This is a genomic window from Mesorhizobium sp. BHscii (assembly GCF_053848065.1).
Genome location: NZ_JBSPKW010000004.1, coordinates 113,492 through 341,329 on the forward strand (window position 1 = coordinate 113,492; position 227,838 = coordinate 341,329).

The following is a 227,838-nucleotide window of genomic DNA, read 5'->3' on the forward strand; positions in this document are numbered from 1 at the left end:
CACGTTTCGTGCCGCTCTACCATGAGGCAGCAAGCATCGAGGATACGTGGGAGGCCGACAGCAGGATATTGCGGTCGCTGCCTTGGCCGCTCGATGTGGTCGTGCTTGGCATGGGAACCGATGGCCATACCGCATCGTTCTTTCCGGACGCCGACAATCTGGAAAAACTGCTCGACCCGTCCTCGGAAAGGGTCGTGTTCCCGGTCCACGCGGCAAGCGCCGGCGAACCGCGCCTGACGCTGTCGCTGGGGCGGATCGTCAGGGCCGGCTTCGTCGCACTGCACATCGAAGGCGAAGACAAGCGCAACGCATTCGAGAGCGCGATTGAATCGGAAACGCGAAAACCCATTCGTGCCGTGCTCGACGCAGTCCAGAGGCCCGTAGAGGTTTTCTGGGCACCCTGATTTCAACTTGCCGAGGTCCCCGGCAGACAGCCGGACGGTGTTTGCGGGACCTCGCCTGAAAGGACCGACGCCATGACCGCGAGACGCGACATCGAAACCATCACCGAGCGCATCCGCCAACGCTCCAGACCGGGGCGCGAAGCCTATCTCGGCCGTATCGCCGAGGCATCGAGCCGCACCGCCAACCGGGCCGTGCTGTCCTGCGGCAACCTCGCCCATGGCTTTGCCGTCTGCAGCCCTTCGGAAAAGGTGGCGCTTGGCGGCGACCGGGTGCCGAACCTCGGCATCATCACCTCCTATAACGACATGCTGTCGGCGCATCAGCCTTTCGAGACGTTTCCGGCGCTGATCAAGGACGCGGCGCGTGAGGCCGGCGGCATTGCCCAGGTCGCCGGCGGCGTGCCGGCGATGTGCGACGGCGTCACGCAGGGCCAGCCGGGCATGGAGCTGTCGCTGTTCTCGCGAGACGTGATCGCCATGGCCGCGGCGATCGGCCTGTCGCACAACATGTTCGACGCGGCCGTCTATCTCGGCGTCTGCGACAAGATCGTGCCGGGGCTGGTGATCGCGGCGCTGACCTTCGGCCATCTGCCGGCGGTGTTCATCCCGGCCGGGCCGATGACGACGGGCCTGCCCAACGACGAGAAGGCCAAGGTCCGCCAGCTCTATGCCGAAGGCAAGGCGGGAAGGGCCGAACTGCTTGAGGCCGAGTCCAAATCCTATCACGGGCCGGGAACCTGCACCTTCTACGGCACGGCGAACTCCAACCAGATGCTGATGGAGATCATGGGCCTGCACACGCCCGGCACCTCCTTCGTCAACCCCGGTACGCCGTTGCGCGACGCGCTGACCCGGGAGGCGACGAAGCGGGCGCTGGCGATCACCGCGCTCGGCAACGCCTACACGCCGGTGGGCCGGATGATCGATGAACGCTCGATCGTCAACGGCATCGTCGGCCTGCACGCCACTGGCGGATCGACCAATCACACCATACACCTGATCGCCATGGCAGCTGCGGCCGGCATCGCCATTACCTGGCAGGATATCTCGGATCTTTCGGAAGCCGTGCCGCTGCTGGCGCGGGTGTATCCGAACGGCCTTGCCGACGTGAACCATTTCCATGCGGCCGGCGGCCTCGGCTTCGTGATCCGCGAACTGCTCGACGAGGGGATACTGCACGAGGACGTCCAGACGGTCTGGGGCGAAGGGCTGCGGCCCTATGCGGTCGAGGCCAAGCTCGGCGCCGACGGCGGCGTGGTGCGCGAGGCCTCGCCGCGCGAAAGCGGCGACGCGAAGGTGCTGGCGCCGTTCAAGAAGGCGTTTCAGCCGACCGGCGGATTGAAAATGCTTTCAGGCAATCTCGGCCATGCCGTCATCAAGACATCGGCGGTGAAACCGGAGCGGCGCATCATCGAGGCGCCGGCCAAGGTGTTCGACAGCCAGCAAGGGCTCAATGAAGCGTTCAAGGCCGGCTCGCTGACCGGCGATTTCATTGCCGTCATCCGCTTCCAGGGGCCGAAAGCCAACGGCATGCCGGAGCTGCACAAGCTGACCACCGTGCTCGGCGTCCTGCAGGATCGTGGCCAGCATGTGGCGCTGGTCACCGATGGGCGCATGTCGGGCGCGTCCGGCAAGGTGCCCGCGGCGATCCACGTGACGCCGGAAGCGGTCGAGGACGGGCCGATCGCCAGAATCCATGACGGCGACATCATCAGGCTCGACGCCGACGCCGGGACGCTGGAAGTGCTGGTGCCGGCCGGCGATTTCGCGCTGCGACGGGCGGCGGACGGCGATCTTATCGCCAATGAATTCGGCTTCGGCCGCGAGCTTTTCGCTGGGTTCCGGCAAATGGTCGGCCGCGCCGATCATGGCGCCAGCGCCTTCGGGAACGACGTGGCAGAATTCGCGCTGCAGTGAAAAAGGGCGACTCGTGGCCGTCTGACACCGGCTGTCGATTGCCACGCAATTTTGGCCTTTTGACCACTATGTTACCTTTGAGTCATTATTGCCTATCTCGTGACCGGTCATTCGTAGCCGATGCAGCGCGATCCAGCGCTTCTGCGTCTTCCAGAAACGGCAAAGTCCGACCCCAAGCGGAAGCTCGTCCGCCCGGCCGAATTCACGCCATGACCCACCGCGAATGGCCGCTTAGCGCCGCATGTCGGCCATTGAGTCCAGCTTTGGCGCTGCCCGAGAGCAGACATTGCCGGGTGACCATGCTGGAAGTCGTAGTCGCGCCAGAACCCGACGTCCGGCCGACGCCCGCCGAATAGCTTAATCCCAAGGATTTTATGCTCTTCGTTCGCAGCAATCCTCCGGCGACCTGAAGACACCATTCCATCGTTAAGGCAAGGACTCGCATGAGCGATGAGCTGTCATTCTTGGCCAACCGCTTGCATCTAAACAGCGGCTGCAGATTCCGAGCGCCCAGCCGCTTCCGTATCGCGGTGATCTCCTCCCCAACGATCAGCGATTTCAGCGCATGCATCATGCAGCCCTAGGTGCAGGTTCATGGTCTCGGACCGATTAGTCTTGCCAGCGGCTGCAATTGGGATCAATTTCGTGGACTGGAGATAAACATCTCCTCGCATAGCCAACTGTCTGAAGGGGAGCTGCGGCCGCAGGATCACAGGGGCAGGGAGGAAGGGATGCGAGCGTCTCGGAGCCGAGAGGGTGTATCGTTGGCCCGCATCAATGCTATGTGCAGGTTATTCCTGCTCATAGTCGCGGCGCTTGTTGTCGGTTTGCCCCAACCCGCACAGCCGACCGAGCCGGATGGCGATACGTTGAGATTGTTGCTGTGGCAAGCGCCAAGCACACTGAACCCACACCAGGCGCCGGGCATCAAGGATCAAACGGCAAGCCGTATCGTCTACGAGCCGCTGGCCAGCTTTGACGCAGAGGGCCGGCTGGTGCCCTTTCTCGCAGCCGAGATTCCATCGCTTGAGAACGGCCAGGTCGCGCCCGATGGCAGATCGGTCACATGGAAGCTTAGGCCGGGCATCAAGTGGTCCGACGGCGTGCCGTTCACCGCAAAGGATGTCCTTTTCACCTACCAATACATAGTGAACGAGGACGTGGGCTCGTCGAGCGCGGGCTCGTACAAATCAGTCGCGAAGGTGGAGGCGCTGGACAACTTGACCATCAAGGTCACGTTCAAGGACGTCAATCCCGCCTGGTCGCTGCCCTTCGTCGGCGTGCAGGGAATGGTTATTCCGGAACACGTATTCGGCCAGTACAACAACAAAGATGCCGCCAGCGCTCCGGCAAACCTCGCCCCGGTGGGCACCGGTCCTTACCGCCTCAAGGAGTTCCGGACGGAGGACGTCCTTCTCATCGGCGAGGACGTCGTCAACACGGTCAAGATCATCTTCGAGCCAAATCCCGAGTATCGTGATCGTGACAGCCTGGCGTTCAAGCAGGCCACGCTTCAGGGCGGTGGCGACGCCAGAACCGCTGCAAACGCAGTGAGCGAAGGCATCGTCGACTACGCGTGGAACCTTCAGGTCGGCGAGGCTGACCTTCGAAGGCTTGAAACCAAGGGCGTTGGTAGGGTCGATTTGTATTGGGGATCTTATGTCGAACGCATCATGCTCAATTTCACCGATCCCAGACGGGAAACCGCCGACGGCGAACGCGCGAGCGCGGAGTTCCCGCATCCAATCCTGACCGACAGGCGCGTCCGGCAGGCGCTGGCGGCCGCCGTTGACCGCCGGAAAGCTGCCGAACTGCACGGCAGGAGTGGCCGCGCCACCGCCAATCTCCTTGTCGCACCGGCCGCCTTCGCCTCGCCGAACACGAAATGGGAGTTCAATCTCGATAAGGCGCGCGCTCTGCTGGACGAAGCCGGATGGCGCGACACCGATAGCGACGGCGTCCGCGACAAGGACGGCGTCCCGCTGGCGCTGGTGTTTCAGACCAGCATCAACCCGGTGCGGGAGGCGACCCAGGACTTCATAAAGGCGGACTTCGGCTCGATCGGAGTCCGGGTGGAAAACAAGCTGATCGATTCCAGCATCTTCCTGGGGTCGTCGCCCGACAATACGAACACCAGACGGCACTTCTATGCGGACCTCGAGGAGTTCGCTTACGGCAACAAGGGCCCCGATCCCGGCAGCTACATGATCGGCTGGACCTGCGCAGAAGCAGCACAGAAGAAAAACAATTGGTCGGGAACGAATTGGGCCCGCTATTGCAATCCCGAGTATGATGCGCTGTTCCAAGCGTCAGCGACTGAAGTCGATCCGGAGAAACGGAGCGCGCTGTTCATGGCGATGAACGATCTCCTGATCGCCGATGCCGCGGTCATTCCGCTCCTCGAATGGGCTTATACTTCGGGCCTGCGCAATGACATAGCCGGCTACGATCCAACCCCTTGGGACGCTGAAACCTGGGACATAGCGAAGTGGCATCGCAAGAAGTGATCGGAGGCGGCCGGGACGCAGAAGGCATCCGAGCGGACGGGAAGTCGGGGCAAATTCGGCAGTTGTACACCGCTCCCTTGGGGAAACTGACCGCTTGGGTCGCGGCCGCGCTGCGCAAGCTCAACATTGGCGGCAAGCTTACGGTCGGCTTTGGCATCCTGGTCGCTTTAATGCTGCTTGTCGTCGGGTTGAACTACCTGGGAAGCATAGCGGCCGTTCGCAACATCAACAGAACCACCGATCTCAGCGCGCCAAGCGCGGTTGCATCGGCTCGGGCCCAAGCGAATCTGCTCCGCATGCTGGGCGAGGTGCGAGGTTATCTGGCACTTGGCGACGAATCCTATCGGGATGGCTATCGGCTGGCCAACGAGGCCTTCCTTGCCGACATGCGCGAGCTCGAGGGTCTCCTGCGCGCAAAGGGCGAGTCGCCAGCCGGGCGCAGCAATGCCGAGCTCGGCATGCAAGAAATCGGTCAACTGCTGGCTGAATGGCAACCACTGTCCGAGCAGCTATTCGAACTGCGTAACGATCAGCTGCGCAGGGAACCCGCGCTCAAGATCCTTGTGAGCGACGCCAACCCGCTCATAGCGACGGTGGTGGCGTCGGCCAAAGCCATGATGCTGGCCCAGCGGAACCGTGATCCGACGGCTGCGAATACGGCGCTCCTGGCCGACCTGGCCTCGTTCCAGAGCTCCTTCTACGCGATGGTCGCTGGGCTGCGCGGCTATGTCACCACTGGACGGGAGAGCTTCAAATATGAGTATCAAGCCAACCTTAACATCAACGAAGGGGCCTGGTCCAACATCGCGAAAGAGGGCACCACGCTTGCGGCTAACCAGACTGCATTGATCGATAGAATGGCCAAGAGCCGGACTGCATTCCTCGAGCTGCCCGCGCGGATGTTTGAGGCGGTGGAGGGCGAACACGCACGCGAGGACCTTTATCTGTTCCGCACGAAGGCAGTGCCGATCGCAGAGCGCATGCTCGCGCTCCTCGACGCTGTCGCCACTCAAGAGCAGCAGCGGCTTCAAGTCGATCTCGCGGGTGGCCGGGACCAGCTCGAACGTGCGCAACAAATAATCCTGACCGTCGGGGCAGCAGCCGTTTTGTCGGGCTTGCTGCTTGGCCTGATATTCCGGGACAGTATCGCCGGACCGATCCAGCGACTGACCGGTGTCGCCGATCGCGTGCGCAGAGGCGACCTCGCGGCCCGCGCGAAGGTCGAGTCAGGAGATGAAATCGGCAAGCTCGCTGCCAGCTTCAACAGCATGACCGTGCAACTGGCTTCGAACATTGGAGACCTCGAGAACCGCCGCAGAGAGCAGGAGAACCTCGCCAGACGCTTTCGCCGCCAGAGCGAATATCTGGGCGCCTTGCACGACACGTCGCTCGGGTTGATTGCGAGGCTCGATCTTGCCGAGCTTCTGTCGGATCTCACGAGTCGAGCAGCGCAGTTGCTGGGTACCGAGCACGGCTACGTCTACCTAGTTGACGAGGCCGGTGAATCTCTCGAGCGCAAGGTCGGAGTCGGGGTCTACGCCACGCATATCGGCCAGAGGCTGGCGATAAACGAAGGGGTAGCCGGCACGGTGTGGAATACTGGCGAGCCCCTCGTGATCACCGACTATCAGAACTGGCCGGGACGGGCCGCTGCCGCAGCGCAAATGGACATCACTATTCGGGCGATCATGGGGGTGCCGCTCAAGTCCGGCGACACGGTCGTTGGCGTGCTCGGCATTGCTTACGACGACGCCTCGGCGCTCGACTTCGGCGAGGAAGAGGTCGAGTTGTTGAAGCGCTTTGGACAGCTCGCCTCGATCGCGCTGGAAAACGCTCAACTTCACACTGCAACGGCGGCTGCCAGGCGCGAGGCAGAGGAAGCGAGCAATCGCGTCGGCGAACAGAACCGCATGCTCGAATCGCTTTCCAGCAAGCTGTCCAAGTATCTCTCGCCGCAGGTTTATTCATCGATCTTCTCGGGCAAACGGAACGTCGAGATTTCTTCATCGAGAAAGAAACTCACCGTGTTCTTTTCCGACATTGCCGACTTTACCGCGACGACGGACAAACTCGAGTCCGAGGAATTGACCGAACTGCTCAATCAGTACCTGACCGAGATGGCGAAGATTGCCTTGGAGCACGGCGCAACCATCGACAAGTATGTTGGGGATGCCATCCTCGCCTTCTTCGGCGACCCCGAGACGAAAGGCACCAGAGAAGATGCGCTCGCCTGCGTCAGGATGGCGATCGCGATGCAGAGGCGCATGAAAGAACTGCAGAGAGAGTGGGTGGACGCAGGCTATAAACTGCCCTTCCATCTGCGTATCGGAATCAACACCGGCTACTGCACCGTCGGCAATTTCGGCAGTGAGGACCGGATGGACTACACCATCATCGGCGGCGAGGTGAATCTCGCCTCGCGCCTTCAGGCACATGCCGATCTTGGCGGCGTTCTGCTGGCGCATGAGACTTGGGCGCTTGTCAAGGACGACATCGAGTCAGAGGAGTTGACGCCGCTGACCATCAAAGGCTTTTCGGAACCTGTTCGGTCATATCGTGTGCTTGGAATTCGGGGCGATCAACCGACTCCCGTGCCGGTGCTCCGCCACATCCAGGAAGGATTGCGGGTCGAGATCGACGTACCCTTCCTGAAAGACGCTGGCCGAGCCGAAGCCATCAAGGTGCTCGAAGAATTTATTGCACAACTACGGAACCTGAACGCTCGACACGAATGCTGAGTGCCTTGGTCGCTCGCGATATCTTTGCATACCGTTCCAGCGGTTTCGCGTCGTTCAACCGGAGTGCTTGTAGGTCGGCTCAGGGTCATGACTTGCCGCACGCCGGCTCAGAACGAACGGCAGATCTTTCGCATCCAACACCGGGAAGCCGATACTGTCTGGCTCGATAATCGGCCATTCGAACGTTGCCAGTGCCCTAACGCCCCTTTCGGTCGGGCTCATTTTTGGGAACCTCTCTCCGCAATGGGTAGTTTCGGTCGAGCAGGATCGCTCATGACGACGGCCCCCTCACGTCCGATAGCGATAACCTGCACGCGGGGCGGCCATGTCCCCGCACACTCGGCCCGCTCCTTGGCCCGCTTCAGGGCTGCCGGGCAGAGGGTGCTGGCCGGCGATCTATGCCAAGGTCCTGGGCGGAAGATCACCGCCGCCATGCCCTATGGCGATGCGCCCCCCCGGCATGCCGATCACTGATGAGAAGTACAAGACTTGGCTGAAGCACTGCTGGCTCGACGTCGGGGACCAGGCACTGATGGGTGCCGACATGGACACCGGATGGGCACCCAACATCGACAAACCCAAGAACGGCTTCGACTTCACCCTGCACACCGAGGACAAGTCCGAAGCCCAACGCTGGTTCGATCAACTGTCTTAAGGCGGCAAGGCTGTCATGCCATTCGGCGAGACTTTCTGGTCGCCCGGCTTCGGGTCCCTGATCGACAGGTTCGGCGTCCCGTGGATGGTCAACGTCATTCCATCGGTTGACTGGAGGCCGTCGCAGGGCTGATCCCATGCCCAACAAACACCAGTAGAAGAAAGAAACCGGATGTCGGCGCCTTGGCGCCGACGCGTTTGGGCGTTAACGAGGTCGTCAACGGAACGGCTGCTTGTCGGCAACTTCGTTCCGACAGCGGACGGGCAGGTTCGGCCCACGCCGGTCGTTCGACAGACATAACGGGGATGGCCGTTCCTGGCGCTACCTGCTCGTTCCGATCCACGAGACGAATGGCAACATTCGACTAGTTCGCGTCGACGCTGCCTGCGAGGGTAGAAAAGCGAATGCCAGTCCGATCTGTACGACCACAGCGCCGGCCGCATTCCAAGGCCAAGCTCGGCAATTGCGGGGCGTTTGCTTATCTAACGATCGGTCGATCGCGTCGATACCTTGCGCCTTCAAGGCCGTCGCGAGCAATCGACATCGGCATCGAATTGCGTCGCTACTGTACCGTCAGTTCGGCCCGCTCGCCGGCCTTGACCGTCACCGTGCCTTCCTTCGAACTGTTGTCCGACCTCTTCGAGACGACCGCATAGTCGCCGGCCGGCAGCGCCGCCTGATACTTCTCGTCGTAGGCGTAGCCGAGCGATTTGCGGTTGCCGTTAATGTCCTTCTTCGCCTCGAAAATCTCGATCTTCGAGGCCCCTGGCGCGGTGATCGCCAGCACGCCGGCATTGATGGCGATCTTCAGATCCTGATGCTCACCGGCCTTGACGCTGAACGGCTGCTCGACGACGGCAAGGTCGACCGTCGCCGTCAGCACATAGTCGTCGGGCGGCAGATCGAACTTGCTGTCGGGACCATAGGCATGAGCCACCTCTTGCCTCGTCCCGTCGATCTTCTTTCTTGCCTTGAACACCTTGAAGCCGATGCCCGAAGCGTCGGCCTTGTCGCCGCCAGCAATGTAGTAGGCGTTGGCAACGACATGGCCGACACCGACGATGATATCCTTGTCGACGATGCTGCCGGCAGTGAGCGGGATGGTTTCGGTGATTTCGCCCTGCCCGATCCTGACCGTCACTTTCTGGTCGCCGGCCGGCAACACGACCTTCGTGTCGCCATAATAGGTCGCGGGCGTATCGACGCCCGGATAGGCGATCACGACAGCCGCACCATCGGCCACATCAGCCCCCTCACTTGGCCGTGGATGAATGATGAGCGTGCCGGCATTCAGCGTGACAAGGGGCTTGTAGACCTGGCCCGCCTCGACCGTGATCTTCTGTTCGGTCCTGGCCTCGCCATAGCGTGCGACGACTAGGTAGCCGCCCGGCTCCAGATTGCCTTTGTAGGCTCCGTATTCGGTGGTGACGTAATCGCCGCGGGTGCCGTCGGAGCTCGCCTTGTAGATCTCCCAGGAATTGCCGTCGGTGACGGGATCGCCGCCCTCGGCGAGCACCACGGCCGGCATGAAGTTGAACTCCGGCTTTTCCGGCTCGGGGGCCGGCTGCGGCGCAGGCGCTGGTTCGAGCGCCGCGGCGGCGATGGTTTCGACCAGCGCGTCCTGTAGGGCTTGCTCGTCGGACGCCTGGATGTATTTGCCGCCGGTGTTGTCGGCGAGGCAAGCGACCTGCTTGCCCTCGTCCGCGGTCAGGCCGAAGCCGACGACGTTTACGGTGAAATCGACACCGGCAGCCCTCAGTTCCTTGCCGAGCGCGCAAGGGTCACCTTTGCAGGTCTCGAGCCCATCGGTGATCAGGATGACGGTGGCCTTATCCTCGGTGTATTTCAGCGCCTCGGCCGCCTGCTTGACCGCTGATGTCAGCGGCGTCTTGCCGATGAATTTCAGACTATCGGCGGCAGCGGAAACAGCAGGTGCCGAGCCGGCCTGCGGCGGCACGATGAGCTCGATGTCCTCGCAACTGCCCTTCTCGCGATGGCCATAGGCCATGAAGCCGATTTCCCTGTCGGCCGGGACCGATTGCAGCACGGTTCGCAGCGTTTCGCGGGCGATTTCGAGCTTGGGCTTGCCGTCGATCTGCGCCCACATCGAGCCGGAGGCATCGAGAACGATGACGACACGGTCGGCGGCAAGGCCGGGCGTCGTCATCCACAAAAGGAGAGCCGCCGCAGCGACGCTCCGCGCAAGTCCCGCCATGAAATCTCCCCCAGTGGCTGCCAGTTCGTCGCAGCCAGTCAGTCTCTGCCAGTCCGGGGGAAGCTATTTGACGCCGCGTCGGGACACAAGCCCGGACGCCGGGCATGGGAGGGTTGGCCACAAGCCTTGAGCCAATCCCTCAATACGTCGTGCGACGCTCTTCGGAAGGCGGCCGGCCGAACTGCAGCCGATAGCTCTGGGCAAAATAGGAATGCGAGGTGAAGCCGGTGGCGATCGCCACGTCGAGGATCGGCATGTTGGTCTGGCGCAGCAATTCGCGCGCCCGCTCGAGTCTGAGCCGCATGTAATAGCGGCCGGGCGTCACCGTGAGGTGTCGCAGGAACAGGCGCTCGACCTGACGCACCGACAGGCCGGCCGATTTGGCGAGCTGCACCGCCGACAGCGGCTCGTCGAGATGGTCGGCCATCAGCTCGACGATGCGCCGCAGCTTTTCCGATTTGCCGGTCAGGTCGCGCTCAGGGCCGACGCGCTGGCGGTCTCCGGCGGAGCGGATGCGCTCGTGCTGGAACTGGTTGGCGACGCCGTTGGCGAGGCTCGAGCCGAAATCGCCGCGCACGATCTCCAGCATTAGGTCGATGGAGGTGGTACCGCCGGCGCAGGTGTAGCGCTTGCGGTCGATCTCAAAGACATTGCCGGTGCAGTTGATGTCGGGAAACCGCTCGACGAAGCCGGCGCGGTTTTCCCAGTGGATGGTGCAGCGATAGCCTTCGAGCTGGCCTGCCTCGGCGAGCAGATAGGAGCCGACCGACAGTGCGCCGAGCGCGTTGCCGCGGCGGCCCCAGCTGCGCAGCGCCGCCAGCACCTTGCTCTTGCCGGGAAATTCCGTCGTCAGCCCGACCGAGACGAAAAGGATATCGACCGGCGGCAGATCGGCGACAGCGTAGTCGATCTTGAGCGGCAGGCCGTTGGAAGCCATGACGGCATCGCCGTCGGCCGACACCGTCGTCCAGCCATAGAAGTCGTGGCCGAGCAGCCGGTTCGCCGACCGGAACGTGTCGATTGCGGCGGCCAACGAGAACATGGAAAACTTGTCGACCAGCAGGAACCCGAACTGCCGGCCGCCTGGAACAAGATCGTTCGCGACCGGCCGCTCTAGAGCGGGATGCATTTGGGTCGAGTGGGGCATCCCGCTCTATCTCTTTATTTCAGCCGCATTTATGCAACGCCAAGTGATCCCACCTGGCTGCAAAATGCTCGGGGAACAGTGTGGTTCGGCAAAGCTGCGGCTTTCCAGGTTCAGAAAGACGGCCGTTTCAATCCGGCCGCGAGATAGGCAGAAGCTAGCGTGTTGGCCATCAGCATGGCAATGGTCATCGGTCCGACGCCGCCAGGCACCGGCGTGATGGCGCCGGCCGTCGTCGCCGCTTCCGCATAGGCGACGTCCCCGACGAGGCGGGTCTTGCCTTCGCCCTTTTCGGGCGCCGCGATGCGGTTGATGCCGACGTCGATGACGGTGGCGCCTGGTTTGACCCAGTCACCCCTGACCATTTCAGGTCTGCCGACAGCGGCAACGAGAATGTCGGCGGTGCGCGCCAGTGCAGCCAAGTCCTTGGTGCGGCTGTGCGCAATGGTCACGGTGCAGTTGGCGGCAAGCAGAAGATTGGCCATCGGTTTGCCGACAATATTGGAGCGGCCGACGACCACCGCATTGAGCCCGGAAAGATCCTTGCCGCGTACACGCTCGATCAGCAGCATCGAGCCGGCCGGCGTACAAGGCACGAACGCCGTCTCCAGTTCGCCGGTGCCGAGCTTGCCGACATTGATGAAGTGGAAGCCGTCGACGTCCTTTTGCGGGGCTATTGTCTGGATGACCTTGCCCGCATCGATGTGGCCAGGCAGCGGAAGCTGCACCAGGATGCCGTTGATGGCCGGATCGGCGTTGAGTTCGCCGATGATATCAAGCAGTTCCTGTTCGGAGATCTCGGCCGGAAGCGTGTGCTGGACTGAATGAAAGCCGCATTCCTTGGCGGTGCGGGATTTGGAGGCGACGTAGACCTGGCTCGCCGGATCCTCGCCGACGATGACTACGGCGAGACCGGGCTTCAGCGCGCCCTTTCCCAACAGTTCGGCCGTCAAGGCCTTGACGCGCCGCACCACGTCTTCGGCGACGTTCTTTCCGTCAATCAACTCGGCCATGAACACCCTCAACATCGTTCTACTTCGGGCGGCATTTTCACGAAAATCCGACCCGGCAATCCCGTCAAAGCGCCGTCTTATGCCGCTAACTCGAAACCGATGGCTTTTATTCTATCCGGCGCTCAGAAATAGCGCCGCGATCGGCTTTCGGTGAGTTCGCGAACCGCTTCGCGGAATTCGCGCAGGCTGGCTCGGATTTCTTCGATGGAGGCTTGCTGTTCGGCGGCTTTCGAAGCCTGATTTGCGTCGTCCGACGAGGCTCGGGGATAGGCGGACTGCTGCTGCGGATAAGGCCCGGCATGGGGCGTCATGGCCGGCGGATAGGGATAGCCGGCCGGCGGCGGCTGCATCTGCCAGGGATAGCCCATCGGCGGTTGCGCATACGCCTGCATAGGTGGGGCCGGGTACATCGCTTGCTGCTTGACCGGATCCCGCTTTGCGCCTCCGGCGACTGCGGATGCGCCATTGGCCGGTGAGTCACTGGAAAGCGAGGCTTCGCTGCGCGCCTTGCGCGGCACGATCCTGCTCACCGCCGACAGCAGCGCATTAATCGGACCTGAATGCCTGGTGGCCTCGACTGGCGGAACGGGCGGCGGCGACGCCTGGTATGCCTTGTCTTCAAAACGGCGCTCGTCCGTCCGGCGGCGCGGCCGCGAATTGGCGGTATCGCGCAGGCTCGCATAGGCGCCGCGCATGGCGCCAAGGCCGACACCAGAGGCGAGGCCCGCCAGCAGGCCGGCAAGCACCGTCACGGCGCGCGACGGTCCGTTCGGCTCGAGCGGGGCGAAGGCCCTGGAGATCACGTTGATGTTGGCGGTGTTGATGTCCTTCTGCTCGCCGGTTTCCTTGGCGCGCAGAAGGTACTGTTCATAGACGGAGCGTTTGGCGGCGGCCTCGCGCTCCAGTTCGCGCAACGTGACCAGATCGCTGTTGACGTCGCCGCTGCGGACCTTCAACTGCGCCAGCCGGGAGGCCAGATCCTGTTCGAGCTGCACGGCGCGCCTGAGGTCGACCTGCAGCGACGAGGCGATGCGGCGCAGTTCCCCGGCGATGCGCTCGCGCGAACCGGCAAGCTGGGCATTGAGCGCCTGGAGCTCGGGATGGCGCGGCCCGAACCGGATCGCGGCGCGGTCGGCCTCCTGCTTGAGCGCCGCATATTGCGAGCGCAATTCGCTCATGGTGTTGGAGTTGATCTCCTCCGGCAAGGTGCCGCTCAGAACTGAATTCACGTCGATCGAGCGCGCCGACGCCGCGCGGGCGTTGAGTTCCAGCGTGCGCGCGCGGGCGATGGCAAGCTGCTGGTTGAGCTTGAGCATCTCGTCGTCGCTGATCAGATGGCCTTGCGCGTCGACGAGGTCGTGCGCGGCCCTGAAGTCCTCGACCTTGCGCTCGGCCGCTTCCACGCCCTTGCGCAGTTCGTCGAGCCTGCCCGTCAGTTCATTGGTCGCGCGGCCAGCGGTGTCCGACTGGATCTGACCGAAGGTCTGCAGGAAGACCTCCGTCATCGTATTGGCGATGAGCGCCGACTTCTCGCCATTTTGCGTGGTGGCGCTGACGGAGATGACGAAGGTCTTGCCGCCGCGCTCGACCGAAAGGCTCTCCGCCAGATTGGCGACGGCCAGCGCGCGGCGGCGGCTCTCATCGGCACCCGGCCCGTCATTGCGCGACAGGATCGATCGGATGAGCGTCATCACGCCCAGGCCCTCGGAACCTTGCCCGTTGAACTCCGGATCGCTGACGAGGTTGAGCTTGTCCACGACCTTGTTGAGAACGGTACCGGAGGTGAGCACGCGAACCTGGTTTTCGACGATGGCCAGCGTGGCGTCGGACGCTACCACCGATTGGGTGAGGTCGCGGTCGGTGAGTTTCAGGTCGCGCGGGTCGACGATCAGCTCTGCGGTGGCTTCGTATTTCTTCGGCGTCGACAGCGCGATCGCGACGCCAAGCGTGGCACCCAGTATCGTCATGGCGACGATCAGCAGCTTCGACCTGGCGATGCCGCGGACGACCTGCATCGGATCGATCAACGGCTTCCATCCGTCGTCATCCTCGCGGGAAGATCGCTGCTCGTCAGCGGCGTATCGAGCTTCGAACGTCGCATATCGTTGATCGGACGCGGCATACCGAGGCTCGAACGCGGCGTATCGAGGATCGAACGCGGCATATCGAGGATCGAACGCGGCATATCGAGGATCGGCATCGGAACGGCGGTCCTCGGAAATACCGGGAGAAACCGGCTCCTCCCGCGGCCTGGCTTCCGCACGGTCCGCTTCAACGGCCTCGTCCGCCTCTGGCGATATCCGGGCGGCCGAAGCGGATGCATCCTCGGCTTGAAACTGGCTTGTTTCATCGTTTGCCGAGAATTCCGGAGTTACCGGGCGTTCCGGGATCGCCGAGGGCTCCGGGGTTGCCGAGAATTCCGGATGCGCTCGCCCCTCGCGGCGCAGGCGCGCGAGACGATGGCGCGTCGCGGCATCTTCGCGCCATGACGGGTCTGCCCGATCCCCGATCGAAACCAGCGATGGTTCTTCTTCGCCGCGCATCGCCCGGCCGAGCGCCAGCAAGGACCGCTCGCGCCTCCAATCTTCACGGTTTTGCCTGTCGACCATTATCGTGGAGCTTGCCCTTGGCGGCTTGGACGCGCGCGGTCAGCCATTCGTTAAGCCACGCTAAACAAGCATAGGAAACAAAAGGTTAATTTCCCTGCCTTGAAGACGAGGTTTCCCTCTTCGGTTGTGTCTTTCCTGAACGGAACGAAAGCGTTCCGAACCGCGCGTTAAACTTTCCAGCCTATGCTGTCTCCGACACATGACTCAGGCTGGTGACATCCCGCAAAGGCGGCCCCTCGCCCGGATCGGCGCTTTCGTGGCCGAGCGACGGGGGCTGGTTCGCGACTATCTTTCGGCGATCAGCGGCGCGGGCGGGCGGCTGGTGTTTTCGCTGGCCTATTTCATCGCGCTGGCCAACACGCTGTCCATCGCCGAGTTCGGCATGTTCGCCACCGCTTCGGCGGCCGGCGTGATGCTGTCACGCATCCTGGCCTTCGGTTTCATCTCGGCGCTTTACCGAACTGCTACCATCCGCCCCAATCTGATCGGCACCTTCACGGCCGGCTTCCTGTTGCTTGGCGTGATATCGCTGCCGTTGCTGGCTGCCGCCTCTTACGGCGTCTACCTGGTCTTCTTTGCCAGCACCGTGCCGCTATCGGTCTTTGCGGCGGTCGTGTTTGCCGAGGCGCTGTTGTGGCGGCCGGTCGAGGTCGCGCTGATCGTCAACAACGGGCTCGGCAAGTTCGGCCGCGCCGCCCTGCTGACGATCCTGGCGACGGCCTTGCGGGCGCTCGGCGCCGTGCTGTTCATGTTCGCGCCGCAGCCGACCATAGGTGTCTGGTCCTGGTATTATATCGGCGCCAACGCCGCCTCGCTGCTGCTCGCCTTCGCATTTTTCTATCCGCGCCAGAGGCTGCGGCTGCGGCTGGCGCTCTATATCAGGCGGCTCGCCGATTCCATCTACGTCGCCGGCGCAGAGGTGCTGTTCTACCTGCAGATGGAATTCGACAAGCTCCTGGTGCTGGCGATCGGCGGGCCGCACCTCGCCGGCATCTACGCCATCATCATGCGGCTGGTCGACCTGACCGCGATCCCGATCCGCACCTTTTCGATGATGCTGGTACAGCGCATGATGCGGGCGCCGGAACTCCTGTCGCGCCTGACGGTCAAGAGCGGCATCGAAGGCGGCGTGTTCCTGGTCTCGACGCTGGCGCTGGCGGCGCTTGCCATCATGCTGCATTTCTTCCCCAACGCGCTGGGCAAGAATGTCGCGGAGGCCGCCCCTCTGGTGGCGCTGGCGATCTGTGTGCCTGGGTTGCGCAATCTGGTCGAATACCAGGCCGAGCTCCTGTTCGCGCGCGGCCAGACACTGGTGCGGGCGATCAACCTGGCCCTGCTTGCCGGGCTGAAGGCGGTCCTGCTGACCTATGTGCTGACCACGATCCTGGACACGCCGGATCTGGTGCTGTCGCTCAATGTCGTCTTCCTGCTGCTCTATCTCGCCTCGACGCCGCTCACCTATTCGGCGATGCGCAATCCGGCCAAGCCGGTCTAGGATCAAACTCAATCAGCTGGCTGCCGCAAATGCCGAGATGGGATGGAAAGCTGCAATCCGGGGTCGGCGGCCAGAAGGTTCGCAATGCTGGAAGCGGACGAAGCGGTCGTTCGGGCGCGGGTTGTGGAATGACCGCAACGGGGGCCGACAGCGGACTAGCAGCTTCGGATCTCGGATCTTCAATAGCGGACCTTCAGGCCCCCCGCGGCAGCGACGTGATCTGACCCTAGTCGGACGTTCCCGTTGAACGAGCCCACTGCAACGATCTCGTATCCCATTCCGGACATTCCGCTGCTCTTGCGGTTCAACAACAGCTTTTTCGCCGACAACGTGGCGCCACGCGGCAAATCGGATTCGGTCGTCGTGAGCGGTCGGGCGCTTCGGAGCGGGCAGGGGGCAGTTCCGCCTTCCGTAGCGGGCGTTGGAGGGGTCGCTCCGATGTTGGCTCCGGGTCGCGGATCAGAGGCCCTGGTGGTCAGGGATAAAGGGTCCGCGGCCCGTCGCTGCGCAACGCGAAGTCGTGACCCTGAAGTGGTCATTCGGCGGACTGCGGATTAGCCCGGAAGCCCCGGCTATGTTAGAGTTCCGGCGATCGCATCGCCAGAGTTGAGCGCATTTGGCGCGGCACTCTTGGCCATGACGCCACCCATGCTGCTATGGAACGCAAGCTTGCAGCCATTGTCGCCGCCGACGTCGTAGCATACTCGGCCCTGATGGAGGCGGACGAGGGAGGGACCTTCGAACGGCTCAGGGCCCGCCGCAAGGAGTTGTTCGAGCCCGAGATCAACAAGCATCACGGGCGCATCTTCAAGCTGATGGGCGACGGTTTACTGGCGGAATTCGGCAGTGCAGTCGATGCTGTCGAGTGTGCGGTGACCCTTCAACGCGGCATGGTGGAGCGCAACGCAAGCGTCCCCGACAGCGAGCGCTTCGAGGTCCGCGTCGGGATCAATCTGGGAGAAGTGATCGTCGAAGGGGACGATCGCTACGGCGAGGGTGTCAATGTCGCGGCGCGCCTGCAGCAGCTCGCTGATCCCGGCGGCATCTGCGTTTCAGAGAAGGTGTCCAAGGAGGTCGAGAAGAAGCTGGCATTTGAGTTCGAACCCATGGGCGGGCAGCGGGTGAAGAATATAGCCGAGCCGATATACTGCTATCGCGTGAACTTGCAGTCGGCGAGAGCCACTTCGGCCGGTCGACCGATATCGCTGGAACTGCCCGACAGGGCGGCCGTCGCCGTCTTACCGTTCGCCAACATGAGCAGCGATCCGGAGCAGGAGTACTTCGCCGAGGGATTGGCTGAAGACCTGATCACCGACCTGTCAAAGGTGCCCGGCCTTCTGGTGATCGCGCGCAACTCCTCGTTTGTCTACAAGGGAAGGTCGGTCGACGTCCGATCGATCGCGAAGGATCTTGGCGTCCGCTATGTTGTCGAAGGCAGTGTGCGGAAGGCGGCGGCGCGTGTCAGAATCAACGCGCAGCTTATCGACGCGCGCGAGAATGCGCATGTCTGGGCCGACCGCTTCGACGGCGAACTGGCTGATGTCTTCGCCTTGCAGGACGAGGTTGTTGGTAAGATTGTTAGTGCGCTTTCCAGCTCGTTGCCCTCGGCGCGCTCGATGCCCCGGCAGAGGACGTCGAATCTCGAAGCGTACGAGCTTCTGGTGCGCGGACGGACCTTGGTGACCGAGTCGCCAGAGGCGAACAAAACCGCGCGTCCGCTCCTCGAAAGAGCGATCCAGCTCGATCCGGGCTTTGCGGAGGCGCATGCTTGGCTCGCGATGTCACACGTCTTTGGTTGGATGTACTGGGGAGAGACTGAGGAGCACCGTTCACTTGGTCGAGCGGAGGCTGAGCGGGCTGTGTCGCTTGATCCAGGGAACGCCGCGGCGCACTCGATCCTGGGTTATATTTTACATTTCGATTTTAAGGCGGATGAGGCAGCGGCGGAATTTGCGACAGCGCTGAGGATCGACCCCAATCACGCCGACGCTTGGATGTTTCTCGCTGAATCGAAGGCGCATCTCGGTAACGCGGTCGAGGCGATCGAGTGCATTCAAAATGCCTTCCGGCTGGATCCCTACCCGCCCGGACGATACTATTGGGTAGGCGGATACGTGGAATATGCGGCGCACCGATACGAGGAAGCGGTCGACACCCTTCGGCATGAAACGACCTACCGGACAGGGTCGCGGCGGATTTTGGCGGCCGCCCTTGCACAGCTTGGCCGGATCGACGAGGCCAAGGAGGAAGCACGACAATTCCTCGCCGCCAACCCGCATTTTTCTATACGGCAATGGGCGAGCACACAGCCGTTCCGCGGCGACGCAGATCGCCAGCATTTCGTGGATGGCTATCTAATGGCGGGTCTACCGGAATGACCCTCCGGTGTGCGCGAATGACCGTCCCTGGCGCACGAAGCAGCCGTTCGTTCGTGTGCGAGCGAGCGACGGCTTCTGGCGCCAGAAGCGGACCTCCAAAAGCGGCCAGGAATTTCACCCGATCCTTTGAGGCACACGAACTGAGTTCCGCCGTGTGTTTAATTCGCGGGCGGCAGTCGGCCGCTGTTCCATCCCGTCAGCATTTTTTTGGAACGGCTGGGCCAACCTTGTGTTTTCGTCCTCAATGTGGACAGCTATGCCGCGGTACTATTTCTTTTGCGAGCACGAGGCAGGCGTTATTCCCGATTTGGAGGGAATGGATCTTAAGGATGGTGGCTGCAGGGGAAATCATGCGGTCGAATTCCCTTTGCAGGCCGCGAAGCGCTCGTCGGAACCATTTTGCTCGTGAAGGACAACGCAGGAGCAACGCTGTTCAGAATGCCTTTGATCGATCACGGCGAATAGTTCTCCGTGAGACTGATCCGCTTGTGGCGTTCGTCGGGCAAATCAAGGGACCGCACAGAACCGGTCCGACCATACGCCGCGGCATGTCGGTGCAGGAGCGGTGTAGCGGCGGGGCTTTCCGCCACGCGAGCAGTGGCATGGCAGCAAAGGCTCGACCCGATTCCTGCTTACCGGTCTTGGGTGCGCCAAGCGAACACCGGGTCGCCTCCCGCCGAGCACGCGCGCTAGAGGCTTCGCTACACCCAATACGGTCGGACGCCGTAGTAGTCGTAAACGCGGCGGCCACTCTCGGCATTCCAGTCGAAATCCTGGTCGCGAGCATAGCGCGGAGCGCCTTCAACTTGCTCCTTCGTGATGTCAATGCGGAAGCCTGCAAGGCTCTCGTCATAGTCGAGCTTCTGCCACGGCAGCGGATAGTAGTCGTCGCCAATTCCAAGAAAACCACCAAAGCTGAGAACGGCATAGGATACCCTGCCGCCCCTCTTCTCGAGGATCAGCCTTTCGACCTGCCCGATGTGATTTCCCTGGATGTCATAGACGTTGGTGCCGACGACCATGTCGCTGGCGATAAGATCGTGGGTCTCACGAATGTCGGGGTCCTGGTTTGTCATGATTTGCTCCTTCCCGTCGGTATGGAGCAAAAACGGGTCCGTGCCCTCGAAGTTCCAAGGATTGTGCGGACCAGCCGTCAGCAATCTTCTGGCTTGAGCGAGCGAACCATCCGGGTGACGACCGGATCGTAGGCAACTTTTTGCTCCATGCTGTAGTCCATCAGGAACATGGCGGCGCGATCGCCGCAGCCGTTATGCCTCTGACATATCGGATCTGGTCGTCTTTGATCCCCGAGTAACTTGCCCATTCACGCGTCAGCCGTCGATAGATGAATTTCCAGCCTTCTTTTTCGTCCTGACTGATCTGTTTCTTGACCTGAGGCAGGAAGTCGCTTTCGGCGACGTCGGTGCCCCAGACGGCGAGGAGGGCTCCGTCGGGGGATTGGAAAGCCGCGCCATCGCCGTCCTTTGGACGATGCAACAGTTCGAACTCGGGCGGCACGTCGAAAACAAACCCAAACCTTTCGATGCCGAACTGCTGCCATTCCTGCGCCCCCGCCTGAGCGAAGGAGAGCATTAGCGCCGAGAAAACCAGCAGGGTTCGGCCCATGGCCCCGTTCTCTTGTTTACCTTACACTAATGTAAACTGCGACAATGTAGGGATGTTCCGTTTTCAAGAATCGCCTCTTCAGTAGCCGCACAGGAGACGATCCTCACTGTCGCCGGAGGTTGGTAGAGTTGCACGTCGCGACCGGAAGAGGTCGCGAAATCGATGCCGCCAGGTGAAGTTCTAAACGGCAGTTTCAGACAGATCGGTTGTGCAGAATCGGCCGTTGACGTCCCAACCGGCAGAGTTGTTTAGCGCTCTAAGTCGGACCTTAATGCATATCCAAGGCTTGGTGCGGGAAACCGGCATCGCCGCCAAACAAGGTCGCGAGTTCCGTGAACTTGGCAAGCGGCAAATGACCGACAAGCCTGAAGTCACTGATGCGGGTGAGAACAGGCTGTGTAGGTGCTGCGGTCGGTGACCGTCAACGATCCGAATGTAAGGGTCTAGGCAGCAGGGCCGCGATACGGTTGCGGCCCTGACGTCTGATCAACCCTTGAGACGATCCTTGATCTTGTCCTCGGTCTTCCCAAGGCCCTTCTTGGTGCTTTCGTCAAGCTTGCCGGCAGTTCCGCCGGCACTCATTTTCTTGTCACCAGCCGGTTTGCCAGGCTTTGCCTTAACTTCGCCGCTTTTCGCAGAGCGCTTCACTTCATCCTTGTTCATGGTTTCTCTCCCATAGCTGGGAAACCAACATGCGCTCTCACTGAAAGTTCCAGTAGCCAAGGAAAATAAGCATGGCCACGCGTGAACGAAGGAAAATGGGTGCGTCGATGAACGCGTTCGACGGAATGCCAAGATGGCCGGATAGTCGAAGATGCGATCAATTGGGAGCAACTCCGCCATGCCGCCAAGCTCAGGCCCCGGTCCAGGTGGGCAAGATGGACGCGGTGATGTCCAACCCGGTTTCCGCAGCGTGGGATCGACCCGCGTAATCGGCATTTGAATTCCACAGCCGGCTCAGCGATCAGACGCCTTCCCATCGGCTCGCTGCGCAATCGGCTGCATCTTTGCCCCGCAGGCATCCCTCACGCCTGACGGCGTAGTCGAGCGGTTGGATCGGGCATCATGCCGGAATGGCTAACGCTGACCAACGAAACGGCTCGCCCGATCGCCAAATACTGTGAAGGACATGCAGGCAGGCCGCGAAGATTGACCGAATTTGATTTGCCAGGGAATCGGGCCCCTCCTACGCCCGGCACGTCAGGCGAAGTCGGCCACCCCCATCGTTACAACAGCCACAGCCATCACGACGGTGGTCAGCCATCCAAGCCATTTGAGCACCCCGGTGACGACGAACTGCCCGAGCACATCCCGGCGTGTGGCGAAATACATCATGATCCCCATGACCGGAACGGCGACGATGCCGTTGATCACCGCCGTCCAGACAAGCGCCTTTATCGGATTTATCGGCGTGAAGTTGAGCACCGCCCCGATCAGGGTCGCGAGCATGATTGTTCCGTTGAAGGCTTTTGCTTTCATGGGCTTTCGCGTCAGCCCAGTGGGCCAGCGTAGCGCTTCGCCGATCGCGTAAGTTGCCGAGCCGGCCAGAACAGGCACTGCAAGGAGGCCCGTGCCGACGATGCCCAGGGCGAAGAGCGTCGAAGCAAGGGGGCCGGCAAGAGGGCGCAGCGCTTCCGCCGCCTGTGCCGAGGTTTCTATCTCGGTGATGCCGCCCGGGTGCAGCGTGGACGCCGCGGTCAGAATAATCGCAAGCCGACGATGTTCGAGGCTGCCATCCCGGCCATCGTGCCGAAGCTTATACGTTCAAGAGCAGCCGGACCTTGGGCGGGCTAATAATCGGGATGTTAGCATCATGAACCTTTATCCTGTGTTCTCCTATCCGGATGACAACCAGTGTCCGCAAAAGGGGGTCGACTCCGGCCGGTGGCTGAAGGTCAGCTAACGAGGCGCGCTGCGAATGACCGGTAGTGGCGCGACCACGACCTCCAGCGTGGTCCCCGGCAAGGTCTGCTTTCAGGCGGTGGCAAAGCTGTTCTCTACGGCCGAGATTAGGCGCAAAGTTGACCTTCCGCCCCTCATTTCATACCGCCAGGAGTTCGTGGTGGAAGGTTTGCGACAGCCTCGCGATCAAAGACCTTGATTGGGAGGTTCTATCGCCGGACAGTCCGAATTCACGGCATTTCTTGTTCTATTTTCGAGACGACGCCATCGAAGTTATGGCCCGAGATTGGTCGCTCACTCGAAAAATGCCGGATCTAGGATAAGGGTGGGAAGTCCGTTGGGAAGGTGCTGAGGCGGCTTTGCGCCATTTCCTGATCCGTGGGACGCTGCCCTCGCTGATCGGGAATCACTTTACCAAATCATCCACACAGGCTGGGCCCATAGCTCACTCCCTCTTGCGTCTTTCGAAGGCCGGAAGGGAAGATGGCGCAAATGATTGGAGCCCTTTAAAAAGCCTTTATACTGACTGCCCTGCTTCCTTTAGCAGAAGCGCTATCTCCTCAGCCCAGTGAGGACTGCGGCGTCTCAGCGGCGCCATGGCGTCACCTGACGGAGTATCCATGTCGCGCATCTGCTCGACGCATGATCGGGCTTCCGGCAAGCGCCCGAGCGAAACATAGCAGCAGGCAAGCGTTTCGCGGATGGGCCGCCAGGAAGGGCGAACCTTCCGGGCCTTGATTCCCGCCGCAAGCGCCTCATTTGCTCGGCCATTGAACAGGTAAGCGAGTGCCAGCAGATTAAGCCAGACGAAGTTCTGCGGATCGTAGGGGTTTAACATCAAGCCGCGTTCGAGCGGTGCTATCGCCTCGAATGCGCTCCCACGGAAGAGCTGCCCCATCCCCAGGACAAGGTGGCCAAGGGCGAAGCTCGGGCTGGTCTCGACCGCCCTCTCTGCGGCGAGAACGGCCTGTTCGGGCGCGTTGGCGTACGCGCTGCAGATGGCCAACGCATAATGCGAATAGGGATTCTTCTCATCGAGCCGGACCGCCACCAAGGCGGCGTCCAGACCTTCCCTGATGTCCTCCGACGGTCTGTCGCTCCAACCATAGGCGACGATGCCGGCGCTCACACGGCCGAGCCAGAGATGGGCCTCCGCAAGGTCGGGGTCGAGCCTGCACGCCTCGCGGAACAGCTCCCGCGCTCTTAGATGCGTTTTCTGGCCGACGTGGTGGAAATGCCAGGTACCTTGCCGCACCACGTCCCAGGCAGTCACATTACCGGAGTGGCGGGCACCGGCCGGAAGCGACTCCGTTTTGAGCAGTTCGGGCTCGATCGCGCCGGTGATCCGTTCGGCAATGGCATCCTGAACGGCAAATGCCTCCGCCAGCTCCATCTCGTATCGTTCGGCCCAGATCTGGCTGGCGGAGGCCGCATCGACCAGTTGCACCGACACCCGGACGTGCGAGCCGGATCGGCGCACGCTTCCTTCGAGCACGTAACGGACGCCGAGCTCGCCGGCGACCTGTTTGGAGCCGAGGCACTTGTCCCTGTAGACGAAACTGGAATTGCGCCCGATCACCCGAAACCACCGGAACCGCGTCAGCGCGGTGATGATGTCCTCGGTGATGCCGTCGGCAAGGTACGCCTGTTCCTTGTCGTCGCTTACATTGGCAAATGGCAGGACCGCAATGGACGGTCTTTCGGGAAAGGCGGCCGGCTGCTGGAGTGCGGAAGGGTTGCTGCCGGCCGCGGCGTCCAGCACGCGCACGTGGCCGGCAAAACGATACCCAGTGCGGGAGACTGTGACGATCCACTCGCTGCCGTCCGGTTGTGGCCCGAGGAGCTTGCGCAGTGCTGCGATCTGCACCGACAGGTTGCTCTCCTCGACAATGGTATCGGGCCAGGCCGCCTCGATGAGCGCCGCCTTGCTCAAGACTTGCCCTGCTGCCTGCACCAAGGCGTGAAGCAGCAAGAAGCCCTTGTGACCGATCGCGACAGGCTTTCCCTCGCGCATGAGCGTGCCGTACTGCATGTCAAGCAAGAACGGGCCGAACGCGAAGCGGCGCGATGTTACGCCGCCTTCACCGGATTCGGAAGAATTCGGAACTTTTCGCCTCCCCTTTAAGGACTTTGGCCGGTCGTCTCGTCATCCTCTTGGCCATGTTGATCGAGACTAGCACAATGGAGGCCCCCATGACGATGTCGATACAGCGGACGGCAGCAGGTACGACCGCGGCCGCCGGCACCAAAGCTATGGTCGTCAAGGGTGGTGCGGCCTATCGGGCCGCGCAGGGATCGGACTATCTGCCGGGAATAAGCTCGGAGACGGTTGGAGCAATGGCTTTGTGGTTGGGTATTGTCACGCTCCCGCCCGGGCAGCGCACCAAGGCCCATGTCCATGAGCGCCATGAGTCGGCCTTCTACATGTTGAGCGGAGACGAGTTGGAGATGCGGAGCGGGGACGAACTCCAGTATCGGGATGTCGTGCATGCCGGCGATTACCTCTACATCCCAGCCAACGTGCTGCACGTCGCTGTCAATCGAGGCAGGAGGCCGGCTGTCTTCATCGGCGCGCGCAACGAGCCGACCGCACAGGAAAGTGTTGTGCTGTACCCCGAGATGGATGATCGCGTGCCGTAGCCGCGGTCAGAACGCCGAACGCCTGGGAAAGCCTGCCATGACAATCCGATGCCTCCGCCGTCGGTAAGGCGGAACTGCCCGAATGGGCAGGCGCGGAGAAAAAGGATTGAAAGAGATGAGCAACTTGGATGTGGCGGAGGCCTCCGTTCCGGAGCGCACCCAGCACCAAAGCTGGCGCGGCCTGCAGGCGTCGTTTCCTGTCATGCTCGGCTTCATCCCATTCGCGCTGGTCCTCGGTTCGCAAGCAGCTCAAAAAAAGATTCACTGCGCTCGAAGTGCCTCTTATGACGGGCCTCAACTTCGGCGGCGGTTCGGAGTTCGCCGCGGTCGAATTGTGGACGTCACCACCCCATGTGCTGTTGATCGTTGCGATCACCTTCCTGGTGAACAGCCGCCATCTTCTCATGGGGGCGGCGCTAGCTCCTTTGATCCGGCATCTGCCCAAGCGCAAGGCATTCATGTCATGGAAAGCGCGCCAGGCTGCGTTCTGATAACGGTCATTGCCCCCGATTTCGTGACAGGTCATCCCGCGGATATAATCGCGCTTGCGGTCACCATGGTCGCAGCCACAAGGATGTCCATCCTTCCCACCGTCATCATCGCAATTCTATCGGCGGGCAGTCTGCGGAGCTTACTCGGTTAGAGGGCTTTATAAGCGAGCTTCGCTTCGGGCTTTTCTGAGCCGCCGCCCTTGACCCATTAGAGAACACTATCGGTCAAACCCGGTCGTTCAGAGCGATCGGGTTTGACCCTAGGGCTAATCGAGCCCGATCAGGCGACGGATGCGGCCGATATCGGTGCCGATGAAGGACTGCATGCCGATGGCCACCTGTTCCGGCGCCATGGCGGCGACGAAGCGGCGGAACTGGTCATCCGACAGCGCTTCGCCCGTCCAGTGGACGCGGCAGAACTCCTCCGAGCCGTGAAAATGGCCGGCACCGTCGAGCACGTCGTCGACATAGCGGCCGTAGATCATGCATTCGGAGAATTTGCGCGCCGCGCCGACGACTTCGACCCAGCGGCGCGCGTGGACCTTCTCGATTCGCGAGCACATCGCCGTCACGGTTTCGCGGCGCCAGGCAATCAGCGTCGAAATGTAATCGTGGGTGGAAACCTCTGATGGTTCGATGCCGAGCGCCGAGCCGGCATTGCGCGACCAGATGCGATGTTCCTCATGGCCTTCACCGGACAGCACGCCGTCGCGGCGGAACAGCCGCACCTTGCCATCGCGCCAGAAGGCGCTGCAGTCGAAAGGCTTGAGGAAGGCCACGTCGGAATCGCAGAAGACAAGCACGTCTTCGCCGGCGTGCGCTGACATCGCGATGCGGCGAAGCTGCTGCACATGCCAGCCGCGCAGCGGCATGGTCTTCAGGCTGAGCCAGATGCGCCGGCGAAACAGGCTGAGCGGATCGTCGAAGGCATGCAGCCAGCGCGGCAACAGGTCCCGCTCGTCGACGATAGTGCGGCGGCTGTTCTCCAGCTGGAGAAACAGCGCGACATCGCGATGCTCGACAAGAATATAGTGGTGCGCCACGCCGGAAACGTAGCGGTCGAGGGTATCGCACAGCAGGCGGCAACGCTCCAAATCCGGCGCATAGCTTGCCGTCACGATCGCCGCCGCCGGCGTCTGGCGAAGGACATCGGTCTCAGGGCTCGGCACGAACCGGCTGTTCAACGGCTTGCTCCGGGGCCTGCTCCAGGGCGAGTTCTGGCAAGCGCGGGGTGGCCCAAAAATTTCTGGCCGATGACGCGCCACAGAAACACCGGATTGCCGACCACATAGCGGCGCCAGAGACGGCCCGGTTCGATCCACAACCGAAACAGCCATTCGAGCCTGAGCCGGCGCATCCACAGCGGCGCCCGCGGCACCGTGCCGCTCATGAAGTCGAGCAGCGCGCCGACGGCGATCGGCAACGTGCAGTGGCGCGCGTCGATATGGCGCGCGATCCACAATTCCTGGCGCGGCACGCCCATGGCGACAAGCAGCACGTCCGGTCTCAATCTGGCGATGCGATCGACGATCGCCGGCTCCTCGGCAGAAGAGAAATAACCGTCATGGATGACCACGAATCGGTGCTGCAACGCGAGCGCCGCCAGCTTCTTCGACGCCGCTTCGGCGTTGACCTGCGTCGCGCCGAGCAGCCCCACGGTCAGCGGCCTGCTGGACGCCTGCAGAAAGGCAGGGATGAAATCGGTGCCGTTGAGATTGTCCGGAAACGACGCCCCGTAAAGCAGTTTCGCCGCCAGATCGACGCCGACACCGTCCGGCAGGATAAGAAAATCGTCGAGCGCCTCGGCAACGACCGGGTCCGTATAGGCGACATTGGCGTTGTGAGCGTTGAGAAAGGTGACCTTGGTGAAGCGCCGCTCAGCAATCAACCGTGTCAGCAGGACGACCGCGTCGTCCCAGCGGATGGCAAGGACCGAGATGCCCAGGATCGATTTCAAAGTGTCGACCCCGAAAGCGGCGCGGGCGGTGTGCATATTCATGCAAACACCTCCTGGCTGACGGGCCCGAGCTTTTCCAGGCCGAGCCTGATTGCGGCATCGAGCGCCTTCACCTGCCGGCGGTGGAAAGCGCTGCCGTCGACGTCCCTGACATCGACCACTGCTGATTCCAGGGCGCCGGCGAAGGCGACCGGATCATCGGTCACCACGCAATTGACCGGGCGGTGGTCGATGCCGCGCAACGAATGGCTGGTGGCGACGGAAGGCAGGCCGAGTTCGAAGGTTTCGACGGTCTTGAGCTGCACGCCGCTGCCGGAGGTGCTGATCAGCGGGATGACGGCGGCACCCCGCACGAAAGCCTGCGCGTCCGGCACGCGCCCGACGAACTCGACGCCGGGATGCGCGGACGTGAGGCCCGATGGCACGCCGCCGGCAATCCTGACCCGGAAATCGGGCCTGAGATGCGGCACCACTTTTTTCAGGAACCAGTCGAGGCCGATGCGGTTCGGCTGCCAGGTCCAGGTACCGATCAGCGCCGCGTCGCAATCGATACGGCGCGGTTCGTTTTGCACGGGCGCTTCGGCGCAAGTCACCAGCGGCAGCGCCGCCGAACGGTCATCGGAGGCGACGCCGAGTGCTGAGCGATCTTCCTCGGCCAGCGTGAAGACGAAGCGTGCCCGGCTGCAGAACCGTTCTTCCATGGCCTTGAGCAGCCTGGCCTCACGGCGAAACAACAAGCGCTGCAAAAGGCCGCCCGCGGCAGCGGCGTTCTCCTGCGCCGAACGATGCTCGACATTGTGGGCGACGAAGATCGACGGCCGGTCGGCGAACAGCCTTTCGAAGGCGCCGGCGAACTGCACGGAATTCAAGACATAGCCGTCGAAAGGGCCGGCGCGTTCGACGGCGGCGCGGACCTCGCTGTCGGTGACCACGCGCAGCTTGACCGACGCGAAAGTGAGGCCGGAGAGCATCGCCTTTGCAACCCAAGCGAGCTTTTGCAGCGATGACGCGCTTTCGGTGCGCACATCGATGGCACCGAGCACGATGGTGTTTTGCGGATCGCTCGCAGGCTTGCCCGGCCAGGTGAAGCCGATCACTGTGACGCGCACACCGGCCCGCCGCAACGCGGCGATGATCGCGGCATTGGCGATCTCATAACCCGAGGCAAGAGCCCCGTCGGGCACGATCGATGTGGCGAACAGCAGATGCATCTCACCTATCCAGTGCTGACCCAGCTAGCAAAGCGCGGTGAAGCGTTGATTAAGTGAAGGTATTTGGTGGCCCGGCGTTGCGGATTTGCAGGCTCGCCCGCGAAAGGTGATTAACGAAACGTTATCGTCGCGATGCTATCGAGAACCAAACTCACCATCCCGGGCTGAACACATGATCCCATTGCCATCGGACGATTCGGTATCGATCGCAGGGCGCTCTCCGGGACTTGTCACGACGGCCGTCGAGGCGGTCGTGACGCTGCCGACCTTCAAACGGCCCGAGCAGCTGCTGGCGACGCTGGCGTCGCTCAAGGCCCAGGACACCGGCAGACGGTTCGCAATCATCGTCATTGAGAACGAGGCCGAGGCGCGCGCCGGCGCCAAAGCGGCGCTGCCGCTGTTCGAGCGCGGCGAGATATCAGGCATGGTCATCATTGCAAATGAGCGCGGCAATTGCAGCGCCTATAATGCCGGCTGGCAGATGGCGATCCTGCATTTTCCAAATTTCAGGCACTTGCTGGTCATCGACGATGACGAGATCGCCGATCCGCAATGGCTCGAGCGCATGTGCAAGGCGGCCGAGACGCTCCGTGCCGACATCGTCGGCGGCCCGCAAAGGCCTGTGTTTGCCGACGCGGCCCATGCCAGATGGGCCGAGCATCCCGTCTTTGCGCCACCCTACCGGGAGACCGGGCGTGTGCCCGCGCTCTATTCCTCCGGCAACCTGCTGGTTGGGCGTTACGTGCTCACCGCCATGGGGCCGCCCTTCCTCGACCTGAAATTCAACTTCATGGGCGGCGGCGATTCCGATTTCCTCAGCCGGGCCGCACAGAGAGGCTTTGTGCTTGGCTGGTGCGCCGAGGCGCAAGTGCGCGAAAGCGTCCCGGCCCGGCGCGTCGAAGCCGACTGGATCCGTGCCCGCAGCCTGCGCAACGGTGTCATCTCGACACTGGTCGAGAAGAAGAAACGGGCCGGCACGCCGTTCGCCGGCACCAAGGTTTTCTTGAAGAGCCTGGCGCTGCTTGCCGCCTCGCCATTTCGCGGCGCGGCCAGGCTGGCGCGGACGGGGTCATTGGCGACGGCCTTATACCCCATCCATGTAGCTGTCGGCCGCCTGCTTGCCGAATTCGGATACGCCAATGAGCAATACCGGCAGCCTGAGAAGAACTGAGCGCGCGCCGCTCAGCGCGGCGTTCACACGCGACGGCGTCGCGACCGCGATCGCGGCGCTGCTGTTCACCGTCATCCTGGTGTCGTTCCGTCCCTTCCAGCCGGCCGGTGCCGAAATGACCGGCGGCGGCGGCGACATCGTCAACCAGCTCGGCTTCGGCTCGCTCGGTGCGATCTCGATCTTCTCGCTGCTGGCTTTCGCCGACCCGCGCGTGATGCGCTCGCTGCTCAGCCCGTCCTGGCTGCTGATGCTGGGCTTCTTCGTGCTGTCGGTGGTGATGGCAACCGACCCGCCGTCGGCCATGCGCGCCGCTTCCTTCACGCTGATCGGCATCTTGACGATGGCGACAATCCTGGCGCTTCCGCGCGACGCCGAGGCTTTCTCGAAAGTCATCATCTTCACCATCGTCGTCGTCATCGGCCTGTCCTATATCGGGCTCATCGTCTTTCCGCTCGAGGCGCTGCACACCACCGATTCGCTGGAGCCGGAACATGCCGGCCTGTGGCGCGGCGTGTTCACCCACAAGAACATCGCCGGTCCTGTCATGGCCTGCTTCAGCTTCGCCGGGCTGTACCTCTACCGGCGCGGACAGCGGCTCTGGGGCGCGTCAATCTTTTGCGCGGCGATGATCTTCATGCTGCACACCGGTTCCAAGACGACGGCCGGATTGGTGCCGTTTTCGATCCTGATCGTCGTGCTGCCGAGCCTGATCGGCATGCGGCTCGGGACGCCGATCCTGTTCGCGCTGGCCATCATCGCCGCGGCGATCGGCACGCTGGGCATCGTCTTCCTGCCGCCCGTGAAGCATCTGGCGGCACTCTATTTCCCCGACCTGACCTACACCGGACGCACGACGCTGTGGGAGTTCGCCGGCGAGATGCTGGCGAAGCGGCCGTGGACCGGCTACGGCTTCGAGAGCTTCTGGGGCACGCCGCTGCTCTTGAACCAGGACCAGCCCTTCGACCGGGCCTGGGACATCAGAACCATCGTGCACGGCCATAACGGCTATCTCGACATCGCCGTGCTGATGGGCATCCCGGCGCTCTGCGTGGCCGTCTACACATTCTTGATCGCGCCGCTGCGCGATTACTTGCGCATCCCCTTGCGCAAGGAAAACATCTATCTCGGCGACTTCTTCATGATGGTGGTGCTGTTCGCCGCGCTGAACGCCTTCCTCGAAAGCTTCTTCTTCCATCGCGCCGACCCGGTCTGGCTGTTCTTCGTGTTCGGCATGTTCGGCCTCAGGCAGGTGTCGCTGCGGCCGATGGCGGTTCGTGGTCCGTGCTGATCCTCCGTCCCAACAGGGCTTCCCCGCCCCGCCACGAACGTCTATGGGAGGCCATCTTTTTGTTTGAGCATCGGATTTTCCAAAAACCGGTACCCACTTTTGCGTCCGATGCTCTAGCGGAGGTTTCTATGACGATCAGGCTTGTTCTCGCCGGTTGCGGCAATATGGGCTACGCCATGCTCTCGGGCTGGCTGAAATCGGGCAAGCTCCCCCCGGCGGCGGTCTTCGTGGTCGAGCCGAATGCCGATCTGCGCAAGCGTGCCGAAGCGCTCGGCTGCAGTGCTGCCGCGGAGGCCGGCGGTATTCCGGCGGACGCGGTGCCGGCCCTCGTGGTCATTGCGGTGAAGCCGCAAGTGATCCGGGACGTGACCGCCGCGTACAAGCGCTTCAATGATGGCCGCACGACCTTCCTCAGCATCGCCGCCGGAACGCCGCTCGCCACGTTCGAGGCCATTTTGGGCAATCGCGCGCCGATCGTGCGCTGCATGCCCAACACCCCGGCGGCCATTGGCAAGGGCATGATGGTGGTGTTTTCCAACCGACTGGTTTCCAACGACACTAAGCGTTTCGTTGCCGATCTGCTTTCGGCGAGCGGCGAAGTGACTGAGATCGACGACGAAGGCCTGATGGACGCGGTGACGGCGGTGTCAGGGTCTGGCCCCGCCTATATCTTCCATTTCATCGAAGCGCTGACTGTGGCTGCCGAGAAGGCTGGCCTGCCAACAAAGACCGCCAGGCTGCTCGCCATGCAGACGGTCTATGGCGCCGCCTCGCTCGCCTCCGAAAGCGGCGAGCCGCCGGGCGTGCTGCGTCAGCAGGTGACCAGCCCCAACGGCACCACGGCCGCCGCACTTGCCGTGCTGATGGGCGGGGACCGGCTGATCCATCTGCTCACCGAAGCGGTGGAAGCAGCGCGGCTGCGGTCGATCGAGTTGGGGAAGTAATGGCGGACTGCGGATTACGCGAGATCGGTATGCGAAAAGTCGTTCCCTGGTCGCTCGGTTAGAACCGCGACGACGCAGAGAGTCGGCTAAATCAGGGATGTCCCCACAACTCGTCGATATCATCCTTGTTCACAGGCCGGCCGTCCTTGCCCTCTCCGGCTATGAGATCGTGGGCAATGGCTGCGAGTCGTTCGGCCAGAGGAATGCGGCCACTTTCCCGCTTCAATTCGGATTCAGGCACCTCGATCACTTCCAAAATCTCCGTACAGCATCTCGTCCTGCAGCCGGCGCAAGGCGAAAAGCCTGGTCGTCGGGTCGGGTGCGGCATTGTCTGATGTCAGCAGCTCGCCCTTCCTGACCGGTCTCAGCACCTTGCCGCTTTCGAGCAGGCCGACCGGCACGGCGCGGTTGGCGCGGGCCTCTTCGACAGTCATGGTCCAGGAGCGGTAGCAGGTCTCGCCGATCGCATCGAAAATCTCGCCGGCGGCGAGATCGCGCTTGGCCACGGCGCAGACCTCGGCGACGGGCCTCGGCAGCGGCACCATGTCCGGCTTGCCATAGAGCGCGATGCGCGCGGCGGTCAACGGCACTTCCAGCGAGGTCAGATGATACGGCCGGAAGAAGCTGTAATAGGGGCCGTGGCCGATATGCAGGTCGTCCATGCGCTCGATGATGCGCGGATGCGTCGCCTCGACGATGACGAAGACGCCGGGCGCCACGCCCTTGCCGATGGTGTAGTCGACGACGCCCTTCCGCGACAGGATGCCGCCATCGGCGCGCGGGATGAGCACCTTGGCCAATTCATCGCGATTGGCCTTGGGGCCGTGCATGCCGGCAATGTCGGGCACCAGCCCGGTGGCGTTGGCGATGGCACACATCTCGACCATGGTCTTCGAGCCGTCGACGAACTCGACCAGCATGCGCGGGTTCATGTTGCGGCGCAGCGCTTCCGCGCGATAGTCGTCGGGGACGGCGTCGTGGTTGAGCGGGTTGTTCTTGCCCTTGCCGGCCGAGACGATGGTGTAGCCGAGCGCGGAGGCGAACTCGATCAGCTCCATGCAGCTCGACGGCTCGTCGCCGGCGCCGACCGAATAGACAACGCCGAGCCGGTCGGCCTGCTGTTTCAGATAACAGCCGATGGTGACGTCGGCTTCGACATTCATCATCACCAGATGCTTGCCGTGCTCCATCGCCATCAGGTCGAAATCGGCGGCGACGCCGGGCTTGCCGGTGGCGTCGATAACGACGTCAATGAGCGGATTGGTGACCAGCATCTCGTTCGAGGTGATGGCTATTTTTCCGCTCTCGATCGCCTCGCTGACCTTCGACGGCGTATCGGCCTCCCCTGCCATCGCCTCGTCGCCATAGGCGATGCGGACGGCATCACGCGCCGTGTGGGGGCGGCGGGTCGAGACGGCGCACACCGAAATGCCCGGCATCAGCATGCCTTGCGTCACCAGGTCGGTGCCCATCTCGCCGGAGCCGATGACGCCGATGCGCACCGGACGGCCTTCCGCGGCGCGCTTGGCGAGATCGCTGGCAAGCCCGGTTAGGGCGACATTGGTCATGCGCAAGTCCACTGCTTTTGATTTGAAGGGGGAATAGCAGGGAATGGTGACCTTTTGCCAACGAAACCGGCCGCCGTCGGCAATTTCTTGTGGCTGGCTTTCGCACTGCGAGCGGATAATCTTCCGCCCAGATAGTGTCTAGCGATGAAGAGACCATCCTGTCGGGGCGGCGCGTGCCGATGGGATTTTCAGGGGAGGTTGAAGTGACAAACGAGTTCACGCCGAAATTCGATCTGGCTGACAAGGTGGTGCTGGTCACCGGCGCGTCGCGCGGCATCGGGCGCGCTTGCGCGCTCGCCTGCGCCGGCTCCGGCGCCGACATGATCGTTGGCGTGCGCAGCGGTGCCGACGGCGCGGATATCACTGCCGAGATCGAGCGCATCGGCCGGCGCGCGCTGGCGGTACAGATGGACCTCACCGATCTGACGACGGTGCGAAAAGCTGTCGCCGACGCCCACGCCGCCTTCGGTCGCATCGACGTGCTGGTCAACAATGTCGGGCTTGGGCCGGAAAACCTCGCGGAGAACGTGACCGAAGCGGATTTTGACCTCACCGTGAACGTCAACCTCAAGGGGACCTTCTTCACCACCCAGGCGGTCGGACGGCTGATGATCGCGGCAAAATCCGGGCGCATCATCAACATCAGCTCGCAAGCCGGCACGGTGACGCTGAAGGGCGAAGCGATCTACTGCATGTCCAAGGCGGCGATAAACCACCTCACCCGTTGCCTCGCGGCCGAATGGGCGAAGCACAAGATCACCGTCAACAGCGTCGCGCCGACCTTCATCTGGACCGACGGAACACGGCCCTCGCTCGCCGATCCGGACTTTCATGCCCATGTGCTCGGGCACATCCCGCTCGCCCGCATCGGCGACCCGATCGATGTCGCGGGAACCGTGGTGTTCCTCGCCTCGCCGGCAGCGTCGATGATCACCGGCGCGAATATACTGGTGGATGGCGGCTGGTCGGTGGCGTGAGAGAATGGGTCGTCTCCGCACTGGCCCCGACTAGCTCGCCACAGTCATGCCGTCAGAGCGCCGGCAAGCGGCCAGGCATTACGGAACGGCAACTTGACAATGGCCCAGTCTTTCAAATTGAGTGAAATCACGATCAATAGAGAGTCGGCACAAAACAGATGGGCGAGACAGATATGGCGTGGAGCGAAAGAAAGACCGGTTACGGCAAAGGCCACTATTTCAACCAAATGGGCCTTGCCCTGCTGGTGCTCGTCTTTCTCATCGCCCTGCCGCTCGCTTTCTTTCCCGAAGACATACGGAAGTTTTACCTGAGCGAAGGCGGTCCAATTGAAGTCTTCTCGGTCGCAGGCTACCTGATCGTCGTGGCAACGCTTGTCCGGGAAATGTCCTATCGAGACCTGCTCAAGCGGTGGTACCTTGTCGCCATCCTGATCGCGATATGCCTGCGCGAGCTGGACTTTCATGCGCATTTCACCACCCACAACATCACCAAGACCACCCTCTATATCTCGCCTGACGTTCCGCTGTTGGAAAAGCTAATCGGCGCGACGGTCGTTATTGCCCTCGGCATTGCCTTCTATTTGCTCCTGAAGAACGGCTTCCGTAGCTTTGTGCACGGGCTTCGCCACGGCGAGGCGACTGCCGTGGCCATTGCCGCAGCTGTCGGCTGCGCCGTCCTTTCCAAGGTCATCGACGGGGCGCCATCAAATCTCACATTTCTCGGCATCCACCTCACCCGGATCTATACCTCCACAGTGTTCGAGGAAATCCTCGAATTGGGGATTCCGATCTTCCTAGCCATCGCGGCGTTCTCGGCCTTCCCGACGCAGGTTGGTCTCACAAAGAGGGCCTCGGGACAGATCACGCCAAACAACCCAAGATCCGTCACCTAAACGCCGGATCCAAACGGACCAGAACTTCTCGAATGTGATGCTCTGGTCCGCCGCGGTGTTGCCTCTATTTTGCTTGGGAAGCAGGTGAGGCAAAACATGTGGAATGTGGCGAAAGACGGCTGGACACTTCTTAAGGAGAGCATCCTCGGCTTCATCAATGACAATGCCTTGAGCCACGGGGCAGCGATGGCGTTTTATGCCACGACCTCGCTTGCACCGATCCTGCTCATCGTTGTCGCCATCGCTGGCATGGCCTTCGGAAACGATGCGGCACAGCTGGCGCTTTCGGCCCAGATGGCGGGCCTGATGGGTCCGCAGAGCGCCGAGCTTCTGCAAGCGACAATCGAGAACGCGTCGCACAAGGAGGCGGGAACTCTTGCCAGCATTTTGGGGCTCGTCACACTTTTGGTGACCGCATCCGGCGTGTTCGGCGAAATGCAGGTTGCCCTGAACGAGATCTGGAAAGTCAAACCGGGTGGCACATCGATTTCACGGCTCGTGCGGGCACGCGCTGCCAGCCTGGGTCTCGTCGCGGCGCTTGGCTTTCTGCTGCTGGTGTCCCTGGTCGTAAGCGCTGCAATTGCGGCGCTTGGAGATATCATCAACGCATATCTGCCCTTTGGCACCCTCATCCTGAGCGCAATCAACTGGATCGTTTCGTTTGCCCTGATCGCTCTGTTGTTTGCGGCAATCTACAAGGTCCTGCCCGACCGCGCGCTGCAATGGCGCGACGTTGGCGTCGGCGCGGTAGCAACGGCGTTTCTCTTCACGATCGGCAAGTCGCTGATCGGTTGGTATATCGGAACCAGCGCCGTCGCATCGTCATACGGGGCAGCCGGTGCGCTGCTCGTCGTGCTGCTGTGGGTCTTTTATTCGTCGGAGATCTTTCTGTTGGGCGCCGAATTTACACGTGCCTACTCGGTTCGATACGGCAGCCGATCCGATCTGGAGGCGACTATTGAAGCGAGTAAATCGCGAACAGATGCCGGCGACGCCGGCCAGGATCGAAAAGTCTGAGAACGAAGTCATCGGCGGGATTGTTTTCGGCAGTCTCCTTACCACGGTTTTAAGCCATTTCTGGCATTAACACCGGCGCTGAGACGTCCGGCGCGGCGCCCCGAGGCGAGCGTGGTCTTGGGGACATCCGGGGAGACATCCGGTCGAAGCGACGTGCGAAGTTCCTTCGCCGCAGCCACCAGCTTGGCGCGGTTGCTTCCATATCTCTTGATCAACTGATGGACTTGCGCGGGGGTGATGCCGTTTTGCCGGGCAAAATACCTTACTACGTAATCCTCGCTGCCGGAGATCCGATCCCGGTGGCGGGGATAGAGCTTCGCCGCGTCGGCTGTCATGCTTACTCTCCTTTGGTCACGTTTGCGCGCAATGTATGATTGGCCAACGCAAAACGGGCGAATTCGTTGCCGCATGCGACACCAGCGCGCTTCGCTTTTTCACCGCAGGCCCGAACGCCCGGCCAAAGCAACCCGACCGGCGCGCCTTTAAGCCATATGCAGATTTTTCGAGACTCAGCCCTCTGGCACGCGCATGATATGGGCAGGGAGGAAAAGCCATGCGCGAATTGCCAAAGAGCATTGACGCAGACGTTGTAATCGAAATCAGCAGGTTGCTCGACGACCGTGCGAAGTCGGCACCAGTGCCAGTCCACAAGCTTGCCTCGATGATCTCGAACAGTGTTGAGACCGATCTGCCGACAGCTTCCATCGAAGAGTTGATCGTGGAAATGGCCATGACCCGCCAACTTCCGATGCTGTTCGATCTACCGGGGGCGGATGCAGACAACGTCATATCGATCGCCTTGGCGCGCGCCAGCTGATCCGGCTGAGGGACCTTTCCGTCGAGTGTGATTTCAAGACGCGGATCGTTCTTATCCTGCTCCAATTCGCGCCACTGGCTCCGGCCGGCGGCTTTTTGCTGCGTCGCCAAGGATAATCGTCATGGGCAATAATCGTCACGGACGATCCGCTGTTTGGGAACATGTGGTGTCCAGTTGCATTTCCTCTAGACAACAAAGGAGGAATTCATGAACTGGGATCAAATCAAGGGAAAATGGATGCAGTTCAAAGGCCAGGCCAAGGAGCAATGGGGTGACCTTACCGACGATGACCTTGATCGCATCGAGGGCAATCGTGACCAACTCGCAGGACGCATTCAGGAGCGGTATGGGATCGCCAAGGAAGAGGCAGAGCGCCAGATAGACGACTGGTCCAGAAATCTCACCTGAGCGTCCAGCATCGAGGCTGCACCGTCGATCGGCGCAGCTTCGACAGTCCTAGAGCGGGTTGGGTTCGAATTGAACTGGGCATTTCGCTCTATCTATTTGTTTAGCCGCATCTCTGCGACGCCATTGATTCCACTTGGCTGCAAATGCTCCAAGCCCGCCGCTCCGAAATGAGCGGCGGGCGACTAAATGCGACGGTGGCGGGTTGCTCTGCACCAGCCGTCGCTCCAGGATCTTCGGAACGAGAGCTAGCGCGCCGATTGTCTCTTGGCCTGTGCGGCGACGGCCGTGAGGAAAGCCGTTGCGGCAGTGTCGCACGCCGCTCGGGACGGGCTATAGGCGAAAAGGATCAGTTCGGCAGCCCTTATCGTAAGGCCATGCTTTTTAGCGAAAGCAGCTATTTCGTAAGGCTTGTCGTGGTCTATGGCCGGACCGTAGTCTTCGTTCATTGCTTCCTCCCGTTTGCGACGTTCCTCGCCTTGGCCCCTCCGGGGCGCAAGGATTAACTTACGGGGCGTTGAGAGAGTCTACCAATTGGAGATTGCAAAAAGCCTACGGTGGACGACCGCCTGATACGGCGCGTCGAGGCGAAAGACTCCATTTTGTCCGCTGCACCTCGAAAAAGATATATGATTGGGCTGATATCGCAGGTGGTCGACGCAAGCCAATGCCGATCTTTTCAGTCAAGCACACGACCGTCTATCGCTACACGCAACCGGTGACGTTTGGCGAGCATCGGCTGATGTTCAGGCCGCGCGATAGTTTCGATCAGCGACTTCTGGATCATGCCCTGTTAGTGGACCCCGAGCCGAAAGAGGTTGGCTGGATTCATGACGTTTTTGGAAACTGCGTTGCGGTAATCGACTTCCAGGGTTCCGGCGACGAACTGCGTTTCGTGACAGACATTCGGCTCGATCACACGCCGCAGCATGCGCCTGATTTCCGTATCGATGAAGCAGCACTCAGCTATCCGTTTTCCTATGATCCCGACGAGGCAACCGACCTCACCCAAACCATCGAGCGCCATCATCTCGATGACGGCGACGAGATCGGCAAATGGGCACGACAGTTTGTGAGCGCCAGAGGCCACACCGAGACGGGCAAATTGCTGATGACACTTTGCTACGCCATCCACGAGAGCTTTGTGTATTCCCGTCGAACTGAATCAGGGACGCAACCGCCTCTCATGACCTTGCACCTGCGTCGAGGCACATGCCGAGACTTTGCGCTGTTCATGATGGAAGCGGTTCGTTCGCTCGGTTTTGCTGCCCGTTTTGTGACTGGTTATGTCTATGTGCCGGCCCGCGACAGCGCTTCTGTCCTCGGCGGCGGTTCGACGCATGCCTGGTGCCAGGTCTATCTGCCTGGCGCGGGTTGGGTCGAGTTCGACCCCACCAATGGCATTGTCGGCAACCGGGACCTTATCAGGGTGGCTGTGGCCAGGCATCCTGGGCAAGCCATCCCTCTTTCCGGAAGCTACTGCGGCAGCGCGTCGAACTTTCTCGGCATGACGGTGGAGGTCAAGGTGGTGAAGGAAGCTGGCATCAAATAACCAGCATCAATAAAAATTAGCATCCTCTAAATGTGTTCGGAACTGTTCGCGGCAATCCGGAGTTTGCTTTAATCAGCGCATTGGAGCTTCGATGCGTATCCGCGCAGGTTTCAACCTCGCCTACGAATGTCCGCAGCCGACACCGATGCTGCTCGTCCTTGATATCCATCCTTCACGTCGCGTCGATCTTTTGACGGAACAGATCATCGGCTTCGATCGCCCGGTCGTCGCCCGCGGCTACATCGACGTTTTCGGCAATTTGTGCACGAGAATAGAGGCGCCCGCGGGGCTTACGACGATATCAACGAACTTCGAAATTCATGACACCGGCAAGCCAGAAATTGTGGCCGCGGGCGCCGTCCAGCACGATATCAAAGAGCTGCCCGACAACGTGCTCAGGTTTCTTCTCGGCAGCCGCTACTGCGATACCGATCGGCTTGGCGACTTCGCTTGGAGCAGTTTTGGCAATACCGCACCCGGGTGGGCGCGCGTCCAGGCGATCTGCGATTTCGTTCACGAACACATCACCTTCAACTACCAGGCTGCGGACACGCTGCGGACCGCCTATGGCGCGCTAACCGACCGGGCCGGCGTGTGTCGCGACTTTGCGCATCTGGCAATCACGCTGTGCCGTTGCATGAATATTCCGGCGCGATATTGCACCGGCTATCTCGGCGACATCGGCATACCGCCGATGCCGTACCCCATGGATTTCAACGCATGGTTCCAAGCCTATCTCAGCGGCCATTGGTTCACCTTCGATGCACGGCACAACCAGCCTCGCATAGGCAGAATCCTGATGGCGACGGGATGCGATGCCAATGACGTCGCTATCTCAACGAGCTTCGGTCTTTCCCGGCTCACCCGCTTCGAAGTCATCACAGAAGAAATCCACGCCGAGCCTGAGAAGGCGTCAGCCCGCCGCACCTTTCGGCATGACGGGCTTCAGCGTGAGGGGTCAAGTCAGTCGTAGACCTTTACAATCTTGCGGGTACCTGGATCGACCAGGACGGTTCGGCCATCGACGACTACGTAGCGGTACTGAACGTCCGGCACCTCGTAAAGCTCGACTGTTTCGGGCAGAGCTGTGCCGATGTTGAGCTCCACGCCGGGAAGGCTGAGTGATGCCACTGGCTTCTTTTTCACGTATTCGCGGATCACAGTGTCCTGCTCGGGTTGAATGATGACGTCCTGAGCGGCGGCGGCGCTGACGCCAACGAACAGAAGGATGCCTGCCGCAGCCGATGTAAGTTGCTTACCCATAATAGCCTCCAAGCAACCTTCAGCTGCGGTGCTTGATTGCTGCCGCGACGGGTTGCATAGTTATCTGAACGATGCGGCGCAATTCTTGTTCCATTTTGTAGGGTGCGAACCCGCTGCCACGGCATATCAACGCTGACGTTCGCGGCCGCCTGCGAACGCGCTCCCGCTCAGGGCTTAGGTTCTTCCGGAGGAGGCGCGTTTGGGACTGGACAATCAGGATGTGGCCATTTTTCACACGGAGAGGGCTTGTCGCCAGCGTCGCCATAACGTTCCACGAGTTTTGCGAATCCGTAGGCGAAGGCGGAAAGCAGCGCCAGGATAACCACTATGCGAGCGGCCATACGGGATTATAGCAGGATCCCGCTTAGGATTGACCCCAGTATCAGCTTGCGCTCGACAAGTTTGCGGCGAGGTTCGCAAGATCTGAACGCATCTCGTGACCTTCCTTGCCACACCTGGGCGACGTGAATGCGTCGGTACGCTGGCATGGATTTGCGCGGGCTCGCCGGCACCGGCCGGTGGAAGGAGGAAAAGTCAGTAGCTCGCTACGCGCATGTCATCGTTTCGGAAGGCTGATTGCTCCCGACACGTAAACGCAAAGTGACCAGGCGAAGCGCACTATTGAAAATCTTCGGGATAAACTGGTGCTGCGAGAGAGGATTGAACTCTCGACCTCTCCCTTACCAAGGGAGTGCTCTACCACTGAGCTACCGCAGCCGCTGATGGCGGGGCTTCTGCCATATCGAACCGGCAAGCGCAAGGCCAAGCGCAAGCCATCTGTGAAAGCCCGCTCCGACGGCTTTTCCGGACATGGCAGCGCCACAATGTTGGGTATCCCTTCATAACAGGCTCGCCGGGACGGAACCATGAACGACAAGACAATCCCACCTGACAAGGGCGGTCCGTCGAAAAAGGACAGCCAACCGAAAAAGGCCGATCGCAAAAGCCGGCTCGCCGAGCAACTGCGCGCCAATCTGCAGAAGCGCAAGGCGCAGTCGCGCTCGCGGCGCACCGGCGACGCCGACAAGCGGCGCACCGGCGACGCCGACAAGCGGCGCACCGGCGAGGCGGACCCGCGGCCGGAAGGGCTCGGCACCTTAAGGAAAACGCAAACGGATTGACCTATATCAACAGGCCGGGTCCAGGGTGCGGGAATCCTGTTTCTTGAACCAAGCCGGCCAATGGTCTAGACCGGCCACAACAGACTCAACCGATTGAAAACCGGCCTTTCGGCCGAGGGGACGCTCTTCCATGGATCGCATCAGAATTGTCGGCGGCAACAAGCTTGCCGGAAGCATCCCGATCTCGGGCGCGAAGAACGCCGCGCTGCCGCTGATGATCGCCTCGCTTTTGACCGACGACACGCTGACCCTGGAAAACGTGCCGCATCTGGCCGATGTCGAGCAGCTTATCCGCATCCTCGGCAATCATGGCGTCGACTATTCGGTCAATGGCCGCCGCGAAAAACAGCAGGAGGGCTATTCGCGCACCATCAATCTCTCTGCCCGCAACATCGTCGACACCACCGCACCTTACGAGCTGGTGTCGAAGATGCGCGCCTCCTTCTGGGTGATCGGCCCGCTGCTTGCCCGCATGGGCGAGGCCAAGGTGTCGCTGCCCGGCGGCTGCGCCATCGGCACGCGCCCGGTCGATCTGTTCCTGGAAGGCCTTCAGGTGCTCGGCGCCGATATCGACGTCGATACCGGTTATGTCATCGCCAAGACCAGGAACGGCCGTCTTGTCGGCAACCGCTACGTCTTCCCGAAAGTGTCGGTCGGCGCCACCCATGTGCTTGTCATGGCGGCGTCGCTGGCCAATGGGGAGACGGTGCTCGAAAACGCCGCCCGCGAGCCCGAGATCGTCAACCTCGCCGAATGCCTCAACGCCATGGGCGCCAAGATTTATGGCGCCGGCACCGAGACCATCACCATCGACGGCGTCGAAGCGCTGTCGGGCGCGCGCGTCCGGGTGATACCCGACCGCATCGAGACCGGCACCTATGCGATGGCCGTCGCCATGACCGGCGGCGACGTCATGCTCGAAGGCGCGCGGGCTGACCTGTTGCAGACGGCGCTCGACGTGATTTCCCAGACCGGCGCCGAGATCACGCAGACCAATTCCGGCATCCGCGTCAGGCGCAACGGCGCCGGCATTGCGCCGGTCGACGTGACGACAGCGCCCTTCCCGGCGTTCCCGACCGACCTGCAGGCGCAGTTCATGGGCCTGATGACGATGGCCAAGGGTAAGTCGCGCATCACTGAGACGATCTTCGAAAACCGCTTCATGCACGTGCAGGAGCTTGCCCGGCTCGGCGCCCACATAACACTGTCCGGCCAGACGGCGATCGTCGACGGCGTTTCGAAGCTCAAGGGCGCGCCGGTCATGGCGACCGATCTTCGCGCTTCGGTGTCGCTGGTCATCGCCGGCCTGGCGGCCGAAGGCGAGACCACGGTCAACCGGGTCTACCATCTCGACCGCGGCTTCGAGCGGCTGGAAGAAAAGCTGTCCGGCTGCGGCGCGGTGATCGAGCGGATTTCGGGGTAGGCAATCGGCGGGATTCCACGGCTTCAATATATGATCTTGGCGCGGTTGCACGGATCGCCAAGACCGGCTCGATTCCTGCCTGGAGCACGATGTTTTCCAAAAACCGGTTTCCACTTTTTGGGTTCATGCTCTAACAGAGGGCTGAAAATCAACCTTCAGGTGTGAAATCCGCATGGCTCTCAAGCTTGTCGCGCTCGACGATCAGGATCTGAGCATCGTTTCGGCCCATGTCCAGGACGCCGTGCTGAAGGTCGGCGACCTCGAATACATGCCGGCGGCCAAGCGCTTCGTGATGACGATGAACCGCTTCGTCTGGGAGGCGAAAACGGGCCTGTTCCGCCAGCACAATGAGCGGCGGCAAAGCGTGCTGCATTTCGACCGTGTGCTGGGCGCCAAAACCAGCGGCATTGCCCGCGACAAGCCGGACGAGGTGCTGTCGCTGCTGGCGATCAGCTTCGTCGCCCTCGACAAGCCGGCCGGCATTGTCGAGCTGATCTTTTCAGGCGGCGGCGCGATCATGCTCGATGTCGAGTGCATCGAGGCGCGGCTCGCTGACATCGGCGGCGCCTGGGAAGCGACGTCGCGCCCCTTCCACAGAGCCTGAGTACACAAGATGGCCATCACCCTTCGTCTGTCCGATGCCGATTTCGAGCAGCGTTTTGCCGCGTTCCTTTTGACCAAGCGGGAGGTCTCGGCGGACGTCGACGCCGTGGTGCGCGCGATCATCGCGCGGGTGCGCGCCGAGGGCGACGCGGCGCTCATCGAGTATACGCAGAAATTCGAACAGGCCGATCTGAAAGGCCTCGGCATGGCCGTGTCGCAAGAGGACATCGCCAAGGCCTATGATGCGGCCGACCCGCAGACGATCGAGGCGCTTAAATTCGCCCGTGACCGGATCCGTTCCCATCACGAGCGGCAGCGGCCGAAGGACGACCGCTACACGGACGCTGCCGGCGTCGAGCTCGGCTCGCGCTGGACGGCGATCGAGGCGGTCGGGCTCTATGTGCCGGGCGGCACGGCGAGCTATCCAAGCTCGGTGCTGATGAGCGCCGTGCCGGCCAAGGTCGCGGGCGTCGAGCGTATCGTCATGGCGGTGCCGGCGCCCTACGGCATCATCAATCCGCTGGTGCTGGTGGCGGCGGATCTGACCGGCATATCCGAAATCTACCGCGTCGGCGGCGCGCAGGCGGTCGCGGCGCTGGCCTATGGTACCGAGACGATAAAGCCGGTCGCCAAGATCGTCGGCCCCGGCAATGCCTATGTCGCCGCGGCCAAGCGCCAGGTGTTCGGCACGGTCGGCATCGACATGATCGCCGGGCCTTCGGAAGTGCTTGTCGTGGCAGACGGCAGCAACGATCCGGACTGGATCGCCGCCGACCTGCTTGCCCAGGCCGAGCATGACGTGTCGGCGCAGTCGATCCTGATCACCGACGATCCCGTCTTCGGCGCGGCGGTCGGACAGGCGGTCGAACGCCAGTTGCAGAGCCTGCCGCGCGCGGAGACGGCGGCGGCGAGCTGGCGCGACTTCGGCGCCGTCATCCTTGTTCCCCAAATCGAGGCAGCACTGCCGCTGGTCGACCGCATCGCGGCCGAACATGTCGAGCTTGCCATCGACGAGCCGGAAGCCTTCCTGGCGCGGATGCGCAATGCCGGTGCCGTCTTTCTCGGCCGTCACACGCCGGAAGCCATCGGCGACTATGTCGGCGGCTCCAACCACGTGCTGCCGACGGCGCGCTCGGCGCGCTTCTCGTCCGGTCTTTCGGTGCTCGATTTCATCAAGCGCACCTCGATCCTGAAGCTCGGGCCGGAGCAGTTGCGGGCGCTGGCGCCGGCGGCCATCGCGCTGGCCAAGGCGGAAGGCCTCGACGCGCATGGACGCTCCGTCGCCATCCGGCTGAACATGTAGACTGACATGTCGGACTACGATCGAACCTATGCCAAGCTGATCGATGTCGAACTCGATGAATCGATCGGCCGTTCGACGCCCGATGTCGAGCATGAGCGGGCGGTGGCGATCTTCGACCTGATCGAGGAAAACAGCTTCCAGCCGGTCAATGACGACGGCGCCGGGCCTTATCGGCTAAAACTGTCGCTGGCCGAATCCCGCCTGGTCTTCGCAGTGACGCGCGAGGACGGCGCTGCCGTGGTCACCCACATCCTGTCGCTGACGCCGCTCAGGCGCATCGTCAAGGACTATTACATGATCTGCGAAAGCTATTACGACGCCATCCGCACCTCGACCCCCAGCCAGATCGAGGCGATCGACATGGGCCGGCGCGGGCTGCACAATGAGGGCTCACAGACCTTGATGGACCGACTGGCCGGCAAGATCGAAATCGATTTCGACACGGCGCGCCGGCTGTTCACGCTGGTTTGCGTGCTGCACTGGCGAGGCTGAACTGCCAGCCCCTCTGCCCCGCTCGATCCTGCCCCGCTCGATCCTGTTTGTCTGCGGCATGAACGCGGTGCGCTCGCCGATGGCCGAACTGCTGGCGCGCCAGGTGCTTCCGGCCACCACCTTCGTGGCGTCGGCCGGGGTGCGCGGCGGCGAACGCGACCCGTTCGTCGACGCCGTGCTGGCCGAGGACGGGCTTTCGCTGGGTGAACGGCACCCGAGGACATTGGACGATCTCGAGGACGACTATTTTGATCTGATCGTTACACTGTCGCCGGAAGCGCATCACACCGCGCTCGAGCTTACCCGCTCGCTTGCCGTCGATGTCGAATATTGGCCGATGCCGGACCCGACTGGCGTCAGCGGCACGCGTGAGCAGATCATGGCCGCCTATCGCGAGGTGCGCGAACGGCTAAGGGCGCGAATCGGCCACCGTTTCCTAGAGCCGGAAGCAAAAAACGGCGCTGATTAAGCGTGTTCACAAGCGCACGATTATCATATAGGTTCCGCGCAAATTCCGGCCGGGGCGCTGGGAATCCCATCCAAGCAAAGGTATCGAATGCCGAAGGAAGAAGTCCTCGAGTTTCCGGGTGTCGTCACGGAATTGTTGCCCAACGCGATGTTCAGGGTGAAGCTCGAAAACGAACATGAAATCATCGCCCACACGGCCGGCCGCATGCGCAAGAACCGCATCCGCGTGCTCACCGGCGACAAGGTCCTGGTCGAGATGACACCCTACGACCTGACCAAGGGCCGCATCACCTACCGTTTCAAGTAAAATCGTCAGAGTTCGGCCGGGATCGCGATGAGCATTTTGCAGAAGCTCGTGCTTGCCTCGGGTTCGCCGCGCCGGATCGAACTGTTGCAGCAGGCCGGCATTGAGCCGGACCGCGTGCTGCCGGCCGGTGTCGACGAGACGCCGCTGCGCGCCGAGCATCCGCGTTCGCTGGCCAAGCGCCTGTCGAAGGAAAAGGCCGAGAAGGTACTGGCCTCGCTGCAGGCGGAAGAGGACTATGTGCCCAGCTTCGTGCTGGCCGCCGACACGGTGGTCGCAGTCGGCCGGCGCATCCTGCCCAAGGCCGAAACGTTCGACGACGTCGCCAATTGCCTCGGCCTGCTGTCCGGCCGTTCGCACCGGGTCTATTCCGGCATCTGCCTGATCACGCCGGGCGGCAAGCTGCGCCAGCGGCTGGTCGAGACCAGGGTGCGTTTCAAGCGGCTGCCGCGCGCCGAGATCGACGCCTATGTCGCCTCGGGAGAATGGCGCGGCAAGGCCGGCGGCTATGCCGTCCAGGGGCTGGCCGGCGCTTTCGTGGTCAAGCTTGTCGGCTCCTACACCAACGTCGTCGGCCTGCCGCTCTATGAGACGGTGGCGCTGCTGACCGGCGAGGGTTTCAAGGTGCATGCCAAATGGCAGTCAGCTCGGCCATGAGTTCGGGGCGGTCATGAGCTCGGACGACAAGGTCACGCCGCTGCGCCCCAAGCGGCCCTGCCCCGAATGCGGCAAGCCGTCGGCGCGTGAGACCTACCCGTTCTGCTCGGTGCGCTGCAAAGAGATCGACCTCAACCGCTGGCTCAAGGGCGCCTACGTCATTCCGGCCCGCGACGACGAGGACGAACCGGACAACGACCCTGCCAAATGAGGCTGTTCAGAGCAGCCTGCGGGCCTCGACCGCGTCCCATGAATCCGCCTATCGGGCAACTGCTCGTTTCCCGCTTGAAATCAACGCTTAAGCGCTGGACAGGCCGGATTCCCGTGCTATAACCCACGCGCTTTCAAGGGGCGCCTGCGGCGCTTTCGAGAAATCCGGCGTGCAGAACAGCCCGCGTGCCGGAACAGGCCCAGATAGCTCAGTTGGTAGAGCAGCGGACTGAAAATCCGCGTGTCGGTGGTTCGAATCCGCCTCTGGGCACCATTTTCCATGGCAATTGCTGAACGGTCCGACAGACGTTTCGTTGGACTTTGCCGGAAGATGCACGAGGGCGCAGATAAAATTCGACTTGGTCCAGGACACGGAAGGATAGTCGTGCCTTTTTGGAAATCGCACAAGAAATATAGCGCAGGAACGTGGGACGATCGGCTCGATGGATTATTTTCATGCGGGGTAAACTACTCCGGTAAGACGATCCTTGATGTTGGCTGCAATATGGGCATCGTCGCTTATGAAATCGCCAAACGCAGACCGGCCTACATCCACGGCATTGACGTTCTGAAGCCACACACCCGCGTGGCGCGTTCTATCTTTCTAGGATCGAACGTAGAAAGTCGATTTGACACCATGAGTCTTGGGAGTCGAAAGCTTCAATCTGTTCTAAATGACCGTTACGATATCGTTCTTCTTCTCGCTGTGTACCAGCATGTCCGCAGGGGGTTGGGTCAGGAGGAGGCCGATCGCATCTTCATCGACATCATTAACCGCACCCAGACGATTGTGGCGCGAGTTCCCGACGAAGACGACATCCGTCTTCAGTCTCTAATCGAGGCTGCCGGGTTCACCTTATCTGATCGCCACAAGTCGCCACGCGGCAGTACGGTTCTGGCTTATCATCGCCACTAGACCGGGCGGACGGCGATTACCTGCGCGACTCACGCACCAGACGCATTTCCCGCGCCTATCGACAAAATCACGTGACCTGAGCACATCATTGCGGCTTCGCCCCGCGAAACGTCTTTGCTCGCGTTGGGCGGATGACGGATTTGATTTGCTTGGTGATCCTCTATCCTTAGGGCAAACTGCCTGCTGGGGCTCTAGGAGGCGAAATGAGAGCACGCGCAGCAACGGTTGGAGATCTGGAAGCTCTTTTCCGTGATCTGTCCAAGCGGATATCGGACGAATACGCCGCGGCCGGCAAGGACAGCAAGATCGCCTACGACAATCTGATGATGAACTTGAAAGAAGGCCGTGCTCACGCGCTTGTCCAGGGCGAAAAGACCGTGGCGATCATCGCGTGGCACGAGCATAGCGACGCTGCTGATACGCTGTTCGCCGCACAGGAGGATTTCTTCAGTGCCGCGACCGTTCGCTTCTGCAAGCGGCACATCCGCCATATCCAGGCGCTCGCCGGCAACCTTCCCATTCATTCGCGCAGCTGGCTCCAGAGACCGGACGTCGCAAAATGGTTTCGGATAATCGGCTATGTCGAGCGAGGCCAGGAGAATGGCGCCAACTTGTTCGAACTGCCGCCGGCTCCGGCCGCATAAGAAATCCGGGCGTGTTGCAAAACGCTGCCTTTGAGTTCCGGCGGTGCCGCGCTCACGGTGTGCCAAAAAGGCCCGCCGCTCCATTTGCGAAGCGGCGAGGCCCCATATTTGGGGACAACTTCCGGGCTGTTGCCCAGCATTGGCTACCGTGCAATTCAGGTGCCAGACGACTGACCCATAATGGGTCACCGCACCGGAAGCGCGAACCATCCTTCCGCGATCACACCACTGCCAATACCGCGCAATTCCTGTTATATTTCCTTGCGGCGGACCTGATTTCCGCCTGGCCGGCGCCCATCAGGCAACCTACCCCAACGCCCCCCCAAAGTGGCGCCGGCCAACTTCGCCGCTGACCAATCTTCGCCACCGACAACGTCGAGCACGCCGCTGCGAGGCGAGGCCTGCGCGCGATCGTCAGGCCCGATAGTCAGGGGCAGCGGTTCGAAGCCCCCTCCAGAGCGGCGGACTTTCAAGTCGGAACGCCCGGCTGCGATTCCAATCCGACAGATCGCCTGGAATGACAGGACGATCCGACATAAATCCAAAAAACCGGTAGCAAGCTGCGGCCAGAAAGTGTTGAAGACGGTGCCGATCGCATTGAACGCGGCGCGATCCAGTTGCGCTCGGCAAGGCTTGATGATTTGTTGCCGCTTCAAGGAGAATGAATGATGCGCGAGCCTGTCGGTCAAGACGAATATGGGTCGGCCAGCCCCTTCGACCCGGACGACCTGACGACGTTGAACGTGATGGGTCCGGGTGTGGCCAGCAACGATTTCGAGAAATACGCGGTCGCCGTGATCATCGTGTTCGGCGCCCTCATCATTGGCGGCTTGATGGCCGCAACCCTGGCCTTGGGCCATCGCAACGGCTTCCTGTACGCGCTTGGCGGCGCCACTGCGGCGTGGATATCCGGAAATGCGCTTCTGCTCGATCGGCCGCGTATCTATGCCTTGTTCGTCGGCATCGCGGCGGTGATGCTGATTGCGTCCACCATAACGCTGGTCATCTGACCAAACAAAATTAATATCCGATCGCCTTGCCGGATGCGGCGCGGCTATCGATAGCGCCATTGTAGCGGGCGCCGCCGCCCTTTTCGAAGAAGACGGCGCGCTTGAGCTTGTGGGCCGCTTCTCCCTTTGTTGAGACCAGCCTGGCACTGCCGGCGCAAAGACGGGCCCGAATACCTGCCAACATCAGGGCTTAGCAGCAATCAGAACATAACCCCGCGTACGGTTGGCATTGTCCGAGTCTTGCGTGTTCATCGCGTTAAACAGGTCGGCTGTCGTCACCCAGACGGGGGGATATTTGTACCGAGCAACGTCCAGGATGAGGAAACGGTCGGTCTCGGCATCATAGGCGGCCAAGGGTGAGATGTGGCCACCTTTTTCCTGGCCCATGGCTTTGCGCAAGTAATTGACGATGACAAACTGCCTTTTGGTCGCGAGATAGCCTCGGGCTTCCTTGCGGAAGGTGTCCAGGCTGCTGTCAGCAGCATGTCGCACTTCGACCTGCACGGGCTGCAACGCAAGAAGGCCACCCAATTCATCTAAGGTCATGCCCTGCTTTTTGATTGTCTCAACCGGAATGACCTGCTCGCTGCGGGCATCCAGAAGATTGTCCTGAGTGAAGGTGTTGTAGGGGTCATACTCGGGCACTGGTGGGGCTGGAACGCCAATGGCATTCAGAACCATGACACTGCTGGCCACCCCACAAAAAGCTTGGTTCTTCTGGGTAACGAAATTTATGGCCAGCGGAAAATAGGCTTCCCGGGCATCGGCCTCGATCAGGAGCGTTTCACCGGCATCGGAAGCCGCCCCGATGAGATTTGCCGGCAGTGGCAACGTCTCGGCTCTGGCCTCAATCGAGGCCAATAACGTGGCAAACAATGCGAGTCGAATGACATGCTTCATGAACATCGTCGCGCTCCTAGGCTGATCACCCTTCGGCCTGACAAACTTGCTCCAACGTTTCGCAACTGTCCAGAGGAGCTTCGGCGCAATGAGAGCCATCTGTGACCCCTGATGTGACCTGACCAGGTGGTTTGCGGCGTTCTCCGACAAAGGAAGCTGGCACGGTTTACAGGCGGATCCTTCATTACCAGGAACGGCCTCCTGGTCCTCATTCCGGCGGCACTTTTCCTCGCCTCGAAGGCTGGAGCCGGAGAACTGGACACCGCCTTTTACACGTAAAGGGGCCCGAGCGACCGTCCTTGAAGCGTATGGTCGTGAAGCCCTTCCCTAAACGCTGACATCAAACAATCCCGCCGCCGCCGCTCGCAACCGCCGGCCGTTCCGCCGCGACCTTCGCCCGGTAACCGGCCGCCCGGTAAGCGGCGACCGGATCGATGGCGCCGCCCGTGTTCAGCCGCGCCATGGCGAGGATCGGCTCGACATCGGTGCGATAGGCGGCTTTCAGCGTTTGCGTCGCCATCAGCGCGTCATTGGCGTCCTGATGGGCTTCCAGTGCCTTGCGATCGACCAGCAGCGCCTGCACATAGGCGCGCTGCACCTCGACCGCGGACAGCATCAGGCTTTCGATCGGATCGGTGACGTTGTGGCTCTGGTCGAGCATGTGAGCCGGATCAAAACCTTGGGCACCGGAAAGCTCGGCATCGACCAGCTCGTTGAAGACGAGGAACAGCCGGTAAGGATCGATCGAGCCGGCGTCGAGATCGTCGTCGCCATATTTCGAATCGTTGAAATGGAAGCCGCCGAGTTTCTTGAACTGGATCAGCCGCGAGACGATCATCTCGATGTTGACGTTGGGCGCGTGGTGGCCGAGGTCGACCAGGCAGAACGCCTTGTCGCCGAGTTCGGTGGCGATGATGTAGTTGGTGCCCCAATCCTGCACGACCGTCGAATAGAAGGCCGGCTCGTACATCTTGTGCTCGGTGAACAGCTTCCAGTCGTCCGGCAGTCCGGCGTAGATCTCCTTCATCGCGTCGAGATAGCGTTCGAACGCCTTGGCGAAATTGACCTGGCCGGGAAAGTTCGAGCCGTCGCCGATCCATACGGTCAGTGCCTTCGATCCCAGCGTCTTGCCGATCTCGATGCATTCGACATTGTGCTCGACCGCCTGCCGGCGCGTTGCGGCATCGGCATGCGAGAGCGAGCCGAACTTGTAGGAAAGCGCCTGGCCCTTAGCGTCAGAGAACGTGTTCGAATTCATGGCGTCGAAGCCGAGGCCGAAGCGGGAGGCGGCCTGCTTCAGCCGGTTCGGGTCGGCCTTGTCCCATGGAATGTGCAGCGAGACGGTCGGCGTCGCCTGCGTCAACTGCCGGATGACGGCGCAGTCCTCGATCTTGTCGAAAATGTCGCGCGGCTCGCCGGCGCCGGGAAAGCGGGCAAAGCGGGTGCCGCCGGTGCCGACGCCCCAGGACGGGATCGCCACGGCGAATTTTTCGACCTTGTCGCTGATAGCGTCGATGGCGATGCCGCGACGGTCAAGACGCTCACCGAGCGAGTCGTAATCGCGCTTGAGGTCGGCCTCGCGCGCGGCGTTGTCTTTTTCGACGATGTCGGCGGAGATGATTTGTTCCATCGCCCGTCTCCGCTCAGCGCGTGAACGACTGGGCATTGCCCGCGTCGACATTGACGATATTGCCGGTCGACTTGGCCGACATGTCGGACGCGAAGAAATAGATCGCCTCGGCGATGTCTTCGGGGAACACCGAACGCTTCAGCATCGAGCGCGAGCGGTAGTGCTCCTCGAGGTCGTCGGTCGACATCTTGTAGGCGGCGGCGCGCTGTTCCTTCCACTCGCCGGTCCAGATCTTGGAGCCGCGCAGCACGGCGTCGGGATTAACGACATTGACCCTGATCTGCGCTTCCGCGCCCTCCAGCGCCAGGCAGCGCGCCAGATGGATCTCGGCGGCCTTGGCCGTGCAATAGGCGGCGGCGTTGGGCGATGCTGCTAGCCCGTTCTTGGAGGCGACGAAGACGACGTTGCCGCCGATCTTTTGCGCGCGGAAAAGACGGAATGCTTCCCGCGAAACCAGGAAATAGCCTGTCGACAAGATGTCCATGTTCTTGTTCCACAGCGCCAGCGTCGTCTCCTCGATCGGCGCCGAGGTTGCCAGGCCGGCATTCGACACCAGTATATCGATGCCGCCGAACTCGACCGCGGTCTCGGCGAAGCCGGAGATCACCTGGTCCTCTGACGTGACATTGATGACCAGCGGCCGCACGAAATCTTTGCCATAGGCTTTCGCCAGCTCGTCATTGGCGCTGGCAAGGGCGGTCTCGTCGATGTCGGCCAGCACGACGCAGGCGCCTTCGCGCAGCAGCCGGTTGGCCGTCGCCCGGCCGATGCCGCCGGCGCCGCCGGTGACCAGCGCGATCTGGCCGGCTAGAGCCTTCGGCTTCGGCAGGCGCTGCAGCTTTGCCTCTTCGAGCAGCCAGTACTCGATGTCGAAGGCTTCCTGCTCGGGCAGCCCGACATAGGTCGACACCGTCGAGGCGCCGCGCATGACATTGATGGCGTTGACGTAGAATTCGCCCGATATGCGCGCCGTCGCCTTGTCGCCGGCGAAGGTGAACATGCCGACGCCGGGCATCAGATAGACCACGGCGTTCGGATCACGCACCGGTGGCGAATCCACGTGCTTGCAGCGGTCGTAATAAGCCTGATAGCCAACACGATACTCCGCCACATCGTCGGCGAGACGGGCGATGACGGCATCGACGTCGGGATTCTTGGGATCGAATTCGATGACCAGCGGCCGGATCTTGGTGCGCAGGAAATGGTCCGGGCAGGATGTGCCGAGCGCTGCCAGTGGGCGCAAATCCTTCGAATTGACGAATTCGAGCACGGCTGGCGAATCGTCGAAATGGCCAAGCTTGTGGCTTTTCTCCGAAATCAGGCCGCGGATCCTCGGCATCAGCTTTGCCGCCGCGGCGCGACGCGCTGGCGCGTCGAGCGATTTGACGACTTCGCCACCGAAGATCGGCTTGCCTTCAGACTTGCGCTCGAACCAGTCGATCGCCTGGTTGATCACCGAGATCGTCGTCTCGTAGCATTCCTTTGGGGTGTCGCCCCAGGTGAACAGGCCATGGCTTGCCAGGACGACGCCCTTGGCCTCAGGGTTCTCGAGGCAGAATTTTTCCAGCCACAGGCCGAGTTCGAAGCCCGGACGTTTCCACGGCAGCCAGCCGATCGCGTCGCCGAAGATCTCCTTGGTCAGCGCCTTCGAATCCTTGGCGGCGGCAATGGCGATGATGGCGTCGGGATGCATGTGGTCGACATGGGGCTTCGGCACGAATGCGTGCAGCGGCGTGTCGATCGAGGCCACGCGCGGATTGAGGTTGAAGGTGCAGTGGGGCAGATAGCCGACCATTTCGTCTTCATGCTCGAGGCCGCGATAAAGACCCTTCAACGCCCTGAGCTTGTCCATATAGAGCGTGGCGAAGCCGTCGAGCTTGATCGAGGCGCTGTCGCCGCCCGAGCCCTTGACCCACAGCACTTCCATGCTCTCACCGGTGAGCGGATCCTTTTGCCAGATCTTGGAAGAGGTGTTGCCGCCGCCATAGTTGGTGACGCGCTTGTCGGAGCCAAGAACATTCGAGCGATAGACGAGACGTTCCGGCTCGCTCATTGCTTGGGCTTTCGCGTCATCCCAAAGATTGGCGAGGCGCGTGCCGGAGCGCTTGTCGAGCATAGGTAATCCTCCCGTGACGTGAGACGCGCAAATGATGCGGTCAATTGCCACCGCATTGCGGGTCAGCTTTGCTCGAATGTCCACGCAAGCGGCGGCGTTGTCAATCACAAACGATCAAGATTGATCATATTGCACTGCACAATGGAATTATATGATCGGAAATGATTGACACTGCGCGTTTTGGGTGCCTAGATGCTCGGCAGGGAGGAACCATGCACGAGAAAGAGCGCCACAGGATCATTTTGTCCGCCGTCCAGGAAAAGCCTGTAGTGACGGTGCAGGAGATGGTCGACCTGACGGACTCGTCCGAGGCGACGATCCGGCGCGACATCGCCGCATTGCATGTGCAAAAGCGCCTGCGCCGCGTGCGCGGCGGCGCCGAGGCGATCACGCCACCGCAGTTCATCGGCCTTGCCGGCCGGCCTTTTTCCGTCAACGAGACGATCAACGCTTCGCAGAAGCGGGCGATCGCGCGGGACGCCGTGGAACTCTGCAAGGACGGCGAGCCGATCATCATCAATGGCGGCACCACCACCTTCCAGATGGTGCATTTCCTGACCGGCCGCCGGATGCCGATCTTCACCAATTCCTTTCCGATCGCCGAGCACCTGCTCAAGCACTCCAAGAACACGGTGATGCTGTCGGGCGGCACCATCTACCGCGAGCAGAACATCATCCTGTCGCCCTTCGAGAATGACGTGACGCGCAATTTCTATGCGCGCCGCATGTTCATGGGCGCACAAGGGCTCGGGCCACTCGGCTTGATGGAAGGCGATCCGCTGCTGATCCAGGCCGAGCAGAAACTGATCGATCAGGCCGACGAACTGGTGGTGCTGGTCGACTCGTCGAAGTTCAGAAAACGCTCGAGCCTGATCCTGTGCGGCCTGTCGCGCATCGCGACCGTCATTACCGACGACGGCATCGAGGACCGCGAGGCCAAGATGTTGGAGGCCGCCGGTGTGACGCTGGTCGTCGCCCGCACAACGCTGGGCAATAAGGAAGAATCTTCGCTGCAGGCCTGAGGCCCGCAGCGGCGATGGAATGCAACACTCAAGGGAGGATATTCGATGAGCTTTCTGAAGAAACTGATGGTTACGGCGGCGTTCTCCGCCGCCATGTTCGTGAATGCCGCCTATGCCGAGAACGTCAAGATCGCACTGGTGGTGAAGTCGCTCGGCAATGGCTTCTTCGATGCCGCCAACAAGGGCGCCGAAGAGGCGGCCAAGGAACTCGGCGACGTCGATATCATCTACACCGGCCCGACCAAGGCGACCGCCGAAGCGCAGATCGAGGTGATCAATTCGCTGATCGCCCAGAAGGTCAACGCCATCGCCATTTCGGCCAATGACGCCGACGCGCTGGTGCCGGCGCTGAAGAAGGCGATGGATCGCGGCATCACCGTCATCTCGTGGGATTCAGGCGTCGCTCCGGAAGGTCGCCAGCTCCACCTCAACCCCTCGGACACCAACCTGATCGGCGAGACCATCATCAAGCTTGCCGCCGACTACCTGCCGGAAGGCGGCGACGTCGCCATCCTGTCGGCTTCGTCCACCGCGACCAACCAGAACGCCTGGATCGACGCGGCCAAGAAGGTGCTGCCGGAGAAATTTCCCAAGATCAACCTCGTCGCCACCGTTTACGGCGACGACGACTCGGCCAAGAGCACGGACGAAGCCAAGGGCCTTTTGAAGTCCTATCCGAACCTCAAAGCGATCATCGCACCGACCACGGTCGGCGTCGTTGCCGCCGCTCAGGTGGTGACCGACCAAGGCCTGATCGGCAAGGTCAACGTCACCGGCCTGGCGCTGCCGTCGGAGTTCAAGAAGTTCATCGACAACGGTGCCAGCCAAGCGGTCGCGCTGTGGAACCCGATCGACCTAGGCTACTCGGCCGTCTACCTCGCCCATGATTTGGCGGTGAAGAAGGAAGAAGCCAAGCCGGGTGCGACGCTGTCGATCGGCCGCGTCGGCAAGGTCACGCTCGACGACACCAATTCGGCTGCGATGGCTCCGCCCTTCAAGTTCGACAAGTCGAACATCGAAGAATTCTCCAAGATCTATTGATCCTGGAGCCCTTCAAGCCGGCGCGGCGGGGCAGAGGTTCCGCCGCGTCCTCAAACAGACCTGCTGCAGGGCTTGATACGACTATGGACACGACAGCCCAACTCAACCCGACGACCGGGCAGCCTTTGGCTCCGGCTCCGCGGCTGACCCTGTCCGGCATCTCGAAGAGTTTTCCCGGCGTGCGCGCGCTGCATGATGTCAGCCTGTCGCTCTATCCCGGCCAGGTGACCGCTCTGATCGGCGAGAACGGCGCCGGCAAGTCGACGCTGGTCAAAATCATGACCGGCATCTACCAGCCGGATGCGGGCACCATCAGCATCGATGGCCAGGCCGTCACCTTGCCCAGCGCTCATGCCGCCTTCGGGCACGGCATCACCGCCATCCACCAGGAAACCGTGCTGTTCGACGACCTGACGGTGGCCGAGAATATCTTTCTCGGCCACGCGCCGCGGTCGCGCTTCGGCACCATCGACTGGCGCACCATGCGCAAGAATGCCCGTGAAGTATTGAACACCATGGGTGCCGGCCACATTGACGCCGACGCGCGGCTGAAGGACCTCGGTATCGCCAACAAGCACCTCGTGGCAGTCGCCCGCGCCATGTCGATCGACGCCCAGATCGTCATCATGGACGAGCCGACCGCAGCGCTGTCGCTGAAGGAGATCGAGGAGCTCTTTTTGCTCATCGAATTCCTGAAGAGCGAAGGCAAGGCGATCCTGTTCATCAGCCACAAGTTCGACGAGATCTACCGCATTGCCGACCGCTATACGGTGTTCCGCGACGGCGAAATGGTCGGCGAAGGCCTGATCAGGGATGCCGGCCAGAGCCAGATCGTGCGCATGATGGTCGGCCGCGCCGTCGATCACATTTTTCCGCAGCGGAAGGCCGAGATCGGCGCGCCGGTGCTCACTGTCTCCGGCCTATCCCATCCGACCGAGTTCGACGACATCGGCTTCGAGCTGCACAAGGGCGAAATCCTCGGCTTCTACGGCCTTGTCGGCGCCGGCCGCAGCGAGGTGATGCAGGCGATATCAGGCATCACCCGCACCAGCAGCGGCACGATCATGCTGGAAGGCAGACAGATCGTACCGAAATCGGCGGCGGATTCGATCGATGCCGGCATCGTCTATGTGCCTGAAGAGCGCGGCAAGCAAGGCGTGGTGATCGGCCTGCCGATCTTCCAGAATATCTCGCTGCCCTCACTCAAGCGCACGTCCAAGTCAGGCGTGTTGCGGTTGGCGGAGGAGTTCGCGCTGGCCCGTTCCTACACCGAGCGGCTCGACCTGCGCGCCTCCTCGCTCAGCCAGGATGTCGGCACGCTGTCGGGCGGCAACCAGCAGAAGATCGTCATCGCCAAATGGCTGGCTACCGCGCCCAAGGTGATCATCCTCGATGAGCCGACCAAGGGCATCGACATCGGCTCGAAAGCCGCCGTCCACGGCTTCATGGCCGAGCTCGTCGCGCAGGGCCTGTCGGTGATCATGGTGTCGTCCGAACTGCCCGAGATCCTCGGCATGTCCGACCGGGTGATCGTCATGCGCGAGGGCCGCATCGCCTCGGTCTATGACAACAAGGGGCTCGACGCCGAAACGCTGGTCAGAACGGCAGCGGGGATCGCAGCATGAAGGCTCTTCTCAAAAATCGCGAAGTCTGGCTTCTCGCCGCCATCGTCGTGCTGATCGGGCTGATCTCAATGCGCTTTCCGGGCTTTGCCAATCCGGCCAATCTGCGCCAGGTGTTCAACGACACCTCGATCCTGATGATCCTGGCGCTGGGTCAGATGGTTGTCATTCTGACCCGCTCGATCGACCTGTCGATGGCGTCCAATCTCTGCTTCACCGGCATGGTAGTGGCGATGCTGAACGCCGCGCATCCGGCAATCCCGATCCCGCTGCTGATCGTCATCGCACTGCTAGTCGGACTGGTGCTCGGCGTGATCAACGGCCTGCTGGTATGGCGGCTGAACATCCCGTCAATCGTGGTGACGCTCGGCACGCTGACCATCTACCGCGGCGCCACCTTCGTCATCTCCGGCGGCGCCTGGGTCAATGCCGACCAGATGAGCCCTGAGTTCATCGGCCTGCAGCGCGCGGCCTTTCTCGGCATCCCGGTCCTGTCGTGGATCGCCATATTGGTCATCGCCTTGTTCTTCCTCGTGATGACGCGCACCGCGCTCGGCCGCTCGATCTACGCCATCGGCGTCAATCCGACGGCGTCGGTCTATGCCGGCATCGATGTCGGCCGCACCAAGTTCATCGTCTTCTGCATCTCGGGGATGGCCGCCGGTCTCTGCGGTTATCTCTGGATTTCGCGCTACGTCATCGCCTCGGTCGAGGTCGCCAATGGCTACGAGCTCAACATCATCGCCGCCTGCGTCATCGGCGGCATCTCGATCGCCGGCGGCATCGGCTCGGTCGGCGGCGCAGTGCTCGGTGCGCTGTTCCTCGGCATCATCTCCAATGCGCTGCCGGTCATCAACATCTCGCCCTTCTGGCAGATGGCGATTTCGGGCAGCGCCATCATCCTGGCCGTGGTGCTCAATGCGCGCGGCGAACGCCGGCAAGGCCGCATCATCCTCAAAAAGGCGGAAGCGGCATGACCGACACCCGAGCCCCACGCCACATTCCCGACCGGCTCGACAAGCCGCTCAACGCGGCGATCTTCTCATGGGAGGCGCTGCTGGTCGCGGTGGCGGTCGCCATCTTTGCCGTCAACAGCTTCGCCTCGCCCTATTTCCTCGACGCGTGGTCGCTGTCTGACCTGACCTTCAACTTCACCGAGAAGGCGCTGATCGCGCTTGCCATGGCGCTGCTGATCATTTCCGGCGAGATCGACCTGTCGGTCGCCGCCATCATTGCGCTGGCCTCGACGATGATGGGCATGGCGGTGCAGGCCGGCGCCGGCACGCCGGTGCTGGTGGCGATCGGCATCGTGGTCGGGCTTGGCTGCGGCGCCTTTAACGGGCTGCTCGTCACCAGGCTGGGATTGCCGTCGATCGTCGTTACCATCGGCACGATGAGCCTGTTTCGCGGCATCGCCTTCATCGTCCTCGGCGACCAGGCCTACAAGGGCTATCCCCCGAGCTTCGCCTTCTTCGGCCAAGGCTATGTCTGGTGGGTGGTGTCGTTCGAACTGACGCTGCTCCTCGTCGCGGCGGTCGTCTACTGGTTCCTACTGCACCGGACGAGCTTCGGCCGCCGCGTCTTCGCCATCGGCAACAACCCGGTTGCGGCGCAGTTTTCCGGCGTGCGCGTCGGCCGAATCAAGTTCATCCTGTTCTGCCTGACCGGCTTGATGGCCGGCATCGCCTCGGTGCTGATCACCTCGCGGCTCGGCTCGACCCGACCGTCGATCGCGCAAGGCTACGAATTGGAAGTCATCACCATGGTGGTGCTTGGTGGCGTCAGCATCCTGGGCGGCGCCGGCAGCATTCTGGGTGTCGTGCTCGCCGCCTTCATCATGGGGCTGGTGACTTTTGGCTTGGGGCTGCTCAACGTGCCCGGCATCGTCATGTCGATCTTCATCGGCCTGCTGCTGATCATCGTCATCGCGCTGCCGATCGTCTGGCGGCGGGTGCGTCGGGAGCGTTTCACCTGATGGCCGAAAAATACGCGTTCAAGATGAAGCTCAATCCGGGCATGAAGGCCGAATACAAAAGGCGCCATGACGACATCTGGCCGCCGCTGGTGGCGCTGTTGAAGCAGGCAGGCGTTTTCGACTATTCGATCCATCTCGACGAAGAGACCAACACCTTGTTCGGCGTGCTGTGGCGGCGTGACGACCACGGCATGGATGAATTGCCGAAGCACCCAGTGATACAGCGCTGGTGGGCTGAAATGGCCGACATCATGGAGACCAAGCCTGATAACGAGCCGGTGGCGGTGCCGCTGGAAACCATGTTCCATATGGAATGACACACCACGTCGCCGTCATCGATATCGGCAAGACCAATGCCAAGGTAGCGCTGGTCGATCTCGCCGACATGCGCGAAGTCGCGCTGCGCCGCATGGCGAATGCGCCCGTTGCCGACGGTCCCTACCCGCACCACGATGTCGAGCTTCTGTGGTCGTTCATTGTCGACAGCCTCGCCGGGATTAATCGCGAACAGCGCATCGACGCGATATCGATCACCGCCCATGGCGCGACGGGCGTGCTGGTGGACGCTGCCGGCGAGCTGGCGCTGCCGGTGCTCGACTATGAATTCACCGGGCCCGACGCCCTTGCCCAGGACTATGACGCGATCCGTCCGGCCTTTGCCGAGACGGGTACGCCGCGCCTGCCGGTCGGCCTCAATCTCGGCGCGCAGTTCTTCTGGCAGCAGAGGAACTTCCCGGCGGAGTTCGCCGAGGCCGCCGCGATCCTGATGTATCCGCAATACTGGGCTTTTCGCCTCACCGGCGTCGCCGCCAACGAGGTGACCTCGCTCGGCTGCCACACCGATCTGTGGAACCCATGGAAAGCGGATTTTTCGTCACTCGTCGACCAGATGCAATGGCGCGGCCTGATGGCGCCGGTGCGGCCGGCCAAGGACCGCCTTGGCCCAATCTTGTCCGCCCTTGCCAAGGTAACCGGGCTCGATCCGCAGACGCCGGTGTTTTGCGGCTTGCATGATTCCAATGCCTCGCTGCTGCCGCATCTCCTGTCCGACAGACAGCCCTTCTCGGTCGTCTCGACCGGCACCTGGGTGGTGTCGATGGCCGTCGGCGGCAACAAGATCGCGCTCGATCCGGCGCGCGACACGCTGGTCAACGTCAATGCGCTCGGTGATCCGGTGCCATCGGCGCGCTTCATGGGGGGTCGCGAATTTTCACGGCTGACGGAAGGCCAATCGGAAGGCTGGACCGAAGAGGATGTCGCCACAGTGCTCGCTGGGAAGACATCCCTGCTGCCTTCGACCCAACAAGGTTCGGGGCCGTTCCCGCATCACACCGCCGCATGGCTCGACGCCGACGGCATCAACAACGGCCAGCGCTTTGCCGCCATCTCTTTCTACCTGGCGCTGATGACCGCGACCTGCCTCGATCTGATCGGTGCCGACGGTCCGATCATCGTCGAGGGCCCGTTCGCCCGCAGCCGGCTTTTCACGCAGATGCTGGCTGCAGCGACGGCGCGTGCCGTCATTGCGTCCGAGGCTGCGACCGGCACCAGCATCGGCGCCGCCTTGCTGGCGTCGGACCAAAGAACGGTCCAAGGCAAAGGCGAAGGGATGGAACCGCCGGCCGACCCAGCCTGGGCGGATTATGCGCGCTCATGGCGCGCGGCGGTCGACGCGCGGGGCTGATCACAAAATCCGCTTGCCGAAAGCCGACATGATGAAGTTGACGGTGTCTATCGCAATCCGCGGTTCCAAACCTTCTGTCAGGCCGGAAACATCCATCGGCAACAGCCCGCCGGACAGCGCGATGGCCTCCATCGCCTGATGCGTTTCGCGCACCGTGATGCCGCCGGAGCCAGCCGCCCAGCCGGCGAATTCGGTCACCTCAGGCGAATAGCTGACATGGAAGCCTTGCGTGCCGGAGGTGGCGATGCGGATCGCCTCGTGCATCAGGTCGCGCATGCCCATGGCGTCGATGTCGGTCATGGTGAAGGCGGAGACGCGCGAATCCTTCAGCACCCGGGCTTCGGCCGGATCGGCATGGCGCAGCCCGACGATGACGACGTTTTCCGGCGACAGTTGCGGCTGCAGCGCGCCGGGCTTGTGATCGAGTCCGAGCGCCCGCGCCAGCACCGAACGTTCCGGCAGGTCGATGCCGTCTTCGTCCTCGGGCATCAGCGCGGCGATGGAATCGATCCAGATCAGGCCAAACGAGTGTGTCGCCCGCGCGGTCATCGTCAGCGCCTTGTGGGCGATGCGCCGGTCACTTCCGGCGGTGAGCCGGACCAGGCCGGATGGCGGCCGCTCGATATCGGCCAGCTCGACGACATCGAAATTCATCGCCTCCAGCCGGGCGCCGGTCGCTTCCCTGGCGAGGATGCCGGCGGCCGCTGGTTCGGCTGTGATCTGCACCATCTTGCGGCCGGAGAAATCCTCGACATCGTGCATCGGGGCCTTTTCGACATATTCCGAGGTCATCGCCAACAGCATGGCGCCGTAGCTCATGCGGAAGGCGACACGGTCGCCGACGGCGGGTGGCGGGTCGGCGTCGGTTACATCGAGGAGCAGATGATCGCTGGAGGCGCCGAGCACCCGCACGCCCTTGGCAATCGGCGTCAAACCTTCGATCAAAACGTCCTCGCGGCCGATATTGGCGATGGCGCGCAACCTGTCGCCCTCGTCGGGAAACACCGGCTGGTTGCCGAAAGCGTCGTAGCCGGATTGGCCGATCGGCCGCGACGGCTTCAGCTTGACTTCGATGATGTCGCTGGTCAGGCGGCAGGCATCGGGTTCCAGTTCGGCCCACGGCGTCTCGCGGAAGGTTTCGACGCCACCCTGCAGGATTGCTTCGCCGACCCGCAGATTGTTGATGCCGGCGGGCAGCCTGCCTTCGAGCAGCAGCGTCAGCGACGATGACGCCCCGCCTGATATCCAGTCGAGCCTTGCGCCGGACAGACGCTCGGCCTTGTAGGCATGGGCGACAAGTTGCCCGAGATTTTCCTCCGTCGGCATGATGGCGCCGAAGCAGCCGAGATTGGTGCCGATGCCGGCGATGCGCACGCCCTTGAGTGCCAGTATCTGCTCGACAGTGGGCACGAGATCGTTCGGCCAGATGCCTTCCCTGAGGTCGCCAAGATCGACCATCAGCATGATGTCGTGGACGCGGCCCATGCGCGCGGCGATACGCGACAGCTCGCGGATGGTGGCGAGTTCGGATTGCAGGCTGATGTCGACGGTTCGGACCACCTCCTCGACGCGCGCCATCGGCGGGCTGCGCAGCAGCATGATCGTCGCATTGATGCCGCTGTCGCGCAGGCGGCGGATGTTTTCGAAGCGCGATTCGGCGATGCCGGCGACGCCGCCGCGCAGCATGGCTCGCGCCACCTGCGGCATGCCGCAAGTTCCCTTGGTGACGCCGAATACCTTGATGCCGGACAGCGCGCAGCGGTCGACGATCGTGCGCGCATTGCGCTCGATGCGGCCAAGGTTGATGGCGACTTGCGGTCCGGACTAGCCTTTGTAGACCAGCCCTTGCGGGTCGATCTCCGGCTTGCGGCCGGCGACCACATCGGCAAGGAATCTTCCGGAACCGCAGGCCATTGTCCAGCCGACATGGCCGTGGCCGGTGTCGAGGTACAGATTCCTGTAGCGCGCTTGGCCGATGACCGGCACCGAGTTTGGCATCATCGGCCGCAAGCCGGCCCAGAGCTCGGCCTTGTTCTCGTCGAAGGCACCCGGGAACAGATCGTTGCCAGTCCTGAACATGGCGGCGAAATCGCTCGGCTTGTGGGTGCGGTCGAAGCCGGTGAACTCGGCTGTCGAAGCGAGCCGCAGCCGGTTGCCGAGCCTGGAATAGCCGATGAGCTGATCCTCGTCGGCGCCGCCCATGGTCGGCCCCTTGCTCTCGTCCTCCAGTTGCACGGTCGCGGTGTAGCCCTTGACCGGATAGACCGGCAGATCGAGGCCGTAGCGGCGACCAAGCAGGCCGCTTTCAGGTCCCATTGATATGACCACGGCGTCGCCGGCGACCGGACCGGCCGAGGTCATCACCGCGCGCACCCGATCGCCTTCAATGTCGAGGCCTTCGACCGTCGTGCCGTAGAGGAATTGCACGCCGAGTTTCCCGGCGGCATAGGCGGCGAGGTTCCGGGTGAATTGGCTGGAGTCGCCGGTCTGGTCGATCGGAGAATAGACGCCGCCGGCGATCTTATCCTTGGCCCCGGCAAGCCCGGGCTCTAGCTCGACCAGCCGGTCGCGGCCGACGATCTCGATCGGCAGACCGTGCTCGGCGAGATAGCGGTAATTGTCGGTGCCGGTATCAAGGCTCTGCTGTGAGCGGAAGAAGTAGAGGATGCCCTTCTTGCGCTCATCATAATGAATGCCGGTGTCGGCCGAGATGGCGTTGATGCACTCGCGCGAATAGAGCGCCAGGCGCAGCTTGATTTCGGTGTTGGCACGCAGGCGCGCTCGCGTGCACTGGCGCAGGAAGCGCAGACTCCAGGCGAAGAAATAGGGATCGAAGCGCAGCCGCACCTTGATGCCGAGATCGTGGTTGTAAAGCGCGCGCAGGAACGTCTTCAGCGCAGCGGGCGAGGCCCAGGCGGTGGCGTCGCCCGGCGACACCAGCCCGGCATTCGATTGGCTGGTGCCGCGCGCCGCCATCGGATGGCGCTCGATGACGGTCACCTCGTGGCCGTCGCTCGCCAGATAATAGGCGGCCGCCGTGCCGACCACACCGGCTCCGAGCACCAATATTCTCATGCCGCCCCCCCAAAGTCACACGCGGCCAAATGCGCCTACGCTGCGCCGCGCAGCTCCTTCAATAGCGCTTCTGCGTGGAGCTTTCGAGCTAAGAACTTGGTCTCAGCCCCGCGACGAATTCTTGCCGGTCAGAATGCGCTCCCAGGCCAGCGCGTCGGCGACGATCAGGTCGAGGTCGTCGCGCTGCGGCGTCCAGCCGAGTTCGCGGCGCGCCAGCTCCGAATTAGCGACTACCGCTGCGGCGTCGCCCGGACGGCGCTCGCCCATCCGCACCTCGAAATCATGACCAAAGACGCGCCGCACGCTGTCGATCACCTCGAGCACCGAATAGCCGTGGCTGTAGCCGCAATTGGCGACGAGACTTGTCCCGCCGGCGCGCAGCCGTTCCAGCGCCAGCCGATGCGCCACCGCCAGATCGCTGACATGGATATAGTCGCGCATACAGGTGCCGTCTGGCGTAGGATAGTCGGTGCCGAACACCTGCATAAGGGGTCGCTTGCCGAGCGCCGTCTCGCAGGCGACCTTGATCAGATGCGTGGCGCCAGGCGTCGACTGGCCGGTGCGGCCCTTCGGGTCGGCGCCGGCGACGTTGAAGTAGCGCAGCGCCGTATAGCGCAAACCATAGGCAATTGCGGCGTCGCGCAGCATCCATTCGCTCATCAGCTTGGACAGGCCGTAGGGCGATTCCGGTGCAAGGCGGGCATCTTCACGCACCGGCTCCAGCCCGGCGCCGCCATAGACGGCGGCGGTCGAGGAGAAGATGAAATTGGGCACGCCTTCGCGCACTGCGGTCTCGATCAGTGTGCGCGTCTTGCAGGTGTTGTTCTCGTAATAACCGAGCGGGTCGGCAACCGATTCAGGAACCACGATGGAGCCGGCAAAATGGATGATCGCGTCGACCTTGTTGTCGCGGATGATCGAGCCGACCAGCTCCCTGTCGGCGACATCGCCGACAACGAGCTTTGCCTCCGGCGCCACCGCCCACTCGAAACCGGTCGAAAGCCGGTCGAGGACGACAACGCTGTCGCCCGCATCCAGCAGCTCCCAGACCATATGGCTGCCGATATAGCCGGCGCCGCCTGTCACCAAAACCGTCATCCGCGTCCTCGCTGCTCAAGATTTATCGGAAACTGTCTCAACACCTGCCTTACTGGAAAGCCTGCCGCTAGGTCATTAGTAGCATTAGTGCCTGCGGCAACCAGTCTCATCGGCGCGTGGCATAGTCCTGAAACAAAATTCATGCACATCAAGGGAATAGGCCATGATCCGTGGTCGTTAGGAACAGGCTTGGGGCGTGGCATTTTGACCAAAAAGGCCAAGTGGACGTCGAATAGGGCAATGATTATGATCCCACGCAAAACTGGGAAGCCGAAATGAACTATCAGCGTTTCTTCGAAGACGCGATCGACCAGCTCCATGCAGAGCGTCGCTACCGCATCTTCGCCGACCTCGAGCGCATCGTGGGGAAATTCCCACGCGCCATCTGGCGCGCCAACGGCCGCGCCCAGGAAATCACCGTCTGGTGCTCCAACGACTATCTCGGCATGGGTCAGCATCCAGACGTCATCGCTGCGCTGCAGAACGCCGCCGGCAAGATGGGATCTGGCGCCGGTGGCACCCGCAACATCTCCGGCACCAGCAATCCGCTGGTCGAGCTCGAACTGGAACTGGCCGACCTGCACGACAAGGAAGCCGCACTCGTCTTCACCTCGGGCTTTGTCTCCAACGAAGCCTCGATCTCGACCATTGCGCGGCTTCTGCCCAACTGCCTGATTGTCTCGGACGAGTTGAACCACGCCTCGATGATCGAGGGCGTGCGGCGGTCGGGCGCCGAGAAGAAGATCTTTCGTCACAACGACGTTGCGCATCTTGAAAGCCTGTTGCAGGCGGCGGGCCGCGAACGCGCCAAGCTGATCGTCTTCGAGAGCGTCTATTCGATGGATGGTGACATCGCGCCGATCAAGCAGATCGTCGATCTTGCCGAGCGGTACAACGCCATGACCTATATCGACGAGGTCCATGCCGTCGGGATGTACGGACCGCGCGGCGGCGGCATCACCGAGCGCGAAGGGCTGGCAGACCGTATCGACATCATCGAAGGCACGCTGGCCAAGGCGTTCGGCACGCTCGGCGGCTATATCACCGGCACAAATGCTGTGATCGATGCCGTGCGCTCCTATGCGCCGGGCTTCATTTTCACCACGGCGCTGCCGCCGGCCATCGCCGCCGCGGCGACCACGTCGATCCGCCATCTGAAGCGCTCGCAGTCCGAACGCGACGCACAGCAGCGCCAGGCGACGCGGACCAAGCAGGTTCTTACCGCCGCCGGCCTGCCGGTGATGGACTCCGCTACCCACATCGTGCCGCTGCTCGTCGGCGATCCCGAGCTCTGCAAGATGGCCAGCGACCGCCTGCTCGGCGTCCACGGCATCTACATCCAGCCGATCAACTACCCGACCGTGCCGCGCGGCACCGAACGGCTGCGCATTACGCCGACGCCGTTCCATTCGGATCACCTGATCGCGGAACTTCAGGATGCGCTGGTTGAGACTTGGGATGCTTTGGGTATCTCTTACGGTTCTGCGGGCCGGCCTTCGGTGAGGGAAAGCGACCGCGTCATTCCGTTGCTTGTGCCGAAGTCCGGCGGCTGATCCCCGAGTTTCAACTCGGGGATCGAAGGCAACTCACATACTCGTCATCCACTTCGCCAGCCGGTGCGCCGCTTCCTCGAGCTGGTCGAGGCGGCGGTGGAAGCACAGCCTGAGGAAGGCCTCGCCGCCGGGGCCGAAGGCGGTTCCGGGTGCCAGACCGACATTGGCGCGGTCGACGATGTCGAAGGCGGCGGCGCGTGAATCGGTGATGCCGTCGACCGCGAAGAACAGATAGAACGCGCCCTGCGGCACGGTGAAGCGTGCCCTGCCGGTCGCAGCCAGGATGCCGCAGACCAGGTCGCGCGCAGCCCTTGCCCGCTCCACCTGCTCAGCGATGAAGGCATCGCCTTCGTCGAGCGCGACGACCGCGCCGCGCTGCATGAACTGGGCAACGCCTGAGGTCGAATACTGGACCAGGTTCTCGAACACCTGCTGCAGCGAAGGATGGGTCTTGATCCAGCCGACGCGCCAGCCGGTCATCGCCCAGTTCTTGGAGAAGCTGTTGACGAAGAGGATGCGATCTTCGTCGGCCATGATGTCGATGAAGGACGGCGCGCGACTGTCGCCGTAGTGGAACAGTGAATAGATCTCGTCAGCGATGATCCATAGGTTCCTTTCGCGGGCAAGGTCGAGGATCGCCTGCAGCGTCTCCCTGTCGGCGGTCCAGCCGGTCGGATTGGACGGTGTGTTGACGAACAGCGCCTTTGTCCTTGGCGTGATCGCCGCCTCAATCTTGCCGACGTCGCAGGACCAGCCATTGCCGGACAGGTCGAGCGTGACAGCGACCGGGACGGCGCCCGCCACGCCGGCGGCTGCGGCGAAATTCGGCCAGGCCGGCGACAGATAGACGAGTTCGTCCCCCTTCCCGGCGACGGCGTCGAGCGCCAGCTGGATGGCGTGCATGCCCGAGCCGGTGACGATGAATTCTTCCTCGGCAAAGCTCTTGCCGAAATGCCTTACGTAATAGCGGGCGAGCGCCTGCCTCAGCTCGGGGATGCCTTTCTGCCAGGTATAGAAGGTCTCGCCGCCGGCCAGCGCCCGGGCAGCGGCATCGGTGATGAAGGCGGGCGTCGGCAGGTCGCCCTCGCCGGCCCAGAGCGGGATCATGCCGTCGCGGTCGCGGCCGCGGTTCATGACGGCGACAATGCCGCTTTCCGGCGCGGCCCGAGCCTCGGCGCGCAAATTCTCGATCAAGGTCATGGATAGATCCGTTTTCGTCTTCTGGACTGCTAGCGTGTTTTACGACAGGCGAAAATAGAAAACCCGGCCGCAAACGACCGGGGTTTTGGTCCAGGGAATCTGTCTTCGGATTATTTCCTGGCGAGGAGATCGCGAATTTCGGTGAGCAGCGCAACATCGGCCGGCGGCGGAGCGGCAGGCGCAGCTGGCTTCTCACGCTCCAGCCGCTTGCGCAGATTGTTCACGGCCTTGACCATCAGGAAGATAATGAAGGCGAGGATGATGAAATTCAGCGCGACGGTGATGAAACTGCCATAGGCGAAGACTGCGCCCTGTTTCTTGGCGTCCGCCAGCGATGTGGCGTTGACGGCTGAGGACAAGGGCAGGAAATAATTGTTGAAGTCGAGTCCGCCGAAAATCGCCCCGATTATCGGCATGATGATGTCGTTGACCAGTGAATCGACGATCTTGCTGAAGGCAGCGCCGATGATGACGGCGACGGCCAAGTCCATCACATTACCCCGGGAAATGAATTCCTGGAATTCTTTCAGCATTCGACCCTCCTTGTTCTGACGGGCCAGGCCGCCGCCCCTCGCCCGCTCGTTGGCTCCACCGGCACAATAGCAAAAACCTGCGGTTGCAGCATGGACAAAAGACCGTTTCCGCCGGCCAAATTTCCGAAGCCGCGCCATCCTGCGCCGAAAGCCGCGATGGACTTGATCGCCAAGCTGTGATTGCGTCTCAGCAGGCCGGATGCAAAATCGGCAAGGGAGGATTTTCAGGCCGTGCAGGGCTGGTTCATCGTCATCATCGCGATCGCCTATGTGACGTTGCTGTTCGTCATCGCCAGCCTCGGCGACCGGCGCTCAACGACATCCGGGCCTGACCGGGCCCGGCCCTTCATCTATGCGCTCAGCCTGGCGATCTACTGCACCTCCTGGACGTTCTTCGGTTCGGTCGGCCTTTCCTCCGAGCGCGGCCTTGAATTCCTCGGCATCTATATCGGCCCGGTGCTGGTGTTCGTGTTCGGCTTTCCGCTGCTTCGGCGCATCGTCAGGCTGGCCAAGACAGAGAAGATCACTTCGATTGCCGACTTCCTCGGCGCCCGCTACGGCAAGAGTTTTGCCGTAGCAGCGATTGCTACGCTGATCGCGACGATCGGCGCGGTGCCTTATATGGCGCTGCAGCTGAAGGCGATTTCCGGCTCGGTCAGCCTGATGGTCGAGCATTACACCGGCTCGCCACCTTCCTTCGATCCCTTCGTCAGCGACATCTCGCTGGTCGTCGCCATGCTGCTTGCGCTGTTTGCGGTTCTGTTCGGCACGCGCCATGCCGACGCCACCGAACATCAGGATGGGCTGGTGTTGGCGGTAGCGGTCGAAACCGTGGTCAAGCTCGCCGCCTTCCTGGCGATCGGCCTGATGGTGACCTTCCTGATCTTCGGCGGCCCAGGCGATATGGTCGACAAGCTCGCGCAGAATACGCAAGTGCGGCAGGCGATGGGCTACAGCACGTCGCTCGCCACCTGGCTGGTACTGACATGTTTGAGCGGTTTCGCCATCATCATGCTGCCGCGACAGTTCTACGTCACCATCGTCGAGAACCGCAGCGAGGCCGAACTGCGCACCGCGACGTGGGTGTTTCCGCTCTATCTGGTGGCGATCAACCTTTTCGTGCTGCCGATCGCGCTCGCCGGCCTGGCGCTGGTCGGCACCAGGACCAGCAGCGACCTCTATGTCCTGTCGCTGCCGCTGCTCGGCGGTCACGATGTGTTGGCCATGGCGGCGTTCATCGGCGGCCTGTCGGCAGCGACCGCGATGGTGATCGTCGAAAGCGTCGCGCTGTCGATCATGATCTCCAACGACCTCGTCATTCCGCTGTTTGTGCGTCGCCTGCTCAAGACCACGACGTCCGAGAATGAGGACTGGTCAGCGCTCATCCTCAACGTGCGACGTGCGGCGATCTTCATCATGCTGTTCATCGCCTTCCTCTACTATCGCGAGAGCACCGACAGCGCGCGGCTCTCCTCTATCGGCCTGATGTCCTTCGCCGCGATCGCGCAGTTCGCGCCGGCGTTGATCGGCGGACTGATCTGGCGGGGCGCCAATGGCAGGGGGGCGGCACTCGGCATGGTCGCCGGTATCGTCGTGTGGAGCTATACGCTGCTGCTTCCTTCGCTCGCCGCGTCCGATACCGGCATCGTCGTCCACGGCCTGTTCAGTTTCGAAGCGCTGCGGCCGCAAGCGCTGTTCGGCACCGTCGCCGAGCCGCTGAACCACGGTGTCCTGTGGAGCCTGTCGGTCAACACGCTGTTCTTCGTGTTCGGCTCGCTGTCGCGCGCGTCGGTGCCGCTGGAGCGCATCCAGGCATCGATTTTCGTGCCGCGTGAGGCGAGCCCGATGCCGAGCCTGCGCCGCTTCCGCACCACCGTTACCGTCAACGACCTGAAGGACACCATCGCGCGCTACCTCGGCGTCGAACGCACCGAACGGTCCTTTCAGTCGTTCGAAAAGAGCAACGGCGCTTCGCTGCACGGCAACGAGCAGGCCAGCATGGACGTCATCCGCTTCTCCGAGCAGCTTCTGGCAAGTGCCGTCGGTTCCTCCTCGGCGCGGCTGATTCTGTCGCTGCTGCTGCGCCGCAACGACCGCGAATCCAAGGACGCCTTCCGCCTGCTCGACGACGCCACCGAGGCGCTGCAGCACAACCGCGACCTGCTGCAGATCGCGCTCGACCAGATGGAACAGGGGATCACCGTCTTCGACAGGGATTTCAGGCTGATCTGCTGGAACCGCCAATATCGGGCGCTGTTCGACCTGCCCGACGAAATGGGCCAGGTCGGCGTCTCGCTCGATCGCATCCTGCGCCACCTTGCCGAGCGTGGCGACATTCCGGCAGACCAGCGGATAACAATGCTCAACCGTCTCACCAGTTTCGTCAGCCCGTGGCAGATGGAGCTGAAGACCAGCGGCCGGATCCTGGAATTGCGCTCCAACCCGATGCCGGACGGGGGCATCGTCGCCACCTATGCCGACATCTCCGGACGCGTCGAGCAGGATCTGGCGCTGAAGCGCGCCAATGAAACGCTCGAACAGCGCGTCAAAAACCGCACCGTCGAACTGACCCGCGTCAACGAGGAGCTGGCCCAGGCGCAGATGCTGGCGGAGGAGGCCAATCTCGGCAAGACGCGCTTCCTCGCGGCCGCCGGCCATGACATCCTGCAACCGCTGAACGCTGCTCGTCTTTATTGCTCGTCGCTGATCGAAAAGGCCGGCAAGGGACCTGCGGGCAAGGCTGCGATCAACATCGAATCCTCGCTGGAATCGGTCGAGACTATTCTCGGTGCGGTGCTCGACATTTCTCGTCTCGACGCTGGTGCGATGAAACCGGACGATACGGCCTTCAGCCTGGACGGACTGCTGCGCCAGATCGGCAACGACTTCCAGCCGCTTGCCGCCGAGAAGAAACTCAGCCTGACGATCATGCCATCGTTGCTCAGCGTGACGACTGACCGCAATCTGTTGCGCCGCCTGATCCAAAATCTCGTATCCAATGCCATCAAATACACCCGCCATGGCCGCATCCTGGTCGGTGTGCGGCGTCGCGGCGAACTGGCCGAGATCCAGGTGATCGATACCGGCATCGGCATTGCCGCCGACAAGCTGAACACAGTCTTTCACGAATTCACCCGGCTCGACGAGGGTGCTCGCGAAGCTGACGGCCTCGGGCTCGGCCTTTCCATCGTCGACCGCATCGCTCGCGTCTTGCGCCTCGAACTCCGGATCTTTTCAAGCCCGGGCAAGGGCACGCGCTTTTCCGTCATCCTGCCGGTCGCGGCAGTACAGCAGCCGCGGCGCGAGGTCGAGGCGAAGGCGCCGGTCCGCACTGCTGCTTCGCTTGCCGGGCTCCGAGTGCTCTGTATCGACAACGACGCCCGCATCCTCGACGGCATGCGGCTGCTTCTCGAAGGCTGGGGCTGCAGCGTCGACACGTTTGCCGGCTCGGGGGATCTCGAGGGGTCCGTCATGCATCGCCCCGACATCGTGCTTGCCGACTACCATCTCGACGGCGAGACCGGCCTTGAGGCGATCGTCAAACTGCGTGCGATCCACGGCCAGGACATGCCGGCCGTGCTGGTCACCGCCGACCGCTCGAGCGAGGTGCGCGCCACCGCCGGCAGGCTCGACGTGCCGGTGATCAATAAGCCGCTCAAACCAGCGGTGCTGCGCTCGATGATGGCGAGGGTCAGGCCGCTGGCGTCCGCGGCCGAGTAACGGTCATATTCTTTCTGTTGACCAGGATGCTAGAGCGGGATGCGTTCAATTGAACGGGCACCCCGCTCTATCTATTTGTTTTAGCCGCTGCAAGTGATTCCACTTGGCTGCAAAATGCTCTAGCTCAGCTGGCTGCCTGCAACGGGTCGCTGCCGATCCTGGAGAGCAGGATCACCGCCTGGGTGCGGCTGTCGACGCCAAGCTTCTGCAAAATGGCCGAGACATGCGCCTTGATCGTCGCTTCGGAGACACCGAGTTCGTAGGCGATCTGCTTGTTGAGCAGCCCTTCGCCCAGCATGCCGAGCACGCGCGTCTGCTGCGGCGTCAGCGTCTGCAGCCGCTTGATCAGATCGGATATCTCGGGATCGCGCTCGACGCCGAGATCGATGCCCGTGGGCGCGGCGATGTCGCCGGCAAGCACCGACTGCACGGCGCTGCGGATTTCCTCCATGCTGGCCGATTTGGAAATGAAACCCGAAGCGCCGAGATCAAGCGCGCGCCGGATGGTCACCGGATCGTCATGCGCCGACACCACCACCAGCGGCACCGTCGGGTGGATGCCGCGCAGCGAGATCAGACCGGAAAGGCCGCTCGCGCCCGGCATGGACAGGTCGAGCAGCACCAGATCGACGTCCTCATTGGCCACGACCAGCGCCTTGGCGCTTTCGAAATCGCCGGCCTCGTGAATCCCGGCGACATTGCCGATGCCGGCAAGCGCCTCTCTCAGCGCGCCGCGAAAAAGCGGATGATCGTCAGCGATGACGAAAGTGTAGCCTGACGGCACATGGCCCTCCCCGAATCCCACTGATTGTCTGCTTCTTACGGGATCAGTCGAACGATTATGCGGCGATACCAGCCGTTTTCAAGCGGCAAGCCTATGCGCCGGGTTCCCCCGGGTGAATGGTGCTCAGGTTTTTTGTGAATTGGGCTTGGCGCCATCCTCGCCGCTGTCCTTTTCCATGTCCTTGACGATACCCATGAAGCTGCGCAGGAAGCGCTCCATGTAGCTCATCGTCTTGTTGAAATCCTCCTCGCTGGGCAATGTCGACTCAAAGCGGGCGGCAAGCGAGTTCTCGAGCTTGACGACGCGCTGGTCGAGCGCCTTCACCGAATTCTGCAGCCGGTCGATCTCGTCCTGGAAGGCGGCGCGTTCATCGGCCGCCATCTTGCAGATGAGCTGGCCGGAACGCTCCTCGCAGATCGACATCGCACCGGTCTGCGTGTCCATGCGGACATAGCCGGTGGCCGACTTTTCCAGCCGGTAGCGGTCGGCTTCCTCAGAAAAGGCCGATGCCGCGACGAGCGAGACGAGCGCTGCGGGAATCAAGACGTGCTGCGGACGCATATTGTCCTCCATGGGCCAGTAAGCGCAATTTATCGCATGTTTGCGCCGGAAATGGGGAAGAATCCTAGCCTTTGCCTTAACGCAGATTCTTGTCGGAAAAACTGTGTGACACTTTTCCGGAACCTGCTTGCCTCTTCCCCGTATGGTTGGTTCGGACTATAGCGCAACCATGTCTCAGATTATCTACAAGATAGTACCTGAAGCGTTGTGGCGCGAGGCCGAAAGAAATGGCCGCTTCACCGGCGCGCCGATCGATGTCGCCGACGGTTTCATCCATTTTTCCACCGCTGGCCAGGCCAGGGAAACGGCGACAAAACACTTTGCCGGCCAGACCGGGCTGCTGCTGGTCGCCATCGATGGCGCCAAACTGGGTGATTTGCTGAAATACGAGGTCTCGCGCGGCGGCGCGCTGTTCCCGCATCTTTACGGCCCGCTCGACCTCAAGGCCGTTGTCTGGGTGCAACCGTTGCCGCTGGGCACCGATGGCCTGCACCAATTCCCAACGCTGGAGGCCGAATGAGCGTGCTCGACCGGCTCGGCCAGAGGTTCCTGTTCGCATTCGATCCGGAAGCAGCCCACGGCCTGTCGATCGCCGCGCTGAAATGCGGGTTGCCGATAGCCGGGAGACCCGTGCGCGACGACAGGCTGAAAGTCAGCGTCTGCGGCATCGACTTCCCCAATCCGCTCGGCATGGCTGCCGGCTACGACAAGAACGCCGAGGTTGCCGATGCGCTGCTTGGCCTCGGCTTCGGCTTTGCCGAGGTCGGCACGATCACGCCGCGGCCGCAGGCCGGCAACCCGAAGCCGCGCATCTTCCGGCTGACATCGGACGAAGCGGTGATCAACCGGCTGGGCTTCAACAATGAGGGTCACCAGGCTGCCGAAGAACGGCTTGCTGCCCGCAAGGGCCGCGCCGGCATCGTCGGCGTCAATATCGGTGCCAACAAAGACAGCACCGACCGCGTCAGTGACTATGAACGCGGCGTTGTCAGGTTTGCGCCATCCGCCAGCTACCTGGCGGTCAACATCTCCTCGCCGAACACGCCGGGTCTGCGCAACATGCAGGCCCGTGAACAGCTTGGCGAGCTCCTGTCGCGCGTCATGGCCGCACGTACGGCAGCTGCAGCGCAGCCGCCCGTCTTCCTCAAGATCGCGCCGGACCTGGTCGAGGCCGAGCTGGAGGATATCGCCGCCGAGGTTACCGAGAAGGCAATAGACGGCCTCATCGTCTCCAACACCACCATCGCGCGGCCGGGGCTGCGCAGCGCCGATCTTGCCGGCGAGACCGGCGGGCTTTCGGGAAAACCGTTGTTCGAGCGCTCGACCATCGTGCTGGCAAAGATGCGCAAACTGCTTGGCCCGGACCGCGCCATCATCGGCGTCGGCGGCGTCGATTCCATTGAGACGGCGCTGGAAAAGATCCGCGCCGGCGCCGATCTCGTCCAGCTCTACACCGGCATGATCTATGCTGGGCCGGCACTACCGGGCCGCATTCTTGGCGGGATGGTCCGGTTCGCGGACATGCAACGGCTCAAGTCGCTGCGCGAGTTGCGCGATACCAGCCTCGATCAATGGGCGTCGAAGCCGCTCTAACCCGAAGCCGCTCTAAAACGCTGTCCGCACCCGCACGCGCAAAATGGCAAGCAGGCTGAAGCCGCGCACCAGCAGGAAGACGTGCAGCGCCGCCCACAGGCCGTGATTACCGAAGGCCGGCGCCTGGATGAGCAAGGCCGCGCTGAAGACAAGGAACGACAAAAGCATCATGTTACGCATGTCGCGCGACCAGGTCGCGCCGATGAAGACGCCATCCATCTGAAACGCCAGCACGCCGCTGAGCGCGGTGAACGCCGCCCAGGCCAGATAGTTGTCGGCAACGGCGCGAACGTCTTGTGACGTCGTGATCAGGGCGACCAGATCAGTACCGCCCAGCAAAAGGACGAGCGTCGCCGCGGCCGCCAGCCCGAAGCCCCAGAACAGGGTCAGCCGCACCGCCTGCCGGAATTGCATCGCGGCACGCGCGCCCACGGCACGCCCGGCGAGCTGTTCGGCCGCCGTGGCGAAACCGTCGAGGAAATAGCCGGCGATGAGGAAGAAGTTCATCAGCACGGCGTTGGCGGCCAACGTCACCGTGCCGAATTGCGCGCCCTGGCGAGTGAACAGTGCGAAAGCGGCGAGCAGCGAAAACGACCGGATCATGATGTCACGGTTGAGCGACATCATGCGCAGGAATGCCGACAGATCGAGGATGCGATGGCGCGGCGGCCGGGGCGCTGCCCAGAAACGCCGGCCGATGATCGCCAGGCCAAGCAGCATGGCGACGAATTCACCGGTGACGGTGGCCCAGGCGACACCGGCGACGCCCCAGCCGAGCTCCAGCCCCAGCAGGATGCAGAGCGCAATGTTGATGCCGTTCAGCACCAATTGCAGCATCAGTCCCAGCCCGCCCTCGCCGCGCCCCAGCACATAGCCGAGGATGGCGTAGTTGATCAGCGAGAACGGTGCGGCGAGCAATCTGATGCGGATATAGACGGCCATCGCCTCGCTGACGCGCGCCTCGGCGCTCATGAACCATTGTCCGGCGATGGCGACCAGTGGCGCAAGTGCGGCAAGCACAATGCCGGCGACGACCGCGATCAGCACGGCGCGCCAGAACACCGCCTGTTCCTCCAGTTCGTCGCCGCGTCCGAGCGCCTGGGCGACGAGGCCTGTGGTGCCGGAACGCAGGAAATTGAAGGAGGTGAAGACGACGTCGAAGACCAGGGCGCCCGCCGCCAGACCACCGAGAAGGGCAGCGTCGCCCAACTGCCCGACCACGGCCGTGTCGACGACGCCGAGCAGCGGCGTCGTCAGATAGGCAAGCGTCATCGGCACCGCGATGGCGAGCACCGAGCGGTTGGTGACGACGAAAGACCGGCCGTTGGCCGCTGCTGACACCTGATCCAGGACCCGCTTCCCCATCGTGGCTTGATCAAACAGCCGATGTGGCCCAGATTCCGGACGCCGCGCAACCGCTCATCCCGCCACGGCCAACCGAAACCCGCCTCTGGCGCACCCGCCGTAAACCACCCAAATGCCCCTGCAGATCGTTCATCATCCCGACTACGACGCCGGCTTCGCAGTCAACCATCGCTTCCCCATGAGCAAATACAAGCTGCTGATGGAAGCCTTGGGCGCGCGCGGACTGACCGGCCCCGCCGCTCTCAACGTGCCCGAACTGGCGCCGGCATCATGGCTGAAGCTTGCCCATGCCGCCGGTTATGTCGACCAGGTGCTGGCCTGCGAAGTGCCTGAAAAAATCGAGCGCGAGATCGGCTTTCCGGTGGGCCCGCGCGTCTCGCTCAGGGCGCAGCTCGCAACGGGCGGCACCGTGCTGGCAGCGCGGCTGGCGTTGCTGAACGGCATCGCCTGCAATACCGCCGGCGGCAGCCATCATGCGCGGCGCGCGCAAGGCGCCGGCTTCTGCACCTTCAACGATGTTGCCGTGGCTTCACTGGTGCTGCTTGCCGAAGCTGCCGCCGGCAACATCCTGATCGTCGATCTCGACGTGCATCAGGGCGACGGCACGGCGGATATTGTTGGCGAGGAGCGGCGCGTGTTCACCTTTTCCATGCATGGCGACCGCAACTATCCGACGCGAAAGATCGCTTCCGACCTCGACATCGCTCTGCCCGATGGCACCGGCGATGTGGCCTATCTCGAAAGGTTGGGCGGCGTCCTGCCGGAACTCACCGCCAAGGCGCGCTGGGACATCGTTTTCTACAATGCCGGGGTCGACGTTCATGCCGAGGACCGGCTTGGCAGGTTGTCACTGTCGAACGAGGGGCTGCGCGCCCGCGACGACATGGTGATCCGTCATTTCCGCGCGCTCGGCATCCCGGTCTGCGGCGTTATCGGCGGCGGCTATTCGACTGATGTGGCGGCCCTCGCCGCGCGCCATTCCATCCTGTTCGAAGTGGCGTCAGGGTTCACCTGACGACCTTCTAGGATTTCCCTGCCGAACCACAGGTCAGCGGAGCAAAAGCCGGTCCACTTTTGCTACACAGACCTTCGGCTCGGGGTCATGCTCTATTTCCGATAGCTGGCGATCCTGAGCAGGATGAAGGCCGGAATGACAATCGCCGCGCCCAGCAGGATATAGCCGAGAAAACGGTCAATGGCGCGGAAGCCCAAATTCCAGAGATCGACGAAGAAATTCCGGATACCGTAGAGCACATCCATCGGCGACCAGCCGAATGCGTTCATGACTAGGCCGACGAGGAACGATACCACCAGCAGCTTCAGGAACACCCGGAGCGGCGAATCGCCGAGAAAGCGCGTCAGTGCGGACAAGGCGTGTCTCCAGATTCGGTTGCCCCGATTCGGGCACAGGTCCAGAAATACGCACTTGCCGCGCTGGCATCAAGGCGGGTCGCTGACTCCCAGTTGCTCCGCATGGCGGGTTGGCCGGATTGTCTGCTCGCCAACTTATGTTGCAACGCCGGCGCCCTTGCCATCACGGAGTAACAGTCGGATGGCTGGAAGGCACGAGTGCACGCTTAACGATTGCCCGAAGGCCGGCTTGCGTGGTAACGAGGCTGCTGCGCGGGTATGATGTAATGGTAGCTTGTCAGCTTCCCAAGCTGAACGCGCGGGTTCGATTCCCGCTACCCGCTCCACCTGCCCTGCAAGGAATTGAGGTTGCTGATGATCTGCGAGCGGTAGACGTCGAACTTGGCCTCGTAAAACCAGTCGTCACGTTGGGGCGGCTTGGCTACCAAGGTAGGCATCATCGGCGGAATGAAGTCGAACCTGCCGGCGCCGGCACTCACAGGGCCCACATGATCGGGTCTAGGTCGCCGGCACATATGAACTGGTTAGAACATAACGGGATTCTAATAAGAGGCGGCAACAAAAGATGCTGATCCGCGTTGCTAGTCAAAAGGGACCGCGATGTTTGGCAAAGACCTCTTGGTTCGCATGCTTGACCGCCGCGACGCCCTGCCGCCAGACGAAATCGCGCTTATTGAGGCTCTTCCAGTCCGGCCGGTAACTTTCGGACCAGATGAGGAGATCGTCAGGGAGGGTTCCCGCCCCGCCGAAAGCTGTCTTGTCGCGAATGGTTTCGCAGTTCGAAACCAGGCTATTCGGGAAGGAAAGCGTCAAATAACGGCAATTCACGTCCCGGGAGACTTTGTCGATCTGCATAGTTTACTGCTAAAAGTGATGGATCACAGCGTGAGCGCGCTGGGTTCGTGCGATGTTGTTTTCATTCGACACAAAGACCTGCTCACAGCAATGGGTGGCAGTCCACATCTCACCCGGATGCTCTGGCTTTCGACGACTATCGATGCCTCAATCCAAAGGACTTGGATAACCTGCCTCGGGCGTCGCTCCGCCAAACAGCATCTCGCACATATAATCTGCGAGTTGTATGTCCGGTTAGAGATAGTTGGATTGGCCTCTGACCAGACGTTCGCGATTCCACTAACCCAGGCGGAATTGGGCGACGTGCTTGGTCTATCAGTAGTTCACGTGAACCGGACGCTGCAGGAACTTCGTGCGAAAGACCTGGTTAGCTGGAAAGACAGGAGGATTGTTATCCTGGATTTCCAGCGATTGGCCTTACTGGCCGACTTTGATACGACCTACCTAAATCTCTTCCATGAACCGCGGTGACCGCCTCGGCCAGGACGCGTCAACGCGCTAATGCGGCATCAAGATTTCTCGTCAACTAAACAATGTGAATGAGCCCTCGCTCCGGATCGATTACAGCTGGGTTCAATTTACACGGTTGACGTCAAAGAAGGATTGCACATGCGTGAACTCGACAATCTCATCGAACATTACGTAAATATTCGCAGGCGGCGCCATAGTTTCATATCGACGGGCCTTGCTGTTAAGGCGCTCAAACAGATTGTTCCGGCATGTTCGGTCTCTGATTCCGACCTAGCGAACATGATTGCCAATCGTGCAATAGACTACAACCTTCCTGTGAGCTTTGACCTTAATGAGAGCTAGTCGTGGTGCTTTATTATACTAGCCTAACCTGAGCCATTGAAATCCGACGCGCAGAGGCGGGCCAATCTCCGCACGGCCGCCTGGGTCCGCGTCTCGGCACACGGCGCGTGGGAACTTCCAAGAGAGTTCACCGGGCTCGCCGGTTGCTTCACTATCGCTAATTTAGCTGGAAGTGATGGAACTTGTTTGCCCCCGGCAAGTTCGTTAGGCAATGGAGGAGATTGCCACCATGAACAGTGTCATTTATCTCATCGGCCTTGTCGTCGTCGTGCTTGCGATCCTCTCCTTCCTCGGATTCCATTAGGAGAATACCATGCAGCGCGAAGACGATCAGGGCCGTAAGCCGGCCGATTTCGAAACAGCCAAAAGCGAACTGTCCGAGCGGTTCCAGCAGGAAACGCAGACCGCGACAGAGGCGCTACAGGACGCTCGCGACGAACTCACCAGGAAGGCGGGCGACTACGCTGCTGAAGCCAAGCAGGCGTTGTTCGACAAGGCCGAGGGAACACAGCGCGATATCAGCTCCAACCTAAAGGCCTTTAGCGGAGCATTGCGAGCAGCAAGCGAGCATCTGGCCAATAATGATCAACGGACCGCTTCGAAGTTCACCCTCGATGCCGCCGGCTCACTTGAGCGCCTTTCATCTTCGTTGAAGGACAAACCATTCGAAGATGTTCTTGGCGAGATGCGGTCGTTCGGCCGCGAAAATTCAGGGGCGCTGATCGCCGGTTCAGTATTGGCAGGCTTGGCGCTAGGGCGGTTTATCAAGAGCTCGCCACCATCTGCCCGTACCGAAGCACAGCGTCGATCGGGAACAGATCGGCCTTCCGAAACGATTTCGAACTCGGATGAGTCCGCTACGCGGTCGGCTGAGGCAGCTGACACGACGCCGTCCCGCTTCAACCAGCCCAGAGACGACAGGGCCGGTGAAGGCTTGGCCGGTGAAGATTTGGCCGGTGACGACTGGGCCGGCGCAAGCCTGGAGCGGAACCCATGACCAACAATCAGGAAAGTCGCGGCCTCGCAACCCTCGTCAGCGATCTGGCACAGCAGGTCACAACCCTGCTTCAAACCGAAAGTAGGCTGTTGCGGGCCGAAATGTCGGAAAAAATCAGCAAGGCCGGCGCAGGCGCCGCCGAGGTTCTGGCCGGCGCCATATGCCTTCTCGCGGCCTTGATGGTGCTCTTGCAAGCACTCGTAATCGCCCTGGCGAGCGCCGGCCTGGGAGCGGGATGGTCCTCGCTGCTGGTCGGGATTGTCGTCGCGGTACTGGGAATCATTCTCTTGCGCTCTGGCACGAAAAGCATGGCTCCTTCCGAGCTGACGCCCGATCGCACACAAGACCAACTCAAGCGCGACGCGCGCGTGATCAAGGATCAAATAAGATGAGCGACAAATCCGCAGCCGAGCTCGAACGCGATGCCGACATCGCCCGAGCCAAAGTGGCAGACACCGCCGATTCGATCCGCAGCAAGATGACACCGGGTCAATTGATCGACGAATTTACCGGAATGTTCGCCGGCGGCGAGGGATCCGCCATGCTTGGCAACCTCAAGTCGCAGGTCAGGGACAACCCGTTGCCGCTGACATTGATTGGAGCCGGCCTGGCCTGGCTGATGCTCGGCAACGGCCCGTCGGCAACCAACTCAGCTGCCGCTGGTTATCGGAGAGGCACGGCTTCTGACGCTTTCTCCGACCTGCGCGGCGATGATTTTAGCGAGCGTAGCGAAGGGTCCGGAATCGGGGCGATGCTCTCAGACACCGCCGGTTCGGTTACATCAGCAGCAAGTAGCGCTGCCGAAGCTGCAGCAAACGCAGCAACGGGCGCCAAGGAGAGGATGACAAGCACCGCCGGCCAGCTCGGCTCAAGCGCCAGCGAGATAGCGGCTCGGACGCGCCAATCGGCACAAGCCCTCTTCGAGCGCGAGCCGTTGGCTATCGCCGTAGTCGGCCTTGCTCTGGGCACTGCCATCGGGGTGATGCTGCCCCACACAGCCACAGAGGACGAGCAACTTGGCGCCTATCGCGACAAAATTCGCGACAGCGCGGCGGAGGTTTTCGAAACGGGCCTGGAGCAAGCAAAGCAAGTTGCCGCCGAGGCCTACGAAACGGTCAAGGAAGAGGCCGACCGGCAAGGCTCGGGTGGAGATACCGACACGTTAGCAGGCAAGGTCGGCAAAGTTGTGGAATCGACCGCAAAGCGAACCGAGGAAGCCGTTCGCGATCGTTTGCCGGGCTCGTCGGACGGGTCTTCTACCGCCTGATGGCATCGCCACGGGCCTGAATGACGGGCCTGGTCCATAGGACTCTGATGTTCAATGGATCTGGAACTCCCGACCCGATCCTTTCGACTTGGGATGTCGGAGGTCCACAAATTCTCTGCGACTTTCCTCAGGAATGGCTTGCGGAACCGGTCTGCTGGCCAGTCCGCTTTGCTACGGAGCAAGCTCGTCGACGGTGTGGGCGGTCTCGTTCTTGAATTCGACTTTCGTGCCCGGCTGCACCATCGAGCCGAGATCTTCGGCATCCCAATTGGTCAGTCGGATGCAGCCATGTGAGAAGGTCGTGCCGATCTTGCCCGGTTCGGGCGTGCCGTGGATGCCGTAGCTTTCGATGGAGAGATCGATCCAGACCGATCCCACCGGATTGTTCGGCCCGGCAGCGATGGTGAAGGGCCGCTTGGTCTTGACTCCCTTGAAAGCGAAGTCCGGATCATAGTGATAGGTCGGGTTGCGCACCACGCGCTTGACCTCCGCCATGCCGCTTGGCGCCGGGTTTTCATCGCTTCCAATCGAGGCCGGGTAGACTGCGAGCCATTTGCCGGAAGGGTCGAGCACGCGCACCAGGCGAGCGCCCTTGTCGACCTCAATGCCGGCAACGCCAGCGGGAGGATCGCCCCGGCCAATATCAGGCACCACCAAGGTCGTGCCGGCCTTCCTGAAGCCGATGCCCGGATTGAGCATCCTGAGCAACTGTTCGCTGATATGGAAGCGCTCCGCCAGCCTCTCCGCCGCAGTGCGATAGCCGAGCCGCCGCAGACGGGCCATCCTCTCCATGCGAGCCGGAATACGCCTGGTGAAGGGTCCGCGCACATCCTTGCGCGTTACCTCATAGGTGACCAGCACCGGGTCGGTGGAGGTTGCCATGAGCTTGCTCCAGGTCTCCGGCGTGAGCTTGCCATCGGGAGGGAGTCCGTTCGCCGCCTGAAAGGCGCCGACTGCCTTGGCGAAGTTCGCTGAAAGGCTACCGTCAATCAGCCCAGGCGAGAAGCGGGCGCGATCCAAGAGAATCTGCGCCTTCAGCACGGTCGGATCGACACCCTTCGGTTCTCCGGCGGCGAACTGGGCCTGATTGACGGTGGTTACGTCAAGCTTGGCTGCCCCCGTCCCGCCGCATGCCAAGGCAAGGGTCGCGGCTAAGACGAGGAGAAACCTGATCATCGATAGCCTCGCTGGGACTGCAACAAGAGCCCTCCTCTATGACGCGGCACGGCCCTGTGTGGTTCCTTCGCTCCAGCGATATTCTGAATTGAAGCGACATGACGCAGCGGCCGTGTAGCTGCGATAGCTGTCCAAGCATTGGCGATGGATTGCTTGATTTAACGCCGTCAGCCTACCTCTCTCAAAATAAAGTCGTGCAGCATCTTGGCCGCCGGCGACAGCACGCGATTTTTTACGGTGATCAGACTGTAAGGCCTGACCTCGATGTCGAATTCGGTCTGGACGACGTCGATGGCGCCGGCCAGCCCCTCGGGGTTCTGGATGAATTTCGCCACCTGGATCGACACCGGCGCGATGGCGTCCGACTGCGCGACCATGACCAGGGTCAGCAGCAGCGAACTGGTGTTGAGGATGCGGTCCGGCAGCGCGATGTTGCGGTTCAGGAAATTGCTTTCCATCGCCTGGCGCAACGGCGAGCCGCCCGACTGGAAAACCCAGTCGTAGGCGGCGGTCTCCTCCAGCCGCACGGCTTTGCCCTTAGCAAGCGGGTGGCCGCGGCGCACGATCAGGCAGGCTTTTTCGACACCGATGACGCGGGCCTCGAACAGCCGTGGATTGAGATCGTCGGGGATGCGCGCGATGATGAAATCGTGACGCGTGGCGATCAGCTCGCGCGCCAGCACATTGGAGGTCTCGACCTGCATGGTGATCTCGATGCGCGGATAGATGCGCCGGATTTCGCGGATCGCCGGCACGGCGAGCTCGATCGCAGGGGCCGTCACCGCGCCGAGGAATACCGAGCCGCCCTTGCCCGCCTTGAGCTCGGATATCTCGCGGTCGACTTCACGCATCTCAAGCAGGATCGAACGTGCGCGCCTCGCCAATGCCTTGCCATAGGGCGTCAGCGTGATGCCGCGCGGCAGCCTTTCGCACAGCTTGACATCGAGCACCGCCTCCATTTCGGCGATCATGCGCGAGGCGGCGGGCTGCGAAATGTTCATGACCTGGGCTGCCGCGCTGACCCGGCCATGGTCATCGAGGGCTGCGATCATACGCATGTGGCGCAGGCTGAGGCCGCTGCGCAGCAGGGTTTCTCCGTCGCCGGGGGGTTCTTCGTAACTGGCTGAAAGTCCACCAGGATTCCGCAGCGCTGCCATGGCCTTTGTTTGCTCCCCACTCATCGCCGGCCGGCAATCCGGCCAGGTCTTCGTCGGCTTTCAATATATCAGTTTCGGTATAGCAACCATCAAAGATCGCATTTGACAGTTATGGCAAAGAGCCACACCCTTTGCGCGTCCTGAGGCTTGACCGTCGCCAGCGAGAAAAATCGCATCGACTGGAACCAGAGTCTCAGGGCCGATTGGGAGGATACCGGAGATCGATATGGCGGCAGCGGCGCGTTTTGGCGCCCCTGCACGATCGCGCGGCCCACGAAACCCAGGGTGCGCGTCCATCAACAAGGGAGAGTTAATGTGAAGATCATCAAGACCCTGGCCGCCGTCGCGGCCCTTAGCATCGCGGCCATGACGGTCCCGGCGCAGGCAGGCGAAGGCCTCATCGGCGTGCTGATGCCCACCAAGACCTCGCAGCGCTGGATCAACGACGGCGACGCCGTCAAGTCCCAGCTCGAGGCTCTGGGCTACACTGTCGATCTGCAGTATGCGCAGGACGATATCCCCAATCAGCTCAGCCAGCTGGAAAACGAAATCACCAAGGGCCCGAAGGCACTGATCATCGCCTCGATCGACGGCACCACGATGTCGGACGCGCTGCAGAAGGCGGCTGACGCCGGCGTCGTCGTCGTCGCCTATGACCGGCTGATCAAGAAGACCCCGAATGTCGACTACTACACCACGTTCGACAATTTCGGCGTCGGCGTCATCCAGGCCAAATCGCTGCTCAAGGGCCTTGGCTACCCGGAAAACAAGGGTCCATTCAACATCGAGCTGTTCGGCGGTTCGCCGGACGACAACAACGCCTTCTTCTTCTACGACGGCGCGATGTCCGTTCTGCAGCCACTGATCGACGACAAGACCCTCGTGGTGAAGTCCGGCCAGATGGGCATGGACAAGGTCGGCACGCTTCGCTGGCTGGCGGCGACCGCCCAGGCCCGCATGGACAATCTGCTGTCCGCCAACTACTCGGATGGCAGCCGCGTCGATGGCGTGCTCTCGCCGTATGACGGTCTGTCGCGCGGCATCATCGCCTCGTTGCGCGCAGTCGGTTACGGCACGGCCGATCAGCCCTGGCCAATTGTCACCGGCCAGGACGCCGAAACCGCTTCGGTCAAGGCGATCATCGCCGGCGAGCAGTACTCGACAGTGTTCAAGGACACCCGCGAACTCGCCAAGGCGACGGTCGAGCTCGTCGACAAGGTGCTCTCGGGCGGGAAGCCGGAAGGCCTCGACACCACGACCTACAACAACGACGTCAAGGTCGTCCCCTCGATCCTGCTGACGCCGCATGAGGTAGACAAGTCGAACTACCAGGCCCTGGTGGTCGATTCCGGCTACATCAAGGCCGAAGAGCTGAAGTAACGGCAGTTGTAAACCCGGGGTCCTGCTAACGCAGGGCCCCTTTTCGTTAGCGAGCGACCCCGGTATTGTTTCGGGACCTCGGAGGAGTGGTATTCCTGATGGCCTCGACGATTTTGGAGATGCGTGACATCACCAAGACGTTTCCCGGCGTCAAGGCGCTGTCGAATGTCAACCTAAGCGTCGAGGAAGGCGAGATTCACGCCGTTGTCGGCGAGAACGGCGCCGGCAAGTCGACGTTGATGAAGGTGCTGTCGGGCGTGTATCCATCCGGCACTTATGACGGCGAAATCATCTATCGCGGCGATGAGTGCCATTTCAAGGGCATTCACGACAGCGAGCGCCGGGGCATCGTCATCATCCACCAGGAACTCGCGCTGGTTCCGATGCTGTCGATCGCCGAAAACATCTTTCTCGGCAACGAGCACGCCAGATACGGTGTCATCGACTGGAACGCCAACGAGACGCGCACCAGCGCTCTGCTCAAGAAGGTGGGCCTTAAGGAAGACCCCAAGACGCTGATCACCAATATCGGTGTCGGCAAGCAGCAACTGGTCGAGATCGCCAAGGCGCTCAGCAAGGAAGTGCAGCTGCTGATCCTCGACGAACCGACGGCGAGCCTGTCCGAAAAGGACAGCCAGGCGCTGCTCGACCTGCTGCTGGAATTCAAGCGGCATGGCATCACCTCGATCCTGATCTCGCACAAGCTCAACGAGGTCAACCGGGTCGCCGACAAGGTGACGATCATCCGCGACGGGCGGACCATCGAGACGCTGGCCAAGAAAGACATTTCGGAAGACCGCATCATCACCTCGATGGTCGGCCGCTCGCTAGACGACCGTTATCCGTCGCGCGAGCCCGAGATCGGTGAGATCGTGCTCCAGGTGAGGAACTGGTCGGTCTATCACCCGATCCATGCCGAGCGGCAAGTGATCAAAGGCATCGACATCGACGTCCGCAAGGGCGAGGTGGTGGGTATCGCCGGGCTGATGGGCGCCGGACGCACCGAATTCGCGATGAGCCTGTTCGGCCGCTCCTATGGCCGCCGCATCACGGGCGAGGTGCTGCTCAAGGGCAAGCCCATCGATGTCTCCTCTGTCAGCAAGGCAGTGGAACACGGCATCGCTTACGTCACCGAGGACCGCAAGACCTACGGTCTCAACCTGATCGATCATATCAAGCACAACATCACGCTGGCCAATCTTCCCGGTGTGTCGCGCCATAGCGTGATCGACGACATGCGCGAGCTCGCCGTCGCCAACGACTACAAGGCCAAGACCAACATCCGCTCGTCCAGCGTTTATCAGATGACCGGCAATCTATCGGGCGGCAATCAACAGAAGGTGGTGCTGTCGAAGTGGCTATTCGCCAATCCGGAGGTGCTGATCCTCGACGAGCCGACGCGCGGCATCGACGTCGGCGCCAAGTATGAAATCTACACGATCATCGCGCGTCTCGCCTCGGAGGGTAAGGCGATCATCGTCATCTCGTCGGAGATGCCCGAACTGCTCGGCATCACCGACCGCATCTATGTCATGAACGAAGGACGTATCGTCGGCGAAATGGCGGCGAGCGACGCCAGCCAGGAAAAGATTATGCGCGCCATCGTTCGCGGAGAAGGAAAAGCATCATGAGCACCGAAAGCGCTCCCGTCCCGAAAAGCGGCGTCGCGGAAGATGTGCAGCAGGGGCCGCGCGTTGCCGTCTCGGCGCTGGTCACCAACCTGCGCGAATACGGCCTGATCCTGGCGCTTATCGCCATCATGGTATTCTTCCAGTACACGACGTCCGGAACGCTGTTCAAGCCGGTGAACTTGAGTAACCTGGTGCAGCAGAACAGCTTCATCATCGTGATGGCGCTGGGTATGCTGCTGGTGATCGTCTCCGGCCATATCGATCTCAGCGTCGGGTCCGTCGCCGGTTTCATCGGCGCGCTGGCGGCGATGATGATGGTCATCTGGCCTCTCGGCCCTTTCAGCAATCCGCTGGTGGTGTCGATCATCTGCCTGATCATCGGCGGCGCGATCGGCGCGGGACAAGGCTACTGGATCGCCTATCACCGAATACCGAGCTTCATCGTCACGCTGGCGGGGATGCTGATCTTCCGCGGCATCTGCCAAGCGCTGCTGGGTGGCGGGTCCTCCGTGGGGCCGCTTCCAGCCGGCTTCAAGGCGCTCAGTTCCGGCTTCATCCCGGACGTGATCGGCTCGTTGACGCTGATCCCGCCGGTCGTGAACGCCGCCGGCAAGACCATCGTCGGCAGCGGGCTGACGCTGCACATGACGACGATCGTGATCGGCCTCGTTGCCGTGCTCGCCTATGCCTATTTCGGGCTCAGGGCACGGCGCAGCCGCGAGCGGCATGGCTACGAAGCCGAACCCTTCACGCTGTTCGTCGTCAAGACCCTGGTGACCAGCGCTCTGGCGCTTTTTCTGGTCTACCAATTCGCCACCTACAGAGGTCTGCCAATCGTTCTCGTAGTGATGGGCGTGCTGATCGCGCTGTTCGTCTTCGTCACCAAACGCATGACGGTCGGCCGCCGTATCTACGCAATGGGCGGCAATGCCAAGGCGGCTCAGCTATCGGGTATCAAGACCGAGCGGCTGACCCTGATGGTGTTCATCAATATGGGCGTGCTCTCGGCGCTCGGCGGGCTGATCATTGCGGCGCGCCTTGGCCAGGCGGTGCCGGCGGCCGGCCTCGGCAGCGAGCTCGACGTCATCGCCGCTGTGTTCATCGGCGGCGCTTCGGCGATGGGCGGCGTCGGTCAAGTTATAGGCGCGGTGGTGGGCGGTTTCATCATGGGCGTCATGAACAACGGCATGTCGATCATGGGCGTCAATGTCGATTGGCAACAGGTGGTCAAAGGCCTGGTGCTGCTCGGCGCCGTGGTCTTCGACGTCTACAACAAGAACAAGGCTTGAGGGCGAGGGGACTCATGCATGTCGCCAAACGTGTGCAGCGTGTTGGGACAACGGCATGCATGAAAACAAGGATTAAAGCGGGCCGCTTTTCAAACGCGCCGCGCTTTTAGGAGGCACGGGTCACATCGCGGCGCTGCCGGGCGGCGCAAAGAAGTCCCCCAAGGGGACCGGGCCCGCGAGCGCCATCCGGACGAAGAGTTCACCAGTGGCGCGGATACCATCCGAGCCGCGCTGGTCAAGGTTGCCAACCCGGCAGCCAGGCCAAAGGCAATTGAGAGAGGGTACATCATGCTGATCTCCCAGATCCTCGACGAGGCAGAGACCATCCGCGTCATTGCCCGCAACGGCGGCAAGACCCGGATCATCAATGGCGCCCGCAGCGTCTATTCGCTGGCGATGGAGGCCGCGCGCACCGGCACCGGACTTGTCGCCCTCATCGAGCGCAAAGGCTTCGGTGAAGCGGTCGACCTCGATGCCGCATACAAGAAGGGGCGGCTGTTGTCGCCGATCAACCATCCCGACCCGGCGCATCTTCATCTCACCGGCACCGGGCTGACGCATCTCGGCTCCGCCGCGACCCGCGATGCCATGCACAAGAAACTCGATGCCGATCGCGAAGAGCAGCTCACCGATTCCATGAAGATGTTCCGCATGGGGCTGGAGGGCGGCAAGCCCGCCAAGGGCCAGACGGGCGTGCAGCCAGAATGGTTCTACAAGGGCAACGGCACCATGGCGGTGGCGCCCGGTGCGGCACTTCTGTCGCCCGCCTTCGCCCAGGATGCCGGCGAGGAGCCGGAAGTCGCCGGCATCTATGTCATCGGCGACGACGGCGCCCCGTTCCGCGTCGGCTTCACACTGTCAAACGAGTTTTCCGACCATATCACCGAGCGCGTGAACTATCTTTTCCTCGCGCATTCCAAGCTGCGCAACGCTTCGTTCGGGCCGGAGATCCTGATCGGCGACCTGCCCTCCGACGTTAGGGGTACCTCGCGCATCCTCCGCGACGGCAAGCTGCTGTGGGAAAAGCCGTTCCTGTCGGGCGAGGCGAACATGTCGCACACCATCGCCAATCTCGAACATCACCACTTCAAATATTCGGCCTTCCGCCAGCCGGGCGACGTTCATGTGCACATGTTCGGCACGGCGACACTGTCCTTCGCCGACGGCATCAGGACCGAAGCCGGCGACGTGTTCGAGATCGAGGCCAAGGATTTTGGCCTGCCGCTGCGCAACCCGCTTGAAATCGAGCAACCGGTGACGGTGGCGGTGAAGGCGCTTTGATTGTGTGATCTCCCCCCTTGAGGGGGAGATTGGCAGCCTCAATAAATATCGAAATCGAAATATTTGGCCTGGATCTTCTTGTAGGTGCCATCTGCGACGATCGCATCGATCGCGGCGTTGAGCTTCTCGCGCAGCGCATTGTCTTCCTTGCGCACGGCGATACCGGCTTCGGTTTCGGTGCCCTTGACGTCGCCGACCATCTTGCAGCAGCCGTCGCTCGACTTCTTCATCCAGTCCATCAGCACGAATTTGTCTGAAAGGACGGCATCGAGACGACCGTTCATCAGGTCGGCGACCGCCTCCTCCTGGGTCGGATAGAGCTTCGCCTCGGCGCCGGCCTTGCTATAGACATCCTGGGCATAGTCGGCCTGGGTGGTCGAAGCCTGAGCGCCGACTGTCTTGCCGGCAAGTGCGGCGGGTTCGGTCGAGGCAATATCGCTGTCCTTCAACGCCACCAGCGAAAGCGGCGTGGTATAATATTTGTTGGTGAAGGAGACCTGCTTCTTGCGCTCCTCGGTAATGCTCATGGACGCGATGATGGCGTCGAACTTTCTGGCCTGGAGCGCCGGGATCATGCCGTCCCAGTCCTGCGTGACAAGTTCGCATTCGACCTTCATCTGAGCGCAAAGCGCATTGGCGATGTCGATGTCGAAGCCGGTGAGCTTGCCATCCGCGGTGATGGTGTTGAACGGCGGATAGGCGCCTTCGGTGGCGATCTTCAACTTTTCCTGTGCTTGCGCCGACAAGGACCCGGCAGCCATCACCAGCATGGCAGCTGTTGCTGCCGATGCGATCCATCTTGAAATCTGCATTTCTTTGTTCCCTTGGTTCAACCACCTTGACGGTTGGGCACAGCCAAGCACGGCCCGCAAGGTCAGGCAAGCACAGTCTGGTTGATCGGGGATCAGCGCGCGGCGCGGAAATGTTTGGACAGTTTCAGGCCCTGTGCCTGATAGTTCGAGCCGAGGTCTGTGCCGTAGAGCGCCTGCGGCCGCTTCAGCATGTGCTCGTAGACCAGCCGTCCGACGATCTGGCCGTGGTCGAGGATGAACGGCACTTCGTGGCTGCGCACTTCGAGCACAGCCCTGCTGCCGGTGCCGCCGGCCGCCGAATGGCCGAAGCCCGGATCAAAGAAACCGGCATAGTGGACACGGAACTCGCCAACCAGCGGATCGAAGGGCGTCATCTCGGCGGCATAGAGCGGCGGCACATGCACCGCCTCCTGGCTGACGAGGATATAGAATTCATCCGGATCGAGCACCAATTCGCCGCCGCCGCTCTTGTAGAGCGGCTCCCAGAAATCGACGACATCCTGTGCGGCGCGCTTGTCAACATCGACCAGGCCGGTGTGGTGCTTGCCGCGGTAGCCGACCAGCCCGTCCTTGTCGCCATCGAGGTCGATCGACAGTGCGATGCCGCCGCCGGAAATGTTCGGCGGCTCGGTCGCGACCAGCGTCTCGGCACGATGCAATTCGTGCAGCTCGCTTTCCGACAAAAGCGCATTGCCGGTGCGGAACCTGATCTGCGACAGCCGCGAGCCGGCACGGACGACGATCGGAAAGGTGCGCGGGCTGACTTCCAGATAGAGCGGGCCGTTGTAGCCGGCAGCGATCTTGTCGAACTCGTGGCCGCGATCGGTCATCACGCGGGTGAAGATGTCGAGCCGTCCGGTCGAGCTCTTCGGGTTGGCCGAGGCCGAAACGCTTGCCGGAAGCGCCAGGCTCTCGAGCAGCGGCACGATATAGACGCAGCCCGTCTCCAGCACCGCGCCATCAGCGAGATTGATTTCGTGCAGCTTCAGGCGGTCGAGTTTTTCAGCAACCCTGTGGTTCGGGCCGGGCAGGAAGGAGGCGCGCACCCGCCAGGCCTTGTCGGCAAGCCTAAGGTCGAGGCTGGCCGGCTGGACCTGGTCGGCATCGAGCGCGCGCGGCGATTTCAGCGCGCCCGACTGGAACAGCGCGGAAATATCCTGATCGGGAAGAATGCCTGTCTGCCGCAAAGTCTGGCTCCGCTCGAAGGCCGGGCGTGGTCTCGTTTTGTCGCAGGTTCCTGCCGCGGAACCCGCTGGTACAAACCTCTTAATCATGCCGGCAATTGACGCAAGCGTGGTGCGGGTTTAAAGGGTCGTTATCCCGTGGTGATTTGGCCGGTCGGCTTGCAGCCACGTTAAACAAGTCGCTAAAGGACCGTCGGGCCGAAAGGCCGTATGGACCGGTTGCGACTTTCGCGGCCGGTTTTTTTGTATTTGGGCCATTTTTGGTGTTTGGAACAAGGTGATGACGAGCAACAAGCGCAACTGGAAGCCTCAGACCGCACTCGTGCATGCGGGAACGCTGCGTTCCGGCTTCGGCGAAACCTCCGAGGCGATGTATCTCACGCAAGGCTATGTCTACGATACGGCGCAGGCGGCGGAAGCCCGCTTCAAGGGCGAGGAACCGGGCTTTATCTATTCGCGCTATGCCAATCCGACGGTCGACATGTTCGAGAAGCGCATGTGTGCGCTGGAAGGTGCCGAAGATGCCCGCGCCACCGCATCCGGCATGGCGGCGGTCACAGCGGCGTTGCTGTGCAGCGCCAAGGCCGGCGACCACATCGTGGCGGCGCGCGCGCTGTTCGGCTCCTGCCGCTGGGTGGTCGAGACGCTGGCGCCGAAATACGGCATCGAGGCGACGCTGGTCGATGGCACCGAAATCGCCAATTGGGAAAAGGCGGTCAGGCCCAACACGAAGCTGTTCTTCCTTGAAAGCCCGACCAATCCGACGCTGGAAGTCGTCGACATCGCAGCCGTCGCCTCGCTTGCCGATTCGATCGGCGCGCGGCTGATCGTCGACAATGTCTTTGCCACGCCCTTGCAGCAGAAGCCGTTGCAGCTCGGCGCCCATATCGTCGTCTATTCGGCGACCAAGCACATCGACGGCCAGGGGCGCTGCCTCGGCGGCGTCATCCTGTCGGACAAGAAATGGATCGACGAGAACCTGCACGATTATTTCCGCCACACCGGTCCCAGTCTGTCGCCGTTCAACGCCTGGACGCTGCTGAAGGGCCTGGAAACGCTGCCGCTGCGTGTGCGCCAGCAGACGGAAAGTGCCGGCCGGATCGCGGACTTCCTCGCCGAGCGGCCGGAAATCGCCCGCGTCATCTATCCCGGCCGCGCCGATCACCCGCAAGCGGCGGTCGTCAAGAAGCAGATGTCGGGCGGCTCGACGCTGATCTGCCTCGACGTCAAGGGCGGCAAGCAGGCGGCCTTCGCCTTCCAGAACGCGCTCGATATCGTGCTGATCTCTAACAATCTCGGTGACGCCAAGAGCCTGATCACCCATCCGGCGACGACGACGCACAAGAATCTGAGCGACGAGGCGCGCGCCGAACTCGGCATCGGGCCAGGCACGCTCAGGCTGTCCGTCGGCCTGGAGGACACCGACGACCTGCTCGAAGACATCGAGCAGGCCCTGAAAGCCGCCAGATAGTGCACTGGGCGGTGTCGCTCGAATCGTCAAAATCAGGCGCGGTCAGGCGCCCGACGGGGTCTCTTCCAATTCCGCAACGGCGCTGGTGTGGATCGTCATCGTGTTGCCACGCCAGTCGACGGCGCCGCTGAGCCAGCCACGCGCCCAGACAATCGGCAGGATGCAATCGCGCGCCATCATCGCCGGGATCATGCGCAGCGACAGGTGCCAGCCCTTGGCCGAGGCGAGAGCGCATTCCGGGAGGTAGGCGACTACCAGCACAGCGATGGCGGTTGCCGACAGGCTGAAGCCGGCGCCTGCTGCCGCAACCAACGCAAGCACCAGCGGCGGCGCCGCTCCGATCAGGATCTCGGGCGCGAAGAACAGTGGGAAGGTGACGCGACGCAGGCGTGCCCAGCGGGCCTGGCGCGACCAGATTTCGCCGAGCGTGCGAAAACCGAGCGGCTGCTCAAAGGGCGAGGCCACGAGATTGACGCGCAGTCCAAGCCCGTTGACCAGCTTGGTCGCGGCCGCATCCTCGGCGATCTCGGCGGCAAGCGCACGGATGCCGCCATTGGCGTCGAGCATGGGCTTGTCCCACAACATGCTCTTGCCTTGGGCAAAGCCAAGGCCTATCGCCTCGCCGGTATATTGCCAGCGCGCCTGCAGCGTGTTGAGGAAGGCGCATTCGACCTCAGCCCAGAACCCGTCCGGCCGCGAACCGATCGGCGTCGAGCAGACAAGACCGGTGTCCGGCCGCCATGCCGCCATCAGATGCTGGACATAGTCCCTCGGCATCAGGACGTTGGAATCGGCAAGGATGACCCAGCGGTGGCGCGCGGCCTCCCAGCCCTTCACGCAATTGTTGAGTTTCGGATTGCCGCTGATTCGGTCGTCGCCGACGAGCAGCTGGGCCGGCACGGCCGGAAAGCGGGCAATCGCATCGGTGATCGGCCCGACCACCGGGTCGTCGGCATGGGCGACGCAGAAGATGAGCTCATAGCGCGGCCAGTCGAGCGAGAAGGCGCGCTCGAGCGTTTCCTCGGCAAACGGCTCGACGCCGCGCGACGGCACGACGATCGACACCGGAGGCGCCTTGCCGGCTGGCGGCGCGATCCTGCCAGGCCGCTTCAGCTTCAACGAAGCGAGCAGGATGCTGGCGAGATTGACGAGAAGCAGAGCTGTGGAAAGCAAGGCGGCTGTGACTGTCAGTTCCATCGATATCTGGTCACTCCAGAAAAGCCGGCCGCATGATAGCCGTTTTCAACAGTTCGACAGAATGCTGAGTCGCCCGGCCCTGCACACCATCATTGTCATGTGTCACTTAAATGACATTGTTCTTCGGCACCTGCGCGCAAATGAGTCGGGCAACGACGGGAAGCGCCCTGTTGACCAAACTGCGGAGAGCGTCGAAAGTTCCGTCTGCATATTGTGGAGTAGTCTATGTACAGCGCCGTTACGCGCAACATCGAAGTACAGGTCAGGCCGTTCTATCTGGAAGATCGCTCCGACCCGTCGGAGAACCGCTATGTCTGGGGCTACCAGGTGACCATCGACAACCAGTCGGATGAATTCGTACAACTTCTGTCACGCTATTGGCACATCACCGACGGCACCGGCCGGGTCGAGGAAGTGCGCGGCGCCGGCGTTGTCGGCGACCAGCCCGAACTTAACCCCGGCGACAGTTATCAATATACGTCTGGCTGCCCGCTCTCGACGCCGTCCGGCATCATGGTCGGCCACTATACGATGCGCAACAAGCGAGGCGAGACATTCGACGTCGCCATCCCCGCCTTTTCGCTCGACCTGCCGGGCACGCGGCGCACCGTCAACTGACCAGCTAGACCTGATCCATCCCGATAGAATCGGGATGGGCTCTAACTCTTAGACCAGGACCTTTTCCGAACCGAAGGTCAGCGAAGCAAAAAACGCTTTCCACTTTTCGATGCGCGGACCTTCGGTCGGGATCATGGTCTACTGCGCCGCAGCAAACTCCGCCGGATCGAAGTCATATTGCTTCGAGCAGAATTCGCAGGCGACATGAATGCCGCCATCCTCGGTGCTGTCCCTGATCTCGTCGGCTGAGAAACCTTCGAGTATGCCGCGGATCTTCTCCCTGGAGCATGAGCACTCGTCGGCTACCGGTACGCCGCCGAAGACGCGGACGCCGTGCTCGTGGAACAGCCGGTAAAGCAACCGCTCGGCGCCGATCGTCGGGTCGATCAGTTCCGTCGGCTCGATGGTGCCAAGCAATGCCAGCAGTTCCTGCCAGGAATTGTCGGCCGGATCATGGATCTCATCGCGCGGATCGCCGTCGCCGCCTGGAAGGTCGGGCACGCGCATGCGTTCCGCCGATTGCGGCAGGAATTGCGCAAGGATGCCACCGGCACGCCATTGCTCGCGGGCACCGCCGACACCGGGCGTCAACAGCTTGGCCACCGAGAGTCTGAGGTCGGTCGGGATCTGTTCCGACTGGCGAAAATAGGTGCGCGCGGCCTCCTCCAGTGTCTCGCCGTCGAGCTGGACGATGCCCTGATAGCGCTGCGTGTGGGCACCCTGGTCGATGGTCAGCGCCAGGACACCGCTGCCGAGCAGCGTCTGCTGCGAGGTCTCGCCGGCAGATGTCAGTGCCTCCAGCCGGTCGGCGTCGAAGCGCGCATAGGCGCGCAGCGCCTGCGGCGTGGAAAAATCAGCCACCAGCATATCGACCGGCCCGTCCGTGCGGGTCTGCAGGATGAACTTGCCTTCGAACTTGAGCGAGGTACCGAGCAGCACTGTCAGCACGCAAGCTTCCGCCAGCAAGCGCGCGACCGGCTCGGGGTAGTCATGACGGCTGAGGATCGCGTCGAGCATCGGCCCGAGCTGGACGGTGCGGCCGCGCACGTCGAGCGGGCCGACCTCGAAGGGCACGACATGATCGTCGCCGGCGTAGCCGAATTCGCCGAGTTTGGGTTGATGTTCAGCCAATTGATGAGTTTCCAACATGACAAAGCTCCGGGGCGCGGCCATGCCGCCCTCCGGGGCGCATGCGTCGAAACGCGCTCGATTTGCGTGATGCGGCTGAGATAGGCATCACGTACTCCCGGATCAAGGCGGTCCGGATCAAGCGCCCAGACACCAGGCCAAAACCGCCTTCTGGGCGTGGAGCCGGTTCTCGGCCTCGTCGAACACCACCGAATGTGGCCCGTCGATGACCTCGTCGGTGACCTCCTCACCGCGATGCGCCGGCAGGCAGTGCATGAACAATGCGTCGGGCTTTGCCTTCGCCATCAGCGCCGCATTGACCTGATAGGGTGAGAAGACGTTGTGGCCGCGAGCACGGTGCTCCTGGCCCATCGACACCCAGCAGTCGGTGACGACGCAGTCGGCCTCGTGGACCGCCTCCTCGGGCGAGCGGGTGAAGTTCAACTTGCCGCCATGCGCCATCGACCAGTCGACATGCTTCTGCGCCGGCTCGCTGCCTTCCGGCACGGCTACGTTGAGATTGAAGCGGAACCGCGCCGAGGCCTCCAGCAGCGAATGCAACACGTTGTTGCCGTCGCCGGTCCAGGCGATGGTCTTGCCGGCGACCGGACCGCGATGCTCCTCGAAAGTCATGATATCGGCCATCAGCTGGCACGGATGGGTATCGTCGGTCAGCCCGTTGATGACGGGAACGGTGGCGTTCTCGGTCAGCTCCAGCAGCCGGTCATGCGATGTGGTTCGGATCATGATCGCATCGACATAGCGCGACAGCACCTTGGCCGTGTCGGCGATGGTTTCGGAGCGGCCGAGCTGCATCTCGGTGCCGGTCAGCATGATGGTCTCGCCGCCGAGTTGGCGCATGCCGACGTCGAAGGATACGCGCGTGCGCGTCGACGGCTTGTCGAAGATCATCGCCAGCACCTTGCCTTCGAGCGGTTTTGTCCGCTCGCCAGCCTTGAGCCTTGCCTTTCGCACGACGGCATCGTCCAGCATGAAGCGCAGATCGCCCTCGGAAACGGCGGAAAGATCGGTGAAATGGCGAAGGCTCATTTGGGGTCTTTCGACTGTTACTTCGCGGCAGCCGCGGCTATGGCATCGGCCAGGCCCCTGGCGCCGGCGCGGATGCGGTCGAGCGCTTCATGGATCTCGGCGTCGGTGACGGTGAGCGGCGGCAGCAGGCGAAGGACGTTGTCACCGGCCGGAACCGCCAGCAGATGCTGGTCGCGCAACGCCATATTCACCTTGGTGTTGGGTGCGGCGCATTTCAGGCCGAGCATCAAGCCGGTGCCCCTGATGTCTTCGATGATATCAGGAAATTCGTCGGCGACACCCGCCAGCCCCTGCTTTAGCAGCAGCGCCTTGCGCTGGACATCCTCCAGGAAGCCGTCCTCCAGCACCACGTCGAGCACGGCGTTGCCGACCGCCATCGCCAGCGGATTGCCGCCGAAAGTGGTGCCGTGCACGCCGGCGGTCATGCCGACGGCCGCCTCGTCGGTTGCGAGGCAGGCGCCCACCGGGAAGCCGCCGCCGATGCCCTTGGCAACCGCCATGATGTCGGGCGTGACGCCAGCCCATTCATGCGCGAACAATTTTCCGGTGCGGCCGATGCCGCACTGGACCTCGTCGAAGATCAGGAGCAGGCCATGCTGTTCGCAGAGCTGCCTCAGCCGCTTCAGCGACTGCGTCGGCACCGGGCGGATGCCACCCTCGCCCTGCACCGGCTCGATCAGTATCGCGGCGGTCTCGGGGGTGATCGCCTTTTCGGCGGCGTCGATGTCGCCGAAGCCGACCTGGTCGAAACCTTCGACCTTGGGTCCGAAGCCTTCCAGGTATTTATACTGGCCGCCGGCGGCGATGGTCGCCAGCGTGCGGCCATGAAAGGCGCCTTCGAAGGTGATGATGCGAAAGCGCTCGGGATGGCCCTTGACGAAGTGGTAGCGCCGCGCCGTCTTGATGGCGCATTCCAGCGCCTCGGCGCCGGAATTGGTGAAGAACACCTTGTCGGCGAAGGTGGCGTCGGCCAGCCGCTCGCCCAGACGGCTCTGCCCCGGAATCTCGTAGAGGTTGGAGACGTGCCAGACCTTGGCCGCCTGCTCGGTGAGTGCCGAGACCAAATGCGGATGGCTGTGGCCCAGCGAATTCACGGCGACACCGCCGCCAAAATCGAGATATCGCTCGCCCTTGTCGGTGACCAGCCAAGTGCCTTCCCCATGGTCGAAGGCCAGGGGTGCGCGGGCAAAGGTCTCGAAAAGCGCCGAACCGCTCATTATATGCGTCTCCGGAACCGGAAAATCAAAAAGCCGCCAAAGCGGCGGCCTTTGCGGCTTATCGTGTTTTTCGGCCATGAAGTCAACGAAAACGTCGCGCGAGGACGCGCGGCAAGCTCTCCAGCGAGACGCCGGCTCATCAGCGACCGGGCAAGTTGGGGAAAACCGAAAAAACCGATTCGTGTTGGCCCTCGGACTCTTGTCACCGAGTCAGCGCATAAGGTAATTGTAGTCGAGAAATAACTAGATTTCGTGCGGCGGACCTAATCACCCGATATATGTGGTGTCTGCCCGGCGGAAGCCGGATCGTGGAAGGATTCCGATCGCCGCACATTCAGCAGGAGCGCGGTCTCATGAATTGGACTGACGAGCGGGTCGAACTTCTTAGAAAATTGTGGTCGGAGGGACTGAGCGCCAGCCAGATCGCCGCACAGCTCGGGGGCGTCAGCCGCAATGCCGTCATCGGCAAGGTGCATCGGCTGAAACTGTCGGGCCGCGGACGCTCGACCGCCACGCCGGCACGCCAGAAAAAGAGCGTGCAAGGATCGAGCGTCCAGAAATCGGTGTCGCGGGCGGCGAGCACTGCGCGGCATATCACCACGTCGATCGGCGCGACCGCGCTGCAGGCGCAATTCGACACCGCACCGGTGGCGCGTCATTACGTCCGTCCCGTCGAGAACGTCGTCGTGCCGATCTCGCGGCATCTGCAACTCGTCGAGTTAACCGAGCGGACATGCAAATGGCCGAATGGCGATCCGCTTTCGGAAGAGTTCCATTTCTGCGGCAACGACGCGGCCGAAACCGGACCCTATTGCAAGTACCACGCCCGCATTGCGTTCCAGCCCGCATCAGAGCGGCGGCGGAGTAGATAAGGCAATAGGGGAGTAGGGCAGTATGGGAGTAGGTAAAGATTAGGCTTTGTGAGTGCGACCCTTGGCAACGCACTACATACTCCCTTACTGCCCTACTCCCTTACTGCCCTACTCCCCTACTCCTTCTATTTCACAGCCACCCATTCTTGCGAAAACGCCAGTACAGGAAAGAGCAGATCGCAGCGATCGCAGCCAGCACGAGCGGGTAGCCATATTCCATCTTCAGTTCCGGCATGTCGTCGAAATTCATGCCGTAGATGCCGGCGAGCGCCGTCGGCACCGCCAAGATGGCAGCCCACGAGGCTAGCTTCTTGGTGTTCGCCGTTTCCTGGCTCTGGCCCACCAGGAGGCTGGCCTCGAAGGCAAAGGCGAGAACCTCCCGCAAACTGTCGATCTTTTCCTGCACGGTGCGGATATGATCGGTCACGTCGCGAAACAACGGGTGCATGGCTGCGTGGATCTGCGGCAGGTCGGCGCTGGTCAGCCGGCGGCAGACCTCCACCAGCGGCAGCGCCGCATTGCGCAAGCGCAACAGATCGCGGCGCAGCATATAGAGCCGCTCGATATCAGGTCCAGTCATAGGCCTTAGCAGGACCTTGTCCTCGATCGCCTCGACCTCGTCCTCGATCTGCTCGAGCACCGGCATGTAGTTGTCGACGATGAAATCGAGAATGGCATAGAGGACGAAATCCTCGCCCTTGGCCAGCGAAAGCGGGCAGCTTTCCCAATGCTGGCGAACGGCGGCATAAGAAGTCGACGGACCGTGCCTGACGCTGACGATATAGCCGGCGCCGACGAACAGATGCGTCTCGCCGAAGGTGACGCGCCTGTCGATTAGTTGAGCCGTGCGGGCAACGATGAACAACGCATCGCCATATTGCTCGATCTTCGGCCGCTGATGCGGATGCTCGGCGTCCTCAATCGCCAGATCGTGCAGATGGAATTGCGCCTGGACGCGAAGCAACAGGTTGCGGTCCGGCTCCAGCAGGCCGATCCAGACGACATGACCTGGCTTCTTGGCCCATTCGCCAGCTTCCTCGATCGGAATGTCGGCGACACGCCGGCCGGCGGTATAGACGCTGGAAGCGATGATGGCCGATGTCGGCGGGGCCGGCGTCAGGTTCCGAACGGTTTCCATCGCTACCTCCTGGAGGCATGGCCTCGGGTCAGGATCAGGAACGTTCGATAAAGCTTAGCCTAAATCAGCAATGGGTTCGAGAGGCAGCCGTTCACTTCGCGGGTAGCGATCCCGGGACAACAATCTTGTCTGTCTTGTCGCCCTTCGGCCGCTCGGCCGGCATCTGGTCGCCGGTGACGATGTAGTAGATCGTCTCGGCGATATTGGTGGCATGATCGCCGATCCGCTCGATATTCTTGGCGCAAAACAGCAGGTGCGTGCAAGGCGTAATGTTGCGCGGATCTTCCATCATGTACGTCAGCAACTCGCGAAACAGCGAGGTGTACACGGCATCGATCTGATCATCGCGATCACGCACGAAGCCGATTTTTTCCACCGAGCGCGACGCGTAGACGTCGAGCACTTCCTTGAGCTGCGTCAACGCCAGGTCGGCCAAGGCCTCAATGCCGCGGAACAGGCTGGTCGGCTGGCGCCCTTCTATGACGGCAACCACGCGCTTGGCGACATTCTTGCCGAGGTCGCCGACCCGTTCGAGGTCCGCCGAGATGCGGATCGCGCCGACGATCTCGCGCAAATCCGTCGCCATCGGCTGGCGCTTGGCGATGATGATGATCGCCTTGTCGTCGATCTCGCGCTGCCCTTCGTCCAGAACGGAATCGTCACGGATGACTTTCTGGGCAAGGCCGGGGTCGGCGTTGACCAGGGCCGCGATCGCCTGTTCGACCATGCGTTCGGCATGACCGCCCATCGCGGCGATGCGCTTCGACAAATATTTCAGCTCCTCGTCATAGGCGCTGACGATGTGCACGGACTGCATAGAGATGCCTTCCCGGGGTCTTCTGGTCCCAGTCGTTTCCTCGAATCCCCGCTGATATGCTAGCCGGATGACAGAAAAAAGAAACCGTTAGAGCGACGTGCGTTCACTTGAATACAGAGTACGCTCTAAATCCCTTATCCACGCATCCGGCTATCCTGAAATCTTCCGGTTTTCGGGCCGACGCCTTCTTAGATAGTGAGGCGTCAGTGCGCCGGCAAATGCACCGTGAAAGCTGCGCCCTTGCCGACCTCCGACTTGATCGAGAGCCTGGCATTGTGGCGCGTCAAGATATGCTTGACGATGGACAGGCCAAGACCGGTGCCTTTCTGGGTCCGGCTGTTTTCGACATCGACGCGGTAGAAGCGTTCGGTAATGCGCGGGATATGTTCCTCGGGAATGCCGGGGCCGAAGTCCCGGATGGAGACGTCGATGCCCGGTTCGGGACCGTCATCGCGGTGAGCAATCGTCACCACGACACGTCCACCCGACTGTCCGTATTTGCAGGCGTTTTCCAGCAGATTTTCGAAAACCTGGAAAAGTTCATCGCGATCCCCGGGCACATCAAGCGGCCCTTCTGCGAAATCCCGCTCTATGGCAACGCCGTTTTCCCTGGCAAGCGGGCCCAGCGAATCGATGACGCTGTCGAGGGTCTGGCGGAGATCGACCTCGGTTCCCGGCTTCAGATAGGGTTTCATCTCCAGCCGCGACAGCGACAGCAGGTCGTCGATCAGGCGCGCCATGCGGCCGGTCTGGTTCTGCATGATCTGCAGGAACTGCTCGCGCGCCGCCGGGTCGTTGCGGGCCGGGCCGCGCAGCGTCTCGATGAAGCCGGAGATCGAGGCGAGTGGGGTGCGCAGTTCGTGGCTGGCATTGGCGATGAAGTCGGCGCGCATCCGGTCGATCCGGCGCGCCTCGCTCTGGTCTTTGAAGACCAGCACATAGAGGTCGGTGCCGTGACCGACCGAAGACGCACTCACCCGATAGGCCCGTTCGACCGGCAGCTTTTCGGTATAGTCAACGACATCCGAAGCGGCGGCGCCCGATAAAATACTGTCCAGCAAGGCCTGCATCTCGGGCGCCCGGAATTTCAGCGACAGCGAGATGCCGGGTGCGATGCCGCCGAAGGCGGCGAAGGCGGCGGCGTTGGCATGGACGATCGTGGCGGTGCGATCGAAGATGATCAGCGGATCGGCAACGGCGGCCGCCAGATATTCTCCCGACAGCTGTTGTAGCCCGCCCGCCTCGATCGCCGCGGCGTCCTCCGCTGACTGGCGCGCAACGCTGGCCGGCAGCATCGCGGCGGCAAGCAGCAGTACGGCACATGCCAGCAGCACGACATAGCCGGACATGTCTGCGAAACCATAGACGGTCAGGACCGCGACGATGCCGGCCGCCAGCAGCCAGCGGCTGTTCCACAACCGGATGACGACGGCTTGCGCCGTGCTTCGCTGTTCTGCGCCGCCGATGTCAACCATTGTCAGCCATTGTCAGCCATTCGCGCGCACTGTGCCTCCGTCCCGACCCCGGCCGGTCAGGTGGAACTCCCCACTGGACCGGCGCTAGAGCGCTGTGCGTTACAATTGGACGCACAAAGGACGCTCTACCACTCTCAATCTGCTGCATCGTTCTTTCCGAAATCGATTCCGATTTTCGGGCCGATGCAGTAAGGCTCCAATAGCATGAGTCCGGAAACTGGAAAGGTTCGTCTCGATGAAAAACCCCAAGGAAGATGCCACCGCGCCCGTTCCAGGTCCGCTGAAGATCCGCATCGACGGCAAGGAGCGCGAATTCGACATCGACGATCCCAAGCTTCCGGCCTGGGTCGAGGACAACAAGCTGACCGCCGGCGGCTATCCCTACGACAAGAAAATGAACAGCGACGAGTATGACGAGGCGCTCGAGCGACTGCAGATCGAGCTGGTCAAGGCGCAGGCATGGCTGCAATCGACGGGCAAGCGGGTGATGTCGCTGTTCGAAGGACGCGATGCCGCCGGCAAGGGCGGTACGATCTTCGCGCTGCGGCAGTACATGAATCCCAGGACAGCGCGCAACGTAGCGCTCACCAAGCCTAGCCCAACCGAACTCGGGCAATGGTATTTCCAGCGCTATGTCGCGCACTTTCCGACATCCGGCGAGTTCGTCACCTTCGACCGCTCCTGGTATAATCGCGCCGGCGTCGAGCCGGTAATGGGCTTCTGCACGCCGGAGCAGCATGAGAAATTCCTTGGCGAGACGCCGTACTTTGAACGGATGATCTGCAACGAGGGCATCCATTTCTTCAAATTCTGGTTGAACATCGGTCGGGAAACACAGCTTGAGCGGTTTCACGATCGCCGCTGGAGTCCTTTGAAGAGCTGGAAATTCTCGCCGATCGACATTGCCGGCATGACCAAATGGGACGACTACACCAAGGCGCGCGACCTCATGTTCGAACGCACGCACGAGGAATTCGCGCCCTGGATCATCGTGCGGGCCAATGACAAGCGGCGCGCGCGACTTGCCATCATCCGGCGCATCCTGTTGTCGCTTCCCTATGACGGCCGCGATCTTGACGCCATCGGCAAGGAAGACAAGAAGATCATCGGGGAAGGGCCTTCGTTCCTGGGAAAGCAGGCCTGAAGCACTGCCGCGCGCCCCCAAGGACGCGCGGCACGATTCCGAATATTCCTGTCATTCTGCCGAATGACTTCTTATGCCGCCAGCCGGGCAATCCGCTGCAGCCGCTTCAGCGTGGTATCGTCCTGCAAAGCCTGCTGAAACAGCGAAATCTCCTGGTCAATGCGATCGCAGAGCGCGCCTGTGTCGCCCTTGAGCAGGTCGCGCGTCTGCAGCAGTGCGGCGAACGGCTTCTTGGCGAGTTGCCTGGCTCTGCCTAGTGCGGCTTCCTCAACATCGCCCACCACGATCTCCGTGACCAGGCCAAGCATCCTGGCGTCCTCGGCACTAAGCGTGTCGCCCAGGCAGAAGAAGCGGAAAGCGCCGGCATAACCGAGTTTCTGCGGCGCCAGGATGCTGGTCGCCGCGTCCGGCACGAGGCCGAAATCGACGAACGGCACCCGGAACGTGCTTTCATCAGATGCGATCACCATGTCGCAATGGAACAGGATGGTGCAGCCGACGCCGACGGCGTCGCCATCGACACAGGCAAGGACTGGTTTGGGGAACGTCGCCAAGGTGCGGAACATGTCGGTGACGGCGGCGATCAATCGTTGATGCTTGGTGGCGTCGAGGAATTCGGAAAAATCGCCGCCGAGGCAGAAGCAGCCGGCGAGGCCGCGCAGCACCACGACGCGCACATCATCGTCGATTGCGGCTTCGTGGAAGATCTTGGCCAGGCTTTCATAGGCTCGCCCGTCCAGCACCGGCCGGCCGTCATCCGACGACACCGTGACAATTAGCGTATGATTGCGGAACTCTGTTTGCGGGTGGATGTTCATGGCTGTCTCCAATTCTCACGAGGCCTGCCTCATTCCGAGCCTGTCGGGATAACCCCTGGCCAGCACTGGCGCGAAATGACTGCGACGCGAGCGCACCACCTCAAGCGTATGCTCGTTGAAGGTGAGCAGCGTCGCGACGACCTGCTGGTTGCCATAGGTGCGCTGGTAGCCAAGCGGCTTCGCCAGGAAGTGCAATTGCAGCGCCCGCAGGACCCACATCGGCTCGAACTCGATGATCACCTGGTTGACGTTGCGCCTCAGCCCCCACTCGACGAAGCCGGCAATGAGCTCGGTGCCGACCGTCGACACGCCGCGCTTGCCGTCACGAAAGCCCGGCGCCACCGCATAGCGGGTCAGTTCCCAGACGTTCGGCCCGGACGGCGGCGTCCCTTCATAGAGGTCCGCCAGCACCTCGGTCAGGAGATGCGCCCGCGTTGTCGGCAACATCCGCTGATAACCGGCGAGCTCGCCATTGCGGATGACGAGCTGATGCACCGCCTCGTCATGGTCGAACTGATCGATCTCAAGGCCATCGGGGCGCTGCAGATCGGTCCACCCCATCTCCTCGACGAAAATCTTGTAGCGCAAACGATGAACGGCCTCCCAAAGGTCGGGACGTTCCATAAGTTCCTGTGTGGTAAGGGAAAAAAGCATCTGCCGTCTCCTAGGTTCAATAGGAAGATACGGCCGGGCTGTCCCGAGAAAATTACGCGATCACGTAGGCAAGAATTTCTAGGCCGGCACGGCCGAGCTAGCTAATATAGCCGCGCCTTATCGCTTCCGCGACTGCCTGCACCCGGTTGACGGCACCGAGTTTGCTTTTGGCGTTAAGAAGGTGTTTCTCTGACGTGTGTTCCGAAATGCCGAGAATCTGTGAAATCTCCCATTCGGACTTGCCGACGGCGGCCCATTGCATGCATTCGCGCTCACGAGGCGTCAGTTCGATGTGGTCGATGGTCTTCGCCGCCATCGTGTGGATCTGCATGGCGCGGCCAATCGCATAAGTCGCCACCAGCGATACCAGCCCAAAATCGGCGCCAGACAATTCGACGGCTTCGCCGCCGAGCGACACCATGACGATCTGGCCATCGAGCGTGATCAGCGGGAAGGCCAATCCGTCGCGCAGCTTGAATTCGCCGGCGTCGCCCATCACTTCGCCGCTGCTCTTGTCGATGCGAATGCCCTGAGACGCTTCCCGCCACTGGAATGGCGCCTGCAGCTGCTTCATGTGGCTGACGACGGGGTCATGGTCGACATAGTTGCGCGCGACGTAGCGCTCCAGCCATTCCCCCGGCCACTCGCAAAGCAGCACATGGTCCTTTTGCTGCCCTCTTGGCGTTCCCGGTTGCGGAACCGTCCCGGCCATCAGCGCTGTCAGGCCGAACTCCGAGGTTATGCCAAGCAGCTTTTCGCAGACCGCGGCCGCCGTATTGGCGTGCTGCAGCTGATCTATGAATTCCAGTGTGCGATCGAAGTGGCCCATTGCAACATCTACCCCATGTTGCCTTCTGCGTTGAGATCAACGGTCCAGCGCTTGACTTGCACTCTGCCATCGACCCCGGATTACAAACCTGCTCCTCTCTGTTTGCAGCGCCTTGCGGCTACCCTCCAGCCGACGCCGCACATGTTTGCAAGGTCGCTGAAGCATAACCCTAAATCGACGTGATGAAATCAAAAACCGTTGTGCCTGTGGTATTTTCGTACCAAAAGCCACATTGGACAGGACAGGGCGGAGCTCGATCGTGGCAATTCGGTGGACAACCATCGTCTTGATGCTGGCAATCACCGGGGCACAGTGGCTCACGGCAGCGCGTGCCGCGGAGCCGCAAGTGCCGGTGCTGTGGGATGCCAAGGAGCGGCTGCCGAAGCCTGACCTTTCCGCGCTGCCGCGTCTTAGATTTCTGACCACCACCGATTTCCCGCCGTTCAACTTCCTCGACGGAGCGGGTCGCTTGTCCGGCTTCCACGTCGATCTGGCACGCGCCATCTGCGCCGAACTCGGCATCGCGGAAAAATGCCAGATCCAGGCGCTGCCTTGGGCCGAGCTCGAAGGGGCGCTGCAGAAGGGCGAAGGCGAAGCGATCATTGCCGGCATCGCCGCCACGCCGGAGTCGCGGTCGAAATACGCCTTCTCGCGTTCCTACCTGCAGTTTCCGGCGCGCTTCATCATGCCGAAGACAAAGGCGTTCACGGAACCGATCTTCGACACACTGCGCGGCAAGCGCGTCGGCGTGGTCGCCGGCTCCGCGCATGAGCGGATGCTGCGCGATTATTTCGGCACCGTTCAGGTCGTCCCCTTCGACCGGCCGGAAGAGCTCTATGATGATCTCAAGGCCGGCAAGATCGACGCCGCCTTCGGTGACGGCATGCGCTTCGCCTTCTGGCTGGGCGGGTCGGATGCCGCAGCCTGCTGCCGCTTTGCCGGCGGCCCGTATCTGGCGCCAGAATATCTGGGCTCGGGCATGGCCATCGCCACCAGGGCCAACGATCCGGCGCTGGCCGCAGCGTTCGACTACGCACTGCAGGAGATTTCGGTGAAGGGCACCTTCGCCGAATTTTATCTGCGCTATTTCCCCGTCAGTTTTTTCTGATCCGGTCCGGTCAGTTTTCTAGTCCGGTCCGGTCAGTTTTTCTGAGTCTTCAGGGCCTGGATCAAGTCAACGTGCGCAGGCGGGCCTTGGCGGCACGGGCGATGGCGGCGACGGTGAGCGTGTCGAGATCGAGTTGGCGACGGATAAGCTGCAGCACCCTCACCTCCTCCAAACGCATTTCGAGGTCGACGGCCGCAACCTCGAAGGCTGCGGCATAGGCGGTATCAAGCAGGCGTTCGGGCAGTGCTTCAGCGACCCGCGCCAAAACGCCTTCCAGCCCGTCCTTTTCGTGCAGCATCTTTTGGCAGTCCTGGGCGACGCCGACCAGCCGGTCGTGGTCGAAATCCTCGAACACCGGCCATGAGCGGACAACGTCGCCGATCCGCGCCAGTTCGACATTGGTCATGTCGCGATCGGACGCGGAGGTGATGACCATCAGATAGATCAGGGCTTCATGCGGCGGCAACGACATTTAAAACTCCTCAAACGGGCTCCGAAGTTAGGAACGCGGCACCGACGCCGCAAGGAAAAAGAGCCGCGATCGTTGACGCCCACGGCAGGCACGCCTAGAGACCGGTTGAAAACCTCTTCCGGCCCCCATTTGCGGCGATGCCGGCGAACGATTTGGAAACAGTGACATGGCGGGATCAAACATCGTCGATCTCAATCCCGAGGTGCTTGCGGCAGCGGCTGAAAGCAAGGCGTGGCCGTTCGAAGAAGCCAGGAAGATCGTCGAGCGCTACAAAGACACTGATTTTCCCGAGACCGTTCTGTTTGAGACCGGCTACGGCCCGTCGGGGCTGCCGCACATCGGTACTTTCGGCGAGGTCGCACGCACCTCGATGGTGCGCCATGCCTTCCGCGTCCTCACCCGGGACGCGGTCAAGACCAAAATATTGTGCTTTTCCGACGACATGGACGGCATGCGGAAGATTCCGGACAACGTCCCCGATCGCGCCGCACTCGAGCCGCACCTGCACAAGCCGCTCTCGTCCGTCCCCAACCCTTTCGGCGGCGACTATGCGAGCTTCGCAGACCACAACAACGCAATGCTTTGCCGTTTTCTGGACACGTTCGGCTTCGACTACGAGTTCGCCAGCGCGACGGAATACTACAAGGCTGGCCGTTTCGACGACGTTCTGCTGCGCGCTGCCGAACGTTTCGATAAGATTATGGACGTGATGCTGCCGACGCTCGGAGAGGAGCGTCAGGCGACCTACAGTCCGTTCTTGCCGATTTCCCCCAAAAGTGGCCGCGTGCTTTACGTCCCCATGAAGCGTGTCGACGCCAAGGCCGGCACTATCACCTTCGATGATGACGGCACCGAAACCACGCTGCCCATAACCGGCGGCAGGGTGAAGCTGCAATGGAAGCCGGATTTCGGCATGCGCTGGGCGGCGCTCGGCGTCGATTTCGAAATGTTCGGCAAAGACCACCAGACGAATGCGGTGATCTACGACCGTATCTGCAATATCCTGGGCGGGCGGGCGCCGGAGCATTTCGTCTATGAGCTGTTCCTGGACGAGAACGGCCAGAAGATTTCGAAGTCGAAGGGCAACGGACTGACCATAGACGAGTGGCTGACCTACGCGCCGACCGAAAGCCTCGAACTCTACATGTACCAGCGGCCGCGGCAGGCAAAGAAGCTCTATTTCGACGTCATTCCGAAGGCGGTGGACGAGTATTACGCCTTTTTGTCCGCCTATCGCCGGCAGGAGTGGAAGGAGCGGCTGGGAAACCCCGTCTGGCACATGCATGACGGTAACCCGCCTGTCGTCGACCTGCCGGTGTCGTTCGCGCTGCTGCTCAATCTGGTCAGCGCCTCGAACGCCCAGAACAAGGACGTGCTGTGGGGGTTCATTTCGCGCCACACATCGGGCGTGACGCCGAAGACCCATCCCGAGCTCGACCGGCTGGCCGAATATGCGATCCGCTATTTCGACGATTTCGTGAAGCCGGCCAAGGTGTACCGGGCCGCCGACGCGGTCGAGCGCGAGGCGCTGACGAAACTCTCCGAAGCGCTCGCCACGTTGCCGCCAGATGCCGATGGCGAGGTGATCCAGAATGCCGCCCTCAACGTCGCGCGCAAGATCGAACGCTATCAGGACCATTCGAAGCAGAGCCCGGAGGGCGGGCCGGGCGTGTCCGTCGCCTTTTTCCAGATGATCTACCAGGTGCTGATCGGACAGGAGCGCGGCCCACGCTTCGGTTCCTTCGCCGCGCTCTACGGCATCGCAGAAACCCGCGCGCTCATTCAGAAGGCGCTGGCTGGTCAGCTGGCGGCGTAGCCGTCGTCTCGGTTGGCGGCGAAGCCGTCGCCGACGGGTCGAGAATCAGCTGCGTCGGCTGCGCTGCCGCGACAGGGGCTGGTGCCGGAGGCAGGCCGGCGAGACTGGGCGCCGGCCCGAAAATGCCCTTCCTCGCCGTACGCGCCTTCTCGCCGGCCTCGACGTAAGGGCCACCCTCTGCTGCGCGCGCCCAGCCGTTTTCGATCAACCACTGACCGACATCCTGGTTGCCAACGCGGCATTCGGCGGCGATCAGGTCGCGGCCGCCTTCGGGCGGCACCGCGCAAACCACCGCCCGGCCGCGCAGGAAGGCACGGAACGCCGTTCGCGCCCGGCTGCCGCACGTCCAGGACTTACCGCCGTCGGCGCAAGTCTCGTCCTGCCTGACGATGTCGATACCCGAAATCGCGACCGAGTAGCCCTTGGCCTCGATCACACCGGCGGCCGGCGCAACCGGCTGGAACAGTTTTGTCCCGTTCCAGTCGTCGGGCATTTTCAATTTGGGCGGTTTGGGGGGTCCGGCCAGCGCCAGGTCACTCAGCGGGGCGCGCGGCTCGACCCGTTCAAGCTCTTCGGGCTGAAGCTGCGGCGGCGCGACGACCTCGGGATCGATGGCCCTGGAATGCGCCTCCGGCCTTGCCGCCTTGGGTCGCGGGATCGCTGATGTGGCAGGCGCGTCGGATTGCGCCGCCATGCCAGCCTGCGCTCGAGCCGCGACACGGCCGTTTTCGCCTTGAAGCACGGCGCGGCCGCCGGCGACGATCGCGGCCCCCATAACCAAGATCGTCAACACGGCAGCGGCTGTATGTAGCGGACGCACTGGCGGCCCCTACTGGCTTGCCCAGACAATCCGCGCCACCCATTCGACATCGCGCATAGGGATTTCGCGGTCCGGGTGATCGGGATTGAGCGAAACCAGCATGATCGACTTCGACGACTGACGGTCCAGCACCTTCGCCATGACCTCGCCGGCATTGGTCTTGACGACGACCCGGTCGCCCTTGCGGGTGGCAGCGCCCGGCTCGACGATCAGCACGTCGCCATTGCGGTAGAGCGGCAGCATGGAATCGCCCTGAACCTGCAGCGCATAGGAGGTTTCGGTCGCCTGTGCCGGAAGCTCGATCAGGTCCCAGCCCTGCCCCGCCGGAAAACCGGCATCATCGAAGAAGCCGCCGGCGCCGGCCTGGGCGAAGCCGAGCAGCGGCACCGAAGACCTCTGTGCGGGCAGAGATCCGGGAACGGGCTTGCCCCGGCCTTCGACCAGCCCCGTGAATTCGTCGAGCGAGGCGCCCGTCGCCTCGATGATCTTGGCCAGCGATTCGGTCGACGGCCAGCGCGGCCGCCCGTCCGAGGACAGCCGCTTCGACTTGTTGAAGGCAGTCGAGTCGAGGCCCGCGCGTTTCGCCAGCCCGGAGGCCGAGAGCGAATAGCGCTCGGCGAGAGCATCGATGGCGGCCCATACGCGGTCATGCGAGAGCACTTTTGCTCTCCTTCAGAACAGGAAAAAATACCTTCTCCGTTCTAACCGGTGGCCGTGATTTTGTCCACCACCGAAGGCGGCGTCACGCCGCCTTCTTGGCTTCGCTCCTGGCATAGGGATCGAAGCGTTCGTAGAAAGTCTCGCCCTTCTCCGCCATGTCGAGCAGGAGCTTGGGCGCCTTGAACTCGGCGCCGTACTTCTTTTGCAGGCCCTTGGCGATCTTGACGAATTTCTTTGCGCCGATGCCGTCGATGTAGGACAGCACGCCGCCGGTAAAGGGCGCGAAGCCGAAGGCGAGGATCGAGCCGACATCGGCTTCGCGCGGATCGGTGACGATGCCCTCCTCCATCACCCGCGCCGCCTCTAGCGCGATGGTGACCAGGAGCCGCTGCTTCAGTTCCTCATAGTCGACCTTTTCAGGCGCCAACTGCGGATAGAGATCCTTCAGGCCCGGCCACAACTTCTTCTTGGCAGGCTTTTGCGGATAGTCGTAAAAACCCTTGCCGTTCTTGCGGCCAAAGCGACCATGCGTGTCGACCAGCGTGTTGATCAGCGCCATCTGCTTCGGGTCGACCGCGTTTTCGCCGAGATCGCGCATGGTCTGCTTCATGATCTTCTGCGCGAGGTCGATCGCCGTTTCGTCCGTGAGCGCCAAAGGACCGACCGGCATGCCGGCGGCCTTCGCCGCGTTCTCGATCATCGGCGCCGGAACGCCCTCGATCAGCATCTTGTAGGCTTCCGACATGTAGCGCAGCACGCAGCGGTTGACGTAGAAGCCGCGCGTGTCGTTGACGACGATCGGCGTCTTCTTGATGGCGCGGACGAAGTCGATCGCGGCGGCCAGCGCCTTTTCGCCCGTCTTCTTGCCCAAAATGATCTCGACCAGCATCATCTTGTCGACCGGCGAGAAGAAATGGATGCCGATAAAATTCTTCGGCCGCGCCGAATTCTTCGCCAGCGACGTGATCGGGATGGTGGACGTGTTCGACGCGAAGACCGCCGACGGCTTCAGCATGGCCTCCGCCTTTTCGGTGGCGTCCTTCTTGACGCCCGAATCCTCGAACACCGCCTCGACCAGCAGGTCGCAGCCTGCGAGGTCGGCATAGTCTGCCGTCGGCGTGATCAGCGACAGCAGCCTGTCCTTGTCCTCTGGCTTGGCGCGGCCCTTCCTGACCTGATCCGAGATCAGGCTGTCCGAATGCGCCTTGCCCTTGACGGCAGCTTCCATGTCGCGGTCGAGCAGCACCACCGGAATGCCGGCCTTGGCCGTGACATAGGCGATGCCGGCGCCCATGAAACCGGCGCCGAGCACGCCGATCTTCTTGAACTTGGTTTCCGGCACGCCGCTCGGACGACGCGCGCCCTTGTTCAGTTCCTGCAGCGACACGAACAGCGAGCGGATCATCGCCGCCGCTTCCCTGGTCTGCATGATCTCGGTGAAATAGCGCTGCTCGATGCGCAAGGCGGTGTCGAACGGCACCAGCAGGCCTTCATAGACGCATTTCAGGATGGCGGCGGCGGCAGGGTAGTTGCCATAGGTCTCGCGACGCAGGATGGCGATTGCCGGAGGCCACAGATTGGCGCCGGCCACCGAATAGACCGGGCCGCCGGGCAACTTGAAGCCCTTCTCGTCCCACGGCGCCACCGGCTTCAAGCCATTTCTGATCATGGCTTTGGCGGTTTCGACTAGCTTTTTCGGCTCGGCGATCTCGTGGATCAGGCCCATCGACTTGGCCCTCTGCGGGGACAACGTCTGGCCGGAGGTCAGCATCTGCAGCGCCTGCTGCTGGTCGGTCAGCCGCGGCACGCGCTGGGTGCCGCCGGCGCCCGGGAAGATGCCGATCTTCACTTCGGGGAGCGCCATCTTGACCTTGTCGGAATCGGCCGCGACACGGCCATGGCAAGCGAGCGACAGCTCGAATGCGCCGCCCATGCAGGTTCCGTTGATCGCCGACACCCACGGCTTGCCTGAGGTTTCCAGTTTGCGGAACAGGCCGGTCATATAGCCGGCATTTTCGAACAGCGCCTTGGTCGCCTTGTCCAGGTCCTTGGCTTTGTCGGCGGCGAAGGTCGCCAACATCTTCTGCAGCATGGTGATGTCGGCGCCGCCAGAGAAACTATCCTTGCCGGAGGTGATCACCGCCCCCTTTATCGCCGCGTCGCTCGCCACCTTGTCGACGATGGCGTTCAGTTCCAGCATCGCTTCTTCGGTGAAGACGTTCATCGAGCGGCCAGGCATATCCCAGGTGACCAGCGCGATGCCGTCAGCGTCGATGTCGAGGGTGAAATTGGTGTAGCTCATCGTCTTTCTCCCGGTCAGACGCGTTCGATGATCGTTGCGGTGCCCATGCCGGCGCCGATGCAGAGCGTCACCAGCGCGGTGTTCAGGTCGCGGCGCTCCAGTTCGTCCAGCACCGTTCCGAAGATCATCGCACCTGTCGCGCCGAGCGGATGGCCCATGGCGATGGCGCCGCCATTGACGTTGATCCTATCGTGCGAAATGTCGAAAGCCTGCATGTAGCGCAGCACCACCGAGGCGAACGCCTCGTTGATCTCGAACAGGTCGATGTCCGACAGCTTCATCCTGGCGCGCTTCAGCAGCTTCTCGGTCACGTCAACCGGACCGGTCAGCATCAGCACCGGTTCCGAGCCGATATTGGCGAATGCACGGATGCGCGCGCGCGGCTTCAGGCCGAGCGACTTTCCAGCCTTCTTGGAGCCGAGCAGAACGGCCGCCGCGCCATCGACGATGCCGGACGAATTGCCGGCGTGGTGGACGTGATTGACCTCCTCCACCTCGGGATGCTTCTGCAACGCGACGGCATCGAAGCCGCCCATTTCGCCGGGCATGACGAAGGACGGGTTGAGTGCGGCCAGCGACTGCATATCGGTCGAAGGCCGCATGTGCTCGTCGTGGTCGAGGATGGTCAGGCCGTTCTGATCCTTGATCGAGATCACCGAATTCTTGAAGCGGCCTTCGCCCCAGGCTTTGGCGGCGCGCTTCTGGCTCTCGACCGCATAGACGTCGACGTCGTCGCGCGAAAAGCCGTATTTCGTGGCGATCAGATCGGCCGAGATGCCTTGCGGCACAAACCAGCCCGGCAGGCCGACCGAAGGATCCATGAACCAGGCGCCGCCGGATGCGCCCATACCGACGCGCGACATCGATTCGACGCCGCCGGCGATGACGATCTCGTCGGCGCCTTGCGCGATTTTGGCCGCGCCGAAATTGATGGCGTCCAGGCCAGAGGCGCAGAAACGCGAGATCTGCATGCCGGGCGCTTTCGTGTCGTAACCCGCCTCGAAGGCGGCGGCACGCGGAATGACAGAACCCGCCTCGCCGACCGGGTCGACGCAACCGAAGATGATGTCGTCGACGATGCCGGTATCCAGCCCATTGCGGTCCCGGATCGCCTCAAGCACCTTGGCGCCGAGCCGCACCGCCGGCACCTCGTGCAGCGAGCCATCCTTCTTGCCCCTGCCGCGCGGCGTTCGCACTGCGTCATAGACATAAGCTTCGGCCATTTTCCTGCTCCTTGGTTTGCCGAAAAGTCGCTCAGAGAGAGCGTCCAATCAGCAATTTCATGATCTCGTTGGTGCCGCCGTAGATACGCTGGACGCGAGCGTCGCGGAACATGCGGGCGATCGGATACTCATTCATGTAGCCATAGCCGCCATGCAATTGAAGGCACTCGTCGACGACTTTTCCCTGGAGGTCGGACAGCCAGTATTTGGCCATCGAGGCCGTCACCGGGTCGAGGCCACCATTGATATGGCGGGTGACGCAGTCGTTGTAGAAGACCCGGCCGATGGTTGCTTCGGTCTTCAGTTCGGCGAGCCTGAACTGGGTATTCTGGAATTCGATAATCGCCTTGCCGAAGGCTTTGCGCTCCTTGACGTAGTCGATGGTCAACGCCAGCGCCCGCTCGATCATGGCGATGGCGCCAGTGCCGATCTGCAGCCGCTCCTGCGGCAATTGCTGCATCAGCTGGACGAAGCCCTGGCCTTCCTCGGGGCCGAGCAGATTGGAGGTCGGCACGCGCATATCGTTGAAGAACAGTTCCGACGTGTCGTTGGCCTTGAGCCCGATCTTGTCGAGGTTGCGGCCACGCTCGAACCCTTCCACCTCGTCGGTCTCGACGACGATCAGCGAAGTGCCCTTGGCGCCCTTCTCCGGATCGGTCTTGGTGACGACAATGATGAAATTGGCGAGCTGGCCGTTGGTGATGAAGGTCTTTGAGCCGTTGACCTTGTACTGGTTGCCATCCTTCTCGGCTCGCGTCTTGACCCCCTGCAGGTCGGAGCCGGCGCCGGGCTCGGTCATGGCGATGGCGCCGATCAGCTCGCCGGTCGCCAGTTTCGGCAGCCATCTCTTCTTCTGCTCCTCCGAGCCATAATGGAGGATATAAGGGGCGACGATCGAATTGTGCAGGCCGATGCCGAAACCGTCGACGCCGACGTGGCCGATCGCCTCGATGATGGCGCTCTCATGCGCGAATGTCCCGCCCGAACCGCCATATTCCTCCGGCATCGAGGCGCAGAGCAGACCGGCCGCGCCCGCCTTCAGCCAGCACTCGCGGTCGACCATCTCGTTCTTCTCGAACTCGTCATAGCGCGGCGCGATCTCTTCCGACATGAAGCGGTGCGCCATGTCGTAGAGCATGCCGACCTCGTCTGCCGCCCAGGCGGGTTTGGGCAAAGCAAGCACTTCGGCAGGATTTGTCGCCACGATTTCCTCCGCGTATCGACAGGTTAAGGCCGTTTGTACCGACGCTGTCGAGCTTAGAACGCTTCCGCCGGCAGTGCCATCAATGTCTCGGCGCCGCTGGAGATGCGGGCGAGATGCGCCGACGTCTCCGGCATAATCCGCTCCATGAAGAAGCGCGCCGTCACCAGCTTGCTGTCGTAGAAGGTCGAAGGCCCATTGGCGCCATTCGCCAATTTCGCCCCGGCTGCCTTGGCCATCTGCGCCCACATGTAGCCCAGCGCCACCAGGCCGAAGAGATGCATGTAGTCGGTCGAGGCGGCGCCGGCGTTGTCGGGCTTGGCCATGCCGTTCTGCATCAGCCACATCGTCGCCGCCTGCAGATCGTTGAGGCCCTTGTTCAGCGCCTTGGCGAAAGGCGCCATCTTCTCGTCGGTGCGGTTCTCCTCGCAGAATTCGCCGACCTCCTTGAAGAAGGCCTGCACGGCGCGGCCGCCATTCAAGGCCAGCTTGCGGCCGACGAGGTCGAGTGCCTGGATGCCGTTGGCGCCTTCGTAAATCATGGCGATGCGGGCATCGCGCACGAACTGGCTCATGCCGTGCTCTTCGATGTAGCCGTGGCCGCCGAACACTTGCTGCGCCATCACCGCGTGGTCGAAACCCTTGTCGGTGAGCACGCCTTTGACCACCGGCGTCATCAGGCCGGTGTAGTCGTCGGCAGCCTGGCGGTCCTTGTCGTCACTGGCACGGTGAGCGATGTCCGACTTGATCGCCGTCCACAGCGCCAGCGCGCGGCCGGCCTCGTTGAAGGCCTTCATGGTCATCAGGCTGCGGCGGATGTCGGGATGGACGATGATCGGATCGGCTTTCTTGTCCGGCGCCTTCGGCCCGGACAACGAGCGACCCTGCAGGCGATCCTTGGCATAGGACACAGCGTTCTGGTAGGCGACCTCCGACAGAGAAAGCCCTTGCAGGCCGACGCCGAGCCGGGCCTCGTTCATCATCGTGAACATGGCCTTCAGCCCGCCATTGGCCTCGCCGAGCAGCGTGCCTTGCGCCTCGTCATAGTTCATGACGCAGGTCGAATTGCCATGGATGCCCATCTTCTCCTCGATCGAGCCGCAGGACACGGTGTTCTTCTCGCCAGGATTGCCTGATGCATCGAGCTTGAGCTTCGGCACGATGAACAGCGAAATGCCCTTCACGCCTTCCGGTGCGCCCTCGATGCGGGCCAGAACGAGGTGGACGATGTTGTCCGACATGTCGTGCTCGCCGGCCGATATGAATATCTTCTGGCCTGAGATCCTGTAGGTGCCGTCGCCATTGGGAACCGCCTTAGTGCGCAGCAGGCCGAGATCGGTGCCGCAATGCGGCTCGGTCAGGTTCATGGTGCCTGTCCAGGCGCCCTCGACCAGCTTCGGCAGCCAGATCGCCTTCTGCTCGTCGGTGCCGTGAGTAATGATCGCCGCGATCGCGCCCTGCGTCAGGCCGGGATACATCATCAGCGACATGTTGGCCGAAACCATATATTCGGAAACAGCAGTATGCACCGCGTAAGGCAGACCCTGGCCGCCAAATTCGACGGGTGCGGCCAGTCCCATCCAGCCGCCATCGCGATACTGGTCGAAGGCCTCCTTGAAGCCTTTCGGGGTACTCACCGAGCCATTGTCATGGCGCGCGCAACCTTCCATGTCACCGACGCGGTTCAGCGGCTGCATGACGTTTTCGGCGAGCTTGGCGCCCTCGGCGAGGATGGCCTCGACCACATCGGGCGTCGCGTCGGAAAATCCGGGAAGGTTGGAATAGCGTTGGTAGCTCAGTACCTCGTTCAGCACAAACAGTGTGTCCTGGACCGGCGCCCTGTAGATCGGCATGCGTTTCCTCCACCATGCGGCCTTGGCCCCGAAATCAAGCCCCAAGATGAAGTCAGGGACAGCATGCGGACCAATGTTCAGGTCGGGGATAGCAAAAGTTGACGTTTGCGTAAACGTCAATTTTTTGATGCGACAAATTTTCCCGAAGTCTCACCCGTGAGCGTAGCGGCGCTACACCGTTGAAGCCAGTGCGGAACAGATTGAAATGTAGTCCTCCCGACGCAGCCGGAAGACAGAAAGAGCCGCGCGGCCAAGGCCACACGGCTCTCATTCGTCAGAAGCCCGGTCGCCGGAAGCCGGCGAGATCGAATTATCCGGCGACGCTGGCCTGCGGCGCCGCACGTTCGCTCAGCATCTGACGCACCGCCGCCATCGAGTTGCTCAATTCGTTGATGGCATCGTCGATCAGCGCCCGCTGCTTCTGCAGACGGGCAAGCTGCTTCTCCGACTTGTCGAGCGCCAGTCGCAACTGCTTGGTGTTGGAGCCTGTCGGGTCATACAGATCCATCATCTGCTTGACGTCGCGCAGCGAGAATCCGACCTTGCGGCCGAGCAGGATCAGCTTCAGCCGCGCCTTGTCGCGGCGCGTGTAGAGACGGGTCGAGCCGTCGCGTTGCGGATTGAGAAGGCCCTTGTCCTCGTAGAAACGCAGCGTGCGCAGCGTTACTCCGTATTTCTTGGCCATTTCGCCGATGCGGACAAGATCCTCGCCGGCTTTATCAGACATGTCATTGGTATTGGCCGCGGCTGCGCCGGGCGAAACAAGTTTCATGGTCACTGGCTTTCCCCATCTGGTGGCGTCGCGGTCCGGGACCTTGCGTCGCCTGAGTGGAAGCGGGGGCGTGCTTCCACTCGTGGTTTCAACAAACAAATCGCAAACGGCACAGTCTGTGCACCCTTACGTTTACGTCAATTCTATACCGATAGCCGCATCACGAAGCAAGGGCGTTGTGGGGAGGAACTTTTTGCCGCATCCGCCAGCGCATGGCCCGGCGGCGCTTTGGGCGGCCCGCCAACACGTTGTAACTTCTTAAGCTTAGTTAACGCGTTGTTTACCACGTTGGGCGAAATGTGCGCATGTCGGTTACCCGTGTTTATCCTGTAGCGAATTTTTCACGGTTTTTCGGAGCGCGGGTGAAACCCGGGAAGTTGGTCTTCCGCCGCAGCAAAGCCGCGCGGCCGCCTTCGTTTCCGGCAGGACTTTGGGAAACTGGTCATAAGCCAGCAGTAATTCTGAACGGGCGCATCGATGAACAGCAAGCGGTCCTATCTCGATACACTCAACGCCGGCAGGCAGCGCAGGCCGCACACCACGCTTGAACAGCTCAACCGTTCCCTGGAAACGCTGGAGCAGCGGCTGGACCGGACGCGCGAGGACATGAGCGAGCGTCTCGATCCGCGCCGGCCGAGCGCGGAGCCGCGCTATGCCAGCGCCCGACCCTATGAGGATCCGCGCCTCGCACAGCCGCCGAAAAGCCCGGCGCCGGCTACCTTCGACCAGAGTTACCAGGCCATCGCCCGCGATATCGACCGCGTGCGCGGCCAAGAAGACGGCGTCGCCGTGGTCGGCAAGATCGCCGGCGAATTGCGCGGTCTGCGCGAGGAACTGCGCCACCAGATGACCGCCGGCCTGCAGCGCGAATTCGAAGCGCTGCGCAAGGACATCGAGCGGGCTTTCCAGGCAAGCGCCCAGCCGGGTGGCCAATCGGGGGGCGGTAAAGGCAGCGCCGAACTCGGCGTCGAGTTCGAGCGGCTTTCCAGCGCCATCCAGACCCTTGCCGAAAAGAGCGACGACAGAAGCGTCAACATGCTCCGGCTCGAGTTGGAGCAGGTCAAGGCCGCGCTCGACACGTTGGCGCGCGAGGAGAGCGTGCAGGCGGTCGGCCGCCGCTGGGACGATTTCGACCGCCGCTGGACCGCGTTCGAGGATCGTGTCGATGCCGATCAGCGCAAGCGGTCGGACGCACCCGGTCTTTCGATGCTGACCGACCGGCTCGAACAGATCAGCAATGCCGTCAACAATTTGCCGGAATCAATGTCGCTGCGGTCGCTCGAAGAAAAAGTCCGCACGCTTGCCGGTGCCGTAGATCATTTCGCCAGGCAGCAGGACAATCGCGGCAGCAGCACATTCGGTATGATCGACGAGCGGCTGGACGAGATTTCCCGCGCTATCGTCGCATCCACCGTCGCCGCGCAGGCCAATTCATTCGACCCCGAACCCTTCGAACGAATCGAGAAGCGAATCGCCTCGCTTGCCCAGCAGATCGAGGAAGTCACGCAAGTTCACCCCAGCGGCGAGGTTATCGACCGCCTCAACATGCTGTCGAGCCGGGTCGACGATCTTGCCGGCCGGGCCAATTTGCCGGAGCAGGCGATGGAGCGTCTCGACAAGCAGATCGCGCTCATTGCCGACAAGATCGACAGGGCGCCTGCCATGCCGGATGCCGACTACATCTTCCAGGGGCTGGAGCAACGTTTCGACGTGCTGTCCGGCATGATAGAGCGCCGCCAAGGCGACGCGATCGAACAAGGCAACATGCTGTTTCGTGATCTCGAGCGCCGGCTGGACGAAGTCGTCGACAGGCTGGACCAACGTGTGCCGCAGATCGACGGGGCCGGCATCATGGACGCCATCGACGCCCGCTTCAGCGCGCTGGCCCAGCGCATGGAAACGCGCGTTCGCGATTCCGCAAGCGAAGCGGCGATCCGTGGCCTGGAAGGCCGCCTCGAAGATATTTCAAGCCGGCTGGATTCATCCGCGGCACAAGTCGCCGGCATCGACCCGGCCCTGATCCGCAGCTTGGAGGCGCAAGTCGCGGGTCTGTCGGCGCATCTTTCGAAGCCCGGCACGCCACTGCCGGAATTCGAGGACATCAGCCCTCGTCTCAACGAAATCGAGAAGTCGCTGGCTGGCACCCGCGATTCCATCCTCAGCGCGGCGCGCGAGGCCGCCGAGAGCGCCGTCCGTTCGCTGGCCGGCTCCAGTGCCAACACGGCGGCCGTCTCTGGCCTCGCCCAGGATTTGAAGACGCTCGAAGCACTGACGCGCCGTTCCGACGAGCGTAATTCGAGGACCTTCGAGGCTATTCACGACACGCTGCTCAAGATCGTCGACCGACTGGGCTCGCTGGAAACCGGCGAGGCGACCGAAGCCGCGAGCGAGTTCACGCAGCCTGCTGCGCCGGTGCGCGCGCGGGCGGCACGAGCCTCCAAGATCACGGTCCAGGACGCGCCGTCGATGGATATCGACCAGCCATCACCGCTGACTGGAGACATGGCCGACCTTGACAGCCGTGCCAATGCTATCATGCGCAATGAGCCAGACCCGCGCACGCCGGCCGAAGCCGCTGCGGCCGCGGCCATGGCGGCGCTTGGTTCGGATACGGTGACGGAGAAAAGTGAGCAGCCCGGTGGCCGGAAGTCGATCCTCGGCGGACTGGCGCGCGCCTTCAAGGGTAAGAAGGAGGCAGACGTTCCACCGCTTGCCGGCTTGGCGCCTGATGTCGAGATACCGAGCGCCGATCTCGACGAGCCGCTGGATCCGAAGGTTGCCAACCGGCCGCTGGAGCCCGGCTCCGGCCCCCCCGACCTCAACGCCATCATGAAACGCGTGCGCGACGAACGCGGACCGCCGGTCAGGGCCGGCAATGCCGATGCATCGAAATCCGACTTCATCGCCGCAGCCAGACGCGCGGCGCAAGCGGCCGCTGCCGAGGCCGACGCTCTCAAGCGGCAATCGACGATGAGCGGCCCGGTGAAGGCGCTCAGGATCGGCGACCTGCTCAAGGCGCGGCGCAAGCCGATCCTGATGGCGGCCGCCGCAGTCATGCTAGCGCTCGCCGGCTTACAATTGGGCAAGGCCTTCTTCTCGGATCCCGTTGAAATAGCCAGCAATGATGCGGCGCCGGTCGTGGCCGCGCAGCCGGCGGAAACCGTGTCGGCCGGTACCGCCAGCGAGCCGAAGACGGATGCGCAAACTGCAGCACAGGACAGCGCGCCGGCTCGCGCCGTCCGGCAGGCAGAACCGTCCGAATCGATAGCCGAGGACGACATGCCGGCACCGGCCGCTCGCGCCGCGCTGTCGGACGCCGGAACGACGATGGGCACCGCACCCGAGGCTGAACCCGTTCCTGCGCCCATGACTCCAACGGCGCCGCCCGATCCGGCGGCGGCGAACGTGACAGCCTTGGCACCTGCGGGCCCGACGGCTGCGGACACCGAGCCAATGGCCACAGCGCGGGCCGCCACGCCCGCGACCCAAGAGATGACCGGCACGGTCACACCTGCGGATGCTTCGACAGCGGCGGCCTCTGCCAACATCGACATCCCAGCCGATGCCGGCCCAGCTGCCTTGCGTGACGCAGCGGCCGGCGGCGACGCCAAGGCGTTGTTCGAGATCGGCTCGCGCTACGCCGAATCGCGCGGCGTCAAGCAAGACATGGCAGCGGCCGCCAAATGGTACGAGAAATCAGCCGAACTCGGCTTCGCACCGGCGGAATACCGGATCGGCAACTTCTATGAGAAGGGCACCGGGGTCGCGCGCGACGTCAAGAAGGCGAAGACCTGGTACCAGCTCGCCGCGGCTCAGGGCAACGCCAGCGCCATGCACAATCTCGCCGTGCTCTTTGCCATGGCTGCGGACGGAGTGACCGACAATGAATCCGCCGCGCACTGGTTCCAGGCCGCCGCCGAGCTCGGCGTCAAGGACAGCCAGTTCAATCTCGGCATCCTGGCGGCGAAGGGCGTCGGCATGAAGCAGAATCTCGAAGAATCCTACAAATGGTTCGCACTCGTCGCCAAGACCGGCGACAAGGATGCGGCGGCAAAGCGCGACGAGATCGCCAAGGCGCTCAGGCCCGAGCAGCTCGAACGCGCACGCGCCGCCGCCGAACTGTGGAAGGCAGAGCCAATCGATCCTGCGGCCAATTCGGCCGACATTCCCGAATCATGGCAGGACGGCACGCCGCAGACGACCGCCAGCGTCGACATGAAGAAGGTCGTTCAGAATATCCAGCGCATTCTCAACAAGAACGGCTATGAGGCCGGCAATGCCGACGGCGTAATGGGCCAGAAAACCAAGGATGCCATCATGGCTTTCCAGACCGACAACGACCTGCAGGCGACGGGCGCGGTCGACGAAAAACTGGTCAAGGCGCTGCTTGCGCGCAAATAACGTCAGATGCGTCGTTTCCGCGACGCCGTTGCCACACATTTGCCTGTTAACTGATTGAGTTGTTTTTTGTTTCGGCGGCGTGGCGAGGTTTGACTTCGCCGCCCGGCCGGCGCAAGAACGAGATAGGCTTTTTGGCGCGAAATGCCCGCAACGGTTGCATTCGCCGAGAGGCAAACTGATCGAGACTGACGGGTGGGCATCTATCTCCCGATCGCGGAACTTTCCGTCAACATTTTCGTGCTGCTGGCCATGGGCGCGGCAGTGGGCTTCCTGTCGGGCATGTTCGGAGTGGGCGGCGGCTTCCTCATCACGCCGCTGCTGATCTTCTACAACATACCGCCGGCGATCGCGGTCGCCACCGGCGCCAACCAAGTCATCGCCTCCTCCTTTTCCGGCGCATTGTCGCATGTGAAGCGCGGCACGCTCGACTTCAAGCTCGGCGGTGTGCTTTTGGCAGGCGGCATCGTCGGCTCAACCGGCGGCATCTTTGTCTTTGGTTTCTTGCGCCGGCTCGGCCAGCTCGACCTGTTCATCTCCCTGCTCTATGTCGTGCTGCTTGGCACCGTCGGCGGGCTGATGCTGGTCGAGAGCGTCAATGCGCTGCGCGCCACCCGCAGCGGCGCGGCACCGGTGCTAAAGAAATCCGGCCAGCACAACTGGATCCACCGCTTGCCGCTGAAAATGCGGTTCAGGGCCTCGAAGCTTTTCGTCAGCGTCATCCCGGTGCTCGGCCTCGGCGCTGGCATCGGCTTCCTGTCGTCGATCATGGGCGTCGGCGGCGGTTTCATCATGGTACCGGCGCTGATCTATCTCTTGAAAGTGCCGACCAACGTCGTCATCGGCACGTCGCTATTCCAGATCATCTTCACCTCGGCCTACACGACGCTGGTCCACGCCACCACCAACCAGACAGTAGACGTTATGCTCGCCTTCCTGTTGATGGCGGGCGGCGTCGCCGGCGCGCAATACGGCGCCAAGGCCGGCCAAAGGCTGCGTGGCGAGCAGCTCAGGGCGCTGCTGGCATTGCTGGTGCTGGCGGTCGCAATCCGGCTCGCGATCGATCTGTTCGTGACGCCGCCCAACCTCTATTCCCTGTCCGGCGTGGATCCGACCTGATGGCGGGCTTGAGGGCGTTCTTGGTCGTTGCCTCGCTGTCGCTGTTGGCAGTCGCGTCACCCGGAAAAGCGCAGACGCCAGCTACCGAAAATATCCAGATCGGCCTGTCCACCGACCATGTCTCGATCACCGCCGGCTTTTCCGGCGCCGATCTCACCATCTTCGGCTCATTGGAAAATGCCGACCCGCTTGTCGCGCGCCAGGGGCGCTACGACATCATCGTCGTGCTTGAGGGTCCGGCCCGGCCGGTCGTCGTGCGCCGTAAGGACCGGGTGCTCGGCATCTGGATCAATCTGGAGTCCGAGACCTTCGAGAATGTGCCGGTGTCCTATTCGGTGGCGACGACGCGCCCGCTACAGGACGTCACCGACCCCAACAGCTACAAGCAACTGTCACTCGGCGCCGCCAACATCTACATGCAGCCGGCCGACGATGGCGACAGTCCAGCGACAATCCAGGAATTCACCGCGGCGCTGCGCGAGCGCAAAACGGCGACCGGCCTCTACAGCGAGAACGTTGGCGGCGTGCAGTTCCTGTCGCAGAACCTGTTTCGCGCCACCGTCAGGCTCGCCCCCAACGTTCCAGTCGGCACCCACAAGGCCCGTGCGTTTCTGTTCAAGAGCGGCCTGTTCATCAAGGAAAGCTCCGCCCAGCTCGAAATCCGCAAGTCCGGTTTCGAACAGTCGATCTTCCGCGTCGCCCACGATTATTCCTTCCTCTACGGCGTCTTCGCCGTGTCGCTAGCCATGCTGACAGGCTGGCTCGGAAGACTGGTCTTCCGAAAGGACTAGGCCTCTTCCGAAAGGTGGTTCCCCTTTTGGGGTTCATGGGTTAGACCGCGACCCCGGCCCGACTGGGCACGAGCTGTCGCTCCCACATCAAAATACAGGACTTACGATGCGACCAGCTTTCGGCGGTATCGACTTCGGCACTTCGAATTCCACCGTGGGCGTGGTCAGGAACGGGCAGCCGCGGCTGGTGGCGCTGGAAGACGGCGAAGTGACGCTGCCGAGCGCCGTATTCTTCAACTTCGAGGACAACCGCAACTATTTCGGGCGCCGCGCCATCGCCAACTATACCGACAGCATCGAAGGTCGCCTGATGCGCTCGCTGAAGAGCGTGCTCGGCAGTTCGCTTGTCCATGAAAAGACGCGGATCAAGGCCCGATCGATCGCCTTTACCGAGATCATCGGTCTGTTCGTCGGCCATCTCAGGAAAAAGCTGGAGGACAATGCCGGCCATACGGTCGAGAGCGTGGTGCTCGGTCGTCCCGTGCAGTTCGTCGACGATGATGCCGAGGCCGATGCCAAGGCTGAAGGTGAACTCGAGAACGCGGCACGCGCCCAGGGCTTCAAGCATATCGCCTTTCAGTTCGAGCCGATCGCGGCGGCGCTCGACTACGAGCAGAAGGTCTCGCGGGAAGAACTGGCGCTGATCGTCGACATGGGTGGCGGCACATCCGACTTCTCGATCGTGCGGGTGTCGCCGCAGCGCGCCCGCTCCCTCGATCGCAAAGACGACATTCTGGCGAGCCGAGGCATCCACATCGGCGGCACCGACTTCGACCGGCTGTTGAGCATCGCCCATGTAATGCCGCAGCTCGGCTACCTCTCGCCGACCAAGGACGGCAAGCGCAACTTGCCGGCCAGCTACTTCATCGACCTGGCGACATGGCAGCGCATCAATCTGGTCTACACCTCGAGGGCGATGACGCATCTGCGCCAGATCCGCTACGAGGCGGAACGCGCCGACCTGGTCGACCGTTTCATCCATATCGTCGAGCATCGTTACGGGCACGCGCTGGCTGCTTTGGTTGAAAAGGCCAAGATCGCGCTGACGGAGCAACTTTCTGGTGATGTCGTAGTCGCGCTGCCCGGTGCGAAGTTCGCGGCAGAAATTTCGCGCGCCGGGCTCGAAGCCACGATCGTTAGCGAGATCGAACGAGTGGCCGCGACGGTTGGTGAGACCATCCGGGACTCGCAGGTGAAACCATCCGACATCACCGCGGTGTTCCTGACCGGCGGATCGACCGCCATCCCGCTGGCAAGGCAGCAGATATTAGCCTTGTTGCCGCAGGCGTCCGTCATCCAAGGTGACATGTTCGGCTCGGTCGGGCTTGGGCTGGCGCTCGACGCGCAGCGGAAATTCGGCTGACCCGGCTTACTCCCGGACGGTTTCGTCGGCCCTCGCGCTCAGATGCACCTTGAGTGCCATCTGGGCCAGGCTTGCCTGCCGGTCACGATGCGTGATCATCGCGAAATCGCGCTTCGGCAGTTCGATTGGCACGGACCGCAAGCTGCCTTCGGCAACGGCTCGTTCGACGACGAGCCTCGAAATGATGGTGGCGCCGGCGCCGGCCTCGACCGCCTGACGAACCGCCTCGTTGCTCGGCAGTACCAGGAATATCCGCAGGTCCGCGAACGAGATCCCTTCGCGGCGGGCAAGATCTTCCAGCACCTCGCGCGTGCCTGATCCGCCTTCCCTGATGATCCAGCGGAACTCCCTGATATCCGGATGCCCGCGGGAGACTTCAACGATCTCGGGATGCGAATGCGCCACGACCAGCATCAGTCGATCCACATCGACCTTGGCGCGCCGCAATATGTCGGATTCAGTGCGCCCCTCGACCAAGCCAAAATCCGCCGTACCGTCCAGGACATTGGTCTCGACCTGCCTGGTGTTGCCGATGGTCACGCTCAGCCTGACGGCGGGATAGGCCTCGTGGAAGGAGGCCAGGCGGCGCGGCAGCCAGTAGCTGGCGATAGTTTGGCTGGCGGCGATCGAAAGGCTGCCGGTGATCGTCTGGGAAACGTGCTCCAGCACATTGTGAGCGGCAGCCGCCCGTTCGAGCACGGCCTTGGCCTCAGGCAGGAACCGGTGCCCGGTCTGCGCGAGCTCGATGTTGCGGCCGACCCGGTTGAACAGCCGGACGCCGTGCTGCTGTTCGAGCGAGCGGATTGCGGCCGACGCCGCCGACTGGGAAATGCCCAGCAGCTCGGCCGCCTTGGTCATATGCCCTCGCTCGGCGACAGCAACGAAGATCCGCAATTGGTCTAGGGTCATGAGAGAATTAAGAAACAAATTCGATTGAAGTTACAAGAGCAACTTGTTAGACGGATCGATTGCTTTGTTCTAAGTTTCTGAACGAAATTGGAAAAATATCGCGGCCAGGCCGCAAAGGGTAGAATGTGATCGGGCGGTTAAAATCCCTGTTTGCCCATTGGACCCGCAGCCTACGGCGCCGGCTTGCCGGCGATCGCTATCATCCGGAAGAGCACTACATGCGCGGCCCCGGGCCGAAGACGAGAGCCAAATTCACGGCTTACAAAAGCACCGGATCATGAACCACCGAACGCTGCGCGGCGCCAATTCCGCACCGTCCCAACGGCCCCTTGCCGACACACGCGCGCCCGACGAGGGCGATGGCGTCGATACTTCGCCTGATGTCTCCGACAGCATCGCCAAGACCACCTGCTACATGTGCGCCTGCCGCTGCGGCATCGACGTCCACATCAAGGACGGCAAGGTCCGCTACATCAACGGCAACAAGGACCATCCGGTCAATCGCGGCGTGCTGTGCGGCAAGGGCAGCGCCGGCATCATGCAGCACTACAGTCCGGCCCGGTTGAAGAAGCCATTGCTGCGCACAGGTCCGCGCGGCTCGGGAGAATTTCGTGAGATCGAGTGGGAGGAAGCATTTTCCATCGCGACGGAACGGCTTTCAAGGATACGCCAGACCGATCCGAAGAAACTCGCCTTCTTCACCGGGCGCGATCAGTCGCAATCCTTGACCGGCTGGTGGGCGAGCCAGTTCGGCACGCCGAATTTCGCCGCCCATGGCGGCTTCTGCTCGGTCAATATGGCGGCCGGCGGGCTCTATACCATCGGCGGCTCATTCTGGGAGTTCGGCGAACCCGACTGGGACAACACCAGATACTTCATGCTGTTCGGCGTGGCCGAAGACCATGATTCCAATCCGATCAAGATCGGTCTCGGCAAGCTCAAGGCGCGCGGCGCCAAGGTGGTCTCGATCAATCCGTGCCGCACCGGCTACAACGCCATTGCCGATGACTGGATCGGCATCCGGCCCGGCACCGACGGCCTGTTCGTGTTTGCCCTCGTCCACGAATTGCTGAAGGCCGGCCGCATCGACCTCGATTATTTGCTGCGTTACACCAACGCCCATGTCCTCGTCATCCAGGAGCCGGGTGCGGCCGATGACGGGCTGTTCGCGCGCGACAGTGACGGCAATCCGCTGGCCTGGGACAGGGCGGCGAAAGTGCCCATCAGCGCCACCGACACTGATGCAAAACCGGCGCTGACCGGCAACTTCCAGGTCGACGGCCACCGCTGCGTGCCGGTCTTCCAGCTCATCGCCGACCGCTATCTGCAGGAGAGCTATTCTCCCGATGCGGTTGCCGAACGCTGCGGCGTTCCCGCCGACACCATCCGCCGGATCGCCGCCGAACTGGCGCATATCGCCTTCGACCAGGCGATCGAACTGCCGGTGGCGTGGACGGACTGGGCCGGTCGCCGGCACGAGACGATCAAGGGCCGGCCAGTGTCGATGCACGCGATGCGCGGCATCTCGGCCCATTCGAACGGCTTTCACTCTTGCCGCGCCATTCATCTGCTTCAGGTGCTTCTCGGCACAGTGGACGTGCCGGGCGGCTTTCGCTTCAAGCCGCCCTACCCCCGCTCGGCGCCGCCGGAGCTGAAGCCGGCGGGCAAGGACGTCAGGCCGATGACGCCGCTGGAGGGCATGCCGCTCGGCTTCGTCTGCGGGCCGGACGATCTGCTGGTCGATGATGACGGCGCGCCCATCCGTATCGACAAGGCTTATTCCTGGGACTCGCCGCTCGCCGCGCATGGACTCATGCACACCGTCATCCGCAACGCCTGGGCCGGCGATCCCTACAAGATCGATACGCTGATGATGTACATGTCCAACATGGCCTGGAACTCGTCGATGAACACCGTCGAGACCATCGCCATGCTGACCGACAGCGACGAGGCCGGAAACTACAAGATCCCCTTCATCATCTATTCCGACGCCTATAATTCCGAGACCGTGCCGTTCGCCGATCTCGTGCTTCCCGACACCACCTATCTCGAAAGGCATGACTGCATCAGCCTGCTCGACCGGCCGATCAGCCATGCCGACGGCCCGGGCGACGCCATCCGCCATCCCGTCGTCGAGCCGGACCGCGACGTCAGGCCATTCCAGTCGGTGCTGATAGAGCTCGGCGCGCGGCTCGGCTTGCCCGGCTTCGTCGACGACGACGGCTCGGCCAAATACCGCGACTATGCCGATTACATCGTCAATCATGAGCGCTCGCCGGGGATCGGCCCGCTCGCCGGCTGGCGCGGCAAGGACGGCGCCTCGATCGGTAAGGGCGAGGCCAATCCCGACCAGCTTCAGCGCTACATCGACAATGGCGGCTTCTGGCACCATGATCTTGCGGACGACCAGCGCTACTACAAGATGGCCAACCGCTCCTATCTCGATTTCGCCGAGAATATGGGCTTTATCCCGAAGGCCGAGCCGATCGTCTTCCAGCTCTATTCCGAGCCGATGCAGCGCTTTCGCCTCGCCGCGCGCGGCCATGGGAGGGTGCGGCCGCCGGAGGCAGAGCGCAGCCGCATCGAGACCTATATGGATCCGCTGCCGTTCTGGTATGCGCCCTTCGAGGAGGCCGCTGTCGACCTCGAGAAATACCCGCTGCACGCGCTGACACAGCGGCCGATGCATATGTACCACTCCTGGGGTTCGCAGAACGCGTGGCTGCGGCAGATCACCAGCCAGAACCGGCTGTTCGTGCACAACCGGACCGCGGCCGGCCTCGGCCTTGCCGATGAGGACTGGGTGTGGATCGAGAGCATCAACGGCAGGGTCAAGGGGCAGATCAAGCTGGTCGACGGCGTCAACCCGGATACGGTGTGGACCTGGAACGCGATCGGCAAACGGCGCGGCAGCTGGGGGCTGAAGGACGACGCCGCCGAATCGAATCGCGGCTTCCTGCTCAACCATATCATCGGCGACCAGACCTCCGCCGATGCGAACGGCAAGCGCTATTCGAATTCCGATCCGGTGACCGGCCAGGCGGCATGGTTCGACCTGCGCGTCCGCATCGTCAAATGCGCTGCTGAAGAAGCAGGCTTCACCGAGCCGCAGTTCGAGCGCTTCCGGCAGCCGCCGCATTTCGAACCCTCGCCTGACAAGCTCAGTTTCGGGGCCGAGTTCCGCCGGGAAAGAGAGGCTGCCAGACCATGACCTGCCTTCCCGCCCATACCGACAAGAAGCTCGGCCTGGTCATCGATCTCGACACCTGCGTCGGTTGCCAGGCCTGCGTCACCGCCTGCAAGGAATGGAACACCGGCGGTCACATGGCGCCGCTGACCGACATCGATCCCTATGGCGGCGATGTCGACGGGGTCTGGTTCAACCGCGTGCACAGCTATGAGCACATAACGGAGATGGGTGGGCGCACGGTCAATTTCCCACGCTCCTGCCTGCATTGCGAGACACCGGCCTGTGTCACCGTCTGCCCGACCGGCGCCTCCTACAAGCGGGCCTCGGACGGCATCGTGCTGGTCGACGAGGACAAGTGCATCGGCTGCAAATTATGCAGCTGGGCCTGCCCCTATGGCGCGCGAGAATTCGACACCGATGTTGGCGTGATGAAGAAATGCACGCTGTGCGTCGACCGCATCTACAACGACAATCTGGCGGAAGAAGACCGCGTGCCGGCCTGCGTCGCCGCCTGCCCGACCAGCGCGCGGCATTTCGGCGATCTCGGCGACCCGGCATCGGCCGTGTCGCAGCTGGTGGCCGAGCGCGGCGGCGTCGACCTGATGCCCGAACTCGGCTATCACCCGACTAACAAATATTTGCCGCCGCGCGCCAATACCACACGCGCCGCATCGGTGCCGGCGCCGGCGCTCGAAGCGGTGCGGGCCGAGGGCGGTTTCCTCGGCTGGGTCGACCGCATGCTTTCGAACTGATCCGCACATCCATGCATCCAGCTTTCTCGGTCATCTTTTTCACCACCGCTACGGGGGCCGGTTACGGCCTGCTCGCGCTGCTCGGGGTGCTGGCCGGACCGGGGTACGTCCCGCCTGACTTCTGGCTCGGCCTCGTCGGCATGGGGCTGGCGGTTGGACTGATCTCGGCCGGCCTGTTGTCGTCGGCCGGCCACCTCGGCCGGCCAGATCGTGCCTGGAGGGCATTCTCGCAATGGCGCAGCTCCTGGTTGTCGCGCGAAGGCGTTGCGTCGGTCGCGACCTTCGTGCCGGCGGGGCTGTTCGCCATGGGCTGGGTGGTCCTTGGCCGCACGGACGGCTGGGTGGCCGTAGCCGGGCTGCTGGCTGCGGTCGGCGCGGTCATCACCGTCTGCACCACCGGCATGATCTATGCATCGCTGAAGCCGATCGCCCAGTGGCACAGCCGCTATACCTTGCCCGGTTATCTCATTTTTTCGGCGATGAGCGGCGGCGTGCTTCTCAACGCGCTGCTGCAGGGTTTCGCCATCGGTTCGACTATTCTTCTGGCAACTTGCATGCTGCTGACCTTGCTCGGCTGGGGCTGGAAGCTGGCAACCTGGCGATACAATGACAGACTGGAAATTGCGACAACCGCCAACACCGCGACCGGGCTTGCCGGCGGTACTGTGCGGTCGCTGGAATGGCCGCACACCGAGGAAAACTACCTGCTCAAGGAGATGGGCTTTCGCATCGCACGCAAGCACAAGGCGCGGCTGCGCCAGATCACGCAAGTGCTGGCCTTCGCTCTGCCCGTCTTGCTGCTGGTTGCCGTGTTCGCCTTGCCATGGCCCTATGCGGCGGTGCTGTCGACACTCGCCGCAATCGTCCAGTTCGCTGGCATGCTGGTCGAGCGCTGGCTGTTCTTCGCCGAAGCCAAGCACACAGTCACCCTCTACTATGGCAGGTAGAGCAGCTCAGCCCGGCCTGAGCATCGCGTGGGAAATGGCGAAGATGCGCTCAGCGCCGAGCATATAGGCCATCAGCGTTTCGCGGCGGAACAGCCCGGCATAGGCGCGATCGAGCACATTGAGCGAGCCGGTATAGGCGCCGAAGGCCGGCATGATCATGCGGCCGCCATCGCCGGCAAAGCAGCGGCGCCGCACCGAGCGGCCTTGCTGCACGATGCGGGCGCAAGGGTGCAGATGGCCGGCGACCTCGCCTTCCACTCTCAATGCCGAAGGTTCATGCCGGAATACGAGAGAGCCTATGGCCAGCTCGCGCACCGTTTCGCCGGGCAGGTCGGCCGGCGCGTCCGGGTCATGGTTGCCGGCGACCCAGAACCAGTCGCGGCCAGCCATCAGGCCTTCCAGCCGCTCGCGAAAGCTGGAGTGCATGCGCGCGGCGCCGCCGCCGTCATGAAAGCTGTCGCCGAGGCTGACGACGATCGCCGGCTGATAATCGGCAATCACCGCCTGCAATCGGAGCAATGTCGCGCCGGTATCGTAAGGCGGGATCAACGTACCGCGCCGTGCCAGCGACGATCCCTTTTCCAGATGCAAGTCGGACACGGCCAGAAGCCGAAGCTCGGGAAAATAAAGCCCGCCGCGCCGATCGCAGATTGCGCGCTCGCCGGCGATGCCGATACGATCGGCATCCGCCAGGGGCGCAGTCATGGCGAGCGCAAATGTCATTTCGTCCCCATGGCCTCCTCGACCAGCGTTGCCGCATCCATCAGCAGCGTATCATCGGCCTCGCCATGCACCGGCATCTTGCCGATCTCGAGCATGATCGGCACGGCGAGCGGCGAGATCTGCTCAAGGTTCTTCTGCACGATTCGTCCCTGGATACGCGAGAGCATCTCGGCAAGTCTGCTGACATCCAGCAGACCGGTGGCCGCATCGGCACGCGTCGCCTGCAACAGGATATGGTCGGGCTCATGGCTGCGCAGAACGTCGTAGATGAGATCGGTCGACACGGTGACCTGACGGCCGCTCTTCTCCTGGCCCGGATGACGTTTTTCGATCAGCCCCGAGATCAGCGCGCAATTGCGGAAGGTGCGCTTCAAGAGCCAGCTGCCGGCGAGCCAGGCTTCGAGGTCATCGCCCAGCATGTCCTGGTCGAAAAGTTCGCCGAGCGAAGGTTTCTTCGCCCTGAACATCCTGCCCATATCAGCAAGCGACCATATGGCAAGTGCATAGTCGGTGGCGACGAAGCCGAGCGGCCTGGCTCCCGCCCTGTCGAGCCGGCGGGTGAGCAGCATGCCGAGCGTCTGGTGCGCCAGCCTGCCCTCGAACGGATAGGCCACCAGATAGTGCCGGTTGCCGCGCGGAAAGGTCTCGATCAGCAGGTCGTCGCGTTTCGGCAGCACCGATTTATCGGCCTGGAAGCGTAGCCAGTCGGCGACCTGTTCCGGCAACTTTTTCCATCGCTGCGGGTCGTCCAGCATGATGCGGACCTGTTCGGCGAGGTAGGTCGAAAGCGGAAATTTGCCGCCGCCATAATAGGGCACCTTGGCATCGCTGCCGGGCGCATTGGACACGAAGCACTCGTTCTCGCGGATGCCCTCGAAGCGCAGCACCTTGCCGGCAAACATGAAGGTGTCGCCATGCGTCAGCGTTTCGAGGAAGGCCTCCTCGATTTTGCCGAGAACGCGGCCGCCGCGCGACGCGGACCCCTTGCTGCCGGCCTGGACGTAACGCACGTTGAGCGCCGGCACCTCGATGATGGTGCCGACATTCAGCCGGTATTGCTGGGCAACCCGAGGATTGGACACGCGCCACAGCCCGTCCTTGTTCAGGCGGATGCGGGCATAGCGTTCATAGTTCTTCAGCGCATAGCCGCCGGTGGCGACGAAATCGACGACACGGTCGAACGTGGGCCGATCGAGACTGGCATAGGGCGCAGCCGTTCGCACTTCCTCGAACAGCGTATCTGCAAGGAATGGCGCGCCGCAAGCGCAACCCAGCACATGCTGCGCCAGCACGTCGAGCCCGCCATTGACGAGCGGCGGCGTGTCCTGGGCGCCGAGATAATTGGCGTCGAGCGCCGCCCGGCATTCCAGCACCTCGAAGCGGTTGGCCGGGATCAAGATCGCCTTCGACGGCTCATCCATGCGGTGGTTGGCGCGGCCGATACGCTGCGCCAGCCTGCTTGCCCCCTTCGGCGCGCCGACATGCACAACCAGGTCGACGTCACCCCAGTCTATACCGAGGTCGAGCGTCGAAGTGGCGACGATGGCGCGCAAGGCATTCTCGCCCATCGCTTTCTCGACGCGCCGGCGCTGGGCGACATCGAGCGAGCCGTGATGCAACGCGATCGGCAACGTGTCCTCATTGACCCGCCACAATTCCTGGAACAGCAGCTCGGCCTGACTGCGTGTGTTGACGAACAGCAGGGTCGTCTTGTGTCGCTTGATCTCGCTGTAGATCTCCGGTGTCGCGTAGCGGGCCGAATGTCCAGCCCACGGCACGCGCTCCTCCGAATCGAGAATGGAGATCTCCGGCTTGGCGCCGCCGGTGACGACAATAAGTTCGGCCAGGCCGCCCGGTGGATGCTGGCTGACCAGCCAGCGCCGCAGTTCGTCCGGCTCGGCGACCGTCGCCGACAGGCCGATCGTCTGCAAGCCGGGAACAAAGGATCGCAGCCGGGCCAGCCCGAGCGACAGGAGATGCCCGCGCTTCGACGTCACCAAAGAATGCAGTTCGTCGAGGACGACGTAGTGCAGATCCTCGAAGAAGCGCCTGGCGTCGGGCGCGGCAATCAGCAGCGCCAGTTGCTCGGGCGTGGTCAGAAGAATGTCGGGCGGCGCCAGCTTCTGCCGCTGGCGCTTATGCGCGGGCGTGTCGCCGGTGCGCGTCTCGATGGTGACAGGCAGCCCGATCTCTTCGACCGGCTTGCCGAGATTGCGCTCGATGTCGACGGCCAGGGCCTTCAGCGGCGAGATGTAGAGCGTGTGGATGCCGCGACGCGCCTGCCCCGGCTTTCTCTTTGGCCGCTTGGCCAGCTCGGATAGTGAAGGCAGAAACCCGGCCAGTGTCTTGCCGGCGCCGGTCGGCGCGATCAGCAGCACCGACTGCCCGGCTTGCGCCCTTGCCAGCAGCTCGATCTGGTGGGCGCGCGGCGACCAGCCCTTTTGCGCGAACCATTTGAGGAATGGCTCGGGCAAGTGCACGGCGGCATTCTGTTCGGCGAGGCGCGGCTGCTCTGTCACGCGCCAGAGGTAACGCGGCGGCGCGCAATCGCCAAGAAGAATCGGAACAAAAGGTGATCGAGTGTCTCCCTTCTCCGCTCTGGCGCTACGGCCGCCGAAACCCTGTCGGCCCGCCATAGAGATAGCCGATGCGGGCGACGGCTTCCTTGAACCCTTCCCGCGAGACCAGCATCGTGTGGCCGTTGGCGTGGATCATCGTTTCCGGGTCGGTCATGATCGCGACATGGCCTTTCCAGAACACCAGGTCGCCGCGCCGTAGCCCCGCAAAATTTGGTCCGGGCTCGAGCGACTCACCGATGGTCGCCGCCTGCATGTCGGAATCGCGCAGCACTTGCCTGCCGGCCATGTGCATCGCCAATTGCACGAGACCGGAACAATCGATGCCGAAGCCGGAGGCGCCGCCCCACAGATAGGGCGTGCCGAGAAAAGTTTCCGCGACTGCGACATAGTCGGGGGCAGCCTCGGCGACAGGCCTGATATGGCCTGATGTGACCGCCTCGCCGGACGGCAGCAGCGCATAATGCGTGCCGCGTGTTTCAGCCACGCCCGCCACCCTCACCGCCGATCCCATCGACAGCTGCCCGCTCGGCGGAAGCCGCAAATCCGGTCCGGGATAGAGGAAGGTGCGCGGCACGGAGACGACATGGGTGGGCGCTTGGCTCCGCGCGCCCAGCACAGTGTCGGCGACATAGCCGACATAGCCGTCGCGCTCGGCCTGGATCCAGGCCCAGCCTTCGGCATCCTCGAAGACAAGGACGTCGTCGCCGAACAGAAGCTGGGTGTTGACGCCGGCATCCGGCCGCGGCTCGTTGCGGATATCGGCCACTGCGGCTGAAATCCGGGCTGGCCGCCCGGCGACGAAGCGATCGGCGGCGACCTCGCCTTTCAGCCTGGCATCGGCGAGATCGGAACGGAAGGCGTGAAGGCGGGCATCCCTGGCGGTCAAATCGGCAACTCGTTCAGAAGGACAGTTCGGTCAAATGGGCAATTCCTGGGCTCTGGCAATGATAACATCGCCGAAGCGCTCGACAAAGAGAGCACCTTCGACGGTGCGCTTGACCAACACGTTGCGCTTGTCGAGCTCGTCGCGATGGCGCGAAACCAGCTTCAGTGCGCCCATCGTGTCGAGCGCGCGGGTGATCACCGGCTTGGTAACATTGAGCCGGGCGGCGAGCCCGCGCACCGTGTGCGGCGGCGGGTCGAGATAGATCGTAAACAGGATTGCCGTCTGGCGCATGGTAAGGTCGGGCATATCGTCGCGCACCTGGGACAGCATCACCTGCTGCCACAGTCGCAAGGCCTGGCTCGGGCGCATGGAAATCGACATCCGACCAGAATGACGGCAAATTGTTTCGGTTCCGTTTCAGTCTTGAGACCTTCCTGTAGGACCGGAACCGTCAGGCGTGGCGTTTCGAGATAACCCTTTCCAGCGCTCGGATGCCTTGCGCCTCGCCGCCGGCGAGACCATACGGACGATCGGATGGGTTCCAGGCGAAGATGTCGAAATGCGCCCAGGCGGCGGTCTTCTCGACGAAGCGCTTGAGGAACAGCGCTGCGGTGATCGAGCCGGCGAAACCGTCTGACGTGACGTTGTTGATGTCGGCGATCTTCGACGACAGCTTTGCGTCATAGGGCTTCCACAACGGCATGCGCCATAGCGGATCCTCGACCGCTGCGGACGCAGTCGCCAGTTCGGACGCCAGCGCTTCATCGCCGGTGTAGAAAGGCGGCAGGTCGGGGCCGAGCGCGACGCGAGCAGCCCCCGTCAAGGTCGCCATGTCGATCAGCAGTTGCGGCTCGTCGTCGTCGGCCAGCGCCAAGGCATCCGCCAGCACCAGCCGTCCCTCGGCATCGGTGTTGCCGATCTCGACGGTGATGCCCTTGCGGCTCACCAGCACGTCGCCAGGCCGGAAGGCGTTGCCGGCAATCGAATTCTCGACGGCGGGGATCAGCACACGCAGCCGGATCTTCAGCCCGGCGGCCATGATCATTGAGGCGAGCCCCAGGACGTTGGCGGCGCCACCCATATCCTTCTTCATCAAGAGCATGCCCGAGGACGGCTTGATGTCGAGACCACCGGTGTCGAAGCAGACGCCCTTGCCGACCAGCGTCACCTTCGGGGCATTCTTCGGCCCCCAAATCATGTCAATCAGACGCGGCGCGCCGACCGATGCGCGGCCGACCGCATGGATCATCGGGAAATTCTTCTTGAGAAGCTCGTCGCCCTTGGTCACCGACATTTCGGCCTTGTGCCTCCCGGCCAGCGTCCGAACCGCCTTCTCCAGCTCGTCCGGTCCCATGTCGCTGGTCGGCGTGTTGACCAGATCGCGCGTCAGGAAGACGCCATCGGCGATGCGGCGAACACGCGCCGCGTCGGCGCCGGACGGCAGCGAAAAACGCAGCGCCCTGCCGGGCTTTTTGCCGTAGCGGGTGAAGACATAGCCGCCGAGCGCCAGTGCGATGGACGCCAGTTCCGGTTCGGCGGGTGCCGAGGCGAAATGCCAGTCGCCTTCGGGCAAGGCTCTCGCCAGCCCGCCGATGGCAAGCGCGCCTTCGTCATCGCCCGTGCCGAACAGTGCTCCGGCAAGCGCGCCGTTTTCGCCGGGTATGAGCAGCGTCCTGCCGGCCTCACCGGAAAAGCCGTTGGCCTTGGCCCAGGCGAGCGTGGACGAGGCAAAATCCGCTGCATCCAGCCTATCCTTCGCCACCAGGTGAACCGGCAGCGCGGTCTTCAGTTTTCTCCCGATGAGTTCGACTGGCATTCGATGGTCTCCGGCTTCCGAGTCGGCCCTTTTTAACTGTCCGTTAGGGTTAACAGAATATTTCTGCGGGAGGGAAGATGGCCACGTGACGGCCAGGTTTACGACTGGAGGCCCTGGTGCAGATGCCGACCAACCGCATGACGAACGCCACGGGGAAGCGGCTGATAACCACGGCGTTCATAATAGCGCTCGCTGCAAGCGTTGCAGGCTGCGGGACCAGCAAGCTGACGACCGGCTCGATCGGACGCACCAGCGGAAAACCACTGGAAACCATGTCGGCCGGCGAGCTGCACAAGGCGACGATCGCGCTCGGTCAGTCCTACGCCAAGAACCCCAACGACAAGCGGATCGCGACGAATTATGCCGCGGCGCTGCAAATGGATGGCGACGCCGACCAATCGCTCGCGGTGATGCGCAAACTGGCGATCGCCCTGCCGAAGGACCGCGACGTGCTCGCCGCCTATGGCAAGGCACTGGCCGCCAACGGGCAGTTCGAGCCGGCGCTCGACGCGGTGCGCCGCGCGCAGACACCGGAATATCCCGACTGGAAGCTGGTATCGGCGGAAGCCGCGATTCTCGACCAGCTTGGCCAGAGAGACGAGGCGCGCCAGAATTACCGCAAGGCGCTTGACCTCAAGCCGAACGAACCTTCGATCCTTTCAAATCTCGGCATGTCCTATGTGCTGGAAGGTGATCTGCGCACGGCCGAAACCTATATGCGCTCGGCCGCCCAGCAGCCGAACGCCGACAGCCGCGTCCGCCAGAACCTGGCGTTGGTCGTCGGCCTGCAGGGCCGCTTCGACGAAGCCGAGAAGATCGCCTCCCAGGAGCTTTCGGCCGAACAGGCGCAGGCGAACGTGACTTACCTTCGCCAGATGCTCGCCCAGCAGAACGCCTGGAGCCAGCTCAAGGACCAAGACAAGGCAAAGCCTGCCACCAATTGACCACGCCGGCTTTGCTCAACCTGCCAGTTCCCTCAGCTCTCGATATGCTTGAAATACAAAGCCGCGTTGCATCAGCACCGCGGCTTTCGCATGTGTTGTCGCCTTGGCGAGGCTATTGGCTGCTCGACGTCGGCTGGTCGCCGAAGATGCCGCGCTGGCTCACCTGGATGCCGGCGGGGCCTAGAATGATGGCAAACAGCACCGGCAGGAAGAACAGGATCATCGGCACGGTGAGCTTCGGCGGCAAAGCCGCGGCTTTCTTCTCGGCGGCGTTCATGCGCATGTCGCGGCTTTCGCCGGCAAGCACGCGCAGCGCATGCGCCACCGGCGTGCCGTAGCGCTCGGCCTGCACCAGCGCCTGTGACACCGACTTGACCGACTCCAGGCCGGTGCGGCTTGCAAGGTTTTCGTAAGCCTGCTTGCGTTCCTGCAAGTAGGAAAGCTCGGCATTGGTCAGGATGAACTCTTCGGCAAGTGCCACCGATTGCGCGCCGATCTCGTCCGCGACCTTACGAAACGCCGCCTCCACGGACATGCCGGATTCGACGCAGATCAGCATCAGATCGAGTGCGTCCGGCCACGCCATCTGGATCGACTGCTTGCGTTTGGTGGCGCGGTTGTTGACATAGAGCACCGGCGCGTAAAAACCCGCGTAGGCGACGACGATACAGACGAACAATTTGATGAGAGGCGGCTGCTCCGGCAACCCCCCGAGCACGAACAGATACATCGCGGCCAGCGCAAAGCCGACAAAGGGCAGGACCAGACGGAAGAAAAGAAAGCGCGTCAGCGGATTCTGCCCGCGAAAGCCCGCCACCTTGAGTTTCTGCAAGGTGCCTTCATCGGCCAGGGCGCGCCTCAGGTCCAGCCGGTCGACAATGTTGCGCATGCCGATCGACTGTTCCTCGCGCAGGCCCTTGCGGCGGCGATCGGCCTCGATCGCAAGCCGCGCACGCTGCTTGGCGCGCAATTCGTCGCGCTCCAGCGCCACGGATTTCATGCGCGCCTTGAGCTGGTTTCCGCCAAAGGCAGGCAGCAGCGTAAAGACGGTCGCAAACACCGCGATGCCAACCAGCAAGGCAATCAGAAATGCCGGATCGGTAAGGGTTTTGACGACGTTCTCAGTCATGCGCTCGAAATCCTAAACTTCGAAGTTCATCATCTTGCGCATCACCAGGATGCCGATCCCCATCCAGACCGCCGAGCAGCCGAGGATCAGATTGCCGGCGTTGGTGGTAAACAGAGGCATGATGTAGTTCGGGCTTGTCAGGTAGACGAGAAAGGCGACGACGAAAGGCAACGCGCCGATGATCACGGCGGACGCCTTCGCTTCCATGGACAGCGCCTGGACCTTGGCCTTCATTTTCTTGCGGTCGCGAAGCACGCGCGAAAGATTGCCCAGCGCCTCGGAAAGATTGCCGCCGGCCTGGGACTGGATCTGGATGACGATGCCGAAGAAGCTCGCTTCCGTGCACGGCATTGTCTCAGCCATGCGCATGCTGGCGTCGGGGATCGACAGGCCCATCTGCTGCGAATCGACGATGCGGCGGAACTCGGTCTTGACCGGTTCAGGGGATTCGTTGGCGATCAGGCGGACGGCGTCGTTCAGCGGCAGACCGGATTTGACCGCACGCACGATGATGTCGAGCGCGTTCGGAAATTCGTTGAGGAACGCCTTGACCCGGCGGGCGCGGCAAAACGAGACGAACCAGCGTGGCAGGCCGAGAGCACCGACCAGCAGCGCACCCGGCAAGACAAACAACGGCGCGCCGATGAAATAGGCAAGAAACGTCAGGGCGACGCCACAAACCGCCGAGTAGAGATAGAAGCGCTCAAGTGAGAACTTCATGCCCGCCTGACGGATCTGAGCCTTCAGTGGCGGCTTTTTGACGATGCTCTGGTTGGTCTTTTGCTTCTGTTCCAGATCTTTCAGCGAATCCTGGACCGATTTTCGCCGCTTGGCTGCTTCCGCCATGCGATCGCGCGAGGCCTTGACGACGGCACCGTCCGTCTCGGCGGTCTTGATCGTTTCAAGCCGCCTGCCGACTTGCTTCTCGGTGCTGATCCGATTGAACAGAAAAGCATAGGCGACCGCGCCGGCGCTGAAGCCGGCGAGCACGATGAATGCCAATACGGTGCCGTCAATTCCGAACATCGATTCCGGCCCCTACGCTTCCAGGCACATCAGTCAGCGCGGTTCTCCATCGCCTCGAGCGCATTGGCGAGGCGCTGTTCCTCGCCATAATAGCGGGCGCGCTCCCAGAAGTGCGGTCGACCGATACCTGTCGACACGTGCTCACCCAGCAGCCTGCCGTTCGCGTCTTCGCCCTTTATGTTGTAGAGGACGATGTCCTGCGTGATGATGACGTCGCCCTCCATTCCAATCACCTCGGTGATGTGGGTGATGCGACGTGATCCGTCGCGCAGGCGTGCAGCCTGGATGATCACGTCCACCGAACCAACCACGATCTCACGCACGGTTTTCTGCGGCAGCGTGTAGCCGCCCATAGCGATCATCGATTCGATACGGTTCAGGCATTCGCGCGGGCTGTTCGAGTGGATCGTGCCCATCGAGCCGTCATGGCCGGTGTTCATCGCCTGCAGAAGATCGAACACTTCAGGTCCGCGCACTTCGCCGACGATGATGCGCTCGGGCCGCATGCGCAGGCAGTTCTTGACCAGGTCGCGCATCGTCACCTCGCCCTCGCCCTCGAGGTTGGGCGGGCGGGTTTCCAGACGCACGACATGCGGCTGCTGCAGTTGCAGCTCGGCCGAGTCCTCGCAGGTGATGACGCGCTCCTCGCGGTCGATATAGTTGGTCAGGCAGTTGAGCAGCGTCGTCTTGCCCGAGCCTGTGCCGCCTGAAATGACGATGTTGCAGCGGACGCGGCCGATAATCTTGAGAATCTCGGCGCCGTGCGGCGAAATGGCGCCGAACTTGACCAGCTGATCGAGCGTCAGCTTGTCCTTCTTGAACTTGCGGATGGTGAGCGCTGTGCCGTCGATGGCGAGCGGCGGCGCGATGACGTTGACGCGGGAACCATCGGGAAGACGCGCGTCGCAGATCGGGCTCGATTCATCGACGCGGCGGCCAACCTGGCTGACGATGCGCTGACAGATGTTGAGGAGCTGCTGGTTGTCGCGGAAACGAATGCCGGTCTGCTCGACCTTGCCGTTGACCTCGATGTAGACGTTCTTGGAACCGTTGACCATTATGTCGGCGATGTCGTCGCGAGCGAGCAATGGCTCCAGCGGCCCGTAACCCAGCACGTCATTGCAGATGTCCTCGAGCAGTTCTTCCTGCTCGGCAATCGACATCGCGAAATTCTTGATCGCGATGATGTCGTTGACGATGTCGCGGATTTCCTCGCGTGCGCTTTCGGAATCGAGCTTGGCGAGCTGCGACAGGTCGATGGTGTCGATGAGCGCGGCAAAGACCTGGCTCTTGGTGTCGTAGTAGGTTTCGCTCTTTTGGCGCTGAACCTTTTTCGGCTCCGGCGCCAATGGCGGCGCCTCGACCGCACGGCGCACGGGCGGCAGCGCGGCAGACGCGCCAAGCGACGGCGGCGGTGCGGGCTTGGCAAGAACCGCCGTTTCCGCAGGGTTTGCCGCCGGCGCGGCAGGCGCAGGTGCCGGCTGACGGAATTCCGGGGTGAACCGGCTGCCGTCGTCGCTGCCTCTTTTACCAAACATGATCGATTACCAATTCCGCTCCGGAAGCATCACTTCTTGCTGCGCGAGAGCTTGCCAAGGAAATTGCCGAGGCCCGCTTTCTTTCTTGCCTTGATTTCGCTGCGCCCGGTCAGCACATGCGCAATCTCGTTGACCGTGCCGACAACCGGGTTCTTGGCATCCATTTCGCCGAGCATGCGCCCGTTGTTGGCGGCGTTTCCGAACAGCAGCGGTTCGAAAGCAATGACCGACATCGGCGACAGGCCGAGCGAATCGGCGAAGTCGGATGACGAAATCTCCGGACGCTTTGGCACGCCGGCCTGATTGATGATCAGCTTCGGCGGGGGATCGTTCGGGCGAAGCCGTTTGAACATGTCGACCAGATTCTTGGTGTTGCGCAGATTGGCCAGCTCCGGCGTAGCCGTGATCACGATCTCGTCGGCCTTGACCAGTATGTTCTTGGTCCATCCCGTCCAGACGTGCGGAACATCGAGCACCAGAAGCGGCACGCTGCGCTGCGCCGTGTCGATAAGCTGCGTGAAAGCGTCGGGATCGAAATCATAGACCCGCTCGAGCGTTGAAGGCGCTGCAAGCAGCGACAGATGCTGGGCGCACTGGGCAAGCAGCCGATCAAGATAGACCTCGTCGAGGCGCTCCGGTGAGAAAACGGCTTCGGCAATGCCTTGCGCGGGATCCTGATCGAAATTGATGTTGGCCGTTCCGAAAGCGAGGTCGAGATCGGCGACAACCACTTCGGACTTGAACAGCGACGACATCGCCCAAGCCACATTGTGGGCAATGGTCGAGGAGCCGACGCCACCCTTGGCGCCGATGAAGGCGATCGAGCGGCCGATCGGCTCGGCTTCCGGATCAACGAAAATCGTCGATATCACGCTGACGATATCGGCCATCGACACCGGCGCGATGACATATTCGGAAATGCCGGAGCGGATGAGCTCGCGATAAAGCCCGACGTCATTGTAGTGGCCGATGACCACGACCTTCGAGGTCGGATCGCAATATTCCGAGAGCTGCGTGAGCTGCTCGAGCAATTGCGTCGGCTCGCTGCGCGATTCCAGCAGGATCAGGTTCGGTGTCGGCGCCGATTGGTAGAATTCGATGGCGGTGGCGATGCCGCCCATATGGACCTTCAGATGGGCCTTCGCCATGCGACGATCCTCGCCGGCGCGCTCGACCGGGTTGGCAACGCCCTCGGTCTCGCAAAATGCCTGAATCGAAATGCGCGGAATCGGCCGCAACGCCTGCATGGCGGCGATGTCCTGCTGCGAGGTTTCGCCGCCATCTACAGGAGTGTCGTAGGCAAGATTGCTCATCGTCATTTCTTTCCGTGACTTGCGCGGCTCAAGCTCAATACTCAACTTCCGAATTGCCGAAGAACTCTTCCGAAATGCCTCTCTGGCGGTAGACGTCGATCACCGCGCCGCGATTTTCCGCGTCGATATCGGATTGCTTGCGCGGCCCGAGCAGATCGGCCGGATTAACCATCTGGGCAGCAAGATTGTTCTGATACGAGCAGCCGAAATCGGCGTAGTGCTTGTTTTCCGATGTCTGCAGCAGGTCTTCGGGCCAGCGTCCGCATCTGTCGGTCTGGGCCTTCACCGAGACATAGGCGACGCGGATCGGCGCGGACGCTTCGGCCGAAACCGACTGGTAGGTGGTCATGACGATCCGGTTCCGGCTGATGCCGCTGGCAATCGCAAGTCTGGCGAAATCGCGACCGGCCGCGGTCGCGGCGATCTCGTTGGCCGAACCGCGCGGGATCGAGATCGTCAGAGTCGGAGCGGCGCTCTTGTCGTAGCCATCCAGGAAGCCTAGAAGGGTGTCGCGCTGAGAGCCGGTCATGCCGCGATCGCCGGCGCCGACCGGAAGGTCGATCTTCAGGTTCTTCTCAGCAATTACGATCGGATGGGTGGTGCGATAATCGTCCGGAACAGCGCCGACCGTGATGCTGTCCCGCTTGAGATCGGCGCAGCCCGCCAGCAATGCCGCGACCGCAACCGTCAGGACCGGAATGGCTGGCCTGTAGATACGCGAACGGCCGGACCGCATCGCTGCGGTGTTCGTCCTTGCCTTCAACGCTGACTGAGACATGTCCGCTTCCCCGCTTACTTGTAGATGAAGCCGACAACGCCGTGGTAACGGCCGTTGGGCTTGTCGGTCTGCATGGTGCCGTAGACGCGATTGACACGGCCAAGGAACATGCCGGCGCCATCGCTGGCGGCGTTGAAATTGTCGTCCGGCTTGGCAAGAGCGTTGCGCGTCACCGGCTTCACCAAATAGGGCGTGATGATGATGACGAGCTCAGTCTCGTTGCGGACGAAGTCCCGGCTACGGAACAGCGTGCCAAGCACTGGGATCTTGGTCAGCCCGGGCAGCCCGGCGACCGCCTGCCGGATGTCGTCCCGAACCAAGCCAGCGATCATCATCGAACCTCCGGAAGGCAGTTCAACGGTGGTGTCGGCCAGCCGCTTGCGGATCGACAGCAAAGTGGTGCCGGGCAAATCACCGGCCGCTTCGAGCACTGTGGCGCCTTCCATCGTAGGCTCCGAAACCGACGTCCTCACTTTAAGGCTGATGCGGCCGGCCGAGAGCACGACAGGCTGGAATTCGAGGCCAATTCCATATTCGAGCTTTTCGTTAGTGTAAGTAACCTGGCCCGTTTGATTGTCGCTTGAAACGTTGTTCGTTCGGCTTGTGATTAGATTGAATTCACCGCCGACTTTGAACGTCGCTTTCTCGCCCGAGACCGCGGTCAGTGTCGGTTCGGCCAGCGTCTTCATGACACCGCTTTGCTCCATGGCGTTGATGTACGCTTGAAGCGCCGAGGAGCCGATTGAAAGTCCCGAAAATTGCGACAGGGGTTTTCCCAGTCCGTATGCAGGGCTGGTCAATGCGCTCCAACTGATGCCATTGCTGTCGCCGTTTCCGATCAGATTGACGCCAAGCTGCTTCATCACCGAGCGGCTGACTTCCGCGACCGTCACCTTTAGCGTCACCTGGTCGTCACCGATGATCTGCAAGAGGTTGACGATCTTGCTGACACGACGCTCGGAATCCGGATTGTCGATGTCGACACCGGCTTCGGCCGAGCCGCCGGAGGCGGTCTGCGAATATTGTCCGGTGGTCGCTTCACCGCCGGACACGAAGATGGTGGCCAGATCGACCGCGCGCTTGGCATCCAGGGGAGTGTCCACGGTTCCGGTGAGGACGACGTTGTCGTTCAGCAATTCGACAGTGATGGTCGATGATGGGATGAAGCGCCTGATATAGTCTTCCAGTCCGGCGACGTCGCGTTCGACTGCCAGATCCAGGCTGACGATCTGTTCGCCATTGGGGCCGAAGACGAAGATGTTGGTGTCGCCCACCGCCTTTCCGAACAGATAGATGCGCCTGGCGGTGCGGGTCACCGCATCGGCGACCGCCGGGTTGGCGACGAGAATATCATAGGCATCGCTCGGCAGGTCGATGACCACCGATTTGTTGAGGCCGAGCTTGACGCGCTGGGTGGCTGTCGTAGCCGACACCTCGGCCTTCCTGCCTGCCGCATTCGCCTCGACGGGGCCTTGCGCATTCGTCCCAAGGAGGAACAGGCCGATAGCCGCAGCCAGGGCGACCGGCAGTCTAGCGTTTAGCCTCATTGCCTTGCCCCCACTTCGGAAACTTCGCCTGACTTGATCAATCGTACTGTTCCGCGCCGCCCATTGCCGGAAACGAGATAATCGGCCTCGCCCAGATTCTTCTCCTGGGTGTCGCTGATCGACCGCAGCGCCAATGTCAGGCGATCCGCCATTTGCTGAGCGACGGTGATGATTTCCGCCTGCTGCGGTGTCAGTTCCAGTGTCGCAGTTTGGCCGACCCTGGTCCTCTTGCCTTCCTCGTCCTCCTGGATGGTCTGGTCGATTGCCAGGACGCGAATGTTCTTGAGGATGGTTTCGGTCGTAAAACCGCTGCCGCCGCCCGCGGCATCGGCTCTGCGGGTCATGATGACATCGACGAAATCATTGGGAAGAATGAAGCCGCCGGCCGAAGTGTCGGCCGATACGGCTGTGGCGACGGCCCGCATGCCGGAGGGCAGGATCGACGACATGAAGCTCTGTCCCTCGCCGATCAGCTTGGACCGCCGCAGCGGCTCGCCGGCATACATCGCGACACGGGCGACGCCGCCTTTCAGCTTCTCAAGCGCATCGGGCTCCGCGGCGCGGGTGATGAAATTTGCGTTGACGCCGTCGGCCGGCCAGGACTGCCAGCTGATGTTGTTCTCGAGCGGGCTGCCCATCGGAACGTCGCCTGTCAGGACAAGCACGTCCTGCAGCGCGATTGCCGGCGCCGCGGGGCCGGAATCGACGATTTGAGGCGGCGGAGCCGCCACCATGTTTTTTGCAACATATCCTGCGCCACCCGCCGCGGCCACCGCCACGCCTAGAATGATCAGTCGGGATGCTGGCATCTGTCCGAACCTCGCCTTGGCAAACCACGTAGCCAAGCCGGACCTTGCAGCGGCAATCGTCAAAACAAGGTTAATTTAATACTTACGATCGTGATTAATTTAACGTTTACATAAATTTGAGGCATCGCTCCGTACCCAAAAAAAGGCTGCCAAGCTGCCTGCTTCAACGCCAAATCGAAGAATGGTAGGCATGGGTCTGACGAGAAAATGTTGGCGGCGAGAATCAGACCGCCAGCCTTGCAAGTGCCCACGCCATCAGGGGCGAATTCGGAAAGGTGAGCAGGCCGCCAATGCCAAGCGCGATGCCATAGGGAACGCCTGATGTCTCGTCGGCGAAATGGCGTAAAAACGGATTATGGCTTGTAACGGCGGCAAGCGGCGATTTCCGATAGACGAGGATTGCGAGCGTCAGCAGGCCACCGATGAATGTCGAGACCACGAGATATTGGATGAGATGGACATTGAGCCCCATCCACACGGCAGTGGCGGCCAGCAGCTTGGCGTCGCCGCCTCCCATGCCGCCGAGCGCGAACAGACCGAAGGTCACGGCGAGAACCAGGCCACCGGCGGCGAAATGCCAGCCATAGGTTGCCCAGTCCATTCCCGTCAGCGGCGCGACCAGGGCGAAGACGGCCATAAGCAGCACCGGCACGCGATTGGCGATCGTCATCGACAGCATATCGGAGATCGCGGCGAAAAGCATGCAGAACGGAAAGACGACGAAGATCAGGGCTTCAAGCATCTGCGCGGGCCTATGGTCACTGTACCTAGCCCCAGCCTAGATATATCCGATTAACGATTGATGAGGCCGAAATTTCAAAATCCCCTGACCCATTCAAAATCGCCTGACACAATGATCAAGGGCCGCCAATAAGGCGGCCCTTGATCCGAAAAACGACCAGACGCTATTAGCCGGCGGTGTTCAGCGTAGTGGCGATCCCGTTGAACTTCGCGTTCAGCGCGTTGCCCAGCGAGCCGGCGCCGACCATGATGGCGAGCGCGATGAGAGCGGCGATCAGACCGTATTCGATAGCGGTCGCGCCGGATTCGTCCTTCACAAAACGTGCAATGAGATTAGACATTCGAGAGCTCCTACTCCACGTGTTACAGCAGTTCCGTCAACTTCTCTTGGCGGCTGATCGGATACTGCCAATCTACGAAGAAGCTCTTTCGATCGGCTTAATAAACAGCCTTACCGATTCCTTTCCGGCTTCGATGACATTGCGTGGTTAACTGTAAACTAAGTGACGCTATGGCCCGACAGGCACGTCAAGGGCCGCGAAAGGCGCAATTTAGCGACTTGGGAAAGGGGCGGCCCGCTGCAGGCAATCACGATTCCGATCCCGACATCATCACGGCACTCCTCCGCTTAACCGTTGGTTCACCAATCTCGTTCATGTTCCGTTGAGCAGTTTGCCGCCGTGGAGTGCTTCAATGACCGGGCCGAGATCGTCCTTTCCGATTGCCGCGCTCCTTGCCGCCACGGCCTTAGTTGTGCCGGTCAAGGCTGGCGCCGGCATCGAGGTCACGATGAACCAGGCGAAGATCGTCAAACTGTCGCGCGCCGCCGATACGATCGTTGTCGGCAACCCGGCGATCGCCGACGCCTCCGTGCAGGATGCTTCGACGATCGTGCTGACGGGCAAAGGCTTCGGCGTCACCAACCTCGTCGTCCTCGATCAAGAGGGCCGTCCGATCGTCGACGAGCAGATCACCGTCGTGCGACAGGACGCGTCGTCGGTGCGCATCTACCGGCGTGCCGAAATACAGACCATGTCCTGCACGCCGTATTGCGAAAGCTCGTATAAAAGCGATGCGGAGAAGGCCTCGGAAGCCGAGATGAGCGCCGGCCGGTAACGAGCGGATTGTTCTCACCCCGCTGAAATGCCGCTTCGGTTATCGGCCTGTTAAAATCTCTTCCTCAAATTTAACGATCGTACAAACCGCACTTCAATGGGTTTCCGCTAATATTCCCTCCGACACCCCTTCAGGATCGGCAGACACGGGACATGATCAGTGCAGGACTAGCAGGCTTTTCCGCGCGCTTCCTTTGCGACCGGCGCGGCAGCACGGCTTTGGAGTTCGCGATGCTTGCCGTGCCATTTGCGCTCCTCATCTTTGCCATACTGGAGAGCTGCATTTCATTTGCCGGGCAAGAGGTGATGGCCAACATTACCGACGATGTCGCGCGCCAGCTACGGACGGGCCAGGTAAGGCAGGCCGATGTGACCGAGGCCACGCTGAAGACCATGATCTGCAGCCGGCTGGAGATCATGGTCGCCAAGGACTGCCCGGGATTGGAGGTGGACCTGCGCGAGTATCCGACCTTCGCCGCCGCGGCCCAGGCGGGCTTCAAGATCCAAGACCGCGAAATCGTGCTGACCGGCACGGACCCCGCTGCTTTTACGGTATCCCCGGGCTTGGCTGAATCAATAAACATGCTGCGGGTTTTTTACAAATGGCCCGTCATGACCGATTTCATGGCCAAGTCGATGGCCAATCTGAAAGACGGCAACACGCTGCATTTCGCATCGGTGACCTGGCAGAACGAGCCGTTCGACAATTGAAAACGCACCGTTGCGTGGGTGGGAAAAGGACGAAGGCATGGGGCGTGCGGGGGCACATGTGAGGATCGCTGGGATATGCACGAAAACCATTCGGTTCTGCTCCGATCGCCGCGGTGTCGCGGCCGTTGAGTTTGCCTTCATCGTGCCCGTCCTGCTGATCATGTACTTCATGACCATGGAAGCCTCACAAGCCATCGAGACCAGCAAAAAGGTCAGTCGCATCGGCAGCATGGTGGCGGATCTCGTTACCCAGCAGCAGACCATCACGGCAGCCGATCTCGATGCGATCATGCAGATCGGCAACTCCACCCTTCGGCCGTACAACCGATCGACCCCGGAAATCATCATCACCGCAATACAGGTCACGGACGAAACGACGCCGAAGGTGCTGGTCGTGTGGTCACGCAAGATGGTCGGTAGCGCCTTCAGCGCCGCCACCGCCAAAAACTCCATCACCAAGGTTCCACCGGCGCTCGAGATCAAGGGCACCTTTCTCATTCGCGTCGAAAGTAATCTCGCATACCAGCCGATCATCACCTGGTCGGTGGACAGTGAGAAGCGGCTCGGATTGAGTTCGGCTTTCGACTCGATATCGATGGGCGAAACCTATTATCTCAGGCCCCGCAGGAGCCCGACGATTCCCTGCAGCACCTGCTGAAACGACCGCGCCCGACTCCGGCCGCCATTGCTATCGGCCGTTACCTGACACCAGGCGCACGATGGCTGCAGCCATCGCGTAGTCCTTCGGGCCAGCGACGGCGAAGCCGCCGGAATGTTTCGATTCCAGAAGATCGTAGACATCCGGCGACATCGATTTGAGATTGATGAGAAAGACGGTGAGCCGCCGTTTGGCTTCGGGATCGAGATCGCTGCGGACGGCATGGGGACCATACCGCAGCAGGCCGGACGTCCACACGACCTGAAGTGCTGCTTTCGAAAGCCCTGCCATTTCCAGCCTGGCGACCGTGCCGCCCGCAACATCCGGCTGGCCATCGGCCACCGCCGGCATCAGCCGAAGATGGCATCGGCCTCGCCATCGACCAGCATCGTTTCAGCCGCCGCAGCCGAATTGGCGTACGTCAGAAATGGCGCATCCTTGGCGATCTTGACGCCTTCGGCGGCCAGCTCGGCAAGCCGCAAAAGAGAACCGCCGACACTGTCCGGAGGCACCATGGCGACCCGATGTGCCTCCATCGCGGCCAGATCTGGGACCTTGCCGTCCCGCGTCAGCAAGACGGATCGGATGCCGATAACGCCGTCGGAATCGACAGGCGCCACAAGAGGCTCGGCGCATTCGCAACGTTCGGATGCGATGGTGTAGGCGGTCGCCGAAAAGTCCGCATATTCGATGTGGGCGTTGGCTTGCGCCTCGATCAGCGCCGCGTAGTCGCGGGAAACTCCACCTTCATGCCGAGCGCCTTGGTGTAGGCGTCCGTCAACAGCGCCAGACCCGGAACGGTGTTGCCGGCGCCGGGCTCGGCGACGATGCCGACGCGAAACGTGCCGATGTCATCCCGCCAATCGGCGCGCACCGGGTTTGACCAGGCCGCACCCAGCAGCGTCATGATGGCTGCGGAGGCCTTCAAGGCATGCCTCATGTGAGCTCCCCGCTGGTTTTCGTCGATCCACGCCGATGCCGGCATTTCGCCACATGTCAACTATCGCGCCAGGCCGTCTGCTTCCGAATTGCCAATGGCGGCGCGGCCCCCTATGTCTGGGCGGACAGAGAAACGATAATAATGAATCCCTGCAATGGCACGCGCCTTCCTTTTTGTTCTCGATTCCTTCGGCATCGGCGGCGCGGCCGACGCTGAGCGCTATGGCGACACCGGTTCCAACACGTTCGGACACGTCGCTAGAGCCTGCGCCGAAGGCCGGGCGGATCGCGACGGGCTGCGCAAAGGCCCGCTTTTCGTACCCAACATGCTCTCGCTCGGCCTGGGCCACGCCGCGAAATCCGCGACAGGATTCAGCATCGACAGCGGCGGCGAGGCCCATCTCGCCTCCGCCTTCCATGGCGCGGCGCAGGAGATTTCGAGCGGCAAGGACACGCCATCGGGCCATTGGGAAATCGCCGCCTTGCCGGTTCGCTTCGACTGGGGCTATTTCCCGGACACGGTTCCCGCCTTTCCAGCCGAACTGACCGAAGCGATCATCCGCGAAGGAGAGGTGCCGGGCATTCTCGGCAATTGCCATGCCCCGGGCACCGAGATCATCGAGCGTTTCGGGGAGGAGCATATCCGCACCGGCAAGCCGATCTGCTACACTTCGGTCGACTCCGTCCTGCAGATCGCCGCGCATGAAGTTCACTTCGGCCTGGAACGGCTCTACGAATTCTGCAAGGTGGTGCGCAGGCTGGTCGATCCGCTGAACATCGGACGGGTGATCGCGCGGCCCTTCATTGGGGAAACCGCCGCCAGCTTCGAACGGACGCACAACCGCCGGGACTATTCGGTGCCGCCGCCTGAACCGACCCTGCTCGACCGGTTGACGGCGCGCGGCAGCCGGGTCATCGCGGTCGGCAAGATCGGCGACATCTTCGCCCATCGCGGCATTTCGGAAGTGCGCAAGGCCGCCGGCAACATGGCGATGTTCGACAAGGCGCTCGGCGCGATGGCTGACGCGGGCGACGGCGATCTCGTCTTCGCCAATTTCGTCGATTTCGACACAGAGTTCGGCCATCGGCGCGATGTTGCCGGCTATGCCGCCGCGCTCGAGGCCTTCGACCGGCGGTTGCCGGAGGCGCTTGCACGGCTGAGGCAAGGCGACCTTCTCATCCTCACGGCAGACCATGGCAACGATCCGACCTGGCACGGCACCGATCATACACGCGAACGCATTCCGGTGATCGGCACGGGACCAGGTTTTGGCGGCGACATTGGGCTCAGAACGACGTTCGCCGACATCGGTGAAACCGTCGCCGAGCATCTTGGGCTGGCACGCGGCCGTTACGGCACCTCCTTCTATGCAACGATAGGCGGCCATGCCTGAGTTGCCTGAGGTCGAAACCGTCCGGCGGGGCCTGCAGCCGGTTCTGGAAGGCGCCCGTATCGCCCGCGTCGAGGCACGCCGGCCCGACCTGCGCTTTCCGTTTCCCGAAAAATTCTTGGAGAGGCTGACCGGCAAGACAATTACAGCGCTCGGCCGCCGGGCCAAATACCTGACGATGCATCTGAAAGGCGGTCCGGTGCTGATCTGCCATCTCGGCATGTCGGGTTCGTTCCGCATCGAAACGTCCGATGACAGCGAAATGCCCGATAGCAGCGAAATGTTGGGCGCGTTTTATCACGAGCGCTCGAAAAGCGCGGTACACGACCATGTCGTCTTCCATATCGTCTCTCCCGAAGGCGCCCGGTCCCGCGTGACCTTCAACGATCCGCGCCGTTTCGGCTTCATGCTGTTTTCCGAAGGGGCACCCGACACGCATCCGATGCTCGCGGGGCTGGGCGTCGAGCCGACAGGCAATGCGTTGGACGGCGAGTTGGTCGCCTCGCTGCTGAAAGGCCGGAAGTCGCCGCTGAAGGCAGCACTTCTCGATCAGCGGCTGATCGCCGGGCTCGGCAATATCTATGTGTCGGAGGCCCTGTGGCGCGCCGGTCTGTCGCCGTTGCGCGAGGCGGGCACCATCGCAAATCCTGGAAAGAAGGCCAAACAGCAGCGCGACGCCCTGGCCGAAGCCATCCGCGCGGTGATCGCCGACGCGATCGCCGCCGGCGGATCGTCGTTGCGCGACTATATGCAGACCGACGGGTCTCTGGGCTATTTCCAGCATTCGTTCGCGGTCTACGATCGCGAGGGCGAACCCTGCTCCAAGCACGGCTGCGGCGGCCATATAGAGCGCATCGTGCAAAGCGGGCGTTCCACCTTCTATTGCCGGACCTGTCAGTTGTGAGCTAGGTGCCGGGTGTGAGCTAGGTGCCCGGTGAGACCTAGATGCCGAGTATGAGCTGGACGCCAGATGTAAGTTGGATGACCGAGTGAGGAGATACAGTCATGGCCTATGAAACGATCATCGTAGAAACCCGCGGCAAGGTCGGGCTGATCACGCTGAACCGGCCGAAGGCGCTCAATGCGCTGAACTCACAGGTCCTGGCGGAAATGGTAGCGGCCGTGAATGGCTTCTGCGCGAATGCCGACATAGCCGCGATGGTCATCACCGGCTCCGAAAAAGCCTTCGCGGCAGGTGCGGACATCAAGGAAATGCAGGCGATCTCCTTTGTCGACGCTTATGTGCAGGACTTCTTTGTCGGCTGGGAAGAGTTCACCCGGGCGCGCAAGCCTGTTATCGCGGCGGTGGCCGGCTATGCGCTCGGCGGCGGCTGCGAACTGGCGATGATGTGCGATTTCATCATCGCCGCCGACAACGCCAAGTTCGGCCAGCCCGAGATCACGCTCGGCGTCATGCCGGGCATGGGCGGATCGCAGCGCCTCACCCGCTTCGTCGGCAAATCGAAGGCGATGGACATGTGCCTGACCGGACGGATGATGGATGCGGCGGAAGCCGAGCGTTGCGGTCTGGTGTCGCGTGTGGTGCCCGCCGTCGAGCTGCTCGAGGAGGCGTTGAAGGCGGCGGCCAAGATAGCCGATTTTTCGCTGCCGTCGGTGATGATGGCGAAAGAGGCCGTCAACCGCGCCTATGAAACGACACTGGCCGAAGGGCTGCGGTTCGAGCGCCGGCTGTTTCACTCGCTGTTTGCGCTCGATGACCAGAAGGAAGGCATGGCGGCCTTTGCCGAGAAGCGGAAGCCAAATTTCACGAACCGATAGATCGTGACGACAGCGGCCAGAAGCGAGCGACAGCAGCGGCCAAAAAGAAGGCGAAGCAGCGTTGACGCGCCGGAAAAGCTGAACTATAAGCCGCACCAACCGAGGCGGCCCTGTGGCTGCCCGTTTGTTTTTGCGCCCTGCGGCATCCCGCATGCGCCCACCAGATCAGAAGAGAGGCATCATGGCCAATACCTCCTCGGCCAAAAAGGCAACGCGCAAGATCGCCCGTCGCACGGCGATCAACAAGAACCGCCGCTCGCGCGTGCGGACCTACATCCGCCAGGTCGAAGAGGCGCTCGCCTCGGGCGATAAGGCTGCCGCGCAGGCTGCTTTCAAGGTGGCGGAACCGGAATTGATGCGCGCCGCGACCAAGGGCGTGGTGCACAAGAATACGGCGTCCCGCAAGGTCTCGCGCCTGGCGCAGCGACTCAAGGTGCTGTCGGCCTAATATACCTGTACTGATCTTGTCCTCTTCAAGCCCGGCCGCTCGTGCCGGGTTTTTTCGTTTGCCGGCAAGTACTTAAAAAGAAATCTCGCAAACGGACACTCCGCACGATTTCAATGTTCGAAATGCTTTGCCGGCATATACATGCCTGCTGATAGGCGCAGCCGCTGAAAGCGTTCACGGCGAAGATATCGGCTGTCAAAAATCAGCTATATTTTTCAATAAGTTATTGACGGTCATCCACAGCTTGTTCACATCGGGCGCGGGGGATGGGGAACATTTGCCTGTCAAGAAAATTATTTCAGAAAATTTCGCGCGATGCGGCCTTTTTCATATTCGCCGGAAAAGGGTTTGAATCACAATGGCTTTGTCAAAACATGCCAGTGCAACGCAGGCTCCGAACCCGTCTGCGCTAACCACATTCCTTAAAAATCCGTTAGGCGTGGCCTTGCCCTATCCACAGCGATTTCGTTAATGTCGGTCTATCGAGAGGGACGGGCCGTTGGCCCTTAACCCAGCCTGAATCGGCCAGCAAAAAATGGCAGAATTCGTGACGTGGATCATTTCCGCGTACGGGCTTGGTTTGTCTTTTCGATACGGTAGGGGATTGGCGTAATTGTACATGGCAGATCAATAACGCGCCGGCGTTTTCGCCGGAGGGAGTTGTATGCCCTGACATGACCAAAGCGGGCTGGCTCTGATGAGGCGGCGCCGGTTCCCTGACAATGAGGCGACATCATCTGCCGGCGGCGGCGATTGTGTCGCAGCGAGGACACGGTCGCCGGAAACATGGATGCAGGAGGCGCATTCCCGGCGGAAAAGGTACAAAAGGACAAGGAACTCGATCATGCAGAGCGGCATCGAAAGGGAGCTTACGGGCGACCTCCCATTCCCTGGAACCTTAACCGAAGGGGACGATATGTCGGCTTCCATCGACGCGGAACAAAAGTTCGACCGGGTGAAGGCCCAGTTGAAGGCGCGTCTTGGAACCGAAGTCTATTCGAGCTGGTTCGGACGCATGAAGGTCGCCGAGGCGTCCCGGGGCATTGTCCGCATCTCGGTTCCCACCGCCTTCCTGCGCTCGTGGATCAACGGCCACTATCTCGACCTCATCGCCGAGCTGTGGAAACACGAGGATCCTGAAATCCTCAAGATCGAGATCGTCGTGCGCACCGCTACCCGCCCGGGGCGCAACGGCGTCGAGCCCGAAGTGGCCCCGGCGCGCAAGATGACCAGGCAAGCGCAAACGGCGCTGGCCGCGGGAACAGCGAGCCCCGGCAGGCTGGAGCGGGTACCGGCACCTCGCCCGGGAACGCCTGCAGAGACCGAGTTCCGGCACAATGTGCTCGGTTCGCCGCTAGACCCGCGCTACACGTTCGGCTCCTTCATCGAGGGACCCTCAAACCGGGTGGCCTTCGCCGCCGCCAAAGCGGTGGCGGAATCGCAGTCGAGCGCGGTGCGCTTCAATCCGCTGTTTCTTCACGCGACGGTGGGGCTGGGCAAGACTCACCTGCTGCAGGCGATCGCGGCGGAATCGCTGAAGCAGAATCCGAAGTCGCGTGTCGTCTATCTCACCGCCGAATATTTCATGTGGCGGTTTGCCACCGCGATCCGCGACAACAACGCGCTGACGCTGAAGGAACAGCTGCGCGACATCGATCTTCTCATCATCGACGACATGCAGTTCCTGCAAGGCAAGTCGATCCAGCATGAATTCTGCCATCTGATCAACATGCTGCTCGACAGCGCCAAGCAGGTGGTGGTCGCGGCCGACCGGCCGCCGTCGGAACTGGAATCGCTGGAGCCTCGCGTCCGCTCCCGCCTCAACGGCGGCGTCGCGCTCGAAATGTCGGCGCCGGATTTCGCCATGCGCATCGGCATGCTCAAGCTGCGCCTTGCCACCGCCAAGGCCGATGATGCGTCGCTCGACATCTCGGACGAGATCCTCAACCATGTCGCTCGCACGGTGACCGGCAGCGGGCGCGAACTCGAAGGTGCATTCAACCAGCTTCTGTTTCGCCAGTCGTTCGAACCGCAGATCACCATCGACCGCATCGACGAGATCCTCGGCCACATCTATCGTTCGGGCGAGCCGAAGCGGGTGCGAATCGAGGACATCCAGCGCATCGTCGCGCGCCACTACAATGTGTCGAAGACAGAACTTCTGTCCAACCGGCGCACGCGTACGATCGTCAAGCCGCGGCAGGTCGCCATGTACCTGTCCAAGGTGATGACACCGCGCTCCTTGCCGGAGATCGGACGGCGTTTCGGTGGCCGCGACCACACGACGGTGCTGCATGCCGTGCGCAAGATCGAGGATCTTTCAGGCGTCGACAACACGCTGGCGCAGGAGCTCGAATTGCTGAGAAGACTGATCAACGATCAGGCCTAACCGGCCCGAAAAACGCCGGCTAGCGGACTTCGCCAGTTTTATCCCCAGAAAGCCCGAGTAACCGGTCCGAACCGGTAGCGCGGGCTTGCGTTTACGGGTTTTTTCCTGTCAGTTTCTGAGCCTGTTCAGACCTTTCGCGGGTTGCCGCTTCCCGGAGACCCGCTCATTCGTTCAAGCGAGCCTGTTTCGTCATGCGTGTTATCCTGGAACGGTCAAATCTCCTGAAGTCGCTCAACCACGTTCATCGCGTGGTCGAGCGGCGCAATACCATACCGATCCTGTCGAACGTGCTGCTGAGCGCCGAAGGCGCCACCCTCGAAATGAAGGCGACCGACCTCGATCTGGAGGTGACCGAAGCCACGCCCGCCAAGGTGGAGCGCGGCGGGGCGACGACGGTTCCGGCGCATCTGCTCTACGACATCGTGCGCAAGCTCGCCGACGGCGCGGAGGTCATGCTGAAGACCGACGAGGACGGCAACGCCATGACGGTGACGTCGGGCCGCTCGAGCTTCCGTCTCCAGTGTCTGCCGCAATCCGATTTCCCGGCGCTTTCGGCCGGATCGTTCTCGCATATCTTCCGGCTCGATTCGGTCGCGCTCAAGGGCCTGATCGAGAAGACCCAATTTGCCATCTCCACCGAAGAGACGCGTTACTACCTGAACGGCATCTACCTGCACACGCATGACGCCGACGGCAAGCTGAAGCTGCGCTCGGTAGCGACCGACGGCCATCGGCTGGCGCGCGCCGAGATCGACGCGCCGGCAGGATCCGAAGGCATGCCGGGCATCATCATTCCGCGCAAGACGGTCAGCGAGCTGCAAAAGCTTGTCGATGACCCGGACGTCGCCGTGACCACCGAATTGTCCGACACCAAGATCCGTTTCACCATCGGCAGTGTCGTTTTGACCTCGAAGCTGATCGACGGCACCTTCCCGGATTATCAGCGGGTCATCCCGACCGGCAACGACAAGAAGCTGATCATCGACCGCCAGAGTTTCGCCGCCGCCGTCGATCGCGTCTCGACCATTTCGTCGGAACGCGGCCGGGCAGTGAAGCTTTCGATTGGAGAAGGCCAGGTCACGCTTGCGGTCAACAATCCGGATTCGGGGAGCGCCACAGAAGAACTGGCCGCGGACTATTCGTCCGACGCGATCGAAATCGGCTTTAACGCCAAATATCTGCTCGACGTCGCCGCCCAGTTGACCGGCACTGAGGCAAAATTCATGCTGGCGGACGCCGGTTCGCCGACGCTGATCCACGACATGGCCGACGAAACCACGCTCTACGTGCTGATGCCGATGCGGGTATAGGCCCGAACGAGGCAATCTTGCTGTCATGACCGGAGTTGCGAAGCAGTCTGAGCGCGACCAGCAGACTCATATAAGTAAGCTGTCACTTACGAACTTCCGCAATTACGCAACATTGTCGATCGACCTCGACCCCGGCGCCGTGGTTTTTTCCGGTGACAATGGCGCCGGCAAAACCAACCTGCTGGAAGCGATTTCCCTGCTGACGCCGGGTCGCGGCCTGCGCCGTGCACCTTATGCCGACGTGGCGCGTGAAGGCGGGGACGGCGGCTTTGCCATCCATGTCCGGCTCGATGGGCCGGACGGACCGATCGAGATCGGCACCGGCATTGCAGGCGGCGATGCCGCCGGCGAGGGCGGCCGGCGGGTGCGGATCAATGGCGCGGCAGCGCGCTCGGCGGAGGACATGCTGGAATGGCTGCGCGTCGTCTGGCTGACACCGGCAATGGATGCATTGTTCACCGGGCCGGCCGCAGACCGCCGGCGCTTTCTCGACCGGCAGGTGCTGGCGATCGATCCGGGCCACGGCCAGCGCGCGCTAGACTACGAAAAAGCGATGCGCGGCCGCAATCGGCTGTTCGCCGAAGGCTCGCGTGACGGAGCCTGGTTCGATGCGATCGAGACGCAAATGGCCGAAACCGGTGTAGCGATTGCCGCGGCGCGTGCCGAACTGGTGCGCCTGCTCGCCGCCATGATCGACAGGCTGCCAAGCGCCGGCCCGTTTCCGCAAGCCGACATCGGCCTGTCGGGCACGTTGGAAAGCGAAGTCGGCACCACCGCGGCTGTCGATGTCGAAGAGCGGTTCCGCCAAGCGCTTGCCGAAGGCCGCGATCGCGACCGCGCCGCCGGGCGCACGCTCGACGGCCCGCACCGTTCGGATCTCGTAGTGCGGCACCGGCCCAAGGCGATGCCAGCCGAACTGTGTTCGACCGGCGAGCAGAAGGCGCTGCTGGTCGGCATGGTCCTGTCGCATGCTCGGCTGACCGGCGAGATGTCGGGCATGACGCCGATCCTGCTGCTCGACGAGATCGCCGCCCATCTCGACGGCGGCCGGCGTGCCGCGCTGTTCTCGATCCTCGAAGAGCTGAACTGCCAGGCTTTCATGACCGGAACCGATGCGGCGCTGTTTTCCAGTCTCAAGGGACGCGCGCAGTTCCTGACCGTCGATCATGGCATGGTTAGCCCAACCATTTGACTTCTTGGATATCGTTATCCCAAGACTGCTGCGCACCCTCTGGCCAAGCCCGAGGGCAGGCTTTGTGGCTGACGTGAATTGACGCCTGACAAGGTTTTTCTTCCGCTATATGGTCTGGCGATGATCACCATCACGCTAACCGACGAAGAACTCGAACGCTACGCCCGCCACATCGTGCTGCCCGAAATCGGCGGCGCCGGCCAGCAGCGACTGAAGCGGGCGCGGGTCCTGGTCATCGGCGCCGGCGGGCTCGGAGCGCCGGTGCTCGAATATCTGGCCGCAGCCGGCGTCGGCACACTCGGCATCGTCGACGACGACAGCGTCTCACTGTCGAACCTGCAAAGACAGGTGATCCACGGCACCGATGCTGTCGGCATGGCGAAAACCGACAGTGCCAAAACGGCGATCGCCCGCATCAATCCCAACGTCGCCGTGGAACTGCACAATCTCAGGCTGACGGCGGACAACGCCCCTGACCTCGTCGCCCGCTATGACATCGTCGTCGACGGCTCCGACAATTTCGAAACACGTTATGCGGTGGCCGACGCCTGCGCCGCGGAAAAGCGACCATTGGTGCATGCCGCCGTCGGCCGCTTCGACGGCTCGGTGACGGTGCTGAAACCGTTCGAGACCGGCACGGACGGCAACCCGAATCCAAATTATCGCGATCTTTTTCCGGATCCACCGCCGGCGGGCCTGGTACCGTCCTGTGCCGTCGCCGGCGTACTCGGCGTGCTGACCGGCGTCATCGGGACGCTGCAGGCGATGGAGACGATCAAGCTGATCGCCGGCATCGGCGAGCCGCTGGTCGGCCGGCTGCTGCTTTACGATGCATTGACCGCGCGCTTCGACACGATCCGCTACAAGAGAAACTAGATCTTGGGCAGCCTGGTTTCCGCCGAGCAGCTTCCGGCCGATTTCGATCGTTGGGACGAGGTGCTGGCGCTGATCATGCGCGCCTTCGCCTCGATGGACGGCCTCATCGATCCACCATCCTCGGCGCATCGGCTCACGGTCGAGAATCTTCGGGACAAGGCCCGGCAAGAGACGGGCTTTGCGGCGCTGAAGGACGGCAGGATCGTCGGCTGCGTTTTTGTTCTGGAGCGGGCCAACGATTTCTATGTCGGAAAGCTCGCGGTTGAACCGGGCTTTCAGGGACAAGGCATTGGCAGGCAGTTGATGCAAGCGGTCGAGGATTTCGCCCGCAACCGCGGCAAGCCTGCGATCGTGCTTCAGACGCGGATCGAACTGACCGGAAATCACGCGGTCTTTGCCCGCCTCGGCTTTCGCGAAACGGAAAGCACGGCGCACAAGGGCTACGACCGTCCGACCTCGATCACCATGCGCAAAGTGATTTCGTAAGCCTTTGCTAACCTCAGATGAACGGACGGTCGCACGAGCCGCGATCGTGGCCGGTCACGTTCGCAGCGGCAGTACGCGATCCGGCGGCCGGTGGCCATCGAAGAAGGCGCGGATGTTGATGATCACCTTCTCGCCCATGTCGATCCGGCCTTCGAGCGTCGCCGACCCCATATGCGGCAACAGCACGACCTTGCCCTTTGCCGCGAGCTTCAGCAATTTGCTGTTCAGCGCCGGCTCATGCTCGTAGACATCGAGGCCGGCGCCGGCGATCTTGCCGTCTTGGATCAGCTTGACCAGAGAGTCCTCGTCGATGATGTCGCCGCGCGCTGTGTTGACGATGTAAGCGGACGGTTGCAGAAGCGCCAGCCGCCGCGCCGAAAGCAGATGGAAGGTCGCCGGCGTCGACGGACAATTGACCGATATGATGTCCATGCGGGCAAGCATCTGGTCGAGGCTTTCCCAGTAGGTCGCCTCCAGCTCATCCTCGACCGCCGGCAGCACGCGATGGCGGTTGTGATAGTGGATCGACAGGCCAAAGGCCTTGGCCCGCCGGGCGACGGCGGTGCCGATGCGGCCCATGCCTACAATGCCGAGGCGTTTGCCCCAGATACGTCGGCCGAGCATCCAGGTCGGCGACCAGCCGGCCCATTTCTTGTCGCCGGTCAGCACATTGGCGCCTTCCGCCAGCCGCCGCGGCACCGCCAGCATTAGCGCCATGGTCATGTCGGCCGTATCCTCGGTCAACACGTTCGGCGTGTTGGTGACGGAAATGCCCTTCTTCGCTGCTGCCGCCACATCGATCTTGTCGACGCCGTTGCCGAAATTGGCGATCAGCTTGAGGTTGTCGCCAGCCTGAGCGATCAGCGCTGCGTCGATATGATCGGTTATGGTCGGCACCAGCACGTCGGCTTCCTTGACCGCCGCGACCAGTTCCGGCTGCGTCATCGGCCTGTCTTCGACATTCAGCCGGGCGTCGAACAGCTCACGCATACGGGTCTCGACCGGGTCGGGCAGCTTGCGCGTGATGACGACGAGGGGCCTTTTTCTGCCTACCATTGTTTCCTCGAAACCCGACCTCGTTGAGACCTCTTTAACCAAGACAGGCGAAACTGCAGGCCGGTCGCGGTGCCAGTTCTCCATGTAACAAGAGGTTCCGCCGAAGACAAAGAAAAAGGGGCGCCAAGTCCGATGAGCCGGCGCCGAAAGGAATGAAAGTGTCTGGATTCGCGTCGCTCCGCCTGGCCCTCAGCGCAGCATTTCTCGGCGCTCTCCTTTATTCCCCTCATGTGGCGGCACAGAATGCAGCAGCACCCGCCCAGAGCGCAACGCTCGGGCCGAGCGGCCTGCCGCTGCCGCGTTTCGTCAGCCTGAAAGCGGGCCGCGTCAACTCCCGCGTCGGACCAGGCGTCAACTATTCCGTCGACTGGATGTATATGAAGCCCGGCCTGCCGATGGAGATCATCCAGGAATTCGACACCTGGCGTCGTGTGCGCGATGCCGACGGCTCGGAAGGCTGGATCAACCAGTCGCTGCTTTCAGGCCGCCGCACGGCGATCGTAGCACCCTGGCAGCGGGGCAAAGATGCCCGAGTCAACCTTCTCGACGACCCGGAAAAGGATGCCAGCATCGTCGCGATCATCGAGCCGGGCGCCATGGGCACGATCAAGTCCTGTGACGGCCAGTGGTGCGAGATGACCTTCAACGGCCACACCGGCTGGCTCGCCCAGTCGCTTGTCTGGGGCGCCTATCCAGGCGAACGGGTCAAGAACTAACCTCTTCTAGGCGGTTCGGGGATCCCGGCCGAGACGGTATCTCACGGCCTCATGAAGCGCCAATCAGTCGCGGCGTTTGGGGCGCAGTCTCACCACGATGTCGACATTGGCGATCTCCATGCCTTCCGGCGGCTCCGGCAGGTTGGAAACCGTGACAGGACCGCTGGCGATATCGAAGATCCTGTTTTCGCCTTCAATGTAGAAATGGTGATGATCGGAGGTGTTGGTGTCGAAGTAGGTCTTCGACCCCTCGACGGCCAGGATGCGCAGAAGGCCCGCCTGGGTGAATTGATGAAGGGCGTTGTAAACGGTGGCGAGCGACACCGGCACGCCGGCGGCGATCGCCTCCTCGTGCAGTTCCTCAGCCGACAGATGGCGGTCGCCCTTGGCGAAAAGCAGATCGGCCAACGCAATGCGCTGACGCGTCGGCCTCAGGCCAGCTTCGCGAACCCGCTTGTCCACAGCGACATTTTCCTTTCGGCAGCCCAGATCCATCTATCCGTCCAAGCTCACAGTTTCGCCTCAAGACATGCCCAGAATGGCAAAAAACGAACATCGACCGAAACTGGACACCCCCGACATATATTCTGTCGGCCGAATACGATCAATAGCGCGCATTGACCCAGGCAGACGGGCAGGTTAAGCGCAAACGCCGGTTTCCGGCCGGAAATAGATTGTGTTAGGAAACCAACGACAAGGGCGCGCTACCGCCCGGACGATTACGGGGACGAGATTGATGGCGGTTTCGAAATCCAGCTACGATTACGAAGAACTGCTTGCCTGCGCCCGCGGCGAGCTGTTCGGACCTGGAAACGCCCAGCTCCCCTATCCGCCGATGCTGATGTTCGACCGCATCACCGAAATCAGCGAGACGGGCGGTGCCTTCGACAAGGGTTTCATCCGCGCGGAATTCGACATCAAGCCGGACCTGTGGTTCTTCGCCTGCCATTTCATCGGCAATCCGATCATGCCGGGATGCCTGGGCCTCGACGCCATGTGGCAATTGACGGGATTCTACCTCGGCTGGCTCGGTGAGCCGGGCAAGGGGATGGCGCTCTCGACCGGCGAGGTGAAATTCAAAGGCATGGTGACGCCGTCGGTCAAGAAGGTGGAATATGGCGTGGACTTCAAGCGCGTGATGCGCGGGCGGTTGGTGCTTGGTATCGCCGATGGCTGGCTGAAGGCGGATGGCGAACCCATATACGCAGCAACGGATCTCAAGGTGGGTCTGTCCAAGCAATCGGCCGCCGCCTGACCGGCGCCTCCACAGCGCCGCGAGTCCCTGGGACGCGCAAAAGGAAGCTGCAGAACTTTAATTTGCGCATGATCCTTGTCCGACAGGTTTCGGGCTCATGCGCTGGAAGGAGTTGCGAATGAGACGGGTCGTAGTTACAGGCCTCGGCATCGTGTCGTCGATCGGCAACAATGCCAACGAGGTGCAGGCCTCGCTCCACGATGCCAGATCCGGCATCAGCTTCTCCAATTCCTTCGCCGAACACGGCTTCCGCTGCCAGGTCTGGGGGGCGCCGACGCTCGACCCCTCTGCGCTCATCGATCGTCGCGCCATGCGCTTCCTGTCGCAAGGTGCGGCTTGGAACCATGTCGCCATGGACCAGGCTATCGTGGACGCTGGACTTGGTGAGAACGACATCACCAATGAGCGCACCGGCATTGTTATGGGATCGGGCGGACCATCGACCCGAACCATCGTCGAGGCCGCCGAAACCACGCTCAAGAACGGCAGCCCCAAGCGCATCGGCCCGTTCGCCGTGCCGAAGGCGATGTCGTCGACCGCTTCGGCGACACTCGCCACCTGGTTCAAGATCCACGGCGTCAATTATTCGATCTCTTCGGCCTGCTCGACATCGGCGCATTGCATCGGCAATGGCTACGAACTTATCCAGTGGGGCAAGCAGGACATGGTCTTCGCCGGCGGCCATGAGGATCTCGACTGGACGATGTCGGATCTGTTCGACGCGATGGGCGCCATGTCCTCCAAGTTCAACGACCGGGCATCGGCCGCCTCGCGCGCCTATGACGTCGATCGCGACGGCTTCGTCATTGCCGGCGGCGCCGGCGTGCTGGTCCTGGAAGAGCTCGAGCACGCCAAGGCGCGCGGCGCCAAGATCTACGCCGAGGTCGTCGGCTATGGCGCGACCTCCGACGGCTACGATATGGTGGCGCCCTCGGGCGAGGGTGCGGTGCGCTGCATGCGGCAGGCGCTGGCGACTGTCTCTTCGCCGGTCGACTACATCAACACGCACGGCACCTCAACGCCGGTCGGCGACTCCAGGGAAATGGGCGCGATCCGCGAGGTGTTCGGCGAAAATATGCCTTTCATCACCTCGACGAAATCACTGACCGGCCATTCGCTGGGTGCGGCCGGCGTGCAGGAATCGATCTACTCGATCCTGATGATGCAAGGCGGCTTCATCGGCGAGAGCGCCCATATCGAGCAGCTTGATCCGGAATTCGAAGGCATGCCGATCGTGCGTGAACGCATCGACGATGCCAGGATCGACACCGTTTTGTCCAATTCGTTCGGTTTCGGCGGCACCAACGCAACGCTGATTTTCCAGCGCTATTCCGCATAAGGATTGCCGACCATGGACGGATTGATGAAGGGCAAGCGCGGGCTTGTCATGGGTGTCGCCAACGACCATTCGATCGCCTGGGGCATCGCCCGGAAACTGTCCGAACATGGGGCGGAACTCGCCTTCACCTATCAGGGCGAAGCCTTCGGGCGCCGGGTCAAGCCGCTCGCCGACAAGCTCGGCGCGTCGCTGGTCGTCCCTTGCGATGTCGAGGACAGCGCATCGGTTGCCGCTACCTTCGAGACCTTGGACAAGGCCTGGGGCGGGCTGGACTTCGTCGTCCATGCCATCGGCTTTTCCGACAAGAACGAGCTGAAGGGCCTCTACGCCGACACCAGCCGCGACAATTTCATCCGCACCATGGTCATCTCCTGCTACTCCTTCACCGAGGTCGCCCGTCATGCCGCCAGGCTGATGAAGGACAACGGCTCGATGATCACGCTGACCTATGCGGGTTCCGTCCGCGTCATGCCGAACTACAACGTCATGGGCGTGGCCAAGGCCGGGCTGGAAGCAAGCGTCCGCTATCTTGCCAACGACTACGGCCCACGCGGCATCAGGGTGAACGGCATATCGGCGGGACCGGTGCGGACGCTGGCCGGCGCCGGGATTTCCGACGCACGCCATATGTTTTCCTACCAGCAGCGCAACTCGCCGCTGCGCCGTACAGTGACCATCGACGAAGTCGGTGGCTCCGCCCTCTATCTCCTGTCCGACCTGTCGTCGGGCGTCACCGGCGAAATCCACTATGTCGATTCCGGCTACCACATCGTCTCGATGCCGACGCTCGACGAGTTGAAGCGGACCGACAACGTACGAGATTAATTCGGCCCGTAAAAATGCGGCGGCCTTGCCGGCAAGCAGACTGGTCGAAGAGCGCGGCCATAGATTCGCGAACGGCGCCTGCGATCTGCACTGAACTCCGCGTTCAGCGGCGCGCCGCGAGAACCTTGAACAGGCCATCGCGGGCGATCTCGGCATGGCTGGAGAAGGCGGCCGCCAGCACCGGCTCGTAGGGAAGCTGACGGTTCGCCACCATGAACAGCCGCCCACCCGGCTTCAGCGCCTTTGCCGCGGCGCGGATCATGCCGGCGCCGATCTCCGGCTCGGCTGCCCGGCTGCGATGGAAGGGCGGGTTCATGACGATGGCGTCATAGCGCCGCTCTACCGGCTCGCTCAAAAGATCGACCCAGAAGAAATTTGGTTCCGCCGCTGTATTGCCGATATTGCCTTTCGCCGCCTCCAGCGCATCGAACTCGGCGTCGTAGAGATCGAGCGCCGATATGCCAGGTGAGCGGGCGGCGACCTCGGCCGCCACATAGCCCCAGCCGGCGCAGAAATCGGCAATGTTGCCACGCAGGTCGCCGGGCAGATTGTCCACCAGCAATCTAGAACCTGCATCGATCTTGTCGAAAGAGAACATGCCTGGCGCGGTGCGGAAACGGCCCTCGACCAGAAGGGTTGGATTGGCGGCGCAAAGCGCTGCCGCTACCGCGGCGTTGGCCGGCCGACGGAACCAGAAGGCGATGCCGTGATGCTTCGGCAAATGGCCATCGAGCGGCACAAGTTCGTCGATGCGCTTGCGCAGGCTGGCAGTGCCATCGTCCTTGGCGCCGGCGACGACAATCGATCCGCCCGGCCTCACACGCTCTATCGCCTCGGCGATGCGCAGTTCGTTTTGCCCGCGATGACGGCCGGCAAGCACCAGTGCCGCATCGAAACCTTCGCCCTCCAGGCGCGGCGTGACCGTGAAGCCCGCCCCCTGCAGCGCGCGAAAATGCGGGCGGAAGCCTTGCACCAGATGCAGTGCTGCATCGAAGCCTTCGGGCAGGCGGAAACCCGGTTCGGCGCCCAGAAAGAGGACACGCTCGCCCTTACGCGGCAGGGAGACAGCCTCGGCCTCGAACGGATGGAACAGTGTCTTCAGCGGCTCGGCGGACATTCTTCGACCTCGAAATGCAGCTGGGCTTGTCGTGAAAATGAAAACGGGCGCGACCTGTCGGCGCGCCCGCTTCGATTGTACCGTCAGATCGCTCAGGCGGCGTCTTCTTCGCCTTCGGCCTTCTTGTCGCGGGCGATTTCCTTGCCGGTGGCCTGGTCGACGACCTTCATCGACAGGCGGACCTTGCCGCGCTCGTCGAAGCCCATCAGCTTGACCCAGACCTTGTCGCCTTCCTTGACGACGTCAGAAGTCTTGGCGACGCGGTCATTGGCGAGCTGCGAGATGTGGACGAGGCCGTCACGCGGACCGAAGAAGTTGACGAAAGCGCCGAAGTCGGCGGTCTTGACGACCGTGCCCTCGTAGATCTCGCCGACTTCCGGCTCGGCGACGATGGTGTGGATCCACTTCTTGGCCGCCTCGATCTCCTTAGCGTTGGACGAAGCGATCTTGACCGTGCCGTCGTCCTCGATGTTGATCTTGGCGCCGGTCTTTTCGACGATCTCGCGGATGACCTTGCCGCCCGAGCCGATCACGTCGCGGATCTTGTCGGTCGGGATGTGCATGACCTCGATGCGCGGCGCGAATTCGCCGAGTTCGGAACGCGCGCCGGAGAGCGCATGGCCCATTTCGCCGAGGATATGCTGGCGGCCATCCTTGGCCTGGTCCAGCGCGATCTTCATGATCTCCTCGGTGATGCCTTCGATCTTGATGTCCATCTGCAGCGAGGTGATGCCGTTGGCGGTGCCGGCAACCTTGAAGTCCATGTCGCCGAGATGATCCTCGTCGCCGAGAATGTCGGAGAGCACCGCGAAGCGCTCGCCTTCCTTGATCAGACCCATGGCAATGCCGGCGACCGGCTTGGCCAGCGGCACGCCGGCATCCATCAGCGCCAGCGAGGTGCCACAGACGGTGGCCATCGACGACGAACCGTTGGACTCGGTGATCTCCGAGACGACGCGCAGCGTGTAGGGGAACTGGTCTGATGTCGGCAGCATCGGGCGGATCGCGCGCCAAGCCAGCTTGCCGTGGCCGATTTCGCGGCGGCCGGGCGAACCCATGCGACCGGTTTCGCCGACCGAATAGGGAGGGAAGTTGTAGTGAAGGAGGAACTTCTCCTTATACATGCCGGTCAGCGAATCGACGTACTGCTCGTCTTCGCCGGTGCCGAGCGTGGCGACGACCAGCGCCTGGGTCTCGCCGCGGGTGAACAGCGCCGAGCCATGGGTACGCGGCAGGACGCCGACTTCGGAGACGATCTTGCGGACCGTCTTCAGATCGCGGCCGTCGATGCGCGAACCGGTGTCGAGGATGTTCCAGCGCACAACCTTGGCCTGGAGCTCCTTGAACACGGTGCCGATCTGCTCGGACGTGTATTTTGCTTCTTCGCCTTCTGCGGGTGCGAACGCAGCCTTGACCTTCGCCTTGACGGCGTCCACGGCGGCATAACGCTTCTGTTTGTCGGTGATCTTGTAGGCGTCGCGAAGCTCGCCTTCGACGATCTTCAGCATCTCGGCTTCAAGCGCCGAATAGTCTGGCGCGGTGAAATCGCGCGGGTCCTTGGCGGCGACCTCGGCCAGCTTGATGATTGCGTCGATCACCGGCTGGAAGCCGCGATGGCCGAACATGACGGCGCCGAGCATCAGATCCTCGCCGAGCTCCTTGGCTTCGGACTCGACCATCAGCACGGCGTCAGAGGTGCCGGCAACGATCAGGTCAAGCTTAGATTCCTGCATCTCGTCGACATGGGGATTGAGCACGTATTCGCCGTTGATGTAGCCGACGCGGGCGCCGCCGATCGGGCCCATGAAGGGGACGCCGGACAGCGTCAAGGCCGCCGAGGTGGCGACGATCGACAGGATATCCGGATCGTTTTCGAGATCATGCTGGACGACGGTGACAACGATCTGCGTGTCGTTCTTGTAACCGTCAGCGAAGAGCGGCCGGATCGGACGGTCTATGAGACGGGAGACCAGCGTTTCCTTTTCGCTCGGGCGGCCTTCGCGCTTGAAATAGCCGCCCGGGATCTTGCCGGCGGCATAGGTCTTTTCCTGGTAGTTGACGGTTAGCGGGAAGAAATCGAGGCCGGGCTTCGGCTCCTTCATCGAAACAACGGTGGCGAGAACCTTGGTTTCGCCGTAGGTGGCGAGCACCGCGCCGTCAGCCTGGCGCGCAATCTTGCCGGTTTCGAGGATGAGCGGACGGCCGCCCCATTCGATTTCCACTTTGTGGTGATTGAACATGTCTTGTCCTTCATATGCGGAAAGGGCCGCGCCGTTTCACGTGCGCGAGTGCCCCTTTCCCTTGGCTTCGTTTCTCGGGCAGCCACGGGCAAGACAACGGGAAGCTCGGGTAAATCCGGCGCGGCTGCCGGGCGAGCGTCCTGCAATCCTGCCCCATGACCGTCCATGGGCGGTTTCGAATGGCCCTGTGCTATCTCGAAACCGGGTCTGGCCAGTCGATTCGACTGACCTTGCGCGTGGCCCCGAAAACCGCGGCTCTCGGAAATGCCTTGCACAAATTCAAAGTTTCAGAGCGTCCTATTTGCGCGTCCAAATCGATGCGCGGCGCTCTACTTTCTTCATTAGAGCAATGGATTGCTCCAATGCGCGACCGGCGGGCTCTCGAAAGAACCCGCCGGCCAATTGGTCAACGGCGCAGACCGAGCTTCTCGATCAGCGTCTGATAGCGCGCGTCATCCTTGCGCTTGAGATAATCAAGCAGGCTGCGGCGCTGGGACACGAGAGCGAGCAGACCACGGCGGGAATGGTTATCCTTCTTGTGGTCCTTGAAATGGTCGGTCAGGTTCTTGATGCGCTCGGAAAGGATGGCCACCTGGACTTCCGGAGACCCGGTATCGCCCTTGGCGGTTGCGAATTCACCCATCAATTCCTTCTTGCGCTCGGCAGTAATCGACATCGTGTTTTTCCTTATCTGTTTGAGGAAACGGGACGCCCTCGGCCGGGATGTCGTCCAGCAGGGGCCGGTACAAGCAAGGTGTCATTGCACGATGCTGCGGCGCATATAGTGCAATTCAGGCAAAAACACCAGCCCAATTCACAAGCCGGCTTTTTGCTGCATAAACGAAGATTTCCCTTCGGCTAAAGCCACTTCTTCCATCTGAAGAAAGCGACAAGCCCGAGCGCGACAACGGCCATGAACACGAGCGCCGCCGGATAGCCGTATTGTGCCTTCAACTCCGGCATGTTCCATGGCGAGGTTTCGGGATCGAAGTTCATGCCCCACACGCCAGCGAGAAAGGTGAGCGGGATGAAGATCACCGAGACGATCGTCAGATAGCTGATGACATCACTGGTGCGTGCCTGGCTCAGCGAGACATGCATCTCGATCAGACCGGTCAGCATGTCGCGCTGGGTCTCGACCAGTTCGATGAGCCGAAGCGAGTGATCGAGCGTGTCGTTCAGGAAGATCTTGGTCTCGGGCCTCACGTAGGACACGTCGTTGCGGATCAGCGTCGCCAGCGCATCGCGCATCGGCCAAAGTACCCCCTTCAGCACATTGGCGTCGCGCCGCAATTCGTGAAGCCGCCGCATCTGGTGCTTGTCCGCCGCGAGCAGCATCTGGTCCTCGATGCTGTCGACCAATTCGCCGGCAGTCTCGATCGGCGGGAAATAGCTGTCGACAATGGCATCGATCAGCGCATAGGCGAGATAGTCAGCGTCGCGTGCGCGCAGCCGGTTGGGCGTCGAGCTTTCGATGCGCTTGCGCACGGGATCGAACGGATCGCCTTCGCGCTCCTGAAAGGTGACGACGAAGTTCCTGCCGAAGAAGACCGCGATCTGCTCGTAACGATGCGCGGTGACGTCGTCGATCATCCTGACGACGACGAAGGCATGGTCCTCAAAGAAATCCACCTTCGGCCTCTGGCCGGTGTTGACGACGTCTTCCAGCGCCAGCGGATGCAGGCTGAAAATCCGGCCGATCTCCTCGATCAGCGGGATGTTGGCGAGACCGGTGCAATCGAGCCAAATGACCGGCCATGCGTGGCAATGAGCGTTGACGTCGTCGATGCTGGCATTTTCGATTGTCTCGAATTTGTCGGGCGACATCAGTGTCAGTCGCAGTTCGCTGCGCCGCGCCGCCGGGTCGGCGATCAGTGTGCCGGGTGATGCGCCGACCGGCGGCCGCCTTGCAGTCACCGGCGCCCGCTTCTTGATTGTCTCGGCCTTTGCCATGTGCCCCTCGGATGCTGCGTCTGATCGAGATTAGACGACGGGACTCACCCGGCAAAGACCCGCTTCGGCTTGAACATGCCTTGCTCGATGGCGCCGATGGCGACCAGCTTGCCGCGCGCCGTAGCGCAGGCTTCCTCGGCTTCCACTGGCGCGTCGCGGCCACGGATGATGACCGGATTGCCGAGGCGGATTTTTGTTGCAGCGTCGTCGCTGATCGCGATCTGCGGCAGGCAGTCGAGCGCGGCTGATGTGTCGACCAGAAGCGCGTCGATGGCGTCGAAATCGACCGGCACCGTGTCCGCTGAATCCGAACGGTCATCGCCCTGCTCGCCGAAGCGCGCGGTTTCCAGCTCGGCGATGGTGACGAAGTCTTCCTGCGTGAACGGCTCGACTTCGATTCGGCGCAGTTCGGCGATGTGACCGAAACAGCCGAGGTCGCGGCCCATGTCGCGGGCCAGCGAGCGCACATAGGTGCCCTTGCCGCATTCGACCTCGAAAATGGTGCGATCAGCATGGTGCTCGATCAGGTCGAGACCGCCGATCTCGACTTCCCGCGCCGGGATGTCAACCGTCGCGCCGTCGCGGGCAAGGTCATAGGCGCGCTCGCCTGCGATCTTGATGGCCGAAAACTGCGGCGGCTTCTGCATGATGACGCCGGTGTATTTCGGCATCAGCAAAAGCACATCGGCTTCAGCCGGACGCTGGTCGGAGCTTTTCGTCACCGGCCCTTCGAGGTCATCGGTCGAACGCTCCTCACCCCAGGCAACTGTGAAGCGGTAGACCTTGGCGCCATCCTGGACATAGGGCACCGTCTTGGTCGCTTCGCCGAGCGCAATCGGCAGCATGCCGGAAGCGAGCGGGTCGAGCGTGCCGGCATGGCCGGCCTTTTCCGCCTGGAACAACCATTTGATCTTGGAGACAGCCTCGGTCGAACCCATGCCGACCGGCTTGTCCAGCACTAGCCAGCCGGAGATCGGCCGACCCTTCTTCTTGCCGCGACGCGCCACTAGTTTTCGTCCTTGTAGTTGCCTTTGTTCTGGTCGCCAATCTGGGCGTCTGGGCCGAGATCGCGCGCCACTTCGGGCGAGTGCAGCAATTCGTTGATCTTCTGGAAATTGTCGTAGCTGGTGTCGAGCCGGAAGCGGAACTCGGGCATGTACTTCATCTGCCGAAGCGCGCCGGAAACGCGGCCGCGCACGAATTTCGCGTGCTTGTTGAGCGCCTCGACCACCGCATCGGCATCGCCAGCGCCGAGCGGCGAGACGAAGGCGGTAGCGATCTTCAGATCGGGCGACATGCGCACTTCCGAGACCGAAACCACTGCGTTCTCGATCAACGGATCGAGGATCTCGCCACGCTGCAAGGTTTCGGACAGCGCATGGCGCACTTGTTCGCCGACGCGCAGCATGCGCTGGGATGGACCTGACGTGGTTGAACGGGGCATTTTTCTCTATCCTGAAATCGTGAGGCACGGGATGGGACCGCGCCGCATGTCTCATATGCTTTGGGCGGCAGCCTTTCGACCACCGCCCGGTCTCAGTAGATGCTCAACTCAAGACGCTCGAACTCAGAGCGTCCTGGTCACCATCTCGACGCGGAAGCACTCGATGACGTCGCCGACGCGCATGTCCTCGTAGTTCTGGAAGGCCATGCCGCATTCCTGGCCACCCGGGACCTCCGCCACTTCGTCTTTGAAGCGCTTCAGGGTCTTCAGCGTGCCTTCGTGGATGACGACATTGTCGCGGATCAGGCGAACGCCCGCACCGCGCTCGACCTTGCCTTCGGTGACACGGCAGCCGGCGATCTTGCCGACCTTGGTGATGTCGAAGATCTCGAGGATCTCCGCATTGCCGATGAAGGTCTCGCGACGCTCCGGCGACAGCAGGCCCGACAGCGCCGCCTTCACGTCATCCACGAGATTGTAGATGATCGAGTAGTAGCGGATCTCGATGCCTGCCGCCGCGGCAGCCGCGCGCGCCTGCACATTGGCGCGGACGTTGAAGCCGATGATTGCGGCACCCGAGGTTTCCGCCAGCGACACATCGCTTTCGGTGATGCCGCCGGCGCCCGCATGGACGATGCGCGCACGCACCTCGTCGGTGCCGAGCTTGTCCAGCGCCGCGTTGATCGCCTCGATCGAGCCCTGCACGTCGCCCTTGATGACCAGCGGGAATTCCTTCAGCCCGCTCGTCTGCAGCTGCGACATCATCTGTTCGAGCGAGCCACGCTGGCCGGCATGCTTGGCCACCGCCTTCTCGCGCGCCAGACGCTGGCGATATTCGGTGATCTCGCGGGCGCGGGCTTCATTGTTGACCACGGCGAAGCGGTCGCCGGCCTGCGGGGTTCCCTGCAGACCGAGCACCTCCACCGGCATCGCCGGCGGCGCTTCCTTGATTTGCCCGCCGCGGTCGTTGACCAGCGCGCGCACCCGGCCCCATTCGTTGCCGGCAACGAGGATATCGCCGGGCATCAGCGTGCCGGTCTGGACCAGCACGGTGGCGACGGGGCCGCGGCCCTTGTCGAGCTGGGCTTCGATGACGACGCCCTCGGCGGTGCGGTCCGGATTGGCCTTCAGGTCGAGGATTTCGGCCTGCAGCAGGATCGCTTCGAGCAGCTTGTCGAGATTGGTGCCCTTGGTCGCCGACACCTCGACGTCCAGCACCTCGCCACCCATCGATTCGACGAAGACTTCGTGGCGCAGCAGTTCCGAGCGCACCTTCTGCGGGTCGGCGTCATGCTTGTCGATCTTGTTGATCGCCACGATGATCGGAACGCCGGCCGCCTTGGCATGGCTGATCGATTCGATCGTCTGCGGCATCACGCTATCGTCGGCCGCCACCACGAGGATGGCGATGTCTGTAGCCTGAGCGCCGCGGGCGCGCATCGCCGTGAAGGCGGCGTGGCCGGGCGTGTCGATGAAGGTGATCTTGTGACCGTTCTTCTCGACCTGATAGGCGCCGATATGTTGGGTGATGCCGCCGGCCTCGCCGGACACGACATTTGCATTACGGATGGCATCGAGCAGAGACGTCTTGCCGTGGTCGACATGGCCCATGATGGTCACCACCGGCGGACGCGGCTCGAGATCTTCGGGACGATCGGCGATGTTGAAGAGGCCTTCCTCAATGTCGGACTCGGCGACGCGGCGAACCGTGTGGCCGAATTCGGTGGCGACCAGTTCGGCCGTGTCGGCGTCGATGACGTCGCCCGGCTTCAGGATCTGCCCCTGTTTCATGAAGAACTTGACCACATCGACGGCGCGCTCGGACATGCGCTGCGCCAGTTCCTGGATGGTGATGGTTTCGGGCAGTATCACTTCGCGCATGACTTTCTCGCGCGGTTCGTTATGCAGCGCGCGCTTGAATTTCTCCTGGCGCCGACGCATCGACGACAGCGAACGCGCACGCGCATCCTCATCGGAAAGTGCGGCATTCAGCGTCAGCTTGCCGCGGCGGCGATCTTCCTCGCCTTTAGTCGGCTTAGCCGGGCGTGCCACTTCGGGCGTGACCGGACGGCGCACCGGGGCACCGGCGCCGGTCCGCTTCGGCTTGATGTCCTCGTCGTCGACTGTCGCCAGTTCGGCGGCCAGCGGCGCGCGGCGACGCGCCTCTTCCTCGGCACGCCGGCGGGACTCGGCCTCGGCCTGCAGCCGGGCTTCTTCCTCGGCCTGGCGGCGCGCGGATTCCTCGCGCTCGCGACGGCGGCGCTCTTCATCCTCGGCGCGGCGCTTGGCCTCGTCGATGGCGCGCTGGCGATCCTCGACATCGCGCACCTTCGAACCCTCAAGGGCCCGGCGGCGCGCCTCCATCTCATTGCGCGACAATTCGTTCAGCACCATGCCGCCCCGTTCGACCGGCGGCGGAGGCGGCGGCGCCTTGGGCGCTTGCTGCACAACGGGCGCTGCCGCGACCGGCGGCTTCGGCGTGAACACGGACACAGGGGCAGCGGCCGGCTCCGGCTTGTCGCCGGGCAGCGAGAACTTGCGCTTCTTAGTCTCAACCACGACCGCCTTGGTGCGGCCATGCGAGAAGCTTTGGCGCACGGTGCCCTGTTCCGTACCGGGGCGCTTCAGCGTCAAGGTCTTCTTCGGCGTCACACTCAACGTCTTGTCGTCGCCCGATTTCGTATCGCTCATTCCATATCCTCTGCGGCATCATCTTCGTCAGCAACGGCCGCAAGCATTGCCAGATCGTCCGGGGAACCGCCCCGATACCGGTCGAGCGCAACCATGCGCTTCTGGACCGCCCTGCCCGCGTCTCCCGCGAGAACGGCAGCATGTATCACATTTGTACCCCCCAATGCCAAGCTCAACTCGGCCTCGGAGAAAAGTTTGTAGGCGAGGATGGCGGGGCCGCCAAGGTGGACGGTTGCCCGTCGCGCCTGGCGGATCTTGCGGACGCCGTCATCTGACGCTTCGGTCGCATGCAACACGAAAAGCGCCAGCCCACCACGCACCGCGCTCTCGACCTTGGTGGCGCCGAGCGCGATCGCACCTGCCTTGCGGGCAAGACCGAGCATGCCCAGAGCGGATCTGGAAAGCAGCCCGTCAACCATGCCGCCGAGATCGGTCGGCACAGTCACCTGCGCCTTGAAGGCGCGAGCGAACAGGTTTTTCGCTGCCGCCTTGTCGATATGTAGGCGGTCGGCCGTCACCCAGCAACCGCGGCCGGGCAGGTTTTTCTTGATATCCGGAACGACGGCCGAATCCGGGCCGACGACGAAGCGGATCAATTCATCCGGTTCGGCCTGTTTGCGCGTGACGATGCAAGTGCGATCGTTCATCTCGTCCAAGGGCGGGTTGTGTGCGATGCGGTTTCACCTCACGCACCAACGGCATCGTCAGCCGGCACGTCTTCGGCTGCAAGCTCGTCTTCGGTGATCCAGCCGGCCTTGAGGCGGGCGGCCAGAACCATCTGCTCGGCATCGGCGCGCGACACGCCGTGACTGGCGAGCACGCCGGGGAACACCTTCGTGTCGCCGTCCTTGCGTTCTTTCCAGCCGGTCAGGTCATCGGCCGCATAGCCGGCGAAATCCTCGATCGTCTTCACGCCGTCCTCGCCGAGCGTCACCATCATGGCGGTGGTCACGCCAGGAATCTCACGCAACTCGTCCTTGACGCCCAGCGCCTTGCGCTTCTCGTCATGCTCGGCTTCGATCTTCTCCAGATACTCGCGGGCGCGGGCCTGGATTTCCGAGGCGGTGTCCTCGTCGAAGCCGTCGATCGACGCGATCTCGTCGGCATCGACATAGGCGACTTCCTCGACGCTGGTAAAGCCTTCGGAGGCGAGCACCTGGCCGACCATCTCGTCGACGTTGAGCGCATCCATGAACAGCGCCGAGCGTTCGACGAACTCCTTCTGGCGGCGCTCGCTCTCTTCCTGCTCGGTCAGGATATCGATATCCCAGCCGGTGAGCTGCGAGGCGAGCCGGACGTTCTGGCCACGGCGGCCGATAGCCAGCGACAGCTGGTCGTCCGGCACCACGACTTCGATGCGTTCGGCATCCTCGTCAAGCACGACCTTGGCGACTTCCGCTGGCTGCAGCGCGTTGACGATGAAGGAAGCAGCCGAAGGCGACCACGGAATGATGTCGATCTTCTCGCCCTGCAATTCGCCGACCACCGCCTGAACGCGGCTGCCGCGCATGCCGACGCAGGCGCCGACAGGATCGATGGAACTGTCACGCGAGATGACGGCGATCTTGGCGCGCGAACCCGGATCGCGGGCGACCGACTTGATCTCGATGATGCCGTCGTAGATTTCCGGCACTTCCATGGTGAACAGCTTCGCCATGAACTGCGGATGGGTGCGCGACAGGAATATCTGCGGACCACGCTGCTCGCGGCGCACGTCGTAGACATAGGCGCGGACGCGATCGCCATATTTGTAGTTCTCGCGCGGGATCAGCTCGTCGCGGCGGATGATCGCCTCGCCGCGGCCGAGATCGACGATGACGTTGCCGTATTCGACGCGCTTGACGGTGCCGTTGACGATCTCGCCGATGCGGTCCTTGTACTCGTCATACTGACGGTCGCGCTCGGCCTCGCGCACCTTCTGCACGATGACCTGCTTGGCCGACTGGGCGGCGATGCGGCCGAAATCCATCGGCGGCAGCTGTTCGGCAATGAAGTCGCCGAGCTGGGCGTCGGGATTGCGCTCGCGCGCGGAGGAAATGGCGATCTGCGTCGCATAGTCGTCGACTTTCTCGACCACTTCCATCAGCCGCTGCAGCTTCATCTCGCCGGTATTCGGATTGATGTCGGCACGGATGTTGGTTTCCTGGCCATAGCGCGAGCGCGCAGCCTTCTGGATCGCATCGGCCATGGCGGCGATGACGATCGACTTGTCGATCGACTTTTCACGCGCGACCGCGTCGGCGATCTGCAGCAGTTCAAGCCTGTTAGCGCTTACAACCATCGTTTTTCTCCCGAGCTTGTTGCCGAGCCTTTGCGCCCGGCAGCCCAATCACATTTCCTGTTCGGTTTCATCTTCCGCGCCCGCTTCTGCGCCCTCTGGCGCGTCTTCGGGTTCGCCGCGGCGCTTCTTGGCTTCCTTGCGCGCCCTGTTGTCTTTCGACAGCGCGTCGCGGATAAGGTCATCGGTCAGGATCAGCCGTGCCTCGGCAATCGCATCGTAGGGCACACGCACCGTCGGCTCTTCGCCATAGGCCGCCTTGTCGCGCTCGATCAGCACGCCGTCCGCGTCGCTCTCGGCGATCTTGCCCTTGAAGCGCTTGCGGTCGGCGACAAGGACCGAGGTTTCCATCTTCACCAAATGACCCGTCCAGGTCGCGAAATCCGACTTGCGGACCAACGGCCGGTCGATACCCGGCGACGAAACTTCGAGATGATATGCCTTTTCGATCGGATCATCGACATCGAGCGCAGGCGACACCGCCCGGCTGACCTCTTCGCAATCCTCGACGGTCATGGTGCCGTCCTCGCGCTCGGCCATGATCTGCAGCGTCAGCCCGTTCTGGCCCGTCAGATGCACCCTGACTAGGCGGAAGCCGATGGCACGCAACACCGGCTGCACGATCAGCGCGATGCGCGCATCGATGCCGCTTTCGCGGATGATGCGGTCGTCGCTGTCCGGTACCGTTGCAGTCATTCGATTCCTGTCGCTTCATCGGCGGTCGGAAGGTAACAAAAAAGAGCGGGACCGGGTGGACCCACTCTTCGCCATACCGACCAAGAATTTGAGCTTGATATAGACGATCGCGGCCGCCGTTTCAAGTCCGCATGCAGGGCATGGTGAAAGGGCCGGGGACAGCGTTGCATAGGGCGCATGGCGGCCATGCGGCAACGTCCCTGTGATATCAGGCGAAAGCGCCTATCTATGTTGCGCTGCACAAATTCAATCACGCATCGCAGCAGGCGAAAGGGCATAATCATGACCAACCGCAAAGTTTTCTCCGCCATCGGCGATTTCTTCACCGTGTTCGGCAGCGCCGTCGCCGCGTCGCACGCGGTCGAAGCCGGCCGCAAGCCACGCGCGCGCGATCTGCGCAATCTCGGCATGGATCCGGCCGCGTTCAACAAGATCGGCCGCTTCTAAGACCGGCGACGCAGCGCGAGGACATCTTTGATCCTCGTCGACGGCAAAGCGCGCGACGCGCTGCTGAGTAGGACTATCTCCGGACGAAGGTGAGATAGGCCGGCCGCCGGCCTTCGCGAATGGCCTTCGCCTCGTAGCGCGTACCCGGCCAACCCTCATAAGGCCGATGCCAGTCGGCGGCCTCTTCAGCCTGCCACGCAAACGCATCATGTACCCGGCAATGCAGCAGCGTCCAGTTCACATAGCTATCGATATCGGAAGCAAAGCGGAATTTTCCGCCTGACTTCAGGACGCGCGCGAAACGGTCGAGATTGACGGAACTGACGAAGCGTCGCTTCCAGTGCTTCTTCTTCGGCCAGGGATCGGGATAGAGAAGGTCGATGCCGTCGAGCGAGGCTTGCGGGAGCCAGTCGAGCAGGCGCGTGGCGTCGTCGTCATAGACGCGAAGATTGGCAAGCGGCCGTTCCCTGACGGCCATCATCATCTTGGCCATGCCGTTGACGAAAGGTTCGACGCCGACAAAACCGGTTTCAGGAGCCGCCGTCGCCCGATGCAGCAGGTGCTCGCCGCCGCCGAAACCAATTTCGAGATGAATGGCGCAGACATCGGCTTCGAACAGGCTGCGCAATTCGGCCGGCGGTCCGGCCGTCAGATCGAGCCGGTAGGTGCTGAAGCCGCTTTCCAGTGCCGCCGCCTGCTGCGGACGGATGGTCTTGCCGCGCCGGCGACCGAAAAATGCTTCGGTCGCACGGCTTGGCCGGTCTTTCGGATGCATGGACGCCGCGGCTAGGCCGCGACTGCTTCGGCGGACGCTTCGGCGAGTGCATCCTTGAGCGCCTTGGCTAGGTCGGTCTTTTCCCAGGAGAAGGACCCGTCACGGCCGGCCTTGCGGCCGAAATGGCCATAGGACGACGTCTTCGCGTAGATCGGCTTGTTGAGATCGAGGTGGCGGCGGATGCCGGACGGCGACAGGTCCATCACGGTGCGCAGCGCCTGCTCGAGCTTTGCCTCATCGACCTTGCCGGTGCCGTGCAGGTCGACATAGACCGACAGCGGCTGGGCGACGCCAATGGCATAGGAAAGCTGGATGGTGCAGCGATCGGCGAGCTTGGCGGCCACCACATTCTTGGCGAGATAGCGTGCCGCATAGGCTGCGGAACGGTCGACTTTGGTGGTGTCCTTGCCGGAAAAAGCACCGCCGCCATGGGGCGCAGCACCGCCGTAAGTGTCGACGATGATCTTGCGCCCGGTCAGGCCGGCGTCGCCGTCTGGCCCGCCGATGACGAACTTGCCCGTCGGGTTTATGTACCAGTTGCAGCTGTCGGCGATCTTCAGCTCGCCGAGCGCCTCGCGAATATAGGGTTCGACGACATTGCGGACCTTCTTCGAATCCCAGCTGGCGTCGAGATGCTGGGTGGACAGCACGATTTGCGTCACTTCCGCCGCCTTGCCGTCGATATAACGGACGGTCACCTGGCTTTTGGCGTCCGGCCCGAGCCGGCCGGCATCGCCGTTGCCCTCATGGCGCGCGGCGGCCAGCAATTCGAGAATCTTGTGGCTGTAGTAGATCGGCGCCGGCATCAGATCCGGCGTCTCGCGGCAGGCATAGCCGAACATGATGCCCTGGTCGCCGGCGCCTTCCTCGCCTTGCCGGTCGGAGGCGTTGTCGACGCCTTGCCCGATATCCGGCGACTGGCCGTGCAGCAGAACCTCGATCTTTGCTGTCTTCCAGTGGAAACCCGCCTGCTCATAGCCGATTTCGCGGATCGCCTTGCGGGCGGCCGACTTGAACTTCGCCGGATTGACGAGCGGATGACCGGCGGCATCCATCAGGGTGTTGCCGGCCTTGTCCTTCTTGAGCAGGGTCTCGGGGACGCGGACCTCGCCGGCGATCACGACGCGATTCGTGGTCGCCAGCGTCTCACAGGCGACGCGGACCTTCCAGGGGTCCATGCCGGTCTTTCTGGCCTCGCGATAGACCAGATCGACGATCTCGTCGGAGATACGGTCGCAGACCTTGTCGGGATGACCCTCGGCAACGGATTCCGAGGTGAATAGATAGTTTTGCCGCGTCACGGGTGTCCCCTCTTGAAAAATATCGGCACGCTGCCGATTGGCGCGCCACGTGTTAGCTGTGCCGGGCGGCGCTCGTCAAGCGGTGCGGCCATTCTGGTATGAAAATCGCGCTATTATCTTGTACCACTGTGACCGGCGGCAGGATGCCGCAAGCGCGCTTAGCCCCAACACGTTGCTTAGCTTCAGCACGTTGATGAAAAAGACTTTGACCATGGGTGTCGAGTAAAATCGATCCGCTCTCCGGCATGCCTATAGGATGTAAATTCCACGGTGCGCGAGATCGCGAGAATTTGCCTGCCCCGCTATGACGGCCTCGCCATTTCCGGGTTTTCAACGGCCAAATCAATCGGCCCAATCAATCGACTTCGTCGGTGGAAAGGGCCTTCACAAGCTCGATGATCTTGCGGCGTATCTTCACGTCGGCGATCTTGACGAAGGCCCGGTTGAGTTGAAGACCTTCAGGACTGCCGCAGAATTCGACGGCAAAAGCCATTGATGTATCCTCGGCAAATCCGCGGTTGCCCACGGTCTCCTGGCCCGGCGCGTCCTCGAAAAAGAAAGCGACAGGAACGCCGAGTATCGAGGCGATTGCCTGCAAGCGGCTGGCACCAACGCGATTGGTCCCCTTTTCGTATTTCTGTATCTGCTGAAAAGTTATGCCGAGGTTCTCGCCCAACTTCTCCTGACTCATTCCCAACATATTGCGACGAAGCCTGATGCGACTTCCGACATGGATGTCGATAGGATTCGGCTTCTTCTTGTTTTCTTCTGCCATTTTTTCCTCGCCGAATTTTTCCGGCTTTTTGTGTTTTTCTGCCCAAACGAAGCCGGCGGCCGGTGCCCCAACACAAAGACGTACCGACTTCGAGAAATTTCAGGCCGTTACAGTATGAGTTTCTAATGTGTCGACTGTCAATTCGCCCGTAGCTTTTGCCTTACATTCGATGTGAAAGCGGCCAGGGCAAACAGCAACAAGATCATCAGTCCGTTAATGCGTCTTTGGCGGGAAGAAACGATGGCTTGATCGGAAATCGGCACATGTACATCGATGGCTCCGCGTGCGTCGATCGCCAGCGCGTCGAGGATGCGCCCGCGCGGATCGACGACAGCGGAGATGCCGTTATTGGCCGCGCGCAACAAGGGCACCCCATTCTCCACAGCACGAATCTGCGCCTGCCTGAAATGCTGGTACGGACCCGGCGTGTCACCGAACCACGCGTCATTCGTGACATTCACAATAAGCTCGGCTGAGGTAGCGTCAATCGCCACCAGATCGGGAAAGATGACTTCATAGCAAATGAACGGGAGAACGCGGATGCCGCCGGACAGCGCGATCGGATGCCGCTCATTGCCGGCCGCGTAGGTCGTCGGCCCGGCGACGAGCTGTTTGAGCCCGAAGCGGCCAAGCAGGTCGGCAAAAGGCAAATACTCGCCAAAGGGCACTAGATGAACCTTGTCGACAGCATCTGCGATTTCGCCCTTGTCGTCGATCGCCACCACCGAATTGTAGTACCGCCTGTCGGCATCTGCCGCCGAGCCGCCCTCCTCCCGGACGACGCCGGCGATCAGCATCTGGCCGTCGTCAAGCATCTCTCCCAGCGCGGTCAGCGCATCGGGACGTTCGGCGAAAAAAAATGGCACGGAGGTTTCCGGCCACAGGATCAATTGCGGCTTGTCATGGCCGGCCTCCGGCGCCTTGGCCGAAAGCCCCATCAGCGTAGCGAAGATCCGGTCGGGCACCGAAGCGTCCCACTTCTCGCTGAGGTCGACAGCCGGCTGCACAATGCGGACGTCGAGGCTGCGCTCCGCCGGCTTCTCGGGAATAGCAAGCCGGATATAGCCGAAGCCGACATGGGCCGCGACGAGAACGGTAAGCAGTGCAGCTCCCAGGCGGACATGCCGGCGCGCCGCAAGCAGGGCCGGCAATGCAAAGACGAAGACCGCCAGCGCGTTCATGCCGACCATGCCGGCCACCGACACGCTCTGCATAAGCAAAGGCACCGGCATCGCCGCGTAGCCGACGGCATTCCACGGGAACCCGGTGAACAGAAAATCGCGCAGCCATTCCGCCAGGCCAAAACCGAAGGCAAGGGCAGCGATGCGGCCGATGTCGTTGCTCCACAGCAGCCGGGCAACCGCTGTTGCGAAGCCGTAGAAAAAGGCGAGGGCCAGCGGAATTCCGACCACTGCGAAGGGAAGCGCCCAGGCGAAACTGTCGGCCTCGACCAGAAGTGCCGAGCCGATCCACCACAGGCCGGCGAGAAAATAGCCGAAGCCGAACCACCAGCCGATGGCGAAAGCCGGCCGCAAACGCCAGAACCAGCCATCGGAGGCTTCGCCGGTCGCGCCGTCGAGGAGCCAGACCAGCAGCGGAAACGAAATAAAACAGACGGCGAAGAAATCGTAAGGCGCCTGGGCAAGGACCGCCAGCGCGCCAGCAAGAAACGCCACAAGCGTGCGGCGCCAACCCCACAGCAGAATTATCTGGCCGGCCAGACGCTTCATCAATGCTTCCGAGTCGTGCGAATCACCGAGCAAGATTTATCAGGCCGCGGTCCGCGCTCCAAACGGCGACCGCTTCAGCCAGCGTGCCGCACTGAATTTCGGCAATCGAACCGTTGCGGACTCAAAAGCAGGGTTCGCAGACGAAGTGAGAAGCGCAAGGTTGAGTGCTTGAACGGATGGTCGATCGATCGGGCGAGCCGCGTCTTTCAAGCCTGCTCGGCGCGCACCGCGCGCCGGCGGCGCTCGCCCTTCTGGGTTTCCATGATGCGCACGCGCTTGACGCGGCGCGGATCGGCGTCGAGCACATGGAATTCGAAGCCAGGGATGGCCTGCACCACTTCGCCGCGGGCCGGAACCCTGCCAAGCGTGTTGAAGATCATGCCGCCGATCGTGTCGACATATTCGCCATGCTCGCCGGCGGCGAAATCCTCGCCGATCATCTTGGCGACCTCGTCGATCTCGGCCTTGCCGTCGACGACGAACACGCCCTCGCCGGTCTGGGTGATCATCGGCTCGTCCTCGTCATGCTCGTCCTCGATGTCGCCGACCACCATCTCGACGATATCCTCGAGCGACACCAGACCGTCGGTGCCGCCATATTCGTCGATGACCAGCGCCATCTGGGTACGCATCGCCTGCATCCGCCCCATGAGATCGGAGGCGAGCATCGACGGCGGCACGAAAAGCACCGGGCGGATCAGGGTCAGGTCGCCTATGGTACGCGTGAGATCGACCTTGGCGAGATCGAGAAGCGTGGCGGCGGCGGTTTTCCTGGTCGTCCTGCCCTTCCTGACGCGGGCGATCTTGGTGATGTGCGCGAGCACGTCGCGGATGTGGACCATGCCGCGCGGGTCGTCGAGCGTCTCCGAATAGACCGGCATGCGGGAATGGCCAGACTGCTCGAACAGCCCCAGAAGATCGCCCAGGTTTGTCGTGATCTCGACCGCCTCAATGTCGGCGCGAGGCACCATGACGTCCTCGACGCGCACCTCGCGCAAGCGCAGGATGTTGTTGAGCATGGCCCGTTCGCCGGGCGAAAAGGCGCCGGCATCGCTCGCTGTTTCGGCAAGTGCGTCGGCGATCTCCTCGCGCAGGCTGGCGCCGTTGCGTTGCCTGAACAGGCCGAGCACGCGATCGAACAGGGAAGGACCGGCAGGCGATGGCTCGCTGGCGAAGCTGCCGGTCGTGGTACTCGGACTCGAGTTCTCTTCCGTCTGTTCGGATGGCTTGGTCGCACTGCCGGCGTCTGGGCGGGCGGCAGTCTCTGGTTTGTCGTTCATCGTCGTCCGGTCATTTGATCTTTTTAGTTACGCGTAGGGATCGGGAATGGCAAGCCTCGCAAGTGCTGCGCGTTCGACGGCTTCCATTTCCTCGGCCTCGGCGTCGGTCTCGTGATCGTAGCCCAGCAAATGCAGCAGGCCGTGGATGACGAGATGGATGATATGGTTGTCGACAGGCTTGTCTTCCAGTGCGGCTTCCCGCGCAACCGTCTCGGCGGCCAGCACGATGTCGCCCAGCATGGGCGGCAGCGGGCCGCCCGTTGTGAGCGGAAAAGCCGGGAAAGACAGGACGTTGGTCGGTTTGTCCTTGCCGCGCCAGCCGGCATTGAGGCTGCGGATATGCGCATCGTCAGAAAAGACGATGCTGAGTTCGGAACGGCCGGCTACGCCGGTTTCGGCAAACGCAGCGGCAACGGCGCGATCGACCAGCCGCGTCAGCGCAGCCTCTTCCGGCCAGTCGCCCGCTTCGACCGCTATATCGATGTCGACGGGAACCGGAAGATCCTCGCCTCCGGATTTCTTGTCCTCAGCCATAAGGCTGCATCATCAGCCTTCGGCGCCCAGGCCGCGGGCCAGCTTGCCGTCGCGGTCGTAAGCCTTGACGATCTCGGCGACCAGCGGATGCCTGACGACGTCGCCTTCGTTGAAGCGCACTGTCACCATGCCGGTGACGCCGTCGAGGATCCTGAGCGCCTCGACCAGACCGGATTTGGTGTTTTGCGGCAGGTCGATCTGGGTCGGATCGCCGGTGACGATCATGCGAGAGTTCTCGCCGAGACGGGTCAGGAACATCTTCATCTGCATCGGCGTGGTGTTCTGCGCCTCGTCGAGGATGACGGCGGAGTGCGCCAGCGTGCGGCCGCGCATGAAGGCCAGCGGCGCGATCTCGATCACCTCGGCGGCTATCGCCCGCTCGACCTTGTCGGCCGGCATCATCTCGTAAAGCGCGTCGTAAAGCGGCCGCAAGTAGGGATCGACCTTCTCCTTCATATCGCCGGGCAGGAAGCCGAGCCGTTCGCCGGCCTCGACTGCCGGCCGCGACAGCACGATGCGCTCGACCATGCCACGTTCGAGCAGCATCGCCGCATGCGCCACCGCCAGGAAGGTTTTTCCCGTGCCAGCCGGGCCGATGCCGAAGACGAGTTCGGACCGCTCCAGGGCGCGCATATAGGCGTCCTGGTTGAGCGAACGGGCATAGATCGTCTTCTTGCGCGTCGATATCTGGGCGGCTGACACCTTGCCCTTGCGCTCCAGCGTCGGCAGCGTCAGCTGGTCGTCGGCGGCGATCGCCATGCGCACGGCGCCGTCGACGTCCGACTGGCCGATGTCAGCGCCTTTCTGGAGAATGCCGTAGAGATTGTCCAGGGCGCGGCGCGCCTGCTCGGCGGCCGAGGCGGAGCCCTTGATGGTCAGTTGGTTGCCTCGGGAGCGGATATCGACGCCAAGCTTCTGCTCCAGCCTAGCCAGATTCTCGTCGAACTGGCCATAAAGGGCGCTGGCAAGCTTGTTGTTGTCGAAAGTCAGAACGATGTGCGCCATGTCCGAGGCCCCCGATGGTAGGTTCTGGGGCAGGTTCTTCACTTCCGCAGCGCTCAACCGTCTCTCCTCATCTGCCGAGACCTTTAGGCCAATTCGGCGAACAGGCTGTTGTAACCCGTCTTCGTGATTCGTACCTGGATAATCTCACCGATTTCGCCGGACTTTTCATCAACAATAACCGGCTGCAGCCACGGCGAGCGGCCGACCTTCTGGCCAGCCTGGCGGCCCGGCTTCTCGATCAGCGTGTCGATGGTGCTGCCGACCAGGCTCACGCCGAAATCCTGCTGCTGCTTCAGCAGCAGCGCCTGCAGTCGCTGCAGGCGCTCGTCCTTGACGGCTTCCGGCACATGATCGGCCATTTCCGCGCCCGGCGTGCCAGGGCGCGGCGAATATTTGAACGAGAAGGCCGAGGCATAGTTCACCTGGCGGACAAGGTCCATCGTCGCCTCGAAATCCGCATCCGTCTCGCCGGGAAAGCCGACAATGAAGTCGCCTGAAAGCGCGATATCGCTCCGTGCGGCGCGGATCCGGTCGAGCAGCGTCAGATAATCCTTTGCCGTATGCCTGCGGTTCATCGCCTTGAGGATGCGGTCGGAGCCGGATTGCACAGGCAAATGCAGATAGGGCATTAGCGCCGGCAAGTCACGATGGGCGGCGATCAATTCGTCGTCCATGTCGCGCGGGTGGCTGGTGGTGTAGCGCAACCGCGCCAGCCCGGGAATGTCGGCCAGCCGGAACAGCAGGCGGCCAAGACCCCATTCCTCGGCGTTTTCGCCCTCGCCATGCCAGGCATTGACATTCTGGCCAAGCAGCGTCACCTCGCGCACGCCGGCTTGCGCCAGCCGCTCGGCCTCGGCGACGATCTGCGCTACCGGCCGCGACACTTCGGAGCCTCTGGTATAAGGCACGACGCAGAAGGTGCAGAACTTGTCGCAGCCTTCCTGCACGGTCAGGAACGCGGTGACGCCGCGCTTGATTATCTCGGCGCGTTTCGGCTGCGGCAGGTGCTCGAACTTGTCCTCGATGGCGTAGTCGGTCTCGACGATCTTTTCGCCGCGGCGCACCCGTGCCAGCACGTCGGACAACCGGTGATAAGTCTGCGGGCCTATGACCAGATCGACGGCCGGCGAGCGGCGGATGATCTCGGAGCCCTCTGCCTGCGCCACGCAGCCGGCGACACCGACCAGCATCTCGCGGCCGGCCTGAGCCCGTTCGGCCTTCATCTCACGAATGCGGCCAAGTTCGGAATAGACCTTCTCGGCGGCTTTCTCACGGATATGGCAGGTGTTGAGCAGCACCAGATCGGCCTCACCGATGGCGTCCGTTGCCACATAGCCGTCGGCGGCCAGCGCATCGGTCATGCGCTGCGAATCGTAGACGTTCATCTGGCAGCCATAGGTCTTGACGAAGACCTTCCTGGTCGCGGCAGATGGTACGACCGCACTTTCGGCCGCAGTTTCGATGTCGTCCCGTTCGATCGTGTTCAATTCCATCTGGCGGCTTCTAACGCCTTTCGCCGACAAAAAACAGACGATTCTGCCCTGCAGCGGTGTCCTCTTGGACGCGCAAGACGCTGGAGCACTTGATTGGCGCAGTAGCTATTCCGGTTTACCGGCTCGGGCGCGGGTCGGCGAGCGCCGCCTGCACCATATCACGCACCTGACTTTCCATCAGCCTTGCCGTTTCCTTGCGGCTGGAGCCCTTTGAAAAGGCAACCGGCTCACCGAAATGCACTTCGACATCGAGCCCGCCTTCCGCCATCAGCACCTTGAGATGCGGCATCAAATCCTCGTCACCGATCCAGGCGGCAATCGGCCGGTGCCTGCGGCCGAGCGGCACGCCATGCAGGCGCGTATAGACGATCGCCACCGGCTGGATGAAGACCGTTTCGGCCGCCCCTTCCGAAATCGCCATCGAGGCGGCGCCGAATAGCGTGCTCTTGAATGGCAAGATCATGTTGCCGTCGCCGGTCGACCCTTCGGCAAACAGCACCATGGCGTCGCCCTTGGCCATGCGGTTGGCGATCTCGCTCGCCTGGTCGCCCGACGAACGCTTGCGCTCACGCTCGATGAAGACAGTGCGCTGCAGCTTCGACAACATGCCGATCAATGGCCAACCGGCCATGTCAGCCCTGGCGATGAATTTCACGTCGACCATCGACCCCAGTACCATGATGTCGGTCCAGGAGATGTGGTTCGACGCAACCAATAGAGGGCGCTGGCTGGACAGGGTCCCATTGACATGGATGCGCATGCCCAGCGCCCTGATGATGAGCCGGTGCCAGATCTTCAGGACGAACGTCTCGCGCCAGAGCCGGGTCTTCATCGACAGGATCTGCAACGGCACGAGAATCAACGAGCCGACGACAACGAGGCCCAGCGCCAGGAAAATCCTGATTTTTCCGATCATTTTGCTCCAGGCCCTGCCCACGTATAGCCAGAGCGTTGTGCGTCCAATTGAACGCACAACGTACGCTCTAGCAATTTTGAATCTGCGCTAGCGAAGATCGCGGCGCATGACAAGCGCGCCGGTCGGGCCGTGCTCGGGCGACCTGTAATAGTTGGGACGCTTGCCGACCTCGCGGAATCCCAGCCGCCGGTAGAGCGCGATCGCGGCAACGTTGGTCTCGTCGACCTCGAGGAAAAGCGCCTCGGCGCGTTGCGCGTGCAGTTCGCGCAGAACGGCATCCATCAATTGCCAGCCGAGCCCCTGGCGGCGATGGGAGCGCGCCACCGCGACAGTCAGGATCTCGCCTTCACCGGCAGCCAGGCGCGCCAGGACGAAGCCGACCGGGGGCTTGGCACCCTGTCCGGTCTCGCGCGCGGCATAGCCGAACACCGCGTCCTGCTCGAGCAGTGCGGCGAATTCGTCGTCGGTCCACGGCCGAACGAAATCCTCGCGATGCAGCACCGACATGGCCGCGCTGTCGGCAATCGTCAGCGGCTCGAGCGCAAAGTCCCTGCGGCGCCGCTGGAGGAAAGGAATGCGCATCAGGTTTTCTTCCCGGCTTTCTTCCTGGACAGGATAAAGCCGGCCTGCGGCTTGGCGTCGGCGCCGCGAAGATAGAGCGGTTTCGGCTTTTCGCCTTCAGCCTTTTTGCCGGCAGCTTGGGCGGCAGCCAGCCGGGCATAGACGGCGATGTCGGCCGTGGCACTTGTCGGGCCGATATCAAAGGCGCGCCCGGCCGAGGCGGCAATTTGCGTGGCAGCTGTGCCGGCCAGAACCGGAGAGAGATCTACCGCCATGGCGACGGCTTGCGCAAGCGTGGTCACGGCCGGACCATAGCACAGAGCCGACTCTTCATCGTAAAGCGCGGCATGGATCTCGTCGCGCCCGGCGTCGAGCGCGGCCAGCACAGCGCGGCCGGGAAATGTCTCTTTGGCTTGCGCCGCCAGCGCTTCCAGCGTCGTCACCCCGATAGCCGGGATTTTCAGCGCCAGCGCAAGACCCCGCGCCGCCGAGACGCCGACGCGCAGGCCGGTGAAGGAGCCCGGACCGGTGGAGACAGCGATGGCGCCGACGCCGGCATAGTCGGTTCCGCCGGTCTTCAACGCCTCTTCGATGACGGCCATCAGATGCTCGGCATGGCCCTTGCCGAGATCGAACACCGAACGGCCGAGCTCTTTCCCGGCCGCCGCGTCGTAGACACAGGCGGAGCAGAGATTGGCGGCACAGTCGATGGCGAGCAACTTCATGAGGCGGCCGGTTGGAGCACCCACTTGGGCGCAGGGGTTCGACAAAACAATTTCCCTGTGCCTGCCATGGCTCATCGCCGCAAGGGGATAATGCATAAATCGTTTGGCGGCTTTGCTTCGACCTCGCCTGAAAGCGGTAACTTCTAACGAACGTAACCGTCAGGGAACCGGTGCTGGACGCGCCTATTCGGCCTCCTCGATGCGCAGCATGTGATTGTCCCAGACATAGCCCGACTCGGACCGTGTCGCGCCGCCGGCTTCGAGGATTTCGCCGGTGCCAGTGGTCGCCATGAAGCTCGGTCCGTCGGGCGCCACGCCGCAGACCTCGGCCAGTGCGCTGATGGCGACGATCCGGCCGCTGGCCGCATCGATCACCGCCAGCGAATTCCCTTCCGGCGAGGACACGGCGACGGTGCCGGCGGCGAGGTTGGCGGCGACCGAGCCGATGTAGTTCCTGAAGCCGGAAAGCACGTCCTGCGGCATGTCGAGCAGTTGCAGATCCTTGCCGCGCGCGGCGCGGCCGACCAGCAGCGGACGATCGGTGCCCGGCCCCCTGTACTGGCAGCCGAACCAGACCGTGCCGGATTTATCGGCAGCGATGTGACGGATCGACAGCTGGTGCAGCTCCGGCGGCAGTTCGTGCTTTTCGAGAAGGTCGCCGGTCAGGCGGTCGACCAGCACATAGGATGGCTTCATCGTCGCGATGTTGAGCTCGGCGCGGCCGTAATCCGGATGCGTCTCGATGCCGCCATTGGCGACGGCAATCGTCCTGCCGTCGCCCAACAACAGAAGCTCGTGCGATCCCATGCCGTAGGTCGGGAACTCACTGATGCGCTTGAATTTCGCACGCGCGTCATAGACACCGACCACACCGGCGGCATTGTCGAAATCGTTCTCGGTGGCGTAGAGCAGCGCACCGTCGGTCGAAAACACGCCGTGACCGAAGAAATGCCGTCCACTGACGCTGGCAATGGTCCGTGGTTCGTCGCGGCCTGTGTGGTCGAAGACCACGGCGAAGGTGCCGGGCTGCCTGGCAAAGACCACGGAGCGCTTCGACACCGGATCGAAGGTGACGTCGTGACCGCGGGCGGGAAGGTCGATGGCATGCAGGACCTTGCCGGCCTCGGACAGGATGGCCGCGCCATAGCTGCCGTCACGCTTGACGAAAGCGGTGGCGAAGACGGCGTCGGCCGCAAGTGTCTTCGCCCATGCCGACGGTGCCATCGCGGCAACAAAGCCTGTCCCGGCGGCCCTGAGGAAATCACGGCGATCGATCAGCGGCGTCTTCAGGATACGATCTCCGTTCGAGCATGATCTTCTCCAAAAAGTCTGCAACTTTTTGGGAACATGCTCAGTTTCTTTGCCGCATGATCTTGTCCAAAAAGTCTGCAACTTTTTGGGATCATGCTCAGTCTCCGTCGAGCGACGAGAAACCGGCGGTCAGGCCGAATTCGGCTGTCAGCCTGGTGCCGATCAGGGTCGACAGGCTGGATGTCACCAGCGAGAAGTGGTCGAGCTTCTGGCGCAGCGCCGGGTCGGCGAGCGCCTTGTCGATCGGACCTCTGATGGCCGTGGCGTCGGCGGCCCCGTTGACGAGCTGGATGTGGATCGAATCTGCCATCCAGCGCGCGTCGGGCGACAGCGCTTCGCCAAGCTGCGAGGCCTGGAACAGCGCGTCCATGCCCGAAAGATTGCCGGTCAACGAGCGCGCGGTGTTTTGCGAGCGCCAGTAGATCGCCTGTTTCGGCTTGTCGGCTTGCGGATTGCTGCCCAAAAAGCCCTTTAGGCGCACGTCGCGGACCATTTCCAGCTCGTTGATGAAGACGCCGACCAGTTCTGTCACCACTTCGGTGCCGTCGCGGTAGAGCGCGTTTTGCGGGCCCGGATTGGCCCAAAGCGCGGCAAAACCGTCGGGCTTGTTCCAGGCGTCGCTGACCTCGGCGGCAATCGTTTCGATGTTGCCAGCGACGGCCGCGCCGTAAGCACAGCGATAGGGATCGTCCTTACCGGCGAGCCGCTCGGCGCTATCGCCGTAAAGCACGAACTCCAGCGCGCCGAGCCCTTGCATGGCGACGCTCTTTGTCGCCAGCTGGGCTGGATCGGCGGCGGTGCGATCTTTATTAGCCAGCGCCGCCTGGACCTGCCTCAGGCCGATGCTCTTGCGGTCCGGCCAGAACAGCATGCGCTCCAGCCGGTTGTTCTGCGTGATCGGTCCGATGCGGATGATCTCGACGACCGACCAGGCATTCACGGTGCCGGAGAATTCGGCGCGCGCCGCATCGAGATGATCCTGCGAAGGCGCGTCGCAAAGCCTGCGCATCGCCTTGGTCAGGCTGTCCGCATGCTCATGCAGCCGTGCATAGGCCGGGCGGACAAAGCCGTCGATGGCCTGCTGGATCACGTCGGAGGCCTTTGCCGCTGCGGATGCCGGCAACGCGCCGGCGAGGACCAGCGGGAGAACCAGGACAAGCGCAAGACGCTTCGACATCAGAACGACTCCAGGAATTTGACCAGTGCGTCGCGATCGGCCGCATCGGCGGCGGCAAAGCGGTCGCGCGCCTTCTGCCCCTCGCCGCCATGCCACAGGATCGCCTCGGCCAGGGTGCGCGCGCGCCCGTCATGCAGGAAAAAGCTGTTGCCGTTGACGGTCTGGGTAAGACCGCTGCCCCACAGCGGCGGCGTGCGCCATTCGCTGCCGGTAGCCTCGCCCACCCCTTGCCCATCGGCGAGACCCGGCCCCATGTCATGCAGCAGAAAATCGGAATAGGGCCAGATAAGCTGGAAGGCCTGCGCCTTGTTGGGCGTGCCGCGGCGGGTGACGAATTTCGGCGTATGGCAGGAAATGCAGCCCATGTCGTAGAACAGCTTCTTGCCGGCCAGCACATCGGGCTCGTCGAGATCGCGCCGCGCCGGCACGGCGAGGTTTTGCGAATAGAAGGTGACGAGGTCCATGACCGGCGGCGGCGCCTCGACCGGGCCGAGGCGCTCCTGCACGCCGTTGGGCATGGCAAGACAGGTCTTTTCGGCCGCGGTGCAATCGCCCCAGTGGTTTGGCACTTCCGGCGTCGAAATGCCGATGTCACCGGCGAATGCGTCCGCCGCTTGCTGGCGGATCGACGGCGTCTGAGCCTTCCAGCCGAAGCGGCCGAGCGTCAGTTCGCCGCTCTGGCCATCGCGCACGATGTTGGGCTTGCCGGAGATGCCGTCACTGTTCCGATCGTCCGGATCGGCATGGGCGAGAATGTCCGCCGGTGCGATTTGCTCGACCAGGCCGAGGCCGATCATCGGCGGCGTCATACGCGGCGAAAGCGTCGTGTGCGGATCGAGCGGCCCGTTGGCAAGATCATCGACCGAATAGCTCGGCTTGCGCAGCCAAACCACGGTACCGTCCGGCAGCGTGACTTTCTGCTCCTGATAGTCGACACGCATCCGGCCTTCGCCCCGAAGACCCGGCACGGCCAGGTCCTGCAATTGCGAGCCGTAGACCGGATCGGGGAAGTTGAGCACCTTGCGGGCGGCCAGCGCTGCTCTCTCCTCATCGGTGCTCGCCTGCCGCGCCAGCCGCAGGAACATCGAGGTGGTACCGCTGTCGCCTTCCGGCGGACGACCGCGACCGTCCTTCAGATGGCAATTCTGGCACGCCCGCTCGTTGAATAGCGGCCCAAGCCCGTCCGACGCCTGCGTCGACGAGGGCGACGAAACCCAGTTCTTGCGGAAAAGGGCATTGCCGAGCTTGAAGGTGCCTTCTTCCTCGAAGGTGATATTGGCGGAAGATTGCGAGAAAGCGTCCTTGTTGGCATCTCTCCGTGACGTGCCGGCGCCGCCCTGCATCGGCTCGAACTGCTCGGGCTTGGAAAAATCCTTGGTCGGCCGGGTGATGGCGATGACGCGCGCCAGATCCTTCGGCGTCAGATCGGTACGACTGGTGGCGAGGCCCGCCGGTTCGGGCGCGCCGGCCATCGCCGAGGCCGTAAGTGGGACCACTACGGCAAGCGAAAACCCGCGAAGCCAGCTGTATCGCGGGTTTTGCTGGGACGGCAGGCCGCAATCCTCGGCCTGCCGCAGGCGGCGCAAGAAATCTAAGCGGCGCCGCATTCCCGCATGTCCTTAATCCGCCTCGTCGGCCGATGCGGCGTTGAGCTGGCCGTATTTTTCCTCGCCGATCGAGGCGAGCAGGTCGAGTTGCGTCTCGAGGAAGTCGATGTGACCTTCCTCGTCGGACAGCAAATCCTCGAACAGTTTCATCGTCACGTAGTCGCCTGCTTCGTCACAAATCTCGCGCGAGCGTTTGTAGGCAGTGCGCGCGTCATATTCACCGGCAAGATCGGATTCGAGCACTTCCTTGACATTCTGTCCGATGCGCAGCGGCGCTACCGACTGCAGGTTCGGATGACCTTCAAGGAAGATGATGCGGGCCACGAGCCGGTCGGCATGGTGCATCTCCTCGATCGATTCCGCGCGTTCCTTCTTCGCCAGCTTGGCGTAGCCCCAGTCTTCCAGCAGCCGGAAATGCACCCAGTACTGATTGACCGCTCCAAGTTCCAGAAACAGAGCTTCGTTAAGCCGCTCTATGATCTGCTGTTCGCCTTTCATGGGTTCTGCTCCCGTATTGGACGCGCAGGCCTCTGACGCGATCCAGGTGTGAAACGACATCCACGCCGCTCGCCTCCGAGCGGGCGTGGTAATTTTCGGTTACCCGAATGATCGTTTCGACCACATTTGGGAAGCAGCCGCAACAGCGACCACGCTTCTGCATGGCATGATAGATCTTCGCCGGCACGATAAGTTGCCAGGGATCCTGATCCAGCAGCCCGACGATCGTCTGCTCAATCTCCTTCTCGGTGATGATGTTGCAATGGCAGATCAGCATTATTTGCTCTGTATGGCTGACGGCGCGTGCTCTGCGCCGTGTGGCTTATTTTCTCAATCGAACCGAAAACCGCTTTCCACTTTTTTACGCGGACCTTCGGTTCGGGATCGTGCTCGAGGCTCTTGACGCCTTATTGGAACACCTTGTCTGGAGCATCGAGGCTGTCCGAGCCCTCGAAGGCGATGGCATTGAGTTTCAGGGTGCCGACGGCGCGTTCGATCGACTTGGTCTGGTCGACCAGCGCATCGATCGCCGCCTGGACTGTGGCGTTGCCTTCAATGTTGCCTTCGCCGATCTGCTGGTCATAAGCCTCGCCGCCAAGCGCCCGCGCTTTGATGGCTTCCATCTTGGCGACGGTGACATCGAGCTTGTCCGACAGTTCCTTGTCGATCGCCGGATCGGCCTCCTTGACCATGTCGGATACCGAGGGGCCTTCGACGACGGTGCCGTCGAGGCGCGTGTAGCTGCCACGATAGGCGGCACGAATGCCGACGGCATCGTAGAGATGGGAATCGTAGGTGTTGTCGGAGAAGCAGTCGTGCTCCTCTTCCGGATCGTGCAGCAGCAGGCCGAGCTTCATGCGCTCGCCGGCAAGTTCGCCATAGGACAGCGAGCCCATTCCGGTGAGGATGGTCGAGATGCCTACTTTCGGCTCGCCATCGACAAGGTTCTTGCGGGCGGCGCCGCCATCCTTCCACTCGTTGACCATGTCCTGCAGATCGGAAACCAGAAGGTCGCTCGCCGACTTCAGGTACTGCGCCCGACGATCGCAATTGCCGCTGGTGCAGTTGGCGAGATCGTAGTCCGTATAGGGCCGTTCGCCCGCGCCCGGGCCAGTGCCGTGCAGGTCCTGGCCCCACAGCAGGAATTCGATAGCGTGGTAGCCGGTCGCCACATTGGCCTCGATGCCGCCGGCTTCCTGCAGCGTGCCGGAGAGAAACTCGGGAGTAAGATTGGTGGCGTCGATCTTCTTGCCGTCGACCTCAATCGACTTCTTGGCGATCACATTGGCGGTGTAGAGCGCATTCGCATCCGACTCGGTGCCGTAGCCGGCAGCGACATAGTCGATCAGGCCTTCGTCCAGCGGCCAGGCGTTCACCTTGCCTTCCCAGTCGTCGACGATGGCGTTGCCGAAGCGGTAGACTTCGGTCTGCTGATAGGGAACACGCGACGCCTTCCAGGCCTCGCGGGCGGCAGTCATCGTTTCCACCGAAGGCTTGGCAAGCAGCGCGTCGACGGCCTTGTCGAGCGCCTGCGCCGTCGTCAGCGAATCCTCATATTTGGCGAGCGCAATGTCGGAATAGGTCTTGATGACAGCCTTGGCATCGGTTTCCGCCTTGGCCGGCAGCACGAATATCGCCGCCGTCAATGCCGCCGTGGCGCCGATCGCGGCGAGCCTGCCATATCGTGCCGTGATCATCGCTCTCATGATTGTCATCGCCTCGGAATTCAGTGAAATGCCGGCGCCAAAGGCGCGTCGGCAGGCAATCGGCACCAAGGCAGGTCCATGCCATTGGCCGAGAAACAGGCCGCGGCATAGCGCGGTTTGCGGAAGAAAGACATCGAAATGCCTCCAATCGAAAGGGTTCAAGGCCCAGACATCAAAGGGATGCGCTTGACACGGGTTCCATAAAGCGATGAAGGCGCCGGAAGTCAACCGATTTCAGAGAGAAAAGCCAATCGAAACAACACTTTAGAATTATTCTAAACTGCAAGTGTCAACTTTAGCCGCATTTTAGCTTGTCGTCATTAACAGCACTATTGATGGACCGCCATTCCGGGTGCGACCCGCAAAGGTGGTCTTGCGGCGGGGTCAGACAATTGCCACGTGGCGAGACGTCCTAGACCTGGACGAAGAATTGGGGATGAGGAAATTGGAGCTGCGATGAACAACGGTGTGGTCATTGTCGGTGCGGGTCATGCGGGCGTGCAAGCGGCCGCCAGCCTGCGCGAGGACGGTTACGACGGACCCGTGATCCTCGTCGGCGACGAGAATGAACTGCCCTATCACAAGCCGCCGCTGTCGAAGACCTTCATCAAGGATCAAGAGGCCAAACCGCAGCCGCTGCGCGGCGAGGCCTTTTATACCGGAAGTACCATCGACTACCGGCCGGGCATCAGGGTCGACCGCATCGATGCCGGACGCAGGCTGGAGTTATCAGGTGGCGGCGTGCTGCCTTTCGACCGACTGATCCTGGCGACCGGTTCGCGGCCGCGAATCCTGCCGCTGCCGGGTTCGGAGCTTTCAGGCGTGGTGTCGTTGCGCTCGCTCGCCGACGCGCGGCTGATCCGCGCGTTGAGCGCGCAGAGCGAGGATGTAGTCATCCTCGGCGGCGGCTTCATCGGACTGGAGATCGCCGCGACGCTCAAAGCGGCCGGCCGCGAGGTCACCGTGGTCGAGGCGGTCGACCGGCTGCTCGGCCGGGCAGTGGCGCCGGTCATCGCGAGGCACGTGCGGCAACGGCTGGAAGCGACTGGCGTGCGCATCCTCACCGGCACCACGATTGCGCGGCTCGAAGGCGAGAACGGCCATGTCTCGGCCGCGATCACCACATCCGGCGAGCGCCTGCCGGCGCAGATGGTCATCGTCGGTATCGGCGTCGTGCCGAATGTCGAACTGGCCCATGCCGCCGGCATCACAATCGCCAACGGCATCCGCGTCGACCAGCAGATGCGCACGTCAGTCCCCGAAATCCTCGCCATCGGCGATGCCGCCTCCTACCGGCACTGGCTCACCGGCAGCGATGTGCGGCTGGAATCGGTGCAGAATGCGACCGACCAGGCGCGTCTTGCCGCGCGCACCATCGTCGGCCATGCGGACGCCTTTGCGGCAGTGCCATGGTTCTGGTCCGATATCGGCGACATGAAGCTGCAGATGGTCGGCCTGATTTCGGGCGGCGACAGCCATGTCGTGCTGGGCGACGTCAACGAGAACAAATTCTCGATCTACCATTATGCTGGAAATCGTCTCCTCGGCATTGAATCGGTCAACCGGCCGGGCGACCATATGCTTGGCCGCAAGATGCTCGGTGCCGGCTTCTCGCCAACGCCGCAAACGGTTGCGACGGGGCCGGATGGACTGAAGGCGGCGCTCGCCGCCTTCCAGCAGGAAGAGCCTGTCCGCGCCGCTGAATAGGATATGTTGTTATTCAGGTGATGCCGGCCTGTGAACGGCAGTTTTCTGCGCCTCCAGCGTCGACCGCCAATTTGCCGATCTCGGCTCTGCCCCCTTCATCGCCCTGCCGGGCACTTCTTCCCGCAAAGCACGGGGAGAAGGGCTGATCGCAACGCTGGCGACCCTTCCCTGTTTTTCACGGGGAGAGGGTAAGGGCGAGGGGCGGCGCAAACACCGGCGAGATCCGCTCTAGCTGGCCCGGACCTCACGGATCGAGCTTTCCAGGATGTCGAGCGCTTCGTTCATGACGCCGTCCTGGATAGTGATCGGCGCCAGGAAACGGATGACGTTGCCGTATACGCCGCAGGTGAGCAGGATCAGGCCCTTATCGAGCGCCTTCAGCCGGACGGCATTGGCGATCTCGGCCGACGGCAAGCCCTTTTTGACTTCATTGAACTCAACCGCGTTCATGAAGCCGGGGCCTCTGATATCGACGATCTCCGGCGTGTCGTCGCGGATCGATTGCAGCCGCTGCTTCAGCCTGTTGCCCAGCGTGTTGGCGCGGTCGCAGAGGTTTTCCTCCTCGATCACATCGAGCACGGCATGCGCCGCCGCGACGCCAATCGGGCTGCCGCCATAGGTGCCGCCGAGCCCGCCCGGGTTCGGCGCATCCATGATCTCGGCACGCCCGGTGACCGCCGACAGCGGGAAGCCGCCGGCGAGGCTCTTGGCCATGGTGGTGATATCGGGCGCCACCTCGTGGTGATCCATGGCGAACATCTTTCCGGTGCGAGCAAAGCCGGTCTGCACCTCGTCGGCGATCAACAGCATGCCGTGCTGGTCGCAGATCTTGCGCAGTGCCGTCATGAACTCGCGCGGCGCCTCGTAGAAGCCGCCCTCACCCTGCACCGGCTCGACGATGATTGCGGCGACGCGGGCCGGATCGACATCGGCCTTGAACAGGCGGTCGAGCGCGGCCAGCGAATCGGCGACGGAGATGCCGTGCAGCGCCACCGGGAACGGCGCGTGGAAGACATCGGCCGGCATGGCGCCGAAGCCGACCTTATAGGGCACGACCTTGCCGGTCAGCGCCATGCCCATGAAGGTGCGGCCATGGAAGCCGCCGGCAAAGGCGATGACCGCCGGCCGGCCGGTGGCGTTGCGGGCGATCTTGACGGCATTCTCCACCGCCTCGGCGCCGGTGGTGACGAAGATGGTCTTCTTTTCGAACTTGCCCGGCAGCATGCCGTTCAGCCGTTCGGCCAGCCTGACATAGCTCTCATAGGGCACCACCTGGTGGCAGGTGTGGGTGAAGCGGTCGAGCTGCGTCTTGACCGCCTCGATCACCTTCGGGTGACGATGGCCGGTGTTGACGACCGCGATGCCCGACGAGAAGTCGATGTAGCGGCGGCCTTCGACATCCCAGATTTCCGAGTTCTCGGCGCGGTCGGCATAGATTTGCGTGGTCATGCCGACACCGCGCGAGATCGACTGGTTCTTGCGTTCGGAAATGGCTGAATTCTTCATGATGTCCCTCGCCGGGCCGGCGCCCGTTCTCGTTTGGATGATTGCCGGGAATTGTTCTGATCTTATTTCATGTTTTCCTCAAGTTGGCACCGCCGCCGGGTCGTTGGGCCTGCTGCCGTTAGCGTCGCTGAAATTTGATTCACGCCGTCCTGACAAACCCGTCGCTGGCCCGCAAGAGATTGCGCGTGTAATCCTTGGTCACGTGACGCTCGACGAGGTCGTCCGCGGTGAGGTGCTCGACCGCCTCGCCGTTCTGCATCACCATCAGCCGCTCGCACATATGGGTGATGATGGCGAGGTCGTGGCTGACCATCAGGAAGGTGAGCTTGCGCCGCCGGCGGATCTCCTCCAAGAGGTTGAGCACTTCGGCCTGCACCGACGCGTCGAGCGCCGAGGTCGGCTCGTCGAGCAGCAGGATCGACGGTTCGAGGATCAGGGCGCGCGCAATCGCCACGCGCTGGCGCTGGCCGCCCGACAATTGATGCGAATAGCGGAAGCGGAAGCCGGTTCCCAAACCGACCTCGTCCAGCGCCCGCTGGATGCGCTTTTCGCCATCGGCAAAGCCGTGGATGGCGAGCGGCTCCTGCAGCAGGCGGTCGACGGTCTGGCGCGGATGCAGCGAGCCGTAAGGGTCCTGAAAGACCATCTGCACCTCGCGATAGAAAGCCTTGTGGCGGCGCGCGCCGAGTTTTTTTCCGTTGACCGTGATGCTGCCCGAAGCGATCGGCGCCAGACCGGCGATTGCCCTCAGCAGCGTCGATTTGCCCGAGCCGGATTCGCCGACCAGGCCGAAGGATTCGCCTGATTGCACTTCGAGGCTGACGCCCTTCAGCGCGCGAAACCGGTCGAAGACCACCTCCAGCCTGTCGACGGAAAGCGCTGATGTCATGCCGCCCACTCCGGCTTGCGGTCGAGCACCGGCAGCGGGTGACGGTCGGCGCCGATCTTGGGCATGCAGTTGAGCAGCCCGCGCGTATAGGGATGCTGGGCACGGCCGAGTTCCGATGCCGCCAGCTGCTCGACGACCTTGCCGGCATACATGACGATCACCCGGTCGCAGAAGGACGAGACCAGGCGCAGGTCGTGCGAGATGAAGATCAGCCCCATGCCGCGCTCGCTGACCAGCCTGTCGAGAATGCCGAGCACGTCGAGTTGCACAGTGACATCGAGCGCCGAGGTCGGCTCGTCGGCGATCATCATTTCCGGCCCGGCGATCAGCATCATGGCGATCATGGCACGCTGGCCCATGCCGCCCGACACCTCGTGCGGATGCAGGTCGAAGACACGGGCGGGATCGCGGATCTGCACCGCCTCCAGCATGGCGAGCGCGCGGTCGCGGGCTTCGGCCTTGCCGACCTTCTCATGCGTGCGCAGCGTCTCGACGATCTGACGGCCGATGCTCATCACCGGGTCGAGCGAATATTTCGGATCCTGCAGGATCATGGCGATGCGTTTTCCCCGCAACGCACGGCGGTCGCGAGGCGAGGCCGTGAGCAGGTCGATGCCGTCGAAAGCAAGTTTCCTGGCGGTGACCTCGGCCTGCGGCGGGGTCAAGCCCATGATGGCGCGGCCGGTCTGCGACTTGCCGGAACCGCTCTCGCCGACGATGCCGAGCCGTTCGCGGCCGAGCGAGAAGGAGACGCCGCGCACCGCTTCGATGCGGCCGGTACGCGTCGGAAAGGTGACGCGCAGATCGTCGACGTCGAGAAGCGTGCTCATTGATCACGGCTCATGGGGTCGCCGCTCATTGGTCGCCACTCCGGGGGTCGAGCGCGTCGCGGAGGCCGTCGCCGAGCAGGTTGAAGCCGAGGCTGACGATGAGGATGGCAAAGCCCGGTGCGCCAGCCACCCACCACTGGTCGAGCACGAAGCGGCGGCCCGACGCGATCATCGCTCCCCATTCCGGCAGCGGCGGCTGCGCGCCGAGGCCGAGGAAGCCGAGACCGGCGGCGGTCAGGATGATGCCGGCCATGTCGAGCGTCACCCTGACGATCAGCGAGGAGATGCAGAGCGGCATGATGTGGCGAAGCACTATGCGAAACGGCGAGGCGCCCATCAATTGCACCGCCTTGATGTAGTCCGAATTGCGCACGGTGAGCGTTTCGGCACGGGCAATACGCGCATAGGGCGGCCATGAGGTGATGGCGATGGCGAGCACCGCATTCTCGATGCCGGGGCCAAGTGCGGCGACAAAGGCCAGCGCCAGGATCAGCTTCGGAAACGCAAGAAAGATGTCGGTGATGCGCATCAGGATCGCATCGATCCAACCGCCGGCATAGCCGGCGACGGTGCCGACCAGCAGGCCGATAGGGGCGGCGATGACGGCGACGAGAATGACGACGTAGAGCGTCCATCGCGAGCCGAAGATGACGCGCGAAAGGATGTCGCGCCCGAGGTCGTCGGTGCCGAACCAGTGCTCGGCACTTGGCGCCAGCAGGCGCGAGCCCTTGAGGTCACCGAACGTCGGCGAATAGGGCGCCAACACATCGGCAAGGGCGGCGACCACCAGCAAAGCGATGATGATGAGCAGGCCGAGAAACGCCAGCCGATTGGCGGAAAAGCGCCGCCACGCGACATAGGCGCGGCCGAGCCTTGCCTGCATGCGCGACGCCGGCCGCTCGCTGAGCAGCCAGTCGCGACGGCTCTGGATTGCTTCAGCGCTCATCGTACCTTGGTCCTTGGGTCGAGCATCCGGTAGAGCAGATCGGACAGGAGATTGATGCCGATGAAGACCGAGCCGATGATGATGGTGCCGCCGAGCACCGCGTTCATGTCGGCGTTCTGCAGGGAATTGGTGATGTAGAGGCCGATACCCGGCCACGAAAACACGGTCTCGGTCAGCACCGAGCCTTCGAGCAGGCCGGCATACGAAAGCGCGATCACGGTGACCATCGGCACCGCCGCGTTGCGCAGCGCGTGGCCCCAGATGATGCGTGTTTCCGACAGGCCCTTGGCGCGCGCCGCCACGATATATTCCTGGGCAAGCTCGTTCAGCATGAACGACCGCGTCATGCGGCTGATATAGGCGAGCGAGAAATAGCCAAGTAGCGAGGCCGGCAGGATGATGTGGCGGAAGGCATCGAAAAACACATCCCACTGCCGCTGCCACAGTGCATCCAGAAGATAGAAGCCGGTGATCGGCGTGAAGGTGTATTCGTAGACGATGTCGAGGCGGCCGGGAAAAGCCACCCATTGCAGCTTGGCGTAGAATAGCACGAGCGCCAGCAGTCCCAGCCAGAAGATCGGCACGGAGTAGCCGACCAAGCCAATGATGCGCACGATCTGGTCGATGATGCTGCCGCGCCGGACCGCGGCCAGCACGCCGAGCGGTACACCAAGGAATGCACCGATCAGCGTCCCCAGCGTCGCCAGCTCGATCGTCGCCGGAAAGGCGCGGCGAATGTCGGTCATGACAGGATTGGTGGTCAGCACCGAGGTGCCGAAATTGCCGTTCAGGGCATTTTTCACATAGATGTAGAACTGCTCGACCAGCGGCAGGTCGAGACCCATCTCGCGGCGGGTGCGCTCGACGACATTGGCAGGCGCCCGGTCGCCGAGCACTGCCAGCACCGGGTCGATCGGGATCACCCGGCCGATGAAGAAGGTCACCGCAAGAAGACCGAGATAGGTGGTTATCGCGATGACCAGGAAGCGGGCGATCGCCGACGCGACAGCGACAGCACGGGCGCTGCCGCGCCCTGCCGTCGCTTCGCTTTCAACAGTGCTCATGCGGCAAGTCCGCCGATATCACTCCTTGGATATCTGGCCGACGAAGTTGGTGTCGAAGCTCGGGCCGAGCGCAAAGCCCTTGAGGTTCTTGCGCAGGCCAGCCACTTCCAGCTGCTGGTGGATGATGATGAAAGGACTGGTTTCGAGGACCTTCTTCTGCAGATCCTGGTACATTGCGGCGCGCTTGGCCGCATCCTTCTCGAGCAGAGCAGCCTCGGTCTCTTTGGTCAATTCCGGGATATCCCAGGCGTTGCGCCAGGCCAGGGTCTTGGTCTTGCCTTCATCCGAATTGTCCGGGTTGCTGGCGAAGGTCTGCGCATTGGAGTTCGGATCAAAATAATCCTGGCCCCACTGGCCGATATAGATATCGTGGTTGCGGGCGCGGTATTTGGTCAGCGTCTGCTTGCCGTCGCCGGGAATGATCTCCAGCTTGACGCCGGCCTGGCCGAGCGTCTGCTGGAATGATTCCGCCATGCCGGTCACCGGCTGGGTGTTGCGTACGTCCATGGTGACGCTGAAGCCGTCGGCCAAGCCAGCCTTGGCAAGCAGTTCCTTGGCCTTGGCGACGTCCAATTTGAACGGATTCTCGTCCAGCTCGCCGAGCACGCCTTTCGGCAGGAAGGTCTGGTGGATCTCGCCAATGCCCTTGAGGATGGTCGAGCTCAAGGCATCGTAGTCGACAAGGTATTTGAAGGCCTGGCGAACCTCGGGCTTGGCGAGGTTCGGGTTCTTCTGATTGAGGCTGATGTAGAAGACCGTGCCCTTCGGTGCGCTGGTGGTGGTGAGATCGGCGTTCTTGGCGATGGCGTCGAGATCGTTCGGCTCGAGATTGCGGGCAACGTCGATGTCGCCGGCTTCCAGCGCCAGGCGCTGACCCGAGCTTTCCTTCATGTTGCGATAGATGACGCGGGCAAGCTTGGCCTTTTCGCCGTGATAATTTTCGTTGCGCTCGATCACGACGACCTCATTCGCCCGCCATTCGCGCAGCTTGAAGGCGCCGGAGCCGGCATAGCCGGTCTTCAGCCAGGCGTTGCCGAAATCGTTGTCGAATTTGTAATCGTCGCTGGGCGTCACCGCCGCGACATGCTCCTTGACCAGCTTGGCGTCGACGACCGAGGCGACGGTTGCCGACAGACAGTTCAAGACGAAGCTCGGCGCATAGGCCTTGTCGACCGTGAACTGGAACGTCGTGTCATCGATGGCCTTCGCCTTCTCAGTGACGTTGTCGCCGTTGATGCCGAACTGCCCGATGATAAAGGCCGGGCTCTTGTCGAGCTTGATGGCGCGCTCGAACGAATAGGCGACGTCCGCCGCCGTGATCGGGTTGCCCGAGGCAAATTTCAGGCCGGGCTTGAGCTTGAAAGTGTAGGTCAGGCCGTCATCTGAGACGCTCCAGCTTTCGGCGAGATCGCCCTTGACCTTGGAGGTATCGCTGAGATCGAGGCGGACAAGAAGATCGTAGGTGTTGCCGGTGACCTCGGCGGTCGACAGCTCGAACGCCTCGCCCGGATCCATGGAGATGATGTCGTCGATGGCGAAACCCTCGACCAGCGTGTCGGCGGGCGTGACCGCAAAGGCCGGCGCGCCGGCCAGAAGCAGCGCGGACATGGCTGCGCCCGCGAGCAAGAAGCGGGAGCGTAGAGCAAACTTTTCCATCATCATTTTGATTGTTCCCTGTTTTGTTGACCTGAGTTCCCGGCCCAGGCTTGTGGCGTTCTCTTGCCAAATCAACGGTGATCCCAGAACCGGTTGTCTTGGCAACTTTTATCCAGTTCCGCCTCACCATATCCGGCGGTTTCAAGCGCGGCAACGAGCATTTGCAAAGCTGTTGGTTGGACCAGATCAGCCAGCCGCCACCGCCGGGAACGAACCCCGGGGGTGAGCTATTTCAATGCGGTGACCAGGTCGGCATCGGGAAAACAGGTGGCGGCTCGACTGTTCCTGGCCTGCCACTTACCGATCGAGCGGCGGGTCTTGAAGCCGGGCAGGCCGTCGGCACTGCCGACATCATAGCCCTCGGCCTCCAGGGCCCGCTGCAGGGTGGCGATGTCCGACCTGTGGAGCCCGCCGACCGCGCCCCAGCGCCCTGAAAAATTGCTGTCGCCACGGGCGATGCGGTCGGCGCCGTGGCCGATGAACAGGGCATACAGATCGCTGGTGTTGTATTGCTTCAGCACGTAGAAATTGGGCGTGACGATGAAGGCCGGACCGCTGCGCCCGGCCGGCATCAAAAGAAAGCCTTCAGCCTTCAGCTCACGCGCCGGAAACGATCCTGCCGCGACACGCTTGATGCCCATATCAGCCCACTCGGAAATCCTCTTGCCCTGGTCCGGACCCTCGAGCGAACAGGAGACCGCTTCCGGTACAGTCACCTCGAAGCCCCAGCCGCGACCCTTCACCCAGCCATGGTGGACGAGATAGTTGGCGATCGAGGCCAGCGTGTCCGGCACCGAATTCCAGATATCGGCCCGACCGTCGCCATCGAAATCGACGGCATGGTTCAGGAACGAACTCGGCATGAACTGCGGCTGGCCGAGCGCGCCTGCCCAGGACGATTTCATCGCGCCGACCGGGGCCAGCCCACGCTCGACGATCTCGAGTGCTGCCATAAGCTCGGTGCGAAAGAAGTCCTTCCTGGTCGCCATGAACGCCTTGGTGCCCAGCACTTCGAAAGCGTCGTAAGGCATCTTCGCCGCGCCGAAGCCGCTCTCGCGGCCCCAGATCGCCAGCAGCACCTCGCCCGGCACGCCGTAGCGCTTCTCGATCGCGGCAATGGTCCTGGCATTGGCCGCCTTGCGCGTGCGGCCACCGGCGGTTACGGCGCGAACCGTCTTTTCGGCGAAATAGGCGCCGGGCGAACCGAACTCCGCCTGATGCTGCTTCTGCGGCGTCGTCGCCTTTTTGCCCGGTATAACCAGGTCGGGCAGTTTCAGGTTCGGTTTGACGCCGTCGAAGGCGGCATCGAGGGTTCTTCTGGAGATGCCTTTGGCGTTCGCCTCGGGCCAGAGATCGCCTTGCAGCCAGGCGCGGAACTGGTCGTCGATTTTTGCTGCGGAAGCAGGGGTGGGGAGGAGGCCGATCAGTGCGGCCAACAGAAATACAATGCAGAGTATGCAAGGGCAGCGTTCCTTCGCAGTCATCTCAGAAGCATCCTTCCCGCCAGCCACCTCAAAACGCCGTCCGCGAGCGCAGCGCCGCGGCCAGCGTGCCTTCGTCAAGATAATCGAGTTCGCCGCCGACCGGCACGCCATGCGCCAGCCGCGTTACTTTGATGTCGAAGCCGGACAATTGGTCGGTGAGATAATGCGCGGTGGTCTGGCCCTCGACCGTGGCGTTGACGGCAAGGATCACCTCCTTGACCTCGCCGCCGGCGACACGGTCGACCAGCGATCGGATGTTGAGCTGCTCGGGGCCGACGCCGTCGAGCGGCGACAGCGAGCCGCCGAGCACGTGGTAGCGGACATTCATGGCGGCCGCCCGCTCCAGCGCCCACAGGTCGGCCACGTCCTCGACGACGATCAGAGTGCCGGCGTCGCGGCGCGGATCGGTGCAGATCATGCATGGGTCGGACGTATCGACATTACCGCAGGTCGAGCAGATGCGCACCTTGTCGACCGCCTCGCCCATGGCGGCGGCGAGCGGCGACAGCAACTGCTCCTTCTTTTTGATGAGGTGAAGTGCTGCCCGCCTGGCCGAACGGGGCCCGAGCCCCGGCACCTTGGCCAGAAGCTGGATCAGGCGTTCGATCTCGGGACCGGCGATTCGCTTCGACATCGCATCGGTTTATGATTTTTCCGCACGCTTTGGAACAGTTCTGCGGGCGAGCGGTCTGTTCAACGCGTAAGGATGCTGCTGCCGTCAGTATGCTTCCAGCGGCCGGCTCTGGCCGGCGATCATCGCACCGATGGCGTCGGTGTTCTCGGGTGTCGATTCAAACGACATCGTCGGCTCGGCCGGCGCCGCCGGGAATGACGTGACAGGTTGCGCACCGGCAGTGCCGCCAAAACGGGCCGCGTCCGGCTCCTGCATCGGCTCTTGCATCGCCACAAGGGTCGCCTTCTCTGGCGTCGCCTTCTCCAGAGTAGCCTTTGCCGGTTGCGTTGCGACCGCGGTCACATAGGTTGCCTTGGCGAATTTTGCCTTGGCGACCGGAGCGGCGGAGGCCACGAGCGTCACAGGCGCTGCGCGCGCCGACCCCCGCGGCGTGGACTGTGCCACCGCGACCGTCGGCTCGTCCGGCAACGGTTTCCAGTTCCGGCCGCGCTTTTCATAGAAGGCGTTGCCGCCGGCAACCATGGTGTAGTGCATGTTCTTGTAGGGGAAACGCAGGCCGGCGGTGTGAAAGAACATCGTGTTCTTCAGCTTGGCCTTGCGCTCGCCCCTGAGCACCGCCTCGGCGGCCTCCTTGACGTCGGGCATCGCCTTCGAATTCATCTGCCGTGTCATCACGCCCGGTGCGAACTGGCCGCGCTCGCCGACCACCTGGCAGATGGTGTTGCCGTGCTTGCCGGAACGCAGCCGGTTCATGACCACCGTGCCGACGGCAATCATGCCGTCACGGCTCGACCGGTTGGATTCGAAGAACATCGCGCGCTGGAGGCACTCCTTGTCCTTCAGTGTGTGACGGTAGGGCCGGGATCTGACGGCGTCGGTCAGGCTGGCCGCCGACAGGCTGTGCGAGGTGGTCTGACTGCAAGCGGCCAAGAACAGCGGAGAGGTGATGACGCCGAGCAACAACGGCGTCTTCCATCGGGTCGCGATCAAAGATATCCCCTCATTCTGTCGCCAGCCCGCCCCTGGTTGCGGCAAGAATGAGACACTTTCAGGCAAAAAGATGGCTAAAGCGTTATTAAGTGCGCGGAGTTGCCGAATGGACACACCGGTGGAGCAAGCGACCGCCGAATCGCGGCACAGCACTCCATGGCCACTATAACGGCATGGGTCCTATCCTAGGATATCCGCAGGGAGCCTTCCCCAAGGCTCGAGCAATGGGTTCAGTCGACCGGCATAGCTAATCAACACCTTAGAACGGCAGCTTCATTCCCGGCGGTATCGGCAGTCCTGCGGTCAGTGCCTGGGTCTTTTCCTGCATCATCTGCTCGACCTTGGCCCTTGCGTCATTGTGGGCGGCAAGAAGCAGATCCTCCAGAATCTCGACCTCCTCCTCCTTGAACAGAGACGGGTCGATCTTCAGCGCCTTCATCTCGAATTTGCCGGTCAGCGTCACGCTGACCAGGCCGCCGCCGGCCTGTCCGGTGGCTTCCAGCGTGGCGATCTCGTCCTGCATGGCCTGGAACTTGGCCTGCATTTCTTTCGCCTTGCCCATCAGGCCGAGAAGATCTTTCATCGCTTGGTCCTCTACGATTGATCGTGTGTCTTTTGGTTGAGCATGATCTTCTCCGAAAACCGGCTCCCACTTTTCGGGATCATGCTTTAGGTTTCGTCTTCGTCTGTCGCCGGCTCGATCGGAACCTCGGCCTCCACCGCATCGGCTTCCGGTGCGTCGGGAATGCGCACGTCGATGATCTTGGCGCCGGGAAAACGCGCCAGGATGGCGGCGACGGTCGGGTCGCTCTTGGCGTCGAGGAGGGCGCTTTCGCGTTTGGTCGATTCCATCTCGGCCAGCGTCTGGCCGCCCTCTTCCTTCGACAGCGACACCAGCCAGCTGCGGCCGGTCCAGGCGCGCAATTTGGCGGTCAGGTCGTTGAGCAGCATCTTCGGCGCATCATCGGTCAGGCTGACGTCGATGCGGCCGGGCTCGATGCGCACCAGGCGCACGCAGCGCTTCACCAGCACCTTGAAGGCCATATCGCGCTGGGCGTCGGCAAGCGCGACGATGTCGGCCAGCGATTTCACCGGCACCGGCGGCGCATCCGCAGCCGGCTCCGGAACGAAGGCTGCAGGCATCGGCGCGGGTTCGACCAGCCGCATGGTCTGCGCGCCGCCATTGGCCGTCGGCATCCGCGTCTGCGTCACAGCGCTGGCGCCGCCATTTCCGGGACTTGCTGGGCCGGGATTTGCGACGACAGAGCTTGCGGGCGCACCATTCGAGCGTGGCGCGCCGTTGGGCACCGACGCTCCGCTCTCCAGCGATTTCAGCGCCTCGTCCAGTGTCGGCAGGTCGGCGGCATGCGCCAGCCGGATCAGCACCATTTCGGCGGCACTGACCGGCCGGTTGGAGGACTGCACCTCGGGAATGCCTTTCAACAGCATTTGCCAGGTCCGCGACAGCACCCTGACCGACAGCGCCTTGGCGAAATCGGCGCCGCGCCGGCGCTCGTCCTCCGACAGCGACGCGTCCTCAAGGGCCGTCGGCACGAAGCGCAACCGGGTGACGAGGTGGTTGAACTCGGCCAAGTCGGTCAGCACCGCGGCCGGATCGGCGCCGGTATCGTACTGGTTGTGGAACTCGGCCAGTGCGGACGCCACATCGCCTTTCATGACATGTTCGAACAGGTCGACGATGCGGGCGCGGTCAGCGAGCCCGAGCATGGCGCGTACCGCTTCGGCGCTGACAGCGCCGCTGCCATGGGCGATCGCCTGGTCGAGAATGGACAGCGAATCGCGCGCCGATCCTTCGGCCGCACGGGCGATCATCGCCAGTGCGTCGTCGTCGACCGCAATGCCTTCTTTGCCGGCGATCGAGGACAGATGCGCGACCAGCGTGCCGGCATCGATACGCCTGAGGTCGAAGCGCTGGCAACGCGACAGAACGGTGATCGGAACTTTTCTGATTTCGGTGGTGGCGAAGATGAATTTGACGTGCGGCGGCGGCTCTTCCAGCGTCTTCAGCAGGCCGTTGAAGGCCTGGGTCGAGAGCATGTGCACTTCGTCGATGATGTAGACCTTGTAGCGCGCCGACACCGGGGCATAACGCACGCGCTCGATGATGTCTCTGATGTCGTCGATGCCGGTATGCGAGGCGGCGTCCATCTCGATGACGTCGACATGGCGGCCTTCCATGATCGCTTGGCAATGCTCGCCCAGCACGGCAAGGTCGACCGAAGGTTGGTCGACGGTGGCGGTCTTATAGTTGAGCGCCCGCGCCAGAATGCGCGCCGTCGTCGTCTTGCCGACACCACGCACACCGGTCAGCATCCAGGCCTGGGCGATGCGGCCGGTGGCGAAAGCATTGGTGAGGGTGCGAACCATCGGCTCCTGGCCGATCAGTTCGGAAAAATTAGCAGGACGGTATTTGCGCGCCAGAACGCGATAGGCGACTGCCTTTTCCGTTCCCGAATTTCCGGCTTCGCTCATTCGCCCGTAAAGCTCCAAGGGCCGCGCCTGCAGGCGGCCGATTCCTGCGCATAGTTTCGCCCGCAGGGCTTGGCGCCGTCAATGTCGCGGGAGAAAGGCGAAGAGGTGGGAGGCTGGAACAATGACCCGTTCCGGGCTCGTTAGGGCTGCTTCCTTCCGGACCTGACCCGGTTGGCGAGTGGACCGTCCACCACCAACCTCCCGCTTCCATATCGGCAATCCGGCGATGAAATGCAAGGGCGCAGGATTCAATCAGCCGGGAGTGGCGTCGAATGCTGAAACAGAAAACCCGCCTCGGGGCGGGTCATTGGCGCAAATCAGCACCATGGCCGAACCACTATCATAACTGCCGTCACAAAGCAACGATTCGCTTGCCGCCTCTTGCGGGCCACCGGCAGCCGCTTTAGCGTTCAAAAGTCTAAAAAACACGACAAAAGTGAAGGAAACGCCGATGTTGCCGGGCCTCAAGGCCGGATTTACGCTGGATGCTCGTCTGGAGGCGGACAGCGAGCAATTGATGTGGCTCGGCCTATGCGAGCTGCGGGTGATGAACGACCGCCGCTGGCCGTGGCTGCTTCTGGTGCCGCAGCGACCGGGCGTGGAAGAAATCCACGATTTAACGCCGCTCGACCAGGCGATGCTGACCTTCGAGACCAATATGGTGGCGCAGGCGCTGAAGAGGGTGAGCGGCTGCACCAAGATCAACAGCGGCGCCCTCGGCAACGTCGTGCGCCAGTTGCATGTCCATGTCGTCGCCCGCTCGGAAGGCGATCCCGGCTGGCCGGGCCCGGTGTGGGGGCACGGCATGCGCGAGCCCTACCAGCGCTCGGACCTTCGCCGGTTTGCGCAACAGATAAAGGCGGCGCTATAAGCCTGTCCCGTGTCCATCCTGAACCTTGAGTCTCCCATGAGCATCCGCCTGTTTGACGCGCCCTTGCGCGAGCCGAGCCAGTTCGTCGGCTTCGCCGGCAATGTGATCGACCGGCAATCGGAAAACCGCGCCGACGATTCCGTCGAAATGGCGCTCGCCGATCCCTCGGTCAGGGTTTTGCTGATGCATGGCGGGCGGCTCTACCTGAAGCTCAGGGATGGCGGCTTCGACCCCTGGTTCGGCGCCGAGGAAAGCCAGCCGCTCCAGGTGTCGCTCGACCATGGCGTCCTGCTCGGTTTTTCCGACAGCGGCCCGGTCCTCGCCGTGCCGGCCGGGCTCGATCCGGAACAATTGCCGGAGTCGATCAAGGCCATCGACTATCGCTCGGTCTATATGCAGGGGCTGATTGACGAGGCGGCGGCCGGCGCGATGGCGCAAGGAGCAGCGCTGCTCGCCTGGCATGCCAGCCACCGGTTCTGCAGCAAATGCGGCACCGAAGCCGAAATGCGGGCTGGCGGCTACAAGCGACTTTGCCCGGCCTGCGCCACCGAGCATTTTCCGCGCACCGACCCGGTGGCGATCATGCTGACGGCGACCCGCGAAAAATGCCTGCTTGGCCGCGGCCGGCATTTCGCACCGGGCATGTATTCGGCGCTCGCCGGCTTCATCGAACCCGGCGAGACGATCGAGGCGGCGGTGCGCCGTGAAACGCTGGAGGAAGCCGGCATCCGGCTTGGCCGCGTCGTCTACCATGCCAGCCAGCCCTGGCCGTTTCCCTATTCGCTGATGATCGGCTGCTTCGGCGAACCGCTCAACGACGACATCCAGGCCGACCTCAACGAACTCGAAGACTGCCGCTGGTTCTTTCGCGACGAGGTGCTCTCGATGCTGGCCCGCGAGCATCCGGGCGGCCTGGTCACCCCGCCGAAGGGGGCGATCGCCTATAACCTCATCCGCGCCTGGGCCGACAGCGCATAAAAACTCATAGGGGGAGCAAGTGATCCGTCACACAGTGGTGTTCAGGCTGAAGCACAAGGACAGCTCAGTCGAGGAGGCAAGATTCCTCGCTGATGCGAAAATACTGGCGGCGATACCGGGCGTCGAAAAGTTCGAGCAGCTGCGTCAGGTAAGCCCGAAGAACGATTATCGTTTCGGCTTCTCGATGGAGTTCGCCGACCAGGCCGCCTATACAGGTTACAACGACCATTTCGACCACATCGCCTTCGTCCGCGACCGCTGGATCCCCGAGGTCGAGGCGTATCTCGAGATCGACTACGCGCCGCTGTCCTAAGATCAGAGTTCTGAACGAGCAAGTTCGTCCCCATAGCGGACCTTTATCAGCCGGTCGGTGACGTCCCAGCGAAAACCGCCAACTGAGCGGCGAAAGCACGCTTGTAGGCCGGCCGGGCTTCGCCCCGGGCGACATAGGCGAAGAGGTTCGGATATCCGTCCAGTATACCCGACCCGCTCAACCTTAGCAGCACGTGCACCATCATCAGGTCCCCCGCGCTGAACGCACCATCGAGCCAGTCGGCCTCGCCCAGGCGATCGGAAAGTTCGCCCAGCCGGTCACGGATGCGATCCTCGACCGTAGGCAGGCGCTGTTCGTGCCAGGTCTCGTCGCGCTCCAGGAGCACGGCGGTTTGGCGCTCAAGGATCGGCGGCTCCACCGTGTTGAGCGCGGCAAACATCCATGTGATCGCGCGCGCCCGCGCATTCGCATCGTCCGGCAACAGGCCCGCATGGCGCTCGGCGATATGGAATACGATCGCCCCCGACTCGAACAGGGCGAGATCGCCTTCCTCATAAGTCGGAATCTGTCCGAAAGGATGGAGTGCTCGATGCGCGGATTCGTTCATCGCTTTGAACGAAACAAGACGAACCTTGTAGGGCTGGCCGACTTCCTCAAGCGCCCAACGAACGCGCATGTCACGCGCCAGTCCCCTTCCGCGATCGGGCGACCGTTCAAAGGCGGTGATGGTGGGGGTCATTGGAAGGCTCCGGATGATTGCATGACGCCATCGTGCGTGACGTCGTCGATTGAGTTCAGTTTCCTCATCTCGTCGCGTCCCTTCTTCGATTGAGGCAACCAAAGGACGAATGTCGAGCCGGAATTCCGACATCTGGGAACTGCTCGTCAATCGCGCGTGACCGCTGCAACGGAGGCGCGTAGCGCTCCGGCGAAATCGGGATGGCCATAAAGGTCGTTGTGGCCAGCCGCTATGGCGATGTGGCTGCGCAGATCACGGGCAGCCTCGCGCAGAGGTACCGAACGTGCGGCAGGAACGATGGTGTCGTTTTCGGCGGTGATTACGGCCGTGGGCACATCGAGGTCGCGCAGGGATTCTGCCGCCTCCATGCGGTGCCGCAGCAAGAGGCGAACCGGCAGCCAGGGATAGTGGTGAGCGGCGAGTTCTCTCAGCGAATCGAAGGGTGTAACCATGACGATGCCGCGCAACGGCCGGGCCGTCGCCAGATCGACCGCAACCGCAGCGCCGACGCTAAGGCCGATGGCGACGATGCCGGCTTTGGCATCGGTGGCCAGGTGGTCGTGGGCGCGTCGGGCGTCCTCGAACAGGGCGGCGGCCGACGGGCTTCCGCTGCTCTGCGCATATCCGCGGTAGTGCAGCGCAGCGACCTGATGTTCTGGGAAAAGCTGGTGCAGCATGAGGGCAAGTGCGTCGGCATTCCAGGCATTGCCGGCGAATCCCAGCAGGAGCGGGCGCGGCGTGGCCGGCGTCTGCCTTGCCGGCAGGCGCACCAGAACGACGCGCTCGCCGTCCTCCGTTGCCAGTTCGACATGGCGGGCCCCGGCCGGCAGATCGGGTGCGAACGCCGCAAGGCCGGCCGGAAAGATCAGCCAGGACTGAAGCACATACACCACGGTGACAACGACCGCATACAATCCAGCAACTGCGAGCATCAGTTTCAGAAGCCACATCGCAGGAATGTCGCCCGACGCTCGTCACCTGGCAAGGCGCTAGGTCCGGACGCCGCAGGGGGAGCTAATCCGCCACCTTCCATTGCTCGCGCGATTCGCTGGCCGGGTAGACGCCAAGGATCCGCATTTCGCGCGAGAAGAAGGCAAGCTCGTCGAGTGCCAGCTTGACCAAAGGATCGTCGGGGTGGCCCTCGATATCGGCATAGAACAGGGTCGCGGTGAATGCGCCGAGCTGGTAGCTCTCCAGCTTGGTCATGTTGATGCCGTTGGTGGCAAAGCCGCCCATCGCCTTGTAGAGCGCGGCCGGCACGTTGCGGACGCGGAAGATGAACGTCGTCATCATCCTGGCTTCGGCGGAAGGGCGTTGTGCCCACTGCCTGTTCTTGGTCAGCACGACGAAACGGGTGACGTTGCTGTCGGTGTCCTCGACATTCTCCTCGATGATGTCGAGCCCGTAGAGCGTCGCGGCCAAGGCCGGCGCCAGCGCCGCCATGGTGCGGTCCTTCAGCTCGGCGATCAGCTTGGCGGCACCCGCCGTGTCGCCGGCGACCACCGGCTTCCAGCCGTTCTTGCGGATGTATTTGCGGCACTGGCCGAGCGCATGGATGTGGCTGTGCACGGTCTTGATCTCGTCGCGCCTGACGCCCGGCAAGACCATCAGCTGGAAATGGATCGGCAGGAAATATTCGCCGACGATGTGCAGCTTCGATTCCGGCAGGAGGTGGTGGATGTCGGCGACGCGCCCGGCAATCGTGTTCTCGATCGGGATCATGGCGAGGTCGGCCTTGCCGGTCTCGACCGCATTGAAGGCATCCTCGAAGGTCGGACACGGCAACGGCTCCATATCAGGGAACATGTTGCGGCAGGCAGTGTCGGAATTGGCGCCCGGCTCGCCCTGGAAGGCTATTCTGTTGGTTTTTTCAGGCATTCTCAGGTTGACCGGATGTTTCAGGTTGAAAGGAGGGTTCTGGCGCGTTCGAGATCGTCCGGCGTGTCGACGCCGAACGGCGCCGATTGCACAATCTCGGCGTCGATGCGCATGCCGGCCTCCAACGCCCGCAACTGCTCGAGCTTCTCGCGCCGTTCCAACGGCGATGGCTTCAGCGCGACGAAGCGTTCGAGCGCTGAGCGGCGATAGGCATAGAGGCCGATGTGGTGATAGAGCGGCCCATCGCCCCAGGGTGCCGTGGCGCGGGTGAAATAGAGCGCCCGCAGCCGTGCCTCCGACAGCGGCGAGCCGACGATCTTGACGACATTCGGGTTGGTCTTTTCCTCGTCGCGGACGATCTCGATACCGAGCGTGGCGATGTCGACCGTCGAATCCTCGAAAGGCCTCAGCGCGGCATTGATGATGTCGGGATCGATGGTGGGCAGGTCGCCTTGCACATTGACGATCGTTTCGACCTTACGCCCGGGATCCAGCGTGGCCAGCGCCTCGAAGATGCGGTCGGAGCCCGATTCGTGGCCGACGCGCGTCATCACCGCCTCGAAACCGTGCGCGCGCACCGCTTCGGCCACGCTCTGGGTATCGGTGGCGACCACCACCCGGCCGAGCCCTGCGTGGGCGGCGCGGCGGGCGACATGGACGATCATCGGGACGCCGGCGATATCGGCTAGCGGCTTGCCCGGCAGGCGGGTCGAGGCCATGCGGGCCGGGATGAGGATGAGCGTGGACATCGGTGATGAAGCGTCCGAAAAAGAGGGAGGGAAAAGTGGCAAAAGGTCTCACTGGAAGCGCCCTTATAGGTGTTGCAACGCCAGAGCAAAAGACCTAGTTTCCGCCCGATTTGACCGCCTTGTGGGGTGGTTCACGATTACCGACGGACGGAGTGGACGGATCGGTCCGCCGGAAAAGGGAGCCTGGGGCGTATGGACTCTTTCGAAATCAACAAGCTGATCGGCGGCCTGCTCGGAACCGTGTTCGTCGTCTTCTCGATCGGCATTGTGTCCGACGCGCTGTTCGCCTCCCCCGCACCGGAAAAACCCGGCTTTGCCATCGAGGCGACCGAGGAGCCTGCCGAGGGCGGCCCGGCAGCCCCCGCTTCAGAAGCCAAGCCGATCGCCGACCTCCTGGCCAACGCCAATGTCGAGGCGGGTGCCGCCGTGTTCAAGAAGTGCCAGGCCTGCCACTCCGGCGAGAAGGGCGGGCCGAACAAGGTCGGCCCCGATCTCTGGGACCTCATCGACCGTCCCGTCGCCGAGCATGGAGGCTTCGCCTATTCGGCCGGGATGAAGGATTTTTCCAAGGGCGGCGCCGAGAAGTGGACCTATGACAATCTCAATCACTTTCTCCTCTCGCCGAAGAAGCTCGTGAAGGGCACGGCGATGGGCTTCGCCGGCCTGCCGAAGGACGAGGACCGCGCCAACGTTATCGCCTATCTGCGCACGCTGTCGGACAGTCCAAAGCCGCTGCCGGCACCCGGCGCTTCGGCCGAGAATGCCGCCGCGCCCGCCGAAGGCGCGGCGCCGGCCAAACCGGCAGAAAGTGCAGCACCGGCCAAACCCGCAGAGGGTGCAGCGCCGGCCGCACCTGCGCCGGCCCCAGCTGCTCCGCCACCAGCGCCGGCGCAATAACGCAATTGTAATCGTACATTCCTTGAAAAAGCCGGGTTCAGCCCGGCTTTTTCAATGGGAAAAGCGCATGTGCGGCGACAAAGGCGACCTGTCGCGGTTTTCATGAGCGTCAAATGAACTAGATTGTCGGCTGACAGCTATCGCGCAGGGGAGAAGGCATGACGGTTGGCCGAACGTTTCTCAGATCGACGCTGGTTGTGGCGGCTTTCGCCGGCGGCCTGCAAGCAGCCTTCGCGGACGAATGGCGCACTACCTCGTCGCTGATCGGCGAATCCAAATACGGCAACAACTTCCAGCGCTACGACTACGTCAATCCGGACGCGCCGAAGGGCGGCACCCTAAATTCGGTGGTGCTCGGCACGTTCGACAGCTTCAATCCCTATATCGTCCAGGGTTCCTTCGCCGCCGGCTTCGTCCCGTTCGGCGGCGGCCTGCTCTATGACACGCTGATGGAGCAGGCGACCGACGAAGGCAGCGTCAGCCATCCGCTGATCTCCGATGCCTACAAACATCCGGACGACTATTCCTCGGCGACCTACCGTCTCGATCCGCGGGCCAAGTGGCACGACGGCAAGCCGATTACCACCGACGACGTGATCTGGTCGTTTCAGGTGCTGAAGGCCAACAGCCCGATGTACAGCCGCTATTTCGAGAACGTAACCGATGCCGTCGCGATCTCGGACCGCGAGGTCGAGTTCCAATTCGACCAGAAGGGCAATCGGGAGCTGCCGAAGATCCTCGGCGATCTGGTGGTGCTGCCGAAGCACTGGTGGGAAGGCACCGATGCCAACGGCAAGAAGCGCGATATCACCAGGCCAACGCAGGAGCCGCCGCTCGGCTCGGCCGCCTACAAGATCGCCAGCTTCAAGCCTGGCACTGAGATCGTTTGGCAGCGCGTGCCGGACTACTGGGGTGCCAAGCTGCCGGTGAAGATCGGGCGAGAGAATTTCGACAGGCAGCGTTTCAGCTACTTTCTCGACGACAATGCCTCTTGGCAGGCCTTCACCAAGGGCGGCTTTGAGGATTTTCGCGTTGAGTCACGGGCCCAGAGATGGGCAGTCGAGTACACCTTTCCCGCCATCAAAGCGGGGGACGTCATAAAAGCGGAATATCCCACGACCTCGCCGGAACCCATGCAGGCCTATGTGATGAACACGCGCCGGCCGCTCTTTCAGGACGTGCGCGTGCGCCAGGCTCTGACCTACGCCTATGATTTCGAGAGCATGAACCGCACCATCTTCTTCGGCGCCTATACGCGCACGGACAGTTATTTCGAAGGTGGCGATTTAGCCTCAAGCGGCCTGCCGCAGGGCAAGGAGCTGGAAATCCTGCAGCAATATCGCGACAAGCTGCCGCTCGAACTGTTCACCCAGGAGTTCAAGCTGCCCGTCTACACCACGCCGCAGTCGGGGCGTGAAAATCTTCGGAAGGCCTATGACCTCTTCAAGCAAGCGGGTTGGGTCAATCGCGGCGGCAAGCTCGTCAACGAAAAGACCGGCGAACCGTTCAGGATCGAATTTCTCGGCAACGACCCCGTAGACGAACGCGTCGCCGGGCCCTTGATTGACAATCTCAGACGTCTCGGCATCGATGCCACGCTGCGCATCGTTGACGACAGCCAGTACACGAACCGGACCCGCGCCTTCGATTTCGATATGCTGGCGGTTGCCGGCTTCCAGCAATCCAATTCGCCGGGTAACGAACAGCGGGATTTCTTCAGCTCCACTGCAGCCGATACATCAGGGTCACGCAATTTGGCAGGGATCAAGAACCCGATCGTCGACGCCCTCATCGACCGGGTGATCTTTGCCACCGATCGGGACGATCTCATAGCGGCCACCCACGCACTGGACCGGGTGCTGCTCTGGAACTACTACATGATCCCACAGTGGCACTTGGGAAAAATTCGTATCGCCTACTGGAACAAATTCGGCATCCCGGAGAAGCAACCGGCCTATAGCGGCGTCGACCAGAGTTCCTGGTGGATCGACCCGGACAAGGAAAAGGCGCTGGCGGCAAAATACAAGAGTGGCAATTGATGACGGCGCTCCCCCGCCGCGCTCCTCTGGCCCGCCGCGACTTTCTGGCCCTGGGCGCCGCGGCCACGGCGGCAGCTTTGCTGCCCGGCCGGGCCTTCGCCGCCATCGCGACCGGCGTCAAGCTGCACGGGCTGTCGGCCTTCGGCGACCTCAAATATCCTCCCGATTTCACACATTTCGACTATGTCAATCCGGACGCCGCCAAGGGCGGCCAGATGAATTTCGCACCGCCGAACTCCATCTTCAATCAGAGCTTCCTGACGTTCAACACGCTGAATTCCCTGGTGTTGAGGGGGGAATCGCCGCCGCGCACCGAACTCTGTTTCGATTCGCTGATGGCAAGCGCACTCGATGAGCCGGATGCGGTCTATGGCCGGCTTGCCGAGTCCGTCACCTTATCGCCGGACCGCAATGGCTTCCGCTTCAGCCTGCGACCGCAAGCGCGCTTCCACGACGGCTCGCCACTGACGGCGGAGGACGTCGCCTTCGCATTGAAGCTTTACAAGGACAAGGGCCACCCGAACCTCTCCCAGGTGTTGCGGCATATGACGGAAGCGGTGGCGGTCGATCCGGTTACCCTCGACCTTACCTTCAACGGCAAACAATCCGCGCAGAATATCCTTGCGATCGTCGCAATGCCGATCGTGTCCAAAGCCTTTTATACGGCCAATGATTTCGATGCCTCGACGATGAAACCGCCGCTCAGCTCCGGACCATATAAAATAGGGCGCGTGGCCGCCGGGCAGACCGTCGAATATGAACGCGTCGCCGACTATTGGGGCAGGGATCTGGCCGTGAACCGCGGCCTCTATAATTTTGACCGCATCCGTATCGACTTTTACATCAATCGCCAGGCAGCGTTCGAAGCCTTGAAAAAGGGCGACACGCATTTTCGCGAGGAATTTACCTCGCGGGTATGGGCGACCGGCTACGATTTCCCGGCGCTGAAGGACGGCAGAGTCGTCAAACGCGAATTTCCCGGCGAGAAAACGCCATCCATGCAGGCTGTCGCGCTGAACCAGCGTCGTCCGCAATTCCGCGATGTGCGCGTCAGACGAGCGATTGCCAATTGCTTCGATTTCGAATGGACCAAGCGGGTTTTGTTTTACGGCGCCTACGAGCGCTCGCAATCGAACTTCGAACGGTCGGATTACAAGGCCGAGGGCCTGCCCTCGGCCGAGGAATTGGCCCTGTTGGAGCCGTTTCGAGCCGAGCTGCCGCCGGAAACCTTCGGCGAAGCGGTGATGCAGCCTGTCTCCGACGGTTCGGGCCACGACCGTAAGCTGCTGCGCGCGGCTTCGAGACTGCTTGCCGAAGCCGGCTGGAAGCGGGCGGGCAATTTCGTCGTCAATGAAAAGGGCGAGCGGCTGCGGGTGGAAATGTTGGCCGAGGACGATGGCATCGTTCGGCTTTTCTCGCCGTGGGCCGAGAACATGAAAACGATCGGCATCGACGCTTCGATCCGGCAGGTCGATTCGACGCAGTATGAACAGCGGCAGAGCAATTTCGACTTCGATTTCACCCTGCTCGCGTGGTCGATCGGGGCGACGCCGACTGCCGACGGCCTAGAGATACTCTATGATTCCCGGATGGCAAAAACGCCGGGAATGCGCAACTATCCCGGTACGGAAAGCAAGGCCATCGATGCGCTGATCGAGGCAGCCGGCAAGGCGCAAAGCCGGATCGAACTGGTCACGGCGCTCAAAGCACTCGATCGGGTCTTGCGCGCGCGGCTAGACTGGATTCCAACATATTATCTCGCGAATCACCGAGTAGCCTATTGGGACATGTTCGGCTTTCCCGAGCAGAAGCCTGATTTCGGCTTTCCGGTCGAGGCGCTGTGGTGGTTCGACAAGGACAAGGCGGCAAAGATTGGCAAAGCCTAAATTTCTTGCGGGCGTTGGCGCCGCCCCTCACCTGCCTGCCGGCATCCTCTCCCCGTATAGCGACGGGGAGAGGAGCGCTTCCATCGAGGGTTTCGCCAATCACAAGCGTGGCAATAAAAGCGCCGAGATTGCGGCCAGCCCCTTTCTCCCCGTCACTATACGGGGAGAAATGTCCGGCACGACAATGAGGGGCGGCGCCAGTGTCGAAAATTGGTTCGAGGCGATTGCCTTGGCGGCATCTCCAGACACAATGATCTCCCTCAAGGAAGACAACATCTGATGGGCGCCTATATCCTGCGCCGCATCCTGCTGATGATCCCGACCCTGTTCGGCATCATGGCGGTGTCCTTCGCCGTCATCCAGTTCGCGCCGGGCGGGCCGGTCGAGCAGGTCATCGCCAGGCTGACCAACCAGGGCGGCAGCGATCGCCTTGGCGGTGGCGGTGGCGATGCCGGCGCCAGCAATTTCGACGTGGCCGGCGACGTCGGTTCGAAATATCGAGGCGCGCAGGGGCTCGACCCCGAATTCATCGCCAAGCTGGAAAAGCAGTTCGGCTTCGACAAGCCACCGCTCGAGCGCTTCGGCATGATGCTGTGGAACTATATCCGGTTCGATTTCGGCGACAGCTATTTCCGTGACATCTCGGTGATCGATCTGATCCTGGAGAAGATGCCGGTATCGATCTCGATCGGGCTGTGGATCACGCTGCTGTCCTACCTGATCTCGATCCCGCTCGGCATCCGCAAGGCAGTCAAGGACGGCTCGGCATTCGACGTATGGACCAGCGGCGTCGTCATTGTCGGCTACGCCATTCCGGGCTTCCTGTTCGGCATCCTGCTGATGGTGCTGTTTGCCGGCGGATCCTTCTACGACTGGTTTCCGCTGCGCGGAATCACCTCCGACAATTGGGACCAGCTGTCCTGGCCGGCGCGGATCGTCGACTATCTCTGGCACATGACATTGCCGCTGACGGCGCTGGTGCTGTCGGCCTTCGCCACCACGACGCTGCTGACCAAGAATTCGTTCCTCGAGGAAATCCGCAAGCAATATGTGGTGACCGCGCGCGCCAAGGGCCTGTCGGAACGGCAGGTTCTCTACGGACACGTCTTCCGCAACGCCATGCTGATCGTCGTTGCCGGCTTTCCCGGCGCCTTCATCTCGGCCTTCTTCACCGGCTCGCTGCTGATCGAGAACATCTTTTCACTCGACGGCCTCGGCCTGCTCGGTTTCAGGTCGGTGGTCGAGCGCGACTACCCGGTGGTGTTCGCCAATCTCTACATCTTCTCGCTGCTTGGCCTGATCGTCGGGCTCCTGTCCGACCTGATCTATACCTGGGTCGACCCGCGCATCGACTTCGAGCGGAGAGACGTCTGATGGCCGGGGCCGCAACCGAAACGGCGCCGGACCGGATTGCCCGGCCCTGGCTGTCGCCGCTCAACCAGCGGCGCCTGCAGAATTTTAGGGCCAACCGGCGCGGCTATTGGTCGTTGTGGATCTTTCTCGTGCTTTTCGTGCTGTCGCTGTTTTCCGAATGGATCGCCAACGACAAGCCGGTCCTCGTTTCCTACAAGGGCGAGATCCTGTTTCCGGTCCTGGTCGCTTATCCCGAGGAGAAGTTCGGCGGCTTTTATGCGGTCACCGACTATCGTGACCCGGTCATCCAGGACGAGATCAATGCCCATGGCTGGATGATCTGGCCGCCGGTCCGCTACTCCTACCGGACCGTCAACAACGCGATCCCCGAGGCGGCGCCCACCAAGCCGTCCTGGCTCTATGACGTCAAGACACGCTGCAACCAGTATCCGCAAGGTACCGCCGACCCCAATTGCGCCGTCGGCAACTGGAACTGGCTGGGCACCGACGACCAGGCCCGCGACGTGCTGGCGCGCGTTATTTACGGATTCAGGGTCTCGGTGCTGTTCGGCCTGATCCTCACCGCCGGCTCGGCGCTGATCGGCGTGACGGCCGGGGCATTGCAGGGCTATTTCGGCGGCTGGACCGACCTTCTGTTCCAGCGCTTCATAGAGATCTGGTCGGCGATCCCGGTGCTCTATCTCTTGCTGATCGTCGCCGCCATCCTGCCGCCCGGCTTCTTCATCCTGCTTGGACTGATGCTGCTGTTCTCCTGGGTGGCGTTGGTCGGCGTGGTGCGGGCCGAGTTCCTGCGCGCCCGCAACTTCGAATATGTCAACGCCGCCCGCGCGCTCGGCGTACCCAATGGCACCATCATGTTCCGGCATCTGTTGCCAAACGCCATGGTGGCGACGCTGACCTTTCTGCCCTTTCTGCTCAGCGGCTCGATCTCGACGCTGACCTCGCTCGACTACCTTGGCTTCGGCCTGCCGCCCGGCTCGGCATCGCTGGGCGAGCTCCTGAAGCAGGCGCAGCGCAACCTCAACGCGCCATGGCTGGGCATTTCCGGCTTCGTCGTCATCTCGCTGATGCTGTCGCTGCTGGTCTTCGTCGGCGAAGCGACCCGCGACGCCTTCGATCCGCGCAAGACGTTTAGATGAGCGAAGCCCCTCTCCTCTCCGTGCGCGATCTCAGCGTCGCCTTCGCGCAGGAAGGCCGCCAGTCGATGGCCGTCGACCACATCTCCTTCGACATCGCCAAGGGCGAGACGGTGGCGCTGGTCGGCGAATCCGGCTCCGGCAAGTCGGTCTCGGCCCTGTCGGTGCTGAAGCTGCTGCCTTATCCGGCTGCCCGCCATCCATCGGGAAAGATCCTGTTCCAGGGCACCGACCTGCTCGCCACCGACGAGAAGGCATTGCGCCGCGTGCGCGGCAACAAGATCACCATGATCTTCCAGGAGCCGATGACCTCGCTCAATCCGCTGCACACGATCGAGCAGCAGATCATCGAGGTGCTGGCGCTGCACCAGGGCCTGGGCGACCGCCAAGCCAGGGCGCGCACCCTGGAGCTGCTCAACGAGGTCGGTATCCGCGAGCCGGAGAAGCGGCTCGACGCCTATCCGCACCAGCTTTCCGGCGGCCAGCGCCAGCGCGTCATGATCGCCATGGCACTGGCCAACGAACCGGAACTGCTGATCGCCGACGAACCGACGACGGCACTCGACGTCACCGTGCAAGCGCAGATCCTCGAACTGCTCGCGGAGCTGAAGAGCCGCAAGGGCATGTCGATGCTGTTCATCACCCACGATCTCGGCATCGTCAGAAAGATCGCCGACCGGGTCTGCGTGATGACCAAGGGCAAGATCGTCGAGACCGGACCGACGAAAGATATCTTCGCCCACCCGCAGCACACCTATACGCGGCATCTGCTGGCCGCCGAACCGAAGGGCAAACCGCCCGCCGCCAACGCTGCCGCCAAGCCTGTCATGACCGGCCAGGACATAAAAGTCTGGTTTCCGATCAAGAAGGGCTTTTTCCGGCGCACCGTCGACAATGTGAAGGCGGTGGACGGCATCGACGTCACCGTGCGCGCCGGCCAGACGCTCGGCGTCGTCGGCGAATCCGGCTCTGGCAAGACGACGCTCGGCCTGGCGCTGGCCAGGATGATCTCGTCGACCGGGACCATTCGGTTCAACGGGCGCGATATCAACGAACTGTCATTCAACGCCATGCGGCCGCTGCGGCGCGAGCTGCAGATCGTCTTCCAGGATCCGTTCGGGTCGTTGAGCCCGCGCATGTCGGTCTCCGAGATCATCGAGGAAGGGCTGAAGATCCACGAGCCGAAGCTGTCGCACGATGAGCGCGACAAGCGCATCGTCGATGTGCTCGGGGAAGTCGGGCTCGATCCCGCCACGCGCAATCGCTATCCGCACGAGTTTTCCGGCGGCCAGCGCCAGCGCATCGCCATCGCCCGCGCCATGGTGCTCAACCCGCGCTTCGTCATGCTGGACGAGCCGACCTCGGCGCTCGACATGAGCGTGCAGGCGCAGGTGGTCGATCTTCTGCGCAGCCTGCAGGCGAAGCACGACCTCGCCTATCTGTTCATCAGCCACGACCTGAAGGTCATCCGCGCGCTTGCCAACGACGTCATCGTCATGCGCAATGGCAGGATCGTCGAAGCCGGCCCATCCGAACAGATTTTCGAACGGCCGCAGACCGACTATACCAAGGCGCTGATCTCGGCCGCATTCAGGATCGAAACGGCGCCGGTCGGCATCGTCAGCGAGTAGCCTGTACCGCATAAGGAAATAGAATCCGCAATGGAAAAAGGCCGTATCCTGCTTGCCCTCACCGGTATCCATCCAGGCCGTTGGCGCGAACTCTTGTCGGCGGAACGCGAGGTGGTGCTCGAGCCGGACGGCGCCAGCGATCCCTCGATCACCTATGCGGTGGTGTGGAAGCAGCGGCCCAACCTTCTGTCGTCGCTGCCCAATCTGCGCGCTGTCTTTTCGATCGGCGCCGGCGTCGACCACATCTTCGCCGATCCCACTTTGCCCGACGTGCCGATCGTCAAGGTCGTGGCCGACAACCTGACCCAGTACATGACCGAATACGTCGTCTGGCGGGTGCTCGATCACCATCGCCAGGGCATGCTCTACCGGTCGCAGCAGCAAAAGAAGATCTGGCACGAGCCACCGCAGCGACCGGCCGGCGACATCTCCGTCGGCATCATGGGGCTCGGCACGCTTGGCCGCGCGGCGGCGTCGGTGCTTTTGTCACTCGGCTTTGCGGTCAATGGCTGGTCGCGCAGCGAGCGGCCGATGAACGGCGTTTCGACCTATGCGGGCGAGGCCGGATTGGTCCCCTTCCTCAACGCCACCGACATTCTGGTGGTGCTTTTGCCACTCACGCCGCAGACGCAAGGCGTGATCAATTACGGCGTGCTGAAGGAATTGAGGAAACGCAACGGCCTCGGCGGCTCGGTGCTGATCAATGCCGGGCGCGGCAGGTTGCAGAAGGACGCCGACATTCTGCGTGCGCTGGAGGACGGCACACTCAAGGAAGCGAGCCTCGACGTGTTCGAGGTCGAGCCGCTGCCGAAGACCAGCCGGCTGTGGACCCACCCGAAAGTGTTCGTGACGCCGCATGCGGCGGCGACCTCCGACCCCGTGCATCTGGTGCCGATTATGCTGCGCCAGATGGCCGCCTTCGAGCGCGGCGGGAAGCTCGAGAACGTGGTGGATCGCGACGCGGGGTATTAGAGCGCCGCGCGTCCAATTGAACGCGCAAAGGACGCTTTAACATTTTTTGAATCGACGCATGATCCTTTCTGGCAATCGATTCCGATTTCCGGGCATCATGCGCTAACCCGGCAGGCCAAGCTTGGTCTGCTTGGCCGGCTTGCCACATTCGCGACGGGCGATCGACCGGTTCATGGCATCGATCCGGCCGCTCGCCTGTTCGACCTCTCGCTGGGCCTTGGAACGGGCGTCCGGCGTGAACGGGCCGAGGCCCACCCCGGGATCGGAGAAGGACGGCTTGGCATCCTGTGGAAGGCGGTATTGCTGTGCCAGCCGGTTGCGTTGCGCCAGCAATTGATTGCAGGGCACGCTGTCATATTGCAGCGAGGACTGGACATTCGCGTCCTGTCGCTCGGCAATCGAGGTGCCGATGCAACCGGCTATTGCCAGGCAAGATGCCAAGACCACCAAGTTCCAGCGCATGCAACGTCCTCCGTGTCGGTGTCCTGCCCTTTCGGGCATGCGAATCGGACTTTTTTCGCAGCCGCCGCCACGTGTGGCGCAGGTGAACGAAAATGATCGCCGACGAGGCCTGATGCGGTTTCACGATAGACGTCCCGCCGACAGTTGCCTGTAAGCCGAGTCAGCAGTCACTTGCAACAGGCTTCCCGCGCCGGAATTAGCAACTATCTTGGAGCCATGCGCGCCAGTGACCTGCTTCATCCCCGGCCCGAGGGTCTCTATTGCCCACCCGGCGATTTCTTCATCGACCCGGTGCGGCCGGTCAACCGGGCGCTGATCACGCACGGCCATTCCGACCATGCCCGTTCAGGCCACCGCTCGGTGCTGGCCACACAACAGACGCTTGACATTATGGGACTGCGCTACGGCGAGGACTTTGCCGG

Annotated in this window: 208 protein-coding genes, 3 tRNA genes, 1 other RNA gene, 5 pseudogenes and 1 riboswitch (2 of these 218 only partly in view); of the genes and pseudogenes, 100 read left to right on the forward strand and 117 right to left on the reverse strand. The window is 62.4% G+C overall.

What is annotated here, in order from left to right:
• From pgl to ACWTU7_RS07830, 4 genes are all read left to right on the forward strand, one after another.
• On the forward strand, positions 1–404 hold the 3' portion of the coding sequence (gene pgl / locus ACWTU7_RS07815; RefSeq protein ID WP_455838466.1) for a 6-phosphogluconolactonase. It extends 313 nt beyond the left edge of the window; only the last 404 of its 717 coding nucleotides appear in the window; its start codon lies beyond the left edge, outside the window; its stop codon occupies positions 402–404.
• 72 nt (positions 405–476) lie between these two features.
• Positions 477–2,321 (forward strand): phosphogluconate dehydratase, encoded by a 1,845-nt coding sequence (edd, locus tag ACWTU7_RS07820; protein WP_455846504.1) that lies wholly within the window; start codon positions 477–479, stop codon positions 2,319–2,321.
• Positions 2,322–3,190: 869 nt separating this feature from the next.
• Complete coding sequence (locus ACWTU7_RS07825) at positions 3,191–4,828, forward strand: peptide ABC transporter substrate-binding protein (protein ID WP_455846505.1); 1,638 nt, start codon at positions 3,191–3,193, stop codon at positions 4,826–4,828.
• Positions 4,810–7,566 carry an adenylate/guanylate cyclase domain-containing protein gene (locus ACWTU7_RS07830; protein ID WP_455838463.1) on the forward strand — a complete coding sequence of 919 codons (2,757 nt, stop codon included), beginning with the start codon at positions 4,810–4,812 and terminating at the stop codon, positions 7,564–7,566. The genes ACWTU7_RS07825 and ACWTU7_RS07830 overlap by 19 nt, the downstream gene beginning before the upstream one ends.
• A 54-nt stretch (positions 7,567–7,620) precedes the next feature.
• Here the strand turns inward: ACWTU7_RS07830 and ACWTU7_RS07835 are convergent, their stop codons facing one another.
• Entirely contained in the window at positions 7,621–7,788 is a 168-nt protein-coding gene (locus ACWTU7_RS07835; protein ID WP_455838462.1) for a hypothetical protein, read from the reverse strand.
• A 145-nt stretch (positions 7,789–7,933) separates the two neighbouring features.
• Here ACWTU7_RS07835 and ACWTU7_RS07840 point away from each other — a divergent pair.
• Positions 7,934–8,353 (forward strand): annotated as a pseudogene (locus ACWTU7_RS07840) (VOC family protein).
• Between the two features lie 430 nt (positions 8,354–8,783).
• Here the strand turns inward: ACWTU7_RS07840 and ACWTU7_RS07845 are convergent.
• From ACWTU7_RS07845 to ACWTU7_RS07860, 4 genes are all read right to left on the reverse strand, one after another.
• Positions 8,784–10,436 carry a vWA domain-containing protein gene (locus ACWTU7_RS07845; RefSeq protein WP_455838461.1) on the reverse strand — a complete coding sequence of 551 codons (1,653 nt, stop codon included), beginning with the start codon at positions 10,434–10,436 and terminating at the stop codon, positions 8,784–8,786.
• A 139-nt stretch (positions 10,437–10,575) separates the two neighbouring features.
• The gene (locus tag ACWTU7_RS07850) at positions 10,576–11,565 is read right to left on the reverse strand and encodes a GlxA family transcriptional regulator (protein ID WP_455838546.1); all 990 of its coding nucleotides are present in this window, start codon (positions 11,563–11,565) and stop codon (positions 10,576–10,578) included.
• Positions 11,566–11,693: 128 nt separating this feature from the next.
• A complete protein-coding gene (folD, locus tag ACWTU7_RS07855; RefSeq protein WP_455838460.1) occupies positions 11,694–12,593 on the reverse strand; it encodes a bifunctional methylenetetrahydrofolate dehydrogenase/methenyltetrahydrofolate cyclohydrolase FolD in 900 nt (299 codons plus the stop codon).
• 122 nt (positions 12,594–12,715) lie between these two features.
• Complete coding sequence (locus ACWTU7_RS07860) at positions 12,716–14,608, reverse strand: Wzz/FepE/Etk N-terminal domain-containing protein (protein WP_455838545.1); 1,893 nt, start codon at positions 14,606–14,608, stop codon at positions 12,716–12,718.
• 793 nt (positions 14,609–15,401) lie between these two features.
• On the opposite strand from ACWTU7_RS07860, the gene ACWTU7_RS07865 reads away from it, so the two are divergent.
• The gene (locus ACWTU7_RS07865) at positions 15,402–16,697 is read left to right on the forward strand and encodes a lipopolysaccharide biosynthesis protein (RefSeq protein ID WP_455838459.1); all 1,296 of its coding nucleotides are present in this window, start codon (positions 15,402–15,404) and stop codon (positions 16,695–16,697) included.
• 656 nt (positions 16,698–17,353) lie between these two features.
• On the forward strand, positions 17,354–19,075 hold the full coding sequence (locus ACWTU7_RS07870) for an adenylate/guanylate cyclase domain-containing protein (protein ID WP_455838458.1): 1,722 nt from the start codon (positions 17,354–17,356) through the stop codon (positions 19,073–19,075).
• Between the two features lie 701 nt (positions 19,076–19,776).
• Here ACWTU7_RS07870 and ACWTU7_RS07875 read toward each other — a convergent pair.
• From ACWTU7_RS07875 to ACWTU7_RS07895, 5 genes are all read right to left on the reverse strand, one after another.
• Entirely contained in the window at positions 19,777–20,151 is a 375-nt protein-coding gene (locus ACWTU7_RS07875) for a PRC-barrel domain-containing protein (RefSeq protein WP_023799003.1), read from the reverse strand.
• Between the two features lie 160 nt (positions 20,152–20,311).
• Positions 20,312–20,701 (reverse strand): hypothetical protein, encoded by a 390-nt coding sequence (locus ACWTU7_RS07880; protein ID WP_455838457.1) that lies wholly within the window; start codon positions 20,699–20,701, stop codon positions 20,312–20,314.
• A gap of 486 nt (positions 20,702–21,187) precedes the next feature.
• Positions 21,188–21,544, reverse strand: coding sequence for a hypothetical protein (locus tag ACWTU7_RS07885; protein WP_455838456.1), 357 nt, complete (start codon positions 21,542–21,544; stop codon positions 21,188–21,190).
• Between the two features lie 357 nt (positions 21,545–21,901).
• On the reverse strand, positions 21,902–22,408 hold the full coding sequence (locus ACWTU7_RS07890; protein WP_455846507.1) for a divalent metal cation transporter: 507 nt from the start codon (positions 22,406–22,408) through the stop codon (positions 21,902–21,904).
• Between the two features lie 712 nt (positions 22,409–23,120).
• Positions 23,121–24,635: a winged helix-turn-helix domain-containing tetratricopeptide repeat protein gene (locus tag ACWTU7_RS07895; protein WP_455838543.1), complete on the reverse strand. Its 1,515-nt coding sequence runs from the start codon at positions 24,633–24,635 to the stop codon at positions 23,121–23,123.
• A 161-nt stretch (positions 24,636–24,796) separates the two neighbouring features.
• On the opposite strand from ACWTU7_RS07895, the gene ACWTU7_RS07900 reads away from it, so the two are divergent.
• The 3 genes and pseudogenes from ACWTU7_RS07900 to ACWTU7_RS07910 all read left to right on the forward strand — a co-directional run.
• Positions 24,797–25,243: a cupin domain-containing protein gene (locus tag ACWTU7_RS07900; RefSeq protein WP_127210422.1), complete on the forward strand. Its 447-nt coding sequence runs from the start codon at positions 24,797–24,799 to the stop codon at positions 25,241–25,243.
• Positions 25,244–25,358: 115 nt separating this feature from the next.
• Positions 25,359–25,707: pseudogene (locus ACWTU7_RS07905) on the forward strand (AzlC family ABC transporter permease); the annotation flags it as partial.
• Positions 25,704–25,886 (forward strand): annotated as a pseudogene (locus ACWTU7_RS07910) (AzlD family protein); the annotation flags it as partial. The pseudogenes ACWTU7_RS07905 and ACWTU7_RS07910, both read left to right, overlap by 4 nt.
• A gap of 114 nt (positions 25,887–26,000) precedes the next feature.
• Here the strand turns inward: ACWTU7_RS07910 and ACWTU7_RS07915 are convergent.
• The 3 genes from ACWTU7_RS07915 to ACWTU7_RS07925 are packed head-to-tail and all read right to left on the reverse strand — an operon-like array spanning position 26,001 to position 28,902.
• Positions 26,001–26,918 (reverse strand): DUF6492 family protein, encoded by a 918-nt coding sequence (locus tag ACWTU7_RS07915; RefSeq protein WP_455838455.1) that lies wholly within the window; start codon positions 26,916–26,918, stop codon positions 26,001–26,003.
• On the reverse strand, positions 26,915–27,733 hold the full coding sequence (locus ACWTU7_RS07920) for a WecB/TagA/CpsF family glycosyltransferase (protein ID WP_455838454.1): 819 nt from the start codon (positions 27,731–27,733) through the stop codon (positions 26,915–26,917). Before ACWTU7_RS07920 ends, ACWTU7_RS07915 begins: the two co-directional genes overlap by 4 nt.
• Positions 27,730–28,902 (reverse strand): glycosyltransferase, encoded by a 1,173-nt coding sequence (locus ACWTU7_RS07925; protein ID WP_455838453.1) that lies wholly within the window; start codon positions 28,900–28,902, stop codon positions 27,730–27,732. The genes ACWTU7_RS07920 and ACWTU7_RS07925 overlap by 4 nt, the downstream gene beginning before the upstream one ends.
• A gap of 172 nt (positions 28,903–29,074) precedes the next feature.
• Between ACWTU7_RS07925 and ACWTU7_RS07930 the strand changes: the two genes are divergently transcribed.
• The 3 genes from ACWTU7_RS07930 to proC all read left to right on the forward strand — a co-directional run bounded on the left by ACWTU7_RS07930 (position 29,075) and on the right by proC (position 32,305).
• Positions 29,075–30,073 (forward strand): glycosyltransferase family 2 protein, encoded by a 999-nt coding sequence (locus tag ACWTU7_RS07930; protein ID WP_455838452.1) that lies wholly within the window; start codon positions 29,075–29,077, stop codon positions 30,071–30,073.
• The gene (locus tag ACWTU7_RS07935) at positions 30,042–31,361 is read left to right on the forward strand and encodes an O-antigen ligase family protein (protein ID WP_455838451.1); all 1,320 of its coding nucleotides are present in this window, start codon (positions 30,042–30,044) and stop codon (positions 31,359–31,361) included. Before ACWTU7_RS07930 ends, ACWTU7_RS07935 begins: the two co-directional genes overlap by 32 nt.
• Before the next feature lie 128 nt (positions 31,362–31,489).
• Positions 31,490–32,305: a pyrroline-5-carboxylate reductase gene (gene proC / locus ACWTU7_RS07940; RefSeq protein WP_455838450.1), complete on the forward strand. Its 816-nt coding sequence runs from the start codon at positions 31,490–31,492 to the stop codon at positions 32,303–32,305.
• 91 nt (positions 32,306–32,396) lie between these two features.
• Here proC and ACWTU7_RS07945 read toward each other — a convergent pair whose 3' ends face one another.
• On the reverse strand, positions 32,397–32,555 hold the full coding sequence (locus ACWTU7_RS07945; RefSeq protein ID WP_455838449.1) for a hypothetical protein: 159 nt from the start codon (positions 32,553–32,555) through the stop codon (positions 32,397–32,399).
• Positions 32,539–33,873: an NAD(P)H-dependent oxidoreductase gene (locus tag ACWTU7_RS07950; RefSeq protein WP_455838448.1), complete on the reverse strand. Its 1,335-nt coding sequence runs from the start codon at positions 33,871–33,873 to the stop codon at positions 32,539–32,541. The genes ACWTU7_RS07945 and ACWTU7_RS07950 overlap by 17 nt, the downstream gene beginning before the upstream one ends.
• Positions 33,874–34,052: 179 nt before the next feature.
• Between ACWTU7_RS07950 and ACWTU7_RS07955 the strand changes: the two genes are divergently transcribed.
• The 3 genes from ACWTU7_RS07955 to ACWTU7_RS07965 all read left to right on the forward strand — a co-directional run bounded on the left by ACWTU7_RS07955 (position 34,053) and on the right by ACWTU7_RS07965 (position 36,760).
• The gene (locus ACWTU7_RS07955; protein ID WP_455846508.1) at positions 34,053–34,850 is read left to right on the forward strand and encodes an SDR family NAD(P)-dependent oxidoreductase; all 798 of its coding nucleotides are present in this window, start codon (positions 34,053–34,055) and stop codon (positions 34,848–34,850) included.
• A gap of 158 nt (positions 34,851–35,008) precedes the next feature.
• On the forward strand, positions 35,009–35,743 hold the full coding sequence (locus ACWTU7_RS07960; RefSeq protein ID WP_455838446.1) for a hypothetical protein: 735 nt from the start codon (positions 35,009–35,011) through the stop codon (positions 35,741–35,743).
• 96 nt (positions 35,744–35,839) lie between these two features.
• Positions 35,840–36,760 carry a YihY/virulence factor BrkB family protein gene (locus ACWTU7_RS07965; RefSeq protein ID WP_455846506.1) on the forward strand — a complete coding sequence of 307 codons (921 nt, stop codon included), beginning with the start codon at positions 35,840–35,842 and terminating at the stop codon, positions 36,758–36,760.
• 38 nt (positions 36,761–36,798) lie between these two features.
• Here ACWTU7_RS07965 and ACWTU7_RS07970 read toward each other — a convergent pair whose 3' ends face one another.
• Positions 36,799–37,095 carry a DUF3606 domain-containing protein gene (locus ACWTU7_RS07970; RefSeq protein WP_455838444.1) on the reverse strand — a complete coding sequence of 99 codons (297 nt, stop codon included), beginning with the start codon at positions 37,093–37,095 and terminating at the stop codon, positions 36,799–36,801.
• A gap of 218 nt (positions 37,096–37,313) precedes the next feature.
• Between ACWTU7_RS07970 and ACWTU7_RS07975 the strand changes: the two genes are divergently transcribed.
• Entirely contained in the window at positions 37,314–37,577 is a 264-nt protein-coding gene (locus tag ACWTU7_RS07975) for a hypothetical protein (RefSeq protein WP_029348484.1), read from the forward strand.
• Positions 37,578–37,784: 207 nt separating this feature from the next.
• Positions 37,785–37,985: a CsbD family protein gene (locus tag ACWTU7_RS07980; RefSeq protein ID WP_029348486.1), complete on the forward strand. Its 201-nt coding sequence runs from the start codon at positions 37,785–37,787 to the stop codon at positions 37,983–37,985.
• A 245-nt stretch (positions 37,986–38,230) separates the two neighbouring features.
• Here ACWTU7_RS07980 and ACWTU7_RS07985 read toward each other — a convergent pair whose 3' ends face one another.
• Positions 38,231–38,431, reverse strand: a complete 201-nt coding sequence (locus ACWTU7_RS07985; protein ID WP_095519090.1) for a hypothetical protein — start codon at positions 38,429–38,431, stop codon at positions 38,231–38,233.
• A 218-nt stretch (positions 38,432–38,649) separates the two neighbouring features.
• Here ACWTU7_RS07985 and ACWTU7_RS07990 point away from each other — a divergent pair, with 218 nt between their 5' ends.
• Both ACWTU7_RS07990 and ACWTU7_RS07995 read left to right on the forward strand, forming a co-directional pair.
• Complete coding sequence (locus tag ACWTU7_RS07990) at positions 38,650–39,534, forward strand: transglutaminase family protein (protein WP_455838542.1); 885 nt, start codon at positions 38,650–38,652, stop codon at positions 39,532–39,534.
• Positions 39,535–39,625: 91 nt separating this feature from the next.
• On the forward strand, positions 39,626–40,507 hold the full coding sequence (locus tag ACWTU7_RS07995; protein ID WP_455838443.1) for a transglutaminase-like domain-containing protein: 882 nt from the start codon (positions 39,626–39,628) through the stop codon (positions 40,505–40,507).
• Here ACWTU7_RS07995 and ACWTU7_RS08000 read toward each other — a convergent pair.
• Both ACWTU7_RS08000 and ACWTU7_RS08005 read right to left on the reverse strand, forming a co-directional pair.
• Positions 40,498–40,797, reverse strand: coding sequence for a DUF1236 domain-containing protein (locus ACWTU7_RS08000; RefSeq protein WP_455838442.1), 300 nt, complete (start codon positions 40,795–40,797; stop codon positions 40,498–40,500). The genes ACWTU7_RS07995 and ACWTU7_RS08000 overlap by 10 nt on opposite strands.
• A 642-nt stretch (positions 40,798–41,439) precedes the next feature.
• Positions 41,440–41,514, reverse strand: a tRNA-Thr gene (locus ACWTU7_RS08005).
• Positions 41,515–41,663: 149 nt separating this feature from the next.
• Here ACWTU7_RS08005 and ACWTU7_RS08010 point away from each other — a divergent pair.
• The 12 genes from ACWTU7_RS08010 to ACWTU7_RS08065 all read left to right on the forward strand — a co-directional run bounded on the left by ACWTU7_RS08010 (position 41,664) and on the right by ACWTU7_RS08065 (position 48,938).
• Positions 41,664–41,918 (forward strand): hypothetical protein, encoded by a 255-nt coding sequence (locus ACWTU7_RS08010; protein ID WP_455838441.1) that lies wholly within the window; start codon positions 41,664–41,666, stop codon positions 41,916–41,918.
• 130 nt (positions 41,919–42,048) lie between these two features.
• Entirely contained in the window at positions 42,049–43,341 is a 1,293-nt protein-coding gene (gene murA / locus ACWTU7_RS08015) for a UDP-N-acetylglucosamine 1-carboxyvinyltransferase (RefSeq protein ID WP_287337837.1), read from the forward strand.
• 172 nt (positions 43,342–43,513) lie between these two features.
• Positions 43,514–43,945, forward strand: coding sequence for a DUF2948 family protein (locus tag ACWTU7_RS08020; protein WP_065009241.1), 432 nt, complete (start codon positions 43,514–43,516; stop codon positions 43,943–43,945).
• 9 nt (positions 43,946–43,954) lie between these two features.
• Complete coding sequence (gene hisD, locus ACWTU7_RS08025; protein ID WP_455838440.1) at positions 43,955–45,247, forward strand: histidinol dehydrogenase; 1,293 nt, start codon at positions 43,955–43,957, stop codon at positions 45,245–45,247.
• 6 nt (positions 45,248–45,253) lie between these two features.
• Positions 45,254–45,739 carry a UPF0262 family protein gene (locus ACWTU7_RS08030; RefSeq protein WP_029348511.1) on the forward strand — a complete coding sequence of 162 codons (486 nt, stop codon included), beginning with the start codon at positions 45,254–45,256 and terminating at the stop codon, positions 45,737–45,739.
• A 1-nt stretch (position 45,740) separates the two neighbouring features.
• Entirely contained in the window at positions 45,741–46,208 is a 468-nt protein-coding gene (locus ACWTU7_RS08035; protein WP_277569143.1) for an arsenate-mycothiol transferase ArsC, read from the forward strand.
• Between the two features lie 87 nt (positions 46,209–46,295).
• Positions 46,296–46,514 carry a translation initiation factor IF-1 gene (gene infA, locus ACWTU7_RS08040; protein ID WP_006200926.1) on the forward strand — a complete coding sequence of 73 codons (219 nt, stop codon included), beginning with the start codon at positions 46,296–46,298 and terminating at the stop codon, positions 46,512–46,514.
• Positions 46,515–46,541: 27 nt separating this feature from the next.
• The gene (locus ACWTU7_RS08045; protein ID WP_455838439.1) at positions 46,542–47,168 is read left to right on the forward strand and encodes a Maf-like protein; all 627 of its coding nucleotides are present in this window, start codon (positions 46,542–46,544) and stop codon (positions 47,166–47,168) included.
• A gap of 13 nt (positions 47,169–47,181) precedes the next feature.
• A complete protein-coding gene (gene yacG, locus ACWTU7_RS08050) occupies positions 47,182–47,379 on the forward strand; it encodes a DNA gyrase inhibitor YacG (protein ID WP_029348517.1) in 198 nt (65 codons plus the stop codon).
• A gap of 197 nt (positions 47,380–47,576) precedes the next feature.
• Positions 47,577–47,652, forward strand: a tRNA-Phe gene (locus ACWTU7_RS08055).
• Positions 47,653–47,658: 6 nt separating this feature from the next.
• A complete protein-coding gene (locus ACWTU7_RS08060) occupies positions 47,659–48,294 on the forward strand; it encodes a class I SAM-dependent methyltransferase (RefSeq protein ID WP_455838438.1) in 636 nt (211 codons plus the stop codon).
• Positions 48,295–48,497: 203 nt separating this feature from the next.
• Positions 48,498–48,938, forward strand: a complete 441-nt coding sequence (locus tag ACWTU7_RS08065; RefSeq protein ID WP_029356736.1) for a hypothetical protein — start codon at positions 48,498–48,500, stop codon at positions 48,936–48,938.
• A 251-nt stretch (positions 48,939–49,189) separates the two neighbouring features.
• Here ACWTU7_RS08065 and ACWTU7_RS08070 read toward each other — a convergent pair whose 3' ends face one another.
• Positions 49,190–49,627, reverse strand: a complete 438-nt coding sequence (locus ACWTU7_RS08070; RefSeq protein ID WP_455838437.1) for a hypothetical protein — start codon at positions 49,625–49,627, stop codon at positions 49,190–49,192.
• Between ACWTU7_RS08070 and ACWTU7_RS08075 the strand changes: the two genes are divergently transcribed.
• Complete coding sequence (locus ACWTU7_RS08075) at positions 49,604–49,948, forward strand: hypothetical protein (protein WP_455838436.1); 345 nt, start codon at positions 49,604–49,606, stop codon at positions 49,946–49,948. The genes ACWTU7_RS08070 and ACWTU7_RS08075 overlap by 24 nt on opposite strands.
• A 10-nt stretch (positions 49,949–49,958) precedes the next feature.
• Here ACWTU7_RS08075 and ACWTU7_RS08080 read toward each other — a convergent pair whose 3' ends face one another.
• From ACWTU7_RS08080 to ACWTU7_RS08095, 4 genes are all read right to left on the reverse strand, one after another.
• Positions 49,959–50,132, reverse strand: a complete 174-nt coding sequence (locus ACWTU7_RS08080) for a hypothetical protein (RefSeq protein WP_455838552.1) — start codon at positions 50,130–50,132, stop codon at positions 49,959–49,961.
• Complete coding sequence (locus ACWTU7_RS08085) at positions 50,132–50,854, reverse strand: phytochelatin synthase family protein (RefSeq protein WP_455838435.1); 723 nt, start codon at positions 50,852–50,854, stop codon at positions 50,132–50,134. Before ACWTU7_RS08085 ends, ACWTU7_RS08080 begins: the two co-directional genes overlap by 1 nt.
• Positions 50,855–51,188: 334 nt before the next feature.
• Positions 51,189–52,478, reverse strand: a complete 1,290-nt coding sequence (rhaI, locus tag ACWTU7_RS08090; protein ID WP_455838434.1) for an L-rhamnose catabolism isomerase — start codon at positions 52,476–52,478, stop codon at positions 51,189–51,191.
• 13 nt (positions 52,479–52,491) lie between these two features.
• Positions 52,492–54,594, reverse strand: coding sequence for a bifunctional rhamnulose-1-phosphate aldolase/short-chain dehydrogenase (locus ACWTU7_RS08095; RefSeq protein WP_455838433.1), 2,103 nt, complete (start codon positions 54,592–54,594; stop codon positions 52,492–52,494).
• Positions 54,595–54,806: 212 nt separating this feature from the next.
• Here ACWTU7_RS08095 and ACWTU7_RS08100 point away from each other — a divergent pair, with 212 nt between their 5' ends.
• The 7 genes from ACWTU7_RS08100 (at position 54,807) to ACWTU7_RS08130 (ending at position 61,938) form a co-directional block, all read left to right on the forward strand.
• A complete protein-coding gene (locus tag ACWTU7_RS08100; RefSeq protein WP_128342161.1) occupies positions 54,807–55,616 on the forward strand; it encodes a DeoR/GlpR family DNA-binding transcription regulator in 810 nt (269 codons plus the stop codon).
• 45 nt (positions 55,617–55,661) lie between these two features.
• Positions 55,662–56,657 (forward strand): rhamnose ABC transporter substrate-binding protein, encoded by a 996-nt coding sequence (gene rhaS, locus ACWTU7_RS08105; RefSeq protein ID WP_029356748.1) that lies wholly within the window; start codon positions 55,662–55,664, stop codon positions 56,655–56,657.
• A gap of 83 nt (positions 56,658–56,740) precedes the next feature.
• On the forward strand, positions 56,741–58,282 hold the full coding sequence (locus ACWTU7_RS08110) for a sugar ABC transporter ATP-binding protein (RefSeq protein ID WP_455838432.1): 1,542 nt from the start codon (positions 56,741–56,743) through the stop codon (positions 58,280–58,282).
• Entirely contained in the window at positions 58,279–59,256 is a 978-nt protein-coding gene (locus ACWTU7_RS08115) for an ABC transporter permease (RefSeq protein ID WP_065005821.1), read from the forward strand. Before ACWTU7_RS08110 ends, ACWTU7_RS08115 begins: the two co-directional genes overlap by 4 nt.
• Positions 59,253–60,254 carry an ABC transporter permease gene (locus ACWTU7_RS08120; RefSeq protein WP_455838431.1) on the forward strand — a complete coding sequence of 334 codons (1,002 nt, stop codon included), beginning with the start codon at positions 59,253–59,255 and terminating at the stop codon, positions 60,252–60,254. The genes ACWTU7_RS08115 and ACWTU7_RS08120 overlap by 4 nt, the downstream gene beginning before the upstream one ends.
• Positions 60,254–60,571, forward strand: a complete 318-nt coding sequence (gene rhaM / locus ACWTU7_RS08125; protein WP_455838430.1) for an L-rhamnose mutarotase — start codon at positions 60,254–60,256, stop codon at positions 60,569–60,571. The genes ACWTU7_RS08120 and rhaM overlap by 1 nt, the downstream gene beginning before the upstream one ends.
• Positions 60,568–61,938 carry an FGGY-family carbohydrate kinase gene (locus ACWTU7_RS08130; RefSeq protein WP_455838429.1) on the forward strand — a complete coding sequence of 457 codons (1,371 nt, stop codon included), beginning with the start codon at positions 60,568–60,570 and terminating at the stop codon, positions 61,936–61,938. Before rhaM ends, ACWTU7_RS08130 begins: the two co-directional genes overlap by 4 nt.
• Here ACWTU7_RS08130 and ACWTU7_RS08135 read toward each other — a convergent pair whose 3' ends face one another.
• From ACWTU7_RS08135 to galE, 3 genes are all read right to left on the reverse strand, one after another.
• Complete coding sequence (locus ACWTU7_RS08135) at positions 61,939–63,744, reverse strand: alanine racemase (protein ID WP_455838541.1); 1,806 nt, start codon at positions 63,742–63,744, stop codon at positions 61,939–61,941.
• Between the two features lie 18 nt (positions 63,745–63,762).
• Positions 63,763–65,013 (reverse strand): D-amino acid dehydrogenase, encoded by a 1,251-nt coding sequence (locus tag ACWTU7_RS08140; RefSeq protein ID WP_455838428.1) that lies wholly within the window; start codon positions 65,011–65,013, stop codon positions 63,763–63,765.
• A gap of 102 nt (positions 65,014–65,115) precedes the next feature.
• Positions 65,116–66,111 (reverse strand): UDP-glucose 4-epimerase GalE, encoded by a 996-nt coding sequence (galE, locus tag ACWTU7_RS08145; protein ID WP_029356763.1) that lies wholly within the window; start codon positions 66,109–66,111, stop codon positions 65,116–65,118.
• A gap of 275 nt (positions 66,112–66,386) precedes the next feature.
• Here galE and hemA point away from each other — a divergent pair, with 275 nt between their 5' ends.
• Positions 66,387–67,664 (forward strand): 5-aminolevulinate synthase, encoded by a 1,278-nt coding sequence (gene hemA / locus ACWTU7_RS08150; RefSeq protein ID WP_455838427.1) that lies wholly within the window; start codon positions 66,387–66,389, stop codon positions 67,662–67,664.
• A 33-nt stretch (positions 67,665–67,697) separates the two neighbouring features.
• On the opposite strand, the gene ACWTU7_RS08155 is transcribed toward hemA, so the two are convergent.
• The gene (locus tag ACWTU7_RS08155; protein ID WP_455838426.1) at positions 67,698–68,864 is read right to left on the reverse strand and encodes a pyridoxal phosphate-dependent aminotransferase; all 1,167 of its coding nucleotides are present in this window, start codon (positions 68,862–68,864) and stop codon (positions 67,698–67,700) included.
• 110 nt (positions 68,865–68,974) lie between these two features.
• A complete protein-coding gene (gene mscL / locus ACWTU7_RS08160) occupies positions 68,975–69,397 on the reverse strand; it encodes a large conductance mechanosensitive channel protein MscL (protein WP_455838425.1) in 423 nt (140 codons plus the stop codon).
• 231 nt (positions 69,398–69,628) lie between these two features.
• Between mscL and ACWTU7_RS08165 the strand changes: the two genes are divergently transcribed.
• On the forward strand, positions 69,629–73,117 hold the full coding sequence (locus tag ACWTU7_RS08165; RefSeq protein WP_455838424.1) for a PAS domain-containing hybrid sensor histidine kinase/response regulator: 3,489 nt from the start codon (positions 69,629–69,631) through the stop codon (positions 73,115–73,117).
• A 124-nt stretch (positions 73,118–73,241) separates the two neighbouring features.
• On the opposite strand, the gene ACWTU7_RS08170 is transcribed toward ACWTU7_RS08165, so the two are convergent.
• Positions 73,242–73,901 carry a response regulator transcription factor gene (locus ACWTU7_RS08170; protein ID WP_455838540.1) on the reverse strand — a complete coding sequence of 220 codons (660 nt, stop codon included), beginning with the start codon at positions 73,899–73,901 and terminating at the stop codon, positions 73,242–73,244.
• Positions 73,902–74,024: 123 nt separating this feature from the next.
• Positions 74,025–74,462 carry a hypothetical protein gene (locus ACWTU7_RS08175; protein ID WP_455838423.1) on the reverse strand — a complete coding sequence of 146 codons (438 nt, stop codon included), beginning with the start codon at positions 74,460–74,462 and terminating at the stop codon, positions 74,025–74,027.
• A gap of 169 nt (positions 74,463–74,631) precedes the next feature.
• On the opposite strand from ACWTU7_RS08175, the gene ACWTU7_RS08180 reads away from it, so the two are divergent.
• Both ACWTU7_RS08180 and ACWTU7_RS08185 read left to right on the forward strand, forming a co-directional pair.
• Positions 74,632–74,982, forward strand: a complete 351-nt coding sequence (locus ACWTU7_RS08180) for a DUF952 domain-containing protein (protein WP_455838422.1) — start codon at positions 74,632–74,634, stop codon at positions 74,980–74,982.
• Entirely contained in the window at positions 74,979–76,055 is a 1,077-nt protein-coding gene (locus ACWTU7_RS08185) for a quinone-dependent dihydroorotate dehydrogenase (RefSeq protein WP_455838421.1), read from the forward strand. The genes ACWTU7_RS08180 and ACWTU7_RS08185 overlap by 4 nt, the downstream gene beginning before the upstream one ends.
• Positions 76,056–76,067: 12 nt before the next feature.
• Here ACWTU7_RS08185 and ACWTU7_RS08190 read toward each other — a convergent pair whose 3' ends face one another.
• Positions 76,068–77,420 carry an MATE family efflux transporter gene (locus ACWTU7_RS08190; protein ID WP_455838420.1) on the reverse strand — a complete coding sequence of 451 codons (1,353 nt, stop codon included), beginning with the start codon at positions 77,418–77,420 and terminating at the stop codon, positions 76,068–76,070.
• 112 nt (positions 77,421–77,532) lie between these two features.
• Between ACWTU7_RS08190 and ACWTU7_RS08195 the strand changes: the two genes are divergently transcribed.
• Positions 77,533–78,435 carry a histone deacetylase family protein gene (locus ACWTU7_RS08195; RefSeq protein ID WP_455838419.1) on the forward strand — a complete coding sequence of 301 codons (903 nt, stop codon included), beginning with the start codon at positions 77,533–77,535 and terminating at the stop codon, positions 78,433–78,435.
• Between the two features lie 92 nt (positions 78,436–78,527).
• On the opposite strand, the gene ACWTU7_RS08200 is transcribed toward ACWTU7_RS08195, so the two are convergent.
• Positions 78,528–78,791, reverse strand: coding sequence for a DUF6460 domain-containing protein (locus ACWTU7_RS08200; protein ID WP_455838418.1), 264 nt, complete (start codon positions 78,789–78,791; stop codon positions 78,528–78,530).
• A 252-nt stretch (positions 78,792–79,043) separates the two neighbouring features.
• Here ACWTU7_RS08200 and ACWTU7_RS08205 point away from each other — a divergent pair.
• The 7 genes and pseudogenes from ACWTU7_RS08205 (at position 79,044) to ACWTU7_RS08235 (ending at position 82,723) form a co-directional block, all read left to right on the forward strand.
• A tRNA-Gly gene (locus ACWTU7_RS08205) sits at positions 79,044–79,117 on the forward strand.
• Between the two features lie 301 nt (positions 79,118–79,418).
• Positions 79,419–79,676: pseudogene (locus ACWTU7_RS08210) on the forward strand (Crp/Fnr family transcriptional regulator); the annotation flags it as partial.
• Positions 79,677–80,117 (forward strand): Crp/Fnr family transcriptional regulator, encoded by a 441-nt coding sequence (locus tag ACWTU7_RS08215; protein ID WP_287335786.1) that lies wholly within the window; start codon positions 79,677–79,679, stop codon positions 80,115–80,117.
• Positions 80,118–80,255: 138 nt separating this feature from the next.
• A complete protein-coding gene (locus ACWTU7_RS08220; protein WP_095517063.1) occupies positions 80,256–80,459 on the forward strand; it encodes a hypothetical protein in 204 nt (67 codons plus the stop codon).
• Between the two features lie 313 nt (positions 80,460–80,772).
• A complete protein-coding gene (locus tag ACWTU7_RS08225) occupies positions 80,773–81,456 on the forward strand; it encodes a hypothetical protein (RefSeq protein WP_455838417.1) in 684 nt (227 codons plus the stop codon).
• Positions 81,453–81,848: a phage holin family protein gene (locus ACWTU7_RS08230; RefSeq protein ID WP_065005831.1), complete on the forward strand. Its 396-nt coding sequence runs from the start codon at positions 81,453–81,455 to the stop codon at positions 81,846–81,848. The genes ACWTU7_RS08225 and ACWTU7_RS08230 overlap by 4 nt, the downstream gene beginning before the upstream one ends.
• Positions 81,845–82,723, forward strand: coding sequence for a hypothetical protein (locus ACWTU7_RS08235; RefSeq protein WP_455838416.1), 879 nt, complete (start codon positions 81,845–81,847; stop codon positions 82,721–82,723). Before ACWTU7_RS08230 ends, ACWTU7_RS08235 begins: the two co-directional genes overlap by 4 nt.
• A gap of 171 nt (positions 82,724–82,894) precedes the next feature.
• On the opposite strand, the gene ACWTU7_RS08240 is transcribed toward ACWTU7_RS08235, so the two are convergent.
• Together ACWTU7_RS08240 and ACWTU7_RS08245 are read right to left on the reverse strand one after the other, a co-directional pair.
• Positions 82,895–83,899 carry a L,D-transpeptidase family protein gene (locus ACWTU7_RS08240; protein WP_455838415.1) on the reverse strand — a complete coding sequence of 335 codons (1,005 nt, stop codon included), beginning with the start codon at positions 83,897–83,899 and terminating at the stop codon, positions 82,895–82,897.
• A 167-nt stretch (positions 83,900–84,066) separates the two neighbouring features.
• Positions 84,067–85,056 carry a LysR family transcriptional regulator gene (locus ACWTU7_RS08245; RefSeq protein WP_127316418.1) on the reverse strand — a complete coding sequence of 330 codons (990 nt, stop codon included), beginning with the start codon at positions 85,054–85,056 and terminating at the stop codon, positions 84,067–84,069.
• A gap of 315 nt (positions 85,057–85,371) precedes the next feature.
• On the opposite strand from ACWTU7_RS08245, the gene chvE reads away from it, so the two are divergent.
• The 4 genes from chvE to araD1 all read left to right on the forward strand — a co-directional run bounded on the left by chvE (position 85,372) and on the right by araD1 (position 90,637).
• Positions 85,372–86,436: a multiple monosaccharide ABC transporter substrate-binding protein gene (gene chvE, locus ACWTU7_RS08250; protein WP_029356817.1), complete on the forward strand. Its 1,065-nt coding sequence runs from the start codon at positions 85,372–85,374 to the stop codon at positions 86,434–86,436.
• A gap of 98 nt (positions 86,437–86,534) precedes the next feature.
• Positions 86,535–88,067, forward strand: coding sequence for a multiple monosaccharide ABC transporter ATP-binding protein (gene mmsA / locus ACWTU7_RS08255; RefSeq protein WP_029356820.1), 1,533 nt, complete (start codon positions 86,535–86,537; stop codon positions 88,065–88,067).
• Positions 88,064–89,356, forward strand: coding sequence for a multiple monosaccharide ABC transporter permease (mmsB, locus tag ACWTU7_RS08260; RefSeq protein ID WP_029356823.1), 1,293 nt, complete (start codon positions 88,064–88,066; stop codon positions 89,354–89,356). Before mmsA ends, mmsB begins: the two co-directional genes overlap by 4 nt.
• Positions 89,357–89,644: 288 nt before the next feature.
• Positions 89,645–90,637 (forward strand): AraD1 family protein, encoded by a 993-nt coding sequence (gene araD1, locus ACWTU7_RS08265; protein WP_455838414.1) that lies wholly within the window; start codon positions 89,645–89,647, stop codon positions 90,635–90,637.
• A 38-nt stretch (positions 90,638–90,675) separates the two neighbouring features.
• Here the strand turns inward: araD1 and ACWTU7_RS08270 are convergent, their stop codons facing one another.
• Complete coding sequence (locus ACWTU7_RS08270) at positions 90,676–91,449, reverse strand: ABC transporter substrate-binding protein (RefSeq protein WP_065006119.1); 774 nt, start codon at positions 91,447–91,449, stop codon at positions 90,676–90,678.
• A 92-nt stretch (positions 91,450–91,541) separates the two neighbouring features.
• The gene (locus tag ACWTU7_RS08275; RefSeq protein ID WP_455838413.1) at positions 91,542–92,636 is read right to left on the reverse strand and encodes a 2'-deoxycytidine 5'-triphosphate deaminase; all 1,095 of its coding nucleotides are present in this window, start codon (positions 92,634–92,636) and stop codon (positions 91,542–91,544) included.
• A 125-nt stretch (positions 92,637–92,761) separates the two neighbouring features.
• A riboswitch (SAM riboswitch) is annotated at positions 92,762–92,839 on the forward strand.
• A gap of 74 nt (positions 92,840–92,913) precedes the next feature.
• On the opposite strand from ACWTU7_RS08275, the gene ACWTU7_RS08280 reads away from it, so the two are divergent.
• Positions 92,914–94,104, forward strand: a complete 1,191-nt coding sequence (locus tag ACWTU7_RS08280) for an O-succinylhomoserine sulfhydrylase (RefSeq protein ID WP_455838412.1) — start codon at positions 92,914–92,916, stop codon at positions 94,102–94,104.
• A 42-nt stretch (positions 94,105–94,146) separates the two neighbouring features.
• Here ACWTU7_RS08280 and ACWTU7_RS08285 read toward each other — a convergent pair whose 3' ends face one another.
• Complete coding sequence (locus tag ACWTU7_RS08285; RefSeq protein ID WP_455838411.1) at positions 94,147–95,301, reverse strand: ceramide glucosyltransferase; 1,155 nt, start codon at positions 95,299–95,301, stop codon at positions 94,147–94,149.
• 225 nt (positions 95,302–95,526) lie between these two features.
• Between ACWTU7_RS08285 and apaG the strand changes: the two genes are divergently transcribed.
• Positions 95,527–95,919: a Co2+/Mg2+ efflux protein ApaG gene (apaG, locus tag ACWTU7_RS08290; protein WP_065005838.1), complete on the forward strand. Its 393-nt coding sequence runs from the start codon at positions 95,527–95,529 to the stop codon at positions 95,917–95,919.
• Between the two features lie 138 nt (positions 95,920–96,057).
• Here the strand turns inward: apaG and ACWTU7_RS08295 are convergent, their stop codons facing one another.
• From ACWTU7_RS08295 to ACWTU7_RS08305, 3 genes are all read right to left on the reverse strand, one after another.
• Entirely contained in the window at positions 96,058–97,092 is a 1,035-nt protein-coding gene (locus tag ACWTU7_RS08295; RefSeq protein ID WP_029356830.1) for an Hsp33 family molecular chaperone, read from the reverse strand.
• 93 nt (positions 97,093–97,185) lie between these two features.
• A complete protein-coding gene (gene argF / locus ACWTU7_RS08300; RefSeq protein WP_029356835.1) occupies positions 97,186–98,097 on the reverse strand; it encodes an ornithine carbamoyltransferase in 912 nt (303 codons plus the stop codon).
• A 17-nt stretch (positions 98,098–98,114) separates the two neighbouring features.
• Positions 98,115–99,314, reverse strand: a complete 1,200-nt coding sequence (locus ACWTU7_RS08305) for an acetylornithine transaminase (protein WP_455838410.1) — start codon at positions 99,312–99,314, stop codon at positions 98,115–98,117.
• Between the two features lie 353 nt (positions 99,315–99,667).
• Between ACWTU7_RS08305 and ACWTU7_RS08310 the strand changes: the two genes are divergently transcribed.
• Positions 99,668–100,186: a GcrA family cell cycle regulator gene (locus ACWTU7_RS08310; RefSeq protein ID WP_029356837.1), complete on the forward strand. Its 519-nt coding sequence runs from the start codon at positions 99,668–99,670 to the stop codon at positions 100,184–100,186.
• Between the two features lie 130 nt (positions 100,187–100,316).
• On the opposite strand, the gene ACWTU7_RS08315 is transcribed toward ACWTU7_RS08310, so the two are convergent.
• The 3 genes from ACWTU7_RS08315 to ACWTU7_RS08325 all read right to left on the reverse strand — a co-directional run bounded on the left by ACWTU7_RS08315 (position 100,317) and on the right by ACWTU7_RS08325 (position 103,616).
• Positions 100,317–101,324 (reverse strand): magnesium and cobalt transport protein CorA, encoded by a 1,008-nt coding sequence (locus ACWTU7_RS08315; protein WP_455838409.1) that lies wholly within the window; start codon positions 101,322–101,324, stop codon positions 100,317–100,319.
• 91 nt (positions 101,325–101,415) lie between these two features.
• Complete coding sequence (gene phoU, locus ACWTU7_RS08320) at positions 101,416–102,141, reverse strand: phosphate signaling complex protein PhoU (protein WP_455838408.1); 726 nt, start codon at positions 102,139–102,141, stop codon at positions 101,416–101,418.
• Positions 102,142–102,344: 203 nt separating this feature from the next.
• Positions 102,345–103,616 (reverse strand): ATP-binding protein, encoded by a 1,272-nt coding sequence (locus tag ACWTU7_RS08325; protein WP_455838407.1) that lies wholly within the window; start codon positions 103,614–103,616, stop codon positions 102,345–102,347.
• Positions 103,617–103,851: 235 nt separating this feature from the next.
• On the opposite strand from ACWTU7_RS08325, the gene ppk2 reads away from it, so the two are divergent.
• On the forward strand, positions 103,852–104,760 hold the full coding sequence (gene ppk2, locus ACWTU7_RS08330) for a polyphosphate kinase 2 (RefSeq protein WP_455838406.1): 909 nt from the start codon (positions 103,852–103,854) through the stop codon (positions 104,758–104,760).
• Between the two features lie 71 nt (positions 104,761–104,831).
• On the opposite strand, the gene ACWTU7_RS08335 is transcribed toward ppk2, so the two are convergent.
• From ACWTU7_RS08335 to ACWTU7_RS08345, 3 genes are all read right to left on the reverse strand, one after another.
• Positions 104,832–105,578, reverse strand: a complete 747-nt coding sequence (locus tag ACWTU7_RS08335) for an enoyl-CoA hydratase-related protein (protein ID WP_095517051.1) — start codon at positions 105,576–105,578, stop codon at positions 104,832–104,834.
• 15 nt (positions 105,579–105,593) lie between these two features.
• Entirely contained in the window at positions 105,594–106,232 is a 639-nt protein-coding gene (locus ACWTU7_RS08340) for an acyl-homoserine-lactone synthase (protein ID WP_029356847.1), read from the reverse strand.
• Between the two features lie 97 nt (positions 106,233–106,329).
• On the reverse strand, positions 106,330–107,061 hold the full coding sequence (locus tag ACWTU7_RS08345) for a helix-turn-helix transcriptional regulator (protein WP_455838405.1): 732 nt from the start codon (positions 107,059–107,061) through the stop codon (positions 106,330–106,332).
• 289 nt (positions 107,062–107,350) lie between these two features.
• On the opposite strand from ACWTU7_RS08345, the gene ACWTU7_RS08350 reads away from it, so the two are divergent.
• A complete protein-coding gene (locus ACWTU7_RS08350; protein ID WP_455838539.1) occupies positions 107,351–108,169 on the forward strand; it encodes a transporter substrate-binding domain-containing protein in 819 nt (272 codons plus the stop codon).
• A gap of 61 nt (positions 108,170–108,230) precedes the next feature.
• On the opposite strand, the gene ACWTU7_RS08355 is transcribed toward ACWTU7_RS08350, so the two are convergent.
• Positions 108,231–108,641, reverse strand: coding sequence for a tellurite resistance TerB family protein (locus tag ACWTU7_RS08355; protein ID WP_029356850.1), 411 nt, complete (start codon positions 108,639–108,641; stop codon positions 108,231–108,233).
• Positions 108,642–108,807: 166 nt separating this feature from the next.
• Here ACWTU7_RS08355 and ACWTU7_RS08360 point away from each other — a divergent pair, with 166 nt between their 5' ends.
• Positions 108,808–110,457, forward strand: coding sequence for a lysine--tRNA ligase (locus tag ACWTU7_RS08360; RefSeq protein WP_455838404.1), 1,650 nt, complete (start codon positions 108,808–108,810; stop codon positions 110,455–110,457).
• On the opposite strand, the gene ACWTU7_RS08365 is transcribed toward ACWTU7_RS08360, so the two are convergent.
• The 7 genes from ACWTU7_RS08365 to ACWTU7_RS08395 all read right to left on the reverse strand — a co-directional run bounded on the left by ACWTU7_RS08365 (position 110,420) and on the right by ACWTU7_RS08395 (position 119,288).
• A complete protein-coding gene (locus tag ACWTU7_RS08365; RefSeq protein WP_455838403.1) occupies positions 110,420–111,277 on the reverse strand; it encodes a thermonuclease family protein in 858 nt (285 codons plus the stop codon). The two genes, ACWTU7_RS08360 and ACWTU7_RS08365, sit on opposite strands and share 38 nt — an antisense overlap.
• 9 nt (positions 111,278–111,286) lie before the next feature.
• A complete protein-coding gene (locus tag ACWTU7_RS08370) occupies positions 111,287–111,937 on the reverse strand; it encodes a S24 family peptidase (RefSeq protein WP_065005850.1) in 651 nt (216 codons plus the stop codon).
• An 82-nt stretch (positions 111,938–112,019) separates the two neighbouring features.
• Positions 112,020–114,239 (reverse strand): 3-hydroxyacyl-CoA dehydrogenase NAD-binding domain-containing protein, encoded by a 2,220-nt coding sequence (locus ACWTU7_RS08375; RefSeq protein ID WP_455838402.1) that lies wholly within the window; start codon positions 114,237–114,239, stop codon positions 112,020–112,022.
• A 14-nt stretch (positions 114,240–114,253) separates the two neighbouring features.
• Positions 114,254–115,462: an acetyl-CoA C-acetyltransferase gene (locus ACWTU7_RS08380; protein WP_455838401.1), complete on the reverse strand. Its 1,209-nt coding sequence runs from the start codon at positions 115,460–115,462 to the stop codon at positions 114,254–114,256.
• Between the two features lie 31 nt (positions 115,463–115,493).
• Entirely contained in the window at positions 115,494–116,666 is a 1,173-nt protein-coding gene (locus tag ACWTU7_RS08385) for an acyl-CoA dehydrogenase family protein (protein WP_455838400.1), read from the reverse strand.
• 53 nt (positions 116,667–116,719) lie between these two features.
• Positions 116,720–118,516: an acyl-CoA dehydrogenase gene (locus tag ACWTU7_RS08390; protein ID WP_455838399.1), complete on the reverse strand. Its 1,797-nt coding sequence runs from the start codon at positions 118,514–118,516 to the stop codon at positions 116,720–116,722.
• Between the two features lie 310 nt (positions 118,517–118,826).
• Positions 118,827–119,288 carry a MerR family transcriptional regulator gene (locus ACWTU7_RS08395; protein WP_084831580.1) on the reverse strand — a complete coding sequence of 154 codons (462 nt, stop codon included), beginning with the start codon at positions 119,286–119,288 and terminating at the stop codon, positions 118,827–118,829.
• Positions 119,289–119,765: 477 nt separating this feature from the next.
• Here ACWTU7_RS08395 and ACWTU7_RS08400 point away from each other — a divergent pair, with 477 nt between their 5' ends.
• The 4 genes from ACWTU7_RS08400 (at position 119,766) to ACWTU7_RS08415 (ending at position 126,959) form a co-directional block, all read left to right on the forward strand.
• The gene (locus tag ACWTU7_RS08400; protein WP_455838398.1) at positions 119,766–123,689 is read left to right on the forward strand and encodes a peptidoglycan-binding protein; all 3,924 of its coding nucleotides are present in this window, start codon (positions 119,766–119,768) and stop codon (positions 123,687–123,689) included.
• Positions 123,690–123,881: 192 nt separating this feature from the next.
• Positions 123,882–124,805, forward strand: coding sequence for a sulfite exporter TauE/SafE family protein (locus tag ACWTU7_RS08405; RefSeq protein ID WP_029356872.1), 924 nt, complete (start codon positions 123,882–123,884; stop codon positions 124,803–124,805).
• Entirely contained in the window at positions 124,805–125,596 is a 792-nt protein-coding gene (locus tag ACWTU7_RS08410; RefSeq protein WP_029356874.1) for a TIGR02186 family protein, read from the forward strand. Before ACWTU7_RS08405 ends, ACWTU7_RS08410 begins: the two co-directional genes overlap by 1 nt.
• Positions 125,597–125,702: 106 nt before the next feature.
• On the forward strand, positions 125,703–126,959 hold the full coding sequence (locus tag ACWTU7_RS08415; RefSeq protein ID WP_455838397.1) for an Hsp70 family protein: 1,257 nt from the start codon (positions 125,703–125,705) through the stop codon (positions 126,957–126,959).
• Between the two features lie 6 nt (positions 126,960–126,965).
• Here the strand turns inward: ACWTU7_RS08415 and ACWTU7_RS08420 are convergent, their stop codons facing one another.
• Positions 126,966–127,868: a LysR substrate-binding domain-containing protein gene (locus ACWTU7_RS08420; RefSeq protein WP_029356876.1), complete on the reverse strand. Its 903-nt coding sequence runs from the start codon at positions 127,866–127,868 to the stop codon at positions 126,966–126,968.
• Between the two features lie 277 nt (positions 127,869–128,145).
• On the opposite strand from ACWTU7_RS08420, the gene ACWTU7_RS08425 reads away from it, so the two are divergent.
• Genes ACWTU7_RS08425 through ACWTU7_RS08435 form a run of 3 tightly spaced genes read left to right on the forward strand, consistent with a single transcriptional unit; the run spans position 128,146 to position 132,757 of the window.
• A complete protein-coding gene (locus ACWTU7_RS08425) occupies positions 128,146–131,079 on the forward strand; it encodes a molybdopterin oxidoreductase family protein (RefSeq protein WP_455838396.1) in 2,934 nt (977 codons plus the stop codon).
• Positions 131,076–131,810 (forward strand): 4Fe-4S dicluster domain-containing protein, encoded by a 735-nt coding sequence (locus ACWTU7_RS08430; RefSeq protein WP_455838395.1) that lies wholly within the window; start codon positions 131,076–131,078, stop codon positions 131,808–131,810. Before ACWTU7_RS08425 ends, ACWTU7_RS08430 begins: the two co-directional genes overlap by 4 nt.
• 11 nt (positions 131,811–131,821) lie before the next feature.
• A complete protein-coding gene (locus ACWTU7_RS08435) occupies positions 131,822–132,757 on the forward strand; it encodes a dimethyl sulfoxide reductase anchor subunit family protein (protein WP_455838394.1) in 936 nt (311 codons plus the stop codon).
• A 6-nt stretch (positions 132,758–132,763) separates the two neighbouring features.
• Here ACWTU7_RS08435 and pdeM read toward each other — a convergent pair whose 3' ends face one another.
• From pdeM to ACWTU7_RS08460, 5 genes are all read right to left on the reverse strand, one after another.
• Positions 132,764–133,480 carry a ligase-associated DNA damage response endonuclease PdeM gene (gene pdeM, locus ACWTU7_RS08440; RefSeq protein WP_455838393.1) on the reverse strand — a complete coding sequence of 239 codons (717 nt, stop codon included), beginning with the start codon at positions 133,478–133,480 and terminating at the stop codon, positions 132,764–132,766.
• The gene (locus tag ACWTU7_RS08445) at positions 133,477–135,999 is read right to left on the reverse strand and encodes a ligase-associated DNA damage response DEXH box helicase (protein ID WP_455838392.1); all 2,523 of its coding nucleotides are present in this window, start codon (positions 135,997–135,999) and stop codon (positions 133,477–133,479) included. Before ACWTU7_RS08445 ends, pdeM begins: the two co-directional genes overlap by 4 nt.
• Positions 136,000–136,084: 85 nt before the next feature.
• Positions 136,085–136,945: a C40 family peptidase gene (locus ACWTU7_RS08450; protein WP_455838391.1), complete on the reverse strand. Its 861-nt coding sequence runs from the start codon at positions 136,943–136,945 to the stop codon at positions 136,085–136,087.
• Between the two features lie 30 nt (positions 136,946–136,975).
• The gene (locus ACWTU7_RS08455; protein WP_455838390.1) at positions 136,976–137,326 is read right to left on the reverse strand and encodes a MarR family winged helix-turn-helix transcriptional regulator; all 351 of its coding nucleotides are present in this window, start codon (positions 137,324–137,326) and stop codon (positions 136,976–136,978) included.
• Positions 137,327–137,396: 70 nt separating this feature from the next.
• The gene (locus ACWTU7_RS08460; RefSeq protein ID WP_455838389.1) at positions 137,397–138,761 is read right to left on the reverse strand and encodes a leucyl aminopeptidase family protein; all 1,365 of its coding nucleotides are present in this window, start codon (positions 138,759–138,761) and stop codon (positions 137,397–137,399) included.
• Positions 138,762–138,883: 122 nt separating this feature from the next.
• Between ACWTU7_RS08460 and ACWTU7_RS08465 the strand changes: the two genes are divergently transcribed.
• A complete protein-coding gene (locus tag ACWTU7_RS08465) occupies positions 138,884–139,705 on the forward strand; it encodes a tetratricopeptide repeat protein (protein ID WP_455838538.1) in 822 nt (273 codons plus the stop codon).
• Between the two features lie 112 nt (positions 139,706–139,817).
• Here ACWTU7_RS08465 and ACWTU7_RS08470 read toward each other — a convergent pair whose 3' ends face one another.
• From ACWTU7_RS08470 to ACWTU7_RS08510, 9 genes are all read right to left on the reverse strand, one after another.
• Positions 139,818–140,834: a type II secretion system F family protein gene (locus ACWTU7_RS08470; RefSeq protein ID WP_065005866.1), complete on the reverse strand. Its 1,017-nt coding sequence runs from the start codon at positions 140,832–140,834 to the stop codon at positions 139,818–139,820.
• A gap of 12 nt (positions 140,835–140,846) precedes the next feature.
• Positions 140,847–141,860, reverse strand: coding sequence for a type II secretion system F family protein (locus tag ACWTU7_RS08475; RefSeq protein ID WP_029356892.1), 1,014 nt, complete (start codon positions 141,858–141,860; stop codon positions 140,847–140,849).
• A 29-nt stretch (positions 141,861–141,889) separates the two neighbouring features.
• Positions 141,890–143,398 carry a CpaF family protein gene (locus tag ACWTU7_RS08480; protein WP_287335699.1) on the reverse strand — a complete coding sequence of 503 codons (1,509 nt, stop codon included), beginning with the start codon at positions 143,396–143,398 and terminating at the stop codon, positions 141,890–141,892.
• 29 nt (positions 143,399–143,427) lie between these two features.
• Positions 143,428–144,711, reverse strand: a complete 1,284-nt coding sequence (locus ACWTU7_RS08485) for an AAA family ATPase (protein ID WP_029356896.1) — start codon at positions 144,709–144,711, stop codon at positions 143,428–143,430.
• A gap of 34 nt (positions 144,712–144,745) precedes the next feature.
• Positions 144,746–145,489: a CpaD family pilus assembly protein gene (locus ACWTU7_RS08490; RefSeq protein WP_455838388.1), complete on the reverse strand. Its 744-nt coding sequence runs from the start codon at positions 145,487–145,489 to the stop codon at positions 144,746–144,748.
• Between the two features lie 14 nt (positions 145,490–145,503).
• The gene (locus tag ACWTU7_RS08495; protein ID WP_455838387.1) at positions 145,504–147,036 is read right to left on the reverse strand and encodes a type II and III secretion system protein family protein; all 1,533 of its coding nucleotides are present in this window, start codon (positions 147,034–147,036) and stop codon (positions 145,504–145,506) included.
• Positions 147,033–147,845, reverse strand: coding sequence for a Flp pilus assembly protein CpaB (gene cpaB, locus ACWTU7_RS08500; RefSeq protein ID WP_455838386.1), 813 nt, complete (start codon positions 147,843–147,845; stop codon positions 147,033–147,035). Before cpaB ends, ACWTU7_RS08495 begins: the two co-directional genes overlap by 4 nt.
• A gap of 223 nt (positions 147,846–148,068) precedes the next feature.
• Positions 148,069–148,587 carry an A24 family peptidase gene (locus ACWTU7_RS08505; RefSeq protein ID WP_095517026.1) on the reverse strand — a complete coding sequence of 173 codons (519 nt, stop codon included), beginning with the start codon at positions 148,585–148,587 and terminating at the stop codon, positions 148,069–148,071.
• A gap of 166 nt (positions 148,588–148,753) precedes the next feature.
• Complete coding sequence (locus tag ACWTU7_RS08510) at positions 148,754–148,927, reverse strand: Flp family type IVb pilin (RefSeq protein ID WP_029356905.1); 174 nt, start codon at positions 148,925–148,927, stop codon at positions 148,754–148,756.
• 352 nt (positions 148,928–149,279) lie between these two features.
• Between ACWTU7_RS08510 and ACWTU7_RS08515 the strand changes: the two genes are divergently transcribed.
• The 3 genes from ACWTU7_RS08515 (at position 149,280) to ACWTU7_RS08525 (ending at position 151,070) form a co-directional block, all read left to right on the forward strand.
• Positions 149,280–149,702, forward strand: a complete 423-nt coding sequence (locus ACWTU7_RS08515) for a pilus assembly protein N-terminal domain-containing protein (RefSeq protein WP_029356907.1) — start codon at positions 149,280–149,282, stop codon at positions 149,700–149,702.
• A gap of 152 nt (positions 149,703–149,854) precedes the next feature.
• A complete protein-coding gene (locus tag ACWTU7_RS08520) occupies positions 149,855–150,412 on the forward strand; it encodes a TadE/TadG family type IV pilus assembly protein (RefSeq protein ID WP_287335696.1) in 558 nt (185 codons plus the stop codon).
• 37 nt (positions 150,413–150,449) lie between these two features.
• Positions 150,450–151,070, forward strand: a complete 621-nt coding sequence (locus ACWTU7_RS08525) for a TadE/TadG family type IV pilus assembly protein (protein ID WP_287335695.1) — start codon at positions 150,450–150,452, stop codon at positions 151,068–151,070.
• Here the strand turns inward: ACWTU7_RS08525 and ACWTU7_RS08530 are convergent.
• Positions 151,022–152,010: pseudogene (locus ACWTU7_RS08530) on the reverse strand (phosphate/phosphite/phosphonate ABC transporter substrate-binding protein). The gene ACWTU7_RS08525 and the pseudogene ACWTU7_RS08530 overlap by 49 nt on opposite strands.
• A 154-nt stretch (positions 152,011–152,164) precedes the next feature.
• Here ACWTU7_RS08530 and ACWTU7_RS08535 point away from each other — a divergent pair.
• From ACWTU7_RS08535 to ACWTU7_RS08575, 9 genes are all read left to right on the forward strand, one after another.
• The gene (locus ACWTU7_RS08535; RefSeq protein ID WP_287335694.1) at positions 152,165–153,403 is read left to right on the forward strand and encodes a phosphopentomutase; all 1,239 of its coding nucleotides are present in this window, start codon (positions 152,165–152,167) and stop codon (positions 153,401–153,403) included.
• On the forward strand, positions 153,396–154,304 hold the full coding sequence (gene mutM / locus ACWTU7_RS08540; RefSeq protein ID WP_029356917.1) for a bifunctional DNA-formamidopyrimidine glycosylase/DNA-(apurinic or apyrimidinic site) lyase: 909 nt from the start codon (positions 153,396–153,398) through the stop codon (positions 154,302–154,304). The genes ACWTU7_RS08535 and mutM overlap by 8 nt, the downstream gene beginning before the upstream one ends.
• 101 nt (positions 154,305–154,405) lie before the next feature.
• Complete coding sequence (locus tag ACWTU7_RS08545) at positions 154,406–155,179, forward strand: enoyl-CoA hydratase (RefSeq protein ID WP_455838385.1); 774 nt, start codon at positions 154,406–154,408, stop codon at positions 155,177–155,179.
• A gap of 181 nt (positions 155,180–155,360) precedes the next feature.
• Positions 155,361–155,627: a 30S ribosomal protein S20 gene (rpsT, locus tag ACWTU7_RS08550; RefSeq protein WP_029356919.1), complete on the forward strand. Its 267-nt coding sequence runs from the start codon at positions 155,361–155,363 to the stop codon at positions 155,625–155,627.
• Positions 155,628–156,543: 916 nt separating this feature from the next.
• Positions 156,544–158,016, forward strand: a complete 1,473-nt coding sequence (gene dnaA, locus ACWTU7_RS08555) for a chromosomal replication initiator protein DnaA (RefSeq protein WP_245316063.1) — start codon at positions 156,544–156,546, stop codon at positions 158,014–158,016.
• A 191-nt stretch (positions 158,017–158,207) separates the two neighbouring features.
• Positions 158,208–159,326 carry a DNA polymerase III subunit beta gene (dnaN, locus tag ACWTU7_RS08560; protein ID WP_065005876.1) on the forward strand — a complete coding sequence of 373 codons (1,119 nt, stop codon included), beginning with the start codon at positions 158,208–158,210 and terminating at the stop codon, positions 159,324–159,326.
• A 25-nt stretch (positions 159,327–159,351) separates the two neighbouring features.
• Positions 159,352–160,518 (forward strand): DNA replication/repair protein RecF, encoded by a 1,167-nt coding sequence (gene recF, locus ACWTU7_RS08565; RefSeq protein WP_065005877.1) that lies wholly within the window; start codon positions 159,352–159,354, stop codon positions 160,516–160,518.
• 120 nt (positions 160,519–160,638) lie between these two features.
• On the forward strand, positions 160,639–161,394 hold the full coding sequence (locus ACWTU7_RS08570; protein WP_455838384.1) for a molybdopterin-synthase adenylyltransferase MoeB: 756 nt from the start codon (positions 160,639–160,641) through the stop codon (positions 161,392–161,394).
• 3 nt (positions 161,395–161,397) lie between these two features.
• Positions 161,398–161,880: a GNAT family N-acetyltransferase gene (locus ACWTU7_RS08575; protein WP_455838383.1), complete on the forward strand. Its 483-nt coding sequence runs from the start codon at positions 161,398–161,400 to the stop codon at positions 161,878–161,880.
• 54 nt (positions 161,881–161,934) lie between these two features.
• On the opposite strand, the gene ACWTU7_RS08580 is transcribed toward ACWTU7_RS08575, so the two are convergent.
• On the reverse strand, positions 161,935–162,936 hold the full coding sequence (locus ACWTU7_RS08580; RefSeq protein WP_029356930.1) for a 2-hydroxyacid dehydrogenase: 1,002 nt from the start codon (positions 162,934–162,936) through the stop codon (positions 161,935–161,937).
• A 158-nt stretch (positions 162,937–163,094) separates the two neighbouring features.
• Between ACWTU7_RS08580 and ACWTU7_RS08585 the strand changes: the two genes are divergently transcribed.
• Complete coding sequence (locus ACWTU7_RS08585; protein WP_029356932.1) at positions 163,095–163,652, forward strand: SH3 domain-containing protein; 558 nt, start codon at positions 163,095–163,097, stop codon at positions 163,650–163,652.
• A gap of 63 nt (positions 163,653–163,715) precedes the next feature.
• On the opposite strand, the gene irrA is transcribed toward ACWTU7_RS08585, so the two are convergent.
• Positions 163,716–164,147, reverse strand: a complete 432-nt coding sequence (irrA, locus tag ACWTU7_RS08590; RefSeq protein ID WP_029356934.1) for an iron response transcriptional regulator IrrA — start codon at positions 164,145–164,147, stop codon at positions 163,716–163,718.
• A gap of 241 nt (positions 164,148–164,388) precedes the next feature.
• Here irrA and fabA point away from each other — a divergent pair, with 241 nt between their 5' ends.
• The 3 genes from fabA to fabI all read left to right on the forward strand — a co-directional run bounded on the left by fabA (position 164,389) and on the right by fabI (position 167,071).
• Positions 164,389–164,907: a 3-hydroxyacyl-[acyl-carrier-protein] dehydratase FabA gene (gene fabA / locus ACWTU7_RS08595; RefSeq protein ID WP_023802127.1), complete on the forward strand. Its 519-nt coding sequence runs from the start codon at positions 164,389–164,391 to the stop codon at positions 164,905–164,907.
• Between the two features lie 118 nt (positions 164,908–165,025).
• Positions 165,026–166,246: a beta-ketoacyl-ACP synthase I gene (gene fabB, locus ACWTU7_RS08600; RefSeq protein WP_455838382.1), complete on the forward strand. Its 1,221-nt coding sequence runs from the start codon at positions 165,026–165,028 to the stop codon at positions 166,244–166,246.
• 12 nt (positions 166,247–166,258) lie between these two features.
• The gene (gene fabI / locus ACWTU7_RS08605) at positions 166,259–167,071 is read left to right on the forward strand and encodes an enoyl-ACP reductase FabI (protein WP_455838381.1); all 813 of its coding nucleotides are present in this window, start codon (positions 166,259–166,261) and stop codon (positions 167,069–167,071) included.
• A 103-nt stretch (positions 167,072–167,174) separates the two neighbouring features.
• Here the strand turns inward: fabI and ACWTU7_RS08610 are convergent, their stop codons facing one another.
• The 10 genes from ACWTU7_RS08610 to rimP all read right to left on the reverse strand — a co-directional run bounded on the left by ACWTU7_RS08610 (position 167,175) and on the right by rimP (position 179,490).
• Positions 167,175–168,188, reverse strand: a complete 1,014-nt coding sequence (locus ACWTU7_RS08610) for a class I SAM-dependent methyltransferase (RefSeq protein WP_455838380.1) — start codon at positions 168,186–168,188, stop codon at positions 167,175–167,177.
• 92 nt (positions 168,189–168,280) lie between these two features.
• A complete protein-coding gene (pnp, locus tag ACWTU7_RS08615) occupies positions 168,281–170,428 on the reverse strand; it encodes a polyribonucleotide nucleotidyltransferase (RefSeq protein WP_095517017.1) in 2,148 nt (715 codons plus the stop codon).
• Positions 170,429–170,834: 406 nt separating this feature from the next.
• Positions 170,835–171,119: a 30S ribosomal protein S15 gene (gene rpsO, locus ACWTU7_RS08620; protein ID WP_407660271.1), complete on the reverse strand. Its 285-nt coding sequence runs from the start codon at positions 171,117–171,119 to the stop codon at positions 170,835–170,837.
• A gap of 167 nt (positions 171,120–171,286) precedes the next feature.
• Complete coding sequence (gene corA, locus ACWTU7_RS08625) at positions 171,287–172,381, reverse strand: magnesium/cobalt transporter CorA (protein WP_455838379.1); 1,095 nt, start codon at positions 172,379–172,381, stop codon at positions 171,287–171,289.
• 44 nt (positions 172,382–172,425) lie between these two features.
• Positions 172,426–173,388, reverse strand: coding sequence for a tRNA pseudouridine(55) synthase TruB (gene truB, locus ACWTU7_RS08630; protein ID WP_455838378.1), 963 nt, complete (start codon positions 173,386–173,388; stop codon positions 172,426–172,428).
• The gene (rbfA, locus tag ACWTU7_RS08635; protein WP_455838377.1) at positions 173,388–173,825 is read right to left on the reverse strand and encodes a 30S ribosome-binding factor RbfA; all 438 of its coding nucleotides are present in this window, start codon (positions 173,823–173,825) and stop codon (positions 173,388–173,390) included. The genes truB and rbfA overlap by 1 nt, the downstream gene beginning before the upstream one ends.
• A gap of 123 nt (positions 173,826–173,948) precedes the next feature.
• Positions 173,949–176,516, reverse strand: coding sequence for a translation initiation factor IF-2 (gene infB / locus ACWTU7_RS08640; protein ID WP_029356952.1), 2,568 nt, complete (start codon positions 176,514–176,516; stop codon positions 173,949–173,951).
• On the reverse strand, positions 176,513–177,163 hold the full coding sequence (locus tag ACWTU7_RS08645; protein WP_455838376.1) for an RNA-binding protein: 651 nt from the start codon (positions 177,161–177,163) through the stop codon (positions 176,513–176,515). Before ACWTU7_RS08645 ends, infB begins: the two co-directional genes overlap by 4 nt.
• 38 nt (positions 177,164–177,201) lie before the next feature.
• Positions 177,202–178,797, reverse strand: a complete 1,596-nt coding sequence (gene nusA / locus ACWTU7_RS08650; protein ID WP_455838375.1) for a transcription termination factor NusA — start codon at positions 178,795–178,797, stop codon at positions 177,202–177,204.
• Between the two features lie 48 nt (positions 178,798–178,845).
• The gene (gene rimP / locus ACWTU7_RS08655; protein WP_127315683.1) at positions 178,846–179,490 is read right to left on the reverse strand and encodes a ribosome maturation factor RimP; all 645 of its coding nucleotides are present in this window, start codon (positions 179,488–179,490) and stop codon (positions 178,846–178,848) included.
• Positions 179,491–179,772: 282 nt separating this feature from the next.
• Between rimP and ACWTU7_RS08660 the strand changes: the two genes are divergently transcribed.
• Entirely contained in the window at positions 179,773–179,937 is a 165-nt protein-coding gene (locus ACWTU7_RS08660; protein ID WP_095517012.1) for a hypothetical protein, read from the forward strand.
• A 73-nt stretch (positions 179,938–180,010) separates the two neighbouring features.
• Here ACWTU7_RS08660 and trmB read toward each other — a convergent pair whose 3' ends face one another.
• The 17 genes from trmB to ACWTU7_RS08745 form a co-directional block, all read right to left on the reverse strand.
• Complete coding sequence (gene trmB, locus ACWTU7_RS08665; protein ID WP_065005889.1) at positions 180,011–180,712, reverse strand: tRNA (guanine(46)-N(7))-methyltransferase TrmB; 702 nt, start codon at positions 180,710–180,712, stop codon at positions 180,011–180,013.
• An 11-nt stretch (positions 180,713–180,723) separates the two neighbouring features.
• Positions 180,724–182,013: a methionine adenosyltransferase gene (gene metK / locus ACWTU7_RS08670; protein WP_455838374.1), complete on the reverse strand. Its 1,290-nt coding sequence runs from the start codon at positions 182,011–182,013 to the stop codon at positions 180,724–180,726.
• A 355-nt stretch (positions 182,014–182,368) separates the two neighbouring features.
• Positions 182,369–182,788: a helix-turn-helix domain-containing protein gene (locus tag ACWTU7_RS08675; RefSeq protein WP_029356958.1), complete on the reverse strand. Its 420-nt coding sequence runs from the start codon at positions 182,786–182,788 to the stop codon at positions 182,369–182,371.
• Between the two features lie 137 nt (positions 182,789–182,925).
• Positions 182,926–184,518, reverse strand: coding sequence for an apolipoprotein N-acyltransferase (lnt, locus tag ACWTU7_RS08680; RefSeq protein WP_455838373.1), 1,593 nt, complete (start codon positions 184,516–184,518; stop codon positions 182,926–182,928).
• A gap of 206 nt (positions 184,519–184,724) precedes the next feature.
• Positions 184,725–185,798 carry a hemolysin family protein gene (locus ACWTU7_RS08685; protein ID WP_455838372.1) on the reverse strand — a complete coding sequence of 358 codons (1,074 nt, stop codon included), beginning with the start codon at positions 185,796–185,798 and terminating at the stop codon, positions 184,725–184,727.
• A 27-nt stretch (positions 185,799–185,825) separates the two neighbouring features.
• Positions 185,826–186,332: an rRNA maturation RNase YbeY gene (gene ybeY, locus ACWTU7_RS08690; protein WP_287335681.1), complete on the reverse strand. Its 507-nt coding sequence runs from the start codon at positions 186,330–186,332 to the stop codon at positions 185,826–185,828.
• A 12-nt stretch (positions 186,333–186,344) separates the two neighbouring features.
• Positions 186,345–187,337 carry a PhoH family protein gene (locus tag ACWTU7_RS08695; protein ID WP_287305617.1) on the reverse strand — a complete coding sequence of 331 codons (993 nt, stop codon included), beginning with the start codon at positions 187,335–187,337 and terminating at the stop codon, positions 186,345–186,347.
• A gap of 83 nt (positions 187,338–187,420) precedes the next feature.
• Positions 187,421–188,830 carry a tRNA (N6-isopentenyl adenosine(37)-C2)-methylthiotransferase MiaB gene (miaB, locus tag ACWTU7_RS08700; protein ID WP_455838371.1) on the reverse strand — a complete coding sequence of 470 codons (1,410 nt, stop codon included), beginning with the start codon at positions 188,828–188,830 and terminating at the stop codon, positions 187,421–187,423.
• A 115-nt stretch (positions 188,831–188,945) separates the two neighbouring features.
• Positions 188,946–189,746: a lysophospholipid acyltransferase family protein gene (locus ACWTU7_RS08705; protein WP_455838370.1), complete on the reverse strand. Its 801-nt coding sequence runs from the start codon at positions 189,744–189,746 to the stop codon at positions 188,946–188,948.
• Positions 189,747–189,833: 87 nt separating this feature from the next.
• A complete protein-coding gene (gene rimI / locus ACWTU7_RS08710) occupies positions 189,834–190,328 on the reverse strand; it encodes a ribosomal protein S18-alanine N-acetyltransferase (RefSeq protein WP_455838369.1) in 495 nt (164 codons plus the stop codon).
• On the reverse strand, positions 190,328–191,032 hold the full coding sequence (gene tsaB / locus ACWTU7_RS08715) for a tRNA (adenosine(37)-N6)-threonylcarbamoyltransferase complex dimerization subunit type 1 TsaB (protein ID WP_455838368.1): 705 nt from the start codon (positions 191,030–191,032) through the stop codon (positions 190,328–190,330). Before tsaB ends, rimI begins: the two co-directional genes overlap by 1 nt.
• 183 nt (positions 191,033–191,215) lie before the next feature.
• On the reverse strand, positions 191,216–192,322 hold the full coding sequence (locus ACWTU7_RS08720; RefSeq protein ID WP_455838537.1) for a DUF1513 domain-containing protein: 1,107 nt from the start codon (positions 192,320–192,322) through the stop codon (positions 191,216–191,218).
• Between the two features lie 118 nt (positions 192,323–192,440).
• Complete coding sequence (locus tag ACWTU7_RS08725; protein ID WP_455838367.1) at positions 192,441–193,520, reverse strand: imelysin family protein; 1,080 nt, start codon at positions 193,518–193,520, stop codon at positions 192,441–192,443.
• On the reverse strand, positions 193,520–194,992 hold the full coding sequence (locus ACWTU7_RS08730) for a di-heme oxidoreductase family protein (RefSeq protein WP_455838536.1): 1,473 nt from the start codon (positions 194,990–194,992) through the stop codon (positions 193,520–193,522). The genes ACWTU7_RS08725 and ACWTU7_RS08730 overlap by 1 nt, the downstream gene beginning before the upstream one ends.
• Before the next feature lie 147 nt (positions 194,993–195,139).
• Positions 195,140–195,625, reverse strand: coding sequence for a bacterioferritin (bfr, locus tag ACWTU7_RS08735; RefSeq protein ID WP_023802097.1), 486 nt, complete (start codon positions 195,623–195,625; stop codon positions 195,140–195,142).
• Complete coding sequence (locus tag ACWTU7_RS08740; RefSeq protein ID WP_065005901.1) at positions 195,591–195,902, reverse strand: (2Fe-2S)-binding protein; 312 nt, start codon at positions 195,900–195,902, stop codon at positions 195,591–195,593. The genes bfr and ACWTU7_RS08740 overlap by 35 nt, the downstream gene beginning before the upstream one ends.
• 130 nt (positions 195,903–196,032) lie before the next feature.
• On the reverse strand, positions 196,033–197,322 hold the full coding sequence (locus tag ACWTU7_RS08745; protein WP_455838535.1) for an imelysin family protein: 1,290 nt from the start codon (positions 197,320–197,322) through the stop codon (positions 196,033–196,035).
• Positions 197,323–197,787: 465 nt separating this feature from the next.
• On the opposite strand from ACWTU7_RS08745, the gene ACWTU7_RS08750 reads away from it, so the two are divergent.
• On the forward strand, positions 197,788–199,038 hold the full coding sequence (locus ACWTU7_RS08750) for an NAD(P)/FAD-dependent oxidoreductase (protein ID WP_455838366.1): 1,251 nt from the start codon (positions 197,788–197,790) through the stop codon (positions 199,036–199,038).
• A gap of 228 nt (positions 199,039–199,266) precedes the next feature.
• Here the strand turns inward: ACWTU7_RS08750 and ACWTU7_RS08755 are convergent, their stop codons facing one another.
• From ACWTU7_RS08755 to ffs, 12 genes are all read right to left on the reverse strand, one after another.
• Positions 199,267–200,544 carry a 4-aminobutyrate--2-oxoglutarate transaminase gene (locus ACWTU7_RS08755; RefSeq protein WP_455838365.1) on the reverse strand — a complete coding sequence of 426 codons (1,278 nt, stop codon included), beginning with the start codon at positions 200,542–200,544 and terminating at the stop codon, positions 199,267–199,269.
• 139 nt (positions 200,545–200,683) lie between these two features.
• A complete protein-coding gene (locus ACWTU7_RS08760) occupies positions 200,684–201,433 on the reverse strand; it encodes an ABC transporter ATP-binding protein (protein WP_455838364.1) in 750 nt (249 codons plus the stop codon).
• Positions 201,430–202,263, reverse strand: coding sequence for an ABC transporter ATP-binding protein (locus ACWTU7_RS08765; RefSeq protein ID WP_287335680.1), 834 nt, complete (start codon positions 202,261–202,263; stop codon positions 201,430–201,432). The genes ACWTU7_RS08760 and ACWTU7_RS08765 overlap by 4 nt, the downstream gene beginning before the upstream one ends.
• A gap of 25 nt (positions 202,264–202,288) precedes the next feature.
• Complete coding sequence (gene nikC / locus ACWTU7_RS08770) at positions 202,289–203,209, reverse strand: nickel transporter permease (protein WP_029356978.1); 921 nt, start codon at positions 203,207–203,209, stop codon at positions 202,289–202,291.
• Positions 203,206–204,273 carry an ABC transporter permease gene (locus ACWTU7_RS08775; protein ID WP_029356979.1) on the reverse strand — a complete coding sequence of 356 codons (1,068 nt, stop codon included), beginning with the start codon at positions 204,271–204,273 and terminating at the stop codon, positions 203,206–203,208. The genes nikC and ACWTU7_RS08775 overlap by 4 nt, the downstream gene beginning before the upstream one ends.
• Positions 204,274–204,291: 18 nt before the next feature.
• Entirely contained in the window at positions 204,292–205,935 is a 1,644-nt protein-coding gene (locus tag ACWTU7_RS08780; RefSeq protein ID WP_455838363.1) for an ABC transporter substrate-binding protein, read from the reverse strand.
• Positions 205,936–206,156: 221 nt separating this feature from the next.
• Positions 206,157–207,413 (reverse strand): lytic murein transglycosylase, encoded by a 1,257-nt coding sequence (locus tag ACWTU7_RS08785; RefSeq protein WP_455838362.1) that lies wholly within the window; start codon positions 207,411–207,413, stop codon positions 206,157–206,159.
• A gap of 28 nt (positions 207,414–207,441) precedes the next feature.
• On the reverse strand, positions 207,442–208,047 hold the full coding sequence (recR, locus tag ACWTU7_RS08790; protein ID WP_128340509.1) for a recombination mediator RecR: 606 nt from the start codon (positions 208,045–208,047) through the stop codon (positions 207,442–207,444).
• Positions 208,048–208,131: 84 nt separating this feature from the next.
• A complete protein-coding gene (locus ACWTU7_RS08795; RefSeq protein ID WP_455838361.1) occupies positions 208,132–209,037 on the reverse strand; it encodes a cell wall hydrolase in 906 nt (301 codons plus the stop codon).
• Positions 209,038–209,296: 259 nt separating this feature from the next.
• Positions 209,297–209,620, reverse strand: coding sequence for a YbaB/EbfC family nucleoid-associated protein (locus tag ACWTU7_RS08800; RefSeq protein WP_029356983.1), 324 nt, complete (start codon positions 209,618–209,620; stop codon positions 209,297–209,299).
• 86 nt (positions 209,621–209,706) lie between these two features.
• A complete protein-coding gene (locus ACWTU7_RS08805) occupies positions 209,707–211,530 on the reverse strand; it encodes a DNA polymerase III subunit gamma/tau (protein WP_455838360.1) in 1,824 nt (607 codons plus the stop codon).
• A 105-nt stretch (positions 211,531–211,635) separates the two neighbouring features.
• Positions 211,636–211,732: signal recognition particle sRNA small type (gene ffs / locus ACWTU7_RS08810), an RNA gene on the reverse strand.
• 249 nt (positions 211,733–211,981) lie between these two features.
• Between ffs and ACWTU7_RS08815 the strand changes: the two genes are divergently transcribed.
• The 3 genes from ACWTU7_RS08815 to ACWTU7_RS08825 are packed head-to-tail and all read left to right on the forward strand — an operon-like array spanning position 211,982 to position 213,692.
• Positions 211,982–212,401 carry an HIT domain-containing protein gene (locus ACWTU7_RS08815; RefSeq protein WP_029356985.1) on the forward strand — a complete coding sequence of 140 codons (420 nt, stop codon included), beginning with the start codon at positions 211,982–211,984 and terminating at the stop codon, positions 212,399–212,401.
• Positions 212,402–212,437: 36 nt separating this feature from the next.
• A complete protein-coding gene (gene nudC / locus ACWTU7_RS08820) occupies positions 212,438–213,379 on the forward strand; it encodes an NAD(+) diphosphatase (RefSeq protein WP_455838359.1) in 942 nt (313 codons plus the stop codon).
• 19 nt (positions 213,380–213,398) lie between these two features.
• On the forward strand, positions 213,399–213,692 hold the full coding sequence (locus tag ACWTU7_RS08825) for a Dabb family protein (protein WP_455838358.1): 294 nt from the start codon (positions 213,399–213,401) through the stop codon (positions 213,690–213,692).
• A 46-nt stretch (positions 213,693–213,738) separates the two neighbouring features.
• On the opposite strand, the gene ACWTU7_RS08830 is transcribed toward ACWTU7_RS08825, so the two are convergent.
• From ACWTU7_RS08830 to ACWTU7_RS08845, 4 genes are all read right to left on the reverse strand, one after another.
• The gene (locus tag ACWTU7_RS08830) at positions 213,739–214,392 is read right to left on the reverse strand and encodes a glutathione S-transferase family protein (protein ID WP_455838534.1); all 654 of its coding nucleotides are present in this window, start codon (positions 214,390–214,392) and stop codon (positions 213,739–213,741) included.
• A gap of 146 nt (positions 214,393–214,538) precedes the next feature.
• Positions 214,539–215,342 carry an alpha/beta hydrolase gene (locus ACWTU7_RS08835; protein WP_455838357.1) on the reverse strand — a complete coding sequence of 268 codons (804 nt, stop codon included), beginning with the start codon at positions 215,340–215,342 and terminating at the stop codon, positions 214,539–214,541.
• Positions 215,343–215,406: 64 nt separating this feature from the next.
• Positions 215,407–216,270, reverse strand: a complete 864-nt coding sequence (locus tag ACWTU7_RS08840; protein WP_029356989.1) for a prephenate dehydratase — start codon at positions 216,268–216,270, stop codon at positions 215,407–215,409.
• Positions 216,271–216,290: 20 nt separating this feature from the next.
• The gene (locus ACWTU7_RS08845; protein WP_455838356.1) at positions 216,291–217,019 is read right to left on the reverse strand and encodes a 3-deoxy-manno-octulosonate cytidylyltransferase; all 729 of its coding nucleotides are present in this window, start codon (positions 217,017–217,019) and stop codon (positions 216,291–216,293) included.
• Between the two features lie 192 nt (positions 217,020–217,211).
• Between ACWTU7_RS08845 and ACWTU7_RS08850 the strand changes: the two genes are divergently transcribed.
• The 8 genes from ACWTU7_RS08850 (at position 217,212) to ACWTU7_RS08885 (ending at position 226,954) form a co-directional block, all read left to right on the forward strand.
• The gene (locus ACWTU7_RS08850) at positions 217,212–217,916 is read left to right on the forward strand and encodes a c-type cytochrome (RefSeq protein WP_455838355.1); all 705 of its coding nucleotides are present in this window, start codon (positions 217,212–217,214) and stop codon (positions 217,914–217,916) included.
• Positions 217,917–218,074: 158 nt separating this feature from the next.
• The gene (locus tag ACWTU7_RS08855; protein ID WP_455838354.1) at positions 218,075–219,955 is read left to right on the forward strand and encodes an extracellular solute-binding protein; all 1,881 of its coding nucleotides are present in this window, start codon (positions 218,075–218,077) and stop codon (positions 219,953–219,955) included.
• Entirely contained in the window at positions 219,955–221,841 is a 1,887-nt protein-coding gene (locus ACWTU7_RS08860) for an extracellular solute-binding protein (protein WP_455838353.1), read from the forward strand. Before ACWTU7_RS08855 ends, ACWTU7_RS08860 begins: the two co-directional genes overlap by 1 nt.
• On the forward strand, positions 221,828–222,121 hold the full coding sequence (locus ACWTU7_RS08865) for a hypothetical protein (RefSeq protein ID WP_455838352.1): 294 nt from the start codon (positions 221,828–221,830) through the stop codon (positions 222,119–222,121). The genes ACWTU7_RS08860 and ACWTU7_RS08865 overlap by 14 nt, the downstream gene beginning before the upstream one ends.
• Positions 222,121–223,215, forward strand: a complete 1,095-nt coding sequence (locus tag ACWTU7_RS08870; RefSeq protein ID WP_065005922.1) for a microcin C ABC transporter permease YejB — start codon at positions 222,121–222,123, stop codon at positions 223,213–223,215. The genes ACWTU7_RS08865 and ACWTU7_RS08870 overlap by 1 nt, the downstream gene beginning before the upstream one ends.
• Positions 223,215–224,354, forward strand: coding sequence for an ABC transporter permease (locus tag ACWTU7_RS08875; RefSeq protein ID WP_455838351.1), 1,140 nt, complete (start codon positions 223,215–223,217; stop codon positions 224,352–224,354). Before ACWTU7_RS08870 ends, ACWTU7_RS08875 begins: the two co-directional genes overlap by 1 nt.
• A complete protein-coding gene (locus ACWTU7_RS08880) occupies positions 224,351–225,982 on the forward strand; it encodes an ABC transporter ATP-binding protein (RefSeq protein ID WP_455838350.1) in 1,632 nt (543 codons plus the stop codon). The genes ACWTU7_RS08875 and ACWTU7_RS08880 overlap by 4 nt, the downstream gene beginning before the upstream one ends.
• A gap of 30 nt (positions 225,983–226,012) precedes the next feature.
• The gene (locus ACWTU7_RS08885) at positions 226,013–226,954 is read left to right on the forward strand and encodes a 2-hydroxyacid dehydrogenase (protein ID WP_455838349.1); all 942 of its coding nucleotides are present in this window, start codon (positions 226,013–226,015) and stop codon (positions 226,952–226,954) included.
• A 102-nt stretch (positions 226,955–227,056) separates the two neighbouring features.
• Here the strand turns inward: ACWTU7_RS08885 and ACWTU7_RS08890 are convergent, their stop codons facing one another.
• Complete coding sequence (locus tag ACWTU7_RS08890) at positions 227,057–227,416, reverse strand: hypothetical protein (protein WP_029356998.1); 360 nt, start codon at positions 227,414–227,416, stop codon at positions 227,057–227,059.
• Positions 227,417–227,632: 216 nt separating this feature from the next.
• On the opposite strand from ACWTU7_RS08890, the gene ACWTU7_RS08895 reads away from it, so the two are divergent.
• Positions 227,633–227,838: the start of a ligase-associated DNA damage response exonuclease gene (locus ACWTU7_RS08895; RefSeq protein ID WP_455838348.1), read on the forward strand. 805 nt of this gene lie beyond the right edge of the window; only the first 206 of its 1,011 coding nucleotides appear in the window; the start codon lies at positions 227,633–227,635; its stop codon lies beyond the right edge, outside the window.

Coding starts and splice junctions, on each gene's coding strand:
- ACWTU7_RS08315 (WP_455838409.1), bottom strand. CDS start 101,324: ATGGAAACCGTTCGGAACCTGACGCCGGCCCCGCCGACATCGGCCATC.
- ACWTU7_RS08000 (WP_455838442.1), bottom strand. CDS start 40,797: ATGGGTAAGCAACTTACATCGGCTGCGGCAGGCATCCTTCTGTTCGTT.
- mutM (WP_029356917.1), top strand. CDS start 153,396: ATGCCTGAGTTGCCTGAGGTCGAAACCGTCCGGCGGGGCCTGCAGCCG.
- ACWTU7_RS08675 (WP_029356958.1), bottom strand. CDS start 182,788: ATGGCAGAAGAAAACAAGAAGAAGCCGAATCCTATCGACATCCATGTC.
- ACWTU7_RS08045 (WP_455838439.1), top strand. CDS start 46,542: ATGAGCATTTTGCAGAAGCTCGTGCTTGCCTCGGGTTCGCCGCGCCGG.
- ACWTU7_RS08360 (WP_455838404.1), top strand. CDS start 108,808: ATGGCGGGATCAAACATCGTCGATCTCAATCCCGAGGTGCTTGCGGCA.
- ACWTU7_RS08350 (WP_455838539.1), top strand. CDS start 107,351: ATGCTGGCAATCACCGGGGCACAGTGGCTCACGGCAGCGCGTGCCGCG.
- ybeY (WP_287335681.1), bottom strand. CDS start 186,332: ATGGCTGAGGACAAGAAATCCGGAGGCGAGGATCTTCCGGTTCCCGTC.
- ACWTU7_RS08115 (WP_065005821.1), top strand. CDS start 58,279: ATGAAGGCTCTTCTCAAAAATCGCGAAGTCTGGCTTCTCGCCGCCATC.
- ACWTU7_RS08195 (WP_455838419.1), top strand. CDS start 77,533: ATGCCCCTGCAGATCGTTCATCATCCCGACTACGACGCCGGCTTCGCA.
- ACWTU7_RS08725 (WP_455838367.1), bottom strand. CDS start 193,520: ATGTCGAAGCGTCTTGCGCTTGTCCTGGTTCTCCCGCTGGTCCTCGCC.
- miaB (WP_455838371.1), bottom strand. CDS start 188,830: ATGGAATTGAACACGATCGAACGGGACGACATCGAAACTGCGGCCGAA.
- ACWTU7_RS08525 (WP_287335695.1), top strand. CDS start 150,450: ATGGGGCGTGCGGGGGCACATGTGAGGATCGCTGGGATATGCACGAAA.
- ACWTU7_RS08880 (WP_455838350.1), top strand. CDS start 224,351: ATGAGCGAAGCCCCTCTCCTCTCCGTGCGCGATCTCAGCGTCGCCTTC.
- pnp (WP_095517017.1), bottom strand. CDS start 170,428: ATGTTCAATCACCACAAAGTGGAAATCGAATGGGGCGGCCGTCCGCTC.
- ACWTU7_RS08355 (WP_029356850.1), bottom strand. CDS start 108,641: ATGTCGTTGCCGCCGCATGAAGCCCTGATCTATCTGATGGTCATCACC.
- fabB (WP_455838382.1), top strand. CDS start 165,026: ATGAGACGGGTCGTAGTTACAGGCCTCGGCATCGTGTCGTCGATCGGC.
- ACWTU7_RS08010 (WP_455838441.1), top strand. CDS start 41,664: ATGAACGACAAGACAATCCCACCTGACAAGGGCGGTCCGTCGAAAAAG.
- ACWTU7_RS08130 (WP_455838429.1), top strand. CDS start 60,568: ATGACACACCACGTCGCCGTCATCGATATCGGCAAGACCAATGCCAAG.
- ACWTU7_RS08705 (WP_455838370.1), bottom strand. CDS start 189,746: ATGATCGGAAAAATCAGGATTTTCCTGGCGCTGGGCCTCGTTGTCGTC.
- ACWTU7_RS08375 (WP_455838402.1), bottom strand. CDS start 114,239: ATGAGCTACACCAATTTCACCCTCGACATCGACGCTGACGGCATCGCG.
- ACWTU7_RS08100 (WP_128342161.1), top strand. CDS start 54,807: ATGCACGAGAAAGAGCGCCACAGGATCATTTTGTCCGCCGTCCAGGAA.
- recF (WP_065005877.1), top strand. CDS start 159,352: ATGACCGGAGTTGCGAAGCAGTCTGAGCGCGACCAGCAGACTCATATA.
- ACWTU7_RS07845 (WP_455838461.1), bottom strand. CDS start 10,436: ATGGCGGGACTTGCGCGGAGCGTCGCTGCGGCGGCTCTCCTTTTGTGG.
- tsaB (WP_455838368.1), bottom strand. CDS start 191,032: ATGAAGTTGCTCGCCATCGACTGTGCCGCCAATCTCTGCTCCGCCTGT.
- ACWTU7_RS07980 (WP_029348486.1), top strand. CDS start 37,785: ATGAACTGGGATCAAATCAAGGGAAAATGGATGCAGTTCAAAGGCCAG.
- rbfA (WP_455838377.1), bottom strand. CDS start 173,825: ATGCCCCGTTCAACCACGTCAGGTCCATCCCAGCGCATGCTGCGCGTC.
- nikC (WP_029356978.1), bottom strand. CDS start 203,209: ATGAGCGCTGAAGCAATCCAGAGCCGTCGCGACTGGCTGCTCAGCGAG.
- corA (WP_455838379.1), bottom strand. CDS start 172,381: ATGGCAAAGGCCGAGACAATCAAGAAGCGGGCGCCGGTGACTGCAAGG.
- ACWTU7_RS08745 (WP_455838535.1), bottom strand. CDS start 197,322: ATGATCACGGCACGATATGGCAGGCTCGCCGCGATCGGCGCCACGGCG.
- ACWTU7_RS08155 (WP_455838426.1), bottom strand. CDS start 68,864: ATGACCTTGATCGAGAATTTGCGCGCCGAGGCTCGGGCCGCGCCGGAA.
- phoU (WP_455838408.1), bottom strand. CDS start 102,141: ATGCAGTCCGTGCACATCGTCAGCGCCTATGACGAGGAGCTGAAATAT.
- ACWTU7_RS08830 (WP_455838534.1), bottom strand. CDS start 214,392: ATGACCCCCACCATCACCGCCTTTGAACGGTCGCCCGATCGCGGAAGG.
- ACWTU7_RS08580 (WP_029356930.1), bottom strand. CDS start 162,936: ATGGTAGGCAGAAAAAGGCCCCTCGTCGTCATCACGCGCAAGCTGCCC.
- ACWTU7_RS08310 (WP_029356837.1), top strand. CDS start 99,668: ATGAATTGGACTGACGAGCGGGTCGAACTTCTTAGAAAATTGTGGTCG.
- nudC (WP_455838359.1), top strand. CDS start 212,438: ATGAGCATCCGCCTGTTTGACGCGCCCTTGCGCGAGCCGAGCCAGTTC.
- ACWTU7_RS08850 (WP_455838355.1), top strand. CDS start 217,212: ATGGACTCTTTCGAAATCAACAAGCTGATCGGCGGCCTGCTCGGAACC.
- ACWTU7_RS08760 (WP_455838364.1), bottom strand. CDS start 201,433: ATGACATCAGCGCTTTCCGTCGACAGGCTGGAGGTGGTCTTCGACCGG.
- ACWTU7_RS08890 (WP_029356998.1), bottom strand. CDS start 227,416: ATGCGCTGGAACTTGGTGGTCTTGGCATCTTGCCTGGCAATAGCCGGT.
- infA (WP_006200926.1), top strand. CDS start 46,296: ATGCCGAAGGAAGAAGTCCTCGAGTTTCCGGGTGTCGTCACGGAATTG.
- ACWTU7_RS07990 (WP_455838542.1), top strand. CDS start 38,650: ATGCCGATCTTTTCAGTCAAGCACACGACCGTCTATCGCTACACGCAA.
- ACWTU7_RS08030 (WP_029348511.1), top strand. CDS start 45,254: ATGTCGGACTACGATCGAACCTATGCCAAGCTGATCGATGTCGAACTC.
- ACWTU7_RS08345 (WP_455838405.1), bottom strand. CDS start 107,061: ATGGGCCACTTCGATCGCACACTGGAATTCATAGATCAGCTGCAGCAC.
- ACWTU7_RS08225 (WP_455838417.1), top strand. CDS start 80,773: ATGCAGCGCGAAGACGATCAGGGCCGTAAGCCGGCCGATTTCGAAACA.
- dnaN (WP_065005876.1), top strand. CDS start 158,208: ATGCGTGTTATCCTGGAACGGTCAAATCTCCTGAAGTCGCTCAACCAC.
- argF (WP_029356835.1), bottom strand. CDS start 98,097: ATGAGCCTTCGCCATTTCACCGATCTTTCCGCCGTTTCCGAGGGCGAT.
- murA (WP_287337837.1), top strand. CDS start 42,049: ATGGATCGCATCAGAATTGTCGGCGGCAACAAGCTTGCCGGAAGCATC.
- ACWTU7_RS07965 (WP_455846506.1), top strand. CDS start 35,840: ATGTGGAATGTGGCGAAAGACGGCTGGACACTTCTTAAGGAGAGCATC.
- ACWTU7_RS08545 (WP_455838385.1), top strand. CDS start 154,406: ATGGCCTATGAAACGATCATCGTAGAAACCCGCGGCAAGGTCGGGCTG.
- ACWTU7_RS07930 (WP_455838452.1), top strand. CDS start 29,075: ATGATCCCATTGCCATCGGACGATTCGGTATCGATCGCAGGGCGCTCT.
- hisD (WP_455838440.1), top strand. CDS start 43,955: ATGGCCATCACCCTTCGTCTGTCCGATGCCGATTTCGAGCAGCGTTTT.
- ACWTU7_RS07975 (WP_029348484.1), top strand. CDS start 37,314: ATGCGCGAATTGCCAAAGAGCATTGACGCAGACGTTGTAATCGAAATC.
- ACWTU7_RS08520 (WP_287335696.1), top strand. CDS start 149,855: ATGATCAGTGCAGGACTAGCAGGCTTTTCCGCGCGCTTCCTTTGCGAC.
- ACWTU7_RS08505 (WP_095517026.1), bottom strand. CDS start 148,587: ATGCTTGAAGCCCTGATCTTCGTCGTCTTTCCGTTCTGCATGCTTTTC.
- fabI (WP_455838381.1), top strand. CDS start 166,259: ATGGACGGATTGATGAAGGGCAAGCGCGGGCTTGTCATGGGTGTCGCC.
- ACWTU7_RS08325 (WP_455838407.1), bottom strand. CDS start 103,616: ATGGTTGACATCGGCGGCGCAGAACAGCGAAGCACGGCGCAAGCCGTC.
- ACWTU7_RS08455 (WP_455838390.1), bottom strand. CDS start 137,326: ATGTCGATTTCCATGCGCCCGAGCCAGGCCTTGCGACTGTGGCAGCAG.
- ACWTU7_RS07935 (WP_455838451.1), top strand. CDS start 30,042: ATGAGCAATACCGGCAGCCTGAGAAGAACTGAGCGCGCGCCGCTCAGC.
- dnaA (WP_245316063.1), top strand. CDS start 156,544: ATGTCGGCTTCCATCGACGCGGAACAAAAGTTCGACCGGGTGAAGGCC.
- ACWTU7_RS08220 (WP_095517063.1), top strand. CDS start 80,256: ATGCGTGAACTCGACAATCTCATCGAACATTACGTAAATATTCGCAGG.
- edd (WP_455846504.1), top strand. CDS start 477: ATGACCGCGAGACGCGACATCGAAACCATCACCGAGCGCATCCGCCAA.
- ACWTU7_RS08435 (WP_455838394.1), top strand. CDS start 131,822: ATGCATCCAGCTTTCTCGGTCATCTTTTTCACCACCGCTACGGGGGCC.
- ACWTU7_RS07860 (WP_455838545.1), bottom strand. CDS start 14,608: ATGCAGGTCGTCCGCGGCATCGCCAGGTCGAAGCTGCTGATCGTCGCC.
- irrA (WP_029356934.1), bottom strand. CDS start 164,147: ATGGATCTGGGCTGCCGAAAGGAAAATGTCGCTGTGGACAAGCGGGTT.
- ACWTU7_RS08415 (WP_455838397.1), top strand. CDS start 125,703: ATGCGACCAGCTTTCGGCGGTATCGACTTCGGCACTTCGAATTCCACC.
- ACWTU7_RS08280 (WP_455838412.1), top strand. CDS start 92,914: ATGACGAGCAACAAGCGCAACTGGAAGCCTCAGACCGCACTCGTGCAT.
- rimP (WP_127315683.1), bottom strand. CDS start 179,490: ATGACTGCAACGGTACCGGACAGCGACGACCGCATCATCCGCGAAAGC.
- ACWTU7_RS08400 (WP_455838398.1), top strand. CDS start 119,766: ATGAACAGCAAGCGGTCCTATCTCGATACACTCAACGCCGGCAGGCAG.
- ACWTU7_RS08425 (WP_455838396.1), top strand. CDS start 128,146: ATGAACCACCGAACGCTGCGCGGCGCCAATTCCGCACCGTCCCAACGG.
- ACWTU7_RS08180 (WP_455838422.1), top strand. CDS start 74,632: ATGTCTCAGATTATCTACAAGATAGTACCTGAAGCGTTGTGGCGCGAG.
- ACWTU7_RS07875 (WP_023799003.1), bottom strand. CDS start 20,151: ATGACAAACCAGGACCCCGACATTCGTGAGACCCACGATCTTATCGCC.
- ACWTU7_RS08780 (WP_455838363.1), bottom strand. CDS start 205,935: ATGATGATGGAAAAGTTTGCTCTACGCTCCCGCTTCTTGCTCGCGGGC.
- rpsT (WP_029356919.1), top strand. CDS start 155,361: ATGGCCAATACCTCCTCGGCCAAAAAGGCAACGCGCAAGATCGCCCGT.
- ACWTU7_RS07835 (WP_455838462.1), bottom strand. CDS start 7,788: ATGAGCCCGACCGAAAGGGGCGTTAGGGCACTGGCAACGTTCGAATGG.
- nusA (WP_455838375.1), bottom strand. CDS start 178,797: ATGGTTGTAAGCGCTAACAGGCTTGAACTGCTGCAGATCGCCGACGCG.
- mscL (WP_455838425.1), bottom strand. CDS start 69,397: ATGCTGAAAGAATTCCAGGAATTCATTTCCCGGGGTAATGTGATGGAC.
- ACWTU7_RS08120 (WP_455838431.1), top strand. CDS start 59,253: ATGACCGACACCCGAGCCCCACGCCACATTCCCGACCGGCTCGACAAG.
- ACWTU7_RS08870 (WP_065005922.1), top strand. CDS start 222,121: ATGGGCGCCTATATCCTGCGCCGCATCCTGCTGATGATCCCGACCCTG.
- araD1 (WP_455838414.1), top strand. CDS start 89,645: ATGCTGATCTCCCAGATCCTCGACGAGGCAGAGACCATCCGCGTCATT.
- ACWTU7_RS08185 (WP_455838421.1), top strand. CDS start 74,979: ATGAGCGTGCTCGACCGGCTCGGCCAGAGGTTCCTGTTCGCATTCGAT.
- ACWTU7_RS08785 (WP_455838362.1), bottom strand. CDS start 207,413: ATGACTGCGAAGGAACGCTGCCCTTGCATACTCTGCATTGTATTTCTG.
- ACWTU7_RS08485 (WP_029356896.1), bottom strand. CDS start 144,711: ATGAGCAATCTTGCCTACGACACTCCTGTAGATGGCGGCGAAACCTCG.
- ACWTU7_RS08860 (WP_455838353.1), top strand. CDS start 219,955: ATGACGGCGCTCCCCCGCCGCGCTCCTCTGGCCCGCCGCGACTTTCTG.
- ACWTU7_RS08230 (WP_065005831.1), top strand. CDS start 81,453: ATGACCAACAATCAGGAAAGTCGCGGCCTCGCAACCCTCGTCAGCGAT.
- ACWTU7_RS07880 (WP_455838457.1), bottom strand. CDS start 20,701: ATGGGCCGAACCCTGCTGGTTTTCTCGGCGCTAATGCTCTCCTTCGCT.
- cpaB (WP_455838386.1), bottom strand. CDS start 147,845: ATGCCAGCATCCCGACTGATCATTCTAGGCGTGGCGGTGGCCGCGGCG.
- rimI (WP_455838369.1), bottom strand. CDS start 190,328: ATGCGCATTCCTTTCCTCCAGCGGCGCCGCAGGGACTTTGCGCTCGAG.
- ACWTU7_RS08490 (WP_455838388.1), bottom strand. CDS start 145,489: ATGTCTCAGTCAGCGTTGAAGGCAAGGACGAACACCGCAGCGATGCGG.
- ACWTU7_RS08395 (WP_084831580.1), bottom strand. CDS start 119,288: ATGAAACTTGTTTCGCCCGGCGCAGCCGCGGCCAATACCAATGACATG.
- ppk2 (WP_455838406.1), top strand. CDS start 103,852: ATGAAAAACCCCAAGGAAGATGCCACCGCGCCCGTTCCAGGTCCGCTG.
- ACWTU7_RS08835 (WP_455838357.1), bottom strand. CDS start 215,342: ATGTGGCTTCTGAAACTGATGCTCGCAGTTGCTGGATTGTATGCGGTC.
- ACWTU7_RS08430 (WP_455838395.1), top strand. CDS start 131,076: ATGACCTGCCTTCCCGCCCATACCGACAAGAAGCTCGGCCTGGTCATC.
- ACWTU7_RS07960 (WP_455838446.1), top strand. CDS start 35,009: ATGGGCGAGACAGATATGGCGTGGAGCGAAAGAAAGACCGGTTACGGC.
- ACWTU7_RS08740 (WP_065005901.1), bottom strand. CDS start 195,902: ATGCTGATCTGCCATTGCAACATCATCACCGAGAAGGAGATTGAGCAG.
- ACWTU7_RS07900 (WP_127210422.1), top strand. CDS start 24,797: ATGACGATGTCGATACAGCGGACGGCAGCAGGTACGACCGCGGCCGCC.
- ACWTU7_RS07950 (WP_455838448.1), bottom strand. CDS start 33,873: ATGACCAATGTCGCCCTAACCGGGCTTGCCAGCGATCTCGCCAAGCGC.
- ACWTU7_RS08410 (WP_029356874.1), top strand. CDS start 124,805: ATGGCGGGCTTGAGGGCGTTCTTGGTCGTTGCCTCGCTGTCGCTGTTG.
- ACWTU7_RS08245 (WP_127316418.1), bottom strand. CDS start 85,056: ATGGCAGCGCTGCGGAATCCTGGTGGACTTTCAGCCAGTTACGAAGAA.
- ACWTU7_RS08110 (WP_455838432.1), top strand. CDS start 56,741: ATGGACACGACAGCCCAACTCAACCCGACGACCGGGCAGCCTTTGGCT.
- ACWTU7_RS08240 (WP_455838415.1), bottom strand. CDS start 83,899: ATGATCAGGTTTCTCCTCGTCTTAGCCGCGACCCTTGCCTTGGCATGC.
- ACWTU7_RS08875 (WP_455838351.1), top strand. CDS start 223,215: ATGGCCGGGGCCGCAACCGAAACGGCGCCGGACCGGATTGCCCGGCCC.
- rhaS (WP_029356748.1), top strand. CDS start 55,662: ATGAGCTTTCTGAAGAAACTGATGGTTACGGCGGCGTTCTCCGCCGCC.
- ACWTU7_RS08570 (WP_455838384.1), top strand. CDS start 160,639: ATGATCACCATCACGCTAACCGACGAAGAACTCGAACGCTACGCCCGC.
- ACWTU7_RS08460 (WP_455838389.1), bottom strand. CDS start 138,761: ATGCCAGTCGAACTCATCGGGAGAAAACTGAAGACCGCGCTGCCGGTT.
- ACWTU7_RS08610 (WP_455838380.1), bottom strand. CDS start 168,188: ATGTCCGCCGAGCCGCTGAAGACACTGTTCCATCCGTTCGAGGCCGAG.
- ACWTU7_RS08285 (WP_455838411.1), bottom strand. CDS start 95,301: ATGGAACTGACAGTCACAGCCGCCTTGCTTTCCACAGCTCTGCTTCTC.
- ACWTU7_RS07850 (WP_455838546.1), bottom strand. CDS start 11,565: ATGCATCCCGCTCTAGAGCGGCCGGTCGCGAACGATCTTGTTCCAGGC.
- ACWTU7_RS08535 (WP_287335694.1), top strand. CDS start 152,165: ATGGCACGCGCCTTCCTTTTTGTTCTCGATTCCTTCGGCATCGGCGGC.
- ACWTU7_RS08335 (WP_095517051.1), bottom strand. CDS start 105,578: ATGAACATCCACCCGCAAACAGAGTTCCGCAATCATACGCTAATTGTC.
- ACWTU7_RS08465 (WP_455838538.1), top strand. CDS start 138,884: ATGCCGACCAACCGCATGACGAACGCCACGGGGAAGCGGCTGATAACC.
- ACWTU7_RS08775 (WP_029356979.1), bottom strand. CDS start 204,273: ATGAGCACTGTTGAAAGCGAAGCGACGGCAGGGCGCGGCAGCGCCCGT.
- ACWTU7_RS08755 (WP_455838365.1), bottom strand. CDS start 200,544: ATGAAGAATTCAGCCATTTCCGAACGCAAGAACCAGTCGATCTCGCGC.
- ACWTU7_RS08095 (WP_455838433.1), bottom strand. CDS start 54,594: ATGCTCGACAAGCGCTCCGGCACGCGCCTCGCCAATCTTTGGGATGAC.
- ACWTU7_RS08845 (WP_455838356.1), bottom strand. CDS start 217,019: ATGTCCACGCTCATCCTCATCCCGGCCCGCATGGCCTCGACCCGCCTG.
- ACWTU7_RS08140 (WP_455838428.1), bottom strand. CDS start 65,013: ATGAGAATATTGGTGCTCGGAGCCGGTGTGGTCGGCACGGCGGCCGCC.
- ACWTU7_RS08475 (WP_029356892.1), bottom strand. CDS start 141,860: ATGTTCGGAATTGACGGCACCGTATTGGCATTCATCGTGCTCGCCGGC.
- mmsA (WP_029356820.1), top strand. CDS start 86,535: ATGGCCTCGACGATTTTGGAGATGCGTGACATCACCAAGACGTTTCCC.
- ACWTU7_RS08495 (WP_455838387.1), bottom strand. CDS start 147,036: ATGAGGCTAAACGCTAGACTGCCGGTCGCCCTGGCTGCGGCTATCGGC.
- ACWTU7_RS07925 (WP_455838453.1), bottom strand. CDS start 28,902: ATGCATCTGCTGTTCGCCACATCGATCGTGCCCGACGGGGCTCTTGCC.
- ACWTU7_RS08685 (WP_455838372.1), bottom strand. CDS start 185,798: ATGAACGACAAACCAGAGACTGCCGCCCGCCCAGACGCCGGCAGTGCG.
- ACWTU7_RS08695 (WP_287305617.1), bottom strand. CDS start 187,337: ATGGCGCACATCGTTCTGACTTTCGACAACAACAAGCTTGCCAGCGCC.
- hemA (WP_455838427.1), top strand. CDS start 66,387: ATGAACTATCAGCGTTTCTTCGAAGACGCGATCGACCAGCTCCATGCA.
- ACWTU7_RS08660 (WP_095517012.1), top strand. CDS start 179,773: ATGACCAACCGCAAAGTTTTCTCCGCCATCGGCGATTTCTTCACCGTG.
- ACWTU7_RS08815 (WP_029356985.1), top strand. CDS start 211,982: ATGTTGCCGGGCCTCAAGGCCGGATTTACGCTGGATGCTCGTCTGGAG.
- bfr (WP_023802097.1), bottom strand. CDS start 195,625: ATGAAAGGCGAACAGCAGATCATAGAGCGGCTTAACGAAGCTCTGTTT.
- ACWTU7_RS08235 (WP_455838416.1), top strand. CDS start 81,845: ATGAGCGACAAATCCGCAGCCGAGCTCGAACGCGATGCCGACATCGCC.
- ACWTU7_RS08645 (WP_455838376.1), bottom strand. CDS start 177,163: ATGAACGATCGCACTTGCATCGTCACGCGCAAACAGGCCGAACCGGAT.
- ACWTU7_RS08480 (WP_287335699.1), bottom strand. CDS start 143,398: ATGTTTGGTAAAAGAGGCAGCGACGACGGCAGCCGGTTCACCCCGGAA.
- ACWTU7_RS08885 (WP_455838349.1), top strand. CDS start 226,013: ATGGAAAAAGGCCGTATCCTGCTTGCCCTCACCGGTATCCATCCAGGC.
- ACWTU7_RS07870 (WP_455838458.1), top strand. CDS start 17,354: ATGGAACGCAAGCTTGCAGCCATTGTCGCCGCCGACGTCGTAGCATAC.
- ACWTU7_RS07885 (WP_455838456.1), bottom strand. CDS start 21,544: ATGGCGGAGTTGCTCCCAATTGATCGCATCTTCGACTATCCGGCCATC.
- proC (WP_455838450.1), top strand. CDS start 31,490: ATGACGATCAGGCTTGTTCTCGCCGGTTGCGGCAATATGGGCTACGCC.
- ACWTU7_RS08190 (WP_455838420.1), bottom strand. CDS start 77,420: ATGGGGAAGCGGGTCCTGGATCAGGTGTCAGCAGCGGCCAACGGCCGG.
- pdeM (WP_455838393.1), bottom strand. CDS start 133,480: ATGACATTTGCGCTCGCCATGACTGCGCCCCTGGCGGATGCCGATCGT.
- ACWTU7_RS08800 (WP_029356983.1), bottom strand. CDS start 209,620: ATGAAAGATCTTCTCGGCCTGATGGGCAAGGCGAAAGAAATGCAGGCC.
- ACWTU7_RS07920 (WP_455838454.1), bottom strand. CDS start 27,733: ATGAATATGCACACCGCCCGCGCCGCTTTCGGGGTCGACACTTTGAAA.
- ACWTU7_RS07955 (WP_455846508.1), top strand. CDS start 34,053: ATGGGATTTTCAGGGGAGGTTGAAGTGACAAACGAGTTCACGCCGAAA.
- recR (WP_128340509.1), bottom strand. CDS start 208,047: ATGTCGAAGCGAATCGCCGGTCCCGAGATCGAACGCCTGATCCAGCTT.
- trmB (WP_065005889.1), bottom strand. CDS start 180,712: ATGCATCCGAAAGACCGGCCAAGCCGTGCGACCGAAGCATTTTTCGGT.
- ACWTU7_RS08765 (WP_287335680.1), bottom strand. CDS start 202,263: ATGAGCACGCTTCTCGACGTCGACGATCTGCGCGTCACCTTTCCGACG.
- ACWTU7_RS08085 (WP_455838435.1), bottom strand. CDS start 50,854: ATGTTCATGAAGCATGTCATTCGACTCGCATTGTTTGCCACGTTATTG.
- yacG (WP_029348517.1), top strand. CDS start 47,182: ATGAGCTCGGACGACAAGGTCACGCCGCTGCGCCCCAAGCGGCCCTGC.
- ACWTU7_RS08730 (WP_455838536.1), bottom strand. CDS start 194,992: ATGGCCGGCGCGCCCGAACCGGCGGGCCTCGCCACCAGTCGTACCGAT.
- ACWTU7_RS08175 (WP_455838423.1), bottom strand. CDS start 74,462: ATGCGTCCGCAGCACGTCTTGATTCCCGCAGCGCTCGTCTCGCTCGTC.
- ACWTU7_RS08305 (WP_455838410.1), bottom strand. CDS start 99,314: ATGAGCGGTTCGGCGCTTTTCGAGACCTTTGCCCGCGCACCCCTGGCC.
- ACWTU7_RS08295 (WP_029356830.1), bottom strand. CDS start 97,092: ATGGCCGCGCCCCGGAGCTTTGTCATGTTGGAAACTCATCAATTGGCT.
- ACWTU7_RS08340 (WP_029356847.1), bottom strand. CDS start 106,232: ATGCTTTTTTCCCTTACCACACAGGAACTTATGGAACGTCCCGACCTT.
- ACWTU7_RS07985 (WP_095519090.1), bottom strand. CDS start 38,431: ATGAACGAAGACTACGGTCCGGCCATAGACCACGACAAGCCTTACGAA.
- ACWTU7_RS08380 (WP_455838401.1), bottom strand. CDS start 115,462: ATGGCCGAAGCTTATGTCTATGACGCAGTGCGAACGCCGCGCGGCAGG.
- fabA (WP_023802127.1), top strand. CDS start 164,389: ATGGCGGTTTCGAAATCCAGCTACGATTACGAAGAACTGCTTGCCTGC.
- ACWTU7_RS08855 (WP_455838354.1), top strand. CDS start 218,075: ATGACGGTTGGCCGAACGTTTCTCAGATCGACGCTGGTTGTGGCGGCT.
- lnt (WP_455838373.1), bottom strand. CDS start 184,518: ATGAAGCGTCTGGCCGGCCAGATAATTCTGCTGTGGGGTTGGCGCCGC.
- ACWTU7_RS08470 (WP_065005866.1), bottom strand. CDS start 140,834: ATGACTGAGAACGTCGTCAAAACCCTTACCGATCCGGCATTTCTGATT.
- rhaI (WP_455838434.1), bottom strand. CDS start 52,478: ATGGAACAAATCATCTCCGCCGACATCGTCGAAAAAGACAACGCCGCG.
- ACWTU7_RS07895 (WP_455838543.1), bottom strand. CDS start 24,635: ATGCAGTACGGCACGCTCATGCGCGAGGGAAAGCCTGTCGCGATCGGT.
- ACWTU7_RS07865 (WP_455838459.1), top strand. CDS start 15,402: ATGACTCAGGCTGGTGACATCCCGCAAAGGCGGCCCCTCGCCCGGATC.
- folD (WP_455838460.1), bottom strand. CDS start 12,593: ATGGCCGAGTTGATTGACGGAAAGAACGTCGCCGAAGACGTGGTGCGG.
- ACWTU7_RS08390 (WP_455838399.1), bottom strand. CDS start 118,516: ATGCCGATCTACAGGGCGCCGGTCCAGGACACACTGTTTGTGCTGAAC.
- ACWTU7_RS08840 (WP_029356989.1), bottom strand. CDS start 216,270: ATGCCTGAAAAAACCAACAGAATAGCCTTCCAGGGCGAGCCGGGCGCC.
- mmsB (WP_029356823.1), top strand. CDS start 88,064: ATGAGCACCGAAAGCGCTCCCGTCCCGAAAAGCGGCGTCGCGGAAGAT.
- ACWTU7_RS08020 (WP_065009241.1), top strand. CDS start 43,514: ATGGCTCTCAAGCTTGTCGCGCTCGACGATCAGGATCTGAGCATCGTT.
- rhaM (WP_455838430.1), top strand. CDS start 60,254: ATGGCCGAAAAATACGCGTTCAAGATGAAGCTCAATCCGGGCATGAAG.
- ACWTU7_RS08805 (WP_455838360.1), bottom strand. CDS start 211,530: ATGAGCGAAGCCGGAAATTCGGGAACGGAAAAGGCAGTCGCCTATCGC.
- ACWTU7_RS08515 (WP_029356907.1), top strand. CDS start 149,280: ATGACCGGGCCGAGATCGTCCTTTCCGATTGCCGCGCTCCTTGCCGCC.
- apaG (WP_065005838.1), top strand. CDS start 95,527: ATGTACAGCGCCGTTACGCGCAACATCGAAGTACAGGTCAGGCCGTTC.
- ACWTU7_RS08075 (WP_455838436.1), top strand. CDS start 49,604: ATGATGCGCGAGCCTGTCGGTCAAGACGAATATGGGTCGGCCAGCCCC.
- ACWTU7_RS08080 (WP_455838552.1), bottom strand. CDS start 50,132: ATGTTGGCAGGTATTCGGGCCCGTCTTTGCGCCGGCAGTGCCAGGCTG.
- infB (WP_029356952.1), bottom strand. CDS start 176,516: ATGAGCGATACGAAATCGGGCGACGACAAGACGTTGAGTGTGACGCCG.
- ACWTU7_RS07995 (WP_455838443.1), top strand. CDS start 39,626: ATGCGTATCCGCGCAGGTTTCAACCTCGCCTACGAATGTCCGCAGCCG.
- ACWTU7_RS08750 (WP_455838366.1), top strand. CDS start 197,788: ATGAACAACGGTGTGGTCATTGTCGGTGCGGGTCATGCGGGCGTGCAA.
- ACWTU7_RS08060 (WP_455838438.1), top strand. CDS start 47,659: ATGGCAATTGCTGAACGGTCCGACAGACGTTTCGTTGGACTTTGCCGG.
- ACWTU7_RS08510 (WP_029356905.1), bottom strand. CDS start 148,927: ATGTCTAATCTCATTGCACGTTTTGTGAAGGACGAATCCGGCGCGACC.
- galE (WP_029356763.1), bottom strand. CDS start 66,111: ATGACGGTTTTGGTGACAGGCGGCGCCGGCTATATCGGCAGCCATATG.
- ACWTU7_RS08270 (WP_065006119.1), bottom strand. CDS start 91,449: ATGCAGATTTCAAGATGGATCGCATCGGCAGCAACAGCTGCCATGCTG.
- ACWTU7_RS08065 (WP_029356736.1), top strand. CDS start 48,498: ATGAGAGCACGCGCAGCAACGGTTGGAGATCTGGAAGCTCTTTTCCGT.
- ACWTU7_RS07970 (WP_455838444.1), bottom strand. CDS start 37,095: ATGACAGCCGACGCGGCGAAGCTCTATCCCCGCCACCGGGATCGGATC.
- ACWTU7_RS08420 (WP_029356876.1), bottom strand. CDS start 127,868: ATGACCCTAGACCAATTGCGGATCTTCGTTGCTGTCGCCGAGCGAGGG.